Source organism: Pseudoalteromonas agarivorans, assembly GCF_024518735.1.
Lineage (GTDB): Bacteria > Pseudomonadota > Gammaproteobacteria > Enterobacterales > Alteromonadaceae > Pseudoalteromonas > Pseudoalteromonas atlantica.
In genome coordinates, this window is sequence record NZ_JANIGJ010000006.1 from 1 (window position 1) to 230,686 (window position 230,686).

211 protein-coding genes, 12 tRNA genes, 1 other RNA gene and 1 riboswitch (1 of these 225 cut by a window edge) are annotated in these 230,686 nt (G+C 41.2%); of the genes, 79 read left to right on the top strand and 145 right to left on the bottom strand.

The window, feature by feature from the left end:
• Positions 1-326: 326 nt before the first annotated feature.
• The gene (locus tag NQT65_RS11560) at positions 327-1,184 is read right to left on the bottom strand and encodes a tetratricopeptide repeat protein (RefSeq protein ID WP_126006130.1); all 858 of its coding nucleotides are present in this window, start codon (positions 1,182-1,184) and stop codon (positions 327-329) included.
• A gap of 94 nt (positions 1,185-1,278) precedes the next feature.
• Between NQT65_RS11560 and NQT65_RS11565 the strand changes: the two genes are divergently transcribed.
• Positions 1,279-2,592, top strand: a complete 1,314-nt coding sequence (locus NQT65_RS11565) for a M20 metallopeptidase family protein (protein WP_256851229.1) — start codon at positions 1,279-1,281, stop codon at positions 2,590-2,592.
• Positions 2,593-2,614: 22 nt separating this feature from the next.
• Here the strand turns inward: NQT65_RS11565 and NQT65_RS11570 are convergent, their stop codons facing one another.
• From NQT65_RS11570 to pomA, 4 genes are all read right to left on the bottom strand, one after another.
• Positions 2,615-4,555 carry a DNA topoisomerase III gene (locus NQT65_RS11570; RefSeq protein WP_256851230.1) on the bottom strand — a complete coding sequence of 647 codons (1,941 nt, stop codon included), beginning with the start codon at positions 4,553-4,555 and terminating at the stop codon, positions 2,615-2,617.
• 45 nt (positions 4,556-4,600) lie between these two features.
• A complete protein-coding gene (locus tag NQT65_RS11575; RefSeq protein WP_031289574.1) occupies positions 4,601-5,107 on the bottom strand; it encodes a hypothetical protein in 507 nt (168 codons plus the stop codon).
• Between the two features lie 211 nt (positions 5,108-5,318).
• Positions 5,319-6,239: a flagellar motor protein MotB gene (locus NQT65_RS11580; RefSeq protein ID WP_256851231.1), complete on the bottom strand. Its 921-nt coding sequence runs from the start codon at positions 6,237-6,239 to the stop codon at positions 5,319-5,321.
• A gap of 2 nt (positions 6,240-6,241) precedes the next feature.
• Positions 6,242-7,009, bottom strand: a complete 768-nt coding sequence (gene pomA / locus NQT65_RS11585; RefSeq protein ID WP_004586874.1) for a flagellar motor protein PomA — start codon at positions 7,007-7,009, stop codon at positions 6,242-6,244.
• Between the two features lie 315 nt (positions 7,010-7,324).
• On the opposite strand from pomA, the gene NQT65_RS11590 reads away from it, so the two are divergent.
• From NQT65_RS11590 to NQT65_RS11605, 4 genes are all read left to right on the top strand, one after another.
• Positions 7,325-7,567: an exodeoxyribonuclease VII small subunit gene (locus NQT65_RS11590; RefSeq protein WP_004586873.1), complete on the top strand. Its 243-nt coding sequence runs from the start codon at positions 7,325-7,327 to the stop codon at positions 7,565-7,567.
• A 2-nt stretch (positions 7,568-7,569) separates the two neighbouring features.
• Positions 7,570-8,457 carry a (2E,6E)-farnesyl diphosphate synthase gene (gene ispA, locus NQT65_RS11595; protein WP_126006121.1) on the top strand — a complete coding sequence of 296 codons (888 nt, stop codon included), beginning with the start codon at positions 7,570-7,572 and terminating at the stop codon, positions 8,455-8,457.
• A gap of 102 nt (positions 8,458-8,559) precedes the next feature.
• Positions 8,560-10,422 (top strand): 1-deoxy-D-xylulose-5-phosphate synthase, encoded by a 1,863-nt coding sequence (dxs, locus tag NQT65_RS11600; RefSeq protein ID WP_029773765.1) that lies wholly within the window; start codon positions 8,560-8,562, stop codon positions 10,420-10,422.
• A 192-nt stretch (positions 10,423-10,614) separates the two neighbouring features.
• The gene (locus NQT65_RS11605) at positions 10,615-12,726 is read left to right on the top strand and encodes a hypothetical protein (protein WP_256851343.1); all 2,112 of its coding nucleotides are present in this window, start codon (positions 10,615-10,617) and stop codon (positions 12,724-12,726) included.
• A gap of 50 nt (positions 12,727-12,776) precedes the next feature.
• On the opposite strand, the gene NQT65_RS11610 is transcribed toward NQT65_RS11605, so the two are convergent.
• The 14 genes from NQT65_RS11610 to NQT65_RS11675 all read right to left on the bottom strand — a co-directional run bounded on the left by NQT65_RS11610 (position 12,777) and on the right by NQT65_RS11675 (position 28,989).
• A complete protein-coding gene (locus NQT65_RS11610; protein WP_029773767.1) occupies positions 12,777-15,863 on the bottom strand; it encodes a ligand-binding sensor domain-containing diguanylate cyclase in 3,087 nt (1,028 codons plus the stop codon).
• A 37-nt stretch (positions 15,864-15,900) separates the two neighbouring features.
• Entirely contained in the window at positions 15,901-16,386 is a 486-nt protein-coding gene (locus tag NQT65_RS11615; RefSeq protein ID WP_256851232.1) for a phosphatidylglycerophosphatase A family protein, read from the bottom strand.
• Entirely contained in the window at positions 16,383-17,357 is a 975-nt protein-coding gene (gene thiL, locus NQT65_RS11620) for a thiamine-phosphate kinase (protein WP_054983488.1), read from the bottom strand. Before thiL ends, NQT65_RS11615 begins: the two co-directional genes overlap by 4 nt.
• A 94-nt stretch (positions 17,358-17,451) precedes the next feature.
• The gene (nusB, locus tag NQT65_RS11625; RefSeq protein WP_004586866.1) at positions 17,452-17,862 is read right to left on the bottom strand and encodes a transcription antitermination factor NusB; all 411 of its coding nucleotides are present in this window, start codon (positions 17,860-17,862) and stop codon (positions 17,452-17,454) included.
• Positions 17,863-17,877: 15 nt separating this feature from the next.
• Complete coding sequence (gene ribH / locus NQT65_RS11630; protein WP_004586865.1) at positions 17,878-18,342, bottom strand: 6,7-dimethyl-8-ribityllumazine synthase; 465 nt, start codon at positions 18,340-18,342, stop codon at positions 17,878-17,880.
• A gap of 101 nt (positions 18,343-18,443) precedes the next feature.
• Positions 18,444-19,556 carry a bifunctional 3,4-dihydroxy-2-butanone-4-phosphate synthase/GTP cyclohydrolase II gene (gene ribBA / locus NQT65_RS11635; protein ID WP_055254705.1) on the bottom strand — a complete coding sequence of 371 codons (1,113 nt, stop codon included), beginning with the start codon at positions 19,554-19,556 and terminating at the stop codon, positions 18,444-18,446.
• Between the two features lie 29 nt (positions 19,557-19,585).
• The gene (locus tag NQT65_RS11640; RefSeq protein ID WP_256851233.1) at positions 19,586-20,239 is read right to left on the bottom strand and encodes a riboflavin synthase; all 654 of its coding nucleotides are present in this window, start codon (positions 20,237-20,239) and stop codon (positions 19,586-19,588) included.
• A gap of 16 nt (positions 20,240-20,255) precedes the next feature.
• Entirely contained in the window at positions 20,256-21,389 is a 1,134-nt protein-coding gene (gene ribD / locus NQT65_RS11645) for a bifunctional diaminohydroxyphosphoribosylaminopyrimidine deaminase/5-amino-6-(5-phosphoribosylamino)uracil reductase RibD (protein WP_256851234.1), read from the bottom strand.
• A gap of 2 nt (positions 21,390-21,391) precedes the next feature.
• Positions 21,392-21,841, bottom strand: a complete 450-nt coding sequence (nrdR, locus tag NQT65_RS11650; protein WP_004586861.1) for a transcriptional regulator NrdR — start codon at positions 21,839-21,841, stop codon at positions 21,392-21,394.
• A gap of 365 nt (positions 21,842-22,206) precedes the next feature.
• The gene (glyA, locus tag NQT65_RS11655) at positions 22,207-23,463 is read right to left on the bottom strand and encodes a serine hydroxymethyltransferase (RefSeq protein WP_024031685.1); all 1,257 of its coding nucleotides are present in this window, start codon (positions 23,461-23,463) and stop codon (positions 22,207-22,209) included.
• A 270-nt stretch (positions 23,464-23,733) separates the two neighbouring features.
• The gene (gene thrC / locus NQT65_RS11660; RefSeq protein ID WP_256851235.1) at positions 23,734-25,017 is read right to left on the bottom strand and encodes a threonine synthase; all 1,284 of its coding nucleotides are present in this window, start codon (positions 25,015-25,017) and stop codon (positions 23,734-23,736) included.
• Positions 25,018-25,028: 11 nt separating this feature from the next.
• Entirely contained in the window at positions 25,029-25,964 is a 936-nt protein-coding gene (gene thrB, locus NQT65_RS11665) for a homoserine kinase (protein ID WP_256851236.1), read from the bottom strand.
• Between the two features lie 9 nt (positions 25,965-25,973).
• Entirely contained in the window at positions 25,974-28,391 is a 2,418-nt protein-coding gene (thrA, locus tag NQT65_RS11670) for a bifunctional aspartate kinase/homoserine dehydrogenase I (RefSeq protein WP_138684370.1), read from the bottom strand.
• Positions 28,392-28,620: 229 nt separating this feature from the next.
• Positions 28,621-28,989 carry a response regulator gene (locus tag NQT65_RS11675; RefSeq protein ID WP_024031682.1) on the bottom strand — a complete coding sequence of 123 codons (369 nt, stop codon included), beginning with the start codon at positions 28,987-28,989 and terminating at the stop codon, positions 28,621-28,623.
• A gap of 372 nt (positions 28,990-29,361) precedes the next feature.
• On the opposite strand from NQT65_RS11675, the gene NQT65_RS11680 reads away from it, so the two are divergent.
• Entirely contained in the window at positions 29,362-31,119 is a 1,758-nt protein-coding gene (locus NQT65_RS11680) for an ATP-binding protein (protein ID WP_126006111.1), read from the top strand.
• A gap of 83 nt (positions 31,120-31,202) precedes the next feature.
• Positions 31,203-32,111: a recombination-associated protein RdgC gene (gene rdgC, locus NQT65_RS11685; RefSeq protein WP_004586854.1), complete on the top strand. Its 909-nt coding sequence runs from the start codon at positions 31,203-31,205 to the stop codon at positions 32,109-32,111.
• Between the two features lie 82 nt (positions 32,112-32,193).
• On the opposite strand, the gene NQT65_RS11690 is transcribed toward rdgC, so the two are convergent.
• Positions 32,194-33,033 (bottom strand): HDOD domain-containing protein, encoded by an 840-nt coding sequence (locus NQT65_RS11690; protein WP_096740057.1) that lies wholly within the window; start codon positions 33,031-33,033, stop codon positions 32,194-32,196.
• 275 nt (positions 33,034-33,308) lie between these two features.
• Between NQT65_RS11690 and NQT65_RS11695 the strand changes: the two genes are divergently transcribed.
• Complete coding sequence (locus NQT65_RS11695) at positions 33,309-35,009, top strand: DUF8614 domain-containing protein (protein ID WP_256851237.1); 1,701 nt, start codon at positions 33,309-33,311, stop codon at positions 35,007-35,009.
• A gap of 44 nt (positions 35,010-35,053) precedes the next feature.
• Here the strand turns inward: NQT65_RS11695 and NQT65_RS11700 are convergent, their stop codons facing one another.
• A complete protein-coding gene (locus NQT65_RS11700) occupies positions 35,054-35,458 on the bottom strand; it encodes an HIT domain-containing protein (RefSeq protein WP_004586851.1) in 405 nt (134 codons plus the stop codon).
• 112 nt (positions 35,459-35,570) lie between these two features.
• Here NQT65_RS11700 and NQT65_RS11705 point away from each other — a divergent pair, with 112 nt between their 5' ends.
• Both NQT65_RS11705 and NQT65_RS11710 read left to right on the top strand, forming a co-directional pair.
• On the top strand, positions 35,571-37,796 hold the full coding sequence (locus NQT65_RS11705; protein WP_004586850.1) for a S9 family peptidase: 2,226 nt from the start codon (positions 35,571-35,573) through the stop codon (positions 37,794-37,796).
• A gap of 143 nt (positions 37,797-37,939) precedes the next feature.
• Positions 37,940-39,577, top strand: coding sequence for a methyl-accepting chemotaxis protein (locus NQT65_RS11710; RefSeq protein ID WP_256851238.1), 1,638 nt, complete (start codon positions 37,940-37,942; stop codon positions 39,575-39,577).
• Between the two features lie 57 nt (positions 39,578-39,634).
• On the opposite strand, the gene NQT65_RS11715 is transcribed toward NQT65_RS11710, so the two are convergent.
• Together NQT65_RS11715 and dinB are read right to left on the bottom strand one after the other, a co-directional pair.
• Entirely contained in the window at positions 39,635-41,170 is a 1,536-nt protein-coding gene (locus NQT65_RS11715; RefSeq protein WP_256851239.1) for a M17 family metallopeptidase, read from the bottom strand.
• Positions 41,171-41,409: 239 nt separating this feature from the next.
• Positions 41,410-42,462, bottom strand: coding sequence for a DNA polymerase IV (dinB, locus tag NQT65_RS11720; protein WP_256851240.1), 1,053 nt, complete (start codon positions 42,460-42,462; stop codon positions 41,410-41,412).
• Between the two features lie 475 nt (positions 42,463-42,937).
• Here dinB and NQT65_RS11725 point away from each other — a divergent pair, with 475 nt between their 5' ends.
• From NQT65_RS11725 to NQT65_RS11735, 3 genes are all read left to right on the top strand, one after another.
• Positions 42,938-43,360, top strand: a complete 423-nt coding sequence (locus tag NQT65_RS11725; RefSeq protein WP_004588512.1) for an acyl-CoA thioesterase — start codon at positions 42,938-42,940, stop codon at positions 43,358-43,360.
• Positions 43,361-43,426: 66 nt separating this feature from the next.
• Positions 43,427-44,479: an aldo/keto reductase gene (locus NQT65_RS11730; RefSeq protein ID WP_256851241.1), complete on the top strand. Its 1,053-nt coding sequence runs from the start codon at positions 43,427-43,429 to the stop codon at positions 44,477-44,479.
• A 153-nt stretch (positions 44,480-44,632) separates the two neighbouring features.
• Positions 44,633-45,511 carry a hypothetical protein gene (locus NQT65_RS11735; RefSeq protein WP_054983502.1) on the top strand — a complete coding sequence of 293 codons (879 nt, stop codon included), beginning with the start codon at positions 44,633-44,635 and terminating at the stop codon, positions 45,509-45,511.
• Here the strand turns inward: NQT65_RS11735 and NQT65_RS11740 are convergent.
• The 6 genes from NQT65_RS11740 to NQT65_RS11765 form a co-directional block, all read right to left on the bottom strand.
• Positions 45,468-46,082 carry a fumarylacetoacetate hydrolase family protein gene (locus tag NQT65_RS11740; protein ID WP_054983503.1) on the bottom strand — a complete coding sequence of 205 codons (615 nt, stop codon included), beginning with the start codon at positions 46,080-46,082 and terminating at the stop codon, positions 45,468-45,470. The genes NQT65_RS11735 and NQT65_RS11740 overlap by 44 nt on opposite strands.
• Positions 46,083-46,097: 15 nt before the next feature.
• The gene (locus NQT65_RS11745; RefSeq protein WP_256851344.1) at positions 46,098-48,068 is read right to left on the bottom strand and encodes an ATP-binding response regulator; all 1,971 of its coding nucleotides are present in this window, start codon (positions 48,066-48,068) and stop codon (positions 46,098-46,100) included.
• A gap of 61 nt (positions 48,069-48,129) precedes the next feature.
• A complete protein-coding gene (locus NQT65_RS11750; protein WP_024031669.1) occupies positions 48,130-48,591 on the bottom strand; it encodes a response regulator in 462 nt (153 codons plus the stop codon).
• A complete protein-coding gene (locus NQT65_RS11755) occupies positions 48,592-50,076 on the bottom strand; it encodes a sensor histidine kinase (RefSeq protein ID WP_256851242.1) in 1,485 nt (494 codons plus the stop codon).
• A gap of 27 nt (positions 50,077-50,103) precedes the next feature.
• Positions 50,104-50,319: a hypothetical protein gene (locus NQT65_RS11760; protein WP_004588505.1), complete on the bottom strand. Its 216-nt coding sequence runs from the start codon at positions 50,317-50,319 to the stop codon at positions 50,104-50,106.
• A gap of 212 nt (positions 50,320-50,531) precedes the next feature.
• Positions 50,532-51,872, bottom strand: coding sequence for a sigma-54-dependent transcriptional regulator (locus tag NQT65_RS11765; RefSeq protein ID WP_256851243.1), 1,341 nt, complete (start codon positions 51,870-51,872; stop codon positions 50,532-50,534).
• 238 nt (positions 51,873-52,110) lie between these two features.
• Between NQT65_RS11765 and NQT65_RS11770 the strand changes: the two genes are divergently transcribed.
• On the top strand, positions 52,111-52,629 hold the full coding sequence (locus NQT65_RS11770; protein WP_054983507.1) for an NUDIX hydrolase: 519 nt from the start codon (positions 52,111-52,113) through the stop codon (positions 52,627-52,629).
• Between the two features lie 182 nt (positions 52,630-52,811).
• The gene (locus NQT65_RS11775) at positions 52,812-54,188 is read left to right on the top strand and encodes an NAD-dependent succinate-semialdehyde dehydrogenase (protein WP_256851244.1); all 1,377 of its coding nucleotides are present in this window, start codon (positions 52,812-52,814) and stop codon (positions 54,186-54,188) included.
• A 362-nt stretch (positions 54,189-54,550) separates the two neighbouring features.
• On the opposite strand, the gene NQT65_RS11780 is transcribed toward NQT65_RS11775, so the two are convergent.
• The 5 genes from NQT65_RS11780 to NQT65_RS11800 all read right to left on the bottom strand — a co-directional run bounded on the left by NQT65_RS11780 (position 54,551) and on the right by NQT65_RS11800 (position 57,969).
• Positions 54,551-55,021 (bottom strand): hypothetical protein, encoded by a 471-nt coding sequence (locus tag NQT65_RS11780; protein WP_126006096.1) that lies wholly within the window; start codon positions 55,019-55,021, stop codon positions 54,551-54,553.
• Between the two features lie 161 nt (positions 55,022-55,182).
• Complete coding sequence (locus tag NQT65_RS11785; RefSeq protein ID WP_126006094.1) at positions 55,183-55,596, bottom strand: helix-turn-helix domain-containing protein; 414 nt, start codon at positions 55,594-55,596, stop codon at positions 55,183-55,185.
• A 582-nt stretch (positions 55,597-56,178) separates the two neighbouring features.
• Complete coding sequence (locus NQT65_RS11790) at positions 56,179-57,258, bottom strand: endonuclease/exonuclease/phosphatase family protein (RefSeq protein ID WP_256851245.1); 1,080 nt, start codon at positions 57,256-57,258, stop codon at positions 56,179-56,181.
• A gap of 23 nt (positions 57,259-57,281) precedes the next feature.
• The gene (locus NQT65_RS11795; protein WP_024031662.1) at positions 57,282-57,644 is read right to left on the bottom strand and encodes a hypothetical protein; all 363 of its coding nucleotides are present in this window, start codon (positions 57,642-57,644) and stop codon (positions 57,282-57,284) included.
• Positions 57,645-57,720: 76 nt separating this feature from the next.
• Positions 57,721-57,969: a TIGR03643 family protein gene (locus NQT65_RS11800; RefSeq protein WP_004588496.1), complete on the bottom strand. Its 249-nt coding sequence runs from the start codon at positions 57,967-57,969 to the stop codon at positions 57,721-57,723.
• Positions 57,970-58,087: 118 nt separating this feature from the next.
• Here NQT65_RS11800 and NQT65_RS11805 point away from each other — a divergent pair, with 118 nt between their 5' ends.
• The 3 genes from NQT65_RS11805 (at position 58,088) to NQT65_RS11815 (ending at position 61,583) form a co-directional block, all read left to right on the top strand.
• Positions 58,088-58,780 (top strand): substrate-binding periplasmic protein, encoded by a 693-nt coding sequence (locus tag NQT65_RS11805; protein ID WP_256851246.1) that lies wholly within the window; start codon positions 58,088-58,090, stop codon positions 58,778-58,780.
• Between the two features lie 11 nt (positions 58,781-58,791).
• A complete protein-coding gene (locus NQT65_RS11810) occupies positions 58,792-59,448 on the top strand; it encodes a YoaK family protein (RefSeq protein WP_256851247.1) in 657 nt (218 codons plus the stop codon).
• Positions 59,449-59,522: 74 nt separating this feature from the next.
• A complete protein-coding gene (locus NQT65_RS11815) occupies positions 59,523-61,583 on the top strand; it encodes a TonB-dependent receptor (RefSeq protein WP_256851248.1) in 2,061 nt (686 codons plus the stop codon).
• 15 nt (positions 61,584-61,598) lie between these two features.
• Here NQT65_RS11815 and NQT65_RS11820 read toward each other — a convergent pair whose 3' ends face one another.
• Positions 61,599-62,381 (bottom strand): AraC family transcriptional regulator, encoded by a 783-nt coding sequence (locus tag NQT65_RS11820; RefSeq protein WP_256851249.1) that lies wholly within the window; start codon positions 62,379-62,381, stop codon positions 61,599-61,601.
• Between the two features lie 101 nt (positions 62,382-62,482).
• Between NQT65_RS11820 and NQT65_RS11825 the strand changes: the two genes are divergently transcribed.
• Positions 62,483-63,685 carry an MFS transporter gene (locus NQT65_RS11825; RefSeq protein WP_256851250.1) on the top strand — a complete coding sequence of 401 codons (1,203 nt, stop codon included), beginning with the start codon at positions 62,483-62,485 and terminating at the stop codon, positions 63,683-63,685.
• Here the strand turns inward: NQT65_RS11825 and NQT65_RS11830 are convergent.
• The 10 genes from NQT65_RS11830 to NQT65_RS11875 form a co-directional block, all read right to left on the bottom strand.
• Positions 63,682-63,906: a hypothetical protein gene (locus tag NQT65_RS11830; protein ID WP_054983520.1), complete on the bottom strand. Its 225-nt coding sequence runs from the start codon at positions 63,904-63,906 to the stop codon at positions 63,682-63,684. The two genes, NQT65_RS11825 and NQT65_RS11830, sit on opposite strands and share 4 nt — an antisense overlap.
• Before the next feature lie 117 nt (positions 63,907-64,023).
• Positions 64,024-64,866: a glycosyltransferase family 2 protein gene (locus tag NQT65_RS11835; protein WP_256851251.1), complete on the bottom strand. Its 843-nt coding sequence runs from the start codon at positions 64,864-64,866 to the stop codon at positions 64,024-64,026.
• Positions 64,856-65,926, bottom strand: a complete 1,071-nt coding sequence (locus NQT65_RS11840) for a glycosyltransferase (RefSeq protein WP_256851252.1) — start codon at positions 65,924-65,926, stop codon at positions 64,856-64,858. Before NQT65_RS11840 ends, NQT65_RS11835 begins: the two co-directional genes overlap by 11 nt.
• The gene (locus NQT65_RS11845; protein WP_256851253.1) at positions 65,910-66,944 is read right to left on the bottom strand and encodes a glycosyltransferase; all 1,035 of its coding nucleotides are present in this window, start codon (positions 66,942-66,944) and stop codon (positions 65,910-65,912) included. Before NQT65_RS11845 ends, NQT65_RS11840 begins: the two co-directional genes overlap by 17 nt.
• Entirely contained in the window at positions 66,941-67,960 is a 1,020-nt protein-coding gene (locus tag NQT65_RS11850; protein ID WP_096042208.1) for a glycosyltransferase, read from the bottom strand. Before NQT65_RS11850 ends, NQT65_RS11845 begins: the two co-directional genes overlap by 4 nt.
• Positions 67,957-68,541, bottom strand: coding sequence for a glycosyltransferase (locus tag NQT65_RS11855; RefSeq protein ID WP_256851254.1), 585 nt, complete (start codon positions 68,539-68,541; stop codon positions 67,957-67,959). Before NQT65_RS11855 ends, NQT65_RS11850 begins: the two co-directional genes overlap by 4 nt.
• 85 nt (positions 68,542-68,626) lie before the next feature.
• A complete protein-coding gene (locus NQT65_RS11860; RefSeq protein ID WP_024031649.1) occupies positions 68,627-68,779 on the bottom strand; it encodes a hypothetical protein in 153 nt (50 codons plus the stop codon).
• Positions 68,780-69,148: 369 nt separating this feature from the next.
• Positions 69,149-69,562 (bottom strand): GFA family protein, encoded by a 414-nt coding sequence (locus NQT65_RS11865; RefSeq protein WP_256851255.1) that lies wholly within the window; start codon positions 69,560-69,562, stop codon positions 69,149-69,151.
• Positions 69,563-69,592: 30 nt separating this feature from the next.
• Complete coding sequence (locus NQT65_RS11870; protein ID WP_256846686.1) at positions 69,593-70,204, bottom strand: TetR/AcrR family transcriptional regulator; 612 nt, start codon at positions 70,202-70,204, stop codon at positions 69,593-69,595.
• A 103-nt stretch (positions 70,205-70,307) separates the two neighbouring features.
• Complete coding sequence (locus tag NQT65_RS11875) at positions 70,308-71,597, bottom strand: M20 family metallopeptidase (protein WP_054983526.1); 1,290 nt, start codon at positions 71,595-71,597, stop codon at positions 70,308-70,310.
• Positions 71,598-71,856: 259 nt separating this feature from the next.
• Between NQT65_RS11875 and NQT65_RS11880 the strand changes: the two genes are divergently transcribed.
• From NQT65_RS11880 to NQT65_RS11915, 8 genes are all read left to right on the top strand, one after another.
• Positions 71,857-73,926 carry a bifunctional 2',3'-cyclic-nucleotide 2'-phosphodiesterase/3'-nucleotidase gene (locus NQT65_RS11880; protein ID WP_024031646.1) on the top strand — a complete coding sequence of 690 codons (2,070 nt, stop codon included), beginning with the start codon at positions 71,857-71,859 and terminating at the stop codon, positions 73,924-73,926.
• 162 nt (positions 73,927-74,088) lie between these two features.
• Positions 74,089-75,003, top strand: coding sequence for a LysR family transcriptional regulator (locus tag NQT65_RS11885; protein ID WP_024031645.1), 915 nt, complete (start codon positions 74,089-74,091; stop codon positions 75,001-75,003).
• Between the two features lie 108 nt (positions 75,004-75,111).
• The gene (locus tag NQT65_RS11890) at positions 75,112-77,067 is read left to right on the top strand and encodes a TonB-dependent receptor domain-containing protein (RefSeq protein WP_256851256.1); all 1,956 of its coding nucleotides are present in this window, start codon (positions 75,112-75,114) and stop codon (positions 77,065-77,067) included.
• Between the two features lie 323 nt (positions 77,068-77,390).
• Entirely contained in the window at positions 77,391-77,858 is a 468-nt protein-coding gene (locus NQT65_RS11895; RefSeq protein WP_126006063.1) for a DUF4405 domain-containing protein, read from the top strand.
• Positions 77,858-78,151, top strand: a complete 294-nt coding sequence (locus tag NQT65_RS11900) for a hypothetical protein (protein WP_138577629.1) — start codon at positions 77,858-77,860, stop codon at positions 78,149-78,151. The genes NQT65_RS11895 and NQT65_RS11900 overlap by 1 nt, the downstream gene beginning before the upstream one ends.
• A 78-nt stretch (positions 78,152-78,229) precedes the next feature.
• Positions 78,230-78,946 carry a GDSL-type esterase/lipase family protein gene (locus NQT65_RS11905; protein WP_256851257.1) on the top strand — a complete coding sequence of 239 codons (717 nt, stop codon included), beginning with the start codon at positions 78,230-78,232 and terminating at the stop codon, positions 78,944-78,946.
• Positions 78,946-79,545 (top strand): polysaccharide deacetylase family protein, encoded by a 600-nt coding sequence (locus NQT65_RS11910; RefSeq protein ID WP_256851258.1) that lies wholly within the window; start codon positions 78,946-78,948, stop codon positions 79,543-79,545. The genes NQT65_RS11905 and NQT65_RS11910 overlap by 1 nt, the downstream gene beginning before the upstream one ends.
• A 19-nt stretch (positions 79,546-79,564) precedes the next feature.
• Complete coding sequence (locus NQT65_RS11915) at positions 79,565-79,717, top strand: hypothetical protein (protein WP_256851259.1); 153 nt, start codon at positions 79,565-79,567, stop codon at positions 79,715-79,717.
• Between the two features lie 80 nt (positions 79,718-79,797).
• Here the strand turns inward: NQT65_RS11915 and NQT65_RS11920 are convergent, their stop codons facing one another.
• Positions 79,798-80,160, bottom strand: a complete 363-nt coding sequence (locus NQT65_RS11920) for a hypothetical protein (protein ID WP_126006055.1) — start codon at positions 80,158-80,160, stop codon at positions 79,798-79,800.
• A gap of 158 nt (positions 80,161-80,318) precedes the next feature.
• A tRNA-Leu gene (locus NQT65_RS11925) sits at positions 80,319-80,403 on the bottom strand.
• A gap of 306 nt (positions 80,404-80,709) precedes the next feature.
• On the opposite strand from NQT65_RS11925, the gene NQT65_RS11930 reads away from it, so the two are divergent.
• A complete protein-coding gene (locus NQT65_RS11930; RefSeq protein ID WP_029771767.1) occupies positions 80,710-81,210 on the top strand; it encodes an RDD family protein in 501 nt (166 codons plus the stop codon).
• Positions 81,211-81,509: 299 nt separating this feature from the next.
• Here the strand turns inward: NQT65_RS11930 and lptG are convergent, their stop codons facing one another.
• Both lptG and lptF read right to left on the bottom strand, forming a co-directional pair.
• Entirely contained in the window at positions 81,510-82,577 is a 1,068-nt protein-coding gene (gene lptG / locus NQT65_RS11935; RefSeq protein ID WP_031289389.1) for an LPS export ABC transporter permease LptG, read from the bottom strand.
• Complete coding sequence (gene lptF, locus NQT65_RS11940; RefSeq protein WP_024031637.1) at positions 82,574-83,686, bottom strand: LPS export ABC transporter permease LptF; 1,113 nt, start codon at positions 83,684-83,686, stop codon at positions 82,574-82,576. The genes lptG and lptF overlap by 4 nt, the downstream gene beginning before the upstream one ends.
• A gap of 308 nt (positions 83,687-83,994) precedes the next feature.
• Between lptF and pepA the strand changes: the two genes are divergently transcribed.
• The 3 genes from pepA (at position 83,995) to NQT65_RS11955 (ending at position 89,130) form a co-directional block, all read left to right on the top strand.
• Positions 83,995-85,506 carry a leucyl aminopeptidase gene (gene pepA, locus NQT65_RS11945; RefSeq protein ID WP_029772475.1) on the top strand — a complete coding sequence of 504 codons (1,512 nt, stop codon included), beginning with the start codon at positions 83,995-83,997 and terminating at the stop codon, positions 85,504-85,506.
• Between the two features lie 269 nt (positions 85,507-85,775).
• Positions 85,776-86,222 carry a DNA polymerase III subunit chi gene (locus tag NQT65_RS11950; protein WP_004588472.1) on the top strand — a complete coding sequence of 149 codons (447 nt, stop codon included), beginning with the start codon at positions 85,776-85,778 and terminating at the stop codon, positions 86,220-86,222.
• A gap of 55 nt (positions 86,223-86,277) precedes the next feature.
• Positions 86,278-89,130 (top strand): valine--tRNA ligase, encoded by a 2,853-nt coding sequence (locus tag NQT65_RS11955; protein WP_256851260.1) that lies wholly within the window; start codon positions 86,278-86,280, stop codon positions 89,128-89,130.
• 105 nt (positions 89,131-89,235) lie between these two features.
• Here the strand turns inward: NQT65_RS11955 and NQT65_RS11960 are convergent, their stop codons facing one another.
• A complete protein-coding gene (locus NQT65_RS11960) occupies positions 89,236-90,504 on the bottom strand; it encodes an outer membrane protein transport protein (protein ID WP_126006049.1) in 1,269 nt (422 codons plus the stop codon).
• A 281-nt stretch (positions 90,505-90,785) separates the two neighbouring features.
• Here NQT65_RS11960 and NQT65_RS11965 point away from each other — a divergent pair, with 281 nt between their 5' ends.
• Positions 90,786-91,109 (top strand): hypothetical protein, encoded by a 324-nt coding sequence (locus NQT65_RS11965; protein ID WP_029772472.1) that lies wholly within the window; start codon positions 90,786-90,788, stop codon positions 91,107-91,109.
• On the opposite strand, the gene NQT65_RS11970 is transcribed toward NQT65_RS11965, so the two are convergent.
• From NQT65_RS11970 to NQT65_RS11995, 6 genes are all read right to left on the bottom strand, one after another.
• The gene (locus NQT65_RS11970; protein WP_256851261.1) at positions 91,069-92,295 is read right to left on the bottom strand and encodes a cyclic di-GMP phosphodiesterase; all 1,227 of its coding nucleotides are present in this window, start codon (positions 92,293-92,295) and stop codon (positions 91,069-91,071) included. The two genes, NQT65_RS11965 and NQT65_RS11970, sit on opposite strands and share 41 nt — an antisense overlap.
• A 140-nt stretch (positions 92,296-92,435) precedes the next feature.
• Entirely contained in the window at positions 92,436-95,042 is a 2,607-nt protein-coding gene (locus NQT65_RS11975) for an EAL domain-containing protein (RefSeq protein ID WP_256851262.1), read from the bottom strand.
• A gap of 19 nt (positions 95,043-95,061) precedes the next feature.
• Complete coding sequence (locus NQT65_RS11980) at positions 95,062-96,696, bottom strand: methyl-accepting chemotaxis protein (RefSeq protein WP_256851263.1); 1,635 nt, start codon at positions 96,694-96,696, stop codon at positions 95,062-95,064.
• Between the two features lie 166 nt (positions 96,697-96,862).
• On the bottom strand, positions 96,863-97,468 hold the full coding sequence (locus NQT65_RS11985) for a response regulator transcription factor (RefSeq protein ID WP_201780875.1): 606 nt from the start codon (positions 97,466-97,468) through the stop codon (positions 96,863-96,865).
• Complete coding sequence (locus NQT65_RS20255) at positions 97,461-98,921, bottom strand: PAS domain-containing sensor histidine kinase (protein WP_256851264.1); 1,461 nt, start codon at positions 98,919-98,921, stop codon at positions 97,461-97,463. The genes NQT65_RS11985 and NQT65_RS20255 overlap by 8 nt, the downstream gene beginning before the upstream one ends.
• A 264-nt stretch (positions 98,922-99,185) precedes the next feature.
• Positions 99,186-99,262 (bottom strand) — tRNA-Arg (locus NQT65_RS11995).
• A 386-nt stretch (positions 99,263-99,648) separates the two neighbouring features.
• Between NQT65_RS11995 and NQT65_RS12000 the strand changes: the two genes are divergently transcribed.
• Positions 99,649-99,831 carry a hypothetical protein gene (locus tag NQT65_RS12000; RefSeq protein ID WP_024031630.1) on the top strand — a complete coding sequence of 61 codons (183 nt, stop codon included), beginning with the start codon at positions 99,649-99,651 and terminating at the stop codon, positions 99,829-99,831.
• On the opposite strand, the gene NQT65_RS12005 is transcribed toward NQT65_RS12000, so the two are convergent.
• The 3 genes from NQT65_RS12005 to NQT65_RS12015 are packed head-to-tail and all read right to left on the bottom strand — an operon-like array spanning position 99,828 to position 101,548.
• Positions 99,828-100,634: a phosphotransferase gene (locus NQT65_RS12005; protein WP_256851265.1), complete on the bottom strand. Its 807-nt coding sequence runs from the start codon at positions 100,632-100,634 to the stop codon at positions 99,828-99,830. The two genes, NQT65_RS12000 and NQT65_RS12005, sit on opposite strands and share 4 nt — an antisense overlap.
• A 3-nt stretch (positions 100,635-100,637) precedes the next feature.
• Positions 100,638-101,255, bottom strand: a complete 618-nt coding sequence (gene pnuC, locus NQT65_RS12010) for a nicotinamide riboside transporter PnuC (protein ID WP_004588465.1) — start codon at positions 101,253-101,255, stop codon at positions 100,638-100,640.
• A gap of 41 nt (positions 101,256-101,296) precedes the next feature.
• Complete coding sequence (locus NQT65_RS12015; protein WP_004588464.1) at positions 101,297-101,548, bottom strand: hypothetical protein; 252 nt, start codon at positions 101,546-101,548, stop codon at positions 101,297-101,299.
• 98 nt (positions 101,549-101,646) lie between these two features.
• Here NQT65_RS12015 and NQT65_RS12020 point away from each other — a divergent pair, with 98 nt between their 5' ends.
• Positions 101,647-101,886, top strand: a complete 240-nt coding sequence (locus NQT65_RS12020) for a DUF2960 domain-containing protein (protein ID WP_004588463.1) — start codon at positions 101,647-101,649, stop codon at positions 101,884-101,886.
• Between the two features lie 14 nt (positions 101,887-101,900).
• Here NQT65_RS12020 and alr read toward each other — a convergent pair whose 3' ends face one another.
• From alr to rpsF, 9 genes are all read right to left on the bottom strand, one after another.
• Positions 101,901-102,980 (bottom strand): alanine racemase, encoded by a 1,080-nt coding sequence (alr, locus tag NQT65_RS12025; protein WP_256851266.1) that lies wholly within the window; start codon positions 102,978-102,980, stop codon positions 101,901-101,903.
• Positions 102,980-104,359 (bottom strand): replicative DNA helicase, encoded by a 1,380-nt coding sequence (dnaB, locus tag NQT65_RS12030; protein ID WP_126006033.1) that lies wholly within the window; start codon positions 104,357-104,359, stop codon positions 102,980-102,982. Before dnaB ends, alr begins: the two co-directional genes overlap by 1 nt.
• 113 nt (positions 104,360-104,472) lie before the next feature.
• On the bottom strand, positions 104,473-105,411 hold the full coding sequence (locus NQT65_RS12035; RefSeq protein WP_126006031.1) for a DUF4097 family beta strand repeat-containing protein: 939 nt from the start codon (positions 105,409-105,411) through the stop codon (positions 104,473-104,475).
• 9 nt (positions 105,412-105,420) lie between these two features.
• A complete protein-coding gene (locus NQT65_RS12040) occupies positions 105,421-105,897 on the bottom strand; it encodes a hypothetical protein (RefSeq protein WP_096740095.1) in 477 nt (158 codons plus the stop codon).
• Complete coding sequence (locus tag NQT65_RS12045) at positions 105,890-106,438, bottom strand: RNA polymerase sigma factor (RefSeq protein ID WP_004588458.1); 549 nt, start codon at positions 106,436-106,438, stop codon at positions 105,890-105,892. The genes NQT65_RS12040 and NQT65_RS12045 overlap by 8 nt, the downstream gene beginning before the upstream one ends.
• Before the next feature lie 210 nt (positions 106,439-106,648).
• Positions 106,649-107,101, bottom strand: a complete 453-nt coding sequence (gene rplI / locus NQT65_RS12050; protein ID WP_004588457.1) for a 50S ribosomal protein L9 — start codon at positions 107,099-107,101, stop codon at positions 106,649-106,651.
• Positions 107,102-107,136: 35 nt separating this feature from the next.
• Positions 107,137-107,364 carry a 30S ribosomal protein S18 gene (rpsR, locus tag NQT65_RS12055; RefSeq protein ID WP_002962753.1) on the bottom strand — a complete coding sequence of 76 codons (228 nt, stop codon included), beginning with the start codon at positions 107,362-107,364 and terminating at the stop codon, positions 107,137-107,139.
• A gap of 12 nt (positions 107,365-107,376) precedes the next feature.
• Positions 107,377-107,694 carry a primosomal replication protein N gene (gene priB, locus NQT65_RS12060; RefSeq protein WP_004588456.1) on the bottom strand — a complete coding sequence of 106 codons (318 nt, stop codon included), beginning with the start codon at positions 107,692-107,694 and terminating at the stop codon, positions 107,377-107,379.
• Positions 107,695-107,737: 43 nt separating this feature from the next.
• Positions 107,738-108,079, bottom strand: coding sequence for a 30S ribosomal protein S6 (gene rpsF, locus NQT65_RS12065; RefSeq protein WP_004588455.1), 342 nt, complete (start codon positions 108,077-108,079; stop codon positions 107,738-107,740).
• A 368-nt stretch (positions 108,080-108,447) separates the two neighbouring features.
• Here rpsF and NQT65_RS12070 point away from each other — a divergent pair, with 368 nt between their 5' ends.
• Positions 108,448-109,647, top strand: coding sequence for an alpha/beta hydrolase-fold protein (locus NQT65_RS12070; protein WP_256851267.1), 1,200 nt, complete (start codon positions 108,448-108,450; stop codon positions 109,645-109,647).
• 303 nt (positions 109,648-109,950) lie between these two features.
• Here the strand turns inward: NQT65_RS12070 and NQT65_RS12075 are convergent, their stop codons facing one another.
• From NQT65_RS12075 to NQT65_RS12090, 4 genes are read right to left on the bottom strand one after another with little or no spacing between them, the layout of a single operon-like run.
• Complete coding sequence (locus NQT65_RS12075; RefSeq protein WP_126006025.1) at positions 109,951-111,117, bottom strand: FAD-dependent monooxygenase; 1,167 nt, start codon at positions 111,115-111,117, stop codon at positions 109,951-109,953.
• Complete coding sequence (gene ubiH, locus NQT65_RS12080; protein ID WP_138684328.1) at positions 111,114-112,301, bottom strand: 2-octaprenyl-6-methoxyphenyl hydroxylase; 1,188 nt, start codon at positions 112,299-112,301, stop codon at positions 111,114-111,116. The genes NQT65_RS12075 and ubiH overlap by 4 nt, the downstream gene beginning before the upstream one ends.
• Before the next feature lie 15 nt (positions 112,302-112,316).
• Positions 112,317-113,639: a Xaa-Pro aminopeptidase gene (gene pepP / locus NQT65_RS12085; RefSeq protein WP_256851268.1), complete on the bottom strand. Its 1,323-nt coding sequence runs from the start codon at positions 113,637-113,639 to the stop codon at positions 112,317-112,319.
• Between the two features lie 25 nt (positions 113,640-113,664).
• Entirely contained in the window at positions 113,665-114,219 is a 555-nt protein-coding gene (locus tag NQT65_RS12090) for a UPF0149 family protein (protein ID WP_004589599.1), read from the bottom strand.
• A gap of 193 nt (positions 114,220-114,412) precedes the next feature.
• Between NQT65_RS12090 and ssrS the strand changes: the two genes are divergently transcribed.
• A non-coding RNA gene (gene ssrS / locus NQT65_RS12095) (6S RNA) lies at positions 114,413-114,596 on the top strand.
• Between the two features lie 141 nt (positions 114,597-114,737).
• On the opposite strand, the gene NQT65_RS12100 is transcribed toward ssrS, so the two are convergent.
• The 9 genes from NQT65_RS12100 to NQT65_RS12140 form a co-directional block, all read right to left on the bottom strand.
• Positions 114,738-117,821, bottom strand: a complete 3,084-nt coding sequence (locus tag NQT65_RS12100) for an efflux RND transporter permease subunit (RefSeq protein WP_004589597.1) — start codon at positions 117,819-117,821, stop codon at positions 114,738-114,740.
• Positions 117,818-119,134, bottom strand: coding sequence for an efflux RND transporter periplasmic adaptor subunit (locus NQT65_RS12105; protein ID WP_256851269.1), 1,317 nt, complete (start codon positions 119,132-119,134; stop codon positions 117,818-117,820). The genes NQT65_RS12100 and NQT65_RS12105 overlap by 4 nt, the downstream gene beginning before the upstream one ends.
• Positions 119,124-120,539 (bottom strand): TolC family protein, encoded by a 1,416-nt coding sequence (locus NQT65_RS12110; RefSeq protein ID WP_256851270.1) that lies wholly within the window; start codon positions 120,537-120,539, stop codon positions 119,124-119,126. Before NQT65_RS12110 ends, NQT65_RS12105 begins: the two co-directional genes overlap by 11 nt.
• Positions 120,540-120,761: 222 nt before the next feature.
• Entirely contained in the window at positions 120,762-121,394 is a 633-nt protein-coding gene (locus tag NQT65_RS12115) for a putative quinol monooxygenase (RefSeq protein ID WP_055254966.1), read from the bottom strand.
• Between the two features lie 410 nt (positions 121,395-121,804).
• Positions 121,805-121,880, bottom strand: a tRNA-Phe gene (locus tag NQT65_RS12120).
• A gap of 46 nt (positions 121,881-121,926) precedes the next feature.
• Positions 121,927-122,002: transfer RNA gene (locus NQT65_RS12125), tRNA-Thr, on the bottom strand.
• 57 nt (positions 122,003-122,059) lie between these two features.
• Positions 122,060-122,135 (bottom strand) — tRNA-Phe (locus tag NQT65_RS12130).
• 98 nt (positions 122,136-122,233) lie between these two features.
• Positions 122,234-122,309 (bottom strand) — tRNA-Thr (locus NQT65_RS12135).
• 71 nt (positions 122,310-122,380) lie between these two features.
• Positions 122,381-122,456: transfer RNA gene (locus NQT65_RS12140), tRNA-Phe, on the bottom strand.
• Between the two features lie 338 nt (positions 122,457-122,794).
• Between NQT65_RS12140 and NQT65_RS12145 the strand changes: the two genes are divergently transcribed.
• The gene (locus tag NQT65_RS12145; RefSeq protein ID WP_064385646.1) at positions 122,795-125,569 is read left to right on the top strand and encodes a hybrid sensor histidine kinase/response regulator; all 2,775 of its coding nucleotides are present in this window, start codon (positions 122,795-122,797) and stop codon (positions 125,567-125,569) included.
• 50 nt (positions 125,570-125,619) lie between these two features.
• Here NQT65_RS12145 and NQT65_RS12150 read toward each other — a convergent pair whose 3' ends face one another.
• Positions 125,620-125,892 (bottom strand): oxidative damage protection protein, encoded by a 273-nt coding sequence (locus NQT65_RS12150; RefSeq protein WP_004587535.1) that lies wholly within the window; start codon positions 125,890-125,892, stop codon positions 125,620-125,622.
• A 33-nt stretch (positions 125,893-125,925) separates the two neighbouring features.
• Entirely contained in the window at positions 125,926-126,987 is a 1,062-nt protein-coding gene (gene mutY / locus NQT65_RS12155) for an A/G-specific adenine glycosylase (RefSeq protein ID WP_256851271.1), read from the bottom strand.
• Between the two features lie 161 nt (positions 126,988-127,148).
• Between mutY and trmB the strand changes: the two genes are divergently transcribed.
• The 4 genes from trmB to arcA all read left to right on the top strand — a co-directional run bounded on the left by trmB (position 127,149) and on the right by arcA (position 131,910).
• Positions 127,149-127,874 (top strand): tRNA (guanosine(46)-N7)-methyltransferase TrmB, encoded by a 726-nt coding sequence (gene trmB / locus NQT65_RS12160; protein WP_126006015.1) that lies wholly within the window; start codon positions 127,149-127,151, stop codon positions 127,872-127,874.
• Positions 127,875-127,918: 44 nt separating this feature from the next.
• Positions 127,919-128,944, top strand: coding sequence for a methyltransferase (locus NQT65_RS12165; RefSeq protein ID WP_126006013.1), 1,026 nt, complete (start codon positions 127,919-127,921; stop codon positions 128,942-128,944).
• A gap of 154 nt (positions 128,945-129,098) precedes the next feature.
• Complete coding sequence (locus NQT65_RS12170; protein WP_256851272.1) at positions 129,099-130,703, top strand: HAMP domain-containing sensor histidine kinase; 1,605 nt, start codon at positions 129,099-129,101, stop codon at positions 130,701-130,703.
• 490 nt (positions 130,704-131,193) lie between these two features.
• Positions 131,194-131,910, top strand: coding sequence for a two-component system response regulator ArcA (arcA, locus tag NQT65_RS12175; protein ID WP_004587530.1), 717 nt, complete (start codon positions 131,194-131,196; stop codon positions 131,908-131,910).
• A gap of 14 nt (positions 131,911-131,924) precedes the next feature.
• Here the strand turns inward: arcA and arcB are convergent, their stop codons facing one another.
• Complete coding sequence (arcB, locus tag NQT65_RS12180) at positions 131,925-134,243, bottom strand: aerobic respiration two-component sensor histidine kinase ArcB (protein WP_256851273.1); 2,319 nt, start codon at positions 134,241-134,243, stop codon at positions 131,925-131,927.
• A gap of 226 nt (positions 134,244-134,469) precedes the next feature.
• Between arcB and folE2 the strand changes: the two genes are divergently transcribed.
• From folE2 to NQT65_RS12200, 4 genes are all read left to right on the top strand, one after another.
• Positions 134,470-135,390, top strand: a complete 921-nt coding sequence (folE2, locus tag NQT65_RS12185; RefSeq protein ID WP_055254809.1) for a GTP cyclohydrolase FolE2 — start codon at positions 134,470-134,472, stop codon at positions 135,388-135,390.
• Positions 135,391-135,504: 114 nt separating this feature from the next.
• Complete coding sequence (locus NQT65_RS12190; protein ID WP_256851274.1) at positions 135,505-136,101, top strand: DUF2726 domain-containing protein; 597 nt, start codon at positions 135,505-135,507, stop codon at positions 136,099-136,101.
• 119 nt (positions 136,102-136,220) lie between these two features.
• Entirely contained in the window at positions 136,221-136,928 is a 708-nt protein-coding gene (mtnN, locus tag NQT65_RS12195; protein WP_004587526.1) for a 5'-methylthioadenosine/S-adenosylhomocysteine nucleosidase, read from the top strand.
• The gene (locus NQT65_RS12200; protein ID WP_256851275.1) at positions 136,929-137,873 is read left to right on the top strand and encodes a cobalamin biosynthesis protein CobD/CbiB; all 945 of its coding nucleotides are present in this window, start codon (positions 136,929-136,931) and stop codon (positions 137,871-137,873) included.
• Positions 137,874-137,943: 70 nt separating this feature from the next.
• On the opposite strand, the gene tyrS is transcribed toward NQT65_RS12200, so the two are convergent.
• Positions 137,944-139,143 carry a tyrosine--tRNA ligase gene (gene tyrS, locus NQT65_RS12205; protein WP_256851276.1) on the bottom strand — a complete coding sequence of 400 codons (1,200 nt, stop codon included), beginning with the start codon at positions 139,141-139,143 and terminating at the stop codon, positions 137,944-137,946.
• Positions 139,144-139,522: 379 nt separating this feature from the next.
• Between tyrS and NQT65_RS12210 the strand changes: the two genes are divergently transcribed.
• Complete coding sequence (locus tag NQT65_RS12210) at positions 139,523-140,836, top strand: peptidoglycan DD-metalloendopeptidase family protein (protein ID WP_004587523.1); 1,314 nt, start codon at positions 139,523-139,525, stop codon at positions 140,834-140,836.
• Positions 140,837-140,928: 92 nt separating this feature from the next.
• Here the strand turns inward: NQT65_RS12210 and NQT65_RS12215 are convergent, their stop codons facing one another.
• The 5 genes from NQT65_RS12215 to NQT65_RS12235 all read right to left on the bottom strand — a co-directional run bounded on the left by NQT65_RS12215 (position 140,929) and on the right by NQT65_RS12235 (position 145,404).
• Positions 140,929-141,105 (bottom strand): hypothetical protein, encoded by a 177-nt coding sequence (locus tag NQT65_RS12215; RefSeq protein WP_024031605.1) that lies wholly within the window; start codon positions 141,103-141,105, stop codon positions 140,929-140,931.
• 13 nt (positions 141,106-141,118) lie between these two features.
• Entirely contained in the window at positions 141,119-142,090 is a 972-nt protein-coding gene (locus NQT65_RS12220) for an aldo/keto reductase (protein ID WP_256851277.1), read from the bottom strand.
• A 138-nt stretch (positions 142,091-142,228) separates the two neighbouring features.
• Positions 142,229-143,359, bottom strand: a complete 1,131-nt coding sequence (locus NQT65_RS12225; protein WP_256851278.1) for a sodium ion-translocating decarboxylase subunit beta — start codon at positions 143,357-143,359, stop codon at positions 142,229-142,231.
• 11 nt (positions 143,360-143,370) lie between these two features.
• On the bottom strand, positions 143,371-145,149 hold the full coding sequence (oadA, locus tag NQT65_RS12230) for a sodium-extruding oxaloacetate decarboxylase subunit alpha (RefSeq protein WP_256851279.1): 1,779 nt from the start codon (positions 145,147-145,149) through the stop codon (positions 143,371-143,373).
• A gap of 9 nt (positions 145,150-145,158) precedes the next feature.
• Positions 145,159-145,404 carry an OadG family protein gene (locus tag NQT65_RS12235; RefSeq protein ID WP_024031602.1) on the bottom strand — a complete coding sequence of 82 codons (246 nt, stop codon included), beginning with the start codon at positions 145,402-145,404 and terminating at the stop codon, positions 145,159-145,161.
• 527 nt (positions 145,405-145,931) lie between these two features.
• Here NQT65_RS12235 and NQT65_RS12240 point away from each other — a divergent pair.
• The 3 genes from NQT65_RS12240 to NQT65_RS12250 all read left to right on the top strand — a co-directional run bounded on the left by NQT65_RS12240 (position 145,932) and on the right by NQT65_RS12250 (position 146,973).
• Positions 145,932-146,105, top strand: a complete 174-nt coding sequence (locus tag NQT65_RS12240) for a DUF1328 domain-containing protein (protein WP_002961939.1) — start codon at positions 145,932-145,934, stop codon at positions 146,103-146,105.
• A gap of 52 nt (positions 146,106-146,157) precedes the next feature.
• The gene (locus tag NQT65_RS12245; protein WP_004587517.1) at positions 146,158-146,349 is read left to right on the top strand and encodes a hypothetical protein; all 192 of its coding nucleotides are present in this window, start codon (positions 146,158-146,160) and stop codon (positions 146,347-146,349) included.
• 156 nt (positions 146,350-146,505) lie between these two features.
• Positions 146,506-146,973, top strand: coding sequence for a YcxB family protein (locus NQT65_RS12250; protein WP_256851280.1), 468 nt, complete (start codon positions 146,506-146,508; stop codon positions 146,971-146,973).
• Positions 146,974-147,023: 50 nt separating this feature from the next.
• Here the strand turns inward: NQT65_RS12250 and csrA are convergent, their stop codons facing one another.
• The 6 genes from csrA to NQT65_RS12280 all read right to left on the bottom strand — a co-directional run bounded on the left by csrA (position 147,024) and on the right by NQT65_RS12280 (position 153,093).
• Positions 147,024-147,215: a carbon storage regulator CsrA gene (gene csrA / locus NQT65_RS12255; protein ID WP_004587515.1), complete on the bottom strand. Its 192-nt coding sequence runs from the start codon at positions 147,213-147,215 to the stop codon at positions 147,024-147,026.
• A gap of 89 nt (positions 147,216-147,304) precedes the next feature.
• Complete coding sequence (locus tag NQT65_RS12260) at positions 147,305-148,522, bottom strand: aspartate kinase (protein WP_054983851.1); 1,218 nt, start codon at positions 148,520-148,522, stop codon at positions 147,305-147,307.
• Positions 148,523-148,528: 6 nt separating this feature from the next.
• On the bottom strand, positions 148,529-151,129 hold the full coding sequence (gene alaS / locus NQT65_RS12265) for an alanine--tRNA ligase (RefSeq protein ID WP_256851281.1): 2,601 nt from the start codon (positions 151,127-151,129) through the stop codon (positions 148,529-148,531).
• 19 nt (positions 151,130-151,148) lie between these two features.
• Positions 151,149-151,601: a regulatory protein RecX gene (locus NQT65_RS12270; protein ID WP_256851282.1), complete on the bottom strand. Its 453-nt coding sequence runs from the start codon at positions 151,599-151,601 to the stop codon at positions 151,149-151,151.
• Positions 151,601-152,389 carry a BPSS1780 family membrane protein gene (locus tag NQT65_RS12275; RefSeq protein WP_004587511.1) on the bottom strand — a complete coding sequence of 263 codons (789 nt, stop codon included), beginning with the start codon at positions 152,387-152,389 and terminating at the stop codon, positions 151,601-151,603. Before NQT65_RS12275 ends, NQT65_RS12270 begins: the two co-directional genes overlap by 1 nt.
• 80 nt (positions 152,390-152,469) lie before the next feature.
• Positions 152,470-153,093, bottom strand: coding sequence for a GTP cyclohydrolase II (locus tag NQT65_RS12280; RefSeq protein ID WP_024031598.1), 624 nt, complete (start codon positions 153,091-153,093; stop codon positions 152,470-152,472).
• 455 nt (positions 153,094-153,548) lie between these two features.
• Between NQT65_RS12280 and NQT65_RS12285 the strand changes: the two genes are divergently transcribed.
• Entirely contained in the window at positions 153,549-154,661 is a 1,113-nt protein-coding gene (locus tag NQT65_RS12285; protein ID WP_121637018.1) for an energy transducer TonB, read from the top strand.
• Between the two features lie 43 nt (positions 154,662-154,704).
• Here NQT65_RS12285 and NQT65_RS12290 read toward each other — a convergent pair whose 3' ends face one another.
• Both NQT65_RS12290 and NQT65_RS12295 read right to left on the bottom strand, forming a co-directional pair.
• The gene (locus tag NQT65_RS12290; RefSeq protein WP_024031596.1) at positions 154,705-155,154 is read right to left on the bottom strand and encodes a low molecular weight protein-tyrosine-phosphatase; all 450 of its coding nucleotides are present in this window, start codon (positions 155,152-155,154) and stop codon (positions 154,705-154,707) included.
• 34 nt (positions 155,155-155,188) lie between these two features.
• Positions 155,189-155,695: a DUF3087 domain-containing protein gene (locus NQT65_RS12295; protein ID WP_054983855.1), complete on the bottom strand. Its 507-nt coding sequence runs from the start codon at positions 155,693-155,695 to the stop codon at positions 155,189-155,191.
• A gap of 145 nt (positions 155,696-155,840) precedes the next feature.
• Here NQT65_RS12295 and NQT65_RS12300 point away from each other — a divergent pair, with 145 nt between their 5' ends.
• The 4 genes from NQT65_RS12300 (at position 155,841) to NQT65_RS12315 (ending at position 158,482) form a co-directional block, all read left to right on the top strand.
• Positions 155,841-156,476 (top strand): energy transducer TonB, encoded by a 636-nt coding sequence (locus NQT65_RS12300; protein ID WP_256851283.1) that lies wholly within the window; start codon positions 155,841-155,843, stop codon positions 156,474-156,476.
• Positions 156,477-156,490: 14 nt separating this feature from the next.
• A complete protein-coding gene (locus tag NQT65_RS12305; protein WP_256851284.1) occupies positions 156,491-157,063 on the top strand; it encodes a sigma-70 family RNA polymerase sigma factor in 573 nt (190 codons plus the stop codon).
• Complete coding sequence (locus tag NQT65_RS12310) at positions 157,050-157,673, top strand: hypothetical protein (RefSeq protein ID WP_256851285.1); 624 nt, start codon at positions 157,050-157,052, stop codon at positions 157,671-157,673. Before NQT65_RS12305 ends, NQT65_RS12310 begins: the two co-directional genes overlap by 14 nt.
• Before the next feature lie 299 nt (positions 157,674-157,972).
• Positions 157,973-158,482 (top strand): hypothetical protein, encoded by a 510-nt coding sequence (locus NQT65_RS12315; RefSeq protein ID WP_256851286.1) that lies wholly within the window; start codon positions 157,973-157,975, stop codon positions 158,480-158,482.
• Between the two features lie 220 nt (positions 158,483-158,702).
• Here NQT65_RS12315 and NQT65_RS12320 read toward each other — a convergent pair whose 3' ends face one another.
• The 15 genes from NQT65_RS12320 to xerD form a co-directional block, all read right to left on the bottom strand.
• Complete coding sequence (locus tag NQT65_RS12320) at positions 158,703-160,445, bottom strand: potassium/proton antiporter (protein ID WP_256851287.1); 1,743 nt, start codon at positions 160,443-160,445, stop codon at positions 158,703-158,705.
• Between the two features lie 174 nt (positions 160,446-160,619).
• On the bottom strand, positions 160,620-161,996 hold the full coding sequence (locus NQT65_RS12325) for a Na+/H+ antiporter NhaC family protein (RefSeq protein WP_029773935.1): 1,377 nt from the start codon (positions 161,994-161,996) through the stop codon (positions 160,620-160,622).
• 187 nt (positions 161,997-162,183) lie between these two features.
• Positions 162,184-163,848 (bottom strand): penicillin binding protein PBP4B, encoded by a 1,665-nt coding sequence (gene pbp4b, locus NQT65_RS12330; protein WP_256851288.1) that lies wholly within the window; start codon positions 163,846-163,848, stop codon positions 162,184-162,186.
• Between the two features lie 9 nt (positions 163,849-163,857).
• Complete coding sequence (locus NQT65_RS12335) at positions 163,858-165,036, bottom strand: exo-beta-N-acetylmuramidase NamZ family protein (RefSeq protein ID WP_256851289.1); 1,179 nt, start codon at positions 165,034-165,036, stop codon at positions 163,858-163,860.
• 540 nt (positions 165,037-165,576) lie between these two features.
• Positions 165,577-165,653, bottom strand: a tRNA-Arg gene (locus NQT65_RS12340).
• Positions 165,654-165,791: 138 nt separating this feature from the next.
• A tRNA-Arg gene (locus NQT65_RS12345) sits at positions 165,792-165,868 on the bottom strand.
• A gap of 146 nt (positions 165,869-166,014) precedes the next feature.
• Positions 166,015-166,091: transfer RNA gene (locus NQT65_RS12350), tRNA-Arg, on the bottom strand.
• A 149-nt stretch (positions 166,092-166,240) separates the two neighbouring features.
• A tRNA-Arg gene (locus tag NQT65_RS12355) sits at positions 166,241-166,317 on the bottom strand.
• 34 nt (positions 166,318-166,351) lie between these two features.
• Positions 166,352-166,444, bottom strand: a tRNA-Ser gene (locus NQT65_RS12360).
• 128 nt (positions 166,445-166,572) lie between these two features.
• Entirely contained in the window at positions 166,573-166,755 is a 183-nt protein-coding gene (locus NQT65_RS12365) for a hypothetical protein (RefSeq protein WP_024031585.1), read from the bottom strand.
• 396 nt (positions 166,756-167,151) lie between these two features.
• Positions 167,152-168,687: a lysine--tRNA ligase gene (gene lysS / locus NQT65_RS12370; protein WP_256851290.1), complete on the bottom strand. Its 1,536-nt coding sequence runs from the start codon at positions 168,685-168,687 to the stop codon at positions 167,152-167,154.
• 26 nt (positions 168,688-168,713) lie between these two features.
• Positions 168,714-169,812, bottom strand: a protein-coding gene (prfB, locus tag NQT65_RS12375) for a peptide chain release factor 2 (protein ID WP_096041210.1) whose coding sequence is annotated in 2 segments (ribosomal slippage) — positions 168,714-169,736 and positions 169,738-169,812 — 1,098 coding nt in all. Because the reading frame shifts where the segments join, the coding sequence is not laid out codon by codon here.
• A 144-nt stretch (positions 169,813-169,956) separates the two neighbouring features.
• The gene (gene recJ, locus NQT65_RS12380; protein ID WP_054983767.1) at positions 169,957-171,678 is read right to left on the bottom strand and encodes a single-stranded-DNA-specific exonuclease RecJ; all 1,722 of its coding nucleotides are present in this window, start codon (positions 171,676-171,678) and stop codon (positions 169,957-169,959) included.
• A 293-nt stretch (positions 171,679-171,971) separates the two neighbouring features.
• Positions 171,972-172,700: a bifunctional protein-disulfide isomerase/oxidoreductase DsbC gene (gene dsbC, locus NQT65_RS12385; RefSeq protein WP_004588004.1), complete on the bottom strand. Its 729-nt coding sequence runs from the start codon at positions 172,698-172,700 to the stop codon at positions 171,972-171,974.
• Positions 172,701-172,760: 60 nt separating this feature from the next.
• Entirely contained in the window at positions 172,761-173,687 is a 927-nt protein-coding gene (xerD, locus tag NQT65_RS12390) for a site-specific tyrosine recombinase XerD (protein ID WP_126005971.1), read from the bottom strand.
• 106 nt (positions 173,688-173,793) lie between these two features.
• Here xerD and fldB point away from each other — a divergent pair, with 106 nt between their 5' ends.
• The gene (gene fldB / locus NQT65_RS12395; protein WP_256851345.1) at positions 173,794-174,315 is read left to right on the top strand and encodes a flavodoxin FldB; all 522 of its coding nucleotides are present in this window, start codon (positions 173,794-173,796) and stop codon (positions 174,313-174,315) included.
• A 34-nt stretch (positions 174,316-174,349) separates the two neighbouring features.
• On the opposite strand, the gene NQT65_RS12400 is transcribed toward fldB, so the two are convergent.
• Positions 174,350-175,297, bottom strand: coding sequence for a DMT family transporter (locus tag NQT65_RS12400; RefSeq protein WP_256851291.1), 948 nt, complete (start codon positions 175,295-175,297; stop codon positions 174,350-174,352).
• A 192-nt stretch (positions 175,298-175,489) separates the two neighbouring features.
• Between NQT65_RS12400 and NQT65_RS12405 the strand changes: the two genes are divergently transcribed.
• On the top strand, positions 175,490-176,404 hold the full coding sequence (locus NQT65_RS12405; protein ID WP_054983746.1) for a LysR substrate-binding domain-containing protein: 915 nt from the start codon (positions 175,490-175,492) through the stop codon (positions 176,402-176,404).
• Positions 176,405-176,406: 2 nt separating this feature from the next.
• On the opposite strand, the gene NQT65_RS12410 is transcribed toward NQT65_RS12405, so the two are convergent.
• The 3 genes from NQT65_RS12410 to NQT65_RS12420 all read right to left on the bottom strand — a co-directional run bounded on the left by NQT65_RS12410 (position 176,407) and on the right by NQT65_RS12420 (position 179,893).
• A complete protein-coding gene (locus NQT65_RS12410) occupies positions 176,407-176,853 on the bottom strand; it encodes a DUF2147 domain-containing protein (protein WP_055254841.1) in 447 nt (148 codons plus the stop codon).
• A gap of 179 nt (positions 176,854-177,032) precedes the next feature.
• Positions 177,033-179,039 carry an alpha-amylase gene (locus NQT65_RS12415; protein ID WP_256851292.1) on the bottom strand — a complete coding sequence of 669 codons (2,007 nt, stop codon included), beginning with the start codon at positions 179,037-179,039 and terminating at the stop codon, positions 177,033-177,035.
• 155 nt (positions 179,040-179,194) lie between these two features.
• Positions 179,195-179,893, bottom strand: a complete 699-nt coding sequence (locus tag NQT65_RS12420; RefSeq protein ID WP_256851293.1) for a tRNA1(Val) (adenine(37)-N6)-methyltransferase — start codon at positions 179,891-179,893, stop codon at positions 179,195-179,197.
• Between the two features lie 76 nt (positions 179,894-179,969).
• Between NQT65_RS12420 and srmB the strand changes: the two genes are divergently transcribed.
• From srmB to NQT65_RS12435, 3 genes are all read left to right on the top strand, one after another.
• Positions 179,970-181,199: an ATP-dependent RNA helicase SrmB gene (gene srmB, locus NQT65_RS12425; RefSeq protein WP_004587997.1), complete on the top strand. Its 1,230-nt coding sequence runs from the start codon at positions 179,970-179,972 to the stop codon at positions 181,197-181,199.
• A 229-nt stretch (positions 181,200-181,428) separates the two neighbouring features.
• Complete coding sequence (locus NQT65_RS12430) at positions 181,429-181,749, top strand: BON domain-containing protein (protein ID WP_004587996.1); 321 nt, start codon at positions 181,429-181,431, stop codon at positions 181,747-181,749.
• Positions 181,750-182,186: 437 nt separating this feature from the next.
• Complete coding sequence (locus tag NQT65_RS12435) at positions 182,187-182,372, top strand: PDZ domain-containing protein (protein WP_256851294.1); 186 nt, start codon at positions 182,187-182,189, stop codon at positions 182,370-182,372.
• Positions 182,373-182,567: 195 nt separating this feature from the next.
• On the opposite strand, the gene NQT65_RS12440 is transcribed toward NQT65_RS12435, so the two are convergent.
• The gene (locus tag NQT65_RS12440) at positions 182,568-183,524 is read right to left on the bottom strand and encodes a mechanosensitive ion channel family protein (RefSeq protein ID WP_256851295.1); all 957 of its coding nucleotides are present in this window, start codon (positions 183,522-183,524) and stop codon (positions 182,568-182,570) included.
• Between the two features lie 123 nt (positions 183,525-183,647).
• A complete protein-coding gene (gene yaaA / locus NQT65_RS12445) occupies positions 183,648-184,427 on the bottom strand; it encodes a peroxide stress protein YaaA (RefSeq protein WP_004587994.1) in 780 nt (259 codons plus the stop codon).
• 254 nt (positions 184,428-184,681) lie between these two features.
• On the opposite strand from yaaA, the gene tal reads away from it, so the two are divergent.
• Together tal and NQT65_RS12455 are read left to right on the top strand one after the other, a co-directional pair.
• Positions 184,682-185,632 (top strand): transaldolase, encoded by a 951-nt coding sequence (tal, locus tag NQT65_RS12450; protein ID WP_004587993.1) that lies wholly within the window; start codon positions 184,682-184,684, stop codon positions 185,630-185,632.
• 303 nt (positions 185,633-185,935) lie between these two features.
• The gene (locus NQT65_RS12455) at positions 185,936-186,124 is read left to right on the top strand and encodes a DUF3545 family protein (protein ID WP_004587992.1); all 189 of its coding nucleotides are present in this window, start codon (positions 185,936-185,938) and stop codon (positions 186,122-186,124) included.
• A 180-nt stretch (positions 186,125-186,304) separates the two neighbouring features.
• Here the strand turns inward: NQT65_RS12455 and ung are convergent, their stop codons facing one another.
• The 8 genes from ung to NQT65_RS12495 all read right to left on the bottom strand — a co-directional run bounded on the left by ung (position 186,305) and on the right by NQT65_RS12495 (position 194,020).
• Positions 186,305-186,967: a uracil-DNA glycosylase gene (gene ung, locus NQT65_RS12460; protein WP_256846038.1), complete on the bottom strand. Its 663-nt coding sequence runs from the start codon at positions 186,965-186,967 to the stop codon at positions 186,305-186,307.
• Positions 186,964-187,824 (bottom strand): cobalamin-binding protein, encoded by an 861-nt coding sequence (locus NQT65_RS12465; protein ID WP_256851296.1) that lies wholly within the window; start codon positions 187,822-187,824, stop codon positions 186,964-186,966. The genes ung and NQT65_RS12465 overlap by 4 nt, the downstream gene beginning before the upstream one ends.
• On the bottom strand, positions 187,824-188,423 hold the full coding sequence (cobO, locus tag NQT65_RS12470; protein WP_004587989.1) for a cob(I)yrinic acid a,c-diamide adenosyltransferase: 600 nt from the start codon (positions 188,421-188,423) through the stop codon (positions 187,824-187,826). The genes NQT65_RS12465 and cobO overlap by 1 nt, the downstream gene beginning before the upstream one ends.
• Entirely contained in the window at positions 188,407-189,897 is a 1,491-nt protein-coding gene (locus tag NQT65_RS12475) for a cobyric acid synthase (protein ID WP_256851297.1), read from the bottom strand. The genes cobO and NQT65_RS12475 overlap by 17 nt, the downstream gene beginning before the upstream one ends.
• A 5-nt stretch (positions 189,898-189,902) precedes the next feature.
• Positions 189,903-190,907 (bottom strand): FecCD family ABC transporter permease, encoded by a 1,005-nt coding sequence (locus NQT65_RS12480; protein ID WP_055254854.1) that lies wholly within the window; start codon positions 190,905-190,907, stop codon positions 189,903-189,905.
• Positions 190,908-190,911: 4 nt separating this feature from the next.
• Entirely contained in the window at positions 190,912-191,721 is an 810-nt protein-coding gene (locus tag NQT65_RS12485; RefSeq protein ID WP_256851298.1) for an ABC transporter ATP-binding protein, read from the bottom strand.
• 68 nt (positions 191,722-191,789) lie between these two features.
• Positions 191,790-191,921, bottom strand: a riboswitch (cobalamin riboswitch).
• Positions 191,922-192,019: 98 nt separating this feature from the next.
• Positions 192,020-192,952 (bottom strand): porin, encoded by a 933-nt coding sequence (locus tag NQT65_RS12490; protein WP_054983757.1) that lies wholly within the window; start codon positions 192,950-192,952, stop codon positions 192,020-192,022.
• Between the two features lie 198 nt (positions 192,953-193,150).
• The gene (locus NQT65_RS12495) at positions 193,151-194,020 is read right to left on the bottom strand and encodes a LysR family transcriptional regulator (protein ID WP_004587984.1); all 870 of its coding nucleotides are present in this window, start codon (positions 194,018-194,020) and stop codon (positions 193,151-193,153) included.
• Between the two features lie 90 nt (positions 194,021-194,110).
• Here NQT65_RS12495 and NQT65_RS12500 point away from each other — a divergent pair, with 90 nt between their 5' ends.
• Both NQT65_RS12500 and NQT65_RS12505 read left to right on the top strand, forming a co-directional pair.
• Complete coding sequence (locus tag NQT65_RS12500; protein ID WP_004587983.1) at positions 194,111-194,485, top strand: MaoP family protein; 375 nt, start codon at positions 194,111-194,113, stop codon at positions 194,483-194,485.
• Between the two features lie 87 nt (positions 194,486-194,572).
• Complete coding sequence (locus NQT65_RS12505) at positions 194,573-195,808, top strand: diguanylate cyclase (RefSeq protein ID WP_256851299.1); 1,236 nt, start codon at positions 194,573-194,575, stop codon at positions 195,806-195,808.
• A 52-nt stretch (positions 195,809-195,860) separates the two neighbouring features.
• Here the strand turns inward: NQT65_RS12505 and rarD are convergent, their stop codons facing one another.
• Both rarD and NQT65_RS12515 read right to left on the bottom strand, forming a co-directional pair.
• Complete coding sequence (rarD, locus tag NQT65_RS12510; RefSeq protein WP_256851300.1) at positions 195,861-196,778, bottom strand: EamA family transporter RarD; 918 nt, start codon at positions 196,776-196,778, stop codon at positions 195,861-195,863.
• Positions 196,779-196,908: 130 nt separating this feature from the next.
• Positions 196,909-197,364: a thioesterase family protein gene (locus tag NQT65_RS12515; RefSeq protein WP_004587980.1), complete on the bottom strand. Its 456-nt coding sequence runs from the start codon at positions 197,362-197,364 to the stop codon at positions 196,909-196,911.
• A 134-nt stretch (positions 197,365-197,498) separates the two neighbouring features.
• On the opposite strand from NQT65_RS12515, the gene recQ reads away from it, so the two are divergent.
• The 4 genes from recQ to NQT65_RS12535 all read left to right on the top strand — a co-directional run bounded on the left by recQ (position 197,499) and on the right by NQT65_RS12535 (position 202,113).
• Positions 197,499-199,322 (top strand): DNA helicase RecQ, encoded by a 1,824-nt coding sequence (gene recQ, locus NQT65_RS12520; protein ID WP_256851301.1) that lies wholly within the window; start codon positions 197,499-197,501, stop codon positions 199,320-199,322.
• Between the two features lie 7 nt (positions 199,323-199,329).
• Positions 199,330-199,614 carry a DUF3630 family protein gene (locus tag NQT65_RS12525; protein WP_256846031.1) on the top strand — a complete coding sequence of 95 codons (285 nt, stop codon included), beginning with the start codon at positions 199,330-199,332 and terminating at the stop codon, positions 199,612-199,614.
• A gap of 146 nt (positions 199,615-199,760) precedes the next feature.
• Entirely contained in the window at positions 199,761-201,470 is a 1,710-nt protein-coding gene (locus NQT65_RS12530) for a ShlB/FhaC/HecB family hemolysin secretion/activation protein (protein WP_055254862.1), read from the top strand.
• A gap of 70 nt (positions 201,471-201,540) precedes the next feature.
• Positions 201,541-202,113: a mechanosensitive ion channel domain-containing protein gene (locus tag NQT65_RS12535; RefSeq protein WP_256851302.1), complete on the top strand. Its 573-nt coding sequence runs from the start codon at positions 201,541-201,543 to the stop codon at positions 202,111-202,113.
• A gap of 74 nt (positions 202,114-202,187) precedes the next feature.
• On the opposite strand, the gene NQT65_RS12540 is transcribed toward NQT65_RS12535, so the two are convergent.
• The 3 genes from NQT65_RS12540 to NQT65_RS12550 are packed head-to-tail and all read right to left on the bottom strand — an operon-like array spanning position 202,188 to position 204,577.
• Positions 202,188-203,246 (bottom strand): succinylglutamate desuccinylase/aspartoacylase family protein, encoded by a 1,059-nt coding sequence (locus NQT65_RS12540; RefSeq protein WP_256851303.1) that lies wholly within the window; start codon positions 203,244-203,246, stop codon positions 202,188-202,190.
• Positions 203,233-204,138: a 30S ribosomal protein S6--L-glutamate ligase gene (gene rimK, locus NQT65_RS12545; RefSeq protein ID WP_004587974.1), complete on the bottom strand. Its 906-nt coding sequence runs from the start codon at positions 204,136-204,138 to the stop codon at positions 203,233-203,235. The genes NQT65_RS12540 and rimK overlap by 14 nt, the downstream gene beginning before the upstream one ends.
• A gap of 10 nt (positions 204,139-204,148) precedes the next feature.
• Complete coding sequence (locus NQT65_RS12550; protein WP_024031556.1) at positions 204,149-204,577, bottom strand: ATP-dependent zinc protease family protein; 429 nt, start codon at positions 204,575-204,577, stop codon at positions 204,149-204,151.
• Positions 204,578-204,855: 278 nt separating this feature from the next.
• Between NQT65_RS12550 and NQT65_RS12555 the strand changes: the two genes are divergently transcribed.
• Positions 204,856-205,827, top strand: coding sequence for a zinc transporter ZntB (locus NQT65_RS12555; protein ID WP_029772374.1), 972 nt, complete (start codon positions 204,856-204,858; stop codon positions 205,825-205,827).
• Positions 205,828-205,881: 54 nt separating this feature from the next.
• On the opposite strand, the gene NQT65_RS12560 is transcribed toward NQT65_RS12555, so the two are convergent.
• From NQT65_RS12560 to NQT65_RS12605, 10 genes are all read right to left on the bottom strand, one after another.
• Positions 205,882-207,057 carry a polysaccharide lyase family 7 protein gene (locus tag NQT65_RS12560; protein ID WP_004587971.1) on the bottom strand — a complete coding sequence of 392 codons (1,176 nt, stop codon included), beginning with the start codon at positions 207,055-207,057 and terminating at the stop codon, positions 205,882-205,884.
• Between the two features lie 681 nt (positions 207,058-207,738).
• Complete coding sequence (gene rraB / locus NQT65_RS12565; RefSeq protein ID WP_004587970.1) at positions 207,739-208,074, bottom strand: ribonuclease E inhibitor RraB; 336 nt, start codon at positions 208,072-208,074, stop codon at positions 207,739-207,741.
• Entirely contained in the window at positions 208,074-208,787 is a 714-nt protein-coding gene (locus NQT65_RS12570) for a 1-acylglycerol-3-phosphate O-acyltransferase (protein ID WP_096739122.1), read from the bottom strand. Before NQT65_RS12570 ends, rraB begins: the two co-directional genes overlap by 1 nt.
• Before the next feature lie 169 nt (positions 208,788-208,956).
• Positions 208,957-211,251: a DNA topoisomerase IV subunit A gene (gene parC, locus NQT65_RS12575; protein ID WP_256851304.1), complete on the bottom strand. Its 2,295-nt coding sequence runs from the start codon at positions 211,249-211,251 to the stop codon at positions 208,957-208,959.
• Positions 211,252-211,261: 10 nt separating this feature from the next.
• Complete coding sequence (locus NQT65_RS12580) at positions 211,262-212,356, bottom strand: PQQ-dependent sugar dehydrogenase (protein WP_004587967.1); 1,095 nt, start codon at positions 212,354-212,356, stop codon at positions 211,262-211,264.
• 30 nt (positions 212,357-212,386) lie between these two features.
• Complete coding sequence (gene parE / locus NQT65_RS12585) at positions 212,387-214,276, bottom strand: DNA topoisomerase IV subunit B (RefSeq protein ID WP_055254871.1); 1,890 nt, start codon at positions 214,274-214,276, stop codon at positions 212,387-212,389.
• 26 nt (positions 214,277-214,302) lie between these two features.
• Positions 214,303-214,872, bottom strand: coding sequence for a YqiA/YcfP family alpha/beta fold hydrolase (locus NQT65_RS12590; protein ID WP_004587965.1), 570 nt, complete (start codon positions 214,870-214,872; stop codon positions 214,303-214,305).
• Positions 214,857-215,642 carry a metallophosphoesterase gene (locus tag NQT65_RS12595; RefSeq protein ID WP_024031551.1) on the bottom strand — a complete coding sequence of 262 codons (786 nt, stop codon included), beginning with the start codon at positions 215,640-215,642 and terminating at the stop codon, positions 214,857-214,859. Before NQT65_RS12595 ends, NQT65_RS12590 begins: the two co-directional genes overlap by 16 nt.
• Entirely contained in the window at positions 215,629-216,087 is a 459-nt protein-coding gene (locus NQT65_RS12600; RefSeq protein WP_024031550.1) for a DUF1249 domain-containing protein, read from the bottom strand. The genes NQT65_RS12595 and NQT65_RS12600 overlap by 14 nt, the downstream gene beginning before the upstream one ends.
• Positions 216,088-216,113: 26 nt before the next feature.
• The gene (locus NQT65_RS12605; protein WP_004587962.1) at positions 216,114-216,740 is read right to left on the bottom strand and encodes an NUDIX domain-containing protein; all 627 of its coding nucleotides are present in this window, start codon (positions 216,738-216,740) and stop codon (positions 216,114-216,116) included.
• A gap of 150 nt (positions 216,741-216,890) precedes the next feature.
• Between NQT65_RS12605 and tolC the strand changes: the two genes are divergently transcribed.
• The 3 genes from tolC (at position 216,891) to NQT65_RS12620 (ending at position 219,884) form a co-directional block, all read left to right on the top strand.
• Positions 216,891-218,246 carry an outer membrane channel protein TolC gene (gene tolC / locus NQT65_RS12610; RefSeq protein WP_029772380.1) on the top strand — a complete coding sequence of 452 codons (1,356 nt, stop codon included), beginning with the start codon at positions 216,891-216,893 and terminating at the stop codon, positions 218,244-218,246.
• A gap of 97 nt (positions 218,247-218,343) precedes the next feature.
• Positions 218,344-219,273, top strand: a complete 930-nt coding sequence (gene lpxL, locus NQT65_RS12615) for an LpxL/LpxP family Kdo(2)-lipid IV(A) lauroyl/palmitoleoyl acyltransferase (RefSeq protein WP_054983765.1) — start codon at positions 218,344-218,346, stop codon at positions 219,271-219,273.
• A 38-nt stretch (positions 219,274-219,311) separates the two neighbouring features.
• Entirely contained in the window at positions 219,312-219,884 is a 573-nt protein-coding gene (locus NQT65_RS12620) for a toxin co-regulated pilus biosynthesis Q family protein (protein ID WP_024031547.1), read from the top strand.
• Between the two features lie 63 nt (positions 219,885-219,947).
• Here NQT65_RS12620 and glnE read toward each other — a convergent pair whose 3' ends face one another.
• Positions 219,948-222,746, bottom strand: a complete 2,799-nt coding sequence (glnE, locus tag NQT65_RS12625) for a bifunctional [glutamate--ammonia ligase]-adenylyl-L-tyrosine phosphorylase/[glutamate--ammonia-ligase] adenylyltransferase (protein WP_256851305.1) — start codon at positions 222,744-222,746, stop codon at positions 219,948-219,950.
• Between the two features lie 78 nt (positions 222,747-222,824).
• Between glnE and NQT65_RS12630 the strand changes: the two genes are divergently transcribed.
• The 6 genes from NQT65_RS12630 to ruvX all read left to right on the top strand — a co-directional run bounded on the left by NQT65_RS12630 (position 222,825) and on the right by ruvX (position 227,250).
• On the top strand, positions 222,825-223,718 hold the full coding sequence (locus NQT65_RS12630; protein ID WP_024031545.1) for a DUF350 domain-containing protein: 894 nt from the start codon (positions 222,825-222,827) through the stop codon (positions 223,716-223,718).
• 81 nt (positions 223,719-223,799) lie between these two features.
• Positions 223,800-224,276 (top strand): hypothetical protein, encoded by a 477-nt coding sequence (locus tag NQT65_RS12635; RefSeq protein WP_121636996.1) that lies wholly within the window; start codon positions 223,800-223,802, stop codon positions 224,274-224,276.
• 72 nt (positions 224,277-224,348) lie between these two features.
• The gene (gene rsmE, locus NQT65_RS12640) at positions 224,349-225,083 is read left to right on the top strand and encodes a 16S rRNA (uracil(1498)-N(3))-methyltransferase (RefSeq protein WP_256851306.1); all 735 of its coding nucleotides are present in this window, start codon (positions 224,349-224,351) and stop codon (positions 225,081-225,083) included.
• 75 nt (positions 225,084-225,158) lie between these two features.
• Positions 225,159-226,109 carry a glutathione synthase gene (gene gshB, locus NQT65_RS12645; protein WP_126005926.1) on the top strand — a complete coding sequence of 317 codons (951 nt, stop codon included), beginning with the start codon at positions 225,159-225,161 and terminating at the stop codon, positions 226,107-226,109.
• Between the two features lie 124 nt (positions 226,110-226,233).
• Entirely contained in the window at positions 226,234-226,791 is a 558-nt protein-coding gene (locus NQT65_RS12650; protein WP_004586843.1) for a YqgE/AlgH family protein, read from the top strand.
• A gap of 9 nt (positions 226,792-226,800) precedes the next feature.
• Positions 226,801-227,250 carry a Holliday junction resolvase RuvX gene (ruvX, locus tag NQT65_RS12655; RefSeq protein WP_004586842.1) on the top strand — a complete coding sequence of 150 codons (450 nt, stop codon included), beginning with the start codon at positions 226,801-226,803 and terminating at the stop codon, positions 227,248-227,250.
• 133 nt (positions 227,251-227,383) lie between these two features.
• On the opposite strand, the gene NQT65_RS12660 is transcribed toward ruvX, so the two are convergent.
• The gene (locus NQT65_RS12660) at positions 227,384-228,517 is read right to left on the bottom strand and encodes a PilT/PilU family type 4a pilus ATPase (protein ID WP_256851307.1); all 1,134 of its coding nucleotides are present in this window, start codon (positions 228,515-228,517) and stop codon (positions 227,384-227,386) included.
• A gap of 9 nt (positions 228,518-228,526) precedes the next feature.
• Entirely contained in the window at positions 228,527-229,567 is a 1,041-nt protein-coding gene (locus NQT65_RS12665; RefSeq protein WP_004586840.1) for a type IV pilus twitching motility protein PilT, read from the bottom strand.
• Positions 229,568-229,569: 2 nt separating this feature from the next.
• Here NQT65_RS12665 and NQT65_RS12670 point away from each other — a divergent pair, with 2 nt between their 5' ends.
• Positions 229,570-230,283 carry a YggS family pyridoxal phosphate-dependent enzyme gene (locus tag NQT65_RS12670; protein ID WP_276537858.1) on the top strand — a complete coding sequence of 238 codons (714 nt, stop codon included), beginning with the start codon at positions 229,570-229,572 and terminating at the stop codon, positions 230,281-230,283.
• Positions 230,284-230,300: 17 nt separating this feature from the next.
• On the top strand, positions 230,301-230,686 hold the 5' portion of the coding sequence (gene proC, locus NQT65_RS12675) for a pyrroline-5-carboxylate reductase (protein ID WP_004586838.1). It continues 436 nt past the right edge of the window; 386 of the gene's 822 nt are visible here — the first part of the coding sequence; the start codon lies at positions 230,301-230,303; its stop codon lies off the right edge, out of view.

Sequence of the window (230,686 nt, forward strand, 5' to 3'; positions counted from 1 at the left end):
TTGTCAACACTTAATTTTGTTAAACTTGAAAGTTTTTAAAACTAAGTTTTACTCGACTCACTGAGTAGCTCGTGCCTCGCTATGCGTTGCGCTCTGCCGTCTCAGTGGGGTCGCATTATAGGGAGAACGGATTTTTACGCAAGCGTTTTTTAATAAAAACTATAAATAAAAGCTCTTTCGTGCATTTTTCACTCTAAAGAGCCAAAAGCAGTACAAAAAACAAACCAAACCTATAAGCAAAGCCCAGTTTGTTTTAAATATAACGATGTATAAAACGCAAAAAGCACCTATAAGGTGCTTTTAAGTTAATTTATTAACTGCGCGTATTAATACAAAATACTATAAAGCTTTCTTCTGTATTTTGCTGCAAGTGCATCTCCATCTGGTAGAGAAGCGATAATTGCTAAAAAGCTTGCTTTAGCGTCATTAAAGTTAAGATCCTTTTTAAGTACGCTGAAGAGTGTTTCGAGTGCTTCTTCTTTTCGTCCTGCATCATTTAGCAATTGGCTTAGCTCTATTTTCAGGTCTAAGTCATTTGGGTACTTTTCTACTTGAGATTGCTTTTCTTTTATCTCTGGCGAGTCGGTAGCTTCTAGAGCCGCTTCGCATTTAGCTTTTATATTATGAAAATAAGCATCTTGCTCTTGGGCGTCAATTGTATCAATGAGTGCTTGCGCATCATCTAACTTGTGTATTTGAATGCATATATCGGCTAACACAAGCTTTATACGTGCGTTTGCACTGTCTATTTCATACGCTTGCTTTGCGTAATTAAATGCAGCATTTAGATCCGACTTTAATAATGCTTGTTTTGCTTGTTCAAGAAGTAGGTCCTGTTGCGCTGGTAAATGCTTACTCAGGGCTTCGCGAATTTGCGTGTCTGTTTGTGCACCCGCTAATAAATCTACTGGAGCTGAATCTTTTAACAACACAAGTGTAGGTAAGGTTTGCAAGCCAACCTGCTGCGCTAATTGCGAGGCGAGTGCTTGTTCTGCGTCACAATCAAGATTAGCCACTACAATATGGTCTTTATATTGCGTAGCTAAATTTTCTAATATACCGATTTGGCTAATACACTCAGGACTTTGTGGTGAGTGGAAGTTAAGCAGCACCAACTTTTGTTGTGATGTTTCACCGAGTACTTGCTGAAGGTTTTGTGCGTTGATACTAACTATGTTGCTCATTGAATTAATTGCCATATTCATTTATTTAGGTTTTTATATGGAGACGAACATAATAAATACAAGTATTAAATACTTTCAAATAATGAGGGAAAACATGAAAATCACCTATCTAGCTGCAGCATTAATGATAGCAAGCCCACTTACTTTCGCTAAGTCACTAAGCTTAGATTTAACTAAGAGTATGCCAGCTATTGAAAAGTTTTACCTCGACTTACATCAATCTCCAGAGCTTTCATATCACGAACAAGAAACTGGCCAAAAAATAGCATCGCAATTAATAAAACTTGGGTTTGACGTAACAGATAATGTGGGCGGCTATGGTGTGGTAGGGATTTATAAAAATGGCACCGGCCCTACAATAATGATTCGTACTGATACCGATGGCCTACCAATCACAGAGCAAACCGGTAAACCTTATGCATCTAAAGTACAAGTGACCAACGAGGATGGGAATAAAGTAGGTGTAATGCATGGCTGTGGCCACGATATACATATGAGCTCGTTTATTGGTACTGCTGAGCAACTTATTGCCCATAAAAATAAGTGGCAAGGAACGTTAATGATGGTTGCTCAACCTGCAGAAGAAGTTGGCGGTGGAGCAAAAGCCATGTTAAGTGAAGGCTTATTTAGTAAATATGCTAAGCCTGATCATGTTATTGCGCTGCATGTTAGTGCCAGCGTGCCTGCGGGTAAGGTATCAATGAAAAATGAATACACCATGGCAAGTGTTGATTCGGTAGATATAACTATAAAAGGTAAAGGCGGACACGGCGCCTACCCGCACACTACCGTAGACCCTGTAGTTATTGCGGCGCGTACGGTATTAGCATTACAAACAATCACAAGCCGCGAGCTTTCTCCACTTGAGCCTTCCGTTGTGACTGTGGGTTCTATTCATGGTGGCTCAAAGCATAATGTGATTTCCGATGAAGTAAAACTACAGCTTACGCTTAGAAGCTACAACCCAGAGGTACGGACGGCGCAAATAGCAGCAATAAAACGTATTACAGCGGGTATTGCTCAAAGTGCTGGCCTTACTGAGTCACACTACCCTGTTGTTCACGTTCATGAAGATGAATCTATTCCATCTACTTACAATAACCCTCAGCAAACTAATATTGTTAGGAGTGCTATTGCTGATGCAATTGGCGAAACTAATGTACTTGAGACAAAAGCGGTTATGGCTGGTGAAGATTTTGGACTGTACGGTAGAACTGATGAAAACATTCCTATTACGTTATTTTGGTTAGGTGGAGTAAACCAGCAGCAATATACAAATGCGATGAAAAGTAACCAAACACTTCCTTCATTACACTCAAGTAAATTTGCGCCAGATTATAAAGTAGCATTACCGACCGGTATAAAAGCCATGAGTAACGCTGCAGTCGCATTATTTAATAAAAAATAAGCCGTATTTGAGAGCTCAGCGATTAAGTGGTTGCTGAGCTCTTTTTATAATTTGATTTTTTAAATGGTGCTTTTTTACCACCCTTAGCAAAGCGCTTTTTAGTCGGTGTTTTAGGTAGCTTTGAAAATACATGGCTATCACAACTAGCTGCTTGCTGTACAAAACCTTCAAGCTCCACCAGCAGTGGTTGTAAAAATTGTTGGTAGCTCATTGCTTGTTGAGCAATGTTGCCTAAACTCGCCTCCCATTTAGCGGTCAAATCGGGGCTAGCTAAGCCCTCTGGTAAAACACTAATAAGTGCCAAGCCTGTTTGCGTTGCTTTAATTGATTTACCTTCGCGCTTTAAAAAACGACGCCTAAATAATAATTCAATAATGCCTGCGCGGGTTGCCTCTGTTCCTAACCCATCGGTCTCTTTGAGTATTTTTTTAATTTGTGAATCTTTTACATAACGACTAATGCCGGTCATGGCACTTAGCAATGTTGCATCAGTAAAATGAGACGGTGGCGTAGTGTGTTTTTCTACCACTTCACCTTTAGTGCAGTTAAGCGCCATGCCTTTTGTTAAATGAGGCAAGGTTGCTTCATCTTTTAGCTCGGCTTTGCCCATTAATACCTTAAATCCTAGGCTTACATCTTGCTTTGCATTGGCTTTAAATAAACCTCCCGCAATTGTTACCTCTACTTTAGTTTCGTTATAAATATAATCGGGGTAAAACTGAATTAGGTAATGCCTGCTAATAAGTTGATATACTTTTGCTTCATCAGGCGCCAAAGTCGCTGTTTTTAGTTGTTTAGCGGTAGGTACAATTGCATGGTGTGCAGCCACTTTTGCATCGTTAAAACATTTGCTGCGTTTTTTAGCGTCTGCCCCATTCACAAACTCAGTGTTTTGACCGCCATTAGCTGCAATTGCTTTTAAAATTGCAGGCGCATCTAAATGATGCTCTTTAGGCAAATAACGATTATCAGAACGAGGGTAAGTAATTAACTTATGGCGCTCATAGAGCGTTTGGCAAATATCGAGTACTTGCTGAGCTGCCATACCAAATGCCTTTGCAGCATCTATTTGCAGTGCCGATAAATTATAAGGCAGCGGCGCGCTTTGTTTTTTTTGTTTTTGTTCAAGTGCTGTAACCTCGCCGGGTTGATTCGCTATTCGCGAGGCGACGTTTTCGGCTAATGCATTATTTAAAACGCGTCCCTCTTCATCTTGGTACGGCTCGCAGGCTTTGCTTGGTACCCACTTGGCCACAAAGCTTTGCTGCTCAGGGGTTATTAAATGCGCCAACACTTCATAAAATGGTTTTGACACAAAGTTAGCTATTTCGTTATCCCGATTAACCACTAAACCCAAAATTGGGGTTTGTACGCGACCCACCGACAACACATTGCCAAAGCCTGCTTTTTGACCCGCCAGCGTATAAGCACGCGTAAGGTTCATACCAAATAGCCAATCTGCACGAGAACGCGCAAGCGCCGACACACTAAGCGGAATAAATTCACGATTTGAACGCATAGTCGTAAGCGCTTTTTTTACCGCCGCTAAATTTAAATCACTTATAAGTAAACGTTGAATGCTTTGCTTTTTGGTTTTACTTATTTTGGCTTGCTCTATGACTTCATCAACCAACAATTGGCCTTCGCGATCGGGATCGCCCGCATGCACGAGTACTGATGCCCGCTTAATTAGCTTTTTTAAAATAGTTAATTGTTTACGCGTTTTCGTTTTTGCCTTGAGCTGCCATTGTTCTGGCACTATGGGAAGGTGTTCAAATTGCCACTTTTTAAAACGCGCATCATAATCATCAGGTTCAGCTTGCTCTAGTAAGTGCCCTATACACCACGAGACACAGTCACCATTAGCCACTTCTATATAACCATCGTGTTTTTTATGTGGTTTTGGCAATGCATCAGCAATAGCTCTGCCAAGTGATGGCTTTTCTGCGATATAGAGTTTCATGGGAGTTGCTCATTAACTGTTTATATGAACAGTAGTTTAGCACAGCTATTTAGAAGGTGGAGCGCTTTCTATTTTTGAGGGGGAATTACTTTTTTTAGCGAAAAGCATAATTAAAGGTAAATAACACACTATGACGGTGCCAATGTTGATAAAGGGCATTAACGTTTTGTAAATAATGGTGCTGTAAGCTAAATCCCAAAGGTGACGGTCAACTAATCTGAATAATTGTAATATAGGTGCGCCAATAACCACTAACTGACCAATAACGCATTGCCATAAATAAACTTTATCTTTTATTCCCCAATAAGCTATTAACGCCATCCATATAATATCGGTAGCCGCCCAAACTAAATAACGATAGATATAAATATCGTCAAACTCTCTCAAGCTAGAGGCTGTTATCCCCCCAAAGAAGAAAAAAGCGACGGTCAGTAATGCAAACCTAAAGGCTAAGTAATCTTTAAATATAAAAAATATAAAAAGAGCCGGGCTTAGCATAAAGACCCAGCTTTTACTTAAAATACTAACGAAATACAAAAACCAATCAGGCAAAATGTTTTACCTTATTTTTCTTTTGTATCGTCGTCGGTACCATCACCATTACCTGGCATATCACAATATTTAATTATAACTTTCACAGCACATCCATTACATATGTTAAGGAAATGTACTTTAAGCTAAAATAATGAGCTTGCCAAGATACTTAGGCGATTAAGTACCTTAAAAAGAAACTTAATTAGAGAAATTAGCGCCCGCTACTAGCCTAGCGCACATCAATAGGGTCTGACTCTTTAGCCTTACCTTGTAAGATTGATATTTCTACTCGGCGATTTCTACGCCTATCTTCGTTTGAATCATTCGGAACAAGTGGACGAGTATCAGCACGCCCTACTACCATCATGCGGTTTTTATCAAACCCTTGTACCGTTTGTAATTCGCTTGCTACTGCTACTGCACGCTTTGACGATAAGTCCCAGTTATTAATATATAACTCGTTAGAAACCTGAAAATCATCGGTGTGACCCGATACCGTAATTTCACCAGGTACATCTTTTAACAACTCACCAATATCTTGAATTATGGGCTTAAACTTAGGTTGTAAAAAAGCACTGCCAGAGGGGAATGAGCCATTTTCACGGATACGAATAATGATTTGCTGCCCTAAAGATTCAAGCTCGATTGCACCGTCGATAATTTGTTTTTCGAGCTGTTGCGCTATTTTTTTCACTAACTCGTTAGTTTGTTCTTGATCGGCGGCTGAAGTTGCTTGCTCTGAAGATTGGTGCTGCGATGTACTACGTGACTCGCCACCGCGTTTATCGCCACGTTGCTCTTGTCTACCACCAGCTGAGCTTTCATCCCCCGCTTGAAACTCTAACATTTGCTGGGTCATTTCAACGGTTTGTTGCTGAATGGTTTCTATCGGGGTAGGTTCAGGCTTACCAGGGGTAAATTCCATAGCAATAACCGAGGTCCCTTTAGGGATATCTTTTACTTCTATTTTGTTTTGCACACCAAATGCAAACTTCATCGAGCCTGCTATTTGCTTAAATTTAAGTACATCCATTTCTGAAAACGCGAGCAAAAGTACAAAAAAGCACATTAAAAGCGACATTAAGTCGGCAAATGTTCCCATCCAAGCAGGCAGACCTGGGGGTGGGCATTTGCACTCTTGATCAGACATGGTTACTCCTCGGTATCTACTTTGCGCTTAGACTCAGCAAGGTAGTTTTTCAATATACCTTCAATTACTTTCGGGTTTTGACCATCTTGAATACCTAAAATAGCATCCAGTATTAGACGCTGATTCATGGCTTCTTCGTCTTTACGAAGCTCAAGTTTTACCTGAATAGGAATAGCCACTACATTTGCTAAAAATGCACCATATAAAGTAGTTAATAATGCCACCGCCATTGCGGGGCCAATGGCTTTAGGGTCATCCATGTTAGATAACATAGCAACTAAGCCTATTAACGTTCCTATCATACCCATTGCTGGGGCTATATCGGCAAGTGACTTAAATAAACCGGCGCCCAGTTCGTGACGAGTTGTGGTTAAAGAAATGTCTTTTTGAAGCGTGGCACGAACTACATCAGCATCGTGGCCATCAACGAGCATATCTACACCTTTGCGCATAAAAGGGTTTGGTATTTCGGCTTCTTCGAGGGCTAAAAACCCCCCTTTACGGGCTGAATCAGCAAGTTCAACTGCTTTTTCAATCAGCTCTTCTGGCGATTCGATTTTAAACATAAATGCTTTACCAACAACCTTACCTATGCCCAAAAACTGCGACAAGGTAAAGTTTGATAACACAATAAATAGTGAGCCACCAAATACAATTACACTAGAAGGCGCATCGGCAAACATCCCCATTTCACCGCTACTACTCATAAACATGGACATGACAATTAAACCAATTGCGCCAAGGATCCCAATTATGGTTGCTAAATCCACATTTCCTCCAAAGTATTATACTTTGTTATTCAAACTTTTATTATTAACTGCTTATCGGCAAGATACTGAAATACTTAAGCCATTTTTGAAAAAAGTGTAAAACACTGTGTTTGGCCTAATTTTAGATCAAGATACCCTACTCGCCTAGCGACTGATTAATTTTATTGTACACAGTGAGCCCTAATACGCATCCTATACATGGTAAAAATACGATTTAAACTGATATAACTCAAAAAACAACGATCATCCTTTGACCTAGTTTAGCATTCCCCCTAAAATTGGCTCCTAAATTTATCATGCTGGCTGAAATTAAACATGGCGACTAAAAAACCTGAAAACCTAAGTTTTGAACAAGCACTCGAAGAACTATCAACCATTGTCGGTGAAATGGAACAAGGTGATTTATCGCTTGAGCAGTCGTTAAAGCAATTTGAGCGTGGTATAGCCTTAGCTAACGCCTCAACGGGTAAGTTACAACAAGCAGAACAAAAAGTGTCTATTTTGATGGGTAATGACGAAAAAGCAGCGCTTACTTCATTTAACAACGATATGGAATAACCGTGAGCATACAAGAAAAAATAGAATGTGCTCAACAAGATGTCGTAAAGACCCTGCAACAGTACTTTGATCAACCCCTTGATACCGCACACACAGTAAAAGAAGCTACGCAGTACGGCTTATTTAACGGTGGCAAGCGTTTACGCCCCTTTTTAGTCTACGCAAGTGGTGAAATGCTCGGAGCTAATAAGCAAGATTTAGATATTCTTGCTGCTGCTATTGAGTGTATTCATAGCTACTCGTTGGTACACGATGATTTACCAGCCATGGATGATGACGACCTTCGCCGTGGACGCCCAACTTGCCATATAGAGTTTGACGATGCGCATGCAATTTTAGCAGGCGATGCACTACAAACATTAGCCTTTGAGCTTATCTCGGCTCACAATTTTACCTGCAGCGCATCAACACAAGTAAAAATGATCAGCGCACTGGCTAAAGCATCGGGGCTTGAAGGCATGGTAGGCGGGCAAGGGCTAGATATTGCAGCCACAGATAAAGTGATTACAGTACAACAGCTTGAACGAATTCATAAATTAAAAACGGGTGCCTTAATCAACTGTGCCATTACATTGGGTGCATTATGTAGCGAAAAAGCAGACAAACAAACCTTAGAAAACTTACGTGTTTTTGGGTATGCTATAGGGCTGGCATTTCAAGTGCACGACGACATTTTAGATGTTGAAGGTGACACATTTACTCTAGGTAAGCCACAAGGCTCTGATTTAGCTGCTAATAAAGCAACTTATCCGGCCCTATTAGGTATGCAAGGTGCCAAGCAAATGGCGCAAAATTTAATAGAGCAAGCGCATCAAGCATTAAACAAAATAGATGCTGATACCTCTACTCTAGCGGCGCTGGCAAACTACCTGATTAAACGTGACCATTGAGTGTTACATATACGTATTGCCATTTAGCACTGACATTATTACTCAACAGCGGTAACAACTAATAAGTTAGCACCGGTGTTAGCGAAGGATAAAATAAATACCATGACACTTGATAGTAGCAAGTATCCATTACTTAACTTGGTTGACGAACCAGCCCACTTACGCGATATAGCGCAAGATAAACTCCCTGCGTTTAGCAACGAGTTACGAGACTATTTACTCAACTCTGTTTCGCAAAGTAGCGGCCATTTAGCGTCTGGTTTAGGAACTGTTGAGCTTACCGTTGCTCTACATTATGTGTATAACACACCAGAAGATCGCCTTGTATGGGATGTAGGCCATCAAGCGTACCCGCATAAAATTTTAACGGGACGACGCGATTTAATGCATACAATTCGTCAAAAAGACGGATTACATCCATTCCCTTTTCGTGAAGAAAGCCAATACGATACCTTTAGCGTAGGCCATTCAAGTACCTCTATTTCGGCAGCACTTGGTATGTCTATTGCGGCTCAAAAAGAAGGCAAAGGCCGCAAAACTGTTGCCGTTATAGGCGATGGTGCCATTACAGCAGGTATGGCATTTGAAGCCATGAACCACTTAGGCGATGTAAAATCTGACATGTTAATCATTTTAAATGATAACGAAATGTCGATTTCTGAAAACGTCGGAGCGTTAACTAATCACTTTGCGCGTATTTTATCTGGCAGCTTTTACACAAACATTCGCGAAGGCAGTAAAAAGTTACTCTCTGGCGTGCCTCCTGTTAAAGAGCTTGCCAGTAAAGTAGAAGAGCACCTAAAAGGAATGGTTATTCCAGGTACCTTTTTTGAAGAACTAGGTCTTAATTACATTGGCCCAATTGATGGCCACGATGTAAATATGCTCGTAGATACACTGCGTAATATGCGTAATTTAAAAGGGCCTCAGCTTTTACATATAAAAACCCAAAAAGGAAAAGGCTATAAACCCGCAGAAGCTGATCCTATTGGCTATCACGGTGTGCCAAAGTTTGACCCTAATACATCAAGCTTACCTAAATCTAAACCTGGCGCCGCCACTTTCTCTAAGGTGTTTGGTGATTGGTTGTGTGATATGGCCGAGCAAGATAAAAAATTAATGGCTATTACGCCGGCAATGCGTGAAGGCTCAGGTATGGTGCGTTTTTCAAAAGAACACCCAGAGCAGTATTTTGATGTAGCCATAGCAGAGCAGCACGCTGTCACATTGGCCGCCGGTTTTGCCTGTGAAGGGTTAAAACCCGTTGTAGCTATTTACTCGAGCTTTTTACAACGTGCGTATGATCAACTTATCCATGATGTTGCACTGCAAAACTTACCTGTGCTTTTTGCTATAGACCGCGCTGGTATTGTAGGCGCCGACGGCGAAACACACCAAGGTGCGTACGACTTAAGCTTTATGCGCTGTATTCCAAACATGGTTATTATGGCCCCAAGTGATACTAACGAGTGCCGCCATATGCTTTATACCGGTTATAAGGCTAATTGCCCTGTAGCAGTTCGCTACCCTCGTGGTAGTGCCGGTACTGCCGATATTCAAAGCGAAATGACGCTACTGGAAATAGGCAAAGCCAATACCATTAAACAAGGCGCTAAAATTGCTATTTTATCCTTTGGTACTTTGCTTGAAAACGCGCAACTTGCTGCAAATGAGCTAGGTGCAACGCTAGTTAATATGCGCTTTATTAAGCCACTTGATACAAGTTTATTAGATGAGCTTAGCCAAACTCATGATGTAATAGTAACGCTTGAAGACAACGCTATTTGTGGTGGCGCAGGCTCAGCGGTTAATGAATATTTAGCAGCGCAAAAAGCCAACCTAAAAGTGCTTAACTTAGGTATTCCTGATGAATTTATTAAGCACGGCACACAAGCGCAAATGCACGATGAAATGGGTTTAGGCGAACAAGGCATTTTAAATTCAATAAAATCGTTTATCGCTTAATTATTTTTGCTAGCTAGTTTTTAAAGGGAGCCTGATGGCTCCTTTTTTGTTTTTTATTTTTAAATATTTGCATCCAATGTGTATTTCTACGCGTTATCTCTATGAGGTTAACACAGTAAATAGTACGTACTGAGGAGTATAAACAGGCACGTTATTTACTTTCATTTGATGGAATATTAAAAGGTAAAAATGATGAAAAAAGCTAATTTAACTCACCTTCATACACAAAACAGTTCACTTAAACGCCCCCTTTGTTTTTCAGCATTAGCGCTTGGGATAGTACTTGGTATTTCAGGGTGTAGCGGTGATGATGGAGAAAACGGTTTAGCCGGTACGCCGGGAGCAGATGGTCAAGATGGAAACGATGGCACAAACGGCAACCCCGGCTTTAGTGCAGCCACGTTTATTTTAGCTAATAACGGCGAGCAAAACGCAGGCACTGTTGATTTAATAAACCAGAACGCTGCCAAATTAAAAACCTTTAATACCACTGCAAATGAAGGCGTAGCCTTTGATAGCCTCGGTAATTTAATACAAGCAAGCGACAGCGAAAATGGTAGCGTTAAAACTATATGCCAACTTGCCAATCGCGATGATGGTGCAAGCTTTAGCACTAATCAAGACCGTGAAATTACAGGCCCTGCAACTACACTGGTTAATCCTAAGGGCATAGCGATTGCAAAAAATAGCGGGCTGATATTTATAGCTGATTTTGGTGCCATGCAAATTACCACATTTGGCAGTGCTGCAGCGGGAGATGCCGCGCCGCTTGCTACCACTGTTACCGAAGCCGCCCCGTGGGATGTTGATTATGACCACGTAAACGACCGACTTTATGTAGCACTTACCAACGGTGATGTCGCGGTTTACGATGATTTTGTAAGCGGTGAATTTACCGCTATGCCAAATCGTACTATTACACCAAGCGATGCCGATGGTGTGCAAATATCGGTAAATATTCACGGCATTGTTTATGATGAAACCACCAATAAACTTATCTTATCGGATGTTGGTAGCGCATCAGATGCTACCGATGGCGCGCTTTTTGTTATTAATAATGCCTCAACTGCGCAAGGTAATACATCTGTTGCACGCAGTATTTCAGGCCCTGCGACTATGCTAGGCAACCCTGTAGATATTACCCTTGAGGGTAGCGATTTACGTGTGGCCGAAAAATCAAACGATGCAATTTTAGTGTTTAGTAATATATTTGCCGGGGAAAGTGGCGATATAGCGCCCGATTTAAGTACTGCGTCTACTAAGCCAGAGTCAATTACTAACACGCTAACTCAAAGCTCAATGGCTGATATATCAGATAGTACTGAGCCTAATATGGCGCTATTAGGCGTAGCCGTATCCAGTAATCCAAGTACTGCGGGTGATACAACAGGCCAAATTAGCCGTTTAAATACAACATTAAGTAGCGAACTTGCAAGCTATAATGCAAGCCAAACGATAGAAAGCGTTAGCTTTGATAAAGCAGGTAATAGCTACGCAACATTCGATAATGCCAGTACAGGAATGGGCGGAATCGTCATCTCTACTAAAGTGGCTTATAACCGTGATGGCGAAACATTTAACGCCAGCCAAGATAGACTGATTTCAGGAAGCAATACAGGCCTTATTTCACCTAAAGGATTAGATATTGCCTCCGATAGTGGAATGATTTTTGTGGCTGAAAATAATGAAACCACGCCGAGCATTGCTATATTTTCAAGCTGTGGCACCGGCGATGTATCGCCTCTTATGACCTTAACTTTTGCCAATAATGCACGCCCGTGGGATGTTGATTACGACAGTAACACTGACCGCGCTTTTGTTGCGCTAACTAATGGCACTGTAGCGGTATTTGATCAAGTTAAAAATAAGCTACTAAGTGGCGAGACCACAATAAGTACAGAAGATAGATTAATTACACCTGCCAATAATTCACAAGCACTAGCAGGGCCTACCAATATTCATGGAATAGATTACGACTCATTAAGTGGTGCGTTAATACTTTCTGATGTAGGCAGCGCAGCCGTTGCTGACGATAGCAAAATTTATGTATTAAATAATACCGCAAATGCCTCGGGGTTAGTTAATATAAGCGCGACGATTAGCGGGCCCAATACATTATTAGGAAACCCTGTTGATATTATGTATAGCGGAACCGATTTATACGTTGCCGAAAAGTCTAACAACGTAGTTATGCGCTTTAATAATATTTTAAGTACCGCAGGGGGAGATATAAGTGCCGATGCAAGTATGGCATTTAGTGCTCCTGAATCAGTGGCTATTTTACCAGCGTGGCTAAACCAGTAATTAAATAGCGTTACCCTCACCATGCCTAGCCTACTTTTGTAGGTTGGGCATTATCGCATCCACACTTTAATATCTGCTAAGCCATTACTTTGTAAAATACCCAGCTGCTGATCTACATTCGAATTTTGCTCAAACTCAAACGCATCCAACTGTTTATCAAACGTAATATTTGCGACACCGTCACCACCGCGTTTTTTAACCTGATGAAGCGCTATATCGGCTAAGTTTATCGACGTTTCCCAGCTTATTACTTGCCCACCTAAAAGCGGCAGTGGGTAAAAAGACCACCCCAATGAAGCCGTAATATTGGTTGTTTTACCGTTTGGTAATTGAAACGAATTTAATGCGATTGCTTGGCATAAATCAGAGGCATAGCTGTCAATCATGTTGCACTTAAAATCGCGCAGCAATAATAAAAACTCATCCCCACTCCAGCGTGCTACATAGTCAGAGCCTTGGGTACGCGAATTAAGTAACGCTGCCATTTGTTGTAAGCAGCTATCTCCTGCTATTGGGCCATACGCATCGTTTATACGGCTAAAGTTATCAAAGTTGATAATAAGCAGTACAAGTGACTTACCTTGCGCTTGTAAAGACTGTGCATTACGTTGGAAGTGCTCAATATCTTTAGGGAGCTGATCAAACAAAAAGCGGCGGCTACGTAGCCCTGTAAGCTCATCTGAGTGACTAACTAGTTTAAGCTGTGAGTTTACTTGGCCTAATTTATCGTTAGCTTGGCGCAGCTCTAATGTACGCTCTGTTACCAGGGCTTCGAGTACTTCTTGCTTACGGCGCTCTTGCGCTCTAAATACCCAAAAAATAAAGTAAAACAGTAAAATAAAGCCACTAACAATTAGCAATCTAAAGTAAATAGTTTCGTCAAAGCGCTGCGGTACTACAAATGCATACTCGACAGTTTGCGCTCTGTCCCAATCTTCGCCTTGGCGTTTTGCCTCAAGCTCAAATAAAAATGACCCCGCCGGTAAATTTGTATAAATGGCTTCTCGGCGTGCATTAGCATAGCGCCAATCACTATCTAACCCACTTAACTTATATCTAAACTCAATACTATTTGGCGCATAATAATCGATGGCGGTGTACTTTAACGTTATGTCGCGCTCGTCAGTATCTAGTAAAGGCTTTTCGCCCAATGCTGCGGTAGTTAACGCGCGCAGTGGTGTGGTCAGTGTTTCTACTTTAGGCTTTAATACATTTAGGCCAAATAGCTCGGTATTTTTAGGTATTTCTACAATGCCTTGTAAGCTTGGGTACCAAATTGAATAATCGGTCATGGCAACGGCATCGTGTCCTAAACCGTTACAACACTGGCTTGCTTTACCATCGAGCTGCCTATCAAAAGAAGAAATAACCTCTTCCACTTTTAAGCTCGACACCTCTGATTTAAATTGCGCTACTGGCATACGGTAAACACCTTTCATGGTACTTACCCATACACGCTTATAGGTTTCGTCATACTCTAGGCTAAAAATAGAGCCATAGGGTAAGCCGTTGGCTGCATCTAACTGTCGCCAATGCCCTTGTAAACTTCTGTAAAATAAGCCGTCATTAAGCGAGCCAATTAAAATACCTACACCATCTATATGTAATACGCTGGTGATGTATGCACTTTCGAGCGAAGTTTGGTCACCTATTTTTTCAATGCCACGGTCAGTAAAGTAATACGCCCCTTTACTGGTCCCTATTACACCAAAGTTTGCTTTATCGAGCACATACGTTATAAATTTACTGCCTAAAAAGGCATTGTATGCAAAGGGTGTTAACCCGCCATAACTTAGCCTATACAAGCCACGCCCTGTACCTATCCAAAAACCACCTTTGCTTGATGGGCTAATAGCGAATACCGGATTGTCGCGCAGGGCTCTGCCAGGAAAACTGTATAGTTTATCTTGCTCGTAAAAAAACAGCCCTCGTCCGGTCGCTATATATAAACGCGACCCATCAAACTGTAAGTCGTGTACTGTTGCACGGCCAAATTGCGCACTGGGTATTTTATTGACAAAGTTTTTATTTAAATCGAAATACCCAATACCACTTTTATTTGCCACCCATAAATTACCATCGGGCGCTTGGCTGATTGCCATAACGGCCTCTGTCATTTGCGATAAAGCAGAGTGGCGTTCTATACGCCCTTCGTGTGCAAGCCATAAGCCTTCGCTAAAACTTGCAAGCCAAATATTATTTTGGCTATCGCGGTAAATATCGGCAAACCAAATACTTTGATCTAGCTGACTTGGCTCAACCCATTGCCACTCACCCGACTTAGCTCTAAAAAGCAGTCGTCCATACGTAGAAACCCATAAGCCACCATTGGTGTCGCTCATAAATTTATACACAGCTGAGTTATTCGCATTCGGTAGCGGAAAAGGTCTTAGCTCATCGTCTAAATCTAAAAAGTAGGCACCCAGTTCAGAGGCTAAATATAAATTACCATTTAAAAAAGACAGATCATGAACAATGGTTTGTGCTAACCGCTCAGGCAATGACACCTTAGCTGTTAATTCTAACCTGAGTTTTGAAAAATCAGAGGCGCTTTTAGTTAAGCGTAGTAAATGACGGTCGTTGACAAGCCAAATCCCCTCTGGAGAAAGCGCCATTTGACTAACCGACCCCACTATTTGGGTGATCACAGTAGCATTTACAATAGGAACGAGTTCGTTCGCTTTATCACGTAAATCAACTTGGTTGCGGTCTACATAATAAAGCCCATTAGCTGCTATCCAAATGCTGCCCTTGGCATCTTCTAATATGTCTCTAACTGGGCCTTTAATATTAAATTCTTGTGCGGCAAGCGTTTGCGGGTTTATGACCACCAAGCCACTTTTAGTGCCCACCCACAGATAGCCATTACTATCTATGAGCAGTTTATTAATACCATTGCTTGGCAAAAAAGGACTATTTTGTGTGTTGTAATTAGTGAAAGTTGTGCCGTCAAAGCGACTAAGACCAAATTGCGTTCCGACCCACATATAGCCTTGCTGATCTTGCACAACACTTTTGAGCGATTGTGAGGGCAAGCCATCTTTGATATTCCATTGCTTAACAACGTAATCAGTAATAGAAGCCCAACTTGGCATGGCACACAACATAAGTACACATACCAGTAAAAATCGCATCATTTCGCTGCCACCTAGTTAAACAAATAAAACACAAAAATTAAAAGGGTAGTAAACCTGCTTTTATTAACGCTTGCAAACAAATAAGCGAAAAAATACCGGCAAGTACATCATCGGCCATTATACCCACGCCGCCGTCCATTCGCTTATCGAGCGTTTTGATCGGGCCTGGTTTGGCAATATCAAAAAATCTAAATAATAAAAAGCCTACAAGTAAGGTTTGCCAACTAAGCGCTGCGCTAATCATCGTGATGTAATAACCCGCAACTTCATCCCACACTATAGCTGGGTGGTCGTGCACACCTAAATCATCGGCGGTTTTGCCACACGCCCAAATACCAAAAATACTAATAACCACGGCAAACACGATTTGTAGCCATAGCGGAAAATACATGGTCATAAAAATAAATGGTAAAGCAGCAAATGTACCAAAGGTGCCTGGCGCAACAGGCGCAAGGCCAGTGCCAAACCCTAGGCCAAATAACTGGTGCGGGCGCTTTAAATTAAACTGTTTTTTGCTAGTCAAACCTGCTCCTTGGCAAAGTGCTCAAAGCCCTGTTGCTCAAAATTAAATTTTTCACCGTGGTGTAAAAGCTCAATGTGCCCTTCGCCACTTTTTATTTGCCCTATGCACGTTGCTTCTACGCCGTATTGACGTAATTTAAGCTCCAACATGCTTTTATTATCTTCAGAGACAGTAAAAAGTAATTCGTAGTCATCGCCATAGCCTAAAATATACGGCAATTGCGCCTCAAAGCTCAGGCTTGAACGCATAGCGTCTGAGGTTGGGATGTTTTCAATATTTATACTGGCGCTGACTTGTGACATATCAAGTATGTGGCTTAAATCCGCCATAAGGCCATCAGACACATCAATAGCTGATGAAGCAAGGCCACGTAATACTTGCCCTGCAGCCACCCGTGGAGTGGGGTAATCAAAGCGGCTATTTATGTACTTTAAGTGCTCAGGCTCAATACTTAGGCCACGCTTGCGAGATTCAATAGCCAAGCCTGCATCACCTAGCGTGCCGGTTACACATACCCAGTCGCCCACTTTAGCACCTGCACGGCGTAAAGCTTTGCCCTCTGGCACAGTGCCTTTAGCGCATATAGTAACTGTTAAAGGGCCCTGCGTAGTATCGCCACCAATTATTTGTACATTAAAGTACTCAGCAATTTCGTGCATTCCCTCAGTAAATTCTTCAATCCACTGCTGGTTAATATTTGGTAGGGTTAATGCCACCGACACCCAAGTAGGCTCAGCCCCCATGGCTGCTAAATCACTTAGATTTACGGCCAGTGCTCGGTGTCCTAATGCTCGGGGGGAAATGTCATCAAAAAAATGAACACCTGATACAAGCGTATCAGTTGTTACTGCAAGTTGGCAGTTTTGCGGAACGGTAACTAATGCACAGTCGTCCCCTATTCCTAGGCTTACATCACGACGAGTTATACCACGACCTTTAAAGTAGCGGTTTATTAATTCAAATTCCTTCATACACAAAAAAGCCGACCTATGCCGGCTCTCCTTTTTAACGTGTACTAACTGTTAAAGCTAAGCTCTTTAGCAGAGCGCTTTAGCAAGGTTAGTATTACTTGCGTAAATGCTTAACAGCTTTATCAAGTACACCGTTTACAAATTTATGGCTGTCTTCAGCGCCAAATATTTTAGCAAGCTCAATGCCTTCATTGATTGCTACTTTGTATGGCACATCTTCACGGAATTTAAGCTCATACGCGCTTAAACGTAAAATTGCACGCTCTACCATATCTAAATCATCAAATGGACGTGTTAAATGCGGAGATACAGCTTCATCTAGTTGCTTATAATTAACGGCAACGCCACGCGCTAAATCTTTAAAGTATTCAACATCAATTTTAGTCACGTCGTTTTCGATCAACATTTGTTGTTCGATATCGGCAATTAAATTGCCACTTAATTGCCAAGAATAAACGGCTTGAAGTGCTAAGATACGTGCTTTACGTCTTGCTGCTGGTTTCACAAAAATTCCTTAAACTTAAATTTTATCTAACACATTAACCATTTCAAGCGCGCCTAATGCCGCTTCGCCGCCTTTGTTACCCATTTTGGTACCAGCGCGTTCAATTGCTTGTTCAATGCTTTCTGTGGTTAATACGCCAAATGCAACCGGGATATCATACTCAAGCGATACATTTGCAAGGCCTTTGTTAGATTCGCCAGCAACGAGGTCAAAGTGTGGTGTACCACCTCTGATCACTACGCCTAATGCGATGATTGCATCATACTCTTTTTTTGCCGCAATGCGTTTTGCCGCTAAAGGTAACTCTACTGCACCGGGTACATACACAACGGTAATGTCATCATCGGCTACGCCACCAGTACGCTTTAGCTCATCAACAGCACCTTCTAGTAGGCTGCTACCAATAAAATCGTTAAAACGAGAAATAACAATAGCGAATTTTTTGCCTGGAGCGTACTTATTACCTTCAATAATTTTCATTTGATAACCCTAAAAATATGTTCAAGCGGTTGCGATTGCGCAAAAATTGCTGCGCATCATACCATAAAAATAAAAAAATAGACTAGTTAAAAGCTGAGCCCTTATTGTGGCTCAACGTAATCAACCACTTCTAAATGAAAGCCCGAAAGTGCATGGTACTTTTTAGGGCGACTCATTAAGCGCATTTGCTTAATACCTAAATCAGCCAGTATTTGCGAGCCCACACCAACGGTACGCGATGTACCTTTAAATTTACGCGGCGTAACATTTTCGCCAGCATCGGCAGCAGCAAATGCTTTTACTGTGGCCTCTAGCTCTTCGGTGCTTTCTTGTTTACCTAAAATAACCAGTGCACCGTTATTTTCTGCAATGTAAGCCATTGCATCAGAAAGCCCCCAACTACGGTCCGCACTTCTGTCTGAAAGCAAAATGTCGTTAAAGGTACTTTGTAAGTGCACGCGCACAAGCGTTGGTTCTTGCTCTTTAATTTCGCCTTTTAGCAATACGTAGTGCAGTTGGCCGTCAATCGTATCTTTGTAGGTTACTAAATCAAACTCACCGTGCTCAGTAGGTAATTTACACTTAGCCACCTGCTCTATGGTGGTTTCGTTAAGGTTTCGGTATTCAATTAAATCTGCAATTGTGCCAATTTTAATACCATGCTCTTTAGCAAATACTTCTAAATCAGGGCGGCGCGCCATAGTGCCATCGGCATTGAGGATTTCTACAATAACTGATGAGGCTTCAAGGCCGGCTAAACGTGCCAAATCACACCCAGCTTCGGTGTGGCCTGCGCGCGTTAACACGCCACCTGGCTGTGCCATAATAGGAAAAATATGTCCAGGCTGTACGATATCGCTTGGTACGGCGCCTTTTGCAATTGCCGCTTGAACTGTACGCGCTCTATCGGCTGCAGATATACCCGTTGTTACGCCTTTGGCAGCTTCAATCGACATAGTAAAGTTAGTAGAAAACGCTGCGCCATTGTTTTTAACCATTAACGGTAAATCAAGTTGCTCACAACGCTCTTGCGTCATAGTTAAACAAATTAAGCCACGGCCATGAGTGGCCATAAAGTTAATTGCTTCGGCGCTAATGTGCTCTGCTGCAATGATTAAATCACCTTCGTTTTCTCTGTCTTCGTCATCCATTAAAATAACCATTTTACCGGCTTTAATGTCGTCGATGATTTCTTGTGCGCTGTGTAAATTCATAAATTTGCTCGTGTAAGTTATCAGTGTCGTTATTTAACAAAACCAGCTTTAGCTAGTAAGCTCATTGAAATATCTGAGCCAGTCGGCTGCTCAGCCCCTTTAATAAGGCGCTCTAAATAACGTGCAATTTGGTCGACTTCTAAATTAACGCGTGTGCCCACTTTAAAATCAGCAATGGTGGTTTGCTCGCTTGTGTGCGGCACTATGGTTAATTTAAATTTATTATCTTGTACAGCGTTTACTGTCAGGCTTATACCATCTATACATACAGACCCTTTGTAAGGAATGTACTTCATTAAGTTTTCATCGGTGCTTAGCCAATATTCTGTAGCGCGCGCATTACTAGTGATGGCTGTAATGGTTGCAATGCCATCAACATGACCTGACACTAAATGTCCGCCTAAACGTGAAACCGGCTGCATGGCTTTTTCAAGGTTAACTGTTTGGCCAATATTATAATTTGCAAACCCAGTTAGGCTGATAGTTTCGTTTGATAAGTCGGCACTAAAGCCATCAATGTGCTTATCAACTACCGTTAAACATACGCCATTAGTGGCAATGCTATCGCCAAGCTTTACATCGCTCATATCAAGATTAGCGCTTTGAATGCGAATGGCTAAATCGCCTTGTTTTTTTTGTAATAGCGCAATTTTGCCTGTGGCTTCTATTATTCCAGTAAACATAGCCCTACTCTTTTAATTAAGTGGTTGGAATGTGTTTTGTGGCGGTTATACGTAAATCATCGCCTATTTTCACACACTCTTTAAACGTCAAATTAACGGTGTTTTGCATATCTGTTAGCGGTGCAAAATTAACTAAGCTTTTTGCATCGCACCCCATTAGTTTAGGCGCTAGATAAAATATATATTCGTCTATTAAATTAAGCTCTGTCATTTTACCGGCAAGTGTAGCACCCGCTTCTAAATAAACATGATTAAATTGCAGCTTAGCAAGGTGCGCTAAAACAGACGTTAAATTAACTTTGTTATTTTGCTGAGGCACTTCTATATGCCTTACAAAATGCGGCCACTGCGTTGATTTATCAACCTTGGTAGTGAAAATTATTATTTCACTTTCAATATTAAATACTGCCAGCTCTGGTGTAAGCCTATTTTGTGAGTCAATTATAACACGCACCGGTTGGCGTAGGGGTAAATCGGTAGGCAAAGCCTGTGGCAACTCGCTTAACCTCACATTGAGCTTAGCATCATCGGTAATAACCGTATCGGCGCCCGTTAAAATAGCGCAGCTTTGTGCTCGGTGTAATTGTACATCTTGTCGCGCAGCGCTGCCGGTGATCCACTTACTTTGGCCATTTTTAAGCGCGGTTTTACCATCAATGCTGGCCGCCATTTTACACGTAACATACGGAAGTCCCTGCTCCATACGCTTAAAAAAACCTAAATTAAGTGCGCGCGCTTGCTGCTCTAAAAGCCCAAATGCAACCTCAATACCGGCATCGCTAAGTATTTTTAGCCCTTTACCTGCTACTTGTGGGTTGGTGTCGACCATAGCTGCAATAACTTTTACTACACCTGCGGCTTTTAAACCCTCTGCGCACGGGGGAGTGCGTCCGTAATGGCTACACGGTTCAAGCGTAACATACGCAGTCGCGCCTTTTGCGTTTTCACCTGCTACAGCAAGAGCATTAACCTCAGCATGCCCCTGCCCAGCTAATTGATGAAACCCTTCACCAATTATGTGGTTATCTTTAACTAAAACACACCCTACATTAGGATTGGGGGTGGTTGTAAATCGCCCTTTCTTTGCAAGCTCGATGGCACGTGCCATGTACATTTCATCTTGCGCAGTAAAGGTTATTTGGTTTTGCATTATTACTCCCCTAAACGGGCAATTTCTTCACCAAATTCGCGTATATCTTCAAACGAGCGATACACAGAGGCAAACCGCACATAGGCTACTTTATCCAGTTTTTTAAGCGCCTCCATTATGCACTCACCCACAAGGTGACTTGATATTTCTCGCTCGCCGGTAGCACGCAACTGCGATTTAATAATATTAACCACTTCATCCACTTGCTCTGTACTAACAGGGCGTTTTTCTAGGGCGCGATTAAGGCCATTGAGTAGTTTATCTTCATTAAAGGGTTCTCGGCTGCCATCTTGTTTAATTACACGTGGCATAACTAACTCGGCGCCTTCAAAGGTAGTAAATCGCTCGTGACACTCGTTACATTCTCGACGACGGCGAACTTGGTGGCCTCCGCCGACTAGGCGAGAATCAATAACTTTAGTATCTTTTGCGGTACAAAATGGGCAATGCATAACTCGGTACTTCCGTTTTAAAACAAAAAAGGCCGCTATTTAGCGGCCTTTTATCTTAGCAAAAAAATAGGGCCTGTTGGCCTTTCAGGATTAAATTTGTTCTATCTAGGGGTGATTTGATCGCGGCGCGAGGTTTGTAACCTAGTGGGCTAAGTAAAAACCGAGCAACAAAGAGTAAATCGCCCCTAGGACGAACCCGAGGGCAGTGCGTGTTTGGCATTTATGCTGCGTTATCGCCTATTTGTGTGGAGTAACCACACTACATAGACTCTGCCTTGCCTAAAAACCAAACATACTACTGCAAATTAAACCTCGAAAGGTAAACAGGCCCCTTGTTGTGATCTAAATTACTGCTGCTTATGCAATTAAGCGTATACAGGTAGTTTTGCACAAATTGCTTTAACTTTTTCTTTAACTTGCGCTTGTACTGACTCATCATTGATGTTGTCTAATACGTCACAAATCCAGCCAGCAAGTTCTTTCGATTCAGCTTCTTTAAAGCCACGACGTGTAATTGCAGGTGAACCAATACGTAAACCAGAAGTAACAAACGGTGAGCGAGGATCGTTTGGTACAGAGTTTTTGTTCACAGTAATGTTTGCATTGCCAAGCGCTGCGTCTGCATCTTTACCTGTGATATCTTTATCGATTAAATCAAGTAAGAATAAGTGGTTTTCTGTTTTATCAGATACGATTTTGTAACCGCGCTCTTGCATAACAGCAACCATAGCTTGAGCATTTTTAACTACTTGTGCTTGGTATGTTTTAAATTCTGGTTGTAGAGCTTCTTTAAATGCCACTGCTTTTGCAGCAATAATGTGACATAAAGGACCACCTTGGCCACCTGGGAACACAGCGCTGTTAAGCTTTTTGTAAATTGCTTCGTCGCCACAAGCAGAAATAATTAAACCACCACGAGGGCCTGCTAATGTTTTGTGTGTTGTTGTTGTTACAACATGCGCGTGAGGTACTGGGCTTGGGTAAACACCCGCCGCAATTAAACCAGCAACGTGAGCCATATCAACGAATAAGTAAGCACCTACTTTATCAGCAATCTCACGGAATTTAGCCCAATCAACAATACCTGAGTACGCAGAAAAACCACCAATAATCATTTTTGGTTTGTGCTCAAGTGCTAGCGCTTCTACCTGTGCGTAGTCAATTTCGCCAGTTGCTTCGTCTAGCCCGTACTGGATTGCATTGTATAGCTTACCTGAGAAGCTTACGTGTGAACCGTGCGTTAAGTGACCACCATGAGCTAAGCTCATACCAAGTACAGTGTCGCCCGCTTCTAATAATGCTAAGAAAACAGCTGCATTTGCTTGAGAACCCGCATGTGGCTGAACGTTTGCATAGTCAGAACCAAATAGCTCGTTAGCACGATCAATTGCAAGTTGTTCAACAACGTCTACGTGCTCACAACCGCCATAGTAACGTTTGCCCGGGTAACCTTCTGCGTATTTGTTTGTAAGCTGTGAACCCTGTGCTTCTAGTACGCGTGGGCTACAGTAGTTTTCTGATGCGATTAATTCAATGTGCTCTTCTTGGCGAGCAGTTTCTTTGTTTATCGCGTCAAATAACTCTGGATCAAAATCCGAAATATTCATGCTACGTTCTAACATTGGGGTCTCCTAGGGCAACGTGTATGGTGTTTTTTAGAGGCTTTATTGTACGCTTTAAACGACTCTTTGCCTACGCTCTTAAGTTGAGGATATTTAAACAGGGATTGAATCTATTTCACAGCGTTTTTAAGATGATATTTTTTTATAAATGCATTAATAATTTAAATGACTTTTATTTTTTACATTTAATTAGTTAATGATAAATACTTTATTTAGCGCGTTCAAAATACAAAAAAAGCGGCCAAAGCCGCTTTTTTAACGCTAAGTTAGTTAGCCTAACTTAGCGAGTATTTCAGTGCGTAACGCTTCATAATCAGGGTTAATGTCGCTTGCTAAACAAGGTTTAGCAAGTGCGTCGCTAAGTGGTTTTGGCATATCAAGTTCAATATTTAGAATCTCTTCTACGCTTTCTTTAAACTTAGCAGGGTGAGCAGTTGCTAAAAAGATACCTGCTGCGCCGGGTGCTTTATTCTCTACAAGACCTTGGTACGCAATGGCGGTATGCGGCTCTGCAACATAACCAGTTTGTTGAATATTTTTCATCACTGCTTGCGTATTTTCTTCGCTCACGCTGGTTGAGTAAAAATTATCGTAGCTAAACCAGTTATTATCTAACATTGTTTGCACACGTGGCCAGTTATTTGGCTTGCTTACATCCATCGCATTTGAAAGCGACTCAAGTGTGGCATTTGGCGCCCAATTTTTATCAAGCATGTAACGTGGCACGGTGTCGTTTTGATTTGTAGTCGCGCTTAGTTTACCCACCGGCAAACCAATTACAGCACCAATCATGGCGGCACATACATTACCAAAGTTACCACTAGGGACTGAAATATGCGCTGTAGCACGCTTTTCTTTTGGTAGCTGAGCAATGGCTTCAAAGTAATAACATACTTGTGCCACTAGGCGGCTAATGTTGATTGAGTTAGCTGAATTAAGGCCAAGTGTAGATTTAACTTCGTCATCTAAAAACGACTTTTTAACCAGCTCTTGGCAATCATCAAAACTGCCATCAACCGCGTAACAATGAATGTTGTTCCCAAGCGTAGTAAATAGCTTTTGCTGAGCAAGCGAAATTTTGCCTTTAGGGTATAGAATAACCACATCTATGTTTGGCTTGTTGTAAAACGCATGTGCAACAGCAGCGCCAGTATCGCCTGAGGTTGCCGTTAAAATCGTGACTTTTTCGCCTTGATTAAACTGTGCTAAACACTCAGCCATAAAGCGCCCGCCAAAGTCTTTAAACGCAAGCGTAGGGCCATGAAAAAGCTCTAAACAATAGTTATTGTCTTCAACTTCTACCAATTTTACGGGGAAGTTAAACGCATTTTTAACCATTTGAGCAACGGTATCAGCGGGTAATTCATCGCCAATAAGGTGCGATAAAATTTTGCTACTGCGGGTAACAAAGTCCATATCTAATAACGCATCTACATCGGCGAGTGGCGCTAAGCTTTCAGGGAAAAATACCCCCTGATTACGCCCAAGCCCTGTTTTTACCGCTTCAACAAACGACACCTTTTGAGAATCTTCTTTTAAATTATGTAATTGCATAAATGCCTATCCTATAAAACTGTTAATTGACGCGTGCCGTCGTTATCTAATTTACAAATGTGGCAAAAGCCCTGCTCATTTATATAGTTTTGCGCTAACCACCGCGCACATTTTTCAGCAGCTTCTAATGTTTTACACACTGTAAATAACGTAGGGCCTGCACCTGAAATACTGACAATTTCTGCACCAAGCGCTGGCAAATTTGCTTTCGCTTCGCTAAACCCTGTTATTAATGGCGCTCGGTAAGGCTCTGCTATATCGTCTTGCATAATGCTCAGTGCATCATCAAAACGCTGCGTTAATAACAAACTGCTAAATGCCGATAAACGCTGTGCAAACTCAACCCCTGCGTGCATACTTAGCTCTTTAGGTAATACCGAGCGTGCCTTTGCGGTATTAAGCGAAAACCCAGGAAACGCCGCTACGTAGTACCAGTTTTCATCAACTGGTAGCGCAATTGACTTATCAGGAATTAAATCGCCTGTAAGCTGTAAGCCCCCTAAATAACACGGGGTGATATTGTCATAATGACGCCCGCCACTGACTATCGCTTCAAAATCAGCCATTAATTCAATCAGCTCAACTTGGCTTAAATTGGTTTGAGCAAACTTATCAAGCGCAGCAAAGGTTGCTACCACCGAGCACGCACTCGAACCTAGCCCTGAGCCAATTGGTAAATTCTTTTTAAGCTCTAATTTTACACTTGGCATATCTGGCGCAACGTGCGCTCTAAAATGCACTAAACATTGATATGCTAGGTTTTCGCTCGCATCGCTTGGTAACTTATGCGCATATTCGCCAGAGCAAACAAACTCATCACTTGCTGCGGCGCTTACTACGGCTACATCACCTAATAAGCTGCCATCAATAGGCGCAAGCGCTGCACCAAGTGCATCAAAGCCCACTGCAAAATTACCTATAGACGCCGGAGCATATACTTCTATCATAATGCTCTCCTAGCGCGATAATGTTTTTAATACGTCGGCAAATACGCCTGCAGCGGTTACCGCAGAGCCTGCACCGTAGCCACGAATTACAAACGGGCGTGGTTGATAATATTGGCTTAAAATAGCTAATGCGTTTTCACCATCACGAATTACATTTAATGCATGCGATGAATCGACCGCTTCAATACCTACTTTACAGTGACCTTCTTTAATTGTACCTACATAACGCAGTACCTTGCCCTCTGCTGCCGCACTTTGAATACGGTCGTTAAACTCAGCGTCTAAACTTGGCAGTTTAGCCATAAATTCATTTACGCTGTCGCCTTGTGCAAAACCTTGTGGTAATACCGACTCAACTTCAATATCGCTAAGCTCTAATTTCATGCCGGCTTCGCGAGCAATAATAAGTAATTTACGTGCTACATCGGTACCCGATAAATCATCACGTGGGTCTGGCTCTGTAAAACCGCTTTCTTTTGCTTTAATGGTTGCCTCAGAAAGTGATAAACCATCTTCTAGTGCACCAAACATGTACGACAGTGAGCCTGATAAAATACCGCTAAACTCAAGTAACTCATCACCTGCACCAAATAACGACTGTAGGTTATCGATTACCGGTAAGCCTGCACCTACGTTTGTTTCGTATAAAAACTTGCGATTATTTTTTTGTGTTGCTGCAATTAAGTCTTGGTAATAATCATACGAGCTGGTTGTTGCTTTTTTATTAGCGGCAACCACATGGAAGCCCGCATTTAAAAAATCCACATACTGAGCTGCTAGCGCATCAGAAGACGTACAATCTACAAGCACGGGGTTTACTAAGTGATTTTGTTTTACAAACTGCTCAACTAAATTTAAATCAAACGCTTGCTCTGATGCTGTAAGCTTTTGCTGCCAGTCATCAAATGCAATACCTTCGCTGTCTAAATGCAATTGACGAGAATTGGCAACGCCATATAGGTTTAACTTAATATTACGTTTTTCAAGCCACGCTTGCTGGCGCTCTAACTGAGAAATAAGCTCTTGGCCTACTAAGCCACAGCCAAGTAAAAATACGTCAATTGAAGGGACGTGCGTAAAAAAGTTTTCATGGCATATTTTCACTGCATCGTTACACAGCTCGCCATCAATAACCGCCGAAATAGCACTTTCTGTAGAATCCTGTGCAATGGCTACAATGTTTACTTGGGCCTGTGCAAGAGAAGCAAAAAACTGTGCTGCTAAACCTTTGTGTGCGCGCATGTTATCGCCCACTAAAGTGACAATGGCAAGGTTACGTTGTACTTGTACCGGCTCAATTAAGCCTGCTTGTAATTCAAGTTCAAATGCACTTTGCAAGGCTTCTAGCGCGAGCGCTAAATCGCTTTCGTGCACACAAAAGCTAATGCTAAATTCACACGATGATTGAGTAATTAATACTATCGATACGTTATCGTGCGCAAGAGCATTAAACACCTTAGAGGCCATGCCCACTTTACCTTTCATGCCAGGGCCTGACACGGTAAGCATTGCTAAGTCTTGCAAGCTAGAAAGCGCTTTTACTGGCTCATCAGATGAATAGTCGTTACCAATTAATGACCCCTGAGCATCTGGGTTATGGGTATTTTTAATTTCGCACGGTACGCCCGCTTTCGCGCACGGTAGAATGGTTTTAGGATGAAGTACTTTAGCGCCAAAGTAAGAAAGCTCCATCGCTTCTTTATAAGATAAGAAATCAACTTTAGTTGCTTTTTTGATGTAGCGCGGATCAGCACTGTACACACCATCAACATCAGTCCAAATTTGGCAAATTTCAGCATCTAAACACGCCGCTGCAATAGCTGCCGAGTAATCAGAGCCATTACGACCAAGTGTAGTAAGTTCGCCTTGCTCGTTGCTTGCTGTAAAGCCTGGCATAATGTAAATGGTGGCTGGGTTTTCTTTAAGTACTGCTTGAAAGCGTGCTTTACTCGTTACTAAGTCGGCCTCAGCATCAATGTAGCCACCAGTAGAGGCAACACAACGCGTTGCTTCAAGGTATTGTGCATTGTGCGAGCTTAATAAACTTTGCATTAGCGATACGCTAACACGCTCACCAAAACTAATTACAAAAGCACGAATTTGATCTGGGCAACACTTAATAAGCGCCACACCATCTAGCTTATTTTTAAGCTCATTAAAATCTGGCCAGTTTGTTACTTCGCCACTGCTTTTTTCTACTTCTGCTTTTAATGTCTCGCATCGGCTTAGTAAAGATTGCCATTGCTGAGAAAAATCTTGACCTTGCTCAGCGGCACTGGCCAGCGCAACTAATGAATCAGTCATACCTCCGGGTGCAGAAAGTACCAGTAACATTTCATCTTTTAACTGTGCTTTTACCAGCAAAGCTACTTGTTGCAAACAGGCAAAGTCGGCAAGCGAAGAGCCTCCAAATTTTAAAACGCGCATTATTTATGTTCCTCATCCCATAAAACGAAAAAAGGCCTGTGTTCTTAGTGAACACAGGCCTTTAAATTTGTTGCACCGACCTATGCCACTATCCAGTAAGAATGGTGGTTGTAATAATAATGGTCAGTGCGCGATTATTTGTTTTCATAGAGCTAAGACTGCCTTAACAAAGGCTATGCTGTCAACCCCAAATTAAAAGATAAAACAGCCTTTTTGAACATGAAAAAACCTAATGAATGCCAAATTTATGCAAAACTTCACTTAAAGCCGATTTATTAATAGGTTTATTTATAAAGTCGATAGCACCAAGCTGCGCGACTTTTTGCTTCATTTGTTGTTGTATATCAGCGGAGATCACTAGTACAAAACACTCTATTTTTTCTGCCTTAATGCGCTCCAGCACTTGTACGCCGTCAACTTCTGGCATGGTTAAGTCTAAACACAAAAGATCAAATTGCTGCAAGCGTAAAAGCGCCAACGCATCGGCCCCGTTTGCGGCTTGTTGAATGTCGGCACTCACGCACTCATTTAAACAACGCACAACTTGTTTGCGTGCAACAGTGGAGTCATCACACACTAATATAGAAAATTTCATCATGTTAACTACTAAAATAACCTTCTAAAAATTATAAAAACGAGCCGTCCGTTGGTTTTTGCTATTCTAACACGTTCCTAAAACTCTAACACTTTGCTTGTTCGCATAATGTAATACTGTAACCTTACAATAAAACGTCAAACATTATTAATAATTGCCTTAGCTGCCTATTAAAAATCATCGTTTTTGAAATCTCAGTAGCCATTAAAATTAATTTAAATCAGTTTAATGCACTATTATTAAAACAAAACGACTCAATAGCTGGGCTATCTCTTTAAAATATAAATTTTTTATTTATTTTTAAGGTTTTATTGACTAACTTTTAAGTTAGAAATTGCAACTTAGATATAATTACACCGGATGAGTAAATCCCATATGTTACAAAAAAGCCTTTCTAAGAAATTGTTAACTAATGTTTTATCAGTGTATTTTTTGCTTACCTTTGTGGTGACATGTGGACAGGTGCTTGCAGAATTTGTAAATACTAAAGACTACATTCGTGATGAGCTAAGTACGCTACAAAAAACCTTTAGCCGAAGCTTAACACGCGCAATTTGGGAACTAAATACAAAGCAAACAATTACAACCGCAGAAGGCTTACTTGCTATACCTATGGTGGAGGGCATTATAGTGCGCGACGACAGCGGTGAAATTATTTCGCAGCTGGGGCGCTCTTTGGATATACACAAACTTTATAACCAACAACTCGTACAAGAGGAAGTCATTATAGAGGACACCAAATCGGGTCTCTTTGGTTATACCTTTCCCCTAATTTTTGAATTTTCGGGACGCGCTACTCAAGTAGGTGATGTGACCTTGTTCTCTAGCCGCGATGTGGTATTTAGCCGAATAATGGTATCTATTTACTTTTTAATTGGTAACGCCATGATCAAAACCACCTTTTTGATCATTCTGTTTTTAATGGCATTTAGAAAGCTGCTCACCGACCCTTTAAACGAGTTAACCGATCAAATAGAAAACTTAGAGCTTGATGACTTAGAAGGTCAACACATAGACATTGAGACCGAAGAGCATAACGAGCTAAACGTTATGGAGCAGTCTTTTAATAACTTAATAGATAAAGTAGTTCAATACAGAAAAGAGCTTGAGCATACCCAACGTGAGTTGATTGTTAGTAACGAAAAGCTCGACCAGCACAATATACAGCTTGAACAAGATGTTGCCCGTAAAACGTCAAACTTAAGCCAAGCTATGATGGATTTACAACAGCAAAAGTACGAACTAGAAAAACAAAAGCTGGTACTAACCGAAGAAGTTGATTTACGCAGACATACCGAAGAAGAATTATTAACTAAACAAAAAGAGCTTGAACGCTACCTAGACGAGCTAAGCCTTGCTCAAGAGCGCTTAGTAGGCACCGAAAAAATGGCTGCACTAGGCGGATTAGTCGCCGGTATTACACACGACATAAATACACCTATTGGGATTGGTGTAACTGCTATATCTTTTTTACAAGAGCGTTTAAACACGTTAGAAAATGCCTACAAAGAAAAAACCTTATCGCCCAAAGCATTAGAAGAGTTTATAAACGAAGCCAAGCAAAGCACGACCTTGCTTACAACCAACCTTGATAGAGCCTCTGAGCTTATTGCCAGCTTTAAACAAATAGCGGTAGACCAAGCCAGTGAAGCTGTAAGAACAATTAACTTTAAAGATTATTTAAACGAAGTAATTTTATCGCTCCACCCTAAACTTAAAAAAACCAAGCACACCATAAATTTACAGTGTCCGGATGATTTAGTTCTTAATCTGCCTGCAGGGGCAATTAGCCAAATTTTTACCAACTTAATTATGAACTCAATTATTCATGGTTTTGATAATATTGCGCAGGGCAATATTGATATAAATATTAACGCCGATGACACACTCCTTATTATTGACTACACCGATAACGGTAATGGCGTAACGAAAGAGCAATTAGCCAAATTGTTTGACCCATTTTTTACTACAAAACGCGACCAAGGCGGCAGTGGGTTAGGCACACACATAACCTTTAACTTAGTTAAGCAAACACTGAGCGGCTCAATAGAGGCAAGCAGTGAGCCTGGCAAAGGGCTTCATTACCATATTGAGTTTCCTAAAAACATGCCAAAGCCATTATTTAATCAATAACGGCTTTGCTTAAAATCAGCCATTTCGAGAACCCCATTTTATTGCTATGATTGAGCAAATTTAAAAGATGGAAAAGTTACCTTATGTGGTTTAGTAACCTGATTTGTTATCGCTTTAAGCAAGATGTTTCGTACACTCAAGAAGAGTTTGAAAAAGCGTTAGAACAAGATGTATTTCGCCCTTGTGGCTCTCAAGACCTTTCTACATTTGGTTGGACAAAAGCATTTGGTAAGCATGGTGACTCGCTGGCGCATTTTTCACAAAAAAGCATTTTAGTGTGTGCCAAACGTGAAGAAAAAGTGCTGCCTGCATCTGTTGTTAATGAAATGGTTGCCGAAAAAGTAGATCAAATAGAGGCGGAAGAAAACCGTCCTGTTAAAAAGAAAGAAAAAGACGAGTTAAAAGAAAACATTTTAACTACCTTATTACCTCAAGCGTTTAAAAAATCGAGCCTACAGTTTGCTTTTATTGACCAAGAAAACGGCTGGGTTGTAGTAAACAGCGGCAGTTTTAATAAAGCAGAAGAGCTACTTGCATTGCTGCGTAAGTCTCTGGGCACATTACCGGTAGTACCTGCTTTTGCAAACTACGACCTAGATGTATTTTTAACTGATTGGTTAACTAACTTCAGCACCCCAGAAAACTTTGCTATAGGTTTTGATGCTGAGCTAGAAGAAGCCGATGACAGTGGCGCGCAGGTTAAATTAAAAGGTCATGATTTATCGTGTGATGAAGTTAAATCGCACCTAGAAAATGGTAAACGCGTGACCAAACTTGCACTTGATTGGCAAGAACGCCTGAAGTTTATGCTGCAAAACGATGGCTCTATCAAGCGTTTAAGCTACTCAGAAACTTTAAAAGAAGAAAACGCCGATATTCCTAAAGAAGATATGGCAGTTAAATTAGATGCTGACTTTATTTTAGCCTCAGAAGAAATCAAGCTACTGCTTGAAGAGCTGACGGCCGGTTTAGGTGATGCAGAAGATTTATAAAACGCTAAAATTATAAGCGCTATTAAAATCAAAAAAAGCACGACTTAGTCGTGCTTTTTGCTTTTACCTTTATAACTACTAATTAGCTAAATGTGTCTTTTACATTTTCAAGCATGTCGTTGTATTCGTCACTTGAAAATAGCTGCATAGAAGGAATAACGCCTTTATCTATGTAGGTTTGTAAAGCCGCTGATTTATCAGAAACCTGTAAAGTCCCCTCTAAAATAGCGCCAATACGAATAAAATCAACATACCCAATCTCTTCAGGGCGATACGTAGGGTCGGCCCAATGTCTAGCCACATTTACAAATTCAGGTGGAAACTCCCACGCTCCCATAATTGAACCACCAATTTTACCACTGAGCTTTTGAATTGCATGCGCTAAAAAGCTTGGGTTAGCAAACACCTCTGGGTGGCGCTCAGCTTCGGTTAAAATAGGCAGTACACCAATGTTATATACCAACGACGCCAACGTAATAGAGTCACTATTTAACGATGTACGTTTATTATTTTGTAAATAAAACGCCATAAGCGTTATTGAGTGCCCCGCCACATTTAGCGTTTTTTGCCACGCTTTACTCATGTAGCCTTTTATTAGCTCATTATTAGAAACAAACAGCTGCTCCATTGCCATTGCAGTTGCTATATTTTTAATTTGGCGTAAACCAATGCGCGTAACCGCTTGCTGTAAGTTAGACACTTTCACCGCTCGGCCCATAATTGCACTGTTAGCCACTTTAATCATTCGCGCTGAAAGAGCCGGGTCTTGCCCAATCACATCTGACATTTGCATTAGGTTTACATCAGGGTTATCGGCCGCTTGGCGCACTTTAATTGCAACTTCAGGTAACGTAGGTAAAACCAAAGTGTCGTTATTGATTCTATCAACCAAAATCGTTAATAGTGCATTTTCTGTAGACATAGAACTGTCATCCTTTTGTTTCTGGGCCGCAATGCAACTGCTAACCTCGGATAAAATGAGTAATACAATGAGTATTATCTAACTTACCGATAAAGTTAAGAAAATTATATAAATTAATTGTTATTATCGCCTGTAGGCGCGGTACACCGCCAAACACTTGCTATTTACCATTTAGTTTTGCTTTAATGCAGTCACTATAAGGAAACGTTTGTACGCGCTAGCAATTAAATTTAAGCGTACAAATAATTAAACTTACTTTTTTAACAGGCAATCAAATGATCTTAAACAAAATTAGCCAAGCAATTTTACTCTCAGGCGTCGTTTTTCTTAGTGCATGCTCAGAGCAAGCCCCCTCTTCGACCGAAGCCACAGGTGTAGAACTTGCTCAAAAAAGTGCCGCGCAAGCTGGCCCAGATTTAATTAATATTTATAAACAACGTTTAGAAATTTACACCGACTTTAGCCTAGAAGCCGACCTATCTCATTTAAGTGAGAATCAAAAAGCCATGGTTGCTAAGCTTATCGATGCCTCTAAAATTATGGACGAGCTATTTTGGAAGCAGGCTTTTGGCGATAATAAAGACGCTTTTTTAGCAAAGCTAAGTGATGAAAAAGTACGTAAATTTGCTGATATTAACTACGGCCCTTGGGATCGTTTAAATGGTGACGAACCGTTTTTATCAGGCTACAAAGAAAAAGCCCTTGGCGCACAATTCTACCCAGCCGACATAACAAAAGAAGAGCTAAATAACGCCGACGTAGAAGATAAAAAAGGCCTTTACTCATTAATTAAACGTGATGAGCAAGGTAACCTTTACAGCGTGCCTTACTCAAAAGAATACGCTGAGGAGTTAGCTAAAGCAGCAGATTTATTACGTGAAGCCAGTAAGCTTGCCGATGATAAAGAATTTGCCAATTACTTAAACCTACGTGCTGATGCACTACAAAAAGATGATTTTCAGGGTTCTGATTTTGCCTGGATGGACATGAAAAATAACCCCGTTGATGTGGTTATTGGCCCAATTGAAACCTACGAAGATCAACTCTTTGGCTACCGCTCTGCTTATGAGTCGTATGTACTAATTAAAGATTTAAAATGGAGCGAGCGCCTAGCTAAATTTGCAGCCTTTTTACCAGAGCTTCAAAAAGGTCTACCGGTAGATGCTAAATATAAGCAAGAAGTGCCAGGCTCAGACGCCGATTTAAATGCTTACGATGTGGTTTACTATGCAGGTCACTCAAATGCGGGCAGTAAAACGATTGCCATTAACTTACCAAACGATGAGCAAGTACAGCTTGAAAAAGGCACTCGTCGCCTGCAGCTTAAAAACGCAATGCGTGCAAAATTTGATAAAATTTTAGTGCCAATTGCTGAGCAGTTAATTGTACCTGAGCAACGTAAGCATATTACCTTTAACGCCTTTTTTGCCAATACCATGTTTCACGAAGTGGCTCATGGCCTAGGTATTAAAAACACCATTACAAATAAAGGCACTGTGCGCCAATCATTACAAGAGCACGCAAGTGCACTTGAAGAAGGTAAAGCCGATATTTTAGGTTTATACATGGTTGAGCAGTTACTTAAAAAAGGCGAAATTACCGAAGGCACATTAGAAGATTACTACACCACCTTTATGGCGGGTATTTTCCGCTCAGTACGTTTTGGTGCATCAAGCGCACATGGTAAAGCCAACATGATCCGCTTTAACTTTTTTGCACAAGAAGGCGCTTTTTCTAAAAATGAAGAGGGCTTATACCGTGTAAATATGGAAAAAATGGGCGTGGCTATGGCTAAGCTGTCGCGCTTAATTTTAACATTACAAGGTGACGGCGATTACGAAAAAGTAGATCAACTAATTGCCACTCATGGCGATATTAAAGAAGAGCTGGCTAAAGACTTAGAAAAACTAAGCCAAGCAAATATTCCGGTTGATGTAACCTTTAAACAAGGTAAAGACGTGTTAGGCCTTAACTAACCCAACACGTAATACTTTGTAATACTTTAATAAAGCGCTGTAGTTTATAACTGCAGCGCTTTTTTTAGCGCTATTATTTGCTCATCTGTGTATGGTTTTGCAGGAAACTTACCCCACACCGGTGCAGGCCACGCAGCATCAGTTGTAAAACGTGCAATATGATGAATATGTAATTGCGGCACCATATTACCCAAAGCGGCCACGTTTAATTTATCAGGGCTAAACACTTGCATAATAAGCTTGCTGAGTTTGGCCGACTCTTTTAAATATACAATTTGATCGGCATCAGATAAATCGATGATCTCTTTTAAATTAGGTTTTCTGGGCACCAATACAAACCAAGGGTATTGGCTGTCGTTAAGTAATAGCACCTTACATAAAGGCCAATCTGCCAGTTCTATACAATCGCGCTTAAGCTCTGGGGCGAGTTCAAAAGTGTGGTTCGTCATCGTCACATCCTAGTTAGTCTTTAATAATGGCCACTTTATAGCATTTATTTGCAGTTGCACACGCTTAGCTTTACCATTTAATACAATATTTATAATAAGCTAAGGCAACCTTGTGCTAAAAAAAATAAAACACTTAACCCTCGCACTACCGCTAGCTGTTGGCGCACTAAGCGTACAAGCAAAACCATTATCGCTAGAGCGTATTTTTGATGATCCGAGCTTGTCGGGTAAAGCTCCCGTACAACTTAAGTTTTCACCAGACGGTAGCCGCGTAACTTACCTGCAAGGTAAAACCGATGACTACAACCGTTATGATTTATGGGAATACAACTTAAAAGATAACACCAACAGAATACTGGTTGATTCTGCAAAGCTATTTTCAGGCCCAGAAAACCTCTCTGATGAGGAAAAAGCACGCCGCGAACGCCAACGTATTTTTGGTAAAGGTATTTTAGAGTATAAATGGTCTAAAGACGGCAAAGCCCTGTTATTCCCACTCAATGGTGACCTGTATTATTACGAGCTTGCATCTGGTAAAAGTAAAAAACTTACCAATACAGAAGCGTTTGAAACCGATGCCCGTTTTTCTCCTAAAGGTAACTATGTATCGTTTATTCGCGAGCAAAACCTTTACGCTTTAGCACTTGATTCAGGTAAAGAAATACAACTGAGCAAAGATGGCGGTGGCGTTATTAAAAACGGCATGGCCGAATTTGTAGCACAAGAAGAAATGAGCCGGATGACTGGCTACTGGTGGGCTGGCGATGAATCTAAAATTGCATTCACTCGCGTAGATGAAACCCCAGTAAAAGAAGCCATCCGTAACGAAATTTATGCAGACGAAGTAAAGCTATTTAATCAACGTTACCCATTTACAGGCACCGACAACGTTGAAATACAACTGGGCGTTGTGTCTTTAAATAATCAAAACGTTGACTGGGTTGATTTAGGCGACGATAAAGATATTTACATTGCACGTGCTAAGTGGCTAAAAGACAGCACAACCCTTTCGTATCAATGGCAAAATCGCTCACAACATAAGTTAGAACTACGCTTTTACAATAGCGATACTAAAACGCAAAAAGTAGCGTTAACAGAAAACAGCGATACGTGGATCAATTTAAACTTTGATCTGCATTTCTTAAAAGACAAAAAGCATTTTGTATGGGCTTCTGAGCGCGATGGTTTTAAACACCTTTATTTGTACCGCACTAACGGCCAGCTAATTCGACAAATCACCTCAGGAGACTGGGTTGTTGATAGCTTAAAAGGCGTAGATGAGAAAAAAGGCATAGTGTATTTTGCAGGACGTAAAGACACCCCGCTTGAAAGCCATTTATACAGCGCACCACTGTTTAAAAAAGGCAATATTAAGCGCATCACCGAACAAGGCCAATACCACAAAGTGGTAATGGCTAAAGACAGCAAAACGTTTATTGATAATAGCTCATCGGTAAACAAGCCTAACTCGGCGGCACTACGTAAAGTAAATGGCGAATTTATCACATGGCTTGAACAAAATAAGCTTGATGATAGCCACCCATTAACACCTTATTTAAGTGATTTAGCAACTCCAGAGTACGGCACAATTAAAGCTGAAGATGGCCAAGTAATGCATTACCGCTTGTTTAAACCAAGTAATATTGCAGACGGTAAAAAGCACCCAGTAATTGTTAATGTATACGGCGGCCCGCATGCACAACGCGTAACAAATAGCTGGCGCAGCAAAAACTTGTACTTTCAATACATGGCGCAACAAGGCTATGTTATTTTTCAGCTCGATAACCGAGGCTCATACAACCGTGGTAAAAAGTTTGAAGACGCTATTTACAAACACTTAGGTGTTGTAGAAGTAGCTGATCAAATTAAAGGCGTTGAGTTTTTACGCACGCTTGATTACGTAGACCCACAACGCATTGGTATTTATGGCCACAGTTATGGCGGATACATGGCCCTAATGACCATGTTTAAAGCGGGCGATTACTTTCAAGCCGGTGTATCGGGTGCACCAGTTACCGACTGGGCACTTTACGACACCCATTACACTGAGCGCTACCTTGGTCATCCAAAAACCAATGCCAAAGGCTACGAAGACAGCGCCGTATTCCCATACGCTGATGGCTTAAAAGGCCCGTTAATGATTTACCATGGCATGGCCGATGACAACGTGTTATTTACCCACGCCACTAAATTATTTAAACAACTACAAGATAACGAAAAACAGTTTGAAATGATGACCTACCCAGGCTCAAAACACAGCTTACGCGGTAAACAGGTGCAAACACATTTACACCAAACCATTACAAACTTCTTTAATCGACATTTTGATGTTAAATAATCAGATGACGACTAAATAGACTAAAGGCTGATTGAAAAATCAGCCTTTTTTTTGTCTTAATAAGTTAGTGAGCCTAGATTAAACGCTTTTTTTAGCTACGCTTATTCTATGCGCTAAGGCGTACACTAATTGAGGACAAATTAATGCTTAACCTACGTAGTTTCAGTATTTTTCAACGTTTTTTACTGTTAATAGCCATTGTTGTATTTGGCCTAATAGTACTTAGTATATCTAGCCTAACTCATCAATATAGCTCACTCAAAAACGAGCAATATCTAAAAACCCAAAATGTAGTAGAAACGGCATACAGTGTTATTGAGCATTACCACCAGCTTGAACAAAACAATACACTCACACAAGCGCAGGCTCAATCACAAGCACTGGCCGCTATAAAAGCGCTGCGCTATGACAAAACAAATTACTTTTGGGTAAACAACTACCAGCCCAAAATGGTAATGCACCCAATAAAGCCTGCGCTTAACGGTAAAGACTTAAGTAATAATAAAGACCCCGACGGCAAAGCACTTTTTGTAGAAATGGTGAACATTGTAAAACAACAAAAAGAAGGTTTTATACCTTATAAATGGCCAAAACCAGGAAAAGATCAGCCGGTAGATAAAGTAGCATTTGTAAAAGGTTTTAGCCCGTGGCAATGGATTATTGGCTCAGGCGTATACCTAGATTCAATAGATGAAGCATTTAGCGAGCAGCGTAACCTCATCATAATTAGCGCCCTAGTTATGATTATTGCTGTCATTTTATTAAGTTACTTTATTGGTAAAAGTATACTCACGCCTACTCGTCTTGCCGCAGACATGATGAAAAACATATCGCAAGGTGAAGGTGACTTAACACGTACGCTAAGCGAATCGGGCAATGATGAAATATCAGAGCTGTCACGCTCTTTTAATTTATTTGTTTTAAAAATGCGCGAGTCGTTAGTACATGTATCGCACAGTGCTGATGATGTAAGCAGACACGCTCACACGGTGGATGAGTCAAGTAGAACAAGCCACTCCTTCATTGAGCTACAAAACGACAGCTCCACACAAGTAGCCGCCGCCATGGAGCAAATGACGCACCAAATTCATGATGTGAGTCGCAATGCCGACGCCGCAGAACAAGCAGCCAATGATGCAGCGCACAATGCCTCAACCGGTAAAAACGTGGTAGCGAATACCATTACCGCCATAGAAACACTCTCAAGTAATATAGAAACAGTGAGCCAAGTAACTGAAGATTTAGCAACCGAAAGTAACAATATAGGCTCTGTGCTTGATGTGATCAGAAGTATATCGGAGCAAACAAACTTACTTGCACTCAACGCTGCTATAGAGGCGGCTCGTGCAGGCGAGCACGGCAGAGGGTTTGCAGTTGTTGCCGATGAAGTGCGCACATTAGCCAGCAGAACCGGGCAAAGCACAGATGAAATTCAAGCCATGATCACTAAATTACAAGAAGGCGCTAAAGCGGCTGTAGAGGCGGTAAAATCAAGCCAAGCACTGTCGGTGACGACGGTAGAGCAGGTTTCATCTGCCGATACATCGCTCAATGAAATAGAAAGGCTGGTATCTATAATTACCGACATGAACAGCCAAATAGCCCGTGCCACCGAGCAGCAAACACAAGCCGCTGACGAGGTTAATTTACGTATTAACGAGCTATCTCAATCAACAGAGCAATCACTAAATAATACAAAGCAACTTACCGATGCCAGCGATAACCTCAAACAAAGTAGCCAAGGGCTTTCGAGCGTGGTTAATCGCTTTAAATTAAAATAATTAAAAAATAAAAGCCCTGAATTAACAGGGCTTTTTTATTGCATCTACGTTTTTAGCTTACAAACAGTAGCGTGCAAATAAGCTGGTTACTGATGCTGCGGTTGGCTTGCCGTGCTGCCAATCACCGCCTTCAACACCACTACCAGCAATGTCCATATGTACATAAGGAAGCGGCTGCTCAGAGTCGTTACCGTGTTTATCAAGCCCACCAACAACGGCTAAAAACGCCATAGGGAATTGATGCCCACGGGCTGTAACAGCAGAGGCCGCATTATTGCTTGATAAAACATCATCAGCGAGGGTACGCGGTTTGATAAAGTCGTAATCTTCACGGCGAGAGCGAGAAACCTCAGCTGCATCTGCCCATAAATCACCACAATCCGCTATTTGACGAGAGATATTAGCGCTACGTGCAGGTCCGTTTTCAACATATGCTCCGTAAGGGCCCATAGCACGTGCCGCATGGCCTGTAAGGGTTGCCACGGTGAATAATGTTGGGTTAACTTCGCCTTTGGCGACATCTTTCATTTCGCTAAGTAGGTCACCCATAGCTAAACGCCCTTCTGCATCGGTGTTACCAATGCGTACACGTACGCCTTCACGGCTAGTGATAATTTCATCTGGTACAAAACAATCAGAGCCAATTGAATTACGGACCACAGCTAAGTAAGAAATAACTTTAACGCCTCTAGGTTGGTAATCTGCCACGGCTTTCATAAAGCCCGCAACGGATGCAGCCCCGCCTTTATCACGGCTCATACCCGCCATGTAACCGCCTACTTTTAAATCGGCGCCGCCGGTATCGTAAACTAGTCCTTTACCAACAAACATTAGCGTGCGCGTTACTTCACCTTCTGGCACGTATTCTAGCTTAACAACACGTGGGTGGTGGCGCTCAACCGCATAAGATGCGCGAGCAACGGTGCTAAGCATAGGGTAGTTTTTATCTATAGTGTTAATATCGTCAATCACATCAACCGCTACTTTAGAGCCTTTAAAAAGCTCAACACAGTAATCGGCAAAGCGTGGTGGCGCCATACGTTCAGGCTCAGTACCGCATAAATCACGTGCCGCATATTGCCCTGCTGCAATTGCATTTACTGCTTTAACTGTTTGCTCATTTGCATCTATTAAACCTATTTGCGTAATAGGCTCAATGCTTTCGCCGTGGTATTCGCGCGCCTCTAAAGGTTGCCATAAGGCTTGGCATGCGCCTAAATACGCCACTTCTAATGCATGCTGGTAACGCGCATCTGTATGTAATTTTGGTAAGTAAATAGCAGGGTTTACACTACCCGCGGCTTTTGCTTCGTTAATCGCTAGCTTAGCGGCATCAAAGTAGCGTCTTACATCATCGTAATCGCGGTTAAGCGGCCCCGTAGGTGCTAAAACAACGCGTACATTATCAACCACTAAAAACGTAACTTGTTTACCAATACGAGAATCTACTTTAGCGTGTGATTCGATAGCATCACTTAATGAGTTATTGGCTAATTGAGAAAAGTCATCACTAATTATAATAAGTGCATCGTGAGAAAATGAGTCAAAGCTTGCACTAAGTGATTGTGCAGCTATCGCTTGAGGATATGCCATAAGTAAAACTCCTGTTAGAAAACATAAGGGGCTATTATCGTTGATATAAAAACACAAAACCAGCCAACTGCGATCAGCTCATTTTAATCTGGCAACTTGGTTTTACAGCAAACTAAAGTGACTCCATGTTTTAAGAAGAAATTAACAACCACTATATAGTTTTTAGTAAAGGCAGCCCCTGCTTATACCACGTTTAAATTACTTTGCTAAAGCACTCTAAATTGCAAAAAAGCGTGTAGTTAATCAAGAATACTCAGTTGCAAATTTAAATTAGGTTCATTTTTAACACCTACCCCAATACCTAATAAGCGAACCGGTTGCTGCATACCCCGTTGATACGCCTTAGAGAGTAATTCAGTAAAAATAGCAGTATTTAATTGATGATGAGCTTGATCCGCTGAGGTAACAACAAAGTTTGCAAACTTCACTTTTACGCTTAGCTTATTAATACGGTTTTGTAGCTGTTGCTTATTAAGACGCGCTGTTAGCTCTTCCAGTAATTTAGGTAACTGATCTAAACATTCTTGTAAGCTATTTTTATTGTATTCATAGGTGTGTTCAACACTAAGCGATTTACGCACTCGCTCAGTGGTTACTTTACCAATATATTCGCCAGCACATTTTTGATAAAGCGATACACCAAAATTCCCCACATGCTGCTGCATCCAATTAACGCCTTTCTCGCGAACGTCTTTACCTGTGTATAACCCCTTTAAATTAAGCTTTTCGAGGGTTACTTTGCCCACACCAGGGATTTTACCCAGCGGTAAATTATTTAAAAACGCATCAACTTCATCCGGCAAAACCACAAATTGGCCATTGGGTTTATTTTCGTCACTGGCTATTTTGGCAATAAACTTAATGGGGGCAACTCCGGCAGAGGCAGTAAGGCTGGTATCGTTATAAATATCTGCTCTAATTTGCTGAGCAATAAGCGTTGCGCTGCCTTTGCATGCGGTGCTGTTGGTTACATCGAGGTAAGCTTCATCAAGCGACAGCGGCTCTATTTGGTCGGTGTAGCGTTTAAATACAGCGCGTATTTGGTTAGAAATTTCTTTATAAACCGCCATGCGCCCAGGCACAATAACTAAATCGGGGCATAATTGCTTAGCGTGGTAGTTAGACATAGCCGAGCGAACACCATATTCGCGCGCTATATAATTTGCTGTAGAGAGCACACCACGACGGCTATTGCCACCAATCGCTAAAGGCACACTGGCAAGTTTGGGGTTATCGCGCATTTCAACCGCTGCATAAAAGCAGTCCATGTCGATATGAATAAACTTTTTCATTACCACATAACAACTGTTTATTTATACAGCCATTATTAAGGATTCACTTTCATTAAGCAAGTCCATTAAAGCCTGTTTAGCTTGCTAAAGTTAAAGCGCTACTAGGTGTAGCGCGTTAAACCGCGCAAGCTTTAAACCGCTTTTTTAAAACGGCTGCTTAAAGCGCTTTGATTTTTTAAAGCAATGTAGCCAAAAAACAAACTCCAATAAAAACCCCGCAGCTAAAAGCATTATGCCGCCGGAGGCATTACCCATTGCATAGCAAGCAAAAGACGCTATAAAAACTAAACTGGCTAAAGCCCAATTAATTATATTTTGCATGTGTGTTCTCGTGTGTGTGTTGTCTGTGTTATTTAACTGTAGTCCTAAAAATAAATAGGTACAATCATCTTATAAAAAAACATGGCATTTATTGTCTTGAGCTACAAACACCATATTGATAACCTCATTCATTTAAAACTAAGAGTACACATACATGCAAAGGTTCAAAGATCAGCACCCTATTCATACCGATATCACCGTAGCATGGGCCGATATGGACGCCCTACAACATGTTAACAACGTGGTGTACTTGCGTTATTTTGAAATTGCGCGTATCGATTTTCTAAATAAAATAAATCAGTTTGATACGATAAAACCAGGTGGAATAGGCCCAGTCATTAGTGAAAACAATATTCGCTATAAACGTCCAGTGACCTTCCCAGATACCTTAACCGTAGGTATTACTATTTCAGATATAAAAAGCGACCGTTTTATGATGAATTACTCTGTATTTAGCCATGCTCAGCAAGCTATTACTACCACAGGCTATTCTCAAGTTGTTATGTTTGACTTTAAAACAGGACAAAAAGCGGCGATTTCAGAGCCATTACTATCGGCACTACATCAATTCGCTTAAGTAGGTTTATTGCGAATTGGTATTAATTATCCACTCTCAAGATCTTACATAATTTAAGGATTTTAAATGCAATACAGTCCGTTAGGCAGCAGCGGTGTTGATGTTTCTAGAGTATGCTTAGGCAGCATGACTTGGGGTAAACAAAATACCCAGCAAGACGCCGATGAGCAAATAGCTTATGCCTTGGCACAAGGCGTTAATTTTATAGATACTGCCGAAATGTATGCCGTTCCTCCTTCACCAGAGACCTACGGTAAAACAGAGCAAATTATAGGTAACTGGCTAAGTCGTAATGCGCAAAAGCGCAGCGATATTGTATTGGCGAGTAAAATTGCAGGCAATGGCTTGTCGTGGGTACGAGATGGCGGCGATATAACACGCAGCGCTGTCATTGAGGCCGTAGATAACTCACTTAAACGCCTACAAACCGACTACATAGATTTATACCAATTGCATTGGCCTAATCGCTCTACCCCACATTTTGGCAGGCAGTGGCCAGGTAAACTCACTTTTAGTGACGTAGATACTGAGCAACAACAAGCGGGTATGCTTGATATTTTAGAGGGCCTTAATGAGTGTGTTAAAGCCGGAAAAATAAAATATTGTGGCCTTTCAGATGACACCCCATGGGGCATTAGCCAATTTTTAAATTTAGCAAAAGCGCATAACTTACCGCGTATGGTGTCTATTCAGAACGAGTTTAGCCTGGCGCACGCTAAAGATTGGCCCTATTTAATTGAGCAGTGTATCCATGAAGACATTGCTTATTTACCTTGGTCGCCGCTTGCTGCTGGCCTGCTAACGGGTAAATACCTAAACGGCGCACGCCCAGCGGGCTCGCGTTGGACATTTATGCAGCGCAATGGCATTTTTAGAGATACCCCTAACGCGCAAAAAGCCACGCAGCGTTATGTAGAGCTTGCACATGCAAGCGGCATAACCCCAGCCCAATTGGCTCTTGCTTGGTGTAATCAAGTCGATGGCGTTACCTCGTCAATTATTGGTGCGACCAGCATCGCCCAATTAAAAGAAGACATTGACGCTTTTAGCATAACTTTAAGCGACGACACTCTAACTGAAATTGGCACTATTTTTAAAGATTACCCGCAGCCATATTAAACCAAAATAATAGGCAGTTTTTTTACTGCCTTTTTCTCTCTTACATTTGAACATATACAAAGTAAAACTATACTAAAGTTAACTTAAATGGATTATTTTTAGTGAGTTATGCTTAGAAATGTAATTTTATTCTTTGGTGTCCTAGGTGGTTTAATGCGTTACGGGTACGCTGACAATACTCACCCAATTAAAGAAATTGTATGGCTACAAAGTTACACGCCCCCCTTTCATATGGATAAAGATTCGCATGCGCCGCAAGGTGGTATTTGCGACAACCTCACCGAGCAACTAATTAACAGCATTGATGATGTAAAACACACACGACTAATCGTGCCGCAAGAGCGAATTAATAAGCACTTAAATGAAGGCGATAATGTATGCTTTCCGTGTGTTATTCATAAAAAAACGGCCAATGGGGTGTTACAGTTTTCTACCCCCACCACGGTTTACCCGCCTTTTTCGGTTTTAACCACTCAAAAACTTGCTCCAGAAATACACGCTAAGTATGGCAGCCCTATTAAACTTATTCATTTATTGTCAGACGAGCAATATGTGTATGGTCAAGCCGCGGCGCGCAAGTTTACTTCAAAAATTAATAAAATAATCGAAAACACCACGGTGTATCATAAAGCATCGCTAAGCTGGAGCAGCGAAAATGAAAGCCAAGCTGTTATTGCTCGCTTGAGTCGCGGCTTTTTAGATTACACAATAGACTACCCGTTTATGAGGGATTATTTTGTCAACCACAGTAAGTTTAAAAATATAGTCAGTTTACCAATTGAAGAAGACCCTAGAGAGTTTGTTTTAGGGGCTATAGGGTGTGCAGTAAGAGCACCGAATGATTTTGCTACCAAGGCGCTTAATAAAATAAATAAAGCGCTACATAAGCAGGTATTACAATCGCCTGCTTATATAAATAGTCAGCGCTTTTGGTTAGAGCAAAGTTTTCCGCAGTTTACTAAGCATTACCAACAGCAAATACTTAATCCTATTGTGCCTGCCAACTTTGCGATAACAAGCAGGTCGAATTAGCATACAAGCTTACTGTAAATACGCTGTTTGCAGGCACTTCCCCTACGCCTGCAGGCGTTCCTGTCATTATTACATCGCCATTTTCTAAGTGCATAAACTCATTAATTTCACTTAAAATATCTTTAGGCTTGTGTATCATAAATTGCGTATCGCCTTGTTGAATAACGTTATCGTTAATTTTAAGCTCAAACGTAAACGCCTGCTCAGCATCCGCTATAGCGACAAAGGGCGTTAATAATACCGAGCCGTTAAACGCCTTGGCGCGCTCCCACGGTAACCCTTTATTTTTAAGCTTACTTTGCACGGTACGTTTAGTTAAATCCAACCCTAAACCTACGCCTGCCAACTCATTATTTTTAATAACAAAACACAGCTCGGTTTCATAGTGCAGTGTGTCGTTATTGTGCGTAGCAAATAAGGTAGACGAAAGCGCACTGTTCGGTTTATTAAACAATACCATTTGATCTGGTAGCTCATTATTAAGCTCGGCAATATGCGCGGTGTAATTACGCCCAACGCATACTACTTTAGAGGGTGTTAATATCTCACTTTCTAGTTTTATCGACTGCATAAAATAACTTCTAAATTACGAGCTGATCAAGGTTTCTAATAAGCTCAGATTAATCGGTTTCAAAAGTACATGATTAATATTTAAATCTTTGATCTGCTTAGGATCGGGCTCTGCACCACTAACAATCACCAAGCTTAAGTCAGGGTAACGTTCGTTAATTTGCTTACCTAAATCTACACCACGCCCGTCAGGTAAGTGCATATCTAGCAATACCTTATTAAATTGTTGGTCATGATTGAGGGTTTGTAAACACTGTGCACACGTTGAGGTAATAACGGTTTCTACCCCTAAACTTTCTAGCAGCAACTGCGTAATTTGCGCTGCATCTTGGTCGTCCTCAACCAATAAAAAGCGCTGTTTTTTCTCTATTACAGCTTTGTCGCTGTGAATGTTTTTAGCTTGAGGCGCATGCTCTGGCGATACTAAGTAATCTTGTAAGCATTGATACAAAGAAGAGCTATCAACGGGCTTTGGTATTACATCGTTAAAGCCAAGGGCTGCAAGTTCTTCATGTATACCTTTCATAGTGGCGGCAGTAAGCGCAATAATTGGGCCTGTATAGCCCATTTTTCTAAGCTCTATTGTCGCTTCTTTACCACCCATTACAGGCATATGTATATCAATAAAAATAATGTCGTAAGGTGAGCGGTACGCCTCGGCAATTCTTACTTTTTCAAGCGCTTGCTGGCCATGTTCGGCGTAGTCTACACGCGCACCACATGTGCTAATCATATGGCCAACTAACATGCGTAAATCGCGTAAATCATCAACCACTAATACGCGGCCGGTCACTTTGCATGGTGCTGATTTTGTCTGTAATTGCGAGCCACTGCTAAAGTTTAATACTTGGCGTTCTACTTCACTTATATCACCTGGGTACACCGAAATAGTAAAGGTAGAGCCTTCTCCCATTCTAGAGGTTAAATCAATACTGCCGTGCATACGCGTTAATAGCTCGGCACAAATAGCAAGGCCTAAGCCTGCTCCGCCAACAGAGCGCGATTCTACATCGGCTATTTGCTCAAAGGGTTTAAAAATTAATGCTTGTTTTTCAGGGGCAATCCCCATGCCTGAGTCTTTAATACTAAAAAATAGCATTTCTTGGCCTTCAACCCACTCGGTCCAGGCACTAACCACTATTTCGCCCTTTTCAGTAAATTTAACCGCATTATTGATTAAGTTAATGAGTATTTGGCGTACGCGGGTGGCATCTACTCTAACAATAAGAGGTAAAGGCTGTAGAGACTCAAAGCGAAGCTTTAAACCTTTATCAAGCACAGATACACGCATTAAGGTGTAAACATCAGCCAGCATGCTATCTAAGTTTACTTCACTTAAGGTGAGCTCTAATTTGTCGGCAGCAATTTTAGATAAATCGAGCACGTCGTTTAACAAGCTCAGCAAGTGCTTACCGTTTCGGTAAATAACCCCTAATTCGTTTTCGGCCTGTTTGCTAAAGTCGCTTTGTAGCAGTAACTCTGTGTAACCTAATATAGATGAAAGCGGGGTACGTAATTCGTGGCTTAAGTGGGCTAAAAATCTGTCTTTTGAGCGGTTCTCTGCCTCGGCTTTTAAACGCTCTACTCGCTCGCCTTCAACATCTTTACGCGCTAAAGCATAACGTATAGCGCGAGCAAACCGGCTCGAACTCATTTCTGTTTTTATAAGGTAATCTACCGCGCCGGCATCAAGTGCTGCAGAGTCTAATTCATCATTAGATTGCCCCGTAAGCATAATAATTGGCCCGCTAAATCCATTAGCAATGGCCTTTTTTAATACACTTAGCCCATTTGAGGCGCCTAATCGATAATCAAGCAAACAAATATCGTGATCGTTTTTACTTAAAATGCTTATTGCTTGCTCAGGAGAGCTTATCCATTCTATGTCAAATGTATGTGAATCTAACTGATCTAAGTAGTCGCAAGTGAGAATGTAATCATCTTCATCGTCTTCTACTAAAAGTAAGCGAGTCACTTTATCTAACATACTACCTCCTTTTAATTGCATTTAATAAGCCCCTAATTAGGGGCTTAATGTTGCTACTTATCTAGTCGTTAAACGTTGTCGGCAGCTCTACAAATTCTACCCAGTATTTTCCTAGGGTTTTCATTAAATCAACCAAGCCATCAAATGTTACCGGTTTAGTAATATAAGAGGCCGCTCCTAAGTTATAACCTTTAACCATGTCTTCTTCTTGCTTAGAGGTGGTTAAAATAACAACCGGTATGCCTTTAAGGTTTGGGTTTGCCTTAATGGCCTCAAGTGCTTCACGGCCATCCATACGTGGCATATTTAAATCAAGCAAAATCAACCCTGGGCGTGGCGATGAATTTTTATCTTCAAACTTACCTTTGCGCTCTAAGTACTCTAATAATTCAACCCCATCTTCCACAAAATGCAGCTCGTTTAATACACGGCTTTCGGCTAGCGCATCTTGCGTGAGTAGGCGATCATCCTCGTCATCATCTGCCATTAATATTGTAATAGGTTTCACTTTTGAATACGGCATCTAAGCCTCTCCTTGAAGTGTGAAAAGCGTTGTTTCCACAGGTAATTTTATTATGAAGGTTGCCCCTTCACCGTCTTTACTATGAGCGGTAATTATCCCACCATGCCGCTCAACTATACGCCTACAAACTGAAAGCCCAATCCCTGTGCCTTTATATTCCGAACGCCCATGCAGGCGCTGAAATGGTACAAATATTTTATCAGCATACTCTTGTGAGAAACCAATACCATTATCTTTTATGGTAATAATTTGCCAACCCACTTTCTCGTTGTGCTCTTCACTAAACTCGTCTTTGTGTTCGTACATTACGCTTATGTGTGGATCAATACCTGGTTTTCTAAACTTAACAGCATTAGACAGTAAGTTTAAAAACAACTGCTGCATTTGGCTTTTATCGGCTTGTATAACCGGTAGTTCGCCCACCTCTACTTGCGCATTGCTTTCTTTAATGGCAACTTCTAAATCACTTAAAATGTCGTTAACTACGCCTTTTAAGTCAGTGTCATCAAAGTCTTTACCTCGCGTTGTTACCCGCGAAAATTCTAGCAAGTCGTTAATAAGGTTAGACATACGTTGCGCTGCATTTTTCATACGGCCTATATAATCTATGCCTTTTTCGCCCAGTTCATCTTTAAACATGGTTTCTAGGCGGTCACTAAATGCTTGAATTTTTCGAAGTGGTTCTTGTAAATCATGGCTGGCAACAAACGCAAACTCTTCAAGCTCACGGTTTGAGCGGCTAAGCTCATCTGAATATAAGGTCAGCTCTTGGGTACGCTCAGACACTTTAGTTGCAAGTGTTTCGTTTTGTATTTCAAGCTCCTCACGGTATTTAGCCGCGTTTCTTAAGTTTAGCCGGGTTAATAAAAACATACCTATTATTAAAAGCGCACTAGTAACCGCTGTAATAGCAAAGGTGATTTTTGCTTCATTTTTTATTTGTGCCAGCTTAGAAAAATGGCTCACCTTAAACAGTAATTCTCGGTCTTGAATATCATTAACTTTAACGCGAATATCTTTGTATAGCTCTCGCCCTCTGTGCGTATTTAATACATATAACGCACGGCGCTCTTTGTCATTCGTAGCCAGCTTAACCGTTTGTTTAAGCTCTTTAATTTTAGCTTCTGTTAACACTAATAACTCAGCAATTCGCTCAGCTTGGCCCTCAATTTCAGAGTGTAGAGACTTTACATGCTCCATTTGCGATTCTATTTGCCCTATCGCATCGTAATAAGGCATTAAGTAGTCTTCTTCTTCGGTGAGTAAGTAGCCGCGCTGGCCAGACTCTGCCTGCACAATTGATAAGTGAAGACGCTCAATACCATCGGCTAATAAGCTGGTGTTATCCAAGCTTTTTTGGGTTTGCGTTAATCCCTGAATAGTACTTAATGCCAAAACTGCATTGCCAACAACAATACACAGTACTATTGCGATAAAAGCGGCCCACGTTATATTCGTTTTACCCTGCTGCTTTTGCTTACTCATTATGTGTAAATACCTAATTTTAAATGACTACTTATTATTAAAATCAGTAATGTTTTGCAAGCTTTCGCTACATTGCTGACAGTTTGAAATTATTTTATCGAGTGCTGCTAACGCTTTATCTTTTGGCATATCGTTTTCTAATACCAGTTTAATTAGCTCTGCATTCATAGAAATTCTATTCAGTGGAGCTCTCGCATCATGTACCAATTTATTTAGCGTATTAACTTCTTTTTCATCACTCATATTACTTCCTATACTTATTCAACCTGAACTCTGGTTAAGAGACTTACTAAAATATTAAATTATAGTGATAACCAAATTCTTTTCTCTAGCCAGAGATTTTCAATGAAAACAAGGCGAATTTACGCGTCAATAGCTGGCCTATAGCAAGCAAATTAAACGCAGTTAACGTTGAAAATAGCTGCTAGAGATAGGTTTATTATTCAGAGTTCAGGTTATTTATATTCTCCAATTCCGCCGTATGCGTTTAATCGGTTATACAATGTTTTTGTACTGATCCCTAGCATTTGCGCAGCTAGCGTTTTATTACCTTGCACCTTATCTAGCGTGGCGTGGATTAACTCTTTTTCAACTTCTTCAATGGTTTGCCCTGCCGAAACATGGTTGTCGGCCACTAGCGTATTTACACGCGAAAACGGCGACTCTAAGTTATCCGGAAGTGTAATTTCGCTCGATTGTGGGTCGCTCATAATAAAGGCGCGATGGATAGCGTGGCGAAGTTCACGCACATTGCCTGGCCACTCGTATTGCTGTAGTTCTTTTAGCTGCTCGTTGTGCCAATAAAACGAAGTGCCATTTTCATCGTTAAGTTGCTCTAAAAAGGCTTTCGCAAGCAGTGGAATATCTTCTTTTCGCTCTCGCAGCGCAGGTATATCAATGGGGAAAACCGCAAGTCTAAAGTAAATATCTTCACGAATAATATTATTTTGCGCTAAGTCGGTCAGCGAACGGTTAGTCGCAGAAATAACGCGGCAGTTTATAGGCAGTTCACGATTGCCGCCTACACGTGTTACTTTTTTAGTTTCAAGCACACGCAGTAAGTTTGGCTGCATATCTATAGGCATTTCGGTTACTTCATCTAAAAATAACGTACCGCCGTCTGCTTGCTCAAACACACCTTCTTTACGGGCAATTGCACCTGTAAAAGCCCCTTTTTCATGGCCAAATAACTCACTACCTATTAACTCTTTAGACAAAGCACCACAGTTGCTCGCCACTAAAGGGCCTTCGCATTGGCTTGCGTTATGAATTGCTTGGGCGACCACTTCTTTACCTGCACCGCTTTCCCCCATTAGCATCACGTTAGCATTGGTTTTAGCTACGCGCTCTATCATGGTGTAAAGCTTTTGCATTGGCTCTGATTCACCAATTAAACTATTAAAATGGCGAGTAATAGCCGGAACTTTAGCTTTTTTAGCTGTTTTTTTAGGGCCATTTAATACCAGCTCTAGGTCTTCGCGTTGCAGCGGCTTTAATAAATGCCCAACATCTTGCTCACACATGTCTGCCAAAATCCCTTTTACTGAAGGGTGGCCAGAAATAAGCGTCACTTTTGGAGACTGCCCAATCATTTTTAAATGATCGAGTAAATGAAGACCACTGCCATCTGGCAGCATAAAATCGAGCAACACGTGATCAAAGGTATTATTTTCAAACCATTGATGTGCTTCTTTTAAGCTAGTTGCAGTACAAATGTTGTGCCCGAGGAATTCGACAATGTGGCAAACAACGTCACTAAATTCAACGTCATCATCGACTAAAAGTATGTTTAACATGATAAATCCCTATGCTTTTCTTCTTATTCTACGCACCCTATTTTGCAAATAAAAGGGGCTACTAGAATCTCTTAAAAATGATTAAACTATTGAGTCTTTTAACGTTTAATTTTAACAACCGAGTATGTACGTAAACTTAAGCCATACCGATCATAATTTTTAAAAATAATTAGAATTATTTTTACTACTCGCCTAAGTATACCAGCTGATATAATTTTGCTTTTAAAAAGGAGACAAAATGCAATTATTAAAAACAATGGTCCACCCTGGCATAAATTTAAACCAAGGCACTCAATTTACCCGCCGCACAGGCCGCGCCATTGTGATTAAAGATGCACACATTTTATTAATGTATACCAATCGCTACGAAGACTACAGTTTACCCGGCGGCGGTGTGGATGAAGGTGAAACCCTAGAGCAAGGGTTAATAAGAGAGCTTAGCGAGGAAACTGGCGCGCAAAATATACAGGTTATTAAACCCTTTGGGTTATACGAAGAGTACCGCCCTTGGTACAAAGACGACTTTGATATTATACATATACAGTCGTATTGCTATTTATGCGATACAGACAAAGAGCTTGGCAAAGCACAGCTTGAACATTACGAGCAACAAAATGGTATGACGCCTAAATGGGTCAATATATACGACGCCATTGCACACAACGAGCGCACAATGAGCCTTAGTGAAAAACAAGGGTTGTCTATCATTCGTGAAACTTACCTACTAAAACAAATAGCACAGCAACTATTTAACTAAGGCTGTAAAATTTGCATAAAGCAGTATTTTTTACTGCTTGCTCATCACTCGCTTTTTATTTACATCCCACAATTAAATTTAAAGCGACTACTATTCAATAACTTAAACTCTATTTTACTTTATAAAACAAACTGGCTTTGTGTTTGCACCCTTACTGATAACTAATTTGTAAGGAGATAAAAATGAGTAACACAGTTAAAACAATCAACCCCGCAACTGAACAAACCATTGATACCTACACGCTGCTTTCTCAAGAGGAAGCTGAGCAGGTAGTCGAAAAATCTCACGAAACATATTTAAAATGGCGCCAAACCTCATTTACCGAGCGTGCTAAGTATTTAAATAAACTAGCCTCTTTATTTGAAGAGCAAAAAGAAGCCATTGCTAAGCTAATGACCGAAGAAATGGGTAAAGTGTACGAGCAAGGTTTTCAAGAAGTTGAACTGTGCGCCGGTATTTGTCGTTACACAGCCGAAAACGGCCCACAAGTACTTGGCGATGAAGAGCGCGATATGGATGGCGGCCGCGCTATTGTTAGCTACCAACCAACGGGCGTTTTATTAGGTATTCAGCCTTGGAACTTCCCGCTATACCAAGTAATTCGTTACAGTGCAGCTAACATTATGGCCGGTAACACCACCGTACTTAAACATGCCGGTAATGTATTTGGTATGGCAGAGAAAATCGATACCCTGTTTAAACAAGCGGGCTTCCCTGAATATTGCTTTAGCAACTTACTTATTGATGGCAAAACTGCCAGCGCGCTTATTTCACACAAAGCAATCAGCGGCGTAACATTTACAGGCAGTGACGCTACCGGTAAAAAAGTAGCTGAAGAAGCAGGTAAATACGTTAAAAAAACAGTGCTTGAGCTTGGCAGTAACGATGCCTACTTAGTACTTGATGATGCAGATTTAGACCTTGCTGTTGAAACCTGTGTTACAGGGCGCATGATCAACAACGGCGAAACCTGTGTATCGGCAAAACGCTTTGTGGTTGTAGAGTCATTATATGATGACTTTAAAGAAAAAATTAAAGCGCAATTTGAAGCATTAAAAATGGGCGACCCAATGGCCGAAGATACCGATCTAGGCCCAATGGCACGTGAAGATTTACGTGATAAAATTCACGACCAAGTAATGCAATCTGTTGAAGCAGGTGCAAATGTAGTCACAGGCGGTGAAGTTCCATCGCAAACAGGTTACTACTACCCACCGACTATTCTTGATAATTTATCGCCAGGCATGCCAGCATACGATGACGAATTATTTGGCCCTGTAGCCTCGCTCATAAAAGCAAAAGACAACGACGATGCAATGCGCATCGCCAACGACTCTCGCTATGGTTTAGGCGGTGGTATTTTCTCTAAAGATGAGAAAAAAGCCATTGAACTGGCTAAAAAGCACTTTGATACCGGTATGATCAATATTAACGGTTACGGCCTTGCCCAACCAAACCTACCGTTTGGTGGTGTTAAAGAAAGTGGTTACGGCCGAGAGCACGGCGGCTTTGGTATGCGCGAATTTGTGAATATCAAATGTATTATGATCAATAGCTAATTTAGCTACACCTGAGATACACGTATTAAAAAAATATTTATACGTGTTTTAAAAAATATTATTAAGCCTAAAGGTGAGCAATCACTTTTAGGCTTTTTTTATGGACGAATCTGCATGGTTTTATGCACGAATAGATCTATACAACAAGTGTATTTAAAACCGTAAACACTGTGAGAGAAATTAAAAACAAAGCTGTCAATTGACTAATACTGAGCATAGAATTTAGACAACCTGGCTTAGCTAGGCAGGTAAGAGTGGTGAGCAAACGGTCAGTAAACTCGTTTTTGGACAAAAACGAGTTAGAGCCGAAGGTCGGCTCTGTGCCATGAGCGGACTGTCGTAACCTTAGACTCTTGCTAGGCTTAAAGTTTGACACCAAACTGATTTTTAAAACCATCATTTGTTACAAAAGGCTCAAGGCCTAATGATTCTAACTGCTCCCAGAGATTTAAAAAAAGTTTATCTTTAATTGTTTCTCTCACAAACTGACGATATGTCTTGTGCCATTCAGAGTTAAATCCTAATAATGTTGGATCTCCTGAGAGGAGTTCACTTGTATTAAGTGCCGCACCATCAAAATCAACAGAACCTAGAAAGTAAGGTGATTTAACCCATTTGAAATTGTCCAGGATGATATATGAGTGATCATCTCTTTTCGCAGCATTTAAAATACCAGATTTAATTTCGTCGATTCTATTTATGGTTTCAGTAATTATACTATGAAATTCAAGTTGTTCTTCTTGTAACTCTTTTTGTTTATCAACATGCCTTTGTTTTACAGACTCTTTAAAAGTCTCACTTCTTGCTTCGTTGATTTCATTAATAAAACTCATTTTAATTCCTTTTAAATATTAAATTATCACAGGTAATTGATTTTTAAGCCTAGCTTTTCAATAACGGGCGCAGACACGTAGGGCATAATAGCGAAGCCGCCCTGCGTGTATGCGTCCCGGCGAACGAAGTGAGTGCGTTTATTGAGTTGTTATATCGCTACTCACCAATATTTCTTCGTATCAATATAGTGCTTCATGTTAGAAAAGATGTAAGCTAGAAGAAAAAATGCCGGCGTCGCAATTACGTCGGGTTTTATGAACCAAGTTAATAGGCCCATGAGCACCGTTATAATTTCTAACATAACAATTTGCTTTCTTGCTTTTACTCCCCAAAACGAAAACCTGACCCATATTGGCTCTTTGTTCCATTCTTTAGATGTTTTGTCTATCACGATAATTTCCTCTTGAAGTTTAGAAATGTCAATTTCAAACACAGAGGCAAGGGCTTTAAGAGATTCTATGCTGGCCTTGTTTCCACTTTCTATTCGTTGAATAGTTCTAGTACTCAAGCCGCTTAACGTGGCAAGTTGTTCTTGTGACCAGTTTCGTTTTTCTCTAAGACGTTTGACTATCATTTGGGCTCCTTACCAATGTGAGAGGAAACTATCCATGTTTTAATCGATTGTCGGTTACGAAATTCACACGACAGTGGGGCGACAGGCGATGTTTACAGCGATATAACAATTAATAGTGCGCTCATCACACATATTTCTGCCGACTTAACGCTCATTTATCTACTTTATATAGTTTTAACAAATAACCTAAGGTATTACTATAACTATGTTTTCTAAAGTTTTTAGGTAAAGTTAAATAGAACAATATGCGCTCATCGCTCATTTTCATGAATATATGCGCAAAAAGCAGTTTTACCAATCTATTAATGACGATATTTGGCCAGTATCAATGACCGCTTATCGCTCTTTTGAGGCATTCGCCTAAACACGTTTTGGGGCAGAAATGAGTTAAATCTGGAAGGTAGCTTCACGCCATGAGGCACTCGACAACATAAATAATGATTATAACTGGTAAGGTATTTTACTGTGTCGGATGGCGCTTCGCTTATCCGACCTACACAGGCTGATGAAGTACCATGAGTTAAACCTGAGCGTTCAAGTTAAAACATATTCAACTAACAGCTAATAGCTAAAAACTAATAGCTAGCTCTTCTCAAACCTTGGCACTTTTCGCTTATCGGCTTTACTCATAGCAAGCTCTTGAATTTCTTCTTGCTTTAGCTCTTTTGGTTTATCTTCTAATGAATGCTGCTTGGCGTTTTCATACACCAGCTCGGTAAGTAGTGCAAAGTGGTCTGAGCCATATTTAGCAAGGCGCTTAATGCGTTTTACTTTAAAGCCTTGGCTGTGAAATAAATGATCGAGCGGCCAACGCATAAAAAAGTAACTTGCATGAAAGGTGTTATAAAAGCCACGGCCTTTACGTGGGTCTAAAAAACCACTTATTTGCATAAATAAACGGGTGCTGCGCGACCATGCTACGTCGTTTAAATCACCGGCTACAATGGTCGGGCGTGTTGGCTTTTTAAGTGCTTTAGCTACCATTATTAGCTCTGAGTCGCGTGGGCGCGATGAGTCTTCTTCTGTTGGGCTTGGTGGCGCGGGGTGTATAAAGTGCCCTTGCATTTCAAGGCCTTCATTGTTTTCGAACAGGATATGAATTGAAGGAATATCATCTTCAATGAGCTCACATATTTGCGCATCAAGAATTTTAAATTTACTGTATAAATGCATGCCGTAGCGGTTGTCTTTAGGGCATTCAATATAATAGGGGTAGTTTTTTTTAAGAACAGCTAATTTGTTTTCCCACCAGCTGTCGCTTTCAAGGGTAATTAATAAATCGGGCTGGTGTTTATCAACCAGTGAGATTAGTTGCTCACTATTGTGGTTTGACATAAGCACATTAGCCGACATGATTCTAACACTGTGATCTTCGCTCACTGAGGCCGTTTTAACTTCTTTTTTAGCAAGCCAAGTGTAAGGAAATATCCACTTACCTTGTAATGCCATGGTTAGTAATGCGGTTAAAGCAGTATACAAATACCCGCTATTGCTGCTTTGCCACAGTAAATAAAACGATATAATTGCAACAGCGCTGGCTATATAAAATACCTGTAGTCGAACGAAGTCGCAGCTGCGCACTAAGTAGTGCTGACTGTACGACATAGGTAACAAGGTCACTAATAAAAAAAAGCCAATGATTATAGCCAGTGCAATGAGCATTTAAATATCCTTATAAATTGTACTTAACGAGTTAAAATTGAAAGTATTTCTCGGGTATCGTGCACCATGTGTATAACTGTACTGTCTATTTTTATACTTACTGTACCATTATCTCTAGAACGTTCAATAACGCGGCCTTGTTTATAAACGTTGCGGTCTAGGTAATCGCCTCTATGGTAACGCTTACTTAACCCTGGTGGCGTCCACCCAGCACGCACTAACTTTTTTTGCTGCTTTTTAGATAGTTTCTTACTGCTTTTATAGTTGTGCTGCTGATGTTTATGGTGACCATTTTTATGGCCGTGATTGTCTTTGTCGGGCTTTGCCTGTGCATTAACGCTAACCAAGGCACCCGCTAAAAAAACCGTATATAAAAACGCTTTCATAAATAATCTCTAATAATGTTAATAGCTAAAGATTATCAAACACGCCTGAACATCATATGAAACTGCAAGCAGCTATTTATCTCGGCTTGTACTGTGTTTTGCAATGGCTACGCATTATGGCTGGGTCTCGCAGTTTTAAATGCTTGGTTTTACGCCCTGCGTGGCGTTTGCGCCACACTTTAAAACTCCCCTTTGAAATATGCTCTCGCATAAACAATACCAGCTGTGAATAATTAAGCCCGTATAACTGCTCTATTGCCTCAAAGGGAGTTCTGTCTTCCCACGCCATTTCTATAATTCGCGATTGCTGCTCTGCGTTAAACATGGTTATCTCTTAAAATTTAAACTTATACGAGAAGAAAAAATACATAGATCATCACCTCAAAACCGAATATCGCTGTATAATAAACACACTAACATAAGAAAAAATCGGATTTACATTTATGCGCACATTATTGCTGCTTTTAGCTTTTAGTTTTTCTTCGCTATTATTAGCCGCGCCTAATAAAACGCTGCGCTGTGCAACTACCCATTACCCGCCTTTTACAATTTATGACGATAAAACACATACCTTTACGGGCATAGACATAGACTATTTAGCTTTTATAGAGCGTAATTTAAATTTAAACATTGAGGTGGTGCATTTACCGTGGGCACGCATTAAAAAAGAAATGACGTTAGGTTACTACGATTGTTACTTTGCGTTGGCTAATAATACCGAGCGTGCGCAATATTTAGAATTTACCACTGAGCCGCTACACACCACTCAATTTGGTTTATTTAGCACACAAAAAGCGAACCTTAATAATGACTTATCAAATTCACGTATTGCTATGCTAAGAGGCGTTAAATTACCCAGTGTACTGGCAAAAGAATACAATATTAAACAAAGCAACTTTATGCATTCACTCTCCACTAAAGCCACGTTTGATTTGCTTAATAAACAGCGTGTTGACTACGCAATAACTAATTATCAAGCCGGTTTATGGTACTCAAAAGGCTATAAAAACATACATGCTAAGCAGCTTGAAGGCTACGCCCTACCTGTTTATATTGCTTTTAAGCACGGCGTGGTCAACACCGCACTCATTGATGAGCAAATAAAGCGCTATAAAGCACAATTCGGTGTGCATTAATAAGGTAGGCAATGTTAACTAAATTACCAAAATGGGTTGAGTACGGCGCGTTTACACTCGCCTTTATTGCTGGCATTGTTAACGCTATTGGGTTATTAGGGTTTGAGCATCAGGCTATTTCGCACCTTTCGGGCAGTGTAACGCTACTTGGCATTAGCTTAATGAGTAACGTCTCTAGCGCACTATTGCTATTGGCTGTAGTGCTGAGCTTTATGCTTGGCTCTGCCCTTTCTGGTTTTTTACTTACCGGCGGCTCGTTAAAGCTGGGACGCCATTACGACACCCTATTATTTATTGAAGGCCTATTACTGCTTTTAAGCGCCTATTTACTCAGCCACGCCCATGTTTATGGCATAACGCTTGCCTCTGCCGCCTGTGGTTTACAAAACGCCCTTGCCACTAACTACAGCGGCGCAGTAGTGCGCACCACTCATTTAACCGGTATTTTTACCGACCTAGGTTTAATGATAGGCAAAGTGCTAAAAGGTGAACCCTTTGATACCCGCAAAGGCGTAATATTTATACTTATTATTGCCGGCTTTTTATTAGGTGGAGTGTGCGGGTTTATGCTTTATGAGCACTTAGCCCTACTTGCTTTAACCGTGCCCGCTGCGGCTTGCTTTATATTATCGCTAACTTACCGGGTATATAGAATACGCGCACTTTAACGCAAGCGGTTTAAAAACTGTTTAAAACACCTTACCATGGCGTTAATAAAGCGTTACTCACCTTAAAGGAATGTATGAAACCTTATATTTTGCCGCTGTTATTGCCACTCAGCCACGTTGCAATTGCTGATAATAAAAACGATGATGCAATAGAAACCATAACAACCACCGCATCACGTACAGAAGCACTGGCTACCCCCTATCCACTTACTATTAGTACCTTATCTGAAGCGCAGTTAAATAGCATTGCGCCTACTCATGTTGAAGAGTCCTTACAACGTATTGCAGGTGCTAACGTACAGCGCGGAAATGGGCAAGAATACCTACCGGCCCTTCGCTCGCCGGTGCTCTCGGGCGCGGCAGCCTGTGGCGGCATACTAACCCTTGAAGATGGCATTGCACTGCGTGCTGCAGGCTTTTGTAATATTAACGAGCTTTTTGAAGCGCATAGTGAAATGGCGCAGCGCATAGAAGTACTCAAAGGCCCCGGCTCTGCACTTTATGGCTCAAATGCTGTGCATGGTGTTATTAATGTAATAACGCCCGATACCACGCAAGACGGTGGATTAGTCGGGCTTGATTATGGCTCATACGGGTATGCCCGTTATAAGCTTCGCGCTGGGCAAGACTACGGCAACAGTGGTATTGGCATAAACGCCAGTGTTACCGACGATACCGGTTACCGTGATGATGAAAGCGTTAAACAGCAAAAAATAAATATTCGCCACCGCTTTGAGCACTCAAACCTATTGCTTACCTCTGGCCTTACATACACAAATTTAGATCAGCACACTGCGGGCTTTATTACGGGTTTTGAAAGCTATAAAAACGAAGACATAGCACAGCAAAACTTTGACCCCGATGCATTTAGAAAAGCCCGCTCATTTAGAGCGTGGAGCAACGCCCAGTGGCAATTAAAAAACGGCAATGTGCTTTCTATTACGCCTTATGTGCGCGACCAAAGCATGGACTTTTTTAAGCATTTTTTACCTGGCACCCCGCTTGAAACCAACAGTCAAACAGGCATAGGTGTGCAATCGCTTTATCAACATAACTTGCAAAGTAATGTAAAAGTAAACCTAGGGCTTGATGGCGAATACACTCGCAGCGACTTTACTCAAAGCCAAAACCAGCCAACTCAAGGCTCTGCATTTTTAGTAGCCACAGTACCGCAAGGCAAACACTACGATTACGATGTAAACGCAACCCTGTATGCGCCGTTTGCATCAGTTGAGTGGCAATTAAATAAATGGTTTATTAGCGCCGGCCTCAGGTATGAGCATATGCAGTACGATTACACTAATAATATGCTCACAGGGCGCACAACAGAAGACGGCACAGAATGTGGTTTTGGCGGTTGCCGTTATAGTCGCCCAGCCAGTGGTAAAAATAGCTTTAGCAATACCTCACCTAAATTTGGCGTGAGCTACAAGCTCAACAATAACAATACGCTATACGCTAACTTTTCCCGTGGCTACCGAGCGCCGCAAGCGGCAGAGCTTTACCAATTACAACGCGAGCAAACGACCGCCGATTTAAACCCCGAAATAGCCAATAATGCCGAGCTTGGTTTAAAAGGATATTACAGCAATGTAAGTTACGCATTGGCTGTGTATGCTATGAGCAAACACAATACTATTTATCGCGATAGCGACTTCTTTAACGTTAACGATGGCAGTTCACGTCACAGAGGTATTGAGCTTGAAGTAGATTATGCATTAAGCAAAACGCTTAACTTACAATTTGCAGGTACGCATGCAAAGCACACGTATACCAATAATCAGTTAATTAATGGGCTAAATATAAACGGTAACAACGTAGACACCGCGCCTCGCAATGTGGCTAACCTTGATTTAACCTGGCAAGCCTTTAATAACCTAGCGCTTGCACTGCAATGGCATAGCGTAAGTAGTTACTATACCGACCCAGAAAACCTACATAGTTACGAGGGGCATGATATTTTAAGCTTGCGTGCAAAGTGGCAAGTTACCAATAATTTAGAAGTGCTTGCACGTATAATTAACCTTACCGACGAAGCTTATGCAGAGCGTGCTGATTACACCAGCTTTACTGGCGATAGGTACTTCCCTGGCAAGCCACGTAACGCCATGCTTTCGGCTACGTACACGTGGTAAAACCATGTATAAAGGTTAATTTAAATCGCCCATATATTTAGTGGGCGATTTTCCCATTACCTTTTTAAACATAGTTATAAACGCACTCACCGATTCGTACCCCAATAATGCCGACACTTGCTGTACAGTTTGCCCATCTGATAGAGCCTGCAGCGCTGTAATTATATGTAATTGCATTCGCCACTTACCAAAGGTCATACCGGTTTGCTTTTTTATAAGCCGTGCCAACGTCCGCTCGGTTAAAGCAAAATCGTGTGCCCATTGCGCAAGGGTTTTACGATTATTTGGCTGTGCGAGTAACTGCTGCCCCATTGCTTGAATAACCGCATGCTTAGATAACACAAAGTCGAGCGGCTGGGCGGGCATTTCAATTAATAAATCAAACAGTACCTGAGCTAAACGTGCTGTTTTAGTGTCTTCATTATAGGCTTGGTGTTCGCTCGCTAGTTTTAGCATTAAACTTTTTACCAGCCCCGTTATTGCTAATGTACAGGTATGCTGTGGCATGCCGTGCTTATTGGCATCAATAAATACAAAACATAATTTGGCGTTATCAGATGCGCGATTGCTGTGTAAGGTATTTGCAGGTACCCAAATAGCACTGTGCGTTGGCACCATCCACATTTTGTTAGCCGCTTCGCAGGTAACATAACCATCAAGCGCTAAAATTAGCTGCCCCTTAGGGTGAGTATGTAACGGGTATTCTTTGCTGCCTTGTGCGGTATCTACTTTGGCAATTATAGGCTGTGCCATGTGCTCGTAGTTTTGTAGGTATCCCCACCCTTTAGGCTCAAACATATTTTGTCAGTTTTTAGTTATTTAATGTCAGTATAGCTAAATTATAATACTGCTGATTTGTTTATACTAGCGCCAATAATTAGCTAACTTATTTTGTAATAATGACTCACACACCTCACAGTAATGCTGGTATGTCGCGCTTCTCAAGCGTATTGCTTGTAATGGGTATTTTACTTATTGCTGCCAATTTACGTGCGCCTTTTACAGGGGTTGCCCCTGTGCTTGAACAAATAATTGCGCATTTTAATTTAACCGCTTCGCAAGCAGGCTTTATTACCACGTTACCGCTAATTGCCTTTGCCGTTATATCGCCTATGGCTGCAAGCCTCGCTAAACGCCAAGGGCTTGAGCGCACATTGTTTTTTGCTGTATTTTTAATATTACTGGGTATTGCCGCACGGGTGGTTAATTCATCCATTATGCTCTTTGTAGGCACAGCCATAATAGGCGCAGGTATTGCCATAGCTAACGTATTGCTACCAAGTATAATAAAACGCGACTTTGCGGCAAAAGTGGCGGTAATGACCTCTGCTTATGTACTCACTATGGGCATTGCCTCGGGTGGCTTTTCAGCATTAGTTTATCCGCTTAGCCAATATGAAGGGTTAGGCTGGCAGTTTGCATTAGGGGCAAGTGCACTCATTACAATTACCACTTTAATTGTGTGGATGGCGCAATTAAATAAACACACAAAACCGGCACAAACAGCACAGGCTTCAACACTTAATAAAAGCGTATGGCGCTACCTACTTGCTTGGCAACTTACCTTGTTACTGGGGCTAAATTCATTTTTAAATTACATCATTATTACTTGGCTGCCTAGCATACTCACCGAAGCGGGCCAAAGCGCAACGCAAGCAGGCGCGTATCATGGTGCTTTTCAAATTGCGACCGCCATACCTGGGCTTGTGCTTATACCTTTGCTAGGAAAATTAAAAGATCAAAGTGCGCTTAGCTTTATACTCGCATCACTGAGTGCGTGCTGTGCGCTAGGGCTACTTTATATGCCAAGCTTTGCATTAGTGTGGACGCTACTACTTGGCTTTAGCTCGGGGGCGTGCTTTATTTTAGGGCTGTCGTTTATTAGCTTACGTACCGATAATTCCACGCAAGCGGCTTCGCTTTCGGGTATGTCACAAAGTATTGGCTATTTGTTGGCGGCTATTGGCCCTATGGTAGCTGGGGCGCTACATACAAGTACCGGCAGCTGGAGTGCGCCGCTTTGGTTATGTGCAGGTGCAGGTGTGTTATGTGCTACATGTGGATGGTTTAGCGGCAAAAACACCACGCTTAATAATAGTTAACTTACTAGCTGCTGTAACCATGAAAACAAGCCCGTTGCTGGCTTTTTTACGGGGCGATGCTTTTGCTCAAAGCGCTTATTAGCGGCTTGACGTTGCTCGCGGCGCAGCTGTGCTAAATTAGCTTTTGCAGCAAAACGCAAACGCTGCTCTTGGGTTAGTTCGTCATTAAAGTTAATGGCTGACTTTTTAACTGCTCGGCTACTTTTCGGTGAACTACACATATTTTTCTCCAAATGACTGTCTTATAAATAGACAGTCATTTGGTTAAAAAAATTTCAATTAATAATCTTTGCTTATCATTTTATGCTGTTTAGCTTTTAGCATGTAGCGCACCTTATTTAATATGGCGAGGTAGAACGGCATGCTTCTATCTCATCGCGGGTCGGCTTTTTTAAAAATTTAACGCTGTGGTTCTTTTCGTCAATTTTAACTATATCCATAACGGCCATTTTTTTTAGCCAACCAAACATAGGTAAAAACTGCCATTTTTTTGCAAAGGTGTTGGCGTTATTACAAATATCTTCGGCGTAGTTTATAGGTGGCGTAAACTTGTCGTGGTATTGGTGCAGTACCCAATCATCAATGTAATTAAGCTTTATGTTGTTAACTTTACACTGCATAGCAAAGTCGGTGTCTTCAGCGCCGTAACCAATAAATTGCTCATCAAAGCCATTCACTTTATTAAAGTCACGTTTATTAATCGCAAAAATTAAAGACCAAAAAGTTAAAAAATCTACATTTTCGTTTATAGGCAGGTTTTTGCGTTTAGGGTGATCAACAGCCTCCTCTACTAATAGCTCGTAGTTACCATTACAAGGCACATACGGTAAATACTTTGCCTTGGCACTTACCACTAATTTATGGGTTAATTTAGTCAGTAAATTTTCAAAAAGTGTGGGAGAGCAAATACAGTCTACGTCTATAAATATAACGTTATTTTGCTGAGCATTTTCAACCCCAGTATTACGCGCTTTAGCGAGGGGTAAACCTGTGCTTTGCATATATACATTTTTGGTTAAAAAAGACGTGCTTGGGGTAACATTGTGGCTGTTTTTTTTATCCATCCACACCACCACCATATCGGTTGGGCGCAGCGTACTATTTTCTATACTATGAATAAGGTTAGCAAGTTGCTGGTGACGCCCTTTTACAATAGTAACGACTGAAAATTTATGGCTCAATTGCAACCTCCTCAACTAACGTAATAAATTCGCTAATAAACTGTTCTGTATCACTTATTATTTGTGCTTTACTCATTTTGGTTTTTCTTGCATCAATTAATGCGGCCTCTATTAGGGCATTGTTTTGCTGTAAAAACGCTGAAAAAGGTAAATGCACGGCAAGATTATTTTTAGCTAACATACGCGCTTTTTCATCTTGCTCTTGGTAGGGTCGGTTTTCGGGTATAACAATCAGCTTTTTCCCCAGTGCTAACAACTGTGATACTGCATTATTGCCACCACTTGTAACTACAACGCTTGCAGTAATCGCTTGGTTTATATTAGCCACCATCCCTTTATAGGTTACTCCTTTAATAGGCTCGCCGTGGCAGCCAATAACCTCAACGTGATCTGTGTAATTAGTAAGTACACGTGCAATTAATGCCGCTCTTTGGGCATTTGTTATTAGCAAAGTAATATGATTGCCAAAACCTGTTTTTGAGGCGCTTTCACAACCTGTGTATTTTGATATAAACCCCAAATAATGGGTTTTATTAAAATAGCCGTAGTGAGGTGTTTCTAGCTGCTTTGGGTACGGGGCGTATAATTTAGTCGCGCATTCATAGGCAAACACTTGAGTAGGGTCGCCACTAATATCACCCGAATGGCGCTGCATTAAAACAGGTAAACCAATACTTCTGGCCATAATAGTGAGTTCGGCCGATACATCACTTATAAATAATACCGGTTTGTATTGCTGCGCTAATAAGTTAAAAGTTATAGAGCGCTCAAGTGGCGCTTCGCTAAATTCTATTCCTTCAAACGCTGCGTTATAGCTCCTTTGCACTGAGTTTTGCTCTGCCCATTTTGAAGGCAGCTTTTCGAAAACGCTCCGCTTACACACTTTATTTAAAGCCATTTTGACTTTTAAATCGCCATAGAGCACCACTACGTTATAGCTATTTTGAAGCTTATTTATAAGTAATTCAGCGCGTGTAATGTGGCCCGCGCCATGATGATGAACATAAAAAAATACAGTCGGTAAATTTGGCTCATAATTTGGCTCATATAAGTGCTGCATATTCGGCCTCATAATTTGAAACAGTAACGTTAAAGTCGAAGTTTTTAGCGAATGATTGGCACGCTTGCGGCGTTATTTTGCCCAGTTTTTTAATGGCTGATACAGCTTCATCCACATTGTTTAGTGCGGTGCACACATTAGAAAATCGCAATTCTTCGGGTATGGCTGTTTTAAAGCCTACAACCGGTATGCCATGAGCAAGCGCTTCAATGGTTGTTAGGCCAAAAGGTTCGTGCCACTTAGAGGTGGCTAAAAATAAGCGAGATTTAGCAAGTTCTGCAAATAACTCATCATGTTTTAAATGCCCTAAATAACAAACGGAGTCTGTAAGTAAGGGTTCGACTTTAGCTTTAAAATATTCTTCATCTTCAATGGGGCCAGCTATACATAAATTGCGCTGTAACTTTTGCGCTATTTGAATCGCCGATACTAGGTCTTTTTCGGCGTTAATACGCCCCATCCAAAACAAATCATGGGTTTTATTTTCTTCTAGCACACATTCACTTTTGGGCATAGTAACGCCATTTGAAATCACTTTAATTGCGCTACCAAGCTGAGACTCCCACTCTTTACACAACCGGTTAGACACGGCTATATAACGATGATCGCTACGCGCTTTATGCAGCTTATGTATTAAGCCAAGCTTTGGTGATACAGGGGCATGTAAAGTAATCATGCTTTTTATATTGTGCAGTAATGCAACATCATATATCGCATGATAATAACTGTGGTAATGCACCACGTCGTAATACGAATTATCTATTAGCGCAAACTGGGCGGCCTGATACAGTTTTTGGCCTTCTTCTTCTGTGGTTATGTTGTCTTTCATGCGCAGGGGGGATTCATCTAACTGTAAAATGTTAAACTCGTTTTCTTCATCAGCGTCTTTACACAACACATCAACAGTGTGCCCTTTTTTACAAAGTGCGTTAGCTAAATTAGCAACAAAGGCCTCTGTACCCCCCTTAAAAGGTTGTCGCAAAGAAACTATAGGGCTTGCGACCATTAGTATTCTCATGCAATTCTCCCTAATATATTGCTGTATTCGCTGCACATTTTAGCTATAGGGAAATTACGCGCGCTTTTAATTACATCATTTTTATTTAACGAAAAAGAAGCTTCAAGCGCGGCGGCTAAACTGTTTACGTTATTACCTTTAGCCAGTACGCCTGCCCCTTCACTGACTATTTCAGCAAACGCACCGCGATTAAACGACACCACTGGCGTACCTGTTGCCATAGCTTCTAAAGTAGAAAGCCCAAATGGCTCATCCCAGCGGGTGCCAAATACAGCAGCTTTGGCATTTGCCAATTGGAGTTTAATACTGTGGTGATCAAGATGCCCTAAATAGCTATCGCAGGGCCTTAGCAAAGGGCGTACTACATCATCCATATAGTGTTTATCTGCGATGGGGCCGGCAAATTTAATAGCAATCCCCATTTGTTGCGCTGTAGATATTGCTATATCAATGCCCTTACTCGGTAATATTCGGCCATAAGTAAATACATAATCTTGAGGGTTCTTTGTTACCTGCCAACGTTTAAGGTCTATACCATTGTAAGTAACTTCTACTTTATCGTTTATAAAGGGCTTCCACGCCTCAGCTAAAGAATGCGACACTGCGGTGAAGTGTATAAACGGCGAGTAAGAAGCCAGCCCCACAACCGCTTTAAGTTTTGAATAAGGCGGCGTATGCAATGTGGTTAACATGGGAATGTTATGTTTACTGGCCCACAATATGGGGATGGGATTAAGAGAGTTATTATGTACTACGTCAAACTGCTCTTTAGTTATATCGGCCATTACCTTGAGCATAAAATCGTTTTCAACTATATCGGGATATTGTTGATATTGGCTGTTATCTATCTGAAACGATTTTAAATTACAGTTAACCTCGCTGTCTGGGTGAGCATATAAAGTAACCTCATACACTGATTGGTAGTATTCAACCAGTGCACCAGTAAAGGCTTCTAGCCCACCAGCATAGGGCGATTTAATAGGAAATCGAGGGTGAGCTATAATCGCAAGTTTCATACTGCAAGCTCCTCGCGTCCGTGCGGCTTTTTATACAAAAGAACCAATGACGATTCCTTTTTGCTTTTTGCAGTAAACATTTTTTTCATTAACTGCCAATCACTGCTTGGCGCTGTTTCAAAGGGTAAAAACTCTAATAAAGAATCTTTTTTAAATATTATGCTTTCCAGCGGTCTTTGATAGGTGTGCTCTACTTTCTTTGTGTTATCAAAGTAATAAGGAGTAAAAACAAAGTCCTCTTCAAAGCCTTCGTTTATTAGTTTAAAAGTGTGCTTTTCATCAAATACGTCATCATCTGTACGAAAAACCACAAAGTCACTTAACGTAGCTTGCAGCCCCACGTTATAAGCCGCAAACCGACAGTTTAGCTGGTGATCAATATAAATGATGTTTGGGTCAATCGCCTTTAACCTTAGGCGTAAGTTATACCTTTGTTTGTACTTTTGCGTTGAATTATCAACAATGGTTATGATGCAGTTACTGGCGTATTTTTGTATTTCTTTAACCCGATCTATAACACCTTCATTGCAGTGGTAAGTTACTAACACAATGGCAGTTTTACAGTATCTTTTGCTTTTCATTATTCTTCCTTAGCCACATTTTTATTTAAAACCGCTTTAAACAAGGGCATTAATTTCCGTATCTATTACGCTAATAAATTAAGCGCTAACTTTTGTAATCGTTAAAATAAGCACTTAATTGCTTTAAGCGCAGCTCTAAGGCTAATTTTTCAGAGAGTTTCCAGTGTGGTAGTTTTTTTAAACGTGATTTGGCCGCTTCCAATTCAGCCCCCACTTCGCTTGTAGATAAAATTCTCATTTGTTTCACCTCATAATAAATATGCAGTCCATAAGAATTTATCAGCAAATAACAAGCCAAATAGGTACAGCTAAAAATTAAATATATATTTATAAATATCAAAAACTTATATTTTAAAAAAGTGGAAATGTGTTTTTATAAAGGAGGGCATAGGCATATATTTCAATAAAATATGAAAATAATTCACAAGCGCTTTAGCTCATAAATACTTAATCACTCGCGTTAAAAAACGCTCTAAAGCAACAATAAACAGATTTAAATATAAAGAAGAATACAAAAGGAAGGGTAATTAAAATAGCTGCTAGTGGGACTCTCCCACTAGCAAGGCATGGCTAATAAGTTGTTTTATATACTCAGCGCCCATTACGCTTATGATTGAGGCGTAGTTTCAAAAGCCGGCACTTGGTGTAAATCGTTTAGCCATGTAAGCGTTGATTGCGACCAAATTTGCGCAGCTGGGGTAAATTCATCACGCTGATCAACTGCCCCTATGCGCAGGCCATACACTCTATCGGCTTTTGCTTCGTTCGTTGCGTAAAGTGTAGTGCCGCACGTACCACAAAAACCTTGTGCGCGTTTATTACCGCTTTGTGCTGTTTTAACATACTCTTTTGGCTCGCCTTTAGTAAATACCACCGAGTTTGGCTCAGCCATAATTACCGCTCTAAATGGCCCACTCGACATGCGTTGGTAATCGCTACAATGACATACAAGTACGTTATTATTTTGCGACTGAGCTTGGTATTTAATTTCACCACAATAGCAGCTTCCAGTAATTTTCATTTTACTCTCCTTGAGCATGTTTAAAGGTGCTTAACCTAAATAAGCTAAAATAATTTTAGGTAGTTCTTGCGCGTATTGCTGCGCCGATAAATCACAGGCTATCGCAGGGGTTAAATCGTGATACAGCACTTTATCAAGCAATGAACTGACAATTAAAAATACCGCCGTACCTGCCGCTGCTTCGCTCACTTTGGTATCTGTTTGGCTAATTAATTGCGCTAACCGCTGATAAATTACTCGCCTGTTTATGTGTTTATCACTGCCTAATAACTCGCTGTGTAAACGCGAATTTAAATGCAGGGTTCTAAATACCCCCTGCTGTGATGATAAAAACACATAGGTTTTATGGCATAAAGTGTTAACTACATCGTCTAAGTTTTTATAGTGCTGCGCCTCAAGCTCACTTACCCAGTTATCTAATGCAATACCAAAGTCTTGATACAACATGGGCAGCAACGACTCTTTATTTTTAAAGCGACGGTAAAACGTACCTACCGACACCTCGGCGTAATCGGCCAGCTCTTTTATACTTATGTGCTCAAAAAACTTACTTTTTAAACTGTGGTGCAGCGCTTTTACTAGTTTTTCTTGGGTTTGTTGGCTGCGTTGTTGCTTAGGCGCCAAAAAAGGGGGTTCAGACATAAATTCAAACATGTTGAGTTGTAAGCGCACGTACTGTGCAGCTTGTTAATATAAACAACAATACCCAGCCAGCAATTACATTACTCGCTGGGTAGTTATGTCGTTATTTTTGGCTATTTAAATAATCTACCGCTAATTGGCTAAGCGCTTTGGTACCCACTTTAAACGATGACTCATCGGCGTAAAAATAAGGTGAGTGGTTACTTGCTACCGTTTTTAAGTCTTGATCGTCAGGCGTACCACCTAAAAATACAAATACACTCGGTATTTCTAGGGCATAAAACGAAAAGTCTTCTGCGCCGGTTATTTTACCCATTTCTTGCACGTTTTGTTTACCGGCTGCTTTTTCAAGGCTAGGTAACATTTGCGCAGTAAGTTCAGGGTTATTAACCGTTACCGGGTAACCTTCGTGAATATGCACATCGGCCGTTGCCCCCGATGATTTAGCAATATGTGTAGCGGTTGTTTTAATATTTTCAAAGATTTGCGCACGATTATCCATATCAAAATTACGAATAGTGCCAACCATTTCAACTTCTTCAGGAATAATATTATTACGCACACCACCCGCTATTTTACCAAACGACACAATAGCAGGCTCTTTGGTTATATTTACTTGGCGGCTAACAATATGGTTAACGCCCGTTACAATTTGCGCAGCGGCAGCAATAGGGTCAACGCCTGTCCACGGTGCTGAGCCATGGGCTTGGCGACCGTGTACAGTTATTTCAAAGCGATCGGCACTGGCCATAAACGGCCCACTTCGATAGCCAATTTTCCCCGTATGTAGGCTCGATGTAATATGTAGACCAAAGGCTACGTCAGGTTTATATTTTTTAAATATACCTTCTTTAAGCATTAGTTCTGCACCGCCCTCTTCGCCTAAAGGTGCGCCCTCTTCAGCAGGCTGAAACACAAACATGATGTTGCCATGCAATTCATCTTTCATATTTGCTAATACTTCGGCTGCGCCCATTAGCATAGCTACGTGCGTGTCGTGGCCACAAGCATGCATTATGCCTACATCAACGCCACGGAAATTTGTGGTTTTGGTTGATTTAAATGGCACATCTGTTTTTTCTGTTACCGGTAGCGCATCCATATCGGCGCGTAGCATTACTGTAGGGCCAGGCTTTGCGCCTTTTAAAATACCAACAACACCAGTGTAAGCAATATCGGTTTGTACTTGCATACCTAACGACTTTAAATGTTTAGCCACAATGCCTGCGGTACGCGTTTCGCGATTACCAAGTTCTGGGTTTTGGTGAAAGTCGCGTCGCCATTCAATTACCTGTTGCTCTACATTTTTAACGTGTTGATCAAGGTTCGCCTGTGCGTTAAACGCACCAAGTGCAGCAAAACCTAATGCCACTGAAAGTAGTGATTTTTTCATCCTGATTTCCTTTATTATTTTAATGAAGCCCAACAACCGATTTAGTGTTATCGAAAAGTGCTGTTAAGTTATAGCCTACACCATTTTTAAATTTATTTTTTTACTACGAGCGCTAAGGCGTACAAGTTTGAAAGTAATACTAAAACACTGTTTACTGTAATAGCACCATCTAAAAATGTAAATATGGATTCACATTTTAATTCATCATACTTTAATAAATCTTTTTTACTGTACTCTTTTTAAATTACACGGAATGACCATGAAAAATCGAATCGCTAAAAAGCACGTTTTAAAATCAACATTGGCACTGACTATTGCACTCGCATTGAGTGGCTGCGACATTGATGATGACGATAATAACGACCCTGTCGTTGTAGAAACACCAGAGCCTGCACCGGTTACTTTGCGCGTAATGGAAACAACCGACATACACATGTATTTATCTAACTACGATTACTTTGCACAAGCCCCCTCAGAAACCTTAGGGTTTGTTAACACCGCCACCCTTATAAAAGAAGCCCGCAATGAAGTGCAAAACAGTGTACTTGTTGATAATGGTGATTTAATTCAAAACAGCCCGCTTGGCGATTACGAAGCGATTGTACGTAAAGACGATATTTTAAATGGCGCAACCCATGTGGCCTTTAAAGCAATGAACTTGCTTGATTACGATGTTGCTAACTTAGGAAACCATGAATTTAACTTTGGCTTAGAGTTTTTAGATGCCACATTAAGTGGTGCCGACTTCCCGTATATTAATGCCAATGTATACGTTGATGATGGTGATGATGACGACAGCAACGATGAAAACCGTTACACCCCGTACTACCTTCAAGATAAAACCGTATTTGATATAAACGGCAACGAACAAACAATTAAAATTGGTTACTTAGGCCTTACCCCACCGCAAATTATGCAATGGGATAGCGCGCACTTACAAGGTAAGGTCATTGCTAAAGATATTGTTGCTACTGCTGAAAAGTTCATTCCACAAATGAAAGCACAAGGTGCCGATATTATTATTGCCATTCCGCACTCTGGGTTAACAGCCAGCGCCCAAGAAGACCTCGCTGAAAATACGGCCCTTTACCTGTCTAAAGTAGATGACGTAGATGCCATATTGTTTGGTCATAACCACCGTTTGTTTCCGGGTGATTCGTCGTACGATGGCTATGAATCGGCGGGTATTGATAACGTAAACGGTAAACTTAATGGCGTACCGGCTGTTATGCCTGGCTTTTTTGGCAATAACTTAGGGGTTATTGATTTAATTGTTGAGCCAAACGATGAAGGCGGCTGGGAAGTAACCAGCTCAAAAGTAGAAACCCGCGCCATTAGTGGTACAGATGAAAACGGCGACTTTGTTGATTTAGCTGCTGTAGATACCGATGTAGCTGCCGCAATTGAGCTTGAACACCAAGCAACGATTGATTGGGTGAGCGAACCATTTGCTGAAATTTCAAACCCTATTTATAGCTTTTTTGCTTTGGTGCAAGACGATCCGTCAATTCAAATAGTATCAGATGCACAAATAGCGTGGGGTAAAGCATTTATTCAAGGCACTGAGCTTGATGGCTTACCCGTGCTTTCGGCAGCAGCCCCTTTTAGAGCTGGCCGCAATGGTATTGAAGATTATACCAATGTAAAAGCAGGCGATATTACCTTACTAGATACCGTTAGTTTGTATGTGTTTCCAAACACTATTCGTATGGTAAAAGTAACAGGTAGCGATGTTAAAGAGTGGCTTGAACGCTCTGCGGGTCAGTTTAATCAGATTGATGTAAACAGCAGCGCTGAGCAAAACCTACTCGATACCACTTTTCCTACTTTTAACTTTGATATTATTGACGGCGTTACCTTTGAAATTGACGTCACTCAGCCAAAACGATACGACAACGATGGCGTATTAATAAGTGAAAACAATTCGCGCATTACTAACTTGCAATACCAAGGTGAAGCGATAGATTTAGAAGCAGAGTTTTTAATTGTAACTAATAACTATCGTGCATCGGGCGGCGGTAATTTCCCCGCGATTGATGGTACTAGCCGTGAAACATTTGAAGGCCCAGATGAAAACCGCGGTGTGCTGCGTAGCTACATTATTAGCGAAGCCGCTAAAAGTAGCACAGGCAGTATTGACCCTTCGGCCGATAATAACTGGCGCTTTAGCACCGTGACCACCAGCACAGAGCTAAACGTTGTGTTTAGAACATCACCGCTTGATGAAGTAGCTACTATTGCACAAACACTCCCTGCAGTTGCGCCTACCTCACCACTTAAAACAGACGAAAATGGTTTTGCGCTATACACCATAGATTTAAAAAACTAATCGCACATAACCTACAAAAACCAGCTTAATTGCTGGTTTTTGTTTTTTAACTGCGGTGTATTTTGATGTGCTGGCTTATTTTTATTAAAAACACATTTACGCCAAGCTCGGTTTAAGTGCTAGGATAATGGCTTGAAATACTGATAACTTGCAAACCTAACTATGAATTTAAATCAGCTCGATCTAAACCTTCTTATTATTTTAAAGCAGCTTTTAAACGAAAAACATATTAGCAATACCGCCTTAACTTTAGGCATGAGCCAACCTTCTATAAGCCGCTCGTTAAGTAAATTGCGCTCCTTGTTTGACGATCAATTATTAATAAGAATGGCTGGAGGGTATGAGCTAACACCAAAAGCGCAATCAATTCAGCAAGACCTAAATTCTATTTTAAATATGGTAGAAACACTGGTTAACAAGCAAACCTTCGACCCTAAAACCAGCACTGCCACCATAAAACTGTTTGGCCTACCGCCGCAAATGCATTTATTTATAAAAACAATAATTAAAGACGTTCGCGAGCAAGCGCCTAATATCACCCTTGAAATAGACACCCTGCCTAAGCCGCAGTTTTCTGATTTGCTTAAAGGCGATACGCACTTTGTGATTACTGGCCACAAGCCCGCTAATTCAGAGGGTAAATTATATCAACAACCGTTGTTTGAGCGCGAGTTTAAATTAGTAATGGCTCGCTCCCACAGGCTGGCTAAACAAGAATTAAGCGTTGATTTATTGCGTGATTGTAATTTTGGACAAATATCAATTCAGGGCGAAAAAGCATTAACTATTGCACAAAATTTTGCCGCGCTAGGCATTGATAATATAGCGACGCCAATACGCTTAAAAAACTTTTACAGTATTGGCAGCATTGCTGAAAACACTGATTTAATATTTTATGTGCCCAATCATTTTGCTGCAGATGTGTGCCAACAGCATGACGTAGTTGCCAGAACCCCGCCCCCAGAGCTTAGCTCAGAGTATGCACAAGTGGCTTTATACTGGCATCAACGCCACCATAATGACCCTGTATGTCAATGGTTTAGAGAGCTTGTAAAAAATAAAGTATTTGAAGTTTAAATAACTGTTATTCATGTAGGGTATGTATTTTAAATTGCCATTTAAGGCGGTGAACGGTTTAATACGAATCATTCTTAATAATATTAAAATTAGATAAACATACTCACCATGAAAAACACGCTCCCATTTAATAAGCACGCGCTTAACGTTGTTATTGGTACTTTGTGTACTGGTATGTCATTCATAAGCTTAGCGGAACAAGCTCCCGATACCTCAGAAACCATTGAAGTATGGGGCACAACAATTACTAATGACTCGCTATTACAAGACGATATTGAAAGAAAACAAGCCAACCATTTAAGTGATTTACTCCGTGACCAAGCTGGTATTGACGTAGGTGGCTCGCACTCTATTGTACAAGGTATTAATATTCGTGGTGTTGACGATTTAGACCTCAACATTACTGTTGATGGTATTAGCCAAAACAATAATATGTTCCACCACTCAGGAAACTTACTTATTAATGCTGATATTTTAAAAGCAGTAGATATAAAAGTAGGGACTAATTCAGTGCTAACTGGCGGCCTTTCTGGTGGTGTAGCCTTTGAAACCAAAGATGCTAAAGATTTACTAGAGCCAGGTGAAGATTTTGGGGCACGCTTATACACAAACTTAGGTACCAATGATTACGCAGGTGGCTCTGCTGCGGTATATGGTCAGCTAACCGACAACATAGACGCCCTTGCCTACTACACCTACACCGACAGAAATAACTTTGAAAACGGCAATGGTAAAGAAGTTACAGGTAACGAAGGCCGCACGGTAGATGGCATCTTCAAGCTCGGCTGGGATGTAAACGAGAGTAACCGTTTCGTGTTCTCATACGACAGATATAACGATGAAGGCGATTACTACGTAAAAACCAACTTTGGTGCAGGCTTTGCTGAAGATACAGACGCGCAAACAGAAGATATTGACTACACACGTACCAGCACTTCACTTGCCTACGAGCTAGATAAAGGCGATGCCATTACCCTACGCGCTAGCGTTTATCGCAACGAGCTAAGCTATATTGCACTAGGAACTGAGGGCAACTCTGAGCATACGGGCTACACTGCCCTTGCAACATCTAAAATTGCACTTGCTGGTTTTAACCATACATTACGCTACGGCGGCGAAGGGTATGAGCAAGTTTCAAAACGTATCGAAAACCACGTACAAACCAATAAAGACACTGCCGACTCTCACGCTATTTATATTGAAGACGAAATAGCTGTAACCGATCAGTTATTTGTAACCCCTGGCGTGCGTTACAACTACTTTAAAGTAGATATGTACTCAGCCGGTACTAACGATTCGTTAGATAAATCGTGGAACGAGTTAACGTTTGGTTTAGCGGCTAAATACCTAATTAACGATAACTGGAGTGTTAACGCAAGCTCTACAGAGCTGTTTCAAGGTCCTGGCCTGCGCGAAAGCTACGTTGATTACAGTACTAACTTTGATAAAGACCTAAAAGCAGAAACCGGTGTAAATAACGCCATTGGTTTTGCCTTTAAAGATCAAAACATTATGGGCTTAGACTCATTTGGTTTTTCATTAAACCTGTTTAAAACCCGTATAGAAGATTACATAGACAACTGGGCAATTGGTAAAGGTCGCCCAATTGGTACCTATGAAAACTCGGGTGATTACGATATAGATGGTTTTGAATCAACGCTTTCACTACGTAAAGCGCTATTTAGTGCACGTTTAAGTTACTCTAAGTCAGACTCTGAACAACTAGAGACAGGCGAGCAACTGCGTTATGAAGTAGGTGATAGCATTTCACTAAACCTTGGCTACGAAGTACCAAAATACGACTTAAAATTTAACTGGACCAGCCTAGTTAACAGAACTGATGACTCAGTATCAAGCGGTGCTGATATTCATAAAGTGGGTTATCAGGTTCATAACATCAGCATGCAGTGGCTACCAAGCCAGCTTGAAGCACTAAGCATGACCTTAGGTGTTGAGAATATTTTTGATAAAACGTATTACTCTCACGCTTCATACTCAAGCGACACAGTGCAAGATTACGAAGCGGGTCGTAATGTTAAATTAAGCGCGTCTTACGTTTTTTAATTTAATAACTTGCTCATGATTTAAGGCTCAATATTTTATTGAGCCTTTTGCTGTTTAAGGGGGGGTGTACCTTAAATAGCGTCAATCATACCAATCCGCAATAATACTTAATCATTTTTAGGGGCTAAACGTGTCGCTATCTGCGTTAAAAAACTCTCATTTACGACTGCATGGATGCAGAAGATAGAGCAATGCAGAAGCAATTGCCGAGAACAACTAAATAGCGAATTTTTTGCCTTGCTATCAACACGTTTTTCCATCCTCAAAATAGTTCACTTAATTATGCGGATGGGTATTATAAATAAATTATTTCAGGGTCAATAATGTCTGATTGGAAACAAAACTTACAAAAGTTCCGTTATGTAATGGACACCTTACTGCTTATTAGCTTTATGCTAGTAAGTGCACCTCAAGCCACTGGCATCCCTTTACACGAGTGGTTTAGCCTATTTTTTATTATCCCTTTTGTTATACATTTATTGCTACATTGGGATTGGGTAACACGCAGTTTTGGCCGTTTATTTGCCAATATAACAGCACGTGAGCGCTTTAATATAGTGTGGGATTACCTACTTTATTTAATGATGTTATTAGTGTTTGTAAGCGGCTTTTTAGTGTCGGTGGCTCTACTACCCGCACTTAATATTAGTTTAAACATTCAAGACTTTTGGTCGAAAATACATCACGATTCAGCCACCTTTATTATGCCCATGTTGGGTGTGCATTTAGCGCTTAATTTTTCTTGGATAGTAAAACTGACTAAACGCATGTTTGCCAAGGAGGCTAAATAATGAAGCACCTAAAACAACAGTGGAAAACCCGCACCAGTATTGTGTTAGTTGTATCTGTTTTAGTGAGCCTTTTACTGGTTAGTTTAGAGCTCACCGACTGGGCCGCACAAATAAATCAACAGGGATACTCCCACGGTGCAGCTGAGGGTGAAAAGCCGAAAATAGCCCCTATTTTGATGTACATTTTACCCTTTGTAAAAGAGCTTATTTTAATAGGCGTACCTATGCTACTTACTTTAGGGATTGCTAAACTCTTAGGCTTAATAAAAAGGGTGGTTAAAAACAAAGTCTGAATACGAATGCAACACGTATCAAAAACCGGCGTTTATAGATACATTGCTAAGTTAGTATGTCTATAAGCGCAGGTTTTTATGAGTTATAAACCAAGTAATTACACACTCCAACACATCACTTTTCTACTTGGCACATTAATTATAGGTGCTGTATTAATAAGCTTTAAAGCTAATGCCGAAAAGGCAATTCCTTTTCAATCGCAATGGCTAAAAAACCACTATGCTGAGCGTATAGCCCATTTTAAGCTACAACCTTTACGCAAAGGCGATATTGTATTTATTGGCGATAGCATTACAGAGCAAGGGCTAAATTGGAGCATTCGGTTTAACGACCTACGCGTAAGAAACCGCGGTATTAGTGGCGATATGACCTACGGTGTTTTAGCGCGTTTAAACGAATTAAAAGCAGCCCCGCCTAAAGCTATATTTTTAAAAATTGGCGTTAACGATATTTTTAATTACCATTATATAAAGCAAGTTAAAGACTTAGCGTCGGTGAGCAACAATATCGAAAAAATAGTGGCTCAGCTCAATGACTCACTCCCAAATACACAAATTTATGTACAAAGTATTTTGCCCGATCATCGCGATTTTATAACGCAAATGGTGCAAACGGTTAACCAACAAATTAAAGCAATTGAGCACGCAAACTTTACCTATATAGACTTACACACCGCATTCTTGGGCCCTCAAGGCACGCTTAATGAAACGCTCACGACCGATGGCACCCATTTAAACAAGGCAGGCTACGCCTTTTGGGCTGAGCAATTAACTCCCATAATGAAGACTTTATAATGAAGAGTTTATTAATTGCTATATTAATGGCGGCAAGCTTTACGTGTGCAGCCAGTAAAGCGCCTGTAAAAAGCTACCCTAACGGCGCGACTAAAGCTGTTATTTTTAGCTACGACGATGGCGTTATACAAGACAGAAAGCTTGTGGAACTATTTAATAAGTACCAGGTTGTTGGTACGTTTAACTTAAACTCAGGTTTATTTGCTAAAAAGCTACCTTGGATGAAAGCCTTTACCGGTAAAGAAGGCGAATATATAAAGCAAAGTGAAGTAAAAACACTTTATAAAGGCCATGAAATAGCAAGCCACAGTTACTTACATCCGGGCTTTGCGGGCTTAGATACAGCAGAATTAAAATTACAATTAGCCCGCGACAAGCACATTTTATCGCCCATAAAAGGCAGCCCCTTACACTCTTTTGCATACCCTTTAGGCTCTTACGATAAAACCGCTATGAAATTAGTAAAGCAAGCGGGCTTTACTAATGCCCGAACAGTAAACGACACCCTTAATTTTGAGCTCCCTACCAACTACATGGCATGGAACCCAACCGTTCACCACTCAAAAAATGCCATTAATAGAGCACTATATTGCGCTTAAAAGCAATAAGCTCACTGTAATGATGATTTGGGGCCATTCGTGGGAATTTGATAAAAACACTAAAAATAATAACTGGGATTACGCCGAGCAGCTTATTCATACAATCTCAAATAAAGATGATATTTGGTATGTATCGGCTGGAGAGTTCATCGCGTTTTTAGAGAATAAGTAAGGTTTATTAGTCGAAATTTATTGCTCTCTAAATAAAAATGCCATGATAAATTATCATGGCATATAAAATTTATTTAGCTATCAATTAGCCTTTTCTTCTTTTACTTCGTAAATTGGGTTCCCTTCAATCTCGTAATATCTTTGTCCGTAAATAAGTGGTATGTACCAATCAATAATTTTTACTGTTACATTTGAAAGACCAACTGCTGCAGGTGCTTTTTCAATGGCGTTATCCATAGCTTCTTTCATATTGCTTCTGCCTGTAGGGAAAATCAATACTGTATGTTTAACATCCTTTCCTGTTACTCGCTCGTTGTAATCAACTCTATGATTACTATTTGTGTGATTCATATTTTTTGTTGAAGCAACGGTAAAATCTCCAATGCGGTGAGTACAACCAGAGAGCGCCATTGTTGCAACTAATAAACCAACTACCTTTTTCATTACTTTTCCTTTTTTCCATTTAATGCCCATTTCTTGGGCTACAACTAAATGCCGTAACTTACTATCTGATAATTAAGAACAAATACACATAAAACAAAAATAAAAATTAATTTCAGACATAAAAAAACCCTAACCAATTTGGTTAGGGTCATAAAAAGTGGTACCAGCGGCCGGGCTCGAACCGGCACGCCTTTCGGCAGGGGATTTTGAATCCCCCATGTATACCAATTTCATCACGCTGGCGTCATTTTTCTTTAACCTTCTAAACACGAGAAGATAAAGAAAAACCACTTTAGAGCTAAGGATTATTTATGTGCCTTCGTCTCTATGCCAAGCATTATACAAACAATAGGGGTGGCAGCAAGCGTTTTATGACATTGGCCTGATCAACCGCTTAACATTTAGACAGCCTGTGCAAAATGTCGTTTACTGGTTGAAGTATTAAATACAGCTAATAATAACGCCAAGGTATATCACTGAACTATAGCGCTTAGTATTTGTGAGCTTTTTTGCTAAACTAGCGCGCATATTAACAGTGAGAGTGTATTTATGTCGGGTGAGTTTCCACGAGCTGGTTTTTGGCGTCGTTTTGCGTCGTTAGTTTATGATACGTTAGCTATTATTGCGTTTGCTATGTTAACGGTTGTGCTCTATTTGTTTGCCGTACAAGGGCTTATTTCACTTGATGTTATTAGTTTAAATGGTGCTGAAGATGTATCGGCACTTATTCAAGAGTCACTGCTGCTGTCGAGTATTCGAAGCGCCCTACTTGTTATTGTTACCTTAGTATTTTTTGGCTATTTTTGGACTAAAAGCGGGCAAACTATTGGCATGCGCGCATGGCGTTTAAAAGTACAAACTAGTGAAGGAAGCTTAATTAGTTGGCCGCAGTCTATTGTTCGCAGCCTAAGCGCCCTGCTTGGTTTAGGTAATCTTGTGGTATTAATTGACTTTAAAAACAAAAAAGCGCTGCAAGACTATGTCTCAAAAACTGAGGTAATTACTCTTACAAAAGAAGAAAACAAACGTATTTACCGCGAGCTAGATTAATACCCATTTATACCAATGCGCAATAATACTTAATTATTTTGCGGGGCTAACTTGTCGCTACCTGCGTTAAAAAATGCTCATTTACGGCTGCATGGATGCAGAAGGTAGAGCAATGCAGGAGCAACTGCCGAGAGCAACTAAATAGCGATTTTTTTGCCTAGCTATCAACAGGTTTTTCCAGCCTCAAAATTGATCACTTAATTAAGCTGATTGGTATTAGTTTTTGAATAACGCGTTATAAAAACAAAAAAGGTGACCATAGGTCACCTTTTTTAGTATTAAATAAGCGCTTATAACGGCTATACCCGCTTATTCATCATGTACGTAGCAAAGCCTATAAATAATATACTGGGCAGTACCGCGCCTATAATAGCGGGTATTTGATAAACCATTACCACAGGGCCAAATATCTCATTTATTAAGTGAAATACAATTCCCGTTACTACACCCATAATGATACGCGCACCCATAGTAACGGTACGTAACGGGCCAAATATAAACGACAGTGCAACCAGTAGCATTACGGCAACAGACACTGGCTGCATTAGCTTACGCCACAAGGCCAGCTCATAGGTGCTGGTATCTTGCTCATTTTGCTGTAAATACCCTAAGTACGACCAAAGCCCTGTAAAGGAAAGCGACTCAGGCTTTACCGATACAACACCAAGCTTTTCGCCCGTTAATTGCGAAGGGTAAAACTCTTCATCAATGTGTTCACTGCTTATTTGCTCATCACTAATATGAACCTTATTTACATCGCGTAATAGCCAACCTTCATCACGACCAATGGCCACTTTAGCTTTGGTTATTTGAGTTAAATCGAGGGACTTATCAAATTGATACATGTGCACGCCGTTTAAACGTCCGTTTTGATCTACATCTTCAATATTAATAAAATTGTTGCCATCTTTAGCCCATACGCCTTTTTGTGCATTGAATACATCGCCGCCATAAATTGCCTGATTACGCATTTCTTTGGCGTGCTGTTGCGCCTCTGGTGCGCCCCACTCACCAAGAGCCATCATACACACAGCCATAAACACGGCGGTTTTCATTACCGAACCTATAATTTGCAAGCGCGACATACCCGCAGCTTGCATTACCACCAGCTCACTGTTTGAAGCCAATGCACCTAAGCCAGTTAAGCCACCAATAAGCGCGGCCATCGGGAAGAATATAACTAAATCGCCCGGCATACTGTAAAAGGTGTAAAGCGTTGCGGTCATTAAATCGTAACTGCCACGACCAACCGACTTTAGCTGATCAATAAACTTAATTAATGTACTAATTCCTACTAGCACCAACAAAGCAAATCCGGTGGTTTGTAAAATGCTGCGGCCTAAGTACCAATCGAGTGTTTTCATCATGCGCTTAACTCCCGTTTTGTTACAACGGCTTTAAGCCAGGCGCCCAATGGGCGACCTTTTATAATTAATAAACTACCTATAAATAAAGCGCTCAAGTGAATCCACCACAAACCAATTGAAGGCGGTATTTTGCCATCTTCTACGGCAAATTTTGCAGCATTGAGTAAGATAAAATAACCTAAGTACAAGCTAATGGCTGGCACTAATTTAGCAAACTTACCTTGGCGCGGATTAACCACACTTAGCGGTACTGCTATTAACGTTAGTAACGGAATAGAAAGCGGTATTGCAATACGCCACTGCCACTGGGCTATAGATTCAGAGGTATTGAGTGGCAATAATTGATTAGTAGGTATTGCTTCTAATTTACGGCGCTGATGCTCTATTTCTTGCTCGCGTATTTGTACGCTGTAGCCATCAAACTGCGTTAAATTAAGGGCCGGTGTTTTGCCATCGGTTTCGTAGCGTTTGCCATCGGTTAGCACTAATTGTTGCTCGCCATTTATTGCCTCTACCACCACACCTTGTTCGGCATACACTAAACGTGCAAGATCATCTTTTTCGGTATCCGGCAGCTGCGCTACAAATACTTTGTTTAGCTCTTTACCACCGTTTTCAATGTTATGAATAAACACCACGGCTTTTTCATTACCGGTTTGTTGAAACCGCCCAGCCCTTAACGCAGATAAACCCGCATCGGCTTTAGCTTGCTCTTTTAATTGGTACTCTTGCTCACTCGCCCACGGCGCAAGGTACATGGTGAGAGAGGCTGCTAATATAGCCAAACCCACACTCGAAATTAAAGTAACGCGTACCACATACCACTCACTCACCCCGCAGGCTTTAAGAACGGTCATTTCGCTGTCGGCGTAAATGCGGCTGTAGGCTAAAATAATGCCCAAAAATATACTCAATGGCAGGATCAGCGAAGCTAATTGCGGCAGTTTAAGCGCAATCATCGATAATACTAATTTGGCAGGAATGCTTCCTTCAGAGGCATCTCCTAAAATAACCACAAACTTTTGTGACACAAAAATGGTCATTAAAGTTAAAAATACGGCGACCTGCGATTTTAAAACCTCAGCGGTCAAATAACGAAAAATAAGCAATGCTCGCCCCTGTTAAACATAGAATTTCACTACAATAGTGATAATTTGATAATAAAGTAGCTATTTTACCCAGTTTTATCTGGTAAATAAGTCGTTATTATAAGCTAACAAAATTAATTATCCTACCTAAGTGCACGATATATTGTTGCATTAGTAGCCCTTAAACATATAAAGTTCAATTACACAGTAAGAGTCAGAAAAAATCAGCTAAAATTAAGATTATCCCTACATAAGTTACGTAGCGAAGACTAGATTTTATTTTTTTAGCCCCAATTAATAACGTATATGACTCACAACCAGGAGTAACAATGGAATTTAACGTAAAAAGTGGTAGCCCAGAAAAACAACGCAGCGCGTGTATTGTCGTTGGCGTTTACGAACCACGTAGGTTATCCCCCATTGGTGAACAACTCGATAAAATCAGCGATGGTTATATCTCAAATTTACTACGCCGTGGCGACCTAGAAGGTAAGCCGGGGCAAGTGTTATTATTGCATCATGTACCTAACGTTTTAAGCGAGCGCGTATTGCTTGTTGGCTGTGGTAAAGAGCGTGAGCTTGATGATAAGCAATATAAGCAAATAATTTCTAAAACAATTAATACCTTAAACGAAACCGGCTCAATGGAAGCGGTGTGCTTTTTAACAGAGCAACACGTTAAAGGTCGTGATACCTACTGGAAAGTTCGCCAAGCGGTAGAAACAACACAAGATTGCCTATACACATTTAACCAGCTAAAAAGCAAAAAAGTAGACCCTCGTCGTCCACTTCGTAAAATTGTGTTTAACGTACCAACACGTCGCGAGCTGACCATTGGTGAAAGCGCCATTGAGCATGGCTTAGCCATTGCCGCAGGTAGTAAGCTATGTAAAGACGTAGCCAACATGCCACCTAATATTTGTAACCCTGCTTATTTAGGCGAACAAGCGCAAGAGCTGGCTAGCAATTTTGACAACATCACCGTTGATATTATTGGCGAAGAAAAAATGGCCGAACTAGGTATGAACTCGTACTTAGCAGTTGGTCGCGGCAGTGATAACGAATCGGTTATGTCGGTTATTAACTACAAAGGTGCAAGCGATGAGCAAGCGCCTATTGTGCTAGTAGGTAAAGGTTTAACGTTTGACTCAGGCGGTATTTCAATTAAGCCAGGCGAAGCCATGGATGAAATGAAATACGACATGGGCGGCGCAGCCGGTGTAATTGGCGCTATGCGCGCACTGGCACAAATGCAGCTACCTATTAACGTAATTGGTGTTTTAGCCGGCTGTGAAAACATGCCAAGCTCTAACGCGTATCGCCCTGGCGATATTTTAACAACAATGTCGGGGCAAACCGTTGAAGTGCTTAATACTGATGCCGAAGGCCGATTAGTATTATGTGATGCGTTAACTTACGTTGAGCGTTTTGACCCAGATACAGTAATTGACGTAGCAACACTAACAGGCGCATGTATTGTTGCCCTTGGTGCACACGCAACAGGTTTACTGTCAAACCACAACCCACTTGCGCATGATTTATTAAAAGCGTCGGAGCAAAGTGGCGACCGTGCATGGCAGTTACCACTGTGGGATGACTATCAAGATCAACTCGATAGCCCATTTGCCGATTTTACAAACTTAGGTGGGCGCTCTGCTGGTACTATTACCGCAGCGTGTTTCTTATCTAAGTTTACTAAAAAGTATAACTGGGCTCACTTAGACGTAGCCGGTACCGCGTGGCGCAGTGGCGCTAAAAAAGGCGCAACGGGTCGCCCTGTTCCTATGCTTACTCAGTATTTATTAAACCGAGCGGGTGTAAGCGAAGCTACGCACGACTAATAGCCTAATTAACCTGAGCCTTATTTAGAAAAGCCACTCAGCAGGTATTTTTAGCGCTAACAGCATTAAATTTATTTGCCATAAGGCAAAAATATTTTAACCAGAACTTAGGTTATTTAACTTGTATTAAGGCGCCATTTGGCGCCTTTTTTATTGCTGTAATTATCTGTGTATTAATTGAAGCAAACCCCGTTATATGGCAAAATCTGCCTCTTAATTTATGTGTATCAACTATGTGCACATTCAATGTCATGGGAAACCCCGATACAATGAACATGAATGCTCAATTTTTCGTTCTAAAGCAACAAGATGAATCTAAAGCGCAGGCTGATGATCATTTTGCTTTAGCAGCTCAAATTGCCGCAGAGCAGTATCGATTAGGGCATCGTGTATTTATTTTTGTAGATAACGAACACACCGCCTATGCCATTGACGAAACCATTTGGGCATTTGATCCCGACAGTTTTGTGCCGCATAACCTGCAAGGCGAAGGCCCTAAAGCCGGCGCACCAGTAGAAATAGGCACCACGCCTCCTGTTGGCAAACGTAACGTTTTAATTAACTTAGCTACTAACCTGCCTGATTTTATTAGGCGTTTTAGCCAAGTTTTTGATTTTGTACCAGTAGAGTCTGTAGCTAAACAAGCCGCTCGTGAGCGCTTTAAAAAGCTGCGCCAACTTGGTGCCAATATCAGCACGCAAGAGATTAATAGCTAGCCGTTTAGGATAAAGCTAACCAACTAATTTAAGTACTTATTTAAGGTTCTGTGTAATGGATAAAACCTACAATCCGCAAGATATTGAACAGTCGCTATACCAAGACTGGGAACAAAAAGGCTACTTTAAGCCATCTGGCCAAGGCGTACCGTATTCGATCATGATCCCGCCGCCAAATGTCACCGGTAGCTTGCACATGGGCCACGCCTTCCAAGATACAATAATGGATACCCTTACGCGTTTTAAGCGTATGCAAGGTAACAACACATTATGGCAAGTAGGTACTGACCACGCGGGTATTGCAACGCAAATGTTGGTTGAGCGTAAACTACACGCTGAAGAAGGTAAAACACGTCACGATTTAGGCCGCGAAGATTTTATTAATAAAATTTGGGAATGGAAAAACGAATCTGGCGGTACTATCACTAAACAGCTTCGCCGTCTTGGCGCATCGGTTGATTGGGACCGTGAACGCTTTACGATGGACGATGGCTTATCTGAAGCGGTTAAAGAAGTCTTTGTACGTCTTCACAAAGAAAACCTAATTTACCGCGGTAAGCGCCTAGTAAACTGGGATCCAAAATTACACACCGCTATTTCAGACCTTGAAGTTGAAAACAAAGACAAACAAGGCCACATGTGGAATCTGCGCTACCCACTTGCTGATGGCGTTAAAACACAAGACGGCAAAGACTACATTGTCGTAGCAACAACACGCCCAGAAACCATGCTAGGTGACTCAGGTGTTGCGGTTAATCCAGATGACGAGCGCTACACAGATTTAATTGGTAAAGAGATTTTACTGCCAATCGTAAATCGTCGTATCACAATTGTTGCAGATGAACACGCTGATAAAGACAAAGGCACGGGTTGTGTAAAAATCACCCCTGCACACGACTTTAACGATAACGAAGTTGGCAAGCGTCATAAAATGCCAATGATCAATATTTTCGATAAAAACGCAGCTATTCTAAGCCAAGGTGAAACATACACCTTTGACGGTAAAGAACTTGAGTTTGATGCGCCAATTCCTGAGCGCTTACACGGCCTAGACCGTTTTGCTGCGCGTAAAGCGATTATCGCAGAATTTGAAGAACTTGGTTTACTCGAAAAAATCGAAGACCATGCGTTAACTGTACCTTACGGCGACCGCTCTGGTGTGGTCATTGAGCCACTACTTACCGACCAATGGTATGTACGTGTTGCGCCACTTGCAGAACCTGCAAAAGATGCTGTTAAAAATGGCGACATTCAGTTTGTGCCTAAACAGTACGAGAACATGTACTTCTCGTGGATGAACGACGTACAAGATTGGTGTATTTCACGCCAGCTTTGGTGGGGTCACCGTATTCCGGCTTGGTACGACAGCGAAGGCAACGTTTACGTTGGCCGTGATGAAGCTGAAGTACGCCGCGACAACAACATTGCCGATGATGTTACGCTAAGCCAAGACGAAGACGTACTTGATACCTGGTTCTCATCTGCGCTTTGGACGTTCTCAACGCAAGGTTGGCCAGAGAACACGGATGATTTAAAAACCTTCCACCCGTCTGACGTGTTAGTAACGGGCTTTGATATTATTTTCTTCTGGGTTGCGCGTATGATCATGATGACGCTGCACTTTATAAAAGATGAAAATGGTAAGCCACAAGTGCCGTTTAAAACAGTGTATGTTACTGGCCTAATACGTGATGACAACGGCGATAAAATGTCTAAGTCAAAAGGTAACGTACTTGACCCACTAGATATGATTGACGGCATCGAGCTTGAAGATTTAGTACAAAAGCGTACCGGTAACATGATGCAGCCTAAACTTGCTGCAAAAATTGAAAAAGACACGCGCAAAGTATTTGCAAATGGTATTGAGGCACACGGTACCGATGCGCTTCGCTTTACCCTTGCAGCAATGGCATCAACCGGCCGTGATATCAACTGGGATATGAACCGCCTAGAAGGTTACCGTAACTTCTGTAATAAACTATGGAACGCGAGCCGTTACGTATTAATGAACACAGAAGAGCAAGATTGTGGCTTCAACGATGCACAAAAAGAGTTCTCATTAGCCGATCGTTGGATATTAGGTCAGTTTGAAGCAACGGTTAAAACCTACACTGAACATCTTGATAACTACCGCTTTGATTTAGCGGCTAACACGCTTTACGAATTCACTTGGAACCAGTTCTGTGATTGGTACTTAGAGCTGACTAAGCCGGTATTATTTAAAGGCAATGAAGCACAGCAACGTGGTACACGTAATACACTCATTACGGTACTAGAAAGCCTACTGCGCTTAATGCACCCAATGATGCCATACATTACCGAAACTATTTGGCAGCGCGTTGCACCACTTGCAGGGCTTGAAACTAAAGGCACCAGCATCATGGTACAGGGCTTCCCTGTTTATAATGAAGCAAACGTTGATGCCCAAGCTATGGACGACTTAGAGTGGGTTAAACAGTTTATTTTAGCAATTCGTGTTATTCGTGGTGAGATGGACATTAGCCCAAGTAAGCCACTTAACGTGTTACTAGCTAACGCATCAAGCGATGATGTGCGCCGCATTAACGAGAACGAGTCATTTATTGCCTCGCTTGCTAAACTTGAATCGTTCACCCTGCTTGAAAACAAAGACGATGCACCAGCGTGTGCAACATCCTATGTTGGCAACCTTGAAATTATGATCCCCATGGCGGGCTTAATTGATGTTGAAGCAGAGCTTGCACGTATAAACAAGCAACTCGAAAAAGCAGAAAAAGGCCTAGCCCAAGTGCAAAACAAGCTGGCTAACGAAAAGTTTGTAAATAACGCACCAGAAGCCGTACTTGCAAAAGAGAACGCGAAGCTTGCTGAATTCACTGATGCTAAAACCAAGCTACTTGAGCAAAAAACTAAAATAGAAAGCTTATAATTTTAGTTGCCTGCTAAAGCAATTTAGCAGGCATTAAAAAAGCCGCTCACTGTTAAAGTGAGCGGCTTTTTTGTGCCCTGCGATTAACCACAAGGCACAACTACATTAAAATTTGTAGTTGTACTGAGCGCCTATTACAACAGCATGGCCTTTTGACTCAAAGCCCCATTGGCTGCCTGAATCATCAGTTTCAGTAAAGTTCTGTGTTTTACCACGAACAACACTTACACCTAAATCAACATTTGATTGAGTATCGATTGCGTAGTTACCACCAAACGAGAACCAAAAACGGTCAGTATCTGGAATAGAGATAGACAGGTGAGTTTGTGATACTGGCGACTCATCAAACGCTACACCTGCACGAAGAAGTAAGTCTTCGTTGTATTGGTAATCAGCACCGATAGAGTAACGGAATGCATCGTCAAACTGCTCTTGCTTTTCAAAAGCAACAAACTTGTCGCCTGTTGGTGCAGTTACTTGTGCTTCTAGTGACTCAAAGCTACTCCAACCTGTCCATAATACGCTGTAGTGTAAGCCTAGTTTTTCATCTAACTGGTGAGAACCAGAAAACTCAGCAATAGCAGGTAACGTTAGCTCTACAGAACCTGGTAGTTGTGCACCACCGGTGCCGCCTGCTGCTACTGGTAGGTCGTTTGAGAAATCACCTTCAAATGTGATGTCTGTTTCGCTGCGGTAGTTGAAACCAAAACGGCTATTTTCGTCTAGTTGGTACATTAAGCCAACGTTTAAACCTAGGCCTGTGTCGTCACCTTGAAGGTTTACTGCATCAGCACCAAAATCAAAGCCGCTTGTATTAGCGCCTACTTTACGAATTACCGTTGCATCTGCATAAATGTAGTTTAAGCCAATACCAAAACTAAATTGCTCTGTTACTTTGTATGCAACGCTTGCATTAAAGTTAACGGTCAAAATTTCTGTCTCGCCTGCAATTTGGCCCGCTACGTAGTCATCGTTAAATTCTGTAGATAAACCAAAATTAGAAAACGCACCAAAACCTACTGATACTTTATCGTTATACGGCATAGTAAAGTAAGCGGCAGGTACCACTGCGCTTGGCGCAATGCTATCGTCATCTAACGCACTTGGGTCTATACCGTTGTTAGTAGACTCACCTTCAATGCTTACATCTGGTACTACACCGATTGCTGCAACACTTAATTGCTTATCTTTAAATAAAGTCATTAATGCTGGGTTGCGAGCAACAACAGACGCATCATCTGCAATAGATGCTTCACCGGCGTATGCGCGGCCAAGGCCTGATGCGTTTTGCTCAGCTAACTGAAACGCAGCAGCAAATGTATCTGCAGATACTAACGCAAGCGAAGCTGCGATTAGAGTTTTAGAAAATTTCATTGTTGTGTCCTTAACCAAACAAGCGTTTGGGTATCTATGTGTTGTTATTAGGATTTTAAACTTGGCTACACTACCTTAATTTTTTATAAAAAACTGTAACAAAGCGACAAAAAACACCAAAAAACACGTTTTTTAACTACATTTTAACAACTATTTAAAACTCATCGGAGCAGAAATGTGTTATTAGAGCTTATACTCTAACTGTAATTAATTATCATTTAGATTGACTTGTAATTCCCTGCATTTTAAACTCATTACAAAATCACAAAGGAAGCAAATAGGTGATCATTTTACTTATTATTGCAGGGCTCATTTTTTGTGGCGCCAGTGTGTTTTGTTTTTATAAAGCAAACTATTGTGCCTGTACACAAGCCGGCCAATGCGATAACCCCGTAAACCATTACTGGTTAGGGGCCATGCTAAATGCATTAGTGTCGTTAGCTTTTTGCTGTATTGCACTGCATGTACAGCAAGGAACATTATTATGGCTAACGTTAATGGCGAGTTGTTTTTTAGGCGCTTATATTTCTGCTAAACGCGAAAAACTTAAACGCTGTAAAAAAGCTAATTCAACAAGTGCTCTTTTAACAAACGAGCCAAATTAATTTGATAGTCTAGTGGCTTGATACTCGACACTATTTTAATACTTTGATCAGGTTCATTTAAGTCTAAGTCTTTAGGGGTGACGTGGTGCCCATGCTTAGCATTATAAAATAGCTTAACTTTAGGCTTGATGGGATTTGATTTATTGCCCTCGAGCACGAGAGCTAATCGCTCATTAGTTAATTTAACAATAGTGCCTACTGGGTGCACACCTAAACATTTAATAAAGTGCTGTACTAGCTCTGCATCAAATAGCTCTTTGTTAGCCAACAAATAACGCAGCGCATTAATGGGTTCATCCCCTTCTTGATGCGGTCTATCGGCTGTTAGCGCATCGTACACATCAACAATTGCCATAATGCGCGCTGGGCGGCTAAGCTTTTCAGCTGTAATACCACGCGGATAGCCTGAACCATCTAATCGTTCATGGTGGTTAACTATCATGTCGAGTATTAGGGGGGTAATGCCTTTTTCACCTTTAACCAAACCTAAACCTTGAGCCACATGGCGTTTAATAATATCCATTTCGCTGCTAGTGAGTTTACTTGGCCTAGAAATAATCCCCTGCGGGAGTTTAGCTTGGCCTAAATCGTGAAGTAACGCGCCCATAGCAAGCTGCTGCACGGCTTCTTCTTTGTATCCTAAATATTTAGCAAATACGGCGGTGAAAATAGCGCAGTTAATCATGTGGCGCCAATTGTAGCTATGTTTGTCTTTTATGCGGGTTAAAATGGTCATTGCGCTGGTATTTCTAAATACCGAGCTGACTATATCGTTAGCCATTTCATCAATCACCTTTAAATTAACCGACAGCCCTGTGGTTACATCACCATACAAAGCTTGCAGCTTGCGATTATGCTGCTCAAAGTTGATGCTAGCTTTGGCAAATTCTTGCTCAAGGGTAATCGCAGGTTTTACAGCGGGTGGCTTTGTTTTACTGCTTGATGTAGTGCTCTTTTGTGAGGGCGCACTCTTAGGTTTGTACTTATCGGGTATGGCGGCATCGCCTTTGGTAAAGTCGATAAGCAGCTCTAAAACGCCTTCGGTTACTAAGCGTTTTATAATTGCCTGGTTTCGCACTAAGCCACTGGTTTTTATTTTTATACTGTTGAGCCCTTCATGCTGTTTGGTAACACTGTCAACAAACATACCTGGGGTGAGCTCTGAAATGGGTAACGCGATGAGCATGGCAGAAGCGTTTTCTACAATTGAATATGCCTACTAAATAGCATTGTTTAACCCTAAAAGTCTACTTTTTGAGATTTAGCAAATAATAAATAACTAGAACCATACTAAAAAGTACAAACCTAGTTATTTTATATTAAGTATTAAGCATTACATTGTGTTGCCAACATACTATGTATTGAATCGCTCGATATAGGCTTTGACAATAAAAACCCTTGTACTTGGTTGCAGCCATTATCTTGTAAAGTTTTGAGTTCGCTTTCCATTTCAACGCCCTCTGCAATCGCTATTAAATTAAAATTATGAGCAAGCGTTATAATGGCCTCTAAGATAGAAACATCACTTTTACTATCAAGTTTAGAGATAAACGAACGATCAATTTTTAATTTGTCAGCGGCAAATTGCTTTAAGTAAGCCATATTAGAGTAACCGGTACCAAAGTCATCTATCGCAAATTTAACACCAAGCTCTTTTAGAGCAGAAATAATAGTTGTTACTTTTTCTGATGATTCTAATAATGCCGATTCGGTCACTTCAAGCTCGAGTAGTTCAGGGCTTAACCCCGACTCAGACAACGCACTCTTTACATCACTTACAAGGCAGCCCTGTGTAAAGTGATGCGCAGAGCAGTTAATAGCTAATACAATTTTTTGACTATATTGCGCTTCCCACTTTGCGGCTTGCTCGCATGTTTGGTTTAAAATCCACTGCGTAATAGGAATAATCAAGCCACTTCGCTCTGCTGCCGGTATAAATTCAGCAGGTGAAACTTGCCCAAGATCTGCATGCTTCCAGCGTAATAAGGCTTCCACACCAACAACTTTACGACTATTTATATCAAACTGTGGTTGGTAGTCTAAATAAAGATCTTGCTGCTCAAATGCTTGCCTTAATTGTGTTTGCACATAAAGCTTACGAACCCCTTCTTCACCCATATGCGGTGCGTAAAAACTATATGCATTTTTACCACTGTCTTTTGCATCATAAAGCGCAACATCAGCCGCTTTTAGCATTTCTTCAAAGCTTGTTCCATGCTCTGGATAACGCGCAACGCCAATAGAAGGCGTAATAACAACTTGGTAGTCGTCAATTACAAATGCGGTATTAAACAAAAATAGCATTTCTTTTAATAAAATATTTAGCTGAGCAAGCCCTTGAGTATTGGCCAATAGTAAAAATTCATCTCCCCCTAAACGCGATATAAAATGGCTTTCATTATTAAATTGCTGCAAACGTTTTGCCACTTCAACTAACACTAAATCGCCTGCGCCATGCCCTAATGAGTCGTTAATCGCTTTAAAGTTGTCTAAATCAAGTAAAATGAGCACAACTTCCTGGTGCGTGTAACTTGCCTTAGCAACAGCTTTATCAAACTCTTCTGTTAACTTCCAGCGGTTAATTAAACCTGTTAACGGGTCATGCATCGCCATATAAGCTAGTTTTTCGGCTGCGGCTTTCTTTTCAGATATATCATGAACACTAATAAATGCGCCAAGCAGCTTTTGCTCTTGTAAGTTTGGATACGCTCTAATTTCTAACGAAAAGGTATGGCCGTGATCATTCGTGTACTCTAATAGCTCAGCCGAGAACTCTTTTGCACTATTTATGTTATCAAGCAAGCTAGGTATAAATGTCGCGTTATGACCAAACAACTCGTTTAGCGTGTAATTTGCATCAACCACATCTTGAGCTATAGCCGTGAGTTTATAAGCCGCTTTATTTAAATAGCGACATCCCCCGTCTAAATTCACAATAATAATTGGTTGGCCTATGCTATCGAGCAATAATTTGGTTTGTATCTCGTGTAGTTTTAAACTTTCTAGTGCGGTGTATTCTCGCTTTACCGATAACCCTAACTTGTTATTAAACCAATAAACTAAAAACAACATAGCGCCACTTAGGCCAATGGCTATGTATACATAAATAATCCACTCGGCTAAGTAATCTTTTACTGCTAAGCCGGTGACTAGGTAAAGGGCGGTGTCGCCTATGCGCTTATAGTTATATAAACGGTTCTTTTTATCGTAGTAATCAGCACTTTTTAAGGTGCCTGAGTTTGACGTACTCACCATGCTATCTAATAGCTTAGGGTAGTTTTGCTCAGAGCTAGGTAAAAGGCGTGGGTAATGGATTAAATCACTATAAGTATTATCTAAACGTATAGCTAATATGCCATGCTTACCCACATCTATAGAGGCAAAAAGTGCAGTAATTGCATCCAGTGGCATTTGTGTAGAGACCCAGCCCGACAACTCGCCACTTCTTTGTGTAGGAATAATAATATGCAGAGAGTTATTGCCTTGATCTGCGTATAACGTTTCACGCAAAGGCGGTTTTACTTTAATAAAGCTTTCAAGCTCTACGTGCTCTGCCCCAAGGACAATATCGCCTAACGCGTTGTATACATTTATATTTGCCAGAGAGTATTGCAGCGACTGGTTATAAGCGAACACTTCTTGCTTTTGTAAAATCACCTGCTGATTTATAAACTGATCTATTTTTCTTAGCGAGCTTAAACGCGGAAAAATAAGGCCATCATAAATACGTGACTCTAATGCTAAATTAAGATTGTACTGTTGCGCTATGGTGTGCTTTTGAATTTGCGTATAACTCATGTACAAAAAGCAGCAAAGTAACAGTAATGTCCCGCCCCAAAAGCTTGCCCACTTAAAGGTTTTATTAACTAAAAACGACTTTATATTTAGCTTAGGTTTAGTTTTATCTAGCTCAACACCAATAATGCTATTCATGTATTTATAACCTTAACAGTTAAATTTTAAAGCTCATCACAGCATCATTAAGATCTGCCGCTAAATTATTAAGTTCCTGCGTAGCAACAAATGTCTGATTTGCGCCACTGGCCGTAGAGGTAGATAACTCTTTTACATTGTCTATATTTCGGTTGAGCTCTTTCGTTGCCATAGCTTGTTGTTCTGTGGCTGTAGCAATCACAATATTTTTACCGTTTATCTCACTAATTGCCCGCGTTACTTTCTCAAGTGAGGTGCTTACTTGCTCAGATTGAGTGAGGGTATAGCCTGCTTTTTGCGAGCTTTCTTTTAAAGACTCCACGGTGTTTTTGGTATGGTGTTGAATGTTACTAATTAACGACTCAATCTCTTTAGTAGACTCTTGCGTACGATGAGCAAGCGATCTCACTTCTTCTGCAACAACAGAAAAACCGCGGCCATAGTCTCCTGCACGAGCAGCTTCAATTGCGGCATTAAGTGCAAGTAAGTTGGTTTGATCGGCAATACTTTGAATAACGACCAAAACACTGGCTATTTCATCTGTGCTTTTTTCGAGTGAGCTGGTGCTGCTAGATACGGCTAGTACTTCATTTACTAACTCAGAAATTGCACGCATTGACTCATCTAAATTAGCCTTTGCTTGCTGCGCATCTTGATCGGATGATTGCGATAACGCCGAGGTGACACTGGCATTATGCGAAACTTCGTCAATCGCAATATTCATTTGCGAAATTGATTCTGAAGACTGATCAATTTGCTCACTTTGCGAGCGTAAATCATTATTACTTTGCGCCATCACTTCATTAATTTGAAATGCAGCTGAGGACAGGTTTTGTGAGCTTAAAGTAATTTTTTCAACCATGCTTGATAAGTTATGCTGCATAGTGCGCATGCTATGAAAAAGCAAACTGGTTTCGTCATTATGTGCTTCGTTAATTTCAATTTGGTTATTTAAATTGCCCTGTGAAATGCTATTTAACAGTATTACAGCCTGATTTAGTGGAGTAACAATACTGCGAATAAATAACATTCCCATCAATATATTAATTATCACAGCGGCTAAAATAACAGCAACAAGAATTATGATTGCGTTATTAAATGTTTGATCCGCAGAGCGAGTTGCTTTGCTCACGCCCACTTCATTATATTTAATAAGCGCGCCTAAGTGGCGGTATAGCTCACTGCCTTTAACAGCCAGCTCTTTATTGAGCTCTATTGAGCGCTGCTGGCTTAGCGAGTTGTTTTCTATTTTGCCAATAAGCTCATTTAGGCTTTGAAAATAAGTATTAACCGCAGTACTGAGCTGATTAGCTATTGCGGTTTTTTCTGGATCATTATGTGCATTTTTTAAAGTAAATAAGGTGGTTGTAATATTTGCTTCGTTTTGCACAATAATTTGTTTACTCGTGGCAATCACTGAAGAGAGCTCTGTGGCACGAATGCGCTGACCTTCTAAGCGAATACTCGCAATATCATTACTTAGCTCTTGCGCTTGTATAAGGCCTGGCACCCAATACTCATTAATGGTGTTCGTTATAGAGTTAACTTTAGATAAAACAAAAAAAGCACCGCTACCAATTAGGCATGATACTAATGTTAAAAATGCGCAAAATAATACAGCTCGTTTTGCGATGCTTACTTTTCTAATATCCATTATATTTCACAGTAGTTTAAATTGTGCGCAATGCTACGCTGTAAACTTTATAATGAAAATTGTACTCAAATGTTACTGTATCTGTACGTGCGTATGTACTGCCTATACCTTGGTATAGGGTGATTGATCCTAAAGTTAATGAGGTGTTTTATTAGGCATTTATTCATTAACCATTCATCGAAGAAAGTAACATTTCGTTCATTCTTACTAATTCGGCAAATGAACTGGCTTGCATTTTTTTAGACGCATTCGCACGGTGAATTTTTACTGTTATTAGGCTTAAATTAAGCTCAGATGCAATTTGTTTATTAAGTAAACCACTTACAGCCATACTCATTACTTCTCGTTCTCGCATACTTAACTGCTTATATTTTTGTTGTAATTGCAGCAGCTTTAGATGCGATTGGCTTTTTTGTAGGCCTTGCATTATTGCATCAAGTAAATCTTGCTCTCTAAAAGGCTTAGTTAAAAAGTCGATAGCACCGGCTTTCATTGCCTTAACCGACATAGCAATATCGCCATAACCCGTTATAAAAATAATGGGGATTTGTAAGCCTAATTGCTTTAAGTTATTTTGAAAATCTAGCCCATTATCCAAATTAACTCTCACATCTAAAATTAGGCAACTAGGGCGAGTTTGATCTACAGTGGCATTAAAATCGTGAATAGAACCATAGCCGCAAAAGTCCAATCCTACAGAGCGCACAAGGCTGCCTATAGCCTCACGAATTGCTTGCTCATCATCAATCACTATTACTAAAGGCTTATTCATATACTTCTCCCCCATCACATTGAGCCTTTAGGCTTAATATGACACATGCTCCCCCTGTTGGATTGTTACTAATTTTAATGCTCCCGTTATGATCTTTAATAATAGTGCTGCAGATAGTAAGCCCCATTCCCATGCCATTTTTTTTGGTTGTGTAAAACGCATTAAAAAATTTTGACGCACTATCACTTTTAAAACCAGGCCCATTATCTTTCATTGTTATCTCTATATTTGGGCCATTTATTTGTACCGTAATACTAATTTTTTTATCTGCTTGGTCATGTTTAAACGCCTGAATACTATTAAGTAAGAGGTTAATTATCACTTGCTGAAGAGCCACTTTATTAGCAAATAAAGCGCAATCAGCCGAGTTCCCTTGATAATCAATTGCCACATCTGTTTTATTAATTAACCCATCCATAAGGGCAAATGATTCGCTAAATATACTATTAATTGGCACTAAGGTTTTATCGATAGGTGATTTTTTAGCAAGTGCATAAATGCACTGAATAATGTCACTGGCCTTTTGAGCCCCTTTATTAATTCCAAGTAAATTTTGTTTTATTTCGTGCGTGTTTATCGGGCTTTGCGCAAGCCAGCGCCCTGCAGCTTCGCTATTTATAGTAATTGCTGAGAGCGGCTGATTAATATCATGGGCGAGCGTAGTAGTCAGCTCTCCAAGCACACTTACACGGTTTGCATGAGCCAGATCAGACTGGGCTTTGGTTTTAGCAAATTCATTTAACTTAAACTTTGTAATATCTTGAATTGCGCCAATGTATACAGCCCTTGTATCGCCAAGGGGTACCCTTTTTAACAGCATACAAACATATTTAATTTTATGATTTGAAAGCATTAGCCTAAATTGCACAGAAACAAGGGATGATTCATCACTAAATTCAGTTAACGCTTCTTTTAAATTAACTATATCTGCACGATGTACTCGTCGATAAATACATGCCAACGTTGGCTGTTTAGTTAAATCATAATCAAAAATACGGGCCGTTTCATGTGACCAAGTAACTTGTTTTGTTGGGGAATCGAAGCGAATACTGCCTGTTTTGCTCAGCTCTTGAGTTTGCGTTAAAAGCTCTTCGCTGTAGCGTAGCTTTTCACTTTTTAATTTGTTTTTTCTGATCAAAAAGGTGGTGCTAATAATAGCAACTAGGTTAACAAAGCAGTGGGCAAATTCGATAGACCATATGTTGTTATAATGGCCAAGTAAGAAGGCTAAAACGGTTAGCAGCATACAGGCTGCACTTAAGCCATATACTCGCTGTAGCGATTCTTTATTAGAGTAAAAAATTATAACAACAATATAAAAGACAGGAATAGAGATATTAGTTGAGCAAAATGTATCGACAAAAAATATTGCCAAAATAACAGCAATCAATACTGAGGCTGTAATTACAGGTTTTACAGAGTTAATCCAATAAATATTAAAAATTGTATACACGAATAGGCCGCCAAAACATAGGTTAATAAATGAATAAAAAATATCCCTATGATTCAAAAGCTAATGAGCATCACTTTAGAATAAAACACAGCCAAAACGTTATGAGTTTTAGTCTAACATCCAAGAGTAAATTACATTTGTTACAAGTATATGAATAATTATTATATATTAATACAAAAATATGCATTTAAGCGCATATTTCCTCAAGGGGGCTTTTTCGGTGTAAGGTATGGAAGATAAATAATATTGAAGTGATTTGTAAAATGGCCCGCCCGAGAGGATTCGAACCTCTGGCCTCACCCTCCGGAGGGGTGCGCTCTATCCAGCTGAGCTACGGGCGGCCAATAATCATAACTACTAATGAGTTAGAGGATAATTACCTTAAGTTGTAATGTGAACTTACAAAAATGCATTATAAGCTCACTATTACTGCGCTTGTTTTATATAGCTCACCACAAGGTGGACCACGTGATATCCATTTCACCACATAAGCACATTTGTTGCCAAAACACTAACTCGCGATATCAATGCTTTAGCACTGGCAATAATAAAGAGATCTTTAAATAAATACCAGCATCATTGAGTTATATGCCTATAAATCAAACTGTTTTTGATAAAACACTTCACAACTTGCCAAAAACAAGCTATTTATTGGTATTCGATAAAAAAATAGTAACCGTTTGGCAACATGTTCTGAATGCTTACGGATTATATAGAGGATGTAATTATGAGTTTAATGTCGACTGAGCAAGTGGCTGAGTTTTTAGGTGTAAAAGCCGAGCGGGTAAAACGCCTTGCTCGTGAGAGCTTGCTTATTGCCAAGTCTGAAGATGAAAACGGTGAACCCCAATTTGATGCTGACGAAGTAGCAAAGTACAAAGAGCTTGCCGCGCGTTTTGGCGGGCTTTAATCTTTTATCTCGTTTAATAACTTATTTAGCTGCGCGCGTAATGTGCTTGCCTTATTATTTATGTCGCGCTGCTCATACCACCCTATACACAACACCAAAAACACCACTTTAAAGTAGCGTAGCTTGTCATAAGCGCAATAAAACTCACTGGGTATTGCTTGCTGGGCGCTATATTGCTCAAGCAAAGTGTGCTCTGCGTGCGCATTTAGCTCTAAGCTAACCGCAAGTGCCGCTAAATCAAAATACACGTCGTTTGTTTGCGCATATTCAAAGTCAATTAAATACATGCCTCTTGAATTTACTATTAGGTTATCTTTAACTAAATCGTTATGACAAAAGCCACTGTTGTAGGGCATGTCATTAATGGCGCTTAGCGTATCTTCAATTAAGCGGCTGTGCTGTTGATATATGTTGCTATTAGCGTAATACACAAGCTCTTTTGCAATATCCATTGGCTGTGTAGCTAGAGGGTAACTATGAACGCGTGCCAACTTCTCAATTAGGTCAATACTGTAATTATTAGTAGCAATATCACCACAAATATAGCGAAATGCAGCTCGCCTGTTAGCCTTATCGAGCCAAATGGGTTTAGGGCAAACGTTATGTTGGCCAAGTGCAGTTTGGGCTTGTAGCCCTATTTTAGGCCAATGTGATTTGTAGCATTTTAATAAGTAGTTTTGCTGTGCGGTTTTTATTAGGTAATTGTCGTTACTTAAACCATTCACTAATTTAGTGGTTTGTAGCACGTGTTCAGGTGCCACAAACTCACTACATAACGCGGCAATATTTGGATTACGATGCATGCGTTATAATTGCGCTAATGGCTTAGCTTGGCTTTGCTCGTACTCTTCGTACCAGGTTTTAAATCCCCACGCGGCCATAATAGTGTAAAAAATAAATAGCGCGAGCGTTGGGTAATAGCCTTTTTCGTAATACAAATACATTGAGGCCGCATCAATAACAATCCAATACAGCCAATTTTCGAGTACTTTTTTAGCAACTAAATACGTGGTTACCACCGCAAAACAGGTTGTAAAGCTATCTAGGTAGGCAAAATCGGCGTGGGTGTAGTTTTGCATTACATAGCCAATAATAATGGCCGCTAAGCTCGTAGCGCCTATAAGAATGGCGTGGCGTTGTGTAGACCATGAGGTAATACTAATATTATCTGCTTTGCCTTTGCGCCATACCATCCAGCCAAATACAGCCATGTACATGTAATAAAAATTAAGTAGCGACTCCATAAGCAGCGCGCCATTCCAGTACATTATGGTGTAAATAAGCGTGCTAAAAAAAGCGGCAGGCCAGCACCATAGGCTCTCTTTTATTGCCAGTAACAAATAAGCAATAGACAACCCTACCGCAATATATTCCCAATGCGACATTGCTGTAAAACCACTTAAGGTTTGTGTTAAAAAATCCATGTGTGCGGTTACCGTTTTTAATACACGTTAAATAAAGGCGATTACTCTGGAGATAAATCGCCAGATAAAAACTTACAAACAAAAATAGCCTTACCAAACTCTTCGTACGAGCGTTTAATTTCGGTGTTTAGCACTTGCATTACTAAATCGTAATCGCCAAAAATTTGTGTAGAAAGCGTATTGGTGATCACTTTTAAGTTGTCGTATTCATTTAAACGGTCAATAAAGCCCTTAATAAACGGGATGTAATCTTGATGAAGTGGGTATTTACTGATCTCTACTGATAATTTCATTTTAAACTCTACTTTTAATTATTTGATTTCAACAAATCGTTCAATGCCAGTTCAATACAGTGTAAAATTACACTCACACTCAATTAGCTGAGCTTATTATGGCACGCAGAATAACCTATACATTTAAAAACCAACCGCGCGAAATTAACTTCGCAAAAGACAAATACCACGACATGTATCAAGCTATTGCCGCTGCCGAAGGTATTGATTTAACCAACTACTTAAACATGGTACGCCAAATAGAAATGACCTCAAAAGGCTCTTCGGCTGTACGTAACTTTCGTGACCAAGAATTTGCCCGTATGGGCTTTAGTGATATTTACTTTATTAAAGAATAAATATCACTTATTAACTATCGCTGGTACTCGTAACTTACGCGCGGTGTAATATTACACAGTAATTCGTAAGGGATAGTATCGGCGCAGTGGGCTATTTCTTCAACCGGAAGCTCCGGCCCCCACATTGTAACGCTGTCGCCTACTTTAACATTGTGCTCGTTTGCGCCTATATCAATGCTTATCATATCCATAGACACACTGCCTACAATACCGTAACGCTGCCCTGCGATCATAACCGGTGTGCCTTCTTTGGCATGACGCGGATAGCCATCGCCATAACCCATAGCCACTACCGCTAATTGGGTCGGTTTATCACTTTGCCAACGGCCTCCATACCCTACTCGCTCATGTGCGGCAACATCACGCACTGCAATCACCTTTGTGGTTAAACGCATGACCGGCTTTAAATTGTGTTCTTGCCCTGTGCAGTTTGTCATTGGCGACACCCCATAAAGCATAAGTCCTGGGCGTATCCAATCACCGTGTCCTGCAGGCCAAGCTATAATACCGGCCGAGTTTGATAAACAATGCGCTTGGTCTATGCCCTTTACAAGCGTATCAAATAAACTAATTTGCTGCGCCGTTTTAGTATTGTGCGTATCATCGGCACACGAAAAATGGGTCATCAAATTAATGGTGCTTTTAGCATTGGGTGTGCTCTGCAAGCGACTATAAAATGCGTCAAACTGCTCCGGTGCTATGCCTAAACGGTGCATGCCGGTGTTTATTTTTAGCCAGCAAGTAATTGGCGCATCTAAGGTGGCATTTTCTATTGCTGCAAGCTGGTTTTCGTCGTGCACAATAGTTTGAAAATTATTAGCCAATAAAATAGGTAAGTCGGCTTTATTAAAAAAACCCTCAAGCAGTACTATTGGCTTTGTTAAACCACCGGCGCGCAGTGCGAGGGCTTCATCAATTCGGGCAACAGCAAATGCATCAGCACTATTTAAGTGCTGGGCAATTTTTACTAAACCATGCCCATACGCATTGGCTTTTAATACCGCCATTATTTTGCTATTTGGCGCAAAACGTTTTACCTGCGATAAGTTATGCGCAAGGGCGGTTAGGTTAATTTCGGCAGTGGCTAGGCGCATTAGTATTCATCATCAACTGCTGGCCCCGCGTAATTATCAAAGCGAGAAAATTGCCCTTGGAAGGTTAAGCGCACTTTACCAATTGGGCCGTTACGCTGTTTACCTATGATAATTTCGGCGATGCCTTTTTCAGTGCTGTCTTCGTTGTATACCTCATCACGGTATATAAACATGATTAAATCGGCATCTTGCTCTATCGAACCCGACTCACGTAAATCTGAGTTAATTGGGCGTTTATCGGCACGTTGCTCTAGCGTACGGTTTAGCTGCGAAAGCGCAATAACCGGGCACTGTAACTCTTTAGCGAGCGCTTTTAATGAACGCGATATTTCGGCAATCTCTAAAGTACGATTATCTGATAAACTAGGTACGCGCATTAACTGAAGGTAATCGACCATGATCATACTAATACCACCGTGGTCGCGCGCTATACGTCTTGCACGTGAACGCACATCGGTAGGTGTAAGCCCCGATGCATCATCAACATACATTTTGCCTTTTTCCATCAACAGCCCCATAGTTGATGAAAGGCGTGCCCAATCGTCATCATCTAGCTGGCCAGTACGTACCTTAGTTTGGTTAATACGACCAAGTGATGCCAACATCCTCATCATAATTTGTTCAGAGGGCATCTCTAATGAGTAAATAAGCACAGGCTTGTCTTGCGTCATTGCGGCGTGCTCAGCAAGGTTCATCGCAAAGGTGGTTTTACCCATCGACGGACGTGCTGCAACAATAATTAAATCAGAAGGCTGCATACCTGCTGTCATTTTATCTAAATCAGCATACCCAGTGCTTACACCGGTTACACCGTCTTGCGGCGACTGGTATAGCTCTTCTATTTTATCAACGGTTTTTTCAAGAATGTTATGAATGCTTTGCGGGCCTTCGGTACTTTTTGTACGTTGCTCAGCAATTTTAAATACCTTACTCTCGGCAAAGTCTAATAAGTCGTGGCTGGTGCGCCCTTCTGGGTTAAAACCAGCTTCGGCTATTTCATTAGCTACGCCAATCATTTCGCGTACTACCGCGCGCTCACGCACAATATTGGCGTATGCATCGATATTGGCAGCACTTGGGGTGTTTTTAGCTATTTCAGCTAAGTAAGCAAAACCACCAATACCAGCAAGTTGATTATTTTTTTCAAGGCTTTCTGAAATTGTAATTAAATCTATCGGATCGCCAATTTCGGCAAGCGCGGTCATGGCTTCAAAAATAAGCTTATGGGTGCGGGTATAAAAGTCCTGCGCAACAACCAGCTCTGCTACGCGGTCAAAAGCTTGGTTATCAAGCATTAAGCCACCTAAAACAGATTGTTCAGCTTCTATTGAATGGGGAGGAACTTTAAGGGTATCGACTTGCTTATCTGGTTTGGCCATAACTTCACAGTACTAAAATTGAATGGCTCTATTCTATCGACTTGGCGGGGCTGTGCAAATAGCAAAGCAGGAAATCTTTTCCTGCTTTTTGTAATCATCAACGCTAATTAGCGTTATTTAGTTCGCAGCTCAATGCGCCCGCTTATAGTATCCATTTCAACACTTGCGCTGCCACCATTTGCGCTAAACTCTAAATCACTAGAAGGGCCGTATTTAGCTTTAGTCACTTTATCGCGGGTTACTTTATTAATAATTTTACCATTGGCATGAGCTTTAATCTCAAACTGAGCCGACACGCTTTGCGGGAAGTAAAAATCAGCATCACCACTTACCGACTCATAGCGAACATCAGCCCCTTTTAGCAGCTCGCTGATGTGTATTTCAGCTTCGCCGTTTACAGTATTAATACGTAAGCTTTTTATGCTCGATAATGTAAAATCGATATCGCCATTTACGTTTTCTAATCGTACGTCGTTTGCGGTTGTGCTTGATTTAATATCGCCATTTACGGCACTAAAACGCAGCTCTCCGCTTGATTGCTTATCGTTTATTTCACCGTTTACGGTTTCAAATTGAATATTGCCGCTTAAGTTCTGTGCGTTTACATCGCCATTTACGGTGCTTAATTTAACAGTGCCGCTAATGTCATTTACCGTAATTTCACCATTAACAACATCAACCTCAGCGCCTTTTTTAAGTGTTTTTGCAGTCACTGACACATTTACGCCAGCAAATTCTAAGCGACTACTTTTTGGCATAAATACCGTTAAGTTAGAGCCATCTCCATTGTTACCCCATCCCAAATTGCGTGGCATTTTTACTATAAATTCGGTTTTATCGCCTGTCGTTTTAAGCTCAAACCCTTCGGCCTTGTCATCCAGCTCGCCGGAGACTTTAAATTCGTTTTTATCCCAGCCGGTTATGTTTACATCGCCACGTTGGTTTTCAATAAAAATAGTGCCGCCGCTTGGTACCTCTATTTGCTTATCTATTTTTTCGCCCGCTAAAACGCTCAGTGGTAATAGGCTTAGCCCAAGTAAAATTGCTTTCATGTTATTCCCCTATATTTGCTGCCAACGCGGTGCATGCACCTTGTTAATTAAGTCGAGTTGTTGCTGGTAAACTTGCGCCAACATGGTCAGTAATGCCTGATTTTGTGGCTCGTTTTCAAGTGCCTGTTTAATTGCTTGCTCTGCTTCTTCAAGCTCTTGTAACTGTGCTTGCCAGTTATTGGTAAGTGCATCTTGGTTTTTGTACTGCACTAATAAACTTTGCTTTTGCGCTTTAAAATAATCGCTCATAGCAGCCACTTGGCTTGGCTCGTTATTGCTCATAAATATATTTATTGCTAATAACGCCGCTGCACTGCACGCAGCAATAGCGCTCAATTTAGGCCATAATGGCGCTTTAACAGCAGGTGGCTTAGCTGTCACTATGGCGTGCTCAATGCCCTGCCAAAGTGCTTTATTGGGCGCTATGTCTTTATTTAAATTGTTTAAAGACTCGTTTAAGTAGTCATCAAAATTTTGTTTACTCATACTCGTACCACTCTTGTAATAACTGCCTTGCACGATGATATTGCGACTTACTCGACCCCACTGCCATTCCCAATTGCTGGGCTATTTCTTCGTGGCGGTAGCCTTCAATAGCATATAAAACAAACACCATGCGGGCGCGCTCTGGTAGGCGAACAATTAATTTATCTAACCCGTTTAATCCCTTACAACTTTGCGCGCTTTGCTCATCCATACCGCTTTGTTCTATGCTCACAACTTTGTTTAACCAGCTTTTGTGCTTGCGTACATAACTAATCGCAATGTTGCTTGCTACGCTATATAGCCAAGTAGAAAATTGTGAGCGCCCGTCAAACTGCGCTATTTTATGCCACACCTGCACAAACACCTCTTGGGCGGCATCTTCAGCGTGCGCTTCATCGGCCAATAAGCGCAAACATAAACCGTAAACACGCTTTATATGCAGCTCATATAATGCCTTATAGGCATTTTGATCCCCCGCTTTAACACGCTCAATGAGTGCAAGGTCGCATAGGGGCGTGTGCTCGGGTTTTGTGTGTAACATCCGTGATGTCGCCTTTTAATTATTTTTATTTAAAAACGTGTATTAATGAGTGTATTGATTACTAAGACGCAAAGACAGACAAGAAAGGTTTAAACTAATAATAAAAATAGTTAAATAATTTTATATAGAGCGATTAGATGGGTATTAAAGAGGAATTTTAGATACAAAAAAGCCGCGCTAAAAGCACGGCTTTTTGGGCTTAATTAAAAATTAAGCTTCAGCAATAACGATTACTTTAATAGTAGCTGTTACGTCTGAGTGTACTGCGATTGCAACGTCGAATTCGCCAGTTTCACGGATAGTACCGTGAGGTAAACGAACTTCTGATTTAGCAACTTCAACACCAACAGCTGAGATAGCGTCAGCGATGTCACGAGTACCGATTGAACCGAATAGCTTACCTTCGTCACCAGCTTTAGATACTAAAGTAACTTCTGCTAATGCTTCTAGTTTGTCAGCGCGTGCTTGTGCTGCAGTTAACTGTTCAGCGATTTTCGCTTCTAAGTCTGCGCGACGAGCATCAAACGTTTCAATGTTTGCTTTAGTTGCAGGAACTGCCTTACCTTGCGGGAAAAGGAAGTTACGTGCGAAGCCAGATTTAACAACAACCTGGTCACCTAGGCCACCTAGGTTAGCGATCTTATCTAGTAGAATAACTTGCATGTTTCTACACCTTTTAAAAACTGTTAATCCGCTGCTTACTTATGTAAGTCAGTGTATGGAAGAAGGGCTAAGTAGCGAGCACGCTTAATAGCAGTTGCTAGCTGGCGCTGGTATTTAGCGCTAGTACCTGTAATACGGCTAGGTACGATTTTGCCACTTTCTGTAACATAGTTTCTAAGAGTAGCTAGATCTTTGTAATCGATTTGTTGTACGCCTTCCGCTTTAAAGCGGCAGAACTTACGACGTCTGAAATAACGTGCCATGAGATTAATTCCTCAAATAATTCTTTCTATATGCTGAGCATGCAAAACCAATTGGCTAAGGCCGTTACGACCTTCGTGGCGATTTAAAAAACCACTCACTTGCAATGCCTGCCCAACGTGCAAATGTTGAGTCTGTTGTTGCATTTGCTTACCACTGGCAACAACCTGAAGCCTAACGTAACTATTACGGTTAAGATCTGCTTCGGTTTGCATCGATTTATGTTCTACAACAAAAATACAATGCGGTATGCCTGCAGGGCTTTGGCTAAACTTGGGTGTTTTACAAACAACCCCCGATATAACCAGCTGATTCATATATGGGCTAACCATTACACTAACTGCTGACTACGTGCCATGCTAGGACTCAAAACAATTAAGCAGCTGGTGCTTCTTTCTTCTCTTCTCTTGCAAGAGGAGACGCTTCAGTTACTGCATTTTTAGTACGCATAACTAAGTTACGAAGCACTGCATCGTTGTAGCGGAAAGTAGTTTCTAGCTCGCTGATTACTTCAGTAGGTGCTTCAACGTTCATAAGAACATAATGAGCTTTGTGAAGCTTGTTGATTGGGTAAGCCAGTTGACGACGGCCCCAGTCTTCAAGACGGTGGATAGTACCACCAGCTTCAGTGATAGAACCAGTATAACGTTCGATCATACCAGATACTTGCTCACTCTGATCAGGGTGAACCATGAATACGATTTCGTAATGACGCATGGATATTCCTTACGGTTAATAGAGCCTTCTACCGTTTCGGCCGGTCGGTTTAAGGCAAGGAATTAATAGTGTAAAAGCCGAAATGAGCGCGCATTTTACGCTTAGATGGATAATTAAGCAAGCAGGTTTTTTAAGCTTTGATAGATAAGTGTTAAAGCTATCAGGGGGATATTAATATGCGTTCACTTTATATCAACAAGCCGAATTACGATAAGTGCGTTGGGTTTGTGTGTAGACGTAAAGCTTGCTTGCGTAAAAAGCGCAGCTTTTAATTACTTACCCCCTCCATTTGCGCCTAAAATATAAACATTTACTCAAACCTAAAGCCGTGCAATTATTAAGCAACACATTATTTAATAAGGATATTTATGAAGCTCTTACTATCACTTGTATTTACACTTGCTTTTAGTACCTCTTTTTTAAGCCACGCAGACACTGCTACAACCGACATAACCGTTGGTAAAAAAATCATTTTACAATCAAAAATACTTAACGAAGACAGGCCTATCAGAATTTTCATACCTGACACTGTAAAAGAAGATCAGCCGCTTTATGTTATTTATTTACTAGATGGTGTTGAGCACTTTCATACGGCGTCAGGTGTTATAAAATCCTTAGTTGATTACGAACAAATACCTAATGCCATGCTTGTTGGTATTGATACAACTAACCGCGTGCGTGATTACTTACCTAAAGTAGAAGGTGAGCCGAAAACTGAGTTTCAAACCTTTGTAAAAAATAAATGGCCTGATGCTGGGCAAACCGACAACTTTTTAAAATTTGTGTCTGACGAGCTCATGCCCTATATAAACAGCAGTTACTCAACTAACGGCTACAACACCTTAATTGGTCACTCTAACGCTGGTACATTAGCGCTTTATACTTTAGTTAATCAGCCTGAATTGTTTAACAACTACATAGCTATTAGCCCAAATAGTTGGTGGAGTGACGAAGAGTTAAAAAATAATATTATTAAATACACTAAAAACCCTAAAGGCACTCAAGAGTTATTTATTAGTGTAGCAAGTGAAGGCGCACGTTTTTATACAGGCGCATTAAATACGTTAGTAAATTTAGAACAACAAATGCCCACACAGCTAAAATGGGAATATAAGCATTACCCTACTTTTACTCATATGGGCACTATACTGCCAGCCCTTAGCGATAGCCTAATTCACTTATTTAGTGACCTAATTTTTAACGTGACTGACGAGCACGGAAAATTTGCCGATGTATCGCTTATTTCAGGTTACTACCAAGCACTGAGCGATAAGTACGGATTTGATCTTAAAATTCCACAAGATGTGTACGTAGAGTTTGCCCACAGCCAGCAAAAGTTTGATAACACTAAAAAAGCGATAACTACACTTAAACACTTTACTCGTGATTACCCTAATGCTGCTTACTCCCATATGCGGTTATCGCAAGGGTACACGACTGATAAACAGTTTAAAGAAGCTGTTACTAGCATGAAGCATGCACTAAAACTTGCTAAACAAAACTCGCGCGACCCACTGTTAATTGATGCACTACAAGATATGGTGAATGAAGCCCAAGCCAATTTGTAACTGATTTAACGCAAAGCGCTTTTTAACTAACGATAGTAATTACGAGCTATGCTCGTCGCGTCAGCAAGCTAAACGCCTACAGGTAAAATTAAGCTCAGTGTTAAACTTTGCATGTAGACGCAAAGCTTGCTCGCGTGAAAAGCGCAGCTTTTAATCTGTTTAAAGCCACTTAAAAACAAAAAACCGATGTTTAAACTAAACATCGGTTTTTCTTTGCTGGAAGTTAACAGCTGAAAGCTGATAGCTAAAAACTAACTACTTTACTTTATACGTTGGGTTTCGCTTCGCTCTTCCCAACCTACGTTATTTGCCTATCGCTTCTTTGGCGAATAGGTGTTTTATTGGGCCTAGGTTATCAACGAGTGATAGCCCGACTCCACGTATCAGCTTTTTAACCGGGTTGGCCCCTTCAAATAATTCTTTAAGCCCCTGCATCATGGCTATGTGCTTTTGCGCGTCGAGCTTACGGGTGCGCTCATAATCGCGAAGCGTGCGGGTACTCGCAAACTCTTTACTATCACTGGTCAGTAGCTCAATTAAATACGCGGCGTCTTTTAGGCCTAGGTTCATACCAAGCCCTGCAAGTGGGTGAATGGTGTGAGCTGCATCGCCCATTAATACCACTTTGCCGCTCACCCATTGCTGGGCGTAGCGCATTTTAAGTGGAAATGCTGCGCGTTTACTTTGCACTTCACACAGCCCACATTGGCCATCTATGGCTGCCATTACAGCTTTATTAAAAGTAGCGTCGTCCATTGCTAGCAATTCATCGCAATGATTAGGGCTGGTAGACCACACAATAGAATGGGTGTTGTCATCGCTAAGGGGTAAAAAAGCCAGTGGCCCAGTTGGTAAAAACACTTGGCGTGCGGTGTTTGCGTGTGGCTCTTTGGTTTTAACCGTAGCAACCAATGCATGATGGTCGTAATCTTTAAAGCTTAGCGCCATATTAAATTGTTTACGAATAGCCGAATTTGCGCCATCGGCCGCCACCAGCAGCTTAGCAATAATAGGCTCACCGCTTTTAAGGGTTATAAATACATCAGACTCACTTTGGTGTATTTGTTGATACTCAGTATCAAACATCAACGTGGCACTTGGTTGTTGCTCTAGCTCTTTTATAAGTGCAAAACGAATAATATCGTTTTCAACTATATGGCCTAAGTGATCAAGCTCAAGTTGCTCATTATTAAAGGTTATTTTACCAAAGCTGTCGGCATCGCGTACGTCCATATGCGTATATGCGCACGCTCGCTCTGCCATTATGTGTGGCCACACGTTTAATTGCTCAAACAGGTTTTGGCTTGCAATACTCAGCGCACTTACGCGCAAGGCGTATTCATCACTTGGCGGTAATTGCTTTGGCGCGGCGTCTAACACCACAACACTTACATTGGCTTTAGCGAGTCCTAACGCGAGGGTTAAGCCTACGCAGCCACCACCCACTATACAAACCTGTGCTTGCTTCATAAACGTGTACCTTGTTTAACTTGCCCCATTAGCTGCTTGGCCAACGGTGCTTTTAATACGGGAAATAAATCCATTGAGAAAAGCCCAATGCTGCGCCCAAGCGCTAATACCCGTGACGAGTTTGAAAAAAGCCTAACCAGTGCATCGGTTAAACTCATTACGGTATTTATATCGCTGCTACGCTTTAGTGAATACTCACGGGTAAACGCATAACAGCCTAACTCGTTTTTACTTGTTGCAATTAAATTACTAAGTACTTGTACATCACGCAGGCCTAAATTAAAGCCCTGCCCTGCAATAGGGTGAATAGCATGCGCAGCGTTACCAATGACTACTGTACGATGCGCCGTTAATGATTCAGCTTGGCCATAAACCAGCGGGTAGCTTGTGCGTGTGCCCACTTTTGTAAATTGCCCTGCTCGGTAACCAAATGCACTTTGTAGCGCATTTAAAAAGTCGCTTTCACTTAAAACGGTATGCTGCTCAACGTGCTGTTGTTTCATGCACCACACTAATGAGTAACGGTTATTGCTCATTGGTAAAAGTGCCATCGGGCCGTGCTCGGTAAAGCGCTCATACGCATGGTTGTTATGCCCGCCTGCTACTTCAACATTGGCTATAATAGCGCCTTGCTCATAGGGCTGAGTATTAAAGCCTAAACCAAGTAAGTTACGGGTTGGAGATTGCGCACCATCAGCAATAACCAGTAGTTTAGTATTGAGTTGCTCGCCGCTTTGTAAAGTAACCTCATTACTGTTTAGGCTTTGCTTAATAGCGCTTACGCTATCGGGGCAATAAAGTGCAATACTCGCTTGCGTTAAACGCTGATAAAGTGCGCGGCCAAACGGGTTTACCTCAACCACGTAACCTAATGACGGTTTAGCAAACTCGTCGCAACTAATATGTGCTTTACCAAAGTGACCACGATCCGACACGCTTACTTTTTTTATTGCTGCTGTGTATGGCGCACTTGGCTCAAATAAATTTAACTGCTGTAAATACTCAACCGATTGCTGTGCAAGAGCAATACTTCTGTCGTCAAAACTTGGGTGGTAATCGCCCGTTACTTGGTTTGCTTCTACTACAGCAATAGTGAGTGAAGGGTTTGTTTTAGCAATGCTTAGCGCACAACTTGCCCCTGCAAGCCCGCCCCCAATAACAACGACATCAAACTGCTTAGCCACTTTATTTCTCCAAGCTTATGCGCTTTTTGCACTTTGCATAAGTGCTTCTATATCGTTTATGGTTTTAGGCACACTCAGGGTGAGGTTTTCATGCCCTGACTCAGTAATAAGTAAATTATCTTCGATACGAATACCAATGCCTTTATATTGCTGCGGTGCGTTTGAATCTTCACTAATGTAAAGCCCAGGCTCTATGGTTAAAACCATGCCTGGCTCAAATGCGCGCTCAACATTGTTTTGTTTGTAATCGCCTACATCGTGAACATCAAGGCCTAACCAGTGGCCAAGGCCGTGCATGAAATATTCTTTACAGGCACCTTTTGCCATTAACTCATCAAAGTCGCCGGTTAAAATACCTAAATCAAGTAAACCTTGAGTCATTACTTCCATTGCACGTTTATTGGCATGCGACATAAACCCGCCGGGTTTAACTTCTTCAAAAGCCACTTCTTGGGCTTTAAGTACAATGTTATAAAGCGCGGCTTGAGGTTCGCTAAACTTGCCATTAACCGGAAAAGTACGCGTAATATCGGCAGCGTAACCTTGTAACTCACACCCTGAGTCAATTAATACTAGGTCGCCATCTTTTAGCACATCGCTATTTTGCGTGTAGTGCAAAATATTAGCGTTATCGCCACTGCCAACAATGGTGCCGTACGCTGGGTGCGGGGCTCCGTTCATTGCATAATGATGATGCAGCTCTGCCTCTAGCTGAAACTCAGTAGCACCAGGGTGCGAATAACGCATTGCGCGCATATGCCCACGGGCACTTATTTCGCAGCCTTCACGCATAATGTTTACTTCGCTTGGCGATTTAAACAAGCGCATTTCGTGAATAAGACCACGCACATCTTTTATCGTACTCGGTGCCTGATAGCCTTTTTTAGGCGCGCTGCGAAGTGTGTTTAACAAGGTAAATACTTTGGTATCAAAACTTGGGTAAGCGCCTTGTGCATAAAATAAAATCTGCTGACCGTTAACCAAATCTAATAATTGTTCAGTTAGCTCACTTAATGCGTAAGTTTCGTCGAATAAGTACTCATTTTTAGCTTTTTCGAAGCCAATTCTGCGGCCGTGCCAAATTTCGGCCAGTTTATCTTTATCAAGACAAAATAACGTACTTGGCGTATCGCTGTTATTACACAGCACTAAAACGGCATCGGGTTCGTTAAAGCCGGTTAAGTAAAAAAAGTCGCTGTCTTGTCTAAATGCATATTCCGTATCGCGGCTACGAGTTACTTCACTGGCCGCAGGAATAATGGCCACACTATTTGCATCCATTTTCGCAAGTAAACGCTCACGGCGTGCTTTAAATTCTGACTTTTGTATTTCAACCATGCTTTAACAACCCGTTTTATTTAGATTAATGTAGTGTTTTTTTAGGTGCTTTTTCTTTGCCAAGCTCGGCAAAACAAAGCAATGCCGATACACGTACATATTCAATCACTTCATGCAGGGCTTGGCTGTCTTCTTCGGTTTCGTCAAACATGGTATCTAGGCGTGTAATTTCGCTAAAATCGCTAATAACTTCTTTTACATCTGCCGATAACTTACCGTAATCTTTTTGCTTTAAACCAAATCCAAGCATAAACCCTGCAACCCATGATACGAGGCCATTGGCTTGATCGATGAGTGTTTCATCATCGCTTGGTAAAAATAAATCGAACGCAAAAGCTTCATCGTTAAAACTTGCTACCACTTGCTTATAAATGGTGCCAAAAAACTGCTTTAGGTCGTTGCTAAACGCTTGGCCATCATTAAATACATCGCTTAATAGGCCTAAGTATTCTTTGTCATCAATACTTAAACCACACGCTAGTAATCCACTAATTACGCCGTGCGCTTCTGCCGGTGAGACAAAAATTTCGTTTTTTTCTAAAAGCAGCTGGGCTTTTTGGTAATCTGGTAAGTCGCTCATGTTTATATCTTCGCTTTGCTAGTTAAGGCAATGCTACCACTCGATAAAAAGCAACTCCAATTAATTGTATGATCCTGCTCAAAAAGTAGCATGATAAGTAAATAGCGAGTTACCAGCGGGCAAAAACTGCTCGAACGGTTCAATTTTTTACGTTTGGGGTTTAAGGAATGGATTATGTCTTATATACTGAACTTGTTCCCTGGGGTGCCGGAGTTTGGTTAAGTCCCTGAGCCGATAAATTTTATACCAGGATTTCTGTTCGTCTACTATTGTGCAAGCTCGGCATGTACCGAGAAGCCTACGGTAGACCGCAGCTTTCCGCCCTGAAACCTTCTGGTTTCAGGACTGACGCCGGACACCGCACGCTTGGGGAACACTTTTCTTATTTTTCTTTTTTTGCATTTTTTGCTACTCCCCTGTTTTTAAATACCCTTTATTACCTTTATAAATTTTTAGCAAAAAAAAGCTGCAATTGATATTAATCAACCACAGCTTAGTCCTAGAACACATTTCGTTATTTATCTAAACCAGCTTTGAAAACGCTCCATCAGCATATAGTTTACTGGCACTAATATAAGCGTAATAAACGTAGCAAACACAATACCAAAGCCAAGGCTTACTGCCATTGGAATTAAAAACTGTGCTTGTGTCGCCTTTTCAAATAGTAGCGGCATTAAACCAATAAAGGTGGTTAAACTAGTGAGCATTACTGGGCGAAAACGTGCAGCCCCTGCAAGTTTAACCGCATCAATAATTTTGCCGCCTTCACTGCGTTTTTTATTAATAAAGTCGACCAACACAAGTGAGTCGTTAACCACCACACCAATAAGTGCCAACATTCCAAGTAAGCTCATAATGGTTAACTCCATTCCCATAACCCAGTGCCCTATTACAGCGCCTATCATGCCAAACGGTATTACGCTCATTACAATAATTGGCTGCATGTACGATTTAAGCGGTATCGCTAATAGTGAGTAAATAATAAAAAATACAAATAACAATGCCCAAGCAAGCGAGCCAAACGACTCTCTTTGCTCTTTAGCTTCACCTTCTAGCTTGTAATCAACACCTGGGTATTGCTGCATTAATTCATCTAAATACTCAGTTAGGTCGGCTTGCAGCGCGGTCATGTTGGTATTGCTTTTTTCTATGTCGGCAGTCACGTTAAGTGTGCGGTAGCGGTCTATTCGGTTAATAGTAGATGGGCTTTGCCCTGCAATTAATGTGGCTACATGCGAAAGTGGCACCGAGCCGCCCGTAGGCGTAGTAATAAGTATATTTTGTAAGTCGGCTACAGAGCGGCGCTCTTCAATAGGTAGGCGTACCATAACACGTACATCGTCACGCCCGCGTTGAATACGCTGCACCTGCGAGCCAAAAAACGAGTTACGTACTTGGTTTGCTACATCAACTCGGTTTAAGCCTAAAGCAAAGCCTTGCTCGGTAAGCTCTATTTGCAACTCTTCTTTACCATCAGACATGCTATCGGCAATATCAAATACGGTTGGGTAAGTACTTAAGCGCGCTTTAACGCTTTCGGCAATTTTTTGTAACGTATCGAGCGATGTACCACTTAGCTGCACATCTATAGGGTCTGAGCTGCGTCCTATTTCAGCCCTAAAGGTTACACTTTCGGCGCCAGGAATAATCCCTATTAAATCGCGCCACTCACTTACCAGCTCACGCGAGCCAATGTCTGAGTCGCGGCTCTCTGCAGGGGTTATTTCAAAGCGCACACTGCCTGAGTTAGACACGCCACCACGACCACCGGTTGAGGCTAAAATATTTAATATAACGCTTTCGCCGGTATCTTCATCGCGGTATTTGTCTTGCAATAACTGCGCTTTTTGCGACATATCCATTACATACTTATTGGTAACTTCAAACGGCGTGCCTGTTGGCAAGGTTAATGTTACTCGTACGGTTTCGCTTGGGATACGCGGAAAAAATACAAACTTAGTCCAACCGCTGGTTATTAAAGTTAAAATTATAAAAAACACACCAACAAACAAACTCACCGTCGCTAATTTATAGCGCAATGCTTTAGCTAAAATAGGCTGATAGTATTTTAAAATAGCGCTTTCAAATCCGTCTGCAAAACGCTGCTGAAGTACTTCAAGCTTTGATGATTTTGTTTTTTGATTACGTAGTTTTATGTACTTTAAATGAGCTGGCAGCACAAACTTAGACTCAATTAATGAGAACAGTAATACAGGAATAACCACCACCGGAATTTGTGCAAACAAGGCACCCCGCGCGCCTTCAATAAATGCTAAAGGTAAAAAAGCTGCTACGGTTGTTAGTACCCCAAAGGTAACTGGTGTTGCTACTTCTTGCGTGCCTAAAATGGCAGCTTGTTCGCCCGACTCTGCGGTTTTTAAATGAGTATAAACGTTCTCCCCCGTTACTATGGCGTCATCCACCACAATACCCAGTACTAAAATAAAGCCAAATAAGCTCATTATATTAAGGGTTACACCAAAAATAGGCATCGCAATAAATGCGCCCATAAACGAAACAGGAATACCAATAAACACCCAAAATGCGATGGCTGGGCGTAAAAATAGAGTTAGCAAAGCCAGTACTAAAATGCCCCCTTGAAGGGCGCTGCTGGTTAGCGTAGCAATACGGCTTTTTACAACTTGAGAGTCGTCATCCCAGTAACTTAATTCAAAACCTTGTGGTAAGGAGCTTTGCTTAGACTCTATGTAGTTTTTTACATCATCTGCGACATCTATCGCACTTTGCGGCCCTATGCGGTATACATCTATAAAGGCGGCTTGTTTACCATTAAAGCGTGTACGTACTGGGGTCTCTTCAAAGTCATCATTAATGTTTGCTATATCACCTAAGCGTATTACTGTACCGTCGCTCTGATTTTTAACTACAATGTTTGCAAATTCATCTTTTCGGTAAGCTTGCCCTTTTGAGCTTATAAGTACATCGCCCCCTTCTGTTTTTAAATTACCAGCCGAAATATCAGAGCTCGACTTAGCCACAGCGGTAGATATTTGCGCAAGGGTTAAGTTGTATTGGCGAAGTGTATCTTGGCTTACTTCTATGGCGAGCTCGTAATCGCGTACACCACTTAGCTCAACCTGCGTTACATTCGGAAGGCGTAAAATATCGTCGCGTACTTGCTCGGCGTATTCTAAGGTTTCTTTTTCACCGTAATCGCTCGCTACGGTAACAGCTATTACTTCGCGTTTTCGTTCGGCAAGCGCCACAATAGGCTTTTCAGCATCGGCCGGAAAAGTGTTTATAGCATCTACACGGCTTTTTATATCGGCTAATAACTCGCGCGGGTCGTAGCCACTTTCTACTTCTATGGTTACCGACGCAGAGCCCTCTGATGAGCGGCTAGAAATTTGCTCTATACCTTCTAAATCTTGAACGGCTTCTTCTATTCGAATGGTAACCCCTTGCTCTACATCCTCTGGGGTTGAGCCGCGCAAAGTAACGCTTACACTTATGCGATCTGTTTCAAACGATGGAAACACCTCAAGCGGTATTTGACTCGATAAACTAAATAAACCCGATAGCAGTAACGTAATAAGCAATAAATTGGCTGCTACATGGTTTTTTGTAAACCAAGCGATCATGGCTTATCTCCTTGTGCAGCGCGGCGTTTTTGTATTAGCTCTTCAACACTAATTCCCATTTCTTGCGCTTTTTTTTCTAGCTGCTCACGCGATGGACGCTTACCTTTACCTGCGCCATTTGGGCCTTTTGCTCGCATATTTTGCGTATCGGTTTCGCCTAAAATGCTTACTGCTGTGCCTGAACTTACTTGCCCAAGCGGTGTAATTACTAACTTATCGCCTGCATTAAGGCCTGTTTTTACCATAGCTTGTGTAGCATTTTGCCATGCAAGCGTAATGTTTTTACGCTTTAACATCCCCTCTTCAACCACATACACGTAGCTGCCTTGGTAAATAGTACTATTAGGGATTATTAACGCATCAGGCACTGTTTTACCGCTAATTTGCGCAGTAATGTATTGCCCAATTTTAATTGGGTATTGGTTATTAGCCGTGGCTTTGTAAGGGTCATTTATTTGCGCAACAATATACAATTGCTGCGCACCTTCATCGATAGCGCCTTCAGTGCGTATTATTTGCCCTTGCCATGTTTGCTCGCCCACTAAGTCAGATTTAAACTTAACGAGTGAGCCGGCTTGGTTTTTACTGCCATCTCTGTATTGCTCTGGCAAACTAATATACGAGAGGTCTTTATTTTTAATTGGTAAGCGCACTTCAACGCTGTCTATGGCATAAATAGTTGCAAGTTCTGTGTTTTCGCTTACCACTTGGCCAAGGTCTACATTACGACTAAGCACACGCCCAGCGTAAGGCGCAGTAATTTGGGTGCGCTCTAAATCAAGCTGTGCTTTTTCAAGTGCGGCTTGTGCTGAAAGTACTTGTGCTTGTGCAGCCGCTAGTTGGGGCTCGCGTAGTACTAAGCTGCTCGCTTGCGATGAGCCACCTAAACGCTTCCAATCAGTAATTGCTTGTTGGCCGCGGGCTTTTTCTTCTAACAAACTTTGCTCTGCAGTAAGTAATGCTGCCTGCGCCGATTTGACCTCAGCCTGATGATCTCTATCATCTAGCTGTAGCAGTACATCGCCTTTTTCAAAAAAACCACCCTCTCTAAAATCATCACTTACTTTATTAATTTGCCCAGATGCTTGAGCAACTAACAAACTTTGAGTACGCGGCTTTACCGTGCCATAGCTATCAATAAAAATTAAGTAATCTTGTGGCTCAATCTTTTTTACCGATACGCTCACCGTGGCTTTAGGAGGTGAGCCAAAACGTTTTGCTTCAGGTGGATTACCCTTAATAAACATAACAATTAAAATGGTGGCCACCACCACTACGGCTGGGATTAAAAGTTTTGCTGATTTAGTTTTCATCGTTATTGCTCTTAGGTTCGCTTGTTGGGGCGTTAAAATCGCCGCCAAGGGCAACGTATAGGTTTATTCGGTTAGCAATTAGCTGGTTTTTTGTTTCAATGAGTGAGCTTTGCGCATCAAAAGAGCGCGACTGGGCATCAAGCACAGTTGTGTAAGTTACTAAGCCGCTTTGGTACTGCTCAAACGACAGTTGCTCTGCTGCAAGGGCGTTTTCTTGTGCCTCTAACGTGCTTTTATAACTGGCTTGCAAGGATTGCTGCTGAGTAATTGCGTTTTCAACATCGCTGAATGCATCGTACAAGGTATCTAAATATACTTGCTCTTGTTTTTGTGCATTTAAGCGTGCTATTTCTTCATTTGCTTTTAGCTGGCCACCATTGAATATTGGCGCAGAAATACTGCCTAATAAAGACCACGCTAAGCTTGATGGCGAGAATAAATCGCTCACTCTATCGGTGCTATCACTCACGCTTGCTGATAAGTTTAAACTAGGGAAACGCTGTTTATGTGCATAGGCTAGGCCTGCATCGCTTGCTAATAACTGGTACCAGCTTGCGCGCAATTGAGGCTTGCGTGTAATTAGCTCAGAGGGAATACCGGTATTAATCGGCGAAAGAAAAACAGGCAGTTCAACCTCTGCTGATATATCGCCTTTGGGGTAGCCGCCTAATAAGCGCTCTAGAGAACGCGACGCGCTTACAAGCGTGGCTTGTTGATTAGCAATACGCGTACGCTCGTTATTAAGCTCATTACGGGCTAAATATACATCGAGTGCTTCATTAATACCTTGGCGGTAGCCCGATTCAATAATATCTAAGTTTTGCTGTGCGTTTTCTTCTCGGCGTTTATATAAATCGAGTAACTGCTGGGCGGTTACTAAATCAAACCAGCCGGTGACAACATCGGCCACCAATTGCTGCTTAGCTTGCTCAAAACTAGCTTGTTGCGCTAAGTAGTTTAGGTTGGCTTGGCGTTTAGCATCAGATAACTTTCCCCACACATCTACTTCATAGCTTAGCTCTAGCGTGACAGAGCTGGCATTATCATAACTTACAGGTCTATTGTCTTTACTGCGCCTAGTTTGCGCAGATAAATCAAGATCGGGCCAAAGCGCAGAGCCTGAAATTATTAATTGCTGCTTTTGTATTTGTACATCGTAGGCACTTTGCAGCAAAGCCTGATTATTATTTAGTGCTTTATTAACAAGGTTTTCAATATAAGGGTTTTCTAACGTTTGCAGCCATTGCTGATCTACTGCAAGTGCATTTTGTGCTAAACCATGTTGCCATGTCGCTGCAATGTCGCTGGGTGCTTGCTCGCGCTGCTGAGGGTTTAGCGTACCCGCACAGCCGCTCAACAATACCAAGCTAAGAGCCAATAAAGTTGGCTTAGTTTGCCAAATCATAGTTAACCTAAATTACTGCCATTTATGAATGTAATTCAAGCACTTTGGCAAATTTTGCTCAACTTACTTTACATAACATTACATACGTTGCGATGAATTAACATAATAGTCAGTTATTATAAAAACCGGCAGGGAATTTGGAGGGTATTTATACAAAAAAGCAAATAGCGTGTAATACACTATTTGCTAAACGGGATAAGTAATATTGTTAAACACAAGCCTTTAAATTTCTTTAACGAAGCTCATATATTGCTGCATATCGCCAACAACTGCTTGCGCTAATAATTCGCTTGTTTTTACTGCGTACGGCTGCTTAAAGTGAATATCCCACAACGCAGATTCACTGCGCCAATGTTCATAAACAACTAATGTATCGTCGTTATTTTCAATACTATACAAATCAAACACTAAGTTACCAGGCTCTTGGCTGCGCGTTTGCGTTACATGAGTTGCGAAACGCTCAATGACTTTATTTTTAAAACTTGGCTTAATCTTAAAAATAAAAAACACAATACATATATCATCTTCAGGGTTAACAACTTTTGTATTACGCTCATGCAGCGGAGCTGGCACTGTATTTTCTAATAACATGACCTGTGGCGCCGATTGGCTGATTTCAGGCAACGCATTTAATAACGTTTGTGTGTAATCTTGTGCGCCATGGTAATCAACTGCATTTTGATCTTCAAAACGCTCATAAGCAAAAAAGACGCCTGGCTCGTTTTTATCCTGATATAAACGCATCTCTATAAGACCTGTTTCGGCTTTAGCGCCTTGCTTGTCTTCTTCTAGTAGCGCTTTAAATTGTGCGATGTGCTCGTCTTTAATTTCAAACTTAACAATTTGCGTGATCATAATTAGCTCCAGCTTTAAATTACTTATACCAATACGCTTAATTAAGTGATCTATTTTGAGGCTTGAAAATCATGTTGATAGCTAGGCAAAAAACTCGCTATTTAGTTGTTCTAAGTAGGAATTTTTAACGCCGGTAGCGACACGTTTAGCCCCGCTAAATGATTAAATATTATTACGGATTGGCATTATTAGGGCTAAAGGTACACTGCACTTTATTACTTAAATCAATCATATTGAGTGAGTAAATGGAGTGAGTAATAACAGCACCTAACCTTTTGATGAGGTAATTATGCGCATGCAAACAAGGGAGAAAAAGAGAGGATATACCCAATTAATATGGACTGTTTTGTCCATAATAAATTTAAAGCAAAAAAAAAGCCCTGCATGTGTATGCAGGGCTTTAATATAAATGGTGCCTCGACCCGGAATCGAACCAGGGACACGAGGATTTTCAATCCTCTGCTCTACCAACTGAGCTATCGAGGCACTTAAACAGTGCAATTAAATGTTTAAAACATTTAATTTAAATAAATGGTGCCGACTAACCGAGTCGAACGGTTGACCTACTGATTACAAGTCAGTTGCTCTACCAGCTGAGCTAAGTCGGCACACTAAACTGTGTGCTAAGGCACGTTCAATTTTAAAGATTGAGAACTTAAAGTAAATGGTGCCTCGACCCGGAATCGAACCAGGGACACGAGGATTTTCAATCCTCTGCTCTACCAACTGAGCTATCGAGGCACAAAAACTGTGCAATTAAATGGTGCCGACTAACCGAGTCGACGGGTAACTTGAACAGACTACTGATTACAATGTACTTTTCAAATTACTAAAATAAATGGTGCCGACTAACCGAGTCGAACGGTTGACCTACTGATTACAAGTCAGTTGCTCTACCAGCTGAGCTAAGTCGGCACACTAAACTGTGTGCTAAGGCACGCGTAATAACGTTTAAACTATTGATTAAACACCACTACTTTAATAAATGGTGCCTCGACCCGGAATCGAACCAGGGACACGAGGATTTTCAATCCTCTGCTCTACCAACTGAGCTATCGAGGCACTTTAACAGTGCTAATTAAAAATCATAAATGATTTTTAATGCAATTCCCACTCAGCGCTATCGACTGAGCCATCTGGGCGTGCGGCGTATTAAACGAGTTTTGCCCTTACAAGTCAACTTTTTTTTTACTCTTTATAACTGTTTGAACGGTTTTCACACAACAAAGCGAGTTTTTATAGACTAATGTTTATTTATCCAACAAAAACTCACAAAAAACCTTAATTTAATCAATTAAACCAGACTAAAAACGTAGTGAATTATTTTACGTAAATGATACGATTACTGTGAAAATACGATAAGGGCTTATCGTACAAACAAATACCAATGGGAACAATCAATGCAGAGTAAATTCTCTTCGCCGGTGAAAGGCTTACTGCCGCTTTTTTTAATAATTAATATTGCAGTAACAGCGCTTGCTATTGTTGCCTTTGCGTTTTATTCGCAAAACACACAACCTGCACCAGCAGCCAAACAAAAAGTAAGTATTACGCAGCTAGCACAACAACTTGATTTACCAATGGTAGATGCACTTACTATGTATGGGCAAGGCAAGGTTCGCCAGCTACTTGAGCTTACTTCAGTATTAGATGATGAGTTTGAATATACGCTCTATCGCTTTAATGCCACCTCAGAAACCCAACTTGTATATAGCAGCACTAAACCCGCTATCGAGTCTAAAAAAGTAAATGAGCATTTAACTGAGCAAGGTGTATTGCACCATATATTGCTTTTGAACGACCAGCCTATTGGTGAGCTAATAATAAAACAGCAGTTACCAGCACCGCCTTTAACGCAGCAAGACTCGCAAGTAATAGCCTATATTATTGCAATTGTAAGCGTGTTTGCCTTATTTGCATTAGCTCTACTATTTAATACCTATATAAATACTCGCTTACGTAAAAGTAGCCATTTGTTAAATGAAGAACTTCAAGCGATTACCGAAAATGGCAATTACGACAGTAAAGTAAGTGAAAAACTAGACTTAGGCTTATCTGGCGTGGCTAAAAACATAAACTTGCTACTAGATAAAGTTAACTCGGTAATGTCTGAAAAAGAGGCTGCGCAAAAAGAGCTTCAAAAATTACAAACTGGCCTTGAGAGCGAAGTACAACAAAGAACAATTGCATTAGAGCAAGCGACATTAAAAGCACAACGTGCTAGCGAAACTAAAACGACCTTTTTAGCCACTATGAGCCATGAAATTCGCACGCCTATGAACGGCGTTATTGGCACTATAGATTTATTAAGACAAACAGAGCTTGATGGCGCGCAGCATCGTTTAAGTACTATTATCCGTGAGTCAGCGTTTTCACTATTAAGTATTTTGGATGATATTTTAGACTTCTCTAAAATTGAAGCGGGTAAGCTAAATATTGACCCTACGCCTTTTTCAGTTACTGATACGATTGAAGAAGTGGCTCGCGTGCTTTCATCTGTTGCTAAAAAGCGCAAATTAGATTTAGAGCTTTCTATTGCGCCAGATATTCCAACTAATTTAACGGGCGATACAATACGGGTTCGCCAAGTACTGTATAACCTTTGTAGTAATGCAATTAAGTTCACCAGTACTGATGACAAACGCCAAGGGCACGTAAAAATATCGGTAGAAGTGGCCCATAATACGGCAGATCATTTTACGCTGCGTTTTTGCGTAACCGATAATGGCAAGGGCATGACCCAAGCGCAACTGCGAGAAATATTTAACCCGTTTGTTCAAGCCGAAAACTCAATTACCCGTGAATACGGCGGCACTGGTTTAGGGCTTTCTATTTGTAAAAGTTTAACCGAGCTTATGCTCGGTACTATTAATGTAACTAGCCATGCAGGCATTGGTAGCGAATTTACCGTTGAGCTTCCATTTGGTACCTCAGGAAAAATTAAGTACGCACATAAAAATGCGCTCAATGGCAAACATGTAGTGGTAGTGAGCAATCATTTAGAGCGCGAAAAAGCAATGTACCGCTATTTGTCATTTATGGGCGCTAAAATTACCTACGTGCACAACCAGCAAGAAATAGAAGCTCAACAAGAGCAGCACGATATTATCTGGGTTGTCGATGGCATAGATGATATGGAAAAAGTTAACTCTTTACTGCGTCGTCTTATTTACTCACTTGAAGATAATAATCAACAAGTAGTGGTATTAAGTAAGCTTGATGAAGCCGCTATAAACCATAAAAATGTATTTTATATTAATGCCTCACCGCTGTGTAAATCTAACTTTATGATGTCGATATTGGTAGCAGCAGGCTTGCATCAACCTAAACAAATTAAAAAAACAAAAACACTCAACAATTATTTAAATGTTGAACAAGCACGCGATGCCAATAAACTCATTTTATTAGTAGAAGATAACCTACTAAACCAGCAAGTTTTAACCGACCAACTGCATATACTAGGCTATGGCGTTGAAGTGGCAAATAACGGTGAAGAAGGTTTAGATATGTGGCGTCAAAACAATTACTCGCTCATATTAACCGACTTACATATGCCAAAAATGTCAGGTTACGATATGGTTGAAAAAATTCGTGATGAAGCCGAGTTGTTAGATTCTATAGACGCTCAGCCCTATATTATTGCGGTTACTGCCAATGCGCTCAAAGGTGAAAAGGAGCGTTGTCTGGCGGTAGGTATTAATGACTTTATTACTAAGCCTATAGAGCTTAATGCCTTAGAAGATACCTTAAAGCGTTGGTATGATAAGCATAATAAAGACCAAACTGTTGTTATTCATCAAAAGCCTGCCATGCCTATTAATATGGACGCGGTATCGACTTATGTAAACGGCGACGAAGCCAAACAATTACGCTTTTTCAAAATGTTTTTAGAGCAAAGCCAAAGCCTAATTAAAAGTATTAATTCCGGCGTTATGGTTAATGACAGAGACGAGATCAGCAGTGCTTGTCATCAGCTCAAGGCTATCTCTAAAACTATTGGTGCTGAGGCCGTTGCGCAATGTGCAGAAGAGTTTGAAGAGAAGTGTCGAAATGCAGAGCTTGATACTGATGAGCTAATAGCGCAAAGAGATACCCTTGAAATTGAATACTCTAAAGCCGCACAGTTTTTAAAAGAGCAAGTGCGCTCAGCGAATACTGATGAAGAAACGCTATAAAATATAGCTATAAAAAAAGGGCTATACAGCCCTTTTTTTATGCCTAAAAATTACTTTTCAGGAGGTCGATAACCTTCAATTTCTACGTCTTTGTCTTCAAACAAAAAGCCAACCATTTGCTCTTCTAAAAACGTACGGTGCTCTGGGTCCATCATATTTAAATGCTTTTCGTTAATTAGCATAGTTTGCTTATGCTGCCACTGGCCCCATGCTTCTTTAGAAATATTATTAAAAATTTTCTCGCCTAGTTCACCAGGGTATAACTGAAATCCAAGCCCTTCGGCTTCTTTTTGTAACTTTTGACAAAATACTGTACGTGCCATAATTGACTCTCTTAAGCGCTAAATGCTAATAGTTTAACCTATTGGGCTCATTTGTTTAACCAACTTTTTAGTCGGTGCAGCTAAACCCACCTCTATAGATTGATCGAGTGGGTACCACACAAGTTGTTTATCGTTTACTACATCCGGTACGTTATTAATATTAAGCACATGTGGATTTATCGTCAGCTCAAAATGCGAAAACACATGAGTAAAAGGCGTTAACTCTTCCAGCTCGGTTTTTAAGCCTTGCTGATTTAAAAATAACACCATTTCGCTGTATTCGTTAAACTCAAAAAAGCCAAACAGACCGCCCCAAATACCGCTACTTGGGCGCTTTTCCATTAAAACTTTCTCGTCATGCTGAATAATTAATTGATGACAACTCTTTTTAGGAACCACTTTTTTAGGTTTAGAATAAGGAAACTCTTTTACTTTACCGGCATTAAATGCACCGCAATCGCTATTAAGTGGGCACGCTTGGCAGTCAAAGCGACTGCGAGAGCAAAGGCTGGCGCCCAAGTCCATCATGGCTTGGTTAAACTCAGTCACATTGTTTTTAGGGGTTAACTGGGTAGACAAATGCCAAAGTTGGTTTTCTACTTTTTTTACCCCATACCATCCTTCAACCATAAAATAACGGGCAAGCACTCGCTTAACATTACCATCTAAAATAGGGTGGTGCTGGCCAAGCGACAGCGATAATACCGCACCTGCCGTAGAGCGCCCTATTCCGGGTAAATCCATGACCTCTTCAAGTGTAGTTGGAAATTTACCTTGGTATTTATCTCGCACTATTTTGGCCGTTTTATGTAAGTTACGTGCCCGTGCATAGTAACCTAAGCCAGTCCAATGATGCAGCACTAAATCTTCATCTGCATTTGCTAAAGCAATGATATCTGGGAAGCTTGCCATAAACTTTTCAAAGTATGGAATAACCGTAACAACTTGCGTTTGCTGTAACATTACTTCTGACACCCACACTTTATACGGTGTTTTACCTAGTTGCCAAGGCAGTGTTTTACGCCCATGAAGGTGATACCACTGAACCACTTGGTTAGCAAATTTGTCTGACTGCTGTTTATTTAAATCCAACATATACTACTTTTACTCATGCTCAATAGCGGCTCAGTCTATTGCAGTTAATAAAAAGATCAAGGTATGAAGGGGCTATAACACGCTAATACTTGTGATTAGCTGCGTGGTCAGGGATAATACGCAACCATTTTTAAACACATTGTTTTTGTCAGGCCAATAATATGAGTGAATCAAGTAACAACAACCTTGAGCAAGCTAAGCAAGAAGGTAAGTATATCCGCACAATTCGCAGTTTTGTAAAACGCGAAGGCCGCTTAACTAAAGGCCAAGCTGCCGCAATTGAAAAATGCTGGTCAACTATGGGGCTTGAGCACAAAAACGGCCTACTCGACTTAGCCCAAGTATTTGGCAATAACAATGATGTAGTATTAGAAATTGGTTTTGGTATGGGCAAGTCATTAGTTGAAATGGCAAAAAATGCACCGCACCTAAACTTTATTGGTATTGAAGTACATCGCCCAGGCGTTGGTGCATGTTTAATGGATGCAGATGAAGCCGGTGTTACTAATTTACGTGTATTTGAACACGATGCGGTAGAAGTACTCGCTGACTGCCTTGCAGATGAAAGCTTAACAACGCTGCAGTTATTCTTCCCTGATCCATGGCATAAAAAGCGTCATCATAAACGCCGTATAGTGCAAACAGAATTTGCTGAAAAACTGCGTAGCAAATTAAAAATTGGCGGTGTTTTTCATATGGCTACTGACTGGGAAAACTACGCCGAGCACATGCTAGAAGTTATGCAAGCAGCGCCAGGCTATAAAAATCAGTCATCTACCAACGACTACGTACCTCGCCCTGATTCGCGCCCACTAACTAAGTTTGAACAGCGCGGCCACCGTTTAGGTCACGGCGTATGGGACTTAATGTTTGAGCGCACAAAATAATTACACTAATTTACTAATCAATAATTTGTAAGGCAAAGCCATTTATGAGCGTATTAACCAACCCAAGTTTACTGTTACTTCGTAATAGCGAAGAACTAGTGGGAAAATCTATCTTGGTGGTCAACTTTGTTCAAGATGGCTTTTTAGCAGAGCTAAAGCAGCTAAATCCTCAAAGTGCCATCACCGCATTTAGTTATAACCATGCTAATGGGGAATTTGCTAAAAAAATAAATGGCATAAACGTGTGTGTTAACCATGAAATGGCCGCCAACGATTACGATTTAGTCATTCTTTACTACCCAAAATCAAAGCCTGAAGTATTAATGGCACTTGATAATATTCGCGCCGTGATTAACGAAAAAGCACAGCTCCTTGTGGTAGGCGAAAATAAAAGTGGCGTTAAGTCGATAGAAAAACAGCTCGCGGGCAAAGCGCAGTACAGTAATAAAATTGACTCAGCTAAGCATTGTATTTTGTTCTCATTTGAGCAACTAGAGAACAACCCAACCTTTGAGATTAGCCGCTACCATAAAACGTTTAGAGTAAATGTAGCAGGATTAGAGTTTGATGCTATCAGTGTTCCGGGAGTATTTAACCACGGCGCTTTAGATGCTGGCACAAAAATGCTACTAGAAAATGCCCCGACCACTAAACAAGGTAATGTACTAGATTTTGGCTGTGGCGCAGGCTTAATAGCCACTTTTTTAGGTATTAAAAACCCAGCACTGACTTTTACTTGCAGCGATGTGAGCGCACTTGCAACTTATGCTACTGAGCAAACATTAAAGCTTAATAATATTAAAGGCGGCACTATTTTAAGTGATGGCTTAAAAAATATTAGCGGCAAGTTTGATTTAATAGTTAGTAACCCGCCTTTTCATACTGGCATAGCGACCGACTACACAATTGCAGAAGCATTTTTATCAAATGCTAAGCAGCACTTAACCAAGGTAGGAAAGCTAAGCATAGTGGCTAATAGCTTTTTAAAATACCCGCCAATTTTAGAGGCGCAATTTGGTAGCTTCCACACTGTGTACAAAAATAACAAATTTGCCGTTTACAGTAGCTAACTAATTATACTTAGTTAGGCTAAGTGTAATTAATACTTAGCCTAACTTTCGAATAAATATCAGAATTAATTTCACTATTTCCCTTCACTTTCTATGGTTTTTGCTAAACTAAAGTTCTAAATATAAATATTCATGCTTAGGCGATGCAGCAATAATGCCAAAAAAAGTACATCAAAAAAGTATTCGAAAAACGCTGATCAACACCATCATGCTTATCACTGCTATTTGTTTAACTTTATCGGTTTCAATTTCCACTTATATGAGTGTAAAAGAACAAAAGGAACTGATCATAAACAAGCTCGTGATCCTTTCCGATATTGTTGCTTTCGACGCCGCTGATTCATTGGTAAAAGACGACAGAAAAACAGAAGAAAAACGCCTAAAGTCGTTTGAAAAAATCCCCCTTGTTAAAAACATTCATATTTACGCAATAGAAAAAACATCGAGTAAACCTGTATTTTTTATTAGCTTTAATGCTAAAAAAACCCCACCTGTTCCGCTGCGCGTAGACAGCATTAAAGAGCTTAACGAGCCAAGAGTGACCAACAACTACATTGAGCTAATAACACCTGTGCTTAATAACGAGCAGGTGGTGGGTTACGTTTATATGCGTGGCAGCTTAGAAAGCCTAGATGAATTTATAAAACAAAAAATTATTATAGATATTTTCCTTACCCTGTTTATTTTGTTTTTTGTGTACTTTATAGCGATAAAAACACAAAAAAGTATCGCTAACCCTATTGAACACTTAAGTGTATTGCTACAAGACGTATCAAAAAATCATAATTATGACGTACGCGCACCAAGCACCAGCGTAAAAGAGGTTACAGCCTTATCAAACAGCTTAAATATCATGCTTACTCGCACCCGTAAGCAAATAGAACGTCATGAAAAAGACAAACTAGAGATCAAACAGCTCAACCAGAGCTTAGAAGAAAAGGTAAGCCAAAGAACAATAGCCCTGCGCGAAGCAAACCAAGAACTGCTTTCTACCCTTGAGCGAATGCATCAATACCAAGAACAAATAGTAGAAAACGAAAAAATGGCATCTTTAGGGCAAATGGTAGCCGGCGTAGCCCATGAGGTTAACACCCCAATTGGCCTAGGTATTACTGGCTCAACCTTGCTGCGCGATAAACTTGCCGATATTCAGCTTAGTTTTGATAATAAGTCTCTTACTTCTAACCAATTAAAACGCTTTATTGACGAAGGTATCGAAAACCTTGATTTAATTTATAGAAACCTAAACCGTGCGGCCGACCTTATCTCTAACTTTAAAAAGGTAGCTGTAATTCAAGATGATGGGATTAAAACCCATGTAAACATCCATAGGTTAATATCTGATGTGTTAATGTCGATTCAATCAGAGTTAATAAAGTCAAAGCCTAACGTTGTGATCAATTGTCCGAGTGATTTAACCATTGAAAGTAAATCTGAGCCACTACAACAAATTTTCCAACAGCTTATTTTAAACTCTGCCATTCATGGTTTTAGCAATAGCAAAAATAACGAAATTAAGTTTGATATAGAAATAACAGGCCCACAAATAAAAATAATCTACACAGATAACGGCCAAGGCGTTGATAAAAATGTCAAAAACAGGATATTTGACCCATTTGTAACCTCTAAGCGGGGCCAAGGGGCTAGTGGTTTAGGCATGCACTTAGTGTACAACTTGGTAACCCAAGCGCTGGGTGGGCATATACTGTATGACCTAGATGCAAAACCCGGCGTACGCTTTGTTATTACAATTCCATAAAAAGTGTTTAAAAAAAGAGTATTTATTTACGCTTTTTACTTGAATTACCATTTAATGACCTTATAGAGAGAGCATGTGATATTTCATGTTTAATTATTTAACTTGATCTAATAATTAAGCGATACAATTTCTGAACTTTATTGCTTTTGCAGTATCACATACATTGATGAAAGGTTATAAAATGATATAATTCCGTTTTGAATTTGCGCGATTATTTTTAGTACCTTTAAGCGATTGGTGGATGTATCAATTGTTAAAGGAAATGGCTTCGTTTTCATAATTCAAAAAGCTGCATCCGTTATATATCATTAAACAGTAGTTTTTGCACAATGCCTTTTGGTTAGTTTGGAACACCCCTACTGTTTTATTTTTATCCAACTTGTTTTTTCTTGTTAACATTTGGGTATAATCCTATAATCTCTAGTAATCGAATTATTTAGTTAAGATTCGATTTTTTGTAAATAAAATATTCCAAAAAGGTTAATTAATAATGCAAACGCCAGTCATTCTAATCGTAGAGGATGAAGACGTAACTCGACTAAACCTCGTGAGTTTATTTGAAGCTGAAGGTTACAAAGTTATTGAAGCCATTGATGGCGATGATATGCATGACAAGCTTACAAATAATGATGACGTCAATCTTGTAGTTATGGACATCAACCTACCGGGTAAAAACGGGCTGATTTTAGCACGTGAATTACGCCAAAAACGTAAAGTCGGTTTAATCTTTTTAACCGGCCGTGATAACGATGTAGACCGTATTTTAGGTTTAGAAATTGGTGCTGATGATTACATCACTAAACCTTTTAACCCTCGTGAATTGACTATACGCGCTCGCAACTTAATTACCCGTACAGCGCTAGGCGGCGAAGAGTCAGTGCTAGAAACCAACGGTGTAATTACGTTTAACGGTTGGGAACTTGACGAAAACAGCCGTTGTTTAACGTCACCAAATGGTGATGCTAAGCGTTTACCAAAAGGTGAATACAGAGCGCTACGTTTAATGCTTGATTCTCCAGGGCGTATTTTTAGCCGTGAGCAACTTATTAAGCATATGACTGGCCGTGAGCTTCGCGCTAATGACCGTACAGTAGATGTAACGATTCGTCGTATTCGTAAGCACTTCGAAAGTGATAATTCTACTTCTGAGCTAATCAGCACCATCCATGGTGAAGGTTACCGCTTTATTGGTAAAATCGACGCTTAATTAGAGTAAACCGCTTACTCTAATAATTGTAAAAACGAATGAAGGGCAATTTGTCCTTCATTTATTTTATCTGCCAATGTATCTAACCATTCTTTTAGTACTTCATCTGATTCATCAAGCGCACCGTGTTCCATCTTTTTAGCATGTAACTGTACGTCGTTTAATCCTACAGAGCCCGCAGCGCCTTTAAGCTTATGCGCCACCGATTTGTACTCTTCCCTGTCGTTTTCATTTAACGCGCTTTGCAGCTCTTGCTGATATTGCGGGTTTAGTTTTTCAAACAAACCACTGCTGCGCTTAAATACTTCAAGCCCCATAGAGTTTACAAAGTCTTCAATGGTTTCAACATCAAGCACACCTGCATTAATGCCCTCAAGCGCTTCTTTACTTACCGTTAGCAGCGGTTTGTCTGATTCACTTTGTTGAATATCAAACAAATCAGCCAGCATTTTATCAAGCTTTATTGTATTAATCGGTTTAGCAAGCGCCCCTTGCACCGAAATACCTTCTAAGTCTTCTTCGGCGCTACGTACATTCGCTGTAAGCGCAACGATAGGTAATTTATCAAAATGGCTATCGGCACGTATTTGTCTTGCCACCTCATCACCATTTATATCGGGCAGTTGCATATCAAGTAGTACTAAATCTAGCTCGTCTTCGGTTTCTACAAACGAAAGTGCATCTTCACCCGTTTCGGCCCAAATCACTTCATGGCCTCGCTGCTCTAACAGGTTAGTCGCAATTTCAGCATTTAATGGCACATCCTCTACAAGTAAAATATATAAACCTCTACCTGCATAGCTTTGTTCGGTAGGCGCTACACATAAGCTAAGCGGTATGTGCACTGTAAAGCAGCTGCCTTCACCTTCTGTACTGGTTACCGAAATAGTGCCTTTCATTGCACTGACTAACGCTTTGGTTACGGCTAAACCAATGCCTGAGCCAATCGCGTTTTTACCGCTTAAATCTGGGGCTTTGTAGTACATATCAAATATGCGCGAGAGTTGATCCTCTGGGATCCCCTGCCCTGTGTCTGATATTTGAAGTTCAAGCCACGGCCCGTCGTTACGCTCTTCTCGGCTACATGTGAGTTTTACCTCGCCATGCTGGGTAAACTTAACGGCATTATTAATTAAGTTCCATACCACTTGGCGTAAACGCGTTGGGTCTAGGAGTGCATAAACATCTAATGTGCCATTTCGCTCAATTGAAAATTCAAGCTCTTTTTGTTCAGCAATTAAACCTGCAAAGTTCACTACATCGTTAATAAAGTCTGAAACGTTAATAGAGTCGGTTGCTATATCTAACTGCTCTCGGTCTATTTTATCTAAATCTATAATATCGTTAAAAATATTACCTAAGGTTTCAGCGCTCGAAAACACCGTATTACACCAACTGCGTTGCTGCTTATTAAGCTCTGTATCAAGCAGCATGCGGGTTAAACCTACAATGCCATTTAATGGCGTGCGCAGCTCATGACTAAGCGTTGCTATAAACTTACCTTTATCCTTATAGGCTGTTTCAAGCGCTTGTGCTGCTTCTTTACGGCTGGTTATATCACGGCCAAATGCAAGCAAACCTATGTAGTCACCTTGATCGTTTATAAACGGTAATTTACGCAGCTCAAACCAACGGTTTTCGCCATTAACCATATATTCAACATCAATTGTCAGCGCTTGATGCGTTTGCTCTACTTGTTTATCGGTTCTGAGTACTTCTGCTAAAAAGTAGCTAGGGAAAATCTGTTCCACTGTTTTACCAATTAGTTCAGCACTGGTTTTGCCCATAACCTCTTCAAACATTTTATTACAGCCGGCAAACACGCCGTTGTTATCTCGGTAATAAAATAAATCGGGGGAAGAGTCGACAATAGAGCGAAGGAGCATGCCTTGCTGAGCAAGTTCTTGTTGTGTTTTTTTACGCTCTGCTATTTCGCGGCGAAGCTCTTCAATGGCGCGATGCTTGGCATGAAAAGCCATTTTTCGCTCATCTATTTCAATGTTGAGGCGGTTGATATTATCTTTTAACGTTTGATTTAACAGCTTTTCTTGTTTTGTGGCGCTGTCTAAATAAGCGTATGAGGCATCTAATTGTCTAATCGAGTTGAGTAAAATACTGATCATAAAAGGAGATACAACCGCGGTAAAAAATACCACTGCTAAAATATCAACTAAATTAACCTCACCCAGTGCCACATAATAAAACATACTCGACAATATAAGCGACACGCCTAATAAAAGCGCGTAGCACATTGCCGCGGTTTTTAACTCGCCAAAGCGAGTTATTAAACTAGAAAGTACTCGAGCCCAAGGGCTCAAAGAAGAATCGGTCATAGGTCAGTGTATCTCGTTACTAGGCATAAATAAAAAGTGCCTATTAATAGTCAAACGCATTTTGCAGCAGATTTTAGCATTTTTCTATTAGCTATATTCATGTTGTGCGACAAAAACAGAAAATTTTCATGTTTACTTTTGCCTACTTGTTAAACTCATCATTTCAGCAATAAATTATTTAGTGTAAAATGCTGCGCTTTATTATGACCAATAACGAGTAGCGCACATGCAAACCAACATGCCCGATATAGCTGATACGGCTCCCGCCTTACAAACAGGTAAGTTAGACTGGGTTGGTATGGGCGAAATAGAACTGCCATTTATTTTTGAATCGAAAGATTTAGCACCCGTTACCGTTAACGCAAAAGCGCGTGCCTTTGTTAATTTGCATAAAGAAGACGCTAAAGGCATTCATATGTCGCGTTTATTTTTAGCGCTTGATTTACTCTCAACAGAGCAACAAGTTAACCCACAAACTTTAGCTCAAGCACTCGATACCTTTATCACCAGCCACGAAGGATTAAGTGACAAAGCCCAAATAGAGTTTAAATTTGAGTTACCACTGCGTCGTAAATCGTTGTTAAGCGGTAAAGCAGGTTGGAAAAGCTACCCAATTACCCTAACCAGCACTATTGAAAATAGCGTAATTAGCTACGAGCTAAGCGTTGATGTTACTTATTCATCAACCTGTCCATGCTCTGCAGCACTTGCTCGCCAGCTTATTCAAAATGCTTTTAGCGAAAAGTTTAATCAAGAAACACTTAATCAAAAAGATGTTTTAGCATGGCTAGGTACAACACAGGGTATTGTGGCAACGCCTCACTCACAGCGTTCAATTGCAAACGTTAAAGTAAAGCTAGACAACACGATTAGTGAATTTGACGTAGTAAATTTAATTGATACATTAGAAGCTGAGCTAAAAACCCCGGTACAAGCGGCAGTAAAACGTGAAGATGAGCAAGAATTTGCCCGCCTTAACGGTCAAAATTTAATGTTTTGTGAAGACGCTGCACGTAAAATTAAAGCGGTTCTTGAAAACGATAACTTTAGTGATTACTGGCTACAAATTAATCATTACGAATCACTCCATGCGCATGATGCAGTCGCTATTGCCGTTAAAGGAATTGAGGGCGGTTACAAAGCCTAGCAGCCCTGCTGCATTAATAATAAATACATACGGTAATTAGCCATAACAACCAATTTTTAGGCACGTAAATTGCTTTACTTGAGCAGTGTCAATTTGTTGTTATGGAGTTACCGTATGGAATTCGCTTTATTATCAATTTTAGTATTAGTGGTTGGGGCCTCTGTGGTTGCGTCAAAATTTAGTGATGATGGCGGCAATCCCTATCCTTTTACCCGCAAACAAACCGTGTTTACACAGGTTGAGGGTGCATTTTTAAATCTTTTAGAGCGTGCGGTAGGCGATCAATATAAAATTGTGAGCCGCGTCAAACTCATCGATGTAATCGACTGCAAGCAAGGCCTCTCAGCTAAATCAAAACGTGCAGCTTTAGCTAAAGCTAAAAATAAGCAACTCGATTTTGTGCTGGTAGATAAAGAAAAAATGACGATAGTGGCAGCGGTCGATTTAGTTAACAACGCCAATAAAGATGGCCACAAAGCGCAGCGCGACTGGTTTGTAAACGGCGCTTTAGAATCTGCTGGCATTCCACATATTCGTATGAAAGTAAAATCAGGCTACCGCCCTTCTGAGGTGCGCGATGCAATTATGTTTAAATTAGGCAAACCTGCAGCGGTGCAATCGGCTCGTCCAATACGTAATCGTGTAAGTAAACCTGCGGTATTGTCACCTTCTCAGGCTAAAGCGCAAACCACTGCGTTAGCCGAAATTTAAAATAGAATTAAATACTCTCCTAAAAGTATTTAAAGCGAGCCGTAAAACAGCTCGCTTTTTTGTTTTTTATTGCTAACTTCACGTATAATCTACGTATTCAAACTCAGGAATCAAACACTATGAATGTTGGTATTATTGGCGCAATGGAGCCAGAAGTTAAAATTTTACGTGAAGCAATGCAAAACCCACAAGTGCTAACTAAAGCAGGGTTTACCTTTTACACAGGCGAATTAGCAGGTAATACAGTAACACTTGTGCAATCGGGTATTGGTAAAGTGGCATCAACGATTGCAACCACGTTATTAATTGATAACTTTAATCCTGACTGTGTTATCAACACAGGTTCTGCCGGTGGCTTTGATCCCTCTCTAAGTGTTGGCGATGTTGTTATCTCTTCAGAAGTACGCCATCACGATGTAGATGTAACCGCTTTTGGCTACGAAATTGGCCAAGTTCCACAAATGCCAGCAGGCTTTGCCGCACACCCAAAACTAGTTGAAGCTGCCGAGCAAACCATTGCGCAAATTAGCGAAGTAAAAACCTTAGTAGGCTTAATTTGTACGGGTGATTCATTTATGTGTGATCCAGTGCGAATTGATAAAGCACGCAGCGACTTTCCTACAATGCTTGCAGTAGAAATGGAAGGCGCATCTATTGCACAAACGTGTTTTGCGCTTAATACGCCATTTGTGGTTATTCGCTCTATGTCTGACATTGCCGGTAAAGAGTCGCCGCAATCGTTTGAAGAATACCTAGAGACTGCATCAATCAATTCATCAAAAATGGTTGTTGCACTATTGGAAAAACTAACAAAAGTTACGCTGTAAATGCTAAGCAATATTGTTCAAAACCATTTGGACTTTATTGCCTTTTTTGTGGCGCTCATTGCTGAGCGCTTTTTCCCGTTAAAAAGCTGGTATCACCCTAATACAGTATTAACCGCTGTATTTAGTGCTATAGAAAAACGGATTTATAAACCAAGTGAGCCTAAAAGTTACCTTTATTTAGCCTCCACTCTTGCCTGTACGCTAGTTTTAAGCGTTATTCTTATTATTATTGTGTTACTGCTTGAATTTGCCTTTTATCCTGAGCTGCTCGCGGGCCTCATTTTATATTTGTGCCTAGAAAGCAAAGCGATTGAAAAAAAAGCCTTGCGTGTTGCAAAGTTAGTAAAACAAAACCAAAAATCTACCGCGCGTGAACTCGTAAAGCCACTGCTAGCCCGAGAGGTTAATAAGCTCTCAGCGCCAGGTATTATTAAAGCTTTAATTGAAAGCTTAATTTTACGAGCTGCCCGTAATTACTTTACCGTTATATTTATATTTTTATTACTTGGGCCAATTGCCGCTTTAGCGTATCGGCTACTGACTTTAATGCAGCATGCTTGGCGCACCGATATTTCACCTAATAGCCACTTTTTAAAACCGCTTAAACTACTTTTGTTTATAATCGAATTTATCCCCGTACGCTTACTTGCATTAACCATTGCCGCAAGCAAAGCCAGTAAACAAAGTATGCATTACATAAAGCACTATGGCAGACACTTTTATCAAACAAATACGGGGTGGATTTTAAGTGTGTGCTCCGCCTCTATTGGCGTACAGCTAGGCGGCCCTGCGGTTTATTTTGGTAAGCGTTTTAATAAAATGCGAATTGGTACCGAGCGACTCCCAAAAGCCGAAGACGTGCCTGTGATCATAAATAGATTAAATCAAGCGCGTGCATTTTGGCTGTTAGTCATTATCAGTATTGAGATATTAAAGCTGATTTAATGGTTTTTTAGCAGCCAAAATACGCGCACAAAAAAACCAGCCTAAGCTGGTTTTTTAGTTTTAACTGCGCTTACGCTACAGTAATGTTGGCAAACTTACGCTTACCTACTTGGTAAATAGCGGTCGTGCCTTTTGCTACTTCAAGTTTTGTATCAGTGATTTTATCTTCACCGTTAAGTTTTACTGCACCTTGCTTAATCATGCGCATTGCTTCAGAAGTACTGGCTACTAAATTAGCTTCTTTAAGTAAGTTAGCAATTAAAATACCTTCTTCTGCAATCGTAATTGTCAGCTCAGGGATTTCATCAGGTAGCGCTTTTTTCTGAAAACGTTTGATAAAATCATCGTGTGCGGCTTGCGCAGCTTCTTCACTGTGAAAACGTGCAATTAACTCTTTCGCCAGCTCAATCTTAATATCACGCGGGTTAGCGCCCTGCTCTACGCGTTGTTTTTGCGCTGCAATTTCTTCGATTGATAAGCTGCTTAGTAAGTCGTAGTAGCGCCACATAAGTACGTCGCTAATCGACATTACTTTACCAAACATATCGTTTGGCGCATCAGTAATACCAATGTAATTACCAAGCGACTTAGACATTTTTTGAACGCCGTCAGTACCTTCAAGTAATGGCATCATTAATACTGTTTGAGGCTTTTGGCCTTCTACTTTTTGAAGCTCGCGGCCCATTAAAAGGTTAAAGCGCTGATCAGTACCACCAAGCTCTACGTCTGACTCAAGTGCAACCGAATCCCAACCTTGTACGAGTGGGTATAAAAATTCGTGAATTGCAATGGGTTGGCCGTTGCCGTAACGCTTTTTAAAGTCGTCACGCTCTAGCATACGCGCTACAGTTTGATTAGCTGCAAGTTTGATCATACCTGCGGCACCCAGGTTTTCCATCCATGAAGAGTTAAAGGCTACGGTGGTTTTAGCTGGGTCTAAAATCTTAAAAACTTGCTCTTTATAAGTCTCAGCATTGGCAAGTACATCTTCACGGGTCAGTGGTTTACGTGTTACATTTTTGCCTGTTGGATCGCCAATCATGCCGGTAAAGTCACCAATTAAGAAAATAACCTCATGACCTAAATCTTGAAAGGTTTTCATTTTATTAATTAGTACAGTGTGACCTAAATGTAAGTCTGGCGCGGTAGGATCGAAACCGGCTTTAATTTTTAACTTTTTGCCCGACTTTAGTTTTTCAACTAATTCGTCTTCAATTAATATCTCTTCTGCACCGCGTTTTATCTCTGCTAGAGCGGTTTGTAAATCCACTGTGTATTACTCCAAAATTCTGCCAACGAAGGGGCAACTAGATGACTTGCTACATAAGGGTTTAAAACAGATTTAAACCAAAAGCACTTATGTTGCTAACATAACAAATTTCTACCTAATTAAAACAATTTTTTATGCGAATAATGCAACTAAACTCAATAAGCTTAGTCTCACTGTGTTAGGCAATTAGAAATGGTGTTTAAACGCCGATTTTAGCGCACTTTAGAAACAGTTTAAATCGATAAACTTAAACAACTATAAATTGTCATTTTACTAACATTTGCGGGGCTTTTAGCTTTATTTACTAGTATTCGTACCTTATTACGTATATCCTGCATTAATATATATTTTATTTTCACGACAGCAGAAAAGGCACGTTATGGTTCACGTGGTTAACACGCTTCCCAAAAAACACAAATTGCTTATTCTAGGTTTGGTTTCTGCTATTGTTGGCTTAGCCTTTCTTCCTTCAGAAAAAGCGACTGCATCCAAAGACAATAGTGCAAATGCACTAGAAATTGGTAAGCGTTACGAGTTACAAGTTAAAGTTGAAGACAACGAAAAATTAACTGAATTAAATTCGCCAGAAGCAGCAGAAAAGCTGCCAGAATACGACTTAGTCGATCATCAAGTTAAAAACGGCGATAATTTAGCAATTATCTTCAAGCGTGCTGGCTTTTCAGCGCAAACGCTTCACAAGCTAATTAACACCAATGCTGAAACACGCAAACTAACTAAAATTCACCCAGGTGAAATACTTAGTTTTGCAACAGCAGAAAACGGTGATTTAGCTCAGCTTCGTTATGTTATTTCAAAAACAGATACTTTGTTTGTTACCTTAAATGACGAAGGTAATTACGACACATCAATAGATAGCAAAGAAATAGAAACACTGAGCAAAACAGCCGGTGGTGAAATTTCTAGCAGCTTTTGGACCTCAGCAATTGCTGCAGGCTTAAGCGAGCGCCAAATAATGAACTTTGCTGATATATTTGGTTGGGATGTGGATTTTGCCAACGATATTCGTAAGGGCGATCAGTTTGGGCTAATTTACGAGTCGCATTATGTTGATGGCGAGTTTATTGGCACTGGTAAAATTATTGCGGCAGAATTTATAAACCAAGGTCAGCGTTATGCGGCTATTCGCCATACCGACGGCAGCTTTTATACGCCTGAAGGGCGCAGCATGAAAAAAGCATTTTTACGTGCGCCGGTAAACTTTAAGTATATTAGCTCGAGCTTTAACCCACGTCGCTTACACCCAGTAACAGGGCAAGTAAGAGCGCACCGTGGTATTGATTACGCTGCACGTACAGGCACTCCGGTTGTAGCCTCGGGTAACGGTAAAGTAATTAAAGCAGGTTACAGTAAGTACAATGGTAACTACGTATTTATAAGCCATGGCACACAGTACGTAACTAAGTACTTACACCTTAACAAAAAGCTTGTTAAAACAGGCCAAAAGGTTAAACAAGGTGACAAAATTGGTACGGTGGGTTCTACCGGCCGTGTAACAGGCGCGCACCTACACTACGAATTTTTAGTAAATGGTGTACACCGTAATCCTAAAACCGTTAAGTTACCTAAGTCTGAGCCATTACCACGCTCTGAACTTGCTAAGTTTAAACCTATTGCCGAAAACTTTATTGCACAGCTTGAACGCAATCGCGAACTACAGCTAGCACTTAAGTAACGTATAAGTTATAGATACTAAAAAAGCCTTTGCAGGGTTAACCTGCAAAGGCTTTTTTGTGTTTTTTATTAATTTATTAGTTTATTAGTTTATTAATTTATTAATACATAAATAAGCTGTACGACTAAAGAAACCATAACCAGCGGCCAAATATATTTGCTGTATTTGGTTGCGCCATCCAACCCCATTTTACCTTGGTACTTTTCAAGCAAAGGTATCAGCACCGCTAGAGCGACAAACAAGCAAATTAAAATAACAAATATATTCATTCCTAAACCTTAATTATGGTAATTCATGGCCTTTGGCGCTTACATACAATGCATACCAATGTTCGCGACTTAACGTAACATTTAGTGCACCGCATGACGCTGCAATACGCTCAACGTTCGTTGTGCCAATAATTGGCTGTATTAATGCAGGGTGGCGTAATAACCAAGCTAAAACAATTGCCTCAGGTGTTGTATCGTAAAGTGCAGCAAGCTTATTTACGAGTATGCTGGTATTTATATCGGCTTGCGATGCATTTGTTAAATCGCCACCTGTGTATAGCCCTTGGCATAAACTTCCCCAGCTTTGTATTTGAATATCAAAGTGGCGGCAATACTCTACACTGCCCGGTGTAAAGTTAAGATCTTTTCCATCTGCATTACCTGCATAAACACCTTCATCAACAAATTGGTGTTTTTGTAAACTTGCTTCAATTTGATTAGCAACAATAGGCATATCTAGGGCATGTTGTAAAAAGTTCATTTGGTGCTGCTGCATGTTTGATACGGCAAAATTACGTACTTTGCCGCTTTCTTGAAGACAGCTAAATACTTGTGCAATTTCTTCTACTTCCATTAGCGGATCAGGGCGATGAAGCATAAGCACATCAAGATAATCGGTGTTTAAACGTTTAAGTGAACCTTCAACTGACTCTTCAATCCACTTGGCCGAAAAGTCGTAACGCTTAGGGCCTTTATCATCTTCAAAGCGTATACCGCATTTAGATTGAATATACATGTGCTCGCGCAGCTCTGGTCGCTCAGCTAGTGCTTGGCCAAATACCTGCTCGGCTTTGCCAAAGGTATAAATATCGGCGTGATCAAAAAAGTTAATGCCGCCAACTATGGCTGCATCAATACACTCGTGAGTTTGCTTTAAGTGAGCCTTAGTAATGGCGTCTTTATTCCAACCGCCGCCTAGGCCCATACAGCCAAAAACGAGTCTACTAACATGAGGTAAATATTTTGCCAAAGGGGTGTGAAGCATGATGACTATCCTTATTAGAGTGCATAGCCCTCACTGTAAACAAAAACACGTCTGCAAACAAACTTTAATACGTACAGTTTTATAGGCATAAAAAAAGCGCAGTAAACTGCGCTAATCGGTTGGATTAAATCCTAAATACTAGCCAACAAGCGCTAGTAATATACCTGCGGCTACGGCACTTCCTAGCACCCCAGCTACGTTTGGCCCCATAGCATGCATAAGTAAAAAGTTATGTGGATTATTCTCAAGCCCAACTTTATTAACTACACGCGCCGCCATCGGTACTGCCGATACACCCGCAGCACCAATTAAAGGGTTAATAGGTGTTTTAGAAAGCTTGTTAAGGCCTTTTGCCATAAACACACCCGACGCTGTACCAATAGCAAATGCCAGCGCACCGAGCACCAAAATACCAATGGTTTCTACAGTTAAAAACTGATCAGCCGCTAGTTTAGAGCCCACTGCCAAACCTAAAAATATCGTGGTTATATTAATAATTTCGTTTTGGGCACTGTTACTAAGCCTATCCACAACACCAGACTCACGCATTAAATTACCTAAACAGAACATACCTACTAAGGGAATAGCCGCTGGTAAAAACATAGCGGTTAAGCTCAGTACCATTAAAGGAAATACTATTTTCTCTTTTTTAGATACTTTGCGCAGCTCTGGCATTTTAATAGCACGCTCATCAGGTGTAGTTAATGCGCGCATAATAGGCGGCTGAATAATTGGCACTAACGCCATGTAAGAATAAGCAGCAACCGCAATGGCACCTAGTAAATCAGGGGCAAGCTTAGATGCTAAAAATATGGCTGTAGGGCCATCGGCACCACCAATAATGGCAATGGCTGAGGCATCTTGTAAGCTAAATTCAAAGCCAGGTACATAGTTTAATAAAATTGCCCCAAACAAGGTGGCAAAAATACCAAACTGCGCGGCTGCACCCAGTAATAACATACGCGGGTTGGCAATAAGCGCACTAAAATCAGTCAGCGCCCCTACTCCCATAAAAATTAATAAAGGGAAGATCCCCGTATCAATACCTACGTAATACACGTAATAAAGCAAACCACCTGGGTCAGAAAGCCCAGCAACCGGAATATTAGTCAGTATTGCGCCAAAGCCAATCGGCAGCAGTAATAGGGGTTCAAAGTTTTTAGCAATGGCTAAAAACAACAACAAACACCCTACCGCAATCATTATTAAGCTAGGAAACGTAAAGTTAGCAATGCCGGTAGCATGCCAAAGGTTTAAAAGACCTTCCATTAAAGCTACTCCTACGCCATCGCTATAATTGCATCGCCCGTTGTCACAGCATCACCTTCAGACACTAAGACCTCAGCCACAGTACCTGAGTGCATTGCACGAACCTCGGTTTCCATTTTCATTGCTTCCATAATAACAACCACATCGCCTTCGTTTACGGCTTGGCCTGCTTTTACTTTTACTTTAAAAATATTACCTGCCAGTGGCGCATTCAGTGTTTCACCTGATGCAACCGATGCTGATTGTGGTAAGTGCTCTGAATCTTTTAGCGTTACCTCTTTAAGCTCGCCACCTTTCGCAACCACTACATCGTAAACTTTACCGTCAACTTTAACGCTGTATTGCTCAGCGCTAACACCTTTGTTACTTGCAGGTTTTGCTGCAGGCTTAGCGTTTGCATCATCAGCACTTGGCACTGCTTCAAAGGCATCTGGGTTGTTGCGATTTTTAATAAATTTAAGGCCAACCTGTGGGAATAATGCATAGGTAAGCACGTCATCTATTTGCTCATCAGCAAGTGTTAAACCTTGCTCTTGCGCTTCTTTTTGCAGCTCAGCTTCAAGCGATGCAAGCTCTGGGGCTATATTATCTGCAGGGCGACACGTAATAACCTCACAGCCATCAAGCACTCGCTCTTGCAGCTCTTTATTCATAGGTGCTGGTGTTAAACCATACTCGCCTTTTAAAACACCGGCGGTTTCTTTGGTAATTGTTTTATAACGCTCACCCGTAAGCACATTTAGTACTGCTTGTGTGCCTACAATTTGCGATGTTGGAGTAACTAGTGGGATAAAACCTAAATCTTCACGCACGCGTGGGATCTCAAGTAATACTTCATTTAGCTTATCTGCTGCGCCTTGCTCTTTAAGTTGGTTTTCCATGTTGGTTAACATGCCACCAGGTACTTGCGCGAGTAAAATACGGCCATCAACACCTTTAAGGCTCCCCTCAAAGGCAGCGTACTTTTTACGTACATCTCTAAAGTAAGCCGCTATTTCTTCTAGCTGGTTTAAATCTAATTCGGTATCGCGGGGCGTTCCTTCAACAATTGCTACAATGGTTTCTGTAGCTGAATGACCGTAAGTCATACTCATTGAAGAAATTGCGGTATCAAGCATATCAATGCCTGCATCAATGGCTTTTTGATATGTAGCTGTACTTAAACCTGTGGTTGCATGGCACTGCATAGCAATAGGGATAGAAACGGTTTCTTTTAGCCCTTTAATAAGTTGCTCTGCATCGTATGGTTTTAATAAGCCTGCCATATCTTTAATACAAATAGAGTGACAACCTAAATCCTCTAGCTGTTTTGCAAGGGTTAACCACATATCTAGGGTATGCACTGGGCTTACAGTATAAGAAATAGTACCTTGCGCGTGTGCTCCTACTTTTACAGCCGCTTTAATTGCCGTTTCTAAGTTACGTACATCGTTCATGGCGTCAAAAATACGAAATACATCTACACCATTTTTGTGGGCACGCTCTACAAACTTTTCTACCACGTCATCGGCATAGTGGCGGTAACCCAATAAATTTTGCCCGCGCAATAGCATTTGCTGTTTAGTATTCGGCATTGCTTTTTTAAGGGCACGAATACGCTCCCACGGATCTTCACCTAAATAACGAATACACGAGTCAAACGTAGCGCCGCCCCACGACTCAATAGACCAATAACCGGCATCATCAAGTTTGTTAGCAATAGGGAGCATGTCATCTAAGCGCATACGGGTTGCAAGTAAAGACTGATGAGCATCGCGTAAAACAAGTTCTGTTAATTTTAATTTAGCCATGTGTGCCTCTTATTTATTATTTGATTTGTACTGAGCAATGGCAGCACTAATAGCAGCGATGTGCTCGTTTGGCACACCTTGAGATTTTAAAGATGGTGATTTAACCGGTATTGCAACTTCAGCCTCGTCAAAACGAGCAACCAAGTTAGACATGAGTGACACAGCACCAATCAATATTGAAAGAAATACAAACACGCCCACCATGCCCGTAAGCATCAAGCTACCTGCGGTTGTGAGTACAGCTCCTATATCCATTTTCTCCCCCTGCACTATATAGCGATATAAAAAACCGCTTTATTTAAATAATTATTCACCGAATGATAACAAAACTTTTAACTTTGTCTACCACCTGTCAATTGGTAAAACCAATTAAAATTAAACTAACATACAGCCACAATAGTTAACATAGCTAATACTGGGTTAAATTAGCTTAGATATAGATGATAAAAATAACCGTTATAGGCAAAGGTTATATGGTTAAACCCAAAAAAACTTAAAAACCATAAAAAATAGTAAGTTAAACGGCAGGTAAAAAATCATTTTGCGCTAAAATGTAAATTGGTCTTACCAAGACTAGTAAAGAAGCGCACAAAAAATATTTATTTTTTTACTCTCTTTACAATAGTGTGAATAAGTTACATCGTTAAACGTAAAACTTACCAATCCTAAATTTATAACCCTCGCTCAAAAAACCATAACATATTGAAAATTAATAAAATTAAACTCTGGCACGCAACTAGCATTATTACTTTCGAACGAATTTGATAACCAAGGAGAAAACAATGTTACGCTGGACAATTACATTTTTAGTTATTGCTTTAATCGCTGCAGTGTTAGGTTTTGGTGGTATCGCAGGTGCCGCAGCTGGTATAGCAAAAATTATATTCTTTATCTTTTTAGTACTTTTAGTGATTTCTTTAGTTTCAGGTGCGCTGCGCGGTAAATCGCCTAGGTAGCTACTAACATACTTAAAACACTAAACAATCAACATATACAAGGAATTACATTATGAACTCAACAACTTTAAAAGCAGCACTAATCGCCGTATTTGCAGGTTTCTTTATGATGGGTTGTGAAGACAACCACGCAGAAGAAGCAGGTGAGCGTATTGATGAAGCAGTAACTGACGTGCAAAACTCTGTTGAAGATGCATGTGAAAATGTAAAAGAAGGCGTTAACGCAGAAGAAACTAACTGTTAATCTGTTTGGTAACGTAAAAAACGGCTTTTAATAAGCCGTTTTTTTGTGCGCGAATAAAAAGCGGATTCTAACTCTTAAAATGCATAGTCTACATTAACGGGTGTGATTTTTACGCTAGCTTGTTAAAATAGCGAAAACTATTACTTATTAGCAATTATGGCACTGACCACCACTTACACACTCGATAAACCCTACTACTACGAATGCTTTGACGAGTCCCACTCTTATAGTAAAGCAGCCAAACCAAAGTATTTTTTGCTGGCATTACTGGTGTGCTTAGGTTTAATTAGTATTTACGCTATGGACGATCACTACCTAGGTACATTTTTAATAATGCTGGGTGTATTAGAATGCGTTGCCTTTTATTACCGCAGGCCTTGGTGGGTTACGCGCCAAATGTTTAGTCGTGCTTCGGGCTCAACGGTTACTCTTTCGTTTACCGATGACGCTATTAGCACCGAAAACCACTATAAAAGCCATACATTTAAGTGGGCAGAAATAACCCATATTATTAAAACTAACCACGGCTACTTAGTGCACCATAATAAAGGTATGCAATATATTTCTAGCAGTGTATTAACCGATGAAATGCGCTATTTTATAAACAAAAAAGCCACTCAGTGAGTGGCTTTTGGTATAGCTAAGTGCATTACTCAGCTAAGTATACGTGTTGATTAAGCATTGCCCGGATTAGGGTTAGACTTTTCAGCTTGTATACGCATGTAAATCTCTTCACGATGCACTGAAACGTCTTTAGGTGCGTTAACACCAATTCGAACTTGATTTCCTTTAACACCTAATACAGTAACAGTTACTTCGTCACCAATCATTAGGGTTTCACCTACTCTACGAGTTAGTATTAGCATTCTCTTGCTCCCATGTTCCAATAAATTATAAGATTCCGCTTGACCATTTTAATGAAAAATTGATTGAAAAGTAAGTAAAAACTCCCAAACTATCCATTTTCTGTTAAAAATTCTGAGTGTAACGCTCTTACTGCTAGTTCTAAATACTTCTCGTCAATTAAAACCGATACCTTGATTTCAGACGTCGATACTAAAACTATGTGTATGCCTTCTTGCGCCAATGCATCAAAAAATTGATGCGCTACACCACTGTGAGACTTCATTCCTATGCCAACAGCCGACACTTTTGCAACTGTTGTATCACTAGAAATGCTATCAGCCTGCAGATTTACCTGTTGTTGAGTTAGTAAATCGTGTGCTTGCAAATAGTCATTTGAATGCACAGTAAAAGCATAGTCTATTTTTTCAAAGTTATGATTAACTTGACTAATCATATCTATTTCGATGCCATTTTCTGCAAAAAGTTTCAAAATTTTTGTAAGAGAATGAACACAGTATGGTACGCCATGTACCTTTATCAAGCATTCGTCACGATTAAACGCAATCCCCGACACAACCTTAGTTGGCATATCGCTCTCCTCAAAACTTATTAGCGTTCCTTCATCGGGCTCAAAACTCGAAAGCACCCTTAGCGGCATTTTATGATTACCAGCCGACTCAACAGCACGAATATGCAATACTTTTGCGCCTAAGCTTGCCAGCTCTAGCATTTCGGCAAACGTTACATGGCGCATTCGCTGTGCGTTTGGTTCTACACGAGGATCAGTAGTGTATACGCCATCAACGTCGGTATAGATCTGACATTCATCGGCTTTTATTGCCGCGGCTATTTCTACCGCAGAGGTATCGGTGCCACCGCGTCCAAGGGTTGTAATATTGCCCTCTACATCGCGCCCCTGAAAACCGGCAATAATCGCAATCCGATTATGCTCAAGCTCATGCTTTAAACGCGTCGCAGCAACCTCTTCAATACGGGCTTTACCAAACATGTTATCGGTTTGAATATTAACCTGATCGGCTAGTAGGCTTACAGCCGAATGGCCACGTTTTATAATAGCCATAGCAAGGAGCGAAACAGAAACCTGTTCTCCAGTGCTAATAAGTACGTCTAATTCTCGGCTACTCGGGCGAGTATCTATTTGCTTGGCGAGGTTAATTAAGCGGTTGGTTTCTCCCGACATAGCCGAAAGAACCACAACCACTTGATGACCTTGCTGCTTAGTTTTAACAACAAGGTCGGCGACCGCTTCTATTCGCTCAATAGAGCCAACCGAAGTGCCGCCAAACTTTTGGACAATAAGTGCCACGTAAGCTTAAACTTTCTCACTTACCCAGGCTGTCACGCTTTCAAGCGCGGCGTTTAGGTTTTCAGGCTGTGAACCACCCGCTTGTGCCATATCAGGACGACCGCCCCCTTTACCGCCTACTTGGCCTGCCATGTGGTTTACAAGCTCACCGGCTTTAACTTTACCGGTTAAATCTTTCGTTACACCGGCAATTAGGCTTACTTTTTCGTCGCTGGCAACACCCAGTGCAATAACACCTGAGCCAATCTTGTTTTTAAGGTCGTCAACCATACCACGAAGCGCTTTAGATTCAGTTCCTTCAACGTTTGCCACTAGTAGCTTAACGCCATTAATTTCAACAATCGAATCAAGTAAAGACGCGCCCGCTGCACTGGCTAGCTTATCGTTAAGCTGTGCAATTTGCTTTTCAAGGCCTTTAGACTTTTCAAGAAGCGCAGTTACTTTTTCAAGTACCGATGCGCTATCACCTTTTACCAGCGCTGCTACATCGTTTAGCTGTTTTTCTTGCTCGCTTACATACGCCACTGCATCTGCGCCTGTTACTGCTTCAATACGGCGTACGCCTGCAGCAATACCGCTTTCAGATACAATTTTAAATAAGCCAATATCACCCGCGCGCTCTACGTGCGTACCGCCACACAGTTCAATTGAGTAATCGCCAATGGTTACTACGCGTACTTCATCGTCGTACTTTTCGCCAAACAGCGCCATTGCACCTTTTGCTTTAGCGTCATCAATCGCCATAAGCTCAGTGTTAAGGGCAAAGTTACGACGAATTTCATCGTTAACTACACGCTCGATTTCACGTAGTTCGTCTTTAGTAACCGCTTCAAAGTGCGAGAAGTCAAAACGTAAACGTTCAGGCTCAACCAGTGAGCCTTTTTGGCTTACGTGTTCACCTAATAATTGGCGCAGAGCTTCGTGTAAAATATGCGTAGCTGTGTGATTTTTCTTAATGCGTTCACGGCGTGCATCATCAATAGTGGCATCTACTTTATCGTTAACCGCAATGCGCCCTTGTACGCTACCATGGTGCGCAAACGCATTACCCAGCTTAGTAGTGTTAGTTACTGTAAACTCGCCACCTGCAACAGTAATGGTACCGGTATCGCCTGTTTGACCACCAGATTCTGCATAAAATGGCGTATGGTTAAGTACAACAATGCCTTGTTGGCCGTCTTCTAAAATAGAAACCGACTCACCATTTGCAAACACTTCTACTACTGTAGCGCTGTGATGTGTGCTGTCGTAGCCTTTAAACTCAGTGTGTTTTTCTGACTTTAATTGCTCGTTGTAATCAGCACCAAATTTACCAGCTTGCTGCGCTGTTTTACGCTGTACAGCCATGCACTCTTCAAAGCCTGCATGGTCTATTGTCATTTGGCGTTCACGGGCTACATCGGCCGTTAAATCAGCGGGGAAACCATAGGTGTCGTATAATTTAAATACTAAATCACCAGGAATAACATCGCCTTTAAGCTCGCTTAGGCTTTCTTCTAAAATAGCTAAGCCACGCTCAAGGGTTTTACCAAATTGTTCTTCTTCAATGCGCAGTACTTTTTCGATAATTTCTTGCTGCTTTGCAAGCTCTGGGTAAGCTTGGCCCATTTGTTCAATAAGCGCTGCAACCAGTTTATAGAAAAACGCACCTTGTGCACCAAGCTTGTTACCATGGCGTACTGCACGACGAATAATACGACGCAATACATAACCACGGCCTTCGTTTGACGGCATAACACCATCAGAAATTAAAAACGCACACGAACGAATATGATCCGCCACAACGCGTAGCGACTTATCGTTTAAATCTTGTGCGTTAGTTACACTTGCCGCAGCTGCAATTAAGCCTTGGAACAAGTCGATTTCGTAGTTTGAATGCACGCCTTGTAAAATAGCAGCAATACGCTCAAGGCCCATACCTGTATCAACAGATTGTTTAGGCAGCGGCTCCATAGTACCGTCGCTTTGACGGTTGTACTGCATAAATACAAGGTTCCAAATTTCTATAAAGCGGTCGCCATCTTCTTCAGGCGAGCCCGGAGGGCCACCCCAAATGTGCTCACCGTGATCGTAAAATATTTCAGAACACGGACCACATGGGCCAGTATCGCCCATTGACCAGAAGTTATCTGAGGTAGCAATACGAATAATACGATCTTCGCTTAGGCCAATATCATTGTGCCAAAAGCCAAATGCATCTTCATCGTCGTGATAAATAGTAACAAGTAGTTTTTCTTGTGGTAATTTAACAACCTCAGTTAAAAACTCCCACGCAAACTTAATAGCGTCTTGTTTAAAGTAATCGCCAAAACTAAAGTTACCTAGCATTTCAAAAAATGTATGATGACGCGCTGTGTAACCTACGTTTTCTAAATCGTTATGTTTACCACCAGCACGCACACAACGCTGTGCACTTGTAGCACGCGTGTAAGGGCGAGTTTCGGCGCCTAAAAACACATCCTTAAAAGGAACCATGCCGGCATTGTTAAATAACAACGTGGCATCGTTACCCGGAATAAGTGAAGCCGATTGGACAATTTGGTGCTGTTTGCTGGCAAAAAAGTCTAAAAACTGTTGCCTAAGTTGTGCCGTAGTCATGTGCTGCATGTGAAAATCTCACCTGTATTTACTGTGCTTGCATTGCAAAATCAATTTGTTCGTAGCTAAATCCTCGGTACATTAAGTAGCGCACGCGCTTAGCTTTATCTTTGTACTCGAGGATGGCCGGTGTAGTTGAATACTTTTTGTTGTACGCTTCCTGCGCAAGCTCAAACCAGTCTATTTCAAGCTCTTCAACCACTCTTTCAAGTAGTGAACGGTCAATCCCTTTGCCTATGGCTTCGCTTTGAATGCGCTTTAAGCCATGGCCTTTAAAAATGTGTTTTCTGACAAACCCTTCGCAATAGCGTTGCTCGTTAATAAAATTGTGCTCTTCGCACCAATTAAGCAGGGTTTCTATAAACTCGTCGCTGGCTTCTTTTTGCTGAAGCTTAAAGGTTAACTCGCGGCGCGAATACTCTTGGCGCCCAAGTAACCACAGTACATAGTTTTTAAGCTTTTGTTTTAACTTATCATCCATTAAGCGTCAAAGCGCCCGCTTTGTTCACTGCTAAGTGGTTTAACATTACTATCGTCACTTGGCGGTACAACTGGCATAAAAATAGCCTGATAAGATACAAAGAAACTAATGTAGCAAATTGGCATTAAAATCAACAGCGGTAAGAACGATAAGAACATAGAAAGCGCCATAAATAACACACAAATAATGCCAAAAACACTCAATGCAAACAGGTTATGATAAAAAACCAATAGCGAATTTTTAAGCGCCGTTAAAATGCGTTTTTCTTTACTAAAATAAATAAGCGGTACCGCGTAAGCAAACGCCATTAAATACACCGCCATTGCCACTAAAAATAGCACCACACTGGCGCCCGAAATACTATTTAAGGTTTGCTCAAGCGCAATGTTAGGATCAAGCCCCTCTTGGCTCATAATAGCCACCGCATCGGCAAATAGGCCATTAGCTAACAAGGCCATTAAAATACCCGCCCCCATTTGGTAAAGCGCTAAACGTAGTAGCCCTAAACGATTACCTTTTGCGCTAAAGGGTTTGAGTATGTCGGCAAGCATAATTTTACCGCCCTGCTGCTTGCTAAGTACCGCTTGGTAAAAACCGGCGGTTAAAAAAGGCGTGGCAAGTGCCGCAACAACTTGCAGCAAAGGTAAAAATAACGACAGTATGCCCACTATGCCTATTAATAAGTGCATAACTACAAAGGTAAATGGCTGGGTTTTAAAAATATGCCAACCGGCTTTAAACCACTTTAGCCCGGCATCGGCTTTAAAAATTCGTAATTCGTTAGACATACTGGCTCTTAAATTAAACAAAACACGCCAAGTATAACTTGGCGTGAGGGGGGATTAACAGACACTACATGATTAAATAGTTAAGGTTTTTTAATTTTTTTAATATCTAACATATGTGCGCCGTGTTTTATTTTGGTTTCTAGGTAAGCTTTGTTACCTGTAAGGCCTGCTTTAATGTGCGCGTGGGTACCAATAACGGTGTCTACTTCAATGCCGGCATCTTTTAATGCATTAAGCTTTTTAGGGTTATTGGTCATTAATTTAACGTGGCTTAAATTAAGTGCGTTGAGCATTAATACCGCGTCCGAAAAATCACGTAAGTCATCGGCAAAACCTAAGTGATTATTAGCCTCGTAAGTGTTCATACCTTGCGATTGAAGTACATAGGCATCAATTTTATTGTACAAACCAATACCTCGGCCCTCTTGGCGTAAATACAATAACACCCCGCCTTGCTCGTGCATCATTTCAATACACTCATTTAACTGCTCGCCACAATCGCAGCGCGATGAATGAAACACATCACCGGTTAAACACTCAGAGTGCATGCGAATAAGCGGCACATTTTGGTTTACATCAGCATTGTTAAATACAAACGCAACGTGTTCTTGGCCGTCTTTTAAGCCACTAAAAGACACTATTTCTGCGGGAATATCACTATTTTTGCCAACATTAAGCTGGGCTCTTGCTCTTACTTGCGCCACGACAAATCCAAATAATTAAATAACTACGACACCATAAGGTGATAATATCACAAATGTTTAAAGTTAGATCGTAGTACACTAGGTTTATGGCAAATATATGGCGATTACACAGCCTATTTTCAATCTTAATATGCAATAAACTCCCACTACCTAGAGCTATTTCCCCAAAACAATGACAAACTTGTACGCATTTGCTATTTTAATTTTATTACTTTTACCACGCTGCTTATACATTAAGTTAATACACCGCACCTATAAAAAGCTAAAACGGTGTTACCTAGTTATCTCAGCAGGCACTATTAGTACAGTTTAATGACGAAAGTTAGTTACAGCTTAGTGCACATGGGTATTAGGTAATTAGTTAGTTTTATAAGCAAGCGCCCACACAAAGAGTAATGAAAACCATTATCACTTGTGGTATTTTGTTTCTAGATTGAACACTAATAGGGATTATTATGAAAGCACAACACCTCGCCTTAGTTATCGGATTAACCTTTACGCCTTTTGCAAGCCAGGCCAATGCAAGCCAAGTAAGCGATGATAAAGCCGCCTTTTCTGATGCATACCAAAGTTATTTAACGGCTGTTAAAAAAGACGAAAACATAGAGCAAGCAGCTAAACATGCCTATATTACAGGCCTTGCGCTTTATGGTGATAAAAGTGATAACACCGCAAGCCTTGCTATTAATTACGCCAAAGCAATTACAGCGCCGCGCTCTATCAACGACAAAAAAAATGTATCTGAGCAACGCTTCGAACTTTACTCGCAAGCCTATACAATACTGGCAAATAACCACGGTAAAAATGCAATAGAAACAATCGATGCCCTAATAGGCAAGGCTGAAAACACCAGCTCGGCCTATCAAGCCGATAACGATTACGACCGTATAATTGAAATAGCTAAAACACAAAACAACCCTAAATTTGTTGCCGACATGCAGTTTGAAGCAGCCTCGCTGTTAGCCAAAAAATTTGCTCATAAAAAATACCATAAAGCTAAAACGCTGCTTAACCAAGCCGATGACTACTACCGTAATAACCTAGACGACAATACCGTAGAGCGCATTAAAGCCGACTTTTTAATGGCGTCGTTTGCTCAAGGTAAGAAAAAATACAATGAAGCCATTGAACGACTAAACCATGTTGTATCGGTATTTGATAACAACTTAAGCTTTGATCATAGCGCTGAGCTTACTGCGCACTCAAAGCTTGTTAACCTTTACGAAAAAACAGGCCAAAGCGAGCAAGCCACTAAGCATTGTTTAGCAATTGCTAAAATGGTGCCGTGGAAAAAAACACAAGAGCAAACACCTATATACCGCAAAAACCCTGAGTACCCACAAAACAAAGCGCGCCAAATGCGAGACGGTATTGTCGTTGTTGAATTTGACGTAGATACCGCAGGCTTTGTTAAAAACCCAGAGGTAGTTAGCTCACAAGGGGGGAAAGAGTTTGAAAGGTCGGCACTTACAGCACTTAAAAAGTGGCGTTATGCACCAAAATTTGAAGACGGCCAACCCGTTGTTGCAAGTACGCAAGTACAGCTCGACTTTAAAATAGCCAGATAACACGCAAGGTATTATAGCGTCTTTTTTGTTCAGGTAGTTTTATTCAAAGCTTTGCGAGTATTTTATCGCTAGCGGCTTCAATTAAATCGAGCACATTTTCAAAGCCATCATCGCCGCCGTAGTATGGGTCGGGTATGGCGCTTTGGCTTTGCTCGCCGTATTCTAAAAACAATGCCAGCTTGTAATGTAAATGGGTGGGGCATTGCGCTTTTAAGTCAGCTAAGTTTTGTGTGTCTGCCGCTAAAATTAAATCAAACTCAGTAAAATCGCTGCTGCGAACTGGGCGCGAAAATATACCTTTAAAGCTATAACCGCGTTTTTCGCCTGCAGCCATTGAGCGGCTATCTGGCGTTTTACCTTCGTGGTAGCCAATAGTCCCTGCCGAGTCGACTTTTACCTCAACACCTAATTTTTTAGCACGCGCTTTTAACACCGCCTCTGCTGTGGGCGAGCGGCAAATATTACCTAAACACACTATCAGTACTTTTTTCATTAAGGTTCCTTTAGCTAATTTAACCACCTAGGCTTTAAAACTGTTTTAATATAGCCTCGTTATAGTCATCGGCATTTAAAGTCAGGTTATACTTGGCGGCCACACTATCAAGCTCGGCTTGTTTTATAGCTAACTCGTCCATAGTAATGGTGTTATCGTCAAGCTGCCATAAAAGCCGTGAGCCCGCATAACTATAATGAATCGCTAATAATGCATCGGCATTACCCTCACGCCCTGCCGCTTTTAGCTTTGGCATTTTGCGGGTTATTTTATTAAGCGCTTGTTTAAGCTCCCACACATATACCACTTCGGTCATAAAACTATGGGTACGGTATTTATTTAACAGCCAGCCAATGGCCAAACTTGTTATAACAACACCGGTTAAATTCCAATGAAAGTGACTCCCGCTTTCATCAGGAAACAACGCAATTAACGTTTGCGATATAGCCAAGCTGCCAACAGCTAAACCCGCCGCACACCCTACAATTACCCTATTTAAATGTTTGCGGTAACGTGCTTTATCTATTTGTATGAGTTGCATAACAGCCTAAAAAATTAATAAGTAAAAATATAGCGAACGCTATTGTAACTAAACCCCGCAATTTTTATAAAATTATTTAACCCCTTTTTGATTTGCCCCCCGTTATAGCTTTTAAACAACCCAATAAGTTTACTCGGAGCAGCTTATGCACACACTTGAAGTACCCAATAATTCAGCATTTATTAAAACATCAACCGCCGTTATTGGCGGCGCAGTAATGACCTTTGCCGCCTTTGCATTTATGCAATACTTAATTAGTGGCGAGCAGCGCGCACCTATAAAACTCGGCGACGATATTATTGTAGAGATTTTTCAGGCACCAGAGGATTCACAAGTAAGGCATATACAAAAAATACAGCCACCACCGCCTGTACCAAAAACGCCGCCTAAAGCACCACCAATAGATACCTCAAACGACCCTGTAATAGCGATTAACGAATTAACACCGGTCACTATTGATGATTTTGGAGATGATATAAATAGCACGATTAACCGCCCAACAGGCGATGCAACCCCCATAGTGCGCATAAATCCAAAATACCCAACATCTGCTGCGCGCAATGGCATAGAAGGCTGGGTACAACTGAGCTTTAGTATTTCGCCCACCGGCGAAGTAATAAACCCAGTGGTAATAAACGCCGAGCCCAAACGCACCTTTGACCGCGAAGCAATAAGAGCCATAAAGCGCTGGAAATATCGCCCCAAAGTAATAGAAGGTGTGGCACAATTACAAACAGATCAAACCGTACAGCTCGATTTTAAATTAGATAACTCTATTTAACGGACTAAACGCCTATGCTACTCAGTATTAAGTCATGGTTATTTGAAACGCCAAGCAAGGATTGCATGGCAAGTTACGCAAAAAGTGGCGACAACCGCTACTTAGAGCAGCTTATTTCCCTATACAGTAACGATTTATATCACTACCTAGTGACGCAATCTAATACGCATTTAGCATACGACGTAAGCCAACAAACCTGGCTAAAAGTAATCGAAAAACGCCACCTTTACCAAGCGCAAACCACGCCAAAAGCGTGGTTATTTAAACTCGCGCGCAACACATTAGTAGACGAATACCGCAAACAGCAGCGCTTTGTAGAGCTTGACGAAAGCACCCCCCTACCCGCGCAGCAAAATGAGCAAGGTAATAACAACAGTATTAGCAATATAAATTACCAAGCGTTCGATAGCGCACTCAAGCAACTGAGCTTTGTACAGCGCGAAGCCATTACCTTACAACAAGAAGGCTTTAGCCTTGCCGACATAGAGCTTATAACGCAAAGCAACCATGAGAGCGTAAAAACAAGGCTGCGCTATGCCAAGCAAAACCTTAAACGTTTATTAGGAGCAAACAATGAACAAGCCTGATGAGCAGTTTGATCAAAAGCTCACTCAACACTACAAAGAGCGAAAAGCACGCACTACACTCAGCGCTTCCCAACAAAAAGCGTTACTTAATAATGCCAGCCATAAAAAGCCCTCAAGGCTTAGTTTTACGCTACAGTTAACCAGCCTTGCCTGCGCACTGGGCGTATTCGCATTTATTGTGTTTGATAGTAACGAGGGCATTAACCACGCACCTAAAACGGTGCTTAACAGCTCATTTAAAACTATAGACATTCACGACTACTCAATTATTAAAACCCACGAAATAACCCCATCGGGCAGTTACACAAGCGCCATTACCGAGCAAAAACACGCACTCGATACACAACACGCTAATAGCTTGCGCTTACACCAACAACGCCACATAGAATACGGCACGCTCGTAAAGGTTGATAACGACTGGTACATAGCCAGCTGTAATGACGAGGTACTGGTGCAAATTAAGCAGTCACTGCTCAGTGATTTAAAGGGAAGGCACGCAGTAGAAAGTGGTCTAAATACGGGTGATATGTTGGCTATGGCGCATAACAGTAAAGGGCAGATTATTGCACTTAAACATGCGGGTGCTGGAGTTAGGCAGTGTGGGGCTTAGGTGGTTTAGCTCAGTTAAGGTTGGTGGTAGTGGTAATTTAGATATATATTACCACCGAGAACACAGAGGCGCTTCGCGCTGCACAGAGGAAAAATTACTACATAGCTAACTTTATTCCTCATCATTATTTCAAGCCTCGAGTAGCGCCCTATAAAAGTTAGAAAGCAGTCAGTCTCATTTTGGTTTTTATTGACAGCAAATATATTCACTCCTGAAAATACATTATTTTAGCTCTTTGGATTTATGAGTTGTACGAATATAATTTTATTTAACTTTTAGTTTAAATTTAAGAAAAAAATATGAAAAAGCTACTTTTATTCGTTTTTACTATTTATACATTTTGCTGCTCGTTTGTGCAGGCTGAGGCTTTAGTGAATAACGTATTTGTAGTACCGGTTGAAAAGCGCTTTGAAAACTTTACCTTAGTTAAGGTAAACCCTAAATACACAGTTCTTGATTACAAAGCGCTTATGTCTGCTCGCGAGTTTATTCAAAATAGCTTAGGCACAACATGGCCTGCTGATGACTTTACTTTGGATGAAAACACACAAACATTAGAAAATGATTTAATCGCATTTGATAATAAAGAATCTTTTACCTTCCATGTAATGAATAACAATAAAACGAAAGTAATTGGCTGCATTTACATTTCAGGTGCCGCTAGTGATAAGTTTGACGCCACCGTGTTTAGTTGGGTCGCTAAAGAGCATATTGCTACACCACTTTTTACCGAATTAAAAACGAGCGTTAAAGCATGGATTAAAAACGAATGGCCTTTTGCACGCGTTGATTACTCATTTAATAAGTAAAATCCACATTCAATTGCTTTATAAAACCTGCTATTAAGCAGGCTTTTATGTATTTTGTAATTAAACTCAGGCTAACACCCGGTGTATCAGCAAGCTATGCGCCTACAATAAACACTACATATAATTAGCTTGGGTTTGCTCATTGCATTGGTGATACGTTGGGTTTCGTGTCACTCAACCCAACCTACGTCGCTAATATCTTGTAAATCATCGGTAATGGTTACTGCTTTAAAAGCCGTTGTTCTGGATTGTGTAAGTATTTTAAGCCGATGGTCACTATACGTGTATGTACCATTGTTATAACGCGTAGTTGAACATTACCAATAACCACAATTGAGCCTTTACTGATTTCTCCTGAGAGCTTTTGGTTGATCACCTCTTCCAAGCTTATGTCCTCTGGGGCGTCTATTTTCATGTGGTATGAGTAAAATATATCGCCTACTAGCGTAACCCCTTTCACTTTAAGTTCGTTGCGCGCTAAGTGACTGTCTTGGTGGTTTGTTTTATCGGTTGCTGTAAAAACTAAATCAACAAAAGGTCTGTTAGCGGGTTTTAAAACAACAAATAAATGATCGTTTGGTTTTAATTTAGTTGAGCCGCGTGGCGGTATGATTGATGGCCCTCGTGTGATCATGGCTACAACTACACTTTCTGGCAGTGCAGCATGAGACAAACTGCGCCCAGAAACGCGAGAAACATCACTTAACGTGTACTCAACAATTTCTATATCAATATCGTTTAGGGCGGTAATTTCGAGCGTTGCAGCTGCTAAATCGGGTGGCGGTTCTATTAAACTTAACTTTTTAGCCATCCAAGGCATAGTTGAGCCTTGCAACGTGGCCGAGATTAACACCACGAAAAAAACCACATTAAAAATAAGCTCCGCCCCTGAAAGGCCAAACAACAGTGGGAATATAGCTAAAATAATCGGCACTGAGCCTCTTAGCCCCACCCAAGATACAAATAAAGTTTCGCGATTATTAAAGCCAAATAATTTCAAAATTGGCGCTACCGCTAGTGGGCGAGCAACAAAAATAAGTGCCAGTGCAATTAACAACCCTTCTAACCATACATCAACCAACGACGAGGGATTAATTAAAAGCCCTAACACAACAAACATGGTTATTTGCCCAAGCCACGCTAAACCATCGTGAAACAGAAAAATACCGCGTTTATATACAAATTTACTGTTACCTAAAATAACGCCGGTTATAAATACAGCTAAAAAGCCACTGCCGCCAAGCGTTGCAGAAAGGCCAAAAGAAAGCAGCCCAAATGCGGTTACCATTACTAAATACAAACCTGATGCATTTAATTTTATTCGATTAATAAACCACACCGACACCTTACCAATTAAAAACCCACAAACGGCGCCTACACCCATTTGCTGGGCAAATAACTGCAGTAAACCCAGCCCTATTGGCATGTCGTTCACTAGCATTTCGAGCAAACCAACCGTTAAAAAAATAGCCATTGGGTCGTTCGAGGCACTTTCTATTTCAAGGGTTGATTTAAGTTTTTTATTTAAGTGAATACCGGCGCTTCGTAAAAGTGCAAATACGGCAGCGGCATCTGTAGAGCCCACAATAGCGCCCAGTAAAACGCCTTGTAATACAGGTAAGTCTAAAATATAAGTGGCGACAAGGCCGGTAATTACCGCCGTTAAAAGCACCCCAACCGTTGCTAAAGCCGAAGCAGGTTTCCACACTTGTTTAATAGAGCTGGTTGGCGTTTGTAGCCCACCATCAAATAGAATAATAGCCAGTGCTAACGTGCCCAGAGCATGCGCCGCCTCTGCGTTATCGAATGATATACCTGCAATACCATCTTCACCTGCAAGCATGCCCACCAGTAAAAATAGCACCAGCACGGGTAAGCCAACGCGCGCAGATAGCTTGCTCGAGATAACCCCTAGTAAAATTAAAATGGCACTAACAAGAATGATATTATCTATTACAAACATAGTGTGGGTTTACAGCCTTGTATAAGTTAAAAAGTAAGAATTTATAGCTATTAAAAAGCTTAAAGCTCATGCCATACAATAACCTAAAAAATATAAATACGGGTACTTAACTGCATATTTAAAACAAAAAAGCCTGCGATTAAGCAGGCCTTTGAGTATTTAAACGAGCAAATTTTATAACACTATTATGCTTGTTACTAAGTACGCTATAAACGTCAGTGCGCCGCCAAATAACGCATACGGTAGCTGCGTTTTAACGTGGGTGAGTAAGTCACACCCTGAGGCGAGTGCCGATACAGCGCTGGTGTCGGATATAGGGGAGCAGTGATCGCCAAATATACCGCCGCCTAAAATAGCGCCTACCACCAGTGAAGGTGGCAAACCGAGCGCTTGAATAAGCGGTACGCCAATAGGAATTAGTATGGCAAATGTGCCCCACGAAGTACCTGTAGTAAACGACATAACCGCGCCGGTTAAAAACAGCACTGGTACAATTAAGTAAATAGGTAGGTAATCGCCCACTAGCGATGCAACAAATACGCCCGTGCCTAGCTCTTTTAAGCTTGCGCCCAGTGTAAGTGAAAGCAATACAATGCTCACCAGCGGTAATAACTCGCCCATGCCTTTAAAGCCGGTATCGACTAATTGATGGTGAGTAAATTGGCGCGAGCTAATCATTAAAACATATGCAACTACAATGGCTAATACCGTTGCGTATAAAACCGATTTAGAGCCGCTGCCTTCTGCAAGTACGCCGTTGCCGGTGTAAAACATAAAGCCTACCATGCTCACAATTAGGGTAAGTAATGGCACGAGCATGTAACGCGCTTTAGAGCCTTTTACTTCTTCTTTTAGGTCGGTTTTTTGCAGCTCTAGCTTTTGCTCGGCTTCTTTCATTGGGCCATGTACTTTATCAAACGCGATAGTGTAAAACACAATGACTAGCGTGATAATGGCGTAAAAGTTGTACCCTACGCTGCCCCATAAAATAGAAACTGCCGATTCGCTTAGCTCGTAATTGCCAAGTAAACCCAGTACAAATGCGCCCCAACCGTTAAGTAATATTAAAATACACACCGGTGCACTGGTACTATCAATAATATAAGCAAGGCGCGCTCGGCTCATTTTAAACTTGTCGAACAAGCCGCGCGATACAATACCTGAGGTTAATACGCTGAGGTTTGACTCTATAAATACCGCGATGCCGGTAAACATGGTTAAAAAGCCAACTTGGCGCTTACTTTTTGCAATGCCTTTATTCATAAGCATATTAACGGTGGCTGCTACGCCGCCTGATTCGCGTATGTAGGCAAGCAAGGCACCAATCATAATACTGAATATTAAAATGCGAGTGTTACCCGGCGAGCTGGCTACCGATATTATGCGCTCAATGGTATTTAAAAATGTAGCAAATAAGGTATTACCCTCGCCTTGTATAGCGAGTAAAAATTCTGATGAAGCCACGGCCACCAAAAGTGCCATTATTACTTCTTTTCGCCAAAATACGATAGCGATAGCAATGAGCGGCGGTAATATAGAATACCAAGACATAAATTAACCTTTATTAATAGCGAAGTGCGTTCGCTTTATTCACGTTGAAACGCTTATTTTACAGGCCGTTTTAAAAATGTGGCCTGAATTTGTAAACCGCTTAGCTTAATGGATTGGCTTAGTTAAGTCACCTGCAAATAAATCACTTAAGGCACTGCACTTAGGCCGTTTTAGCCTAAACGATAATTTATTGATTTAGTAGTGCTTCGTAAATAAGCGATACCACCGAGCCATATTGCGCGGTCTCGTATTGTTTGCCCAAAAACTGGTAATGTTTTTGGCTTCCTTTTATTTTTGTGTGCCGCGCATTGGTCAATAAAATAATGGCTAAGTCGTAGGTTGGATCAATAACCGTTACTGTGCCCGTCCAGCCAGTGTGCCCATACGCTTGTGCGCTTGCGTAAGGGCCAAAATGCCAACGCCTGGCTTGGTTGTTACCTGCAAGTCTAAAGCCTAGGCCATAGGTTTCGTTGTTTAATTGTGGCGTTACAAACTGCGCTAAGGTTGATGCGCTAAATAATTGGGTATTGCCAAAGCCACCTTGGTTTAATAGTACTTGGCAAAGCACAGCTAAATCGGGTGCATTACTAAATAAACCGGCATGCCCTGCTACGCCATTAAACGAATAAAATGCTCGCTCGTCGTGCACTTCGCCTTGCAAAACATTGGTACGAATATTATCAAAGGTAATACGGCCATCACGAGTGTTGCCGCTAAGCTCGGTTGCTGCAAATTCAGCGCGTTTAAAGCCCTTTTTAAGTGGGTTAAATACCGTATTGGTCAGTTTAAGTGGGGCGTAAATGTGTTGCTCTAGGTAGTCATCAAGTGGTTGCCCGGTTATACGCTCAACTAGTACGCCTAAAATCATGTAATCAATATCGGAGTAAACAGCTTGTGCGGGGTATTTATTGCTCAGCGGTACTTGCGTAAGTAACAGCTGCTTTGTGGTTTGGCTATTTTGCGAAAAATACGCATCGCCATTTTTAGTTTCTTTACGATGAAAATCAAACACAGGCGGGTAACCCGCTGTATGCGTGAGTAAATCTTTAACTGTGCGCAGCTCGCGGCCATCACCTTTGTATTCGGGTAAGTAACTTTGTACGGAGTTATTTATATTTAAAAGCCCTTCACTTACAAGTTTCATAAGGGCAAAATTAGTGGCAAATATTTTGGTGTTAGAGGCTAAATCAAACAGAGTATGTGTTTGCATTGGCTCTGGGCGTAGTAGCATTAAATCACTTTGTTGGTACTGTTTGGCATCGCCATAGGCGCTAAGCTTTATGAGTTCGCCACTTTTAATAACGGCTAATACTGCCCCAGGAAAACCAGCTTGTATGTCTTTTTCAATAAGGGCATCGACCTGGCTAAAGTCTATATTACTTTGCGCAGCGGTATTTAAGGTCGGAAACTCAAAGCGCAAGGTAAGGCTTGCGCCTTTAGGTTTAATATTTTCAACCTTAAACGTATTTACCCCATTGTGGGTGCGCCTTGCTAGCGAATACTCATATAAAGTATTGGCGGCTAATTGGTTGGTAATATTAAGCTTTTGGTTATTTATAAAAATATCGGCGCTTATCGCGTTATTATTTTGAATTAATAACTGCCCTCGCCCTTTATACGCTTTGAATGTGCCACGGTTATTTACGTACTCACGGCTACTAGGGTTAGCCTCAGGAAAAGTGACAATAACTTGGGCGTTTGGAAGCGTTACTAATTTGCTTTGCTTAAGCTCACTTGCTGTAAACTCATTTGGCTTATTTGCCGTACTACACGCTACAAGATTAACACTAACAAGCGCCAGTAAAGCCGTTTTAAAACAGCTGCTTAATTTTTTGTTTATTACTAAAGCCATTTGCACCCCTTACTTGTACAGCAAATACGGCGCTCGTTGCTTTTTAAATGCTGCAAGCCCTTGCTGCCAACTTTGTTTTATTTGCCGCTCTGATTGCCCTGCTTCAATAGCTAACCGTAGTTTGTTGGTACCAGCCAATTTATCCATAAAATCAGCGCGTTCAAAAAAGGTAATATTGTTTTTAGATAATTTATTATAAGCCGTAATTAAATAACTTAAATCAAGCCCGCGCGTGTTTGTTGTGCGTAAATCGAGCCCTTTTACAGGAGTATTTTTAAATTTAGGGTTTGCTGCCGCCCCTTTAATAGAGCGCGGTGTAAAACTAAAATCCCCAAGCGCAACGGGCGAGTAGCCAATTACTTGAAACGCAAAGTCGGTGCCTCTGCCAATACTTACAGGGGTTGACTCAAAAAAGCAAAGCGACGGATAAAGCGCGATTGATTGATCGTTCGGTAAATTAGGGCTGGGTTTTACAGGTAAACTGTAGGATGTTGAGCGCGTATAATGATCAACTGGGATCACCGTAAGCTTTAAATCACCCGCTTTATTGATCCAGCTTTCGCCTTTGATCATTTTAGCAAGCTCGCCTACTGTCATGCCGTGCAGCACGGGTATTGGGTGCATGCCTACAAACGATTTAAATTGGCGCTCAAGTATTGGCCCATCAACGTAGGCAATATTGGGGTTTGGCCTATCAAGCACAATAAACTCAATACCTTGCTCGGCTGCGGCTTCCATCATGTAATGCATAGAGCTTATGTAGGTATAAAAGCGCACGCCCACATCTTGTATATCAAAAATAATAACATCTACATTGCTCAGAGCTTCGGCGCTTGGTTTTTTGTTTTTGCCATAAATAGAAATAAGCGGGATACCGGTTTTACTATCAACCGCATTTTTAACATGGGCTCCAGCGTCGTGATCGCCTCTAAAGCCATGCTCAGGTGCAAAAATTTTGGTTATGGTTATATTTTTAGTGAGTAAGGCATCTACTAAATGAGTATTTTCAACAAGCGATGTTTGATTTACCACAAGCCCAACACGCTTATTTTGTAGCTGCGGCAAATAATGTTTGTATTGAGCAGCGCCAACAATTGGCGTTATTTGAGCTGTGTGAGCGTGCGCGCCCACATTAAAAATAGTGATAATAAATAGTAAAACAAAGGTGATGAATACAGCTTTAAACATACAGCAAGTTCCTTTTAAACAAGGTGTTTAAAATACCACAGCTTAAGTTAAAGAGCAGTGAATGGTTTTGAGCTGTACATAAGTAACTAGAAGCTGCGCTTCTAACGTGATCACGCTCTACGTCCACGACAATTAAACTCAGGGTTTAAAGTTTTCCCGTAGGCGCTAAGCTTGCTAGCGCGACGAGCATAGCTCGTAAATGGGTTAAATACTAATGTTGGTTTTGAGCTTCTCATTTATTCCTCTTTCACTTCTCTTTGTAATGTTTCTTAAAACAAATTATTCACAAAGAGGTTAAGAGGCGCTGCGCTTTTAGAGAAGTGACTGAATAGAAGATTTGGCACTATGTAAAATTGGATTTTACTAATACCTGATAGCTGAAAGCTTTCTCAAAATTCAGACACAAAAAAACCGACTTAATGTCGGCATATGTATGAAAGTGGTGGGCGCAGGACGTATCTTCTAAGAGTGAACCTCCGACCGCTTGGCTTTTTAAGCCAACACTTTACTTATTTATACTCTAAGCAGAGTCTATGAAAGTGGTGGGCGCAGGAGGATTCGAACCTCCGACCGCCTGGTTCGTAGCCAGGTACTCTATCCAGCTGAGCTATGCGCCCACTTTCATTTTTTCTTATTTATACTCTAAGTGGAGTTTCTGAAACAATAAATATAAGTACACATCGTAAAATATGCGCTTAACTTATATGTTATTTCAGACACAAAAAAACCGACTTTTGTCGGCTTATTTATGAAAGTGGTGGGCGCAGGAGGATTCGAACCTCCGACCGCCTGGTTCGTAGCCAGGTACTCTATCCAGCTGAGCTATGCGCCCACTTTCATTAGTTACTTGTTTATACTCTAAGCAGAGTGTGTAAAAGTGATGAGCGTAGGACGTAACTTCTAAGAGTGAACCTCCGACCGCTTGGCTTTAGCCAACACTTTCTACTTGTTTATACTCTAAGCAGAGTGTTGTAAAAGTGGTGGGCGCAGGAGGATTCGAACCTCCGACCGCCTGGTTCGTAGCCAGGTACTCTATCCAGCTGAGCTATGCGCCCACTTTTACTGTTTGCTTATTTATACTCTAAGCAGAGTGTGTAAAAAGTGCTGGAAGCAGGACGTATCTTGTAAGAATGAACCTCCGACCGATTTGGTTTTAAACCAAACACTTTAACTTATTTATACTCTAAGCAGAGTGTGTAAAGAGTGGTGGGCGCAGGAGGATTCGAACCTCCGACCGCCTGGTTCGTAGCCAGGTACTCTATCCAGCTGAGCTATGCGCCCAATCTTTACTTTACAAGACTGCCATTAAAAGAAATGGTGGAGAAGGAGGGATTCGAACCCTCGATAGAGCTACAAACTCTATACTCCCTTAGCAGGGGAGCTCCTTCGGCCACTCGGACACCTCTCCGTCTTGTGGGGCGTATAATAAAGATTTCAGAAAATATGTCAAACACTTTTATGCCAAAAATGACTATCTGGTTACAGAACGCACATAAGTCAGCTTTAATTGTATAATTGGTTTGAAAAGTAAACGATTTAAATATTTTTGTCTTGTGGATTAACGCCCATTAAAGGCACTAAATCATCTTTGAGCTGCGCTAAATATTGCTCTTGGTAACCTAATTGCTGAAATTCAGCAATACAGGCTCGGTAATAAGCTTGTCGCTTTTGCTCTGTGGTGTCAGTTTCTGGCGATTCTTCAACTCGGTTGTCTTTCATATTATATTCTAAGTCCATTTGAGAATTCATATTTAGAGTGCTATTTTAACCCAGCTCAAAATTTTGGCGTATTTTAGCTAAGTTTTTTACATAAATACAACATAATGTTTAAAAAACAGTCATAAAATTACGTTATAGCACTGTTATTAAGGTTATTTAAAACAAGGCTACATTAAATAACCCAATCTGAATTAACTATTAATAAGTACTAATAACTAGCTTTAAAATTTAGTTTAGTACTAATTAATTAAAAAGCGAACAATCTTATCCTCTCTTTCGTCTGTTTTTATAAAGCAATTTACTCTCCAACTTTTTCTGCATTGGCGCTTATTTTTATACTCACACAAAAACGCCGCTAAAATTTAGCGGCGTTTATCGCATTTATTTTGTTAAAGCTTAGTCAGCTTGTGGGCGCATATGCGGGAACAAAATAACATCTTTAATGGTTGGTGAATCAGTAAATAACATTACTAAGCGGTCAATACCAATACCTTCACCGGCAGTAGGCGGTAAGCCGTACTCTAGTGCGCGTATGTAGTCTTCATCGTAATGCATTGCTTCATCATCACCGGCGTCTTTTTCTTCAACTTGGCGAGTAAAGCGCTCTGCTTGATCTTGTGCATCGTTAAGCTCCGAGAAGCCATTTGCAAGCTCACGTCCGCCAACAAAAAACTCAAAGCGGTCGGTAACAAATGGGTTTTCGTCGTTACGGCGCGCAAGTGGCGATACTTCCCACGGGTAGCCTGTAATAAATGTAGGTTGGATAAGCATGTGCTCAGCCGTCTCTTCAAATATTTCACATAAAAACTTACCAGGGCCCCATACACAATTTTCAGGAATTTTAACGTGCACTTGTTTAGCGTACGCTTTTAGTTCTTCAAAGTGGTTTTCTGGGTCATTAAATACCGCAGCATCAAACTCAGGGTTATATTTTAAGATAGCATCAGCCATGCTTAGGCGCTCAAACGGTTGGCCAAAGTCGTACTCTACTGAGTCGATAACTTCGCCGTTTTCATCTTTAGTGGTATTAACAACAATTGGGCTACCTAAAACGTTTATTGCAACTGTACGTAGCATGTCTTCGGTAGTGTTCATCAGGTCGATGTAATCAGCGTATGCTTGGTAAAATTCAATCATAGTGAATTCTGGGTTGTGACGCGTTGATAACCCTTCGTTACGGAAGTTACGGTTAATTTCAAATACGCGGTCAAAACCACCTACTACTAAACGCTTAAGGTAAAGCTCAGGCGCTATACGTAAGTACATGTCTATATCAAGTGCGTTATGGTGAGTCACAAATGGACGCGCAGACGCACCGCCAGGAATAACCTGTAGCATTGGTGTTTCTACTTCCATAAAGTCGCGCTCTGCTAAAAAGCGACGAATACCTTCAACTACTTGTGAGCGAATGCGGAATGTTTCGCGCGTTGCTTCGTTAGTAATTAAATCAACATAACGTTGGCGGTACTTGGTTTCTTGATCTGATAAACCATGAAACTTCTCTGGTAATGGGCGTAGTGACTTAGTAAGTAGTTCGTACTCGGTCATTTCTACGTATAAATCGCCTTTACCTGATTTATTAAGCGCACCTTTAACACCAATAATATCGCCAATATCTAGTTGACCATATTTTGCTTTTAAGTCTTTTTGTACATCTTTAGATGCGTAAGCTTGTACACGGCCTTTCATGTCTTGAATGGCCATAAAAGGACCACGCTTAGCTAAAATACGGCCAGCAATTGATACAACGTGCTTAAGCTCTACTAATTCTTCTTTACTTTTATCACCAAACTCAGCCTGTAAATCAGCCGTGTAATGTTCACGACGGAACTGATTAGGATGACCGTTGGCTGGGCAATTTTCGCGAATAGCGTCTAATTTGCCGCGACGCTCAGCGATTAACTTATTTTCGTCTTGGATTTGATCAGTCATTTTTTAGCTCTTTTTTAGCTTGGTGGTTATAGGCCAGATTTTAGGCTGGCTTCAATAAATTTGTCTAGGTTGCCGTCAAGTACCGATTGCGTATTACGGTTTTCAACGCCAGTTCGTAAATCTTTAATACGTGCATCGTCAAGTACGTAAGAACGAATTTGGCTTCCCCAGCCAATATCCGACTTTGCGTCTTCTTGCGATTGCTTTTCAGCATTTTGCTGCTGAAGTTCAAGCTCAAATAATTTTGCTTTTAACTGCTTCATTGCTTGGGCTTTATTTTTGTGTTGTGAGCGCTCGTTTTGACACTGAACAACCGTGTTAGTAGGTACGTGAGTAATACGTACTGCCGATTCGGTGGTATTAACGTGCTGACCACCCGCGCCCGATGCACGGTAAACGTCTATACGTAAGTCAGCCGGATTAATATCAATTTCAATATTGTCATCTACTTCTGGGTAAACAAACGCAGAGGCAAACGAGGTATGACGACGACCACTTGAATCAAATGGGCTTTTACGTACTAAGCGGTGTACACCTGTTTCTGTGCGCAGCCAACCATATGCGTATTCGCCTACAAAGCGCACTGTTGCACCTTTAATACCGGCTACATCGCCATCGGTTGCTTCTACTAGCTCAACTTTAAAGCCTTTCGCTTCGCCCCAGCGTAAATACATGCGTAATAACATGTTACACCAGTCTTGTGCTTCAGTACCGCCAGACCCAGACTGTAAATCAAGGTAAGCATCGTTTGCATCGTGAGAGCCCGAAAACATACGGCGAAACTCTAAACCCTCAAGCTGTTTATTTAAGCCTTCAAGTTCAGTTTGCGCTTCAACAAACGTGTCTTCGTCTTCTGCTTCTACTGCAAGCTCTAATAAACCTTCTACGTCGTCAGCACCTGCTACTAAGTTGTCGATTGTTTCAACAACCGCTTCTAAGGCTGATTTTTCACGGCCAAGTGCTTGTGCGCGCTCAGGTTCATTCCATACGGCTGAATCTTCAAGTTCGGCGTTTACTTCTTCTAGGCGCTCTTGTTTATGAGCGTAGTCAAAGGTACCCCCGAAGCAGTTCAGTACGTTCGCGAATTTCCTTGATTTGATTAATCACAGGATTCACTTCAAACATGTACATTACTCCAAAATGGCTAGATTATTGCGCGCTAAAATTAGCACTAAACGCAATAAATTATCGTCAAATGATAAAAACGCCCGATTTTAACAAAAAACCGCGCGCTTTATTAGCCTTTTATGCATGCATTGTGCATATTTTTTAATGCACTTTTTCAAGCTCGCGAACAATTAATTGCAGGCTAAACTTGCCTCTAAATTCGTTTATGTCGAGCTGATAAGCCACTTTGACATAACGGGCCTCGGTGTCGGGCCATGCTTTTACATCTATTCCAAATGCAATGGCGTCAACTAAGCGCCCAGATTGATGTTTAAGCACCAGTTTTAAGTGTTTTTCGCCCACTATACGCTGCTGAATAACCTCAAAGGTGTGCTCAAATACCGGCTCAGGAAATTGCTGCCCCCATGGGCCTGATTGCTTCAATAGCTGAGCAAAGTCCATTGTAAAGCACTCGTTTGGCAGCTCGCCATCGGTAAATACAATGCAGCGTTTACTTTCTTCGCTTAACTGCGCGCTTACAGCTGCATCAAACGCGTTTTTAAAGTCATTAAAGTTTTGCTCATCAATACTTAGCCCTGCCGCCATGGCATGGCCGCCAAATTTATTAATTAAGTGCGGGTCGGCGGTATTTAGCCCTTCGAGTAAATCGCGCATGTGTAGCCCTTCGATAGAGCGGCACGAGCCTTTTATTTCACCGTTTTCGCCGCCGGCAAAAATAACGGTTGGGCGGTGGTATTTTTCTTTTAAGCGACCCGCCAAAATACCAATAACACCTTGGTGCCAATCTTCTTGGTATAAACAAATGGCATCGGGAATGTTGTCGTCACTAAACGCGAGCCTATCAAGCACTGCTTGAGCCTCGGCTTGCATGCCCTGCTCTATTTCGCGCCGTGCATGGTTTAAGCTATCTAACTCGCTGGCAATGCGCCTTGCTTGGTTTATATCGGTACTTAATAAGCACGCTATGCCCAAACTCATGTCATCTAGTCGCCCTGCTGCGTTTAAACGCGGGGCCAACGAAAAACCAAAGTCACTGGCGCTTAAACGCGCTGCATTACGATTAGCCACTTCAATAAGCGCAGTAATACCTGGGCGTGTTTTACCGCTGCGAATACGCGCCAGCCCTTGGTGTACTAAAGTGCGGTTATTTGCATCAAGCGCAACTACATCGGCCACGGTGCCTAGGGCAACTATATCAAGCAAGTCGGCTAAATTTGGCATAGCATGGCGTTCAAAATAACCTTGCTCTCGTAACGTGCTTCTAAGGGCTATAAGCAAGTAAAAGGCTACGCCGACACCCGCAATTGATTTTGAAGGAAAACGGCAATCATGGCGGTTTGGGTTAACAATTGCATCGGCATTAGGGAGCTGCTCCCCTTGCAAGTGGTGATCAGTAACCAGTACTTTAATGCCCACTTTTTTCAGTATGTCTATGCCTGCAATACACGAAATACCGTTATCTACCGTAATGACCAGCTCTGGTTTTATATCAACAATTTGCTCCGCAAGCGCTGGGCTTAAACCATAGCCTAAGCTAAACCTGTCCGGTACAAGGTAGTCTAAGTTATTAAAACCAAACATTGCCAAGCCTTGCATTAAGGTGGCTGTACTGGTTGCGCCATCGGCATCGAAGTCACCAACAATTAAAATGCGGCTTTGCGCATTCAGCGCATCAATTAATAGCTCGGTGGCTTTGTCGATGTCTTTAAACAGTTTAAAGTCGATTAGCGTGGCTGCGCTATTATTTAGCTCGTGTGCATTTTGCACGTTACGCGTGGCATAAATTTGCTTAATAACAGGGTGCAGATCGCTTGGCAGGTAAGAATCGTCTACATTTTCGCGCGCAATGATCAGTTTTTTCATGCTGTTTTTAACTTATGGTGTTCATAATAAAAAGACAAAAAAAGGCCATAAAGGCCTTTTTAAACCAATTCACTTAATTAAGTGATCTATTTTGAGGCTGAAAAAACGTGTTGATAGCTAGGCAATAAATTCGCTATTTAGTTGTTCTCGGCTATTGCTCCTGCATTGCTCTACCTTCTGCATCTATGCAGCCGTAAATAAGCATTTTTTAACGCCTCTAGCAACATGTTTAGCCCCGCAAAATGATTAAGTATTATCGCGGATTGGTATTAAACAGGTACTCAGATTTTTAATTAACCTGCTTTGTTCGCCTCAAGCGCTGCACTTAATGCCGCGGCTGGCTGGTAGCCAGGGATCATTGTACCGTCTTCTAAAATAATGGCTGGCGTGCCGCTAATACCAAAGCTTTGGCCTAACTGGTAATGCTCAGCTACTGGTGCGCTACAACCGGCAACTACTTTAGTGTCTTCGCCTGATTTAGCTTCTGTTAGTGCTTCTTGTTGGTCGCGTGCACACCATACGTTCATTAAATCGGCGTAGCCCGAACCTTGCAGTCCACCACGCGGAAATGCTAAATAACGAACGGTAATGCCTGCATCAAGCAAGTCGTCTAGTTCGCGGTGTAATTTACGACAATAGCCACAGCTAATATCGGTAAATACCGTAATTTGGTGTTTTTCGTTAGGCGCTTTATAAACAATCATTGAATCTTGGTATTCTTTAATACCTTCAACACGGACACCATTTAACGCTTGCTCGGTTAAGTTGCTGCGGTTGTTTAAATCAATGAGCGTGCCTTGCATTAAAAACTGGCCGTCTGGGCTGGCGTAAAGTACACCTTTATTTGTAATAAGCTCTTTTAAACCGGCAACAGGGCTTGGGTTTATTTGCTTAACTGTTACACCTAACGTGGCAAATTTAGTAACAATAGGATCATTAGCATCTGGCGTTGTGGCTACGCCATTTGCAAATGCACTAATACTTGTGCACAACATTGCACCTGCTAACATTAATTTTTTCATAATTTTCTCTATCTAATAATACGTACTAAATTGACCGCTAAGATGATATTAAATTTCATATTACGCGCGCGGATGATGCTCTGAGTGTACCGATTTTAATCGCTCATTGGCAACATGGGTATAAATTTGTGTAGTCGATAAGTCGCTGTGCCCTAACATCATCTGCACCACTCTTAAGTCGGCACCATGATTAAGTAAATGTGTTGCAAAGGCATGACGCAATGTATGCGGCGATAAATCTGACTCAATAGACGCCAAAATAGCATAGTGTTTAATACGATGCCAAAAGGTTTGTCGGGTCATACCTACACCGCGTTTAGAAGGAAACACAAAATCGGTGGCGTGTTTTATCATTTGCGCACGCCCCCCTTTTAAAAACTGCTCAAGCCAGTACATGGCTTCTTCGCCTAAGGGTACTAAGCGCTCTTTGTTGCCTTTACCTTTTACAAACACAACCGACTGGCGCAAGTTAATTTGCTCCATACGCAGCCCTACAAGCTCGGTTACACGCAAGCCCGTAGCATAAAGTAGCTCTAGCATGGCTTTATCGCGCAGCCCCATTGGCTCTTCAATATTGGGCGCACTTAATAAGGCCTCTACTTCGGCTTCTGAGAGCGTTTTAGGTAACGATTGACCCGCTTTTGGTTGCGCAATGTTTTCAAGCGGTGAGCTTGTGATACGTTTTTCACGTACAAAATACTGATAAAACCGCTTTAACGCACTTATGCTGCGTGCCGTGCTACGTGGTTTTAACCCTAAATCTACGCGATACGCTAAGTAGCTTTCTATATCTAAGCTGGTTACCGTCATTAAGCTTTCGCCTTTTAAAAACTGACAAAACTTATCTAGGTCACTGCGATACGCGCTAAGGGTGTTTTCGCTTACACCTTGCTCTAAGTACAAGCTATCTAAAAAGGTTTCTAAAAAGTCGCTGTTGCTGTTTAGCTCGGTATTTGGTTCAGGTAAATCGTCAGGTAGCGTTGTCACGTTGTGATCTCATGTTGGTAATACCCACGGTAGAAGGTATCAATTAAAAATACCTTACGGTAAACTGCGCCCTATCATAACAGGCAATTACACAGTGATAAATACGATGCAGATTGGTTTATTTTTTGGCTCTACTACATGCTACACAGAGATGGCAGCAGAAAAAATTCGCGACCTTATTGGCGCCGATGTAGTGACCTTACACAATATTAAAGACGAACCACTTAAAAATGCAGAGCAGTACGACTTTATCATCTTTGGTATTTCAACATGGGATTTTGGAGAAATACAAGAAGACTGGGAGTCTAAGTGGGACGACATTAAAGATGTAAACCTAAATGGTAAAACCATTGCTTTATTTGGCATGGGCGACCAACAAGGTTACGGACAATGGTTTCAAGACGCCCTTGGTATGCTTCACGATGAAATAAATACCCAGTCGTTTACGCAACTTGGTTTTTGGCCAAACGATGAAAACTACGAGTTTGAAGCGTCAAAAGCACTTACCCCCGATGGCAAACACTTTGTGGGCCTAGCGCTTGATGAAGACAGCCAATACGAGCTAAGCGATAAGCGCATAGCCAGCTGGGTTGAACAAATAATGACAGAGTATAGCGAAACGCTATAACGAGTTTGGCCTAAACCATGTTTAGGCCAATACATTACAAATAACTAAGTTTTTTAGCGCACTTTTTTTCACGTATTTTTGCTTGCCTTTGCAATAGCCAATTAGGCGCAAAGGTATTAATAATACATGCCAGTACAATAAGCGCAGAGCCTATTACTTGCGATAAACTTAATGTTGTATCGTAAAAAATTAGCTGAAATAACAACGCAAATAATAAGTTAGAATAAATAAGCGGCGCTAGCTGCGAGTTAGAACTGGCTAATCGGTACGCCTTTCCTCTAAAAAATTGCGTTGCAGCAGTCGAAAAACCAATTAATGCCACCATCAGTAATAAACTGTAATTGCTTATATCGATTGCAAAACCTTGGTAAAAGCGCTCACCTTCGCTGGTAAACATTAATACTGGCACCATAAAAATGGCGGCCAGCGTAAAACTCCAACCGTTAATAACCATCATCGGAAGGTTAATTTTACTGGCTCGAAACAAGGTGATTTGCGAGCAGGCATTAAAAATACCAGCCCCTAAACCAATTAATAAGCTCCAGCGCCATTGTATGCCATCGCTATGAATATTTTGAATAATCACACCCGCAAACATCAGCGCCATTGTAGGTAGCAATAACCAATTTAATTTAGTTTTAAAAAGCACCCGTTCTATTAGCGGTATAAATAATGGCCCAGTGCTAAATAAAATAACCGCCTCCACCAGCGTTAAAGTATTTAGCGCCACTAAAAAGCAGTTTTGGCACATCACTATAAAAATTGCGCGAATAGCAAAGGTTCGCCATGCTGATTTATTAGGTAGCTGCCATTTAATACCTGCCGCCAATGCCAGCATAATAATCGCGGGTAAAAACACCCGTAAAAAAACCACTTCGCTGGTGCTAAAGTAATCGGTAAGCAACTTGGCTATAAAGCTATTTAACGCCAAGGTAAATGTAGAGAGCAGCATAAACACACTAGCACGAGAATTTAACGTCACCGCAGTTATCCTTTGAATAAAAAATGAATGTAAAAAGCAAAATTAAAGGCTTAATTTTTTTAATCTATTTATTATTTTTCAAAAAATTGGCATTGGCTTTTATGGCGCTAATTTTACGTGTACTTTATAAATTTAAAAGCGAATAATATTAAACTAACCTGTAAGTAAAACTTAACTGTTAATAAATAACCTATGATCAAATCTGCGCCGTTAAAATCTCTCTATACGTTTATAGCTGTTGCCGAAACTGGCAGCATGGTGCTCGCGGCTGAGCAGCTAAGTATTAGTCACTCGGCGGTAAGTCAGTCTATTAAAGCGTTAGAGTTACAACTTAATACACCGCTTTTTAATCGCATTGGTCGCCGCGTTGAGCTCAACCCTGTGGGTGAGCGCTATTACAAACGCATAGCCCCGGCCATGGCTGAAATTTTAGCAGCCAGCCAAGAGGCAAGTAACACAGCGAATGAGCCAACTTATTTAACACTCAATATGGTTAACTCACTAGCACTGCACTGGTGGATCCCTAGGGTGGCTGATTTTCAGCGCATTTCGCCAAACAGCGACATTCGTATTTCTAACTTGGTGGGAGAATTTGATTTAGAGCGCGAAGGGATTGATGCAGCGATTATTCATGGCCAGCCCGATAAGTGGCAAAAATATCACTGTGAAAAACTAGCCGACGATCAGTTAATTTTAGTCTGTAACCCACAGCTTTTAGTTGGCTTAAATAAAGATGAGTTAACCGCGCAAAATTTGCTGCAGCGTTTTAAAGCAATCTACGTTACCAACCCACGTAGGCAAAACGATTGGCAAACGTGGTGCGAGGCTAATAATTTAGCACAGCCTAAGCAGCATAATAACTTAACCTTTAATATTTCAGTGCAAGCAACGCAAGCCGCGATGCGCCAGCTTGGCGTTTTGGTCACCCACAAACAGTTTGTACGCGACGATATAAAGCACGGCATGCTCACGCAAATTGGCCAAAGCATTGTAAATCCGCATCAGCAGTTTTATTTTGCAACGAGCCACGCCATGCTTAATCACCCACAGGTAAGCGCATTACGAGCGTGGCTTAAACGCGAGTTTTTAAAAACAGCAAACGAGTAGTGCTACTCCACACGTTGCCAATATTGGTTACGGTAAAAAAAGCCTATATAGCCACGTACTTCCAATGTTTTACCGTCGTTTTGTGGCGTTAGTTGCACGGTATAGGTTTTACCATTTGTAGGGTCAAGTATTTCACCATCGCCCCACACGCCATCATCTTCTGGTTTTACATCAGTGATTATAGTCATTCCTAAAATAGGCTGATTTTTTAATGCCCCATCACACTCTTTACAAATACCGGTTTGTTTAGCTGGGTCTAAAATAGTCTCAACTTTACCACTGAGCACCTTATCATTTTGAGTAATGCGTACATACGATTTAGCCTCGTTGGTGTCTTCATCTATGGTTTTCCAAAGCCCAACAGGAGTCATGTTTGCAAGCGCACCTTGGCTTATAAATAAAGCCGCAGCGAGTGTAGTTAGTAACGGTAATTTGTTTAACTTTTTCATTGTGTTGCCTAAATTAAAAAATGGCGAATAAAACAATAATACCAGCTGATTTATAAACGCACTATTAAATTAAACTGCTATTTAGGTACATATAAAAGTAAAAAACCAAGTGCGTGTTAACCCACTTGGTTTTTAAATTGGCTGATAGTTTTTTAACGTACGCGTTTTAAAGTACGTATTTAAAAGTCACGTACCTCTACACTTGAGCTGTTAAATTCAAACATATTAATTTTGCCACACTGTGCCATATGGTTAGTACTTGTATAGGGGGTATTTGCTTGGCTTATATCGCCTTCCCACTCTTGGCCATTTTTTATAAATGCTTTTAATTCAAACCATCCGTTAACAGCTTTACTGCAATCCATATTAACATCAAGCATCCAATAGTGTTCGCCCCATATATTAAGGGGTGTAACACCAAAGCCATCTACTGTTACCGATTTTTGGGCGCCATATTCACTTGGCCAAACATTTGTAGTCCAATCCATGGCAGTACCTTGCGCTTCACTGCTTTGGCCTTGTTCAATTCCATACCAATCTAGGTAGTTATCGTTTGCTTTCCAAGGCGTTGTGGTATTGTTTTTTAGATTGTTATGGCGAATTGGCATAGCACATTCAACATTTGTTGTTTGGCAGTTTCTAGCAAGGTTTGTATTTGCATAGGTGTGATCTATACCACCGCGTACAAACATGTCTTGTCCGCTTTGTGTTTGAGCATTAATAAAAATAACGGTTCTTTGCCAGTCGCTATTATTAGGCACTGCCTCTTGGGTTAATTTAGCATTTTTATGAATTGCTATTGCATCCCATGGCGCTACATTTAAATTGATGGTGCCGTTGCTATTAACTGTTATTACTTCACCGCTACAGCTAGTAGCATTACCCAAAAGCTCGCCTTTTAACACATTGCAGTACTGTCCAGGCGCCATATCTGTTTGAATTGTTGCATTAAGCGTTGAGTCTTCTTTATTAATTGCCATATGACCTGAGCTACCACGTCCAAATGCAATCTGGTTATGGGTGTTATCCCACCAATTTGTTACTACCCAATTGTCGGCTGTGTTATTTCTAAAATCGACACCACCCGCAATATAAGACCAACGATGCTCACACTTCCAGTTACTTGCAAAACATTCTAAATTACCATTATTGTGCACCGGTACACTTGGCCCACCCGCATCTGTATCGCCGTGAAAATCATAACTCGACATTACTTTTGGATACCCATACGGATACGCCAACATAAATACGTTGGCTAGGTCGTATAAACGGCCATCTTCAAAGGTAATTACATTACCTGCACCACCATGGCCGCGCTGATTGTCGTGGTTATCTACAAATACCACAGCTGATGAACTTGGCATAAAGCCCCAGCCTTCACCAAAATTACTTAACCATGCAAGCGAGCCATTTCTAAAGGTATTACCAAGCTGCGTACTGTATTTAAACTCGGTAACTAGCCCTGTACTTAAATACTCTGAGGCTGCAACCGCTTCAGTACCTTGATCTATCACCTCATGAAACACCACTGGCGAGCCATTTATTTTTGCCATTAAACTTTGAATATCACTTGCAGCAACATGCTTAGCAGCATCAAACCTAAAACCTTTAACACCCATAGCTTGAAGATCATTAATATATGCCGCTAATGTATTTTGCACATAATTTGAAGAAGTGTTTAAATCGGCCAGCCCTACTAGCTCACAATTTTGCACGCGATAACGGTTATTACCGTAATCTTCTGGGTTAATAGAGCAACTTTCGTGAAAATCTTGTGGGCTATAAATAGGGTATTGTTTATTACCAAAAGTGTTACCAGCAGTGCCCGTACCACTGCCGGCTGCCATATGGTTTATTAATGTATCAACATATATATCGACGCCTGCGGCGTTACAGCGATTAACCATATCTATAAATTGCGAACGGTTACCGCCGCGGCTTTGTAGTTGGTAGCTCACAGGTTGATAGCGAGTCCACCATTGGCTACCTGTAATATGCTCGTTAGGCGGAGACACCTGTACAGCAGCGTACCCTTTTGGTCCTAAAAACTGCTCACATTCTTGGGCTACATCTTGCCAATTCCATTCAAATAAATGCACAAATGTTGTAGGCGCAGCCGATACTAAACTTGGTAAGGTTAAACCTAAGCTAAGACCTGCAGTGGTGATCATTTTATTCAGTTTCATAGTGTGTGTTTCCAGTGTTGGGCGAGTTAAACAACATACTCGACGTTATTTACAAGTGGTTAACACTAGTCTGAGAGTTGCTCAAATAAAAACTGAATACGTATGCATAATGGGTAAACTATCCTTTATTACTAGATAATTACCAGCCTTAAAAATTACATCTTCAAGTAAAACGCTTTACATAACGCAATATAATCATCGCTGTAGCGGTTGTTGTCATCTTTTATGCATAGGGAAGTAAGCTCAGGTAAAGTGTTTACTAAGCTAAAACGCATCAAACTGCGGCTAAATGCTTTACTTGGTGTGGTTTTTACTTGGCAATGCGCGTTTAAATAAAGCCCGTTTTGTGTTGCCAGTTCAATGAATAAGCCCGCCTCTGTGGTGGGTAAAATTACGTTAAAGCACGAATGCTCATGACTTAAACGCATATAGGCATGTATTAGTTCGTCAAAACTTAAACCATCGGTATGGCGTGCGGTGTTACGGGCATCGCTTAGCCCTTTTAAACTGCGGTTAAAATAAGGGGGGTTAGATATCACGACATCAAATGGCGCCGCCTGTTCAAACGCTTGTATAGTGGTGTGCTTTACTGTGATATTTGGCCACGGGCTAGAGGCTATATTTTGCTGCGCTTGCTTGTAAGCAGCTTCATCAATTTCAACAGCGGTTATGCTAAGTGCTGGTTGGCGCTGTTTACACATAAGCGCAAGTAAACCGGTGCCTGTGCCTATATCGAGTAATGTGTTGGCGCCTTTTAAATACGCCCATGCGCCAAGTAAAATGCCGTCGGTTGAGACCTTCATAGCACAGCTATCGTGCTCAACCTTAAATTGTTTAAACGTAAACCCTGACATTTTTTCACCTTTTCATTCACCAACTGGCGTATAGCGCGTATAATTGCAGGTAATTGTCCCTTATTTTAGACACTCTATGCAATTTTCTGAATTTGATCTTGATACTAAACTACTCAACGCCATTGATAAAATGGGCTACGAGACTCCAACCAGCATTCAACAACAAGCTATTCCTGAAGCGCTGCAAGGTCGCGATATTTTAGCATCAGCACCTACTGGCACAGGTAAAACGGCGGCATTTTTAATTCCGGCTATTCAATACTTAATGGATTTTCCGCGTCGCGACCCAGGTTTTGCACGTGTGTTAATAATGACCCCAACCCGTGAACTGGCTTATCAAATTCATGAGCAATGTGAACTGCTTGCTAAAGGCACTCACCTTAAAATTGGTGTAGTAACAGGTGGTATAAACTACGGCACCCATAAAGAAATTTTTGAAAACAATAACGATATTTTAATCGCCACACCAGGGCGTTTAATGGAATACCTTGAAACCGAAAATTTCCATGCTGAAAACGTAGAAATGCTTATTCTTGATGAAGCCGACCGCATGTTAGACATGGGCTTTAGAAAAGAAATGCTGCGCATATGTGACGAAGCTAAAAACCGTCGTCAGTGCTTTTTATTCTCTGCGACGTTAGAAGGCGATAGCGTTGAGTTATTTGCAGAGCGTATTTTAAACGACCCAGCTTTACTTGAAGCCGAATCGTCACGCAAAGAAAAAGCAAAAATTCATCAATGGGTTCACCTTGCTGATGACTACCACCACAAGCTTGAGCTGTTGGTTAATACCTTAAATGGCCCAGATGTAAGTAAAGCCATTGTGTTTGTAAAAACCCGTGAGCGCCTAGAAACGCTAATTGGTGAGCTAACTAACAATGGCGTAAAAGCCGCGTGGCTGCGTGGCGAAATGCCGCAAGATAAGCGCATGAAAGCGATGGAAAATTTCCACAGTGGCAAAACGCGCATATTAATAGCAACCGATGTTGCGGCCCGCGGTATTGATGTTTCTGACATTAGCCACGTAATTAACTTTGATATGCCGCGCACTGCCGATGTCTATGTACACCGTATTGGCCGTACTGGCCGTGCAGGTAAAAAAGGGATTGCTATATCATTAGTTGAAGCGCACGACATTGGCATTTTATACAAGGTTGAGCGATACACAGAGCAAAAACTTAAGCGCCGCATAATTAAAGGGCTTGAGCCACAGCATAAAGAAGCTAAGCCACCCGCTAAAAAGCGTAAAGATCCGGTAAAAATGAAAGCTAAGAAAAAAGCCAAAGCTAAAATTAAAAAGAAATAGCACACCATAAATAAACAAGCCGGCAGTTGCCGGCTTTTTTGTACCCGTTACAAATGTAACCCAAGCATGTAACTCATTCCCATTAAAATGTAATTATTGCCCACCTGAATTCCCACTTAATAAAATAACCCTATATTTCAACAAATTAAAATTGGCATCGAAATTGTAACTGAGAAAGTAACTCAGCTAAGAATAGCTGCACGATTAACCGTAATGTAAGGATGAAGTTATGAACCGCTTTAAGTTAACTATCGCTTTAGTATCATTTTGTTGTTTATTTTTATTAGCTTGCGCTACAAAAGTAAGTGCAGCAACTAACTTAGCCGTAGTAAGCAGTGTGGCTACTCAACCTAACTTACAACAAACAATCACCAATACGTTACGCACTAACCCAAACTTAGCATTAAGCGATATTCGCGTGCAGGTTGAAGACGGCGAAGTTGACCTATACGGTGAAGCGCAAACAGGTTTTCAGCGTGCACTTGCGCAAAAGTTTTTAGAAAATATGGATGGCGTTAAAATTATCCGTAATAAAATTAGTGTTATCTGATACCGCATTACAATATTTGTTTATATAACTTATTCCTCTGCGTGGCTTGTTTCTCCAACACAAGCCGCGCTTTTTTATGCTTAACAGCACACTTTAGTATCTAAACTTCTAGCTTTAGCTCCCCTATTAAAAATAGAGCAAACACTTAGCCCCCCTTTCCCACTCTTTTAAATTAGTGACTTACTACAGCTTTGATAAAAGAATGCTATAACAAGGCTGTAAAGTTCATATAATCAGCGCATTTTTAATACCGTTGGCAACCTACAAGTGTTTGCTAATCAACCTCACCATGAATAGCAGTTAATAATATATGGCTTAACGCATGCAAATGCCGCATCACTTACACAAGGAAGCTAATACATGAAACGATTTATTCACTACTGCTAATCCCTCTTATTAGCCATGCAGAAGAAGGTATTTTTGGGTTTGTTGCAAATGTGTCTGTATCCGGCTTTTTTAGCCCAGAAATTAGTGAAATAAATATTATAAAAGTTTATGCAGATTCTGTTGCTGATCTGGCAGGATTAAAAGTAGGTGACAAGGTAATAGAGTTAGATGGCTGCGCTATTCCAGCCTGCTCTGCTGAGGTTACAAAAAAAATCGATGACAAAAAGCAGTGGTGAAACGCTTTTACTACTAATCAAAAATTCGATGGCAGCGAAAAGCAAATAAGTATTAACTTAAAATAAATTTATTAAAAGTATAGTTAAATTTAACCCGACTTAGCGCTTTGAAATTACTAGCAGCGCACTTTTTATGTAAAAATGCGCTGCTAGTGGGTAACTATTACTGGGCTAGTTTAAACCAGTATTAGTCGCTCATTCGCTTTGATTTGAACCCGTATTACTATCACCTTGTTGTTTGGGTGACTGTTGGTTTATTTTATCGCTTATCATGGCATCGAGCTTTTCACCGCCTTTAATGCCAAAATCTAACGTACGTATTGGGAATGGAATACTTATATCTGCAGCATCAAGCGCTTGTTTAACAGCGACTACGCCTTTATGGCGTACTGTCATAAAGTCTGGCTCGCCTGGGTATTTTATCCAAAACCACACCAGTAAATTAATACTACTGTCGCCAAAACCTTCTGCGTACACAGCGGTTTCTTCTTTACGTATTACAAAGTCAAACTCGTTAATTTTATCAACGATAACTTCTTTGGCTTTTTCAATGTCGTCGCCGTATGAAATACCCACCGGTACTTCTATTCGTCTAACGCCTAACGTGGTGTAATTTTTTAACACATTTCTAAATAATACCTTGTTAGGTACCAGTATTAACTGCCCGTAAAAGCTCTCTATTAGCGTGTTACGCAGGTTTATAGAATGTACAGAGCCAAATACGTCGTCGGTTTCAATTACATCACCCGCTTTAAATGGCTTGCGTATTCCCATAGCAATACCGGCAATTAAGTTCTCGGTCATGTCTTGAAAAGCAAAGCCAATGGCTAAACCCACAATACCCGCACCCGCTAGTAACGATGTGACTGTGCCTTTTAACCCCATAAAATCTAAAGCGATAAATAGGCCCACACATAACACAATAACCTTAAAAATAGACGCCATTAAATCAGCAATTTGCTTAGAGTCGAGTGAGCGCCTTAATAGGTTTTTCATTAGCTGGCCGGCAAAGCGCGCTATTATTGAAAATACAATGGCTATTACCACTGCCACAATAAAGTTTGGGATGTGGCTTATTACTACATCAAACCACCCTCCGAGTTTTTCTTCGATGAGTTTTTCGGCTTCGGCTACTGAAGGTATGCTGATCATATTTTTACACCTATCTATTTTTTATCTCATTAATAGTAGGTGAAGTTAGCAAGTTTAGCGCCAGCATAAAAAAAGCCATGCAATGCATGGCTTTTTAACTCATTGTTTGCTGAGTACAAACGCTTAGTTTTGCTCGTCGCGCATAAATACAGGCTCAAGATCTTTAGTGGTTGCTTCAGGGCTAAAGTAATAACCCGCCACAGTAAACTCTTTTAATTGGCTCAGCTGTGTTACCTGGTTTTCTATAATGTAACGGGCCATCATGCCGCGCGCTTTTTTAGCGTAAAAGCTAATTACCTTATATTGACCATTTTTGCAGTCTTTAAAATGCGGGGTAATAATTTGCGCATTGAGTGCTTTTTTATCTACTGCTTTAAAGTACTCGTTTGAAGCAAGATTAACGAGGTATTGTGCGTCTTGCGCTTTTAATTCCTCATTTAATTTATTAGCAATAATGCTGCCCCAAAATTCATACAAATTTTTCCCGCGAGGGTTATCAAGCTTAGTACCCATTTCTAGGCGGTAGGCTTGCATTAAATCAAGCGGTTTTAGCAAGCCGTATAAACCCGAAAGTATACGTAAATGGCTTTGTGCATAATCGAGGTTAGCTGCAGTGAGTGTTGCGGCATCTAAGCCACCGTACACATCGCCGTTAAAGGCTAGTACCGCTTGTTTAGCATTACTTTGCGTAAATGGTTGCGACCATTCGCTAAAGCGCGCAGCGTTAAGCCCTGCAAGCTTATCGCTAATTTTCATTAGGCTGCCAATTTGCGCTGGAGTTAGTTCACGGCATACTTTCATGAGCTCTTCGCTGTGCTCTAGTAATTCAGGTTGAGTGAACTTATCTGTTGCGGGTGGCGTTTCGTAATCAAGATTTTTTGCTGGTGAAATAACAGTGATCATAGTTAGCTATTGACTTGTAATTTATTTAATGTCAATTTCAACATTAAATGAGACGAAAAGCACGTTTTGTTTATAAAATACCATTGAAAATTAATCGCAATGGCCTAAATCCTACCTTAATAAATCATGCATCGTCGTTTTTCTATTGATAAGGACATAAGACCTATCAAGCATTGTCACACTGTTGCAGTATTGAATACTTATATTAAGGTAGTTTAGATTTTCTTTTAACTTGCTTGGAATGAGGAAGGCAAATGACTAGCGCTCTACAAAGGCTAAAACAACATTCATCTATCGTAGCCGACACTGGCGATATTGAAGCGATCAAAAAGCATCAACCAGAAGATGCAACCACAAACCCGTCGCTTTTATTAAAAGCGAGCGAGATTGAAGCTTACAAGCCTTATTTAGATAAAGCTTGGAGCTATGCAAAAGAAACAGAGCAAGATGCAGCTAAACAGCTTGAACTTGCATGTGACTACTTTGCCGTATTACTTGGTAAAGAAATTAGCGAAATTGTACCTGGTTATATTTCTACTGAAGTAGATGCTCGTTTATCATTCGACACCCAAGCAACTATTGATAAAGCACATACCCTGCTTAGCCTTTATGAAAAAGAAGGTGTAAGCAAAGACAAAATTTTAATCAAAGTTGCGTCTACATGGGAAGGCATTAAAGCGGCCGAACAGCTAGAAAAAGAAGGGACTAAATGTAACCTAACTTTATTATTTAGCGATGCTCAAGCGCGTGCATGTGCTGATGCAAACGTATTTTTAATCTCGCCATTTGTTGGCCGTATTTTAGATTGGCACGTAGCAAATGGTATGGAAAAACCAACCGATCCGCTACAAGATCCAGGTGTTCAATCTGTACGTAGCATTTTTGAGTTTTATAAACGCCATGATTACAAAACCGTTGTTATGGGCGCAAGCTTCCGTAACACCGGCGAAATTATTGCCCTTACAGGTTGTGACAAGCTAACAATTAGCCCTAACCTACTAGAAGACTTAGGCAATTTAGAAGGCGCTGAAGAATACTTACTACAAAGTGATATTCCTAAAGAGCCAAAGCCTGCTCCACTTACTGAGTCGCAGTTCCGTTGGTTACATAACCAAGATGCAATGGCAACTGAAAAACTAGCTGAAGGTATCCGCTCATTCGCAGATGCACAAGAGCAGCTAGAAGCACGTTTTAAAGCAATGTAATACGCGCTAATTATGTATTAAACGCCGCACCTGCGGCGTTTTTTATGCCCTTAATATAATCCGCACTGCTTTATACTAACCTGCCACAGCATGTACCATTGCCTACACAGATAAATAACTAACTTTTAATATTTTTTATTTATTTTTTCTATCTAAAAATAACGCGCTCAATAAAGCTAGTTAGTATTAAACTTCATCAACGCATCACATACTTGTAACAAATTCGTCACTTTTTTATTCTATTTTAGCTAGGCCTGTGGTATAGGTATTCTCGAGGTTCACTAAAATCAATAGGAGATAGTCATGGATAGCCTAAACGATATATTAGAGATATTAGAAGGTCCTGATACAACAAGAAAAACCTCTCAAAAGAATAAAAAAAGAAAGTGGCGCGAGATTGAGGCCATAAAAGACAAACAACGGTTACGTAAAGAACTACAGGAGTTAGACTTTTTTACAGACAGCATTGAAATTGATGAGCTAGATTTTTAATTTCAAACTCATTGCGCTCAATTAGGCAATTTATTTTGCGGCAGGAAAACCGTATCGATAGTAAAGCTAACGCCAGGTTTTACCCCTTCAAAATAATTGATAATTATTGCGCATGGGCATTAATACTCAATAACTAAGCAAAAGGCTTTCATAATACGAAAGCCTTTTTTAATATATCAATTAAACCTGCCAGTTAATGGGGATATCGCCTTGGGCTTGTAACAATTCATTTGTTTGTGAAAAGTGCTTACAGCCGAAAAAACCACGATGCGCAGAAAGCGGCGATGGGTGCGGCCCTTTTAAAATATGATGGCGAGCGCTGTTAATATTTTTACCTTTTTTTTGCGCATGAGCGCCCCATAAAATAAACACCACCCCTTTGCAGTGTGCATTTATATGGGCTATCACGTTATCGGTAAATTGCTCCCACCCTAAATGCTTATGCGAATGCGCTTGGCCTTGCTCAACCGTGAGTACCGTATTGAGTAAAAACACGCCCTGCTCTGCCCAGCTTTGTAAGTAGCCATGTTGTGGTATTTCAAAACCGGGAATATCCGTTGCCAATTCGTTGTACATATTTTTTAGCGACGGCGGTAACTTTTTAACCTCTGGCAACACAGAAAAACATAAGCCATGGGCTTGGCCTTCTCCGTGATATGGGTCTTGACCTAAAATAACCACGCGAATATTGTTAAGGGCTGTCGCTTCAAAGGCGCTAAATACTTGCTCTTTGGGTGGGTACACAGCAACACCTTCGACACGGCGTTTTGCTACATAATCTAATGTTTGCTGCATATAAGGTTGCTGTAATTCATATTCTAAAAAGGCTGGCCAATCGCTCATTGTATACTCTTAATTTGTTTGCGTGATGCATCTATTTTATCACACATATTTGCCAGTCCATCTAGCATGCGCGGTGTAAAACGATGTAATAAATCGGCATTTACACGTATAAATTGGTTATGTTTTACAGCGGGGACTTCTGGCCATTTTTGCCAATTAATTTTAGGTTGTGGCTTATCGGCTTGTTCATCAGGAATAATAATAATCTGTGGTTTTTTAATCACCACGTTTTCAATACTTATTTGTGGGTAGTCGGTTGGGCTGTGTGCAAATACATTGCTTACATGACATGTTTCTATAAGCTGGTTTATCCATGTATTTTCACTTACCGTCATCATTGGCTCTGGCCATAATTGATAAAAACCAGTTAATATTTTTTTGCTTTGTTGCTGCTTTTTAATTTTTTTGAGCTTAGTAATAAATGCGTTTGCTACTTGCTTGCTTTGCTCAATACGCCCTGTAAATTTTCCAAAAGCAATCAGCTCGTTTGCAACTTCTTCTATTTTTTTGGGATCACTTAAATGTACTTTTATACCAAGGCGTTTAATTTGTTCTAAATCTTCACTTTGGTTACCGCTTTTCCAACCAATCACTAAATCGGGTTTTAGCGCTAATAATTTTTCAAGAGAAATACCATAGTAACCACCAATGCGCTCAATATTTTTAGCTTCACTTGGGTAATCGGCGTAATCAACAGTGCCAACAATATTGCTCCCCGCACCTATAGCAAATAGGTTTTCTACTATATGCGGTGCAAGTGCTACAACGCGCAGTTTATCTGGCGCAGCTGTATCACGGGCCACGGCACTGCCCCCTGAACTCAATAACAGCAGTGCAGTAAAAAACGCTTTATACATTAGTAATCAAACCCTTCTAGTGCTTTTATACCCGAGTCGAAGGCGTGTTTAACATTGCGCACTTCGCTCACTGTATCGGCAAGGTCTGTTAACGTGCGGTGCGCTGCGCGACCTGTAATAATAACCGATTGCATGGGAGGGCGATTATTTAGCGCGTTTACTACCTCATCTAAATCAATATAACCGTAAGTCACCATGTAGGTAAGCTCATCTAGTAATACTAAATCAATACTGCTATCTGCAAGCATACGCTTTGACTCCTGCCACGTTGCTTGCGCGGCTGCGGTGTCGGCTTCTTTGTTTTGCGTATCCCATGTAAAACCGGTATTCATAACGGCAAATTCAACCCCTGCGCCTTGTAATAAGTTACGCTCTCCACACTCCCATGTGCCTTTAATGAACTGACAAACAGCGGCTTTTTTACCATGCCCTACGCAGCGAGCAACCACACCAAAGCCTGAGGTAGATTTACCTTTACCATTACCCGTAATTACCTGAAATATCCCTTTAACATCTTGCGCAGCAGCCACGCGTGCATCTACCTGCTCTTTTACTTTTTGTTGGCGCTGCTGGTGCTTATCGTTATTTGTATCCGTCATTATTATCTCCTTCATAAATCGATATAATGTGTTGTATGTTCAAATGCGCCTCGCACATAGTGGCCAAGCGCTCTAGTTGTTGCTCGCGATGCGCTACAATACTCACAGGTTGTATGGCTGCATCGCTTTTTACCCACTTTAAAATTTGCAGTGTGGTAGCGGGTTCATCAAACAAGCCGTGTAAATAAGTACCAGCAATGGCATTGTCGTCACTAATAAAGCCATCGTTTTCAAACCCATGAGGGTGCGCGTTAAACGTTAAAAATGGCTTATTAAGTGCTGCGCCTTCACTAATGCCGGCATGAATTTCGTAGCCGCTACACGGTGTTTGCAAATCATTTAACTGCATAGCCGCCGTTACTTTAGTGAGTACTTTTTGGGTGCTTAGAGTGGTTTCAAAATCGCATAGGGCAAGCCCCGTTACTTGCTTTAAGGACGACTCGACTCCGTTGGGATCATTTATGGTATACCCCAACATTTGCATACCACCGCAGATACCAAGTACTTTGCCACCATAACGTATGTGGCGCTTTATTTGCGTATCCCAGCCTTCATTTTTTACAAAACTTAAATCACCCAGCACGTTTTTACTGCCAGGAATAATAATCAGATCAACCGGTGGGATCGCGTGTGTGTGGCGTACATAATTTATATTAATATTTGGGTGCAGTCGCAATGCATCAAAATCGGTATGGTTACTAATATGCGGCAATAAAAGCACGGCTATATTAATGGTGGCAGTCGTCACCGTGTTATCTATTGCTACAGCATCTTCGGCATCAAGTGCTAAATCATGCAAATAAGGCAGCACTCCAAGCACTGGTTTTTTTGTGTAGCGCTCAAGCCAATCTAGCCCACTTTGTAGCAAGCTTATATCGCCTCTAAAGCGGTTTATAACAAAGCCTTTTACGCGCGCTTGCTCGGATTCGCTTAATAACGCAAGTGTGCCCACTAAATGCGCAAACACACCGCCTTTGTCTATATCGGCAATAATAATGACAGGGCAATCTACCGCTTCTGCGTAACCCATATTGGCAATGTCGTTCTCGCGTAGGTTTATTTCTGCGGGGCTGCCTGCTCCCTCAACCAATAATAAATCAAACTGCTTTGCTAGGCGTTTATGCGAGGCAAGCACTGCATCCATCGCAACCTGTTTATAGTTATGATACGCCCCTGCCTCCATATTACTAATGGCTTTTCCATGTACAATGACTTGCGCCCCCGTATCACTATTTGGTTTGAGCAATATGGGGTTAAAGTCGTTTTGAGGCTCTACTTTAGCGGCTATGGCTTGCAAAGCTTGCGCACGGCCTATTTCGCCCCCCTCTTTTGTAACCGCGCTATTAAGCGCCATATTTTGCGGTTTAAAAGGCGCGACCTTTACACCTCGCTTTGCAAACACTCTACAAAGCGCAGCGACTAAGGTGCTTTTTCCGGCATCTGACGTAGTGCCTTGAATCATTAAGGTTTTCATCAGCACTATGCCTTTGTTTTTCTAAAAAAGAGTAAGCTTAAGAAAAATACGCTACCCATGGCTGCTGTAATTACCCCTACAGGGAGCTCTTGGTTTTTAAGTAATGAGCGCGAAAGCACGTCAACCCACACCATAAACGTGCCGCCCACTAAGCTGGTAATTAGTAAGCCAGCAGTACTGCCCTGAGATATAAAAAAGCGCACTATGTGCGGCACCATTAAACCTACAAAACCAATACCGCCACATAGGGCCACCAGCACGGCCGTTATTAACGAGCTCAATACCAGCATTAAAATTCTAAAACGGTGCACACGGACCCCAAGCGTTATCGCGCTTTCATCGCCAAGAAGCAGCGCATTTAACTGCCTTTTAAAGCTCAGCATAAAGCTAATACACACCACTATAACCACGCATGGCAACCATAACGTGGCCCATTGTGCGCGGGCAAAGCTGCCTAACGTCCAAAATAAAATACCAGCCACTGCTTGCGGGTCACTCCAATACAGCAATAAACTTGTAAATGCGCTAAATAAAAACGACAGTGCCACTCCCGCTAGTAACATAGACTCTACTTGCGACCTTTTTTGCCGCCCAGCAATAAGTATCAATAAGCCCATTGCTAAAAAGCTCCCTAATAAGGCAGCAGCCGATAGCATAAACCCTGCACTAATACCCGCAACAGCCATAAGCAGTACTACCCCAAACGATGCGCCTGACGATATGCCAAATAAATACGGATCAGCGAGCGGGTTACGGGTAACCGTTTGTAAAATAAGCCCTGCAATAGCCAAACCTGCCCCCGCCATAAAGGCAAGTAAGGTACGAGGTAACCTAAGCTCATAAATAATACGCGCGTTAAACGAGCCCTCCCCTGCTGATAAAATCCCTGTGAGCACATCACTTAACGGCGTATCTGCGGCGCCAAAACTCAGTGCGCTAAAAAGGCTACCCAGTGCAATTAACACGGCTGCTATAAATATTGTCCACTGGTTTATTTTTGTTATATCCATTTAATTAATAGCCATAAAAGTAAGTAATATGAGGAATAGTTTGGCCATTTTCTGTGCGCTGAGGGTGGCTAGTTACGCGCGCACATACCCCAAAAACATCCGCTAGCATGTCCTCACTAAGTACCTGCGCAGGCGAGCCTGCATGTGTTATTTTACCTTTATTAATAACCACCAGCTCATCGCACATAGCGGCTGCTAAATTTAAATCATGAAATGAGGCAAACACAGTAACCCCTAGCGATTTTGCTAGTTCCATCACTTGTATTTGGTATTTAACATCTAAATGGCTAGTTGGCTCATCCATGATGAGTAATTGCGGTTGCTGCACTATAGCGCGGGCAATCAATGCACGTTGCTTTTCGCCCCCCGAAAGCGATTCAAAATTTTGCTTACACTGTTGATCAAGCCCTACGGTTTTTATTGCCTGTGTAATTTTTTGTTTGTCGCTGTGGGTGGTGGCGCTAAATAATGATTTATGAGGTGTAAGCCCAAGGGCAACCACATCAAATAATGTTAGGTTAAATTGCGCAGGCGTTTCTTGTAGAACTACAGCAACATATTTTGCGTAGTCTTCACTTTTAAGCTGCCAAATATCCTGCTGATTAAAGGTAACGTTACCAGCGGTCGGTTTATTAAAGCGATACAAACAGCGCAGTAAGCTCGACTTACCCGCCCCATTTGGGCCAATTAACCCAATAAACTTACCCTTAGCTATGTGTAAATTAATATTGTTTAAAATGGCGTGATCATCGACTTCCCACGACACATTTTGAACGTTTAATAAGGGTGTATTTGGCGCTAATGTAGTTTGCAAAAGTGAGTCCTTGGAAAGCGTGCACTCACTAACACACAGCTAAAAGACTAGTGCATCAATAAAAATGAGTTTACCCGCTCGTTAAAAAAGTATACCAATCTAGAACTTCTCATGCTGATTGATATGTCTCATTTGTATCTGACTTAAAGCGTGGTGCTAATTACAGTTACGGGAATAGTTGAGGAATTTCACCTCATTCCAAATGAGGGTCTATTATGGGCGGGTAAGTAAATAATTTAAAGCAAAAAAAACCGCGCTCATTAGAGCGCGGCCAATAAAGGGAGTGTTTAAGCAACGCTTAAAACTTGTATTCCATACCTAGACCAACGTAGTCTTGGTCAACATTGTTGTCCATATCAAAGCTTGAGTAAAAACCAAATACTTTAATGTTTTTATTAAACTTATGATCAACACCTACAGAAACTGCCGTTTTGTCGTCGCTGTCATCAAAGTCCATTGCTTGGTATTGCACTTTGAACGTGTTTTTACCCATGCTGTAGGCTGCGTTTAATAAATAGCCGTCAGCTTCTGCGCTACCGTCTACTTTTTCTTGAGTTTGGTACATAGCGCCTAATTTAAAGCTCTCTACTTTACCTTGAATTGATGCACGCACTACATCGTAGCCATTTACTTCACTATCGGCTGCAACCGAGGCGTATACCGCACTCTTTTTAAGTGCAGAGTCACCGTAGGTAACCGCCATTGAATAACCGTTATCTGCATCTACGTCATCTTCGGCAATAAATGTAGCAAGTACTTTAAAGCCTTCGTAGCTTTTAGATGTATAAGTGATTGAATCACCTAAGCGGTTTTCACCTTTAAAGACATTTTTAATATCGCCTTCAAGGTCATTAAATAAATCTAATTTACCTTGCGATTGTTTAAGCGCTGTATCGTTACGACCCACAACAACTTGACCATATGCACCTTTTAAACCTACGTACTGGTTACGTGCAGAAATATTGTCGTCGTTATCACCTTTAGAGTCAGCATCAGATACATCAACTTGAAACTCAAACTTATAAACCGCTTCTAATCCATCAGTAATCTTTTCAGACCCTTTTAGTCCAAAGCGAGATGCATTACTTTTAATTTCAGTGAAAGACCCTTCGCCATCATCAGACGATTGCACAGTAACATTCGCTTTACCGTATACATCAACGTCTGCAAACGCGCTAAAAGATAAACCACTTACTAGAGCAACACATAAGCTCGATTTTACAAAATTCATGTTATTTCCTCGATAATCACAAGACTAATTTTTAAAACAGCTGCAGTTTGTCACCGTTAAATGACAGATATATTACAAAGGAAACATTTTTGTCTTTTTATTTTAATAAAAGTGTCTAAATTCTGAAAACAAAACGACATGAATATTTAATAAACAAAATTGTACCTATTCAACCTCATTAAAAATCATAGTCGGTATTTAGTGTTCATCAACAGGCTGATAAGCATTTATTTTAGGTAATAAGTTAATCAGGGTTTCTATTAACTCTTTTTGTTCGTTGTCTCTGTGGTAGGCCACAAAAATATCACGCGAAGTATGTTCTACATCTTTTACATGAAACAGCTCACCCTTTTCTAGGTGAGACTCAACAAGTACCTCGGGGATAAACGCACTGCCGCCACACTGAAGAATTAAATCAAGGGCAATACGCCCCGTACTGGTTCTAAAATAAGGCGGCGTTTTACCGGTAAATTGGCGCGCATGCCATAGCGAAAACGTAGTACCCCAATCAACATATACATATTGGTTATCAAAAAAGTTCTCGTTAGTGGCCGTGTCATAGCCACTAACCGGAATAATTGGCAGCTCGCAAATTCGCTCTACCACAAGCTCGTCTACTTTAGGAGGGTCAAATAAAATGGCTAAATCAAGCGTACGCTCTAATAATAACCGCGTGCTTTCTTGTTGGGCTTTAACCTCTGCGACCAACGATACCCCTGGCATAGCCGACACAATATTAGTAATGCCAAATTGTAAAAACGCATCCCATATATTAGGCGTACCCGCTAAACTTATTTGCTTGTGCATGTTATCGGCAAGTGCCACATCCACTTTGGCACGCTGCATGCCAGTGATGATCATTTTAGCGTGCGGAAGCAATCGCTCTCCTGGCGCCGTTAATTGAATATTGTTACGCTGGCGAATAAACAAGTTTACACCCAACCCCTGCTCTAACTGGCGAATTCGAAAGCTTACTGCCGATTGAGTGATATACAGGTTTTCAGCCGCTTTACCAAAGTGACGCGTGCGCACAACCTCTACAAATGTTTTTAATAAATCTATATCCAATTTTTTATCCTCACGATAAAAATAACTTGTTTAATAAATTGTCAAACTTGCATCATACTCCAGCAATAAACAGGGTATGAGGATACAGTTATGAGCAACGATATTTCACTACTTCGCCAAGCGTTTGTTAGCCAACGTCAATTTTATGATGATCAAAACTTTCCTCGCGGGTTTAGCCGCAGCGGAAACTTCACCTTATTAGAAGCCAGCATATTAGAGCAACACGGCGTTGTACTAAAAGGGCTTTATAATAAAACTTTAGCACCCCAAAATACGCTACAAGAGCAATTTGTTGACGTAGTTTGTGGCAGTAAAGAACCTACAAACCCAATCGAAAAAGCCTGGGTTAAATATTTAAAACTAACAACCTGTAAAACCAAGTTTCATACACTTTTTGGCCGTTCAAAAATGTCAGGGCCGGTACCAATAAGCCAAGACGATTATAGCGAATCAGATAGCGTATAAGCCCCTAAGATATTTGCTTTTTTGCGTTTTAACAGTTACAACTTGTATAAGCAAATACTTTTGCAAAATATCAAACAAGGTTGTTACGTGACGCGAAAAATACTCATAGTTGAAGATACGCCTACTATAGCGCGTGTGCAAAAGCATATCGCGCTTAAAGCAGGTTACGAAGTAGATATAGCCGAGTCTTTAGCGGCAACAAAAGAGCTAATAAAACACAATAGCTACTTTTGCGCTGTTGTTGATTTTATTCTTCCCGATGCTCCTGCGGGTGAGGCGGTTCCGTATACTATTAATGCCGACATTCCCACCATAGTAATGACAGGCAATATAGATAAACAAACTCGCGACACGGTAGAAAAATACCCAATAATTGATTACATAATCAAAGAAAACAAACAAGCTTACCAATACCTAGAAAAACAACTAAGCCGTTTACCACGTAACGAGAACGTAAAAGTACTGATCGTCGACGACTCAACCTCTACCCGTAGATACATTTGCAGTTTACTAAAGCGCCATAAGTATCAAATACTCGAAGCAAAGGACGGCAAAGACGCGCTAGAAGTACTTGAAAGCCAAAAAGATGTGTCTGTTATTATTACCGATAACGAAATGCCAAACATGAATGGTGATGAGCTATGCGCCGAAATTCGCCGGCTTTACAGTAATGATGAAAAAGCCATTATCGGTATTTCGGGTGCTGACTCGTCAGCATTATCGAGCCTATTTTTAAAAAATGGTGCCAACGACTACCTCCATAAACCCTTTAACAGCGAAGAGTTTTACTGCCGACTAAGTCAAAACGTCGACATGCTTGAGCAAATAGCAACAATTAAACGCCAAGCAAATACTGACTACTTAACTAACCTGCCTAATCGTCGCTACTTTTTTGAAGAGTCGAGCAAATCACTCAAGTATTTAAAAAAATCGAATCAAGATGGCGCACTCGCCATGCTTGATATAGACCATTTTAAATCGATTAACGATACATACGGTCACGATTTAGGCGATGAGGTTCTTAAAGGGTTGGCGGTGTGTTTTAAAAAGTACTTCGAAAAGCAGCTAGTCGCTCGCTTAGGCGGTGAAGAATTTGCCGTTTACTTTACTGATGCAACCACAGCGCAAGCGCTAAAACGCCTTGAAGGGTTTAGGCAATTTATAGAGCTTAATAGCCAAGAGTTTAGCCAAGAAAAAATTAAATTTACAATTTCTATTGGTTTTGCAAGCGGCCCTATTTACCAAATAGATGAATTACTTAAACAGGCCGATTTAAAGCTGTATGATGCAAAAGAAACCGGCCGTAATAAAGTAATAAGCTAAACCTTAACGCTGCTTTATAGCAACTTGCTTAAACTATTATTGCGCATAGGTATTAAACTTCGGCGGCGGTAACAGCCGCTTTTTTACGCTTACGCGATTGATGATAAGAGTCCCAGGTAAATATAGCCAGCGCACTCCAAATACAGGCAAACGTAATCACCCGCTCTGCATCAAATACTTCATCGTAAAACACCACAGCAAGCATAAACATTAAACTTGGCCCTATGTACTGAAAAAAGCCCAATGTTGTGTACTGCAAACGCTTGGCCGCTCCGGTAAAGCAAAGCAGCGGCAACGTAGTAATAATACCGGCACTAATTAACAGCGCATTGGTATGCCAATCGTTTAGGGCTAAGTCGGAAGTAGGTGTTGGTGCCATTACCCACCAGTAAATTAATGCAACCGGAAGTAAAATTAGGGCTTCGAGTAAAATGCCTGGCAGCGCTTCAACTGGTAACTTTTTACGCAGTAAGCCATAAATAGCAAAAGACGTGGCAAGCGAAAACGCCACCACCGGAAACGAGCCAAAACTTACCAATTGCAATACTACGCCCGCAAAGGCTAAAAACACTGCAAACCCTTGTAACTTTCGCAGCCGCTCGCCTAAAAATAGCATGCCCAACAGCACATTAAGTAATGGGTTTATGTAATACCCTAAACTGGCATCGAGCATTTGGTTATTATTAACCGCCCAAATAAACAACCCCCAATTAAAGACCAATATAGAAGAAGTAAGTACTAACATTAAAATAATTTTTGGCTGGGCAACTATGCGCTTAACCTTATCCCAGTATTTAAGCACACTGACCACAAGCACTAAAAAAACCACAGACCAGACAACACGGTGAGTTAAAATTTCAAAAGCAGAAACATGCTGTATTTGTTTGAAATAAATAGGCGCTAAGCCCCACATTAAAAAAGCTAAACAGGCAAAAATACCGCCTTTACGCTGCTCGTTTGCAATCGACATACATACTACTTATTCATACTAAAAGGCCGACAGTTTATACCAATTTGTGCTATTAAGTGATTTATTTTGCGGTAACTAAAGCTCAGCGAAAGGCTAAGATTTTTATTTTAGCCGTACGTAATTAGCAGCTTTAACCTACTAAATACGTACCTGTACCAAAGGCGATTTGGATTGCCTTTTCATTGTGTAGCTCCATTCTACATACACACACTTTATTACCAGAGCGGATCAAAGTAGCACTGGCTGTAAATGTCTCCCCTTTGCCAGGGCGCAAATAATCTGTGCGCAAGTCAATGGTGCCTAAGGTAGCCAGCTTTTGCTGTACGCTAGGGATATCGAGCTCGGTTAATTTATCAATAACACTGGCTGCTGCAAGCATGCCGCCCACATTATCGAGCACCGCCGATATAATACCGCCGTGAAGAATTTTTTGCGCAGGATTGCCTATAAATACATCCTGCCAGGGAAAGGTAATTTTAGCTTGCTCAGGGCTGAGCGACTCTACCGAGATATTTAAAAACTGATTAAATGGCATGCCATTTACAAACAGTGCGCCAACTTGTTCAATTAACATTTCTTTATTCATTATTATTCTCTATGTTTAAATTAACGCTGGTACGATGAGTTAAGCATACCTGAAGCAAAACCACGAGGCACTAATTAAATCATTTACCTCTAAGCTAAAGACATCCTATAAAAAAACCACTAAAATAGCCGCCGATGAATACTCTAACCCCTACACCTAGCACATTGGTCCGCAAGCCCGACACGGTTCTTAAACAAGTGTTTGGCTACAGCGAGTTTCGTGATGGCCAAAAAGCGGTGATCGACGCGGCCATTAATGGCCAAGACTCTTTGGTACTACTGCCTACAGGCGGCGGTAAATCAGTGTGTTACCAAGTACCAGCGTTAGTGCTCGAAGGGGTTACTGTGGTAATTTCACCGCTTATCTCGCTCATGCAAGACCAAGTAACGCAACTGCAAGCATTAGGTGTTAAAGCCGCTTACATTAATAATAGCCTGGCTCGCGAAGAGCAACAATTAGTGTACCAACAATTGCACCAAGGGCTAATAAAATTACTGTATGTTGCCCCTGAAAAAGTGCTTCAGCATGAATTTACTGAGCGACTCAGCCATTTAAATATCAGCTTATTTGCAATTGACGAAGCACATTGTGTATCACATTGGGGGCATGACTTTAGACCTCATTACTTTAGATTAAATGAGCTTAAGCAGCGCTTTTCCCATGTACCTATGATGGCACTGACCGCCACGGCCGATAAAGCGACCCGCTTTGATATAGTTGAGCAGTTAAAATTACAACACCCCTATATACATACCGGCAGCTTCGACAGACCGAATATTCGTTACACCATCGAAGAAAAGTTCAAGCCAATGGCGCAACTACTGCGCTATTTAAAAGAGCAAAAAAATCAAAGTGGCATTATTTACTGCACTAGCCGTAAGCGCGTTGATGACATTGCCGAAAAACTCGCTGATGCAGGTTTAAATGCCGCCGCGTACCATGCAGGCATGAGCAACGAGCAACGCCAATTTGTGCAAACCGGATTTGCCCGCGACGACATTCAAATAGTCGTTGCGACCGTTGCCTTTGGTATGGGCATAAATAAACCAAATATGCGTTTTGTTCTGCATTACGATATTCCAAAAAGTATTGAAGCCTACTATCAAGAGACTGGCCGCGCTGGGCGTGATGGTTTAGCCGCAGAAGCCATTATGTATTTTGATCCCGCCGATATAGGCCGCGTTAGGCGCTTTTTTGAAGACATAGACGATGAACAACGCCGCCGTGTAGAAGAACAACGCTTTAATGCCATGGCCAGTTTTGCCGAGGCGCAAACATGCCGCCGGCAAATACTATTAAACTACTTTAGCGAGTATAAACGCGAGCAATGTGGCAACTGCGATATTTGCATTAACCCGCCAAAAAGCTTTGATGGCACATTAGTAGCGCAACAAGCACTTTCGTGTGTGTACCGAGCTGGGCAGCGTTTTGGCTTAGGCTATATTGTAGAATTATTACGCGGGGCTAATACCAGCCGCATACGCGACAACAACCACCACGAACTCAGCACCTATGGCATAGGCAAAGACAAAAGCAGTGAATTTTGGCTCAGTATATTACGCCAACTTATACACCAAGGCTTGTTAAGCCAAGATATTACCCAAGGTGCCTCACTGCGCTTAACCGAAGCAGCACGCGCTGTACTTAAAAGTGAATACGCTCTACAGCTTGCCGAGCCGCGCTTACAAGCTAAGCACGTATACCAAGATAAACTGGCGCAGTTTAACTACGACAAAAAACTATTTGCCCGCTTACGGGCTCTGCGTAAAGAACTCGCTGATGCCGACGATGTACCGCCGTACGTTGTATTTAACGATAAAACCTTAGCCGAAATGGCGCAATTAATGCCCACCAACGACAGCGAATTTTTAAAGGTGTCGGGCGTTGGCTTTACCAAACTCAATAAATATGGCGGCGAATTTTTAACGGCCATTCGTAATTACCTTGCTAGCAATTAAGTAAACTATGACCCAAATTGAATACAATCACGCCCATAAATGCATTGTTATAAACCCGGTAGAAGCCCCACACGATGAGGACTTTGAGCTGTGGAGCACGCTGTTTTTACACGCCGATGAAATAACAATTATTGACTATGCTGGGGGTGCTGACCGTCATCAATTGCGCTTTAGCTATCAACAGCAAACCTTTAATTTAAATTTTGAACACTACAGCGAAAGTATTTGGATTAATGGCGAAGGCCAAGAAGCCGAGCATTTATTAGCAGCCCTTGCTTTTTACTTAAGCTAAAACACTTCGCATATGCACTAATTAACAAAGGTGCGTAACGGTAACAATTAATTAGTTTCAAAATCCATACCTTTTACTTACATTGTAATAACAATGATGTAAGCTGATATTACGACTCATATTTGCAGTAGTATTGAAGAGGTTGAATGGTGAATAGAAAATGGATTGCACACTGTTGTATAAGCTTAGCCCTTGTAAGCTTTAGTGCGCCTAAGGCCTTTGCACAACAACCGCCCAATAAAACTAACGCCTGCTCCGCTGTGCAAACTCACTCAGACAAAAGCAATAATTTACGCCGTGAGGTTGAAGATAAAACCACACTGATTAATAGTCGCCGCGACGCCCAAATAACCTCAATTACCCTTAAACAACTTAACGTTTTTAATACCGAGTTGGAGGAGGAAAATAACGCGCTTTTTCGTTTTGCCAACCGCGCGCATATTCAAACCGAGCCAGACGTTATTAGTAATATTCTGTTATTTAAACAAGGCGATAATTACAATGCCAGAAAACTCGCTGAGTCAGAGCGTTTATTACGCCAACAAAACTATTTATATGATGCGCAAATAAGCGCGGTTGAAAACTGCGACGGCAACGTAGATGTAGCGGTGGTAACTCGCGATTTATGGACCTTACTACCTGAAATAAGCTTTAGCCGCAGCGGTGGCGAAAATAAATCGAGCATTGGCTTTCGCGAATCAAATTTACTGGGTTGGGGCAAGCGTTTGTCGTTTTCACGCACCACCGACAGCGATCGTAATGGTTATTTATTTGTTTATGACGATCCTAATATATTATCTAGCCGGTATCGCGGGCGCTTAGAGTATGCCGACAACAGCGACGGTAAGCGCCACTTATTAGAGCTAACCTATCCGTTTTACGCCATAGATACACCTTATAGCTATGGTATTAAAAGCTTTTCTGAACAGCGAGAAGAGTCGTTGTATCGCCGTGGTGATGAATACAGTGAGTTTGATCAAACAACCGATTTTTTTAGCGCTTTTTTAGGCCACTCTAAAGCATTATCTGATAGCTGGACACAGCGCTTAACGCTTGGCTATGTAAAGCAAGAAGACAGCTTTGCAGAAATAGAAACAACCTTTGCTCCCTTGGCCAAAAACAGACAACTAAGTTACCCCTATGTGAGTGGTCATTGGTTTGAAGACAGTTATATAAAAGTGCGTAATTTTGACAGTATTTCGCGCACCGAAGATTTAAATTTAGGGTGGAATATTAAAGCCCTATTAGGCTACTCAGATGAATCACTAAGTAATGATGACAGCAGAGCCGTGTATTCGTTAAAAACTAAAAAAGCGCACTTTACTACCGACAGAACGCTGTGGCGTTTTAGTGCTCAAGTGGATGGTTATTGGAATAAAGAGCAAAAACAACTAGAAAACTTTTTAGCCACCAGCGAAGTGCAGTACTACTTAAATACCAGCGAAAACCAATCTTGGTTTGTTAAAGCCCGTGCCCAGTATGCTAAAAACCTAACCGCCGATAAGCAGCTAACACTTGGCGGCGAAACGGGCCTTCGTGGCTATCCTATGGATTACCAGCATGGCGACCGAAGCTTTTTAGTCAGCCTAGAAAAACGCTATTACTGGGAGTACGATTTACTGCAGCTATTTAAAGTCGGTGCAGCGGGCTTTGTTGATGTTGGCCGCGCTTGGTTTAACGATGAAGACAACGGCGAGAACGACCATGTTTTAAAAAATGTTGGGGTGGGTTTGCGTTTAGCACCTAGCAGAGCAAACTCTGGCACCATGATCCACCTTGATATTGCCGCCCCGCTTGATAGCTACGACGATGTTGATTCGGTGCAGTGGCTCGTGAGTGTTAAAAACACCTTTTAAATAGCGAGCAATAAACGAAAGCGTTACACTAGCGCTTTAAATTTTCCTAAAAACAGTACGGGATCACACTTTGGAATTGTTTGCGCTTTTAGAGCTAATGGGTACGCAATATAAATTGATTGTTACCCTTATGGCCATTTTACTTTTTCCTCTCTTATTAAAAGTCACTAAAAAGTTGCTCGAAAAAGCCATAAAAGGAAAAGTAGATGTTCATCGTAAATTTAGAGCTGAGCTGTTATTAAAAATAATACTCGCGTTTGTCATGCTGTGCTTAGTGCTTATATTTTGGGGTATAGAGCTGCGCGGGCTATTAGTTTTGGGCTCATCATTATTTGCTATGCTCGGGGTCGCTTTATTTGCCGCTTGGTCGCTGCTTAGTAACCTTACCGCTTTTTTACTCATGTTTATTCAAAATGGTTTTCATGTGGGAAATTGGGTGCGTATTGTTGATGGCGCAAACCATATAGAAGGGCGCATTGTCGAATTAGGTTTAATGAACGTGCTACTTGAGCATGTGGATGGGCACCGAGTTGTTTACCCTAATAACCTGTTTGTGACACGCCCGGTTATGGTATTAAATAAAGAACCTAAGCCTACAAAGGCACCGGTAATAAAACGGATTATTGGCCCTAAAAAGACATAGTTTTAAAAGTCATATCCGTAAAAAAGCCGCAGTAAGGCAAACCTCACTGCGGCTTTTTACTAGCTAACATAGTGCTAATTATTTAGCTCAGCTGTTTTAAGCTCTTCATCTAAATCATTTATTTCGTCAATAAAATGCTCTAATTGCTGCTCTACTAAGCTGTTATCATTTGCAAAGTAAGCAAGGTGGAATACCGCATCCCCTTCGTTTACTAGTGGCATAGTTTGCTGGCCTATCACAATACCGCCCTTAGGCGCTAAAAGCTCAAGTTCGGTATCACCTAATGGGCTACTTATGTACGCCAGCACTTGGCCTTTTTCTACGTGTTCACCTAGCGATACTTGCGCACGTACAATGCCATCTACCTCAGCGCGTATCCAACTTGTTGACCCTGCAATAATAGGATCGGGCAGTTTTTTAGGACGCTTGCCGCGGATCATTTTTAAATGCCGCATCACATAATCCACACCCTGCACACCTGCTGCAATGGCAATAGGGTCAAAGCGTAGGGCTTCACCGGCTTCGTAAGTAATAACCGGTATACCTAAATTAGCGGCTTCACTACGTAATGAGCCATTACGAAGGGATGCATTTATAACCGCTGGTGTGCCGAATGCTTTGGCCATATCAGCGGTTGCTTCATCATCTAAGTTAGCGCGTATTTGCGGTAAGTTAGTACGGTGAATCGCCCCCGTATGTAAATCAATAATGTGGGTACAATGTACCGCCACCTGATTAAAAAACATATGTGCCATACGCCCCGCAAGCGATCCACGCTCAGAGCCCGGAAAGCTGCGGTTCATATCACGTCTATCGGGTAAATAACGTGATTTATGAATAAAGCCAAACACATTAACAATTGGCACAGCAATTATGGTTCCGCGCAGTTGGCTTGCATCTATTTTAGAGAGCAGCTGGCGTACAACTTCTACACCATTTAGCTCATCCCCATGAATAGCTGCACACACCATCAGCACTGGGCCTTCCATTACACCATTAACCACTTCAATAGGAATATTGAGCGGTGAATGGGTGTAAAGTTTAGCAGCCTCTAAGGCAAGGGTTTTACGCTCGCCCACGCCAACACTTTCACCTAGTAAGGTAAAAGGACGATTAATTTTAACCTTTGCCACGGGTTGCGGTTCCTTTAATAGCAGCATTTTTTTCGATGAAATCAATCACCATACCGGCAATATCTTTACCTGTTGCCACTTCAATACCCTCAAGGCCTGGAGAAGAGTTTACTTCCATTACCAACGGCCCACGAGATGAGCGAAGTAAATCAACGCCCGCTACATTTAAGCCCATTGCTTTTGCTGCAGCAACGGCTGTTTTACGCTCTTCTGGGGTAATGCGTACTAATGTAGCGCTACCACCACGGTGAAGGTTTGAGCGAAACTCGCCTTCTTGCGCTTGGCGCTTCATGGCCGCTATTACTTTATCGCCAAGTACAAAACAACGAATATCGGCTCCGCCGGCTTCTTTAATGTATTCTTGAACCATAATATTGGCTTTTAAACCCATAAACGCTTCAATAACACTTTCAGCCGCTTTGCGTGTTTCAGCAAGTACAACACCGATGCCTTGTGTGCCTTCAAGTAATTTAATAACAACCGGAGCACCGCCTACCATTTCTAGTAAGTCTTTAACGTCATCTGGCTTGCTGGCAAAACCGGTTACCGGCATGCCTACCCCTTTACGTGATAACAGCTGAAGTGAGCGTAATTTATCGCGCGAACGAGAAATAGCCACCGATTCGTTAACAGGATAAACCCCCATCATTTCGAACTGACGTAAAACAGAGCAACCATAAAACGTCACCGATGCACCAATACGTGGAACAATGGCGTCAAAATCTTTTAAATTTTCACCACGGTAGTGAATTTCTGGCTGTTCTGAGTTTATATTCATATAGCAACGAAGCGCATCAATCACCTTTACCTCGTGACCGCGTGCCTCTGCCGCTTCAATTAAGCGACGCGTTGAATACAAATTTCTGTTGCGAGATAAAATACCAATTTTCATAGTTAAAACCTTAACTATCTAATAAATGAGATAAAGCCGGATCAACGACTATACGATTTTCCATGGCTGTACGCCCTAATAACATTCTAAACTTCATGGTTGCCCGACTCGTTAAAGTAACTTCTATTGGCCAGCTGTGCTGCCCTGCATGCAATGTTGTTTCTATAAAGTAGCGTAACTCTTTTTGCCCACTTGAGCTGGTTACCGCCTTAATTTTTTTAACCTTTGCAGTGCAAGCAACCTGAGTGTGTTCGTCATCTTGCAATGGTTGGACTATAAATTTTACCCACTTTTCTTCGCCTTCTTTGTACTCTTCAATGTTAATTGCATGAATACATGAAGTGCGGGCGCCAGTATCAACTTTTGCTTTTATCTTTTCGATGCCAAGCTCGGGTAAACTTAACCACTCACGCCAACCAACAGTTAACTTTGCTGTCATAAATGTGCCCTTAATAAAAAAGTGACTTATACGCTACGGCGCAAAAAACACCAGCGAAATAAATTTATCTAGTCGATGAGTAAATTAAATTGATCTTTTATAGGAACTAATCACACAATGCGCGCCTTGCTGTTTAGTGCCTTATTTAGCAATTAAAGCCTGCATATAGGTTTTACCTTAACGCTAACTTATTAAAAGTTAAAGTAAGTTTGTAAAGCACTATGCAGATACACTATAGTTAACTGTATTAAAAATACACTATTATATGAGTTTAAAATATGATTAATGGTTTACTGCATGCACTGGTGCTTGATGAAAAAGGCGGCGCGCACGCCATAGAAAACACCCGCGATTTAAATAACTGGCACCCTAGCCAAGGTAAACTGTGGATACATATGGACTACAGCCAAAGCGAGGCAGTAACGTGGCTTAAAAGCCAGGCTCACCTTACCGACTTTGAGCTTGATTCGCTTATTGCTGATGAAACTCGCCCTCGCTTAACACCTAGTACCAATGGCCATATGCTGTTTTTACGTGGTGTAAATTTAAACCCAGCGCAAAGCCCTGAGGACATGGTGTCAATTCGTTTATTTATTAGCGAATCTGTGGTTATCACAACGCGCAAACGTCGCTTACTTTCGATTCAAGATATATTAGCAGAGCTTAATGCTGGCCACGGCCCATGCTCAATATCAGAGTTGGTCGGCTCTATTACGCAAAAACTGACATCACGCATGCAAAGTGTCATTGATACGCTTGATGAAACCCTGGATGAATTTGAAGAAGAAATAGACGAGCCAAGTAAAAAGTTTGATAACCAAGGTTTATCTCAACTGCGCCGTCAAACTATTGCCTTAAAGCGTTACTTAAAACCGCAAAAGGAAGCATTAAGTTTAATGGTAAATAACCATTACCCCTGGCTTTTAGATGAAGATAAAGCAAAGCTAAACGAAACCACTAACTTACTTATTCGTTATTTAGAAGAGCTAGATAGCGCCATAGAGCGTGCGCAAATTATTCAACAAACCATTACTAACCAAGTGTCTGAGCAATTAAATCAACGCATGTATGTAATGTCGGTTGTGGCTGCGCTTTTTTTACCACTGGGCTTTTTAACGGGCCTTTTAGGGGTAAATGTAGGTGGCATACCTGGCACCGAAAACCCTTATGCATTTAGTGCATTTGTGATTTTTTTAATTGTGCTTACTGGCGGTATTGGCGTGTACTTTAAAAATAAAAAATGGTTATAAAATAAAGTTTTTTTATTATGGCCACTCAATTGAGTGGCCATAATAAGTCACTAATTAATTAGTTTCGCGCGTATAACTCACATTGGTCATCGTCACTTTTGACTCTGTAATGCCTAAATCCTCAAAACAGTTTTTAAACGAGTTAGAGTTTCCGGCCTCACCACATTTATCTAATGTGTATGGGTCTTGCGATTGCAGGTAGTTACCAAACTTAAAGTATGACTGCGAATCATCCTCTACTGGTATACCGAACGAGTTACCGAATGCCGTAACCTCTACATCGCCGTAGTTATTAACTACCCGCAAGTTAAATGTCTCACCGCTGGTCATTGTACCCAGAGCAAATTTTTCTTCATTACCGCTGGTATTACGTAAACGTACGTACACATCAAAAATTCCGTTGTTCGCTACGCTATCATTAAAGCCCGATTCATCAGTATCCGACACATACACTTTAGATATAGTTCCGGTATCACTAGCATGGTGCTGCGATATAATTGTTTTTCCGCCATCAGACATCTCAACTTTAACCGTAGCTTCGAACACTTCATAGGTTTGAGTCATAGCAACGCGTAAACTTTCTTTAACCTTATACTCATGACGCCAGCCATTACCATTAGGCGTAATATGTTGTGCCTCTAACGGCACAAACACTAAGGTGCTATCGTCAACGAGAGGATTTGGGTTATCACCTTCTAAATCAAAAATGCTACCACTGGTTATGCTGCTAGGTATTGTTGAACCATTTGAGTTATCGCTGCCGCCATCTGAGCCACCATCATTACTGCCGCTGCCCTCAACCAAGGCAAAATTATCAAACCTTACATCGCTGGTGTTGTTGTAATGTTTAGCAAAAACCTGAAGTGAATTGGTGTTTGCTGAGGTAAATGTTTTTGTTACTTTAGTCCACGAAGAAACATTAAAGGTTTGGTTTTTAAATAAACCATTTAAATCGTTTACACCAATTTGCCCTTTACCCAGCACATAAGCACTTAGGGTGTATTCAGTGTTAGGCTGTATATCTACCACTTGATAAACCCGTGCTGGACTGCCCTGAATTTTTAACGATTTTGAGCCACTGTAAGCATCTGAAGAAATAGCGGCTGGGTCGGTTTCGTTCCAGTTACTAAAGCCACTTTCAAAGCCTGCATTATTGATTGTTGCAGCATGAGATAGCGCTGAACTTGTCGCAATTGCGCTGTAAAAAAACAGTTTTTTATGGTTAATCATTATCTTTATTCCTTTAAACCTGAATATAAAAATAACCTAACTACCTAGTTTTGTGTCAGTCACTAAAACTTAGATCACCCTGTGTAAACAGGTTTCTATTTTTGTGTATGAATAGATTTGGCAAGAACACTCGGGTTACAAAAATCAATCTAAAACCCTTAAATTGGCCTTACCAATATTAATGCCATATGGCGAGCTAAAGGCTATATTTTTTGTTACCAATATGTCAACAGAGGATGTAATAGCAAATAAGTATTAGTTTTATTAAATATTGCATTTACAACTTGTAAATAGTTATAACTATTCAACAGGTTATATATTAGGGACAGGTTAGCAATAAATAAAAATATTTTTTCAATTTAATGAATAAGTAGTACGTCGAAATAAGCCCTATTACCAATAGGAATATGAACAAGCTTAACTTTTAATGAATAAATTAAGGAGAATTAAGTTTTTTATATGAAAGATAATAATTGGTTATAGCAAAAATAAAATTGGTAACACGAAAAGTATTAAATTTTTGCCGTTAAATAAGGCAAAATAAAGGGGGTATTAATGCGCCATTACACTAAAAATGAATTAATATCTGAAAATAGGCTGCGGTTTAAAGAGTCATGTTTACTCTGTGCACAAAAAAAGCGAGCATATATAAATGCTCGCCTTTATCAACTAGCTAACGCCTTACTCTTGAAAGTAAGTGCCCCAACCGTCGTATTCAACGTCACACTCAACAGCTAGCGCTGCAAGTTTATCAACGTCTTCCATTATAACTTCAACGTCTAGCTCAGCTTCGACTACAATATCAAAGCTCCAAATTTTGCTGCCATCTTCTAGCTCAAGCTCTGCCGGTTCTTCAACATCGTAGCCTAATTTAAAGGCAGCCAGTGCCGCTTGCTCTAATTTGCTAAAATCTTCGCATACAAAATGATGCTCAACTTCATAAAGTATTTCAGGATCAGAGCCATCTTCAAGTAGTGAACTTACGATGTCTTCACTTATTTCACGCCAGTTTTCCATTATTTATCTCTCGCTTGAGCATCTAATTCAGTTATTTTAGCAGCCATAATACTATGCACTTGGGTGGCCTGTTCACGGGCACTCACTTTTTTATCAAGTGATATAGGCGCTAACATTTCAATGTAAATTGTACCATTATCCCAGCGGTTTAGCTTAATAGTTTTATCAGTTGTGCTCATACATACCGGTACTATGGGTACATCTGCGCTTAAAGCGGTGTGAAATGCGCCGGTTTTAAATGGCAGTAAACCGCGGCCATAGCTTCTTGTGCCTTCGGGAAATACCCAAATAGATAGGCCTTTTTGTTTAATTTTTTCAGCGGCTTTTGAAATTGTACCTGCCGCTTTTGAGCGATTAGCTCTATCAATCAATATGTTGCCCGACAACCAGTAAAGTTGTCCAAAAAATGGGATCCACTTTAAGCTTTTTTTGCCTAAGCTAACGCAATTTTCAGGCACCATAGCCGATACAGTAAATAAATCGTAATTGTTTTGATGGTTTGATAGGTAAACCGCAGGGCCAGTATTGAGCGCATCAGGGTGGCGTTTAAGGACAAGTTTAACCCCTAACATTTTAGCCATTGAGCCAAACCAGCCGGCTATCACATGCACATTATTAGGGTGAAACGGTCTCACAATCGACAATAACAACCCAAACACGCAGCTGAAAAATATAAACAGCACCATAATTAAAATACGTATAACAGCTAACAAACTTCTCTCCAAAATGTGTGTGCAATGCGCTATAAGCCGCGCATATTTCACTATTATAACGTGATTTTATGACGATCACGAGACAATAGCGAACAGCTGTAAGCTGAAAAATACAGGATAAACAAAAACGGCCTGCAAAAGCAGGCCGTTAGAGGTTTATATTTCGGGTTTATTCTTCGACTAATGTGTCATCATTTTGCTCATCTGCCGGCGTAAACTCCACCACAGCTTCATCAACACGCTGTAAGCCTCGCGGTAACTTATTACCTCTACGCCCGCGCTCACCATGATAATGCTCCAAATCGCTCGGTTTAAGCGTTAGCTTTCGTTTACCAGCATGAAGGGTAACGCTACTGCATTGTGGTACCACCGCCAGCACTTTGACAAACTCTTCACGTGCTTGCACTTTAGCCCCTGGTATAGAGATAATTTTATTGCCTTTACCTTTACCCAGTTTTGGTAAGTCGCGCAGTGGGAACAACAGCATGCGTCCTTCGTTCGAAATGGCCATGCAGTAATCGGTTGCTACATCGTTTACTCTGATTGGTGAGAGTAAAATTCCGCCCTTAGGCACGCTCACCAAGGCTTTACCGTTTTTATTTTTACTTACTAGGTCTTTAAAGTCAGTAATAAAACCATAACCCGCGTCAGAGGCCATAAGTAGCACTTGATTATCTTCACCCATTACCACGTGCTCAAAATTAGCTCCAGTGGTGAGGTTAAAGCGCCCTGTCATTGGCTCGCCTTGGCTACGTGCTGATGGCAAGCTGTGTGCATCGGTTGCAAATGCACGCCCTGCTGAGTCTAAAAATACCGCAGGCTGATTACTCTTACCCTTAGCGGAGGCTTTGTATTCATCGCCAGCACGGTAATTAAGCCCTTCTACGTCAATGTCATGGCCTTTACCAACACGTGCCCAGCCTTTATCAGAAAGCACGACTGTTACCGACTCTGAAGGAATTAAATCTTTTTCACTCAGTGCTTTAGCTTCTACGCGCTCAATAACAGGTGAGCGGCGATCGTCGCCATACATGTCGGCCGCTTCTTGAATTTCTTTTTTAAGAAGCGTTGACATACGACGGTCTGAGCCAAGCGTTAGCTCTAACTTGTCACGTTCTTTGGCCAGCTCATCTTGCTCGCCACGTATTTTAAATTCTTCTAGTTTTGCTAAATGACGAAGTTTTAACTCTAAAATGGCTTCGGCTTGAGTATCGGTTAAATCAAAGCGCTCCATCAACACAGGTTTTGGTTTATCTTCTGTGCGAATAATTTCAATTACTTCATCAATATTTAAAAAGGCAGCAAGTAAACCTTCTAAAATATGCAATCGTGCCAGTACTTTATCTAAACGGTGCTGTAAGCGCCTGCGTACTGTTTCGCGTCTAAACGTTAGCCACTCAGATAAAATACTGCGTAGGTCTTTTACTTGCGGGCGGCCATCAAGGCCTAGCATGTTTAAGTTTACACGGTAGTTTTTTTCAAGGTCGGTGGTGGCAAATAAGTGCGCCATTAGCGGCTCAGCTTTAATGCGGTTTGAACGCGGTACAATCACAATACGGGTTGGATTTTCGTGATCAGACTCATCTCGTAAATCAGCGACCATTGGCAGCTTTTTAGCATTCATTTGCGCTGCGATTTGCTCAAGCACCTTAGCCCCTGAACACTGATGCGGTAGCGCCGTAATAACAATATCGCCATGCTCTTCAGTATACACCGCGCGCATTTTAATTGATCCTCGGCCGGTTTTGTATATTTTATGAATGTCGGCTTTTGGGGTAATTATTTCAGCGTCGGTTGGATAATCAGGTGCGTGTACAAGCTCAAGTAACTCATCAAGCTCGGTTTTAGGCTTATCAAGTAATAAACAACAGGCACTGGCTACTTCACGCACATTATGTGGTGGAATATCGGTTGCCATACCTACTGCAATACCCGTTACGCCATTTAACAAAATATGCGGTAAGCGCGCCGGTAACACTAATGGCTCATCCATGGTGCCGTCAAAGTTTGGCGTCCAATCAACGGTGCCTTGGCCTAGCTCTTTAAGTAATACCTCAGAGAACTTTGATAAGCGTGCTTCGGTATAACGCATTGCCGCAAACGATTTAGGGTCATCTGCTGCCCCCCAGTTACCTTGCCCATCGACTAATGGGTAACGGTAAGAAAACGGCTGCGCCATTAATACCATAGCCTCGTAACAGGCACTGTCGCCATGCGGGTGGTATTTACCTAATACATCACCTACCGTACGAGCCGATTTTTTATATTTAGCAGCGGCCGATAAACCCAGCTCGCTCATAGCATAAATAATACGACGTTGAACCGGTTTTAAACCATCACCAACATGCGGTAATGCACGGTCCATAATTACGTACATAGAGTAATTTAAGTAGGCGTCTTCGGTAAAACGCCCCATTGTTTGTTGTTCAATTCCTTGCATTAGCAAGGTATCTGTATCACTCATTAAAGCTTACCTAGTTTTTCTTATAGCTTACGCGGTAGATCACGTTTGCGTAATCGTCGCTTATTAGCAGACTGCCGTCATTTAATTGTGCAAATGCAACTGGGCGTCCAAAGGTTGTTTCGTTATGCATAAAGCCGGTAATAAATGGCGTGTATTTAGTAATACGCCCTTGCTCTACATTGGCTACAGCCACTTTATAACCTGACTTTTTAGTACGATTCCACGAGCCATGTTCAGCAACAAATAGCTGCTCTTTGTAAGAACCCGGGAACTGTTTACCGGTATAAAAATGAATACCAAGGGGCGCAACGTGAGCACCTAGCGCAAGCGCTGGCGGGCTGTAGTCGCTAATGTTTTTACCTTTACCAAACTCAGGATCTACAATGGCACCGGCGTGAACATAAGGAAAACCAAAATGCTCGTTTTCTTTACTTACGCGATTAATTTCATCAGGTGGAATATCATCACCCATCATGTCGCGGCCGTTATCGCTAAACCATAATGCTTGCGTGCTTGGATGAAAGTCAAACCCCACTGAGTTGCGTACCCCTTGGGCTATTGTTTTAATTTGTTTGGTTTCTACATCAAGTGCAAAAATACGCCCGTAACGCTCATCTTCGGCGCATATATTACACGGAACACCAACCGGAATAATAAGCTCGCCAGTGGGTGCAAAGCGTAAAAACTTCCACCCGTGGTGACGATCCGATGGCAACGCGTTGTAAACCACGTCAAATTTAGGGTCTTTTAACTGCGTGTCTACGTTTTTAAAGCGAATAATACGGTGTACTTCACCTACGTATAAATCGCCATCTTTAATTGCTAATCCCGAGGGCATATTTAACCCCTCAGCAATCACCATTTTTTTATCTGCTACGCCATCACTGTTATGATCGATTAACGCATACACATTTCCTGCTTTGCGCGAACCTGCGTAAACAATGCCTTTTTTTGATACTGCTATTTGGCGTGCATTTTCAACATCATCAGCAAATAAGCTTACCTCAAACCCAGGTGCTACGGTGAGTTTGTCTAGTATGTCTTTTGCCATTGCTGGGGCTGTTGTTAAGCCAAGCAATAATAAACTTCCTAGTATTTTATTCATTTGCCTCTCCAAGTGTTAAACACAAGCCTATTATACCTGTGCTTTATTACCGTGATCTTCTAGCCACTGGCGTCTGTCTGACGAGCGTTTTTTAGCAAGTAGCATATCCATCATTTCTAATGTTTGCTCTTCTTCATCTAGCGTAAGTTGCACTAAGCGGCGAGTATTTGGGTCCATTGTCGTTTCGCGCAGCTGCAGCGGGTTCATTTCGCCCAGCCCTTTAAATCGTTGCACGTTTACTTTACCGCGTTTTTTCTCTGCTTCTATGCGGGCCAAAATACCTGTTTTTTCATCTTCATCGAGGGCGTAATACACCTCTTTACCAATGTCGATTCTAAACAGCGGTGGCATAGCTACGTATACATGTCCTGTTTTAACCAGTTGCGGAAAATGACGCACAAACAAAGCACACAATAAGGTGGCAATGTGTAGTCCATCCGAGTCAGCATCGGCCAATATACAAATTTTATTATAACGCAGGCCGGTTAAATCAGTTGAGTCTGGGTCAATACCCAGCGCCACCGAAATATCATGCACCTCTTGCGAGGCTAATATTTGCCCTGATTCAACTTCCCACGTATTCAAAATTTTACCGCGCAGTGGCATTATTGCCTGAAACTCACGATCGCGTGCCTGCTTAGCCGAGCCACCTGCTGAGTCACCCTCTACCAAAAATAGTTCTGTACGGTCGTTATCGGCGGCACTACAGTCGGTTAGTTTACCGGGTAACGCAGGGCCGGAGGTTACGCGTTTACGCACTACTTTTTTAGCCGCTCGCAATCGGCGCTGTGCATTTGAAATACACAGTTCTGCAAGCAATTCTGCAGTGTCTGTGTGCTCGTTTAACCATAAGCTAAATGAGTCTTTAACCACACCCGATACAAACGCTGCACATGAGCGAGAAGAAAGCTTTTCTTTAGTTTGACCAGCAAATTGTGGGTCTTGCATTTTTACCGATAACACATAGCTACAGCGCTCCCAAATATCATCTGGGGTAAGCTTTACGCCACGCGGTAATAAGTTTCTAAATTCACAAAATTCGCGCATTGCTTCAAGTAAGCCTTGGCGCAAACCATTTACGTGTGTACCACCTTGTGCGGTAGGAATAAGGTTTACATAGCTCTCCGCAATCGACTCGCCGCCTTCAGGTTGCCATACAACAGCCCAATCAGCCCCTTCAATCGAGCTTGAAAACTCGCCTACAAATGGGTCTTTTGGCAGTACTTCAAAGCCTTTAACAGCTTCAATTAAGTAATCCTTTAAGCCTGTTTCGTAAAACCATTCTTGAGTTTCTTTAGTTTGCTTATTAACAAACTTAATGCGCAAGCCTGGGCATAAAACCGCTTTTGCTTTTAATAGGTGGTTTAATTTTGTAATTGAAAAGTTAGCTGAGTCAAAGTAACTCGCATCGGGCCAAAATCGAACGGTTGTACCGGTGTTGCGCTTACCAACAGTGCCGATGACATTTAAGTCTTCAACTTTATCACCGTTTTCAAAGGCCATTCTAAATTGTTGAGCGTCGCGCCTTACCGTTACTTCAACACGGTGCGATAACGCATTTACAACCGAAATACCTACCCCGTGTAAACCGCCCGAAAACTGATAGTTTTTGTTAGAGAATTTACCACCTGCATGCAGCTTGGTAAAAATCAGCTCCACCCCAGGAATACCTTCCTCAGGGTGAATATCTATAGGCATACCACGGCCATCGTCTATAACTTCAAGAGAGTTATCTTCGTGTAAGATCACATCAATTTTAGTGGCATGGCCCGCCATGGCTTCATCGACACTGTTATCGATAACCTCTTGGCCTAAATGATTTGGACGTACCGTGTCGGTATACATACCAGGGCGGCGTTTTACCGGCTCTAATCCATTGAGAACCTCAATGGCTTCGGCGTTATAATTTTGCTGACTCATAATTTTTATCTTTATATGCGCTTAGGCTAATTTGTTTTAGGTAATTTAAGAAACTCTACAATACTATCTAAGGTGCGTTCAAAACCAACAAAGCTGTGATCGCCACCAAACTCAACTAACTGTTTGCATTGTGAAAAATAATTTACTGCGTGTTGATAATTTAACACTTCATCTCCCGTTTGCTGCAACAAATAGAGCAGTTCGGGGGATGTTAATTTAGGCACATACAATGCTTTTAAAGCATCCATGTGGCTGGTATTTAACTCATAATGATAATCTTGATACGGATTATAATTGTGGCCAATAAGCGGCGCTAATAAGTTAAACGGTGCTACTGCTGGGTTTATTAATGCTGCTCGCAGGTTATAACGCTGCGACAAGTAGGTGGCATAAAACCCACCTAGTGAGCTCCCAAGTAACGCGGTATCTGGCGTTAATAAATGCTCAAGCTGTAAAATAGCTTGTAAGGGCTCGTGATTTAAACGCGGTACGCAATAGTCAACGTCATAGTTTGCCATAAGCTCGCCAAAGCGCACAGCTTTATATGATTTTTCAGAACTATTAAAGCCATGAATATAAATTACGCGTTTAACCATACAACATCCGTTTTAACTGTTAAAGCATTGTCCTGTGTCGTTAAATGCAACATTCGATAAGCGGGGCCGTGGTTTTCTTGCTGCCATTGCGGGCAATTTTTTGTAAATTGCACCGAACTGGCGGGCGTTGCATAAATACTCAGCTCTCTAAAAGTTTGCGTATAGTGATTATGCACATGACCGTGCAGCAACGCCGCTACATTAGCGCTATTAACTAACACGTTTAATAATTGCGGGCCGTTTTCAAGCATGTGTTTATCAAGATAGCCATTAATAGCAAGCGGGTTGTGATGACAAAACACCACATGCTGTGATTGCGAACTTGCTAAACAATCCGCGATTTCATTTAAGTGCTCACTAGACACCCACCCTGCAGGTGTAGGGCCTTTTGAGTTTATAAGTAGCAGCTCAAATCCTTGTGCGATAATGCGTTTAGCTGACACTATTTGCCCACCACTGATACGATTAAGCATGGCAATTTCATCATGATTGCCTGGTACCCAAAATACTGGGCAGGTCAAATCAGCGTTATTAATAAGCTCAGCAAATAATAAATAAGAGTCAAAACTATGATCTTGTGTTAAATCACCACCAAATATAACCGCATCTAATGACTGCGTGGCCATGTGCGCTAATGCTTGTGCAAAATGCGCGGCGGTGTTTACGTTAAAGTACTCTGCGTTAGGGTCGGCAAATAAATGGCTATCGGTTATATGCGCAACACGCAGCGATGAACGGTTAAAGTGATAATGCTCATCAAACCAAGCCATTGTTTATATCCCAGTTTAGTACTGCTCGGCCATGCTCTACACAGGCTACTAACCAGTCATATAAAAATGCATTAAGTTGATACTTTTCATCTTTTTGGTGCATTTTAGGATTTGGATAACCATAAGATGGCTTTATCCGTTGATGGTAATCGTGATGAATAATTTCAGCCACTTTTGCATCTTGATAAAGCCTGACTGTTAAATACAAAGGAGAAACGCCTTTAACCATCCCTGTTAGCTGTTTGATAGAAATATCCAGTGTGTACTTAGCACTATCGTCAATGATAATGGCAAATTCACTATGACCTAATTTAACTTTACGCACACTATTAGCGCTGCGCTCTTTAGGTAATAGCTTTGAAAGACGTACGTAATTATGCTCGCAAAGCGTCATGTACTTTGGGAGGCTCTGAATATATCGTTGGGTTGCTAAAAGTGCTGTCAAAGTACCGCCGTATTAAAAAGTTAAAATTATGTCCACTTACTGCTTATTTTTTCACGATTTAACGCCAACCACTGTAAACAGATTACCGTTGCCGCGTTATCTATTTCACCGTTATTGAGGCGCGAAAGCGCATCATCAAGGCTTAAAATATGAGTTTTAATGTCTTCACCTTCGCTTTCAAGGCCATATACACCACTTTGTACTTGGCTTAAATCTGCCCGCGCTAGGTATAAATGTAAGCGCTCAGTGGTACCGCCCGGACTTGAAAGGTAAGAGAGCATAAATTCAAGGTCAGTAAGCTCAAGCCCAGCCTCTTCATAGGCTTCTTTTTTTACCACCCCTTCGTAGTCGGTACTGCCATCGGTCATACCGGCAATACATTCTAGCAGCCAGGGCGAGTGTTTGCTGTTAATAGCGCCAATACGTATTTGCTCTATTAAAAGTACACTTTGCGTAGTTACATCATAAGGTAGAACAGCAATGGCATCGCCCCGCTCTAGTATTTCGCGCTTTATAAGTTGCGATGTACCACCATTAAACAGGCTATGCTCAAACTCATACATATCCACCTTAAAAAAGCCATTATACAGACTTTTAACTGCTTTTAAGCTCACATCTTTATGTGTAAATTGAACCAAGCTTTTATCTGCCATATTATACATCCCGCTTATTTAAACGATTAAAGTTTGTTAATATATTCTGTTACATTTGAACATACAGTTTTACTAATTTCTTTTTTAGTTATTTAGCAAAACACGTTACCATGCTTTTAGTACAAAATTTGTCTAAGGACTGAACCTAACATGAAAAAGAACATCCTTGCAGCGCTCGTTAGTTTGTCGTGCGCATTAGGCACAACCACAGCAAGTGCTGAAGATTTAATGCAAGTTTTTGAAATTGCTACTGCTAACGATCCCACTGTTTTAAAAGCAAAAGCCCAAGCAGATGCGCAATCTTACGAGAGCGATTTAGCAATGAGCGCATTACTGCCGCAAATTGGCGTAAGCATGGGCTATGAAAAAAGCGATTCTACCTCTTTTCAAAGCGTCGGTGATTTAGCTGACCAAGTTAAAATAAACAGCGATACCGACCAATTCACGCGTGGTGTTAGTTTAAGCCAAACCTTATTCGACTTAGGCGCATGGAATACACTCGATATTGCCGAAAAACAAGCGCTGCAAGCCAATGCGCAATACGATAACGCAAAACAAAACTTAATTGTGCGCGTTGCTGAAGGCTATTTTAACGTATTAAGCGCCATTGATAACCTTGAATTTGTGCAAGCCGAAAAGCGCGCCATTGAACGCCAGTTAGAGCAAACAAAACAGCGCTACGCAGTTGGCCTTACAGCAATTACAGATGTTCACGAAGCGCAAGCACAATACGATAACTCAGTAGCACAAGAAATTATTGCCAGTAATGCCGTTGAAACCGCACGCGAGCAACTGCGTGAAATAACCGGTAAGTACCACGCAAAACTTGATTTTTTAAACACCGAAACATTTTCAACAGTAAAACCGGTTAAAAAATCGACTGACTTTGTAAAAGTAGCTGAGAACAATAATATCAGCTTACAAGTGGCTAAAGTCACGGTTGATATTGCTAAAGATCAGATCACGCTTGCTAAAGCTGGCCACTACCCAAAGCTAACACTTGATGCCAGCTACGGTGATTCTTTAACTGACCAAAATATAAATGGTTTAAGCTTTAACGACCAACCACGCGCCGACTCAACATCGGTTGCCGTTAATTTAAGTGTTCCTCTGTACACAGGCGGCGCAACCGTAGCTGCAACTAAACAAGCCCGTGCGTTTTATGTTTCAGCCAGCCAAGATTACGAAACAAATTACCGCGCCGTAACGCGTACCGTTATTACCTCATACAACCAAGTTGTATCAGACATCGCGACTTACAAAGCTCTAGAGCAAGCTGTGGTATCAGCGCAAAGTGCGCTTAAAGCAACAGAAGCTGGTTTTGAAGTAGGCACGCGTACTATTGTTGATGTGCTTGTAAGCACGCAAAACCTGTATGATGCAAAACGTAACCTAGCTGATGTACGCTATCGTTACGTGTTATCTACGCTTCGCTTAAAGCAAGCTGCAGGTACACTAACAAGTGCCGATTTACTGGGTATTAACCAAGGCTTAAAAAAAGCCTAATAAGTTAAAAAGTAACGTTTAAAGCCAGCCATTGCTGGCTTTTTGTATTTTATAACACTAAGCGTTAAACTAGCGTTTTTATTTTAGAGAGTATTTTGTGGTCACCTCATCTCCTTTTAAAGCCTCGTTTTTAGGCCCTCGTTATTGGCTAACGTGGATTGGCGTTTTCTTTTTATATTTGATTTCGTGGTTGCCACAAAAAATTCAGCTTAGCTTAGGTAAGTTATTGGGGCGCTTAGTACATAAATTTATGAAACGTCGTCGCCATATTGCCGAGGTTAATATAAAGCTGTGTTTTCCTGATATGAGCGAAGCCGAGCAACAACAGCTTGTGCTAAAAAACATGGAAAACACCGGTATTGCCATGGTTGAAACTGGCATGGCTTGGTGGTGGCCGCAGTGGCGCGTTAAAAAAGCGTATGGCTCTATTAAAGGATTAGAGCACTTTGAGCGCGTGCAGGCTCAAGGTAAAGGCGTATTGCTATTGGTGCCGCATATTTTGCATTTAGAAATGGCGAGTCGTGTTATGGGCACCAAATGCCAAGGGCTGGGGTTTTACCGCCCACATAACAATGCACTCATGGAATACTTTACAACCAATGGCCGCCTTCGTTCTAACGAGTATTTAATTGGACGAAAAGACGTAAAAGGCTTGTTAAAGTCACTAAAAAATAAAAAGGTGTGTTATTACCTACCCGACCAAGACTACGGCCGTAACCGCTGTGAATTTGTGCCTTTTTACGCAGTGCCAGATACAGCCACCACCACAGGTACATTACTGTTTGCAGCAAGTAAACACTGCGAAACCATGAGCCTAATTAGTCGTCGTGATGAGCACGGTAAGTACCATTTAGAAATAGTACCTGAGCTTGAAAATTTCCCAAGCGGCGATGATAAAGCAGATGTAACACGTGTAAATCAGCGCGTTGAGCAATCAATTAACGCTGCGCCTGAGCAATACATGTGGCTGCACCGCCGTTTTAAAACACGCCCTGATAAAAATACCCCTTCTTTTTATAAAAAGTAGTGGTATAAATAAATAATGATAATAAATGAGCATGAGTTATGTGGTTTTGGGTTAAGCATTTAATACTAGCAGTTGCATTAATCTTACTAGCTACCTATGTGTTAGTTGGTACGGGTCCATTGTTTGACATAAAAGAGAGTAAAAACGCAGCTGCCGAGGGGCTTTCTCGCTTTTATTCGTCTATCCGTAACCAAGTTAAATCCGATAGGGAGCGCGATAAGTTTGTATTACAACTTAAAAAGCCCGAGCAAACACTTGATCGTGTTTTAGCAGAGCGCGGCAGAGCCGTTGACCCTATGCCTGCCAGCTGGACAGGAACAAGTGCACCAAGACGCTTTGAAAACGGCTCAACGTTAAAAGACGTACTTAACCAATACGCTAAAAGCGAAGGTATTCAATTATATTGGTATTTGAGTAAAGACTACGTTGTAAAAGATCATTTTAGGGTTGATAGCAGTTTTACCTCAGCGCTTTATCAAGTTGGCCGCGCAATTAATGATGACTTTGAATACGAAGTGTATACCTACCTTTGCCACAAACAGCGCGCAGCGGTGATCACTGAGCTGCCCTCTGAATTTGTGCGCAGCAATTGTTTAAAGCTTAATACTTAGCAGCGTAAATAAACCAAACCCATACATAATAAAAACCCAAGCCTGTGCTTGGGTTTTTAGTGTTTATGTTTCTAGTTCAAATATTGCATTCCAGCATGCCGTTACACTTTCTATATCGGTTTGATACTCCTTACGCGACACCAAGCGACCTTGCTGATTTAGGCTTAATACGTGATAACGTGAGCGATAATCAATATACGCCTGGATTAACTGCTGCTTTTGGGTTTTAGTGATACAACCAATCGCAGCAGCGTCTGTAAGTATTCTTACATTATCGGAAAACACCGTTAGCTGGCTAAACTGATTCGCGTTTTTGAGCACTAGGTATTGAGTTATAAATTCAATGTCGGTCATGGCGCCTACATCTTGTTTTAAATCAAATTGCTCAGAGTTTCCCTTAGCTAAGTGCGTGCGCATTTTTTCGCGCATTTTAAGCACATCCTGCTTAAGTGTATCTACATCGCGTGGGGCACATAATATCTCTTTACGAATTTGTGCAAAGCGCGCTCTTAGCTCATCTTGACCTAATATAACGCGGGCGCGCACAAGCGCTTGGTGCTCCCAAGTCCATGCTTGGGTTTGCTGATAATGATTAAAGCTCTCTAAGTTAATAGCCAATAAACCAGAGGCGCCTTCAGGGCGCAGGCGTGTATCAAGCTCATACAATATGCCCGAGGCGGTACGGGTATTAAATAAATGCATTAAGCGCTGTGCAAGTTTTAAATAAAACTGTCGTGAGGTAATCGATTTATCGCCATTGGTGCTGCTATTACCGTCGTGATTATGCACAAACACAAGGTCTAAGTCGGAGTCGTAGCCTACTTCAAAGCCGCCCGTTTTACCGTACGCAATAACGGCAAAGCCTTTGTGTTCATCATCTGTATTTGGTGGCATGCCAAAGCGCTTAACCGTGTTATACCACGCTATATTAACGGCTTGGTCTACCACAGCCTCGGCAAGAGCCGTTAAGTGATCGCTTACTTTCATAACATCAATCACACCGGTTGCATCGGCAGCCGCAATACGTAATTGATGTGTTTGCTTAAACTGCCTAAGCGCTTCCATTTGTAGCTCTAGGTCGTCGTGTTCTATACGCAAAAAATATTGCCGTATTTCATCTTTATAGGCGCTCAACGGCGTAGGTTTGTAAAGCGCAGCAGGGTCTATTAGCTCATCAAGCAAAATAGGATAACGGGAAATATGCTCCCCTATCCATTTACTATGGCAACATAATAAAACAAGCTGCTTTAGCGCACCTTGGTTTTCGTAAAGCAATTCAAGGTAAGCAGTACGCGATACAATTTTATTTAAAATTTGGCATACCAAGGTAAATGTTTCACCGCTGGCATTAAAGTCACTAAGCTGTTTGAGCAATAAAGGCATTAGTTTGTCGAGAATATCTCGCCCACGATTCCCTATATTTACCTTACTCAAACGTTGTTTAAAATCATGAAGTGGCACTTGCCATTGCTCTTTTATATCGTTTAAAAAGCTAACATCACCATGATCCCAAGCACTTATAAACGCACCTTCGCAGGTATCAAGGGGAACAGTTTCCTCCCCTATCACCAATAAAAATTCATCGTGAATTTTGGCCATGACCTGCTCAATCTCGCTCATGGTATGGTTAAAGCTGTCAGACTCGAGTAAGTAATTTAAGCGCTCTTGATTGAGGTCATCATCGGGCAGGGTTTGTGTTTGTTGATCGTCAAACATTTGCAAGTATTGCTCTACTTTACGTAAGTGTAAGTAGTTGCGCTTTAGCTCATTCGCTTCTTGCTCATCCATCGCTTGGTTTAACGTTAACTGCTCTAAGGCGTACAGTAACGATTGGGTTTGTAAGTTAGCTTCTCGCCCACCACGCACCATTTGCAAAGCTTGTACAATAAATTCAACCTCGCGAATGCCACCAGCACCTAGTTTTATATTGTTGGTCAGGCGTTTTCGGCGAACCTCTTGGGCTATCATAAGCTTCATTTTTCTCAGCGATTCAATCACCGAAAAATCAATATAACGACGATAAACAAAGGGCTTTAAAAGCTGTATAAACTCATCCCAATATTGATTGGGTGTGCCAATTAGCCGCCCTTTTAACATGGCGTAACGCTCCCAATCGCGCCCTTGCTCCTGGTAGTAATCTTCTATGGCGTGAAAGCTCATCACTAAAGGCCCACTTTCACCAAATGGGCGCAAGCGCATATCAACCCTAAATACTTGCCCATCACCGGTTACTTGATTAAGTGCATTAATCAGTTTTTGCGCTACTTTGGTGTAAAACACTTGGGCTTCAATACGTTTACGCCCACCTTGGGTCGGTACATTGCGCGGGTAGGCAAAAATCAAATCTATATCTGATGAATAATTAAGCTCGTGGCCGCCCAATTTACCCATGCCTAAAACCATTAAAGGCAAAGAGTTACCTTGCTCATCTAATGGCTCCCCTGCTGTTTTTGCCGTTTGCGCATGGGCCCATCTATTTGCGCTATTAATAAGCATATCAGCTAATAGGCTTATGTATTTTATGCTGTCACTGATTGGGTTATCGCAACACAAATCGAGGTACGCTACTTTTAACCAGTATTTTTCTCGGTACTGTCTTAAAATCCTATTGCACTGGTTTTCATCTACCTGCTGTAAGTCAAGGCCGTCGAATGGCGCGGGAACATCTCGGCTAAATTGCTCATCGGGGTTTATTAACCAGTCTTTTAGTTGAGGTTGCGACTCTAAACTGCGAAAAGCAAAGTCGCTCAAAGCACATAATTTTACAACTTCTTCTTGTATAGGTTGCTGCGGATACAGCTGTGCAAAGCGTGTTGAGCCAAGTTTTTGTAATTGAATAGGAAGTTGCATTTTGTTACTCATCAATCCTCTCTTTTATATATGCGCTAACCATACTAGAATAACTAAAACCAAGAAAGGTTATCTCTACTTAGGATCAGCATGTCATATTTATCATTATCTAACACTAGTTTAGTTGCGATTGCCATTAGTTTTGCGGTTATATGCATTACTATTTTTAGTCTTAGAATTGTCGCTCAAATAAAAGCAAAACAGGCACTTAAAGATGAACTAGCGCAGCATGATAATTTTGCAATGGGGATTAGTTTCGCCTCAGAAATTACCGTGGTTATTGCCACTATGGCGTTTTTATTTGATGAAATAAGTATGAGTACGGCACAACATAATCCATTAAAAGTGGTTATTTTAATTGTTCTATTATTTACATTTATTAAAGCCGGGCATTTAATTCATAGAAAATGGATATTACATAGATTTAATGAAGAAGCTGCTATATTAAAGCAAAATGTATGCGCTGCATTGGTCGATTCTGGTATGTTATTAGCCAACTGCATTATTGCACTTGGCTTGTATACCTGGACTCATGCACAAGGGTTTAGTAACTTACTTATTGCTTTTGTTAGCTTTTTTACACTACAAGGGATGTTTGCACTAGATAGTAAAATCCGTGAATACCGCTTCGCTAAAGCAAACCAAGGTGCCTCACTGCAAAGTAACTTTAACCTTGAAAACACCTCTATTGGCATTAGATACGCAGGAAAATCAATAGGTTTAGCCCTAGCCGTGTATGCAGGATTATCTAGTGCGGCCTTTCAAAATGGAAAAATGGTCGAAAATATATTTACACTGGTAATGCATTGCGGTGTAATGTGGGTGTTACTATATTGTTTAAGTTTTGTAATAAAAGCAATTTCATTACCCAATATTGATGCCGCTTTAGAGGTCGACCATCAGGACAATATAGGCATAGCATGCATTGAGTTTGCTGTTTTTTGTGCTATAGGCTATTTACTTATTAGCATGTTTTCACTTTAACGCCACGCTATTAAATAAGTCGCCAAGCGCCCCGTATTTAGTTAACTGGCATAACACATTTGCATAAAGCAACGGGGCCCTATGTCATTTGAAGTAACTAACTATTTGTTAATTGATATAGATAACGAATTTAGTCGTACATTTGCCGAGTATTATTTTAAGCACGCGGCACCCGATACACCCAGCACCTTAATAGTTGCAGGCAGTAACACCCGTAAGCTGGTAAAAATGATGTTTGACGAACTCATTAAAGACTATTGCTATTGCGACCTAGAAAACGAAATTAGCGTATCTGAACTGGCCACTTACCTACACGAGCACCACGATATTCAGGGCGTGTTATTTAATAACACCGACTATCTACTTGCCGACGACAAACAACGTTTTATATATAACTCCCTGCATGAAAAACGCTACGTAGTTAGCTTTGACGACAACGGCTATACATTTAATCGTATTACTGACGAAGGCTTTAAAAATCACTTATCGTGCGATACCGATATTGCCGAAACACCTAAAGATTTAATCGCACTTGCCAAGGCACTTAAACAAAAATAAATAATTGCGTACAACGCCCTGCTTACTTACCATAGCGCTATACACCTTTACGCTATAAAATAAGTGACCCCCATGCGAGTACCTCATATTTATCAGGCATCGAGTATTGCCTTAAACACCCCGGTTTCTTTAAACGACGATGCAGCGGGCCATATTGGCCGCGTATTGCGCATGAAAGTAGGCGAACATGTGTCTATTTTTAATGGCGAAGGCGGTGAATACTTCAGTGAAATTATTGAGGTAACTAAAAAATCAGTTGTTGTTATGCCACAACGTTTTGATGAGCATGATGTCGAATCGCCGCTTAAAATTCATTTAGGGCAATGCGTATCACGTGGCGACAAAATGGACTTTACCATCCAAAAATCTGTTGAGCTTGGTATTAGCGAAATCACCCCTATTTTTAGTCAGCGCTGTGGCGTTAAACTCAGTGGCGACCGGTTAGAAAAAAAACACCAACAATGGCAAAAAATTGCAATTTCAGCCGCCGAACAATCGGGGCGTAACTTTGTGCCAGTTGTTCACACACCGGTTGATTTAAAGCAATGGCTTGAACAACAAACAGACGCCATTAAGCTCACTTTGCACCCTCGTGCCGAGCACAGCATTAAAACAATAACCGTTCCAAGCGCCGGTGTACGCTTTTTAGTAGGCCCTGAAGGCGGCTTTACCGATGAAGAAATGCTGCAAACTAAAGATCAGTACTTTGTTGATATTCGCTTAGGGCCGCGCGTTTTACGAACAGAAACGGCCGCTTTAACGGTCTTAAGTGCATTACAATTACAATTTGGCGATTTAGCTAATTGAAATAGCTCAATGGCACCCTCATATTAAAACTATTAGCACTCTAGTAGTCATTATAATTAGATTAAGGCACAGCGCATGGCGATAAAGTTAGGTATTATTTCTGATCCTATTAGTGGATTTAACATCAAAAAAGACACCGGTTTTGCAATGATGATGCAAGCGCAAAAACGTGGCTACGAAATTTACTACATGGAGATGGATGACTTATCGCTTCGCCAAGGTAAATCGTATGCAACCGCAGCAAAAGCGCAGGTATTTAACAACACCGAAAAGTGGTACGAACTTGAAGAAAAAGCCACAATCGCGCTTGCCGACCTAGACGTTATTTTAATGCGAAAAGATCCGCCGTTTGATACGGAGTACATCTACGCAACTTATATCTTAGAGCGTGCAGAGCAAGAAGGTACATTAATTATTAATAAACCACAAAGCCTGCGCGATGCTAACGAAAAGCTATTTACAGCGTGGTTTAGCGAGCATACACCAGATACGCTAGTAACACGCAGCCAAGCTCAAATACGCGCGTTTTTAGCTGAGCATAAAGACATTATTTTAAAACCACTTGATGGCATGGGCGGCGCATCTATTTTTCGTATTAAAGAAGATGATGCAAACATTGGCGTTATTTGCGAAACCTTAACTGAGCATGGTAGTCGCTTTGCCATGGTGCAAAATTACATTCCAGAGATCAAACAAGGTGATAAACGCGTATTGGTTGTTGATGGTGAAGTTATTCCGTATTGTTTAGCGCGTATTCCACAAAATGGTGAAACCCGCGGTAACTTAGCTGCGGGCGGCCGTGGTGAAGCCCGCCCCCTTAGCGAGTCAGACCTTAAAATAGCTCAAGCAGTTGCCCCTACGCTTAAAGAAAAAGGGTTAGTGTTTGTAGGGTTAGATATTATTGGCGACAAGCTCACCGAAATTAACGTAACAGCACCAACCTGCGTACGTGAAATTGAAGCCGCTTACGATATATCTATTACCGGTATTTTGTTTGACGCAATTGAGCGTAAGCTCGCTAAATAAACACCATTTAAAAGTCCATTAATTTAAGTATTTCATACAATTAATGGACTTTTTATACGCTACGTATATATCTATGCCATACTCAAAGTTCAATAAGTATTCATAAACTAAAAGGGTGAAATCTATGCAATCATTAGAAAATCATTTTTTAATCGCTATGCCGTCGATGCAAGACCCTTTTTTTAAACGTGCCGTTACCTATATTTGTGAGCACAATGAAGATGGGGCTATGGGATTGGTGATCAACCAGCCTATTGATGTGACCGTTGGTGAGCTTTTAGATAAAATAGAAATAGACAACGACAAAACCCAACAAGCCGCGCAGGTCTCTGTGTTTGCAGGTGGTCCGGTTAAAACCGACCGAGGTTTTGTACTTCATTCACCTCAGCCAGGCTACTCTGCAAGCCAAAAGCTTAGCAGTGATATAATGATCACCACATCAAAAGACGTACTTGCCAACCTGACCACCGCCCACGCACCTGAGCAATTTATTATTACGCTTGGTTATTCGGGCTGGGAGCAAGGACAACTTGAGAAAGAGCTTTTAGATAACAGTTGGTTGATCATTAAAGCCGATCCGAAAATCATTTTTGATACGCCGGTAGAAAAACGCTGGGAAAAAGCAGTTTCAATGCTAGGCTTTGATGTTAGCCAACTTTGCAGCGAAGCTGGACACGCTTAAAGAACGATAATGACGAAAAAAAACCTTAAGCCGCAAGGCCAGCGCACCGTAATGGGCTTTGACTTTGGCACCAAAAGCATTGGTATTGCCATAGGACAAGAACTAACAGGCAGTGCGTCTAGCTTAAAAGCGGTAAAAGCCCAAGATGGTATTCCTAATTGGGATCATATTGCGGTTCAAGTTAAAGAGTGGCAACCCGACTTAATGGTCGTCGGGTTACCCCTTAATATGGATGGTACTTCGCAAGAGGTAACCTTTAAGGCTAAAAAGTTTGCTAACCGCTTGCACAATCATTACGGCATACCGGTGCAAACACAAGATGAGCGACTCACAACCGCCGATGCAAAAGCGCGTTTATTTGAGCACGGTGGTTATAAAAATTTAGGGAAAGGAAATGTCGATAATATGTCGGCAGTGATTATTTTAGAGAGTTTTTTTGAAGCCAGTTATGGTGAATAAATAATGCCGACTCCTTTAATTACGTAATCTATTTTAAAGGTCGAAAAACACCGCAGTGGTATAAAACGTTATAAGTAATTTTATCCATAAAAAAAGCGCCCAGCGGCGCTTTTTTTATGGATAAAATACAGTGTTAATTGCTGTTTTTATCATCTAGTCCATCTATGGTTACACCTTGTAAAAATCCTGCACCTTGTTGCTCGTTATTGCGCAGCTTAATCATTAAGCGTAAATCGTTTGGCGAATCAGCATGATGCAGTGCATCGGCGTAATTAATACGTTGCTGTTTGTATAGCTCAAATAAGGCTTGGTCAAAGGTTTGCATACCCATTTCTTTAGACTTAGACATGGCCTCTTTTATGCCACCAATATCCCCATTTTTAATTAGCTCTGCCACCATGGGTGAGTTTAGTAATATTTCAATCGCGGCTACACGCCCTTCCCCATCAGAAGTGGGAATAAGTTGCTGGGCAACAATGGCGCGTAAATTTAGCGCTAAGTCGTACTTAAGCTTGTCGTGTTTTTCTTTAGGCACTAAGTGCATAATACGGTCAATGGCTTGGTTGGCATTATTAGCATGCAATGTAGCCACACATAAGTGACCCGTTTCGGCAAAGCTCAGTGCGTATTCCATGGTTTCTTGCGAGCGTATTTCACCAATTAAAATAACATCGGGAGCTTGGCGTAAAGAGCTTTTAAGTGCCGATTCAAAGCTGTCGGTATCAAGCCCTACTTCGCGCTGAGTAATAATACTTTTACGGTGCTCGTGTACAAACTCAATCGGATCTTCAATGGTGAGTATATGGCCGCGCTGGTTGCGGTTTCTGTAGCCGATTAAGGCAGCCAGTGAAGTTGATTTACCCGTGCCAGTACCACCAACAAACAGCACTAACCCGCGCTTTGACATAATTACATCGGTAAGTGTAGAGGGCAGCCCTAAATCACTTATATCAGGTATTTGCGTTACAATGCGGCGAATAACCATACCCGCTCTATCGCGCTGCCAAAAAGCCGATATACGAAAACGCCCTTCGTCTGTGGCTATCGCAAAGTTACACTCTTTAGTAGTATGAAATTCGTTTTTTTGTTTATCGCTCATCGCTGACTCTACAAGCGCAAGCGATTGCTCATCACTTAACTTATCGTCGCTAAGAGCGATAAGCTCACCATTAATTTTTGCACTGACTGGTAATTGGCTAGAGACAAATAAATCCGAGCCTTTTTTATCAATCATTATGTTTAAAAAGTGATTTAAAGATAAATTCATAATATGTCCTTAGCCACCAAACTGGGTTTTATCTTGGGCTTTTTCTTTTGCGGCTGCGGTTGTCACAATACCGTGATTAACTAAATTATTTAAACATTGATCCATGGTTTGCATGCCGTGTGATGCACCCGTTTGAATAGACGAATACATTTGTGCAATTTTATCTTCACGAATTAAGTTACGAATCGCCGGTACACCAATCATAATTTCGTGCGCGGCCACGCGTCCACCGCCAATTTTTTTAAGTAGTGTTTGCGAAATAACGGCACGCAGTGACTCAGAAAGCATTGAGCGCACCATATCTTTTTCTTCACCTGGGAATACATCAATAATACGGTCAATCGTTTTTGGTGCCGAGGTGGTATGTAGCGTACCAAACACTAAGTGGCCAGTTTCTGCGGCGGTCATCGCAAGGCGAATAGTTTCTAAGTCACGTAGCTCACCAACAAGTATTACATCCGGGTCTTCACGCAGCGCGCTGCGCAGTGCATTAGAGAAGCTATGCGTATCTCGGTGTACTTCACGTTGGTTAATAAGACTGAGTTTATTATCGTGTACAAATTCGATAGGATCTTCAATGGTGAGGATATGGTGATGTTTTGTTTGATTTATATAATCGACCATAGCCGCAAGCGTTGTTGATTTACCCGAACCAGTAGGGCCGGTAACCAATACTAAACCACGCGGGTTATCTGATATTGTTTTAAAAATATCTGGCGCACCTAAATCCTCAAGAGTCAGTACATCGCTAGGGATGGTACGAAACACCGCTGCAGGGCCGCGGTTTGAGTTAAATGCGTTAACACGAAACCGAGCAAGGTTAGGCACTTCAAACGAAAAATCCACTTCTAGATTTTGTTCGTAGTCCTTGCGCTGATTATCGTTCATAATGTCGTAAACAAGGCTGTTTACATCTTTGTCTGCAAGTGCAGGTATATTAATGCGGCGAACATCACCATCTACGCGTATCATAGGTGAAACACCTGACGATAAGTGTAAATCAGATGCTTTGTGTTGCACACTAAACGCTAATAATTCGGTAATATCCATTTATGACTCCACAACTAACTGATAAATATATGGTTACAATAGCAGAACGACTCACATCCGCCTACGCTAGAATTGTCAGCGCGGCTAAAAATGCTAAACGTAGTAGCGACGCTATTACGCTGCTAGCAGTATCAAAAACAAAACCAAGCGACGATATTATTGCTGCCTACGAGCATGGCCAGCGCCAATTTGGTGAGTCTTATGTTCAAGAGGCTGTAGATAAAATAGCTCAACTACACACATTTAGCGACATCATTTGGCATTTCATTGGCCCTATTCAGTCAAATAAAAGCGCCCTTGTTGCTGCACATTTTGATTGGGTACAAAGCGTAGATAGAATAAAAATAGCTAAGCGTTTAAACAGTCAACGTCCAGAAAACCTAGCCCCTTTAAATGTGCTTATTCAAGTAAATATAAGCGCCGAGGAGGCCAAGTCGGGCTGTAGCGTAGAGCAAATACCCGAACTAGCTGAGTTTATTGACCAATGTGGGCAACTCACTTTGCGTGGTTTAATGGCTATTCCGGCTAAAAGCGACGATCCGAGTGAGCAAAGTCAATCTTTTGAGCAATTACAAACTTGCTTTGATAAACTAAAGGCCCAATATCCTCATATAGATACGTTGTCGATGGGGATGAGCAATGATGTTGAAGCCGCCATTAGCGCAGGTTCAACCATGGTGAGGATCGGCACAGATATTTTTGGAACTCGAACTTAAAAGGTGATAACAGACATATGTCAGATAAAACAATCGCATTTATAGGCACAGGTAACATGAGCTACGCCATTATTGGTGGCATGGTAAAAAACGGTTTTAATGCAAACAACATCATTGCTACAAACCGCAACCAAGAAAAGCTTGCCAAGGTAGCAGACGATTTCAAGGTGAAAACCACCAGCGACAATAACGAAGCCTTACGCGATGCTGATGTCATTGTATTGTCTGTTAAACCACAAATGATGGGCGATTTATGTAAATCGTTTCAAGAATCGGGTATCGACTTTAGTGATAAACTGTTTATTTCGGTAGCGGCTGGCTTAACCGTTAAGCGTTTACGCGAAATGCTTGGCCAAAACGTTAAAATGGTACGTTGTATGCCAAACACGCCATCGCTACTAGG

Excerpts from the sequence above, each read along its gene's own strand:
- NQT65_RS11825 (WP_256851250.1), top strand. The coding sequence starts at position 62,483 with ATGACTCACACACCTCACAGTAATGCTGGTATGTCGCGCTTCTCAAGC.
- NQT65_RS12040 (WP_096740095.1), bottom strand. The coding sequence starts at position 105,897 with ATGAGTAAACAAAATTTTGATGACTACTTAAACGAGTCTTTAAACAAT.
- alaS (WP_256851281.1), bottom strand. The coding sequence starts at position 151,129 with ATGCAGCACATGACTACGGCACAACTTAGGCAACAGTTTTTAGACTTT.
- NQT65_RS12365 (WP_024031585.1), bottom strand. The coding sequence starts at position 166,755 with ATGAAAGACAACCGAGTTGAAGAATCGCCAGAAACTGACACCACAGAG.
- NQT65_RS12560 (WP_004587971.1), bottom strand. The coding sequence starts at position 207,057 with ATGATTAACCATAAAAAACTGTTTTTTTACAGCGCAATTGCGACAAGT.
- alr (WP_256851266.1), bottom strand. The coding sequence starts at position 102,980 with ATGCGCCTAGCCACTGCCGAAATTAACCTAACCGCCCTTGCGCATAAC.
- NQT65_RS12215 (WP_024031605.1), bottom strand. The coding sequence starts at position 141,105 with ATGAATATATTTGTTATTTTAATTTGCTTGTTTGTCGCTCTAGCGGTG.
- NQT65_RS11970 (WP_256851261.1), bottom strand. The coding sequence starts at position 92,295 with ATGCTCATCGCGTTACCCATTTCAGAGCTCACCCCAGGTATGTTTGTT.
- NQT65_RS11770 (WP_054983507.1), top strand. The coding sequence starts at position 52,111 with ATGCAATTATTAAAAACAATGGTCCACCCTGGCATAAATTTAAACCAA.
- NQT65_RS11740 (WP_054983503.1), bottom strand. The coding sequence starts at position 46,082 with ATGCAGTCGATAAAACTAGAAAGTGAGATATTAACACCCTCTAAAGTA.
- NQT65_RS12635 (WP_121636996.1), top strand. The coding sequence starts at position 223,800 with ATGTCATTTGAAGTAACTAACTATTTGTTAATTGATATAGATAACGAA.
- NQT65_RS12420 (WP_256851293.1), bottom strand. The coding sequence starts at position 179,893 with ATGTCAGGGTTTACGTTTAAACAATTTAAGGTTGAGCACGATAGCTGT.
- NQT65_RS12165 (WP_126006013.1), top strand. The coding sequence starts at position 127,919 with ATGAGCGTATTAACCAACCCAAGTTTACTGTTACTTCGTAATAGCGAA.
- NQT65_RS12405 (WP_054983746.1), top strand. The coding sequence starts at position 175,490 with ATGATCAAATCTGCGCCGTTAAAATCTCTCTATACGTTTATAGCTGTT.
- pepP (WP_256851268.1), bottom strand. The coding sequence starts at position 113,639 with ATGGTTGAAATACAAAAGTCAGAATTTAAAGCACGCCGTGAGCGTTTA.
- lptG (WP_031289389.1), bottom strand. The coding sequence starts at position 82,577 with ATGATGAAAACACTCGATTGGTACTTAGGCCGCAGCATTTTACAAACC.
- fldB (WP_256851345.1), top strand. The coding sequence starts at position 173,794 with ATGCAGATTGGTTTATTTTTTGGCTCTACTACATGCTACACAGAGATG.
- ung (WP_256846038.1), bottom strand. The coding sequence starts at position 186,967 with ATGAGCGATTGGCCAGCCTTTTTAGAATATGAATTACAGCAACCTTAT.
- gshB (WP_126005926.1), top strand. The coding sequence starts at position 225,159 with ATGGCGATAAAGTTAGGTATTATTTCTGATCCTATTAGTGGATTTAAC.
- NQT65_RS11920 (WP_126006055.1), bottom strand. The coding sequence starts at position 80,160 with ATGAAAAAGGTAGTTGGTTTATTAGTTGCAACAATGGCGCTCTCTGGT.
- NQT65_RS11910 (WP_256851258.1), top strand. The coding sequence starts at position 78,946 with ATGAAGAGTTTATTAATTGCTATATTAATGGCGGCAAGCTTTACGTGT.
- NQT65_RS11680 (WP_126006111.1), top strand. The coding sequence starts at position 29,362 with ATGTTACAAAAAAGCCTTTCTAAGAAATTGTTAACTAATGTTTTATCA.
- NQT65_RS12275 (WP_004587511.1), bottom strand. The coding sequence starts at position 152,389 with ATGTCTAACGAATTACGAATTTTTAAAGCCGATGCCGGGCTAAAGTGG.
- NQT65_RS11960 (WP_126006049.1), bottom strand. The coding sequence starts at position 90,504 with ATGAAATTTTCTAAAACTCTAATCGCAGCTTCGCTTGCGTTAGTATCT.
- NQT65_RS12235 (WP_024031602.1), bottom strand. The coding sequence starts at position 145,404 with ATGGATATAGGAGCTGTACTCACAACCGCAGGTAGCTTGATGCTTACG.
- NQT65_RS11885 (WP_024031645.1), top strand. The coding sequence starts at position 74,089 with ATGAATTTAAATCAGCTCGATCTAAACCTTCTTATTATTTTAAAGCAG.
- NQT65_RS12595 (WP_024031551.1), bottom strand. The coding sequence starts at position 215,642 with ATGGCTTGGTTTGATGAGCATTATCACTTTAACCGTTCATCGCTGCGT.
- NQT65_RS12320 (WP_256851287.1), bottom strand. The coding sequence starts at position 160,445 with ATGTTTGTAATAGATAATATCATTCTTGTTAGTGCCATTTTAATTTTA.
- NQT65_RS12005 (WP_256851265.1), bottom strand. The coding sequence starts at position 100,634 with ATGCATCGTAATCCAAATATTGCCGCGTTATGTAGTGAGTTTGTGGCA.
- NQT65_RS11765 (WP_256851243.1), bottom strand. The coding sequence starts at position 51,872 with ATGTTAAACATACTTTTAGTCGATGATGACGTTGAATTTAGTGACGTT.
- dxs (WP_029773765.1), top strand. The coding sequence starts at position 8,560 with ATGACACTTGATAGTAGCAAGTATCCATTACTTAACTTGGTTGACGAA.
- NQT65_RS12240 (WP_002961939.1), top strand. The coding sequence starts at position 145,932 with ATGTTACGCTGGACAATTACATTTTTAGTTATTGCTTTAATCGCTGCA.
- NQT65_RS11890 (WP_256851256.1), top strand. The coding sequence starts at position 75,112 with ATGAAAAACACGCTCCCATTTAATAAGCACGCGCTTAACGTTGTTATT.
- csrA (WP_004587515.1), bottom strand. The coding sequence starts at position 147,215 with ATGCTAATACTAACTCGTAGAGTAGGTGAAACCCTAATGATTGGTGAC.
- ribD (WP_256851234.1), bottom strand. The coding sequence starts at position 21,389 with ATGCAAAACCAAATAACCTTTACTGCGCAAGATGAAATGTACATGGCA.
- NQT65_RS11690 (WP_096740057.1), bottom strand. The coding sequence starts at position 33,033 with ATGTCTACAGAAAATGCACTATTAACGATTTTGGTTGATAGAATCAAT.
- NQT65_RS11565 (WP_256851229.1), top strand. The coding sequence starts at position 1,279 with ATGAAAATCACCTATCTAGCTGCAGCATTAATGATAGCAAGCCCACTT.
- folE2 (WP_055254809.1), top strand. The coding sequence starts at position 134,470 with ATGCAAACCAACATGCCCGATATAGCTGATACGGCTCCCGCCTTACAA.
- NQT65_RS11715 (WP_256851239.1), bottom strand. The coding sequence starts at position 41,170 with ATGGCATATCCTCAAGCGATAGCTGCACAATCACTTAGTGCAAGCTTT.
- NQT65_RS12670 (WP_276537858.1), top strand. The coding sequence starts at position 229,570 with ATGACTCCACAACTAACTGATAAATATATGGTTACAATAGCAGAACGA.
- NQT65_RS11810 (WP_256851247.1), top strand. The coding sequence starts at position 58,792 with ATGTTAACTAAATTACCAAAATGGGTTGAGTACGGCGCGTTTACACTC.
- srmB (WP_004587997.1), top strand. The coding sequence starts at position 179,970 with ATGCAATTTTCTGAATTTGATCTTGATACTAAACTACTCAACGCCATT.
- NQT65_RS12245 (WP_004587517.1), top strand. The coding sequence starts at position 146,158 with ATGAACTCAACAACTTTAAAAGCAGCACTAATCGCCGTATTTGCAGGT.
- NQT65_RS11745 (WP_256851344.1), bottom strand. The coding sequence starts at position 48,068 with ATGTTAGATAAAGTGACTCGCTTACTTTTAGTAGAAGACGATGAAGAT.
- NQT65_RS11710 (WP_256851238.1), top strand. The coding sequence starts at position 37,940 with ATGCTTAACCTACGTAGTTTCAGTATTTTTCAACGTTTTTTACTGTTA.
- trmB (WP_126006015.1), top strand. The coding sequence starts at position 127,149 with ATGAGTGAATCAAGTAACAACAACCTTGAGCAAGCTAAGCAAGAAGGT.
- NQT65_RS12115 (WP_055254966.1), bottom strand. The coding sequence starts at position 121,394 with ATGATCACGCAAATTGTTAAGTTTGAAATTAAAGACGAGCACATCGCA.
- NQT65_RS11860 (WP_024031649.1), bottom strand. The coding sequence starts at position 68,779 with ATGAGAATTTTATCTACAAGCGAAGTGGGGGCTGAATTGGAAGCGGCC.
- NQT65_RS12530 (WP_055254862.1), top strand. The coding sequence starts at position 199,761 with ATGGTGAATAGAAAATGGATTGCACACTGTTGTATAAGCTTAGCCCTT.
- NQT65_RS12015 (WP_004588464.1), bottom strand. The coding sequence starts at position 101,548 with ATGAAATTATCAGTAGAGATCAGTAAATACCCACTTCATCAAGATTAC.
- NQT65_RS12455 (WP_004587992.1), top strand. The coding sequence starts at position 185,936 with ATGGATAGCCTAAACGATATATTAGAGATATTAGAAGGTCCTGATACA.
- NQT65_RS11560 (WP_126006130.1), bottom strand. The coding sequence starts at position 1,184 with ATGAGCAACATAGTTAGTATCAACGCACAAAACCTTCAGCAAGTACTC.
- NQT65_RS12000 (WP_024031630.1), top strand. The coding sequence starts at position 99,649 with ATGAGTTTAATGTCGACTGAGCAAGTGGCTGAGTTTTTAGGTGTAAAA.
- NQT65_RS11795 (WP_024031662.1), bottom strand. The coding sequence starts at position 57,644 with ATGAAAGCGTTTTTATATACGGTTTTTTTAGCGGGTGCCTTGGTTAGC.
- NQT65_RS12440 (WP_256851295.1), bottom strand. The coding sequence starts at position 183,524 with ATGATCAGCATACCTTCAGTAGCCGAAGCCGAAAAACTCATCGAAGAA.
- NQT65_RS12170 (WP_256851272.1), top strand. The coding sequence starts at position 129,099 with ATGCCAAAAAAAGTACATCAAAAAAGTATTCGAAAAACGCTGATCAAC.
- NQT65_RS12270 (WP_256851282.1), bottom strand. The coding sequence starts at position 151,601 with ATGGATGATAAGTTAAAACAAAAGCTTAAAAACTATGTACTGTGGTTA.
- NQT65_RS12250 (WP_256851280.1), top strand. The coding sequence starts at position 146,506 with ATGGCACTGACCACCACTTACACACTCGATAAACCCTACTACTACGAA.
- arcA (WP_004587530.1), top strand. The coding sequence starts at position 131,194 with ATGCAAACGCCAGTCATTCTAATCGTAGAGGATGAAGACGTAACTCGA.
- NQT65_RS11955 (WP_256851260.1), top strand. The coding sequence starts at position 86,278 with ATGGATAAAACCTACAATCCGCAAGATATTGAACAGTCGCTATACCAA.
- NQT65_RS12665 (WP_004586840.1), bottom strand. The coding sequence starts at position 229,567 with ATGGATATTACCGAATTATTAGCGTTTAGTGTGCAACACAAAGCATCT.
- NQT65_RS12525 (WP_256846031.1), top strand. The coding sequence starts at position 199,330 with ATGACCCAAATTGAATACAATCACGCCCATAAATGCATTGTTATAAAC.
- glyA (WP_024031685.1), bottom strand. The coding sequence starts at position 23,463 with ATGTTAGAACGTAGCATGAATATTTCGGATTTTGATCCAGAGTTATTT.
- NQT65_RS11775 (WP_256851244.1), top strand. The coding sequence starts at position 52,812 with ATGAGTAACACAGTTAAAACAATCAACCCCGCAACTGAACAAACCATT.
- NQT65_RS12220 (WP_256851277.1), bottom strand. The coding sequence starts at position 142,090 with ATGCTTCACACCCCTTTGGCAAAATATTTACCTCATGTTAGTAGACTC.
- rpsR (WP_002962753.1), bottom strand. The coding sequence starts at position 107,364 with ATGGCACGTTATTTCAGACGTCGTAAGTTCTGCCGCTTTAAAGCGGAA.
- NQT65_RS12660 (WP_256851307.1), bottom strand. The coding sequence starts at position 228,517 with ATGAATTTATCTTTAAATCACTTTTTAAACATAATGATTGATAAAAAA.
- NQT65_RS12580 (WP_004587967.1), bottom strand. The coding sequence starts at position 212,356 with ATGAATAAAATACTAGGAAGTTTATTATTGCTTGGCTTAACAACAGCC.
- NQT65_RS12620 (WP_024031547.1), top strand. The coding sequence starts at position 219,312 with ATGTGGTTTTGGGTTAAGCATTTAATACTAGCAGTTGCATTAATCTTA.
- rraB (WP_004587970.1), bottom strand. The coding sequence starts at position 208,074 with ATGGAAAACTGGCGTGAAATAAGTGAAGACATCGTAAGTTCACTACTT.
- mtnN (WP_004587526.1), top strand. The coding sequence starts at position 136,221 with ATGAATGTTGGTATTATTGGCGCAATGGAGCCAGAAGTTAAAATTTTA.
- parC (WP_256851304.1), bottom strand. The coding sequence starts at position 211,251 with ATGAGTGATACAGATACCTTGCTAATGCAAGGAATTGAACAACAAACA.
- NQT65_RS11865 (WP_256851255.1), bottom strand. The coding sequence starts at position 69,562 with ATGAAAATTACTGGAAGCTGCTATTGTGGTGAAATTAAATACCAAGCT.
- NQT65_RS11975 (WP_256851262.1), bottom strand. The coding sequence starts at position 95,042 with ATGAATAGCATTATTGGTGTTGAGCTAGATAAAACTAAACCTAAGCTA.
- NQT65_RS11725 (WP_004588512.1), top strand. The coding sequence starts at position 42,938 with ATGCAAAGGTTCAAAGATCAGCACCCTATTCATACCGATATCACCGTA.
- NQT65_RS12035 (WP_126006031.1), bottom strand. The coding sequence starts at position 105,411 with ATGAAAGCAATTTTACTTGGGCTAAGCCTATTACCACTGAGCGTTTTA.
- NQT65_RS12430 (WP_004587996.1), top strand. The coding sequence starts at position 181,429 with ATGAACCGCTTTAAGTTAACTATCGCTTTAGTATCATTTTGTTGTTTA.
- NQT65_RS12310 (WP_256851285.1), top strand. The coding sequence starts at position 157,050 with ATGAACAAGCCTGATGAGCAGTTTGATCAAAAGCTCACTCAACACTAC.
- NQT65_RS11735 (WP_054983502.1), top strand. The coding sequence starts at position 44,633 with ATGCGTTACGGGTACGCTGACAATACTCACCCAATTAAAGAAATTGTA.
- NQT65_RS12290 (WP_024031596.1), bottom strand. The coding sequence starts at position 155,154 with ATGAAAAAAGTACTGATAGTGTGTTTAGGTAATATTTGCCGCTCGCCC.
- ribBA (WP_055254705.1), bottom strand. The coding sequence starts at position 19,556 with ATGAATTTACACAGCGCACAAGAAATCATCGACGACATTAAAGCCGGT.
- NQT65_RS11785 (WP_126006094.1), bottom strand. The coding sequence starts at position 55,596 with ATGATAGTCAAACGTCTTAGAGAAAAACGAAACTGGTCACAAGAACAA.
- NQT65_RS12145 (WP_064385646.1), top strand. The coding sequence starts at position 122,795 with ATGCAGAGTAAATTCTCTTCGCCGGTGAAAGGCTTACTGCCGCTTTTT.
- thrB (WP_256851236.1), bottom strand. The coding sequence starts at position 25,964 with ATGATAGAAGTATATGCTCCGGCGTCTATAGGTAATTTTGCAGTGGGC.
- glnE (WP_256851305.1), bottom strand. The coding sequence starts at position 222,746 with ATGAGTAACAAAATGCAACTTCCTATTCAATTACAAAAACTTGGCTCA.
- NQT65_RS11730 (WP_256851241.1), top strand. The coding sequence starts at position 43,427 with ATGCAATACAGTCCGTTAGGCAGCAGCGGTGTTGATGTTTCTAGAGTA.
- rimK (WP_004587974.1), bottom strand. The coding sequence starts at position 204,138 with ATGAAAATTGGTATTTTATCTCGCAACAGAAATTTGTATTCAACGCGT.
- NQT65_RS12490 (WP_054983757.1), bottom strand. The coding sequence starts at position 192,952 with ATGAATTTTGTAAAATCGAGCTTATGTGTTGCTCTAGTAAGTGGTTTA.
- NQT65_RS11640 (WP_256851233.1), bottom strand. The coding sequence starts at position 20,239 with ATGTTTACTGGAATAATAGAAGCCACAGGCAAAATTGCGCTATTACAA.
- NQT65_RS11605 (WP_256851343.1), top strand. The coding sequence starts at position 10,615 with ATGAAAAAAGCTAATTTAACTCACCTTCATACACAAAACAGTTCACTT.
- NQT65_RS12295 (WP_054983855.1), bottom strand. The coding sequence starts at position 155,695 with ATGCAACTCATACAAATAGATAAAGCACGTTACCGCAAACATTTAAAT.
- NQT65_RS11830 (WP_054983520.1), bottom strand. The coding sequence starts at position 63,906 with ATGTGTAGTTCACCGAAAAGTAGCCGAGCAGTTAAAAAGTCAGCCATT.
- rdgC (WP_004586854.1), top strand. The coding sequence starts at position 31,203 with ATGTGGTTTAGTAACCTGATTTGTTATCGCTTTAAGCAAGATGTTTCG.
- NQT65_RS11950 (WP_004588472.1), top strand. The coding sequence starts at position 85,776 with ATGAACATGAATGCTCAATTTTTCGTTCTAAAGCAACAAGATGAATCT.
- pepA (WP_029772475.1), top strand. The coding sequence starts at position 83,995 with ATGGAATTTAACGTAAAAAGTGGTAGCCCAGAAAAACAACGCAGCGCG.
- NQT65_RS12210 (WP_004587523.1), top strand. The coding sequence starts at position 139,523 with ATGGTTCACGTGGTTAACACGCTTCCCAAAAAACACAAATTGCTTATT.
- lysS (WP_256851290.1), bottom strand. The coding sequence starts at position 168,687 with ATGACTGATCAAATCCAAGACGAAAATAAGTTAATCGCTGAGCGTCGC.
- NQT65_RS11840 (WP_256851252.1), bottom strand. The coding sequence starts at position 65,926 with ATGCAGCACTTATATGAGCCAAATTATGAGCCAAATTTACCGACTGTA.
- NQT65_RS12075 (WP_126006025.1), bottom strand. The coding sequence starts at position 111,117 with ATGAAGCAAGCACAGGTTTGTATAGTGGGTGGTGGCTGCGTAGGCTTA.
- NQT65_RS11875 (WP_054983526.1), bottom strand. The coding sequence starts at position 71,597 with ATGAAAAAATCACTACTTTCAGTGGCATTAGGTTTTGCTGCACTTGGT.
- NQT65_RS12630 (WP_024031545.1), top strand. The coding sequence starts at position 222,825 with ATGTCATATTTATCATTATCTAACACTAGTTTAGTTGCGATTGCCATT.
- NQT65_RS11880 (WP_024031646.1), top strand. The coding sequence starts at position 71,857 with ATGAAAAATCGAATCGCTAAAAAGCACGTTTTAAAATCAACATTGGCA.
- rpsF (WP_004588455.1), bottom strand. The coding sequence starts at position 108,079 with ATGCGTCATTACGAAATCGTATTCATGGTTCACCCTGATCAGAGTGAG.
- NQT65_RS11750 (WP_024031669.1), bottom strand. The coding sequence starts at position 48,591 with ATGCCGTATTCAAAAGTGAAACCTATTACAATATTAATGGCAGATGAT.
- NQT65_RS12650 (WP_004586843.1), top strand. The coding sequence starts at position 226,234 with ATGCAATCATTAGAAAATCATTTTTTAATCGCTATGCCGTCGATGCAA.
- NQT65_RS12200 (WP_256851275.1), top strand. The coding sequence starts at position 136,929 with ATGCTAAGCAATATTGTTCAAAACCATTTGGACTTTATTGCCTTTTTT.
- NQT65_RS11805 (WP_256851246.1), top strand. The coding sequence starts at position 58,088 with ATGCGCACATTATTGCTGCTTTTAGCTTTTAGTTTTTCTTCGCTATTA.
- NQT65_RS11980 (WP_256851263.1), bottom strand. The coding sequence starts at position 96,696 with ATGGATATTAGAAAAGTAAGCATCGCAAAACGAGCTGTATTATTTTGC.
- dsbC (WP_004588004.1), bottom strand. The coding sequence starts at position 172,700 with ATGAAAAAATTAATGTTAGCAGGTGCAATGTTGTGCACAAGTATTAGT.
- NQT65_RS12465 (WP_256851296.1), bottom strand. The coding sequence starts at position 187,824 with ATGTATAAAGCGTTTTTTACTGCACTGCTGTTATTGAGTTCAGGGGGC.
- NQT65_RS11900 (WP_138577629.1), top strand. The coding sequence starts at position 77,858 with ATGAAGCACCTAAAACAACAGTGGAAAACCCGCACCAGTATTGTGTTA.
- NQT65_RS11695 (WP_256851237.1), top strand. The coding sequence starts at position 33,309 with ATGATCTTAAACAAAATTAGCCAAGCAATTTTACTCTCAGGCGTCGTT.
- ruvX (WP_004586842.1), top strand. The coding sequence starts at position 226,801 with ATGACGAAAAAAAACCTTAAGCCGCAAGGCCAGCGCACCGTAATGGGC.
- NQT65_RS12315 (WP_256851286.1), top strand. The coding sequence starts at position 157,973 with ATGAAAAAGCTACTTTTATTCGTTTTTACTATTTATACATTTTGCTGC.
- NQT65_RS12475 (WP_256851297.1), bottom strand. The coding sequence starts at position 189,897 with ATGAAAACCTTAATGATTCAAGGCACTACGTCAGATGCCGGAAAAAGC.
- dinB (WP_256851240.1), bottom strand. The coding sequence starts at position 42,462 with ATGAAAAAGTTTATTCATATCGACATGGACTGCTTTTATGCAGCGGTT.
- NQT65_RS11915 (WP_256851259.1), top strand. The coding sequence starts at position 79,565 with ATGATGATTTGGGGCCATTCGTGGGAATTTGATAAAAACACTAAAAAT.
- NQT65_RS12480 (WP_055254854.1), bottom strand. The coding sequence starts at position 190,907 with ATGGATATAACAAAAATAAACCAGTGGACAATATTTATAGCAGCCGTG.
- NQT65_RS11700 (WP_004586851.1), bottom strand. The coding sequence starts at position 35,458 with ATGACGAACCACACTTTTGAACTCGCCCCAGAGCTTAAGCGCGATTGT.
- NQT65_RS11815 (WP_256851248.1), top strand. The coding sequence starts at position 59,523 with ATGAAACCTTATATTTTGCCGCTGTTATTGCCACTCAGCCACGTTGCA.
- rplI (WP_004588457.1), bottom strand. The coding sequence starts at position 107,101 with ATGCAAGTTATTCTACTAGATAAGATCGCTAACCTAGGTGGCCTAGGT.
- NQT65_RS12090 (WP_004589599.1), bottom strand. The coding sequence starts at position 114,219 with ATGAGCGACTTACCAGATTACCAAAAAGCCCAGCTGCTTTTAGAAAAA.
- NQT65_RS11895 (WP_126006063.1), top strand. The coding sequence starts at position 77,391 with ATGTCTGATTGGAAACAAAACTTACAAAAGTTCCGTTATGTAATGGAC.
- ribH (WP_004586865.1), bottom strand. The coding sequence starts at position 18,342 with ATGAAAATTATTGAAGGTAATAAGTACGCTCCAGGCAAAAAATTCGCT.
- NQT65_RS11985 (WP_201780875.1), bottom strand. The coding sequence starts at position 97,468 with ATGAATAAGCCTTTAGTAATAGTGATTGATGATGAGCAAGCAATTCGT.
- NQT65_RS12305 (WP_256851284.1), top strand. The coding sequence starts at position 156,491 with ATGCTACTCAGTATTAAGTCATGGTTATTTGAAACGCCAAGCAAGGAT.
- recJ (WP_054983767.1), bottom strand. The coding sequence starts at position 171,678 with ATGAAAAAACTGATCATTGCGCGCGAAAATGTAGACGATTCTTACCTG.
- rsmE (WP_256851306.1), top strand. The coding sequence starts at position 224,349 with ATGCGAGTACCTCATATTTATCAGGCATCGAGTATTGCCTTAAACACC.
- NQT65_RS12100 (WP_004589597.1), bottom strand. The coding sequence starts at position 117,821 with ATGATCGCTTGGTTTACAAAAAACCATGTAGCAGCCAATTTATTGCTT.
- NQT65_RS11820 (WP_256851249.1), bottom strand. The coding sequence starts at position 62,381 with ATGTTTGAGCCTAAAGGGTGGGGATACCTACAAAACTACGAGCACATG.
- NQT65_RS11845 (WP_256851253.1), bottom strand. The coding sequence starts at position 66,944 with ATGAGAATACTAATGGTCGCAAGCCCTATAGTTTCTTTGCGACAACCT.
- NQT65_RS11580 (WP_256851231.1), bottom strand. The coding sequence starts at position 6,239 with ATGTCTGATCAAGAGTGCAAATGCCCACCCCCAGGTCTGCCTGCTTGG.
- thrA (WP_138684370.1), bottom strand. The coding sequence starts at position 28,391 with ATGCGCGTTTTAAAATTTGGAGGCTCTTCGCTTGCCGACTTTGCCTGT.
- NQT65_RS12150 (WP_004587535.1), bottom strand. The coding sequence starts at position 125,892 with ATGGCACGTACAGTATTTTGTCAAAAGTTACAAAAAGAAGCCGAAGGG.
- mutY (WP_256851271.1), bottom strand. The coding sequence starts at position 126,987 with ATGTTGGATTTAAATAAACAGCAGTCAGACAAATTTGCTAACCAAGTG.
- tal (WP_004587993.1), top strand. The coding sequence starts at position 184,682 with ATGACTAGCGCTCTACAAAGGCTAAAACAACATTCATCTATCGTAGCC.
- NQT65_RS11760 (WP_004588505.1), bottom strand. The coding sequence starts at position 50,319 with ATGAGTGATGAAAAAGAAGTTAATACGCTAAATAAATTGGTACATGAT.
- thrC (WP_256851235.1), bottom strand. The coding sequence starts at position 25,017 with ATGCAATTACATAATTTAAAAGAAGATTCTCAAAAGGTGTCGTTTGTT.
- NQT65_RS11905 (WP_256851257.1), top strand. The coding sequence starts at position 78,230 with ATGAGTTATAAACCAAGTAATTACACACTCCAACACATCACTTTTCTA.
- pnuC (WP_004588465.1), bottom strand. The coding sequence starts at position 101,255 with ATGGATTTTTTAACACAAACCTTAAGTGGTTTTACAGCAATGTCGCAT.
- NQT65_RS11755 (WP_256851242.1), bottom strand. The coding sequence starts at position 50,076 with ATGAGTAAGCAAAAGCAGCAGGGTAAAACGAATATAACGTGGGCCGCT.
- rarD (WP_256851300.1), bottom strand. The coding sequence starts at position 196,778 with ATGTCGATTGCAAACGAGCAGCGTAAAGGCGGTATTTTTGCCTGTTTA.
- NQT65_RS12225 (WP_256851278.1), bottom strand. The coding sequence starts at position 143,359 with ATGGAAGGTCTTTTAAACCTTTGGCATGCTACCGGCATTGCTAACTTT.
- NQT65_RS12045 (WP_004588458.1), bottom strand. The coding sequence starts at position 106,438 with ATGTTACACACAAAACCCGAGCACACGCCCCTATGCGACCTTGCACTC.
- pbp4b (WP_256851288.1), bottom strand. The coding sequence starts at position 163,848 with ATGGCTTTAGTAATAAACAAAAAATTAAGCAGCTGTTTTAAAACGGCT.
- NQT65_RS11590 (WP_004586873.1), top strand. The coding sequence starts at position 7,325 with ATGGCGACTAAAAAACCTGAAAACCTAAGTTTTGAACAAGCACTCGAA.
- yaaA (WP_004587994.1), bottom strand. The coding sequence starts at position 184,427 with ATGATCACTGTTATTTCACCAGCAAAAAATCTTGATTACGAAACGCCA.
- NQT65_RS12070 (WP_256851267.1), top strand. The coding sequence starts at position 108,448 with ATGAAGCTCTTACTATCACTTGTATTTACACTTGCTTTTAGTACCTCT.
- NQT65_RS12555 (WP_029772374.1), top strand. The coding sequence starts at position 204,856 with ATGATTAATGGTTTACTGCATGCACTGGTGCTTGATGAAAAAGGCGGC.
- NQT65_RS11870 (WP_256846686.1), bottom strand. The coding sequence starts at position 70,204 with ATGTCTGAACCCCCTTTTTTGGCGCCTAAGCAACAACGCAGCCAACAA.
- NQT65_RS11780 (WP_126006096.1), bottom strand. The coding sequence starts at position 55,021 with ATGAGTTTTATTAATGAAATCAACGAAGCAAGAAGTGAGACTTTTAAA.
- arcB (WP_256851273.1), bottom strand. The coding sequence starts at position 134,243 with ATGACCGATTCTTCTTTGAGCCCTTGGGCTCGAGTACTTTCTAGTTTA.
- NQT65_RS12590 (WP_004587965.1), bottom strand. The coding sequence starts at position 214,872 with ATGGTTAAACGCGTAATTTATATTCATGGCTTTAATAGTTCTGAAAAA.
- cobO (WP_004587989.1), bottom strand. The coding sequence starts at position 188,423 with ATGACGGATACAAATAACGATAAGCACCAGCAGCGCCAACAAAAAGTA.
- NQT65_RS12285 (WP_121637018.1), top strand. The coding sequence starts at position 153,549 with ATGAAAGCACAACACCTCGCCTTAGTTATCGGATTAACCTTTACGCCT.
- NQT65_RS12550 (WP_024031556.1), bottom strand. The coding sequence starts at position 204,577 with ATGACAGCAAAGTTAACTGTTGGTTGGCGTGAGTGGTTAAGTTTACCC.
- recQ (WP_256851301.1), top strand. The coding sequence starts at position 197,499 with ATGAATACTCTAACCCCTACACCTAGCACATTGGTCCGCAAGCCCGAC.
- NQT65_RS11570 (WP_256851230.1), bottom strand. The coding sequence starts at position 4,555 with ATGAAACTCTATATCGCAGAAAAGCCATCACTTGGCAGAGCTATTGCT.
- NQT65_RS12300 (WP_256851283.1), top strand. The coding sequence starts at position 155,841 with ATGCACACACTTGAAGTACCCAATAATTCAGCATTTATTAAAACATCA.
- oadA (WP_256851279.1), bottom strand. The coding sequence starts at position 145,149 with ATGGCTAAATTAAAATTAACAGAACTTGTTTTACGCGATGCTCATCAG.
- NQT65_RS12335 (WP_256851289.1), bottom strand. The coding sequence starts at position 165,036 with ATGTTTAAAGCTGTATTCATCACCTTTGTTTTACTATTTATTATCACT.
- NQT65_RS12325 (WP_029773935.1), bottom strand. The coding sequence starts at position 161,996 with ATGTCTTGGTATTCTATATTACCGCCGCTCATTGCTATCGCTATCGTA.
- NQT65_RS12515 (WP_004587980.1), bottom strand. The coding sequence starts at position 197,364 with ATGAATAAAGAAATGTTAATTGAACAAGTTGGCGCACTGTTTGTAAAT.
- NQT65_RS11930 (WP_029771767.1), top strand. The coding sequence starts at position 80,710 with ATGTCGGGTGAGTTTCCACGAGCTGGTTTTTGGCGTCGTTTTGCGTCG.
- NQT65_RS11855 (WP_256851254.1), bottom strand. The coding sequence starts at position 68,541 with ATGAAAAGCAAAAGATACTGTAAAACTGCCATTGTGTTAGTAACTTAC.
- NQT65_RS12110 (WP_256851270.1), bottom strand. The coding sequence starts at position 120,539 with ATGATTTGGCAAACTAAGCCAACTTTATTGGCTCTTAGCTTGGTATTG.
- NQT65_RS11790 (WP_256851245.1), bottom strand. The coding sequence starts at position 57,258 with ATGCTCATTGCACTGGCTATAATCATTGGCTTTTTTTTATTAGTGACC.
- tolC (WP_029772380.1), top strand. The coding sequence starts at position 216,891 with ATGAAAAAGAACATCCTTGCAGCGCTCGTTAGTTTGTCGTGCGCATTA.
- NQT65_RS11610 (WP_029773767.1), bottom strand. The coding sequence starts at position 15,863 with ATGATGCGATTTTTACTGGTATGTGTACTTATGTTGTGTGCCATGCCA.
- NQT65_RS12410 (WP_055254841.1), bottom strand. The coding sequence starts at position 176,853 with ATGAAAAAGTTAAACAAATTACCGTTACTAACTACACTCGCTGCGGCT.
- NQT65_RS12415 (WP_256851292.1), bottom strand. The coding sequence starts at position 179,039 with ATGAAACTGAATAAAATGATCACCACTGCAGGTCTTAGCTTAGGTTTA.
- NQT65_RS12105 (WP_256851269.1), bottom strand. The coding sequence starts at position 119,134 with ATGAAAACTAAATCAGCAAAACTTTTAATCCCAGCCGTAGTGGTGGTG.
- nrdR (WP_004586861.1), bottom strand. The coding sequence starts at position 21,841 with ATGCATTGCCCATTTTGTACCGCAAAAGATACTAAAGTTATTGATTCT.
- NQT65_RS11800 (WP_004588496.1), bottom strand. The coding sequence starts at position 57,969 with ATGTTTAACGCAGAGCAGCAATCGCGAATTATAGAAATGGCGTGGGAA.
- parE (WP_055254871.1), bottom strand. The coding sequence starts at position 214,276 with ATGAGTCAGCAAAATTATAACGCCGAAGCCATTGAGGTTCTCAATGGA.
- NQT65_RS12605 (WP_004587962.1), bottom strand. The coding sequence starts at position 216,740 with ATGGCAGATAAAAGCTTGGTTCAATTTACACATAAAGATGTGAGCTTA.
- NQT65_RS11675 (WP_024031682.1), bottom strand. The coding sequence starts at position 28,989 with ATGATGAAATTTTCTATATTAGTGTGTGATGACTCCACTGTTGCACGC.
- NQT65_RS12500 (WP_004587983.1), top strand. The coding sequence starts at position 194,111 with ATGAGCAACGATATTTCACTACTTCGCCAAGCGTTTGTTAGCCAACGT.
- dnaB (WP_126006033.1), bottom strand. The coding sequence starts at position 104,359 with ATGGCCAAACCAGATAAGCAAGTCGATACCCTTAAAGTTCCTCCCCAT.
- priB (WP_004588456.1), bottom strand. The coding sequence starts at position 107,694 with ATGGTTAGCCCATATATGAATCAGCTGGTTATATCGGGGGTTGTTTGT.
- NQT65_RS12190 (WP_256851274.1), top strand. The coding sequence starts at position 135,505 with ATGGAATTCGCTTTATTATCAATTTTAGTATTAGTGGTTGGGGCCTCT.
- NQT65_RS12020 (WP_004588463.1), top strand. The coding sequence starts at position 101,647 with ATGGCACGCAGAATAACCTATACATTTAAAAACCAACCGCGCGAAATT.
- thiL (WP_054983488.1), bottom strand. The coding sequence starts at position 17,357 with ATGAAGGAATTTGAATTAATAAACCGCTACTTTAAAGGTCGTGGTATA.
- NQT65_RS11850 (WP_096042208.1), bottom strand. The coding sequence starts at position 67,960 with ATGAAACTTGCGATTATAGCTCACCCTCGATTTCCTATTAAATCGCCC.